Here is a 207675-nt window from a genome sequence, read left to right on the forward strand (position 1 = left end):
TGGTGAGCGCCTCCAGGTCCGGGCCCAGCGGGCTGGCCCCGGCCGGACCGTATCCCCGCAGGCGCCAGCTCAGCCAGTCATGGGGGAGGGCGACGGCTGCCACCCTGGCAGCGGATTCGGGCTCGTTGTCCCTGACCCAGCGGACCTTGGTGACCGTGAAGGATGCCACCGGTACCAGCCCGGTACGCCGCGCGAACTCCCCGGCCCCTACCTCATCGATCAGTGCCGCTGCAGCTGCCGCGGAGCGCGTGTCATTCCACAGGAGCGCGGGCCGCACCACGTTGCCGTCGCGGTCCAGCAGCACCATGCCGTGCTGCTGGCCCGCGACGGACAACGCGTCCACGTCCGCCAGCCCGCCGGCGTCCTCGATGGCTTCGGCCAGGGCCCGCCACCAATGGTCAGGATGGACTTCCGTCCCGTCCGGGTGGCTCGCCCGGCCCTCGCGGACCAGGACACCGCTTTGAGCGTCCAGGACCGCAACCTTGCAACTTTGGGTGGAGGAGTCAACCCCGGCAACGAGGTTCAACGAAGCAGCCGCCACAGTATCAGCGCGCTCCGAGAAGGTGCTCGATGAAGAGCTGCTGCAGCCGCACGAATCCGAAGCCCTTGCCGCCAAAGTAGGCATCGGCGTCGAAATCCTCGTAGGAAGCGCCGTCCGATCGCAGCTGCTCGTAGCCTTCACCGGGGTTGAGGGTGGGCTCATTGATTTGGGCAACGCGGGAAGCCAACAGCGCTTCCTGCACTTCGGGGTCGGCACGGAAGGCCTTCGCGCGTTCCTTCAGCAGCAGGTAGGTCTGCATGTTCGCGGCGGCGGAGTCCCACACGCCGTCGATGTCCTCGGTGCGGCCGGGCTTGTAGTCGAAGTGGCGGGGGCCGCTGTAGGCCGGTCCGCCGTCGGGGCCGCCGTTTTCGAGCAGGTCCACCAGGGAGAACGCGTTCTGCAGGTCGCCGTGGCCGAACACCAGGTCCTGGTCGAACTTGATGCTGCGCTGGCCGTTGAGGTCGATGTGGAACAGCTTGCCCTGGTAAAGGGCCTGGGCAATCCCGTGGGTGAAGTTGAGACCGGCCATCTGCTCGTGGCCGGTCTCGGGGTTAACGCCCACAAGTTCCGGACGTTCCAGGGTCTCGATGAACGCAAGGGCGTGTCCCAGGGTGGGGAGCAGGATGTCGCCGCGGGGTTCGTTCGGCTTCGGTTCGATGGCGAAGCGGATGTTGTAGCCCTTGTCCGTGACGTAGTCGCCGAGCAGATTCACGGCCTCGCGGTAACGCTCCAGGGCGCCGCGGATGTCCTTGGCGGCGTCGTACTCGCTGCCCTCACGGCCGCCCCACATCACGAACGTTTCGGCGCCGAGTTCAGCTGCGAGGTCGATGTTGTCCAGCACTTTGCGCAAGGCGAAGCGGCGCACGCCCCGGTCATTGCTGGTGAAGCCGCCGTCCTTGAAAACCGGGTGGCTGAACAGATTCGTGGTGACCATGGGAACGATCATCCCCGTGGACTTGAGCGCACCGGTCAGCCGGTCGATCTCACGCTGGCGATCAGCTGCCGAGCAGCCAAAGGGAAAGAGATCGTTGTCGTGGAAGGTGATGCCGTAGGCACCCAGATCACTCAGCTTGTTGACGGTTTCGACGGTGTCCAGGGGCGGACGGGTGGCAGAACCGAACTGGTCCTGGGCCTCCCAGCCGACCGTCCAAAGGCCGAAGGAAAACTTGTCTTCGCGGGTGGGCTGAATCGTCATTGAATGCTCCGTTAGTAGGTATGAAGAGGAGTGCGTACCGCGTCCCTTTGATGAGTCGCAGCATTTTGTTCTGCGCACAAACATATTAGGAATTTCCGTGAGTCAACTACTAGGCACTCCGAGCTAGGCTGGGTTCTGAATGCCAACTCCCTCGAAATCTCTGGTTTTCCGCACCCGAAGCGGTTATGTTGTGAAGAACACCAAACCTGAAAACCAGACTCCGTGGAGGACGCAGAGCGTGACTGAACAACGTGTGCAGCAACGGAACTGGGCCGGAAACTTCGGCTACCGGGCGGAACGGATCGCGCACCCGCGCACCGTGGCGGAGCTGCAGGAACTGGTGGCCGGAGCCCGGACCATCCGCGCCCTGGGATCCCGCCATTCATTCAACGACATCGCCGACACTTCAGGCACGCTGGCGGCCCTGAACCTGCTGGATCCGGCCATCACTGTCGATGCTGAGAACCTGAACGTCACGGTGAGCGGAGGCACGCGGTACGGGACGCTCGCCGCGGAGCTGCAGCGGCAAGGTTTCGCCCTGCACAACCTGGCCTCGCTGCCCCATATTTCGGTGGCCGGTGCGGTGGCCACGGCCACGCACGGCTCCGGAGACGGCAACGGGAATCTGGCCACCGCCGTCGCCGGTTTGGAACTCGTGACCGCAGACGGCGGCATCCTCACCGCCCGCCGCGGCGAGACCATGGACTTTGACGGCATGGTGGTGGGACTGGGCGCCCTGGGAATCGTCAGCAGCGTGACCCTGGACATAGAGCCGGCCTTCCATGTTGCCCAGCACGTTTTTGAGGACCTGGATTGGGAGCGGGTTCTGGAGAATTTCGACGACGTCACCTCCTCCGCGTACAGCGTCAGCCTCTTCACTGACTGGAGCGGCAGTACCGTTGGGCAAGCATGGCTGAAGGGCCGGGTGTCGGATCCGGGAGTGGTGGCCGGCAGGCGGGACTTCTTCGGCGGCACCCCGGCCCTGTCGGCCCGGCATCCGCTCCCGGGCGTCTCCGGAAGTAACTGCACGGAACAACTCGGCGTGCCGGGGCCGTGGTCGGACCGGCTTGCCCACTTCAGGATGGAGTTCACGCCCAGCAAGGGCGACGAACTCCAGTCCGAGTACCTGGTGCCCCGGGAACACGCTGTGGATGCCATTCGCACGCTGCGCAAACTCTCCGGGGTCCTGACTCCCTTGCTCCTGGTCTCCGAGATCCGCACGATTGCTGCCGACCGGCTCTGGCTGAGCCCAAATTATGGTCGCGACGGCATCGGCCTGCACTTCACCTGGCGGCAGGACCAGCCAGCGGTGGAGGCGGTACTGCCACTGCTTGAGGCGGAGCTGGCGCCCTTTGCCGCACGGCCTCACTGGGGCAAGCTGTTCGACGGCGGTACTGCCGCCGTCGGGCCCCTGTACCCACGCTTCGATGACTTCAGGGCCCTGGCCGGCCGGCTGGATCGGGCCGGAAAGTTCCGCAACCGGTTCCTGGACTACGCGGTCTTCGGCTCCTGATATTGTCACGGATGATGTCCTCAGCAACCCGCCTCCCCGCAACGGCCAGCGATCCCGATCCGTCGCGGCGGAACAACCTTGCCCTGATCGCAACCCTGGTGCACCACCATGGTGTCCTCAGCCGAGCGGAGCTGACCAGACGGACGGGGCTGAACAGGTCCACGGTGGGGACGCTGGTGGGCCAGCTGGTGGCCCTCGGACTCGTCTATGAAGCGGCGCCGTCCGGCGAAGCCCAGGTTGGCCGTCCGAGCCCGGACGTAAGGCCTGATCCGTCCACGGCGGCATTGGCCGTGAACCCGGAAGTGGACGCCGTCACCATCGGACTGGTGAGCCTGGGCGGAAAAGTCCAGAAGAAGATCCGCTTCGCCACGGAGCGGATCCCCACCGCCAAGGAAGCATTCAACATAGCTGCCGCAGTCATTGCAGGGATGCGGTCGGAGCTCGATGCGTCCTACCGGATCGTTGGCATCGGATTGGCAGTGCCCGGCCTGGTCAACCGTGCCGACGGGGTGGTCCGCCACGCCCCCCATTTGGGTTGGCGCGACGAACCCGTGGCCCGGATGTTGGGCGAGGCCACCGGCTACCCGTGCCTGGCGGACAACGATGCCTCCCTGGGTGCGGAAGCCGAGCTCATTTTCGGGGCCGGCGCCGGCCGCGGCAACCTGGTCTACCTCAACGGCGGCGCCAGCGGCATCGGCGGCGGCGTCATTGCCGATGGAGCGTTGCTGCGCGGGTCCGCCGGATATGCGGGCGAGCTGGGACACACCTTCGTGCGCACCGCCGGCCAGATCTGCCACTGCGGCGCCTCCGGCTGCCTCGAAACCGAGGTGTCCCAGTCCCGGCTCTTCGACCTGGCAGGGCTCGGCGGCGGCGACGCCAGCCAGCTCGAAGCGGCCCTCCGCTCGAAAGCCAGTGCGGAGCTGGCCGCGGAAGTGGCCCGCCAACTGGGCTATCTGGGCATCACCCTGCGCAACGCGGTCAACACGTTCAACCCGGACGCGATCGTCCTCGATGGGTTCCTGGGCATTCTGCACGCACTCTCGCCTGACACGCTGGACGGCCTGATCCGGACCCAGGCCCTGGACGAGGCGGCGGGCCGGGCCAGGATCTACCGTGCCGCGCTGGGCTCCGATCTTATGATGATCGGGGCTGCCGAACTGGCGTTTACCCGATTACTCGCGGACCCGGCAGGCATCACTGCCCTGCCCGCACCTCCTGCGAAGGTGCGCTGAGCGGCCTGAGGACGGCACCTCCCCGTGGGCGGGCGTGCCCGGGGCAGTGCTCACGGCGCACGCTGCATCCAGCAGGGATCGCGGCCATAGAATGTTGGACACCACCTTGTCTTCCACCGAAGGGTCCCTCGCATGGGCAACACGATTGACCGACGCCAGCCACGCCTGGAGGACGTGGCAGCGCGGGCAAAAGTGTCCCACCAGACGGTCTCGCGGGTCATCAACAACCACCCCAATGTCAGCAGCGCCACCAGGGAGAAAGTGGAAGCGGCGATTGCGGAACTCGGCTACCGGCGCAACACCGCCGCCAGGAGCCTGGTCACCCGGCGTTCGCAAACCATAGGTGTGCTCGCGGCCGAAATGGGGCAGTACGGCCCGGCCAACACCCTTCTCGGAGTCCAGCAGGCTGCCCGGGAGGCCGGTTACTTTGTGAGCATCGAGGCCATCAAGGAGGCCGGAGCAGATGCCATCTCGGACGCCGTCCGCCATCTCACGGACCAGGGCGCGGACGGGATCATCGTCATTGTGCCCCACGACGGTACCGTTCAGGCGCTGGAGGGCCTCACCCTGGACGTTCCCGTGATCCTTGTGGGTGCCGCCGGTGGGGGCCTCTTCAGCGGAGCGTTGGTGGACCAGAAGCTCGGGGCGCGCCTGGCGGTCTCGCACTTGATCGACCTGGGGCACCGGCGGATCGGGCATGTTTCCGGGCCCCAGGACTGGGTTGACGGCAGGTCACGTGCCGAGGGGTGGGGTGAGCGGCTCCGCGAGGCCGGCCTGGCTGATGACCTGTTGATCGAAGGGGACTGGAGCGCCGGCAGCGGGTACCGGATCGGCCGGCAGCTTGCCGCTGAGCGCACGGCAACGGCCCTGTTTGTGGGCAACGACCAGATGGCCCTGGGCCTGCTGCGCGCCTTCAGCGAAGCGGGGGTCCGCGTGCCCGACGACGTCTCCGTGGTGGGCTTCGATGACCAGCCTGAGTCGGGCTACTTCACGCCGCCGCTGACCACCGTGCGCCAGGACTTCGAGGAACTTGGCAGGAGCTGCCTGGGCGTTATGCTGAACGCCCTTGAGGGCGGCGCGGGCGCAGGCACCATCATGGTGGAGCCGGAGCTGGTTGTCCGCAGCAGCACGTCCGCTCCCGCCTGATTCCTTCCTGAGCGTCCCAGTCGCGGTCCACACTTGACGTGCCAATTGTTAGCGCTCACAATTGAATCAATCCGCGCTCACCGGACCAGCTATTTGGAGGACTTCATGGACGTCACAGTGGACGGCACAGACAACTACGTCATCGGCGTGGACTACGGAACGCTCTCGGGACGGGCCGTTGTGGTCCGGGTCCGTGACGGCAAGGAACTGGGCAGCGGTGTCTTCGGCTATCCGCACGCCGTGGTCACGGATTCCCTGCCGGCGGATGTAACGGGCGTTGCGGGCGACGGCGCCGCCCGGCTTCCCACGGAATGGGCACTTCAGGTGCCCAATGACTACCGCGACGTCCTCCGCCACGCCGTCCCCGCAGCGATCGTAGACGCCGGGATCAACCCGGCAGCCGTCGTCGGAATTGCCACTGACTTCACGGCCTGCACCATGGTGCCGGTCAAGGCCGACGGCACCCCGCTTAACGAACTGCCCGGCTTTGCCAGCCGCCCGCACGCCTACGTGAAGCTGTGGCGGCACCACGCCGCGCAGCCGCAGGCGGACCGGATCAACGCCCTGGCCGCCGAGCGCGGCGAAGCCTGGCTGCCGCGCTACGGGGGACTGATTTCCTCCGAGTGGGAATTCGCCAAGGGCCTGCAGCTGCTGGAGGAGGACCCGGAAGCCTACGCCGCCATGGACCACTGGGTGGAGGCGGCCGACTGGATCGTCTGGCAGCTTTGCGGCCAATACGTTCGTAACGCCTGCACCGCCGGCTACAAGGGCATCTACCAGGACGGCGGGTATCCCTCCGAGGACTTCCTCGCCGCGCTGAACCCGGAATTCAAGGACTTCGTCAGCACCAAACTTGAGCACACCATCGGCCGGCTCGGCGACGCCGCGGGCTACTTGACCACCGAGGCCGCCGCCTGGACCGGACTGCCGGAAGGCATCGCCGTGGCCGTCGGCAACGTGGACGCCCACGCCACAGCCCCCGCCGCAAAGGCAGTGGAGCCGGGGCAGCTGGTGGCCATCATGGGCACGTCCACCTGCCACGTTATGAACGGTTCAGATCTTCGCGAAGTGCCGGGCATGTGCGGCGTAGTGGACGGCGGGATCGTGGACGGCCTGTGGGGCTACGAAGCCGGACAATCCGGCGTAGGCGACATCTTCGGCTGGTTCACCAAGAACGGTGTCCCGCCGGAATACCACCAGGCGGCGGCCGCGGCAGGCCTGGGCATCCACGAATACCTCACCGAACTCGCCGCACACCAGGCCGTCGGAGAGCACGGTCTCATCGCCCTGGACTGGCACTCGGGGAACCGTTCGGTGCTGGTGGACCACGAGCTCTCCGGCGTGGTGGTGGGCCAGACCCTCGCCACCAAGCCCGAGGACACCTACCGCGCGCTGCTGGAGGCCACGGCCTTCGGCACCCGCACCATCGTGGATGCCTTCCGCGACTCCGGTGTGCCCGTCAAGGAGTTCATCGTGGCCGGCGGCCTGCTGAAGAACAAGCTGCTCATGCAGATCTACGCCGACATCACCGGCCTGCAGCTTTCGACCATTGGCTCAACCCAGGGTCCGGCGCTGGGATCGGCCATCCATGCCGCCGTTGCGGCCGGGAAGTACGCCAATATCCGCGAAGCCGCGGCCACCATGGGCTCGGAACCCGGCGACGTCTACACACCGATCCCGGAGAACGTGGCGGCCTATGAGGAACTGTTCCAGGAATACCGGACACTGTACGACTACTTCGGCCGGGGAGCCAATGACGTGATGCACCGGCTCAAGGCCATCCAGCGCAACGCCACCAAAGCACTCGTTGCGGCTGGAGCCTCCGCATGAGCGCCGCGCTTTCAGACACCCTGGAAACGATCGCCCGGATCCGTGCCGACGTCTGCGCCCTGCATGCCGAGCTCACCCGCTATGGGCTGGTGGTATGGACGGCAGGCAATGTCTCCGCGCGCGTTCCAGGCCATGACCTGATGGTCATTAAGCCGTCGGGCGTTTCCTACGATGACCTCACACCCGAGCAGATGGTGGTCACCGACCTGTATGGGGTACCCGTGGCGGGTGACGCCGCCGGTGAGTGGGGCAACCCGGGGCTGTCGCCGTCGTCGGACACGGCCGCGCACGCCTATGTCTACCGGCAAATGCCCGACGTCGGCGGCGTGGTGCACACGCACTCCACCTACGCCACGGCCTGGGCAGCGCGGGGCGAAGCGATCCCGTGCGTGCTGACCATGATGGGCGACGAGTTCGGCGGCACCATTCCGGTCGGACCGTTCGCACTGATCGGTGACGACTCGATCGGACAGGGCATCGTGGAGACTCTGAAGGACTCCAACTCGCCCGCGGTGCTGATGCAGAACCACGGCCCGTTCACCATCGGCAAGGATGCCAGGGACGCGGTGAAGGCTGCGGTGATGTGCGAGGAAGTGGCGCGGACAGTGCACATTTCCCGGCAGCTCGGCGAGCCGCTGCCGATCGACCAGGCCAAGATCGAATCCCTCTACGCGCGCTACCAGAACGTCTACGGCCGCTAGCTGGCCCGGACCCCGCACTTCACCGGACTTTCACAGGAGAAAACCATGAACAACGCCAACAGCACGTCCCTCGGCCACTACGAGGTCTGGTTCCTCACCGGCAGCCAGCACCTCTACGGCGACGATGTCCTCAAGCAGGTCGCCGCCCAGTCGCAGGAGATTGCCGCAGCGCTGAACGCCTCCTCCGACGTTCCCGTCAAGGTGGTCTGGAAGCCGGTCCTCACTGATTCGGACGCCATCCGCCGCACCGCGCTGGAAGCGAACTCGGACGATTCAGTGATCGGTGTGACGGCGTGGATGCACACGTTCTCCCCGGCCAAGATGTGGATCCAGGGCCTGGACCTGCTGCGCAAGCCGCTCCTGCACCTGCACACCCAGGCAAATGTTGAGCTGCCCTGGGCGGACATCGACTTCGACTTCATGAACCTGAACCAGGCCGCCCACGGCGACCGCGAATTCGGCTACATCCAGTCCCGCCTCGGCATTCCCCGCAAGACCGTGGTGGGCCACGTGTCCAACCCGGAAGTCTCGCGCCAGGTGGGCGTGTGGCAGCGGGCGTCGGCCGGCTGGGCCGCGGTCCGGACCCTCAAGCTGACCCGCTTCGGTGACAACATGCGCAACGTCGCCGTCACCGAAGGCGACAAGATCGAAGCGGAGCTGCGCTTCGGCGTCTCCGTGAACACGTGGTCCGTCAACGAGCTCGCCGACGCCGTGCACGGCGCCGCAGAGTCCGACGTCGACGTCCTGGTTGCGGAATACGAGAGCCTCTACGAGGTGGTCCCGGAACTCCGCGCCGGGGGAGCGCGGCACGAGTCGCTGCGATACAGCGCCCGGATCGAACTGGGGCTGCGCAGCTTCCTTGAGGCCAACGGCTCCGCCGCGTTCACCACCTCCTTCGAAGACCTGGGCGAACTTCGCCAGCTGCCCGGCATGGCCGTCCAGCGGCTCATGGCCGACGGCTACGGCTTCGGCGCCGAAGGCGACTGGAAGACGGCCATTCTGGTCCGCGCCGCCAAGGTAATGGGCGCGGGCCTGCCCGGCGGCGCCTCCCTGATGGAGGACTACACGTACCACCTCGAGCCCGGCGCCGAGAAGATCCTGGGCGCGCACATGCTCGAGGTCTGCCCGTCGCTGACGGCCACAAAACCGCGCGTCGAGATCCACCCGCTCGGTATCGGCGGCAAGGAAGACCCGGTCCGGATGGTGTTCGACACCGACGCCGGCCCCGGTGTCGTGGTGGCGCTCTCGGACATGCGCGACCGATTCCGGCTCGTGGCGAACGCCGTCGACGTCGTGGACCTGGACGAGCCGCTGCCCAACCTGCCGGTGGCCCGGGCTCTCTGGTCGCCGAAACCCGACTTCGCCACGTCGGCCGCCGCGTGGCTCACCGCAGGCGCCGCGCACCATACGGTACTGTCCACGCAGGTGGGGCTGGACGTGTTCGAGGACTTCGCCGAAATTGCCAAGACCGAACTCCTCACCATCGATGAAGGCACCACCATCAAGCAGTTCAAGAAGGAACTCAACTGGAACGCCGCCTACTACAAGCTGGCCGGCGGCCTGTGAACGGCGTCGAACTTCAGCTCGTCTCGCGGGACTACACCGCCTCCATTGTGCAGCGCGGCGGTGCCCTCAGGCGGCTGGCCTTCCAGGGCCGGGACCTGGTGGTGCCGTTCGACGCAGATGCGCCCATCCCGGACTACCGGGGGATCATCGCTGCGCCGTGGCCCAACCGGATCGCCGATGGCACCTACCGGTTTGCCGGCGTCGAAAACCAACTCCCCATCAACGAACAGGAGCGGAGCACGGCACTGCACGGGCTCTCATTCGACCGTTTGTGGACCGTTGAACGCAGCGGTGCCGACGCGGTGAGCCTGTCCTGTGAGATCCCCGGGGCCCCAGGGTATCCGTTCCACCTTCGGCTCCACGTGGACTACAAGCTGGACGACGCCGGGCTGCACACCACGGTCACGGCAAGCAACGTCGGGGACGAGACGGCCCCTTACGGGGTTTGCCCGCACCCCTACCTGCTGGCCGGACCCGCACCGTTGGATGAGTGGACCGTCCGGATCCCCGCGGCGTCCTTCCTCGAGGTCACGCCGGACCGGCTGCTGCCGGTTAGCACGCGGACGGTGGCGGGCCATCAGTTCGACTTCCGTGTGCCACGGGCAATCGGCGCCACGCAGATCGACCACGCCTTCACGGACCTTGAGTTCGACGACGGCGGCCGCACGCAGCTGATTGCCAGGGACCCCGGCGGAACCGGAGTGGGCATGGCCTGGGGCCGGGCCTGTCCCTGGCTGCAGATCCATACCGCAGACAAACCCGCCCCCGCAGCCAACAGACTGGGCCTGGCGGTTGAGCCGATGACCTGTCCGCCGGACGCCTTCAACAGCGGCCAGGACCTGGTGCAGCTGGAGCCGGGCAGCAGCCACCAGGCCGGCTGGAGCATCTTCGCCGCCTGATGCCGCCTGATGCCACCTGATGCCACCTGATGGCGGCGCTGACACGCACAGAAACGGCCGGCCCCGGCAGTCTGCCGGGGCCGGCCGCTTCAGTGGACAAGCCGGTCAGTGAACAATCAAGTCAGTGCACAATCAAGCCAGTGCACGCGCAGGTCAGTGCGCCAGCAGCGTCTCGAGCGGTTCTCCGGCCGCGATCCGTGCCAGCAGCTCCGGCTCGGCCGCATCGGAGGCGAGCGCCTGCTCCAGGACAGCTGCCGTCTCCCGCGGGGACAACACAATCTCGCCGTTATCGTCGCCCAGCACCCAGTCGCCGGGGGCCACGTCAACGCCCCCGCATGTCACGGGAACGTTGACCGCAGACCGACGTGCGTGCCGGCTTGGCGTCGCCGAAGAACTCCGCATAGACGCGGCTGTACTCCTACAGCTGCCCCGGGTCGGTGAGGTAGGTGTTCACCTTGACTACCTGGGCCGGCCCGGATCCAGCGGCCTCCAGCACCGTGGTGAGGTTTCGGATTGTCTGGCGGACCTGTTCCTCGAACGTTTCGGGCTGGTGGTCCAGTTCCGTGATGGCGGGGATTTGGCCGGCCGTGAATACGAACCCGTTGGCCACCACTGCCTGGGAGAAGGGGCCGACGGCGGCCGCCCCGCCGGGGATCTCAGCGATCCGCCGAATGGTCCCCGCGGGGGAGGCTGCCGTCACTTCGCCGCCGCCTCGACGGGGGACTCGTCGACGGCGTCGATGTTGCCGTAGCGGGTCTCCGTCAGAATCACGAGCGCCCCGAGCGACACCAGGGAGGCTCCCATGATGTACCAGGCGATGGACGAGCTCTGGTGCGTGACGCCCAGGAGCCAGGTGGCGATGAACGGTGTCGCGGCGCTGCCCAGGAGTCCTGAGAGCATGTACGCCACCGACACGGGGAGAGTGCCACGGCAGCCGATTCAGCTTCGAGCGCTTGCAGAATGCTGCCGCCCTCTCCAAGGCTGGTTGCCATTCCCTGCGGCTTGGCAGGACTGCTGAGCATGGCCCGCTGTGGCCCGGATCCGGGGTACCGCGCCACGGTGACATCCAGCACCGCGCCCGCGAGCTGCGGCGTCGCCAGCGCCTCGCTCTGGGCAGCAAAATCGAGGACGACGACGACCGTTCCGTCGGGTGCGCGGAGCCAGGTCCGCTGCTGCTGGAGCCGCCCGTCGTCGCTGCGGTGGGCGCCGAGCACCAGCCACGGCCCATGCAGTGCCTCGGTGCCCTGAACGTCGGCGGCAGGCGTGGCCCAGCCGACGGCCACCCGGAGATCCGCAAGCTCTTTGCCGCTCAAGGTGTCCCGCTTGCTCCAAGCCTTGGTCACTGCCCACCAGCGGCCCGCCCGCAGCAGCAGGTGATCTGCCCAATCGGTCCGTGCGTGCACATCCGATCCCATTGTCCGTACCTGTTCAGCCAAACCCGGGAGCTGGGCGTCGACGAGCCGTGCTGCCACTCCGTCCCACCAGGCATACGGCTGGGTGCGGGCAGTTGCCAAGCTTGTCCGCACCAGATCAGTCAGCCACCGGGCAAAGTCGTCCATCCCGGCATCCATCAGAGCTATTCGGTCGGCCAGCCGCTTGGCCTGGGCCGCCGGATGCACCGGCTGGTCAGGCTGGCGCCGCTCCCTTACGGTGGCCCGTTCCGCCCGCTGGGCCGCCCATTCCTGGGCGAAATCAGCGGTCTTCGCCCCGGCGTCGGCCGCTTCGCCGCGAGACCACAGAAGCAGCAGCGCCAGCGCGTGCTTGCAGGGAAACTTCCGGCTGGGGCAGGAACATCTGTAGGCAGGCGCGGCAGTATCCACGCGCACCTGGGGGGGGAATCTTGCCGCTGCCTTGGCACTTGCCCCAGACCAGGACATCGTTGCTGCCTGTATCGGACCATGGACCCTGACGTGCCAGCTTACGGGCGGCTGCCAGGGAGGATGCGTCGGGAGCGGCGTTGATAACCCGCTCCTCGCTCCAACGCCCCATGAAGCACATTGTGCCCGATGCCACAGGAAGCGTAAGCGAGGCGGCGCGGCGTGGCGGCGGTGCGGGGGGCGGCAACCCGCGTTCCGGCCGGATCCGAAGCAAGATTGCCGGAATCTTGACCCAAACCGGCATGCTGGTGCACCCATTGCCGTTTAGGGTGGGCCCAATGGTTCAGGCGGCCGGATCAAAATCACCAGCGTTCGGAGCGCACTAAGTGGCCCAGAAAACGAAATCCTGCCTTCACCTTGGAGCGAAAAAGTGGACGACAAACCAGGCACCGCCGCGGGACACGAGGAAGATCACAATTGTCCGACGAGCCGAAGGCCAGGCCCCCTCTCTATGGCAATTACCAGGATCTGTGGCCCTAAACCGTCGGCTCAGCGCCGCTTGCGTTTGGACCGTTGGTCCTCCCGCCGCTCGGAACTGTCACGCTCTGCGGAACGCTGCGATTTCCCTGCCACCACCACCCTCTGGTGCCACTCGCGCTGGTAGGCCCGGCGGGCGGCGGCATCTGTGCGCCGGGCCAGGGCGGCGAGTTCGCGCTGGAGTTTGCCGTAGCTCAGCCAGCGGCGCTCATCGAGTGTCCCGTCCGCCAAAGCCGCCTGCACGGCGCAGCCGGGCTCCTGCTGGTGGGCGCAGTTGGAGAACCGGCACAGGCCGGCGAGTTCCTCTACGTCCCCGAACATCTCGCCTAGGCCTTCATCGGCGTCGAACAGGCCGAATCCCCGGACGCCCGGAGTGTCCATGAGGACGGCTCCGTTAGGCAGCGGCACGAGTTCGCGCGACGTGGTGGTGTGCTTGCCTTTGAAGTCGCCGGAGCGGACCTCGCGAGTGTGCTGGACCGCGCGTCCGTCCAGCGCGTTGATGAGCGTGGACTTGCCGGCGCCCGACGGGCCGAGGAGGACCAGCGTGCCGTGCGGCGGCAAGTGCTCCAGCAGCGCATCGATCCCGTCGCCGTTCTCGGCTGACGTGGTGACCACGTCCACGCCCGCCGCCTGCAGGATGACCTTCCCGACGACCGTCGTCCGCTATGTCCGCAAGGTCGGCTTTGGTGATGATCACCAGCGGAACCGCGCCGGAATCCCAGGCTGCAACGAGCGTGCGTTCGAGGCGGTTGTGCGTGAGCGGCCGGTCCACCGGGACCACCACACCCACCACATCCATGTTCGCTGCCAGCACCTGCGCCTCCGAGGAATCTTCAAAGGCGCGCTTCCGGCTGAGCTCAGACCGGCGCGGGAGGATCCCGGTGATCTGGCGGCCGCCCGCGCGGTTGGGCCCGATCCAGACCCAGTCGCCGGTGACCGGAACGCCGGCGTCGAGCGGGTACGGCAGGTGGAGAAGTTCGCCGCCAACGGCTGTGAGCACGAGGTTGCGGTCCAGGCGCACCACCCGTCCGCGCTCGCTGTGTTGGTTCGCTGGGTGGCGGGTCCGGTGTTGGGGTTGGTGGGCGTCAAAATAACCGGCGACGGCCGGGGAGTAGCCGTACGTTGTGGGCCCTTCGGGGCCGGGGATCGAGTCGGAGGTTGAAGGGGAGTAGCTGTCCAGGCTGGTGCCTGAGGAATTGTTCAAGGTGAGTCCTCGGGAGAGGTCTCCAGACTCCGGAATCAGCGCAGCCCTGCAGCCATTAGGCCTGTCCGTTGGTGTGTTGCGCGCTTAAGCCGGGCCGATGCTGGAGACGGTGGTGATTGGATTGATGCGTGTGGGGCGCTCTGGGCGCGGGGCCGTAGCAGTCATCAAAACCACCTCCGTTTCTCTCCAGATGTCCGGATGCTGTCACGGACTCTCGGCTCTGAGTTTAGCTGCCCGGGGTTGAGTTGAATAGGGAAGCTTCCGCTTCGTCCGGCCGCGCCGGTTCCCGTCAGCCGGTGGGGCCGGTCAGTTGATAGTTCAGCAGCACGATGCCGGACGGAAAGGAGCGGCACTTCCGGAGCGCAAGCTTTTTCCATTCGCTGATCCTGCCGAAGAAGGGCACTCCGCCGCCGAGGATGACCGGCACGACGGCGACGCCCAGTTCGTCCAGCAGGCCCAACTCGATGAATTCAGTGATGAGCTGACCGCCGCCGAACACGCAAATGTCCTTCTCCTCAGGGATGGCGGGCTTTATCCGGGCGACAAGATCGCGCAAATCTCCGGAGTGCAGGTGCGTGTTCCGTCCCGTGGCCAGAGTTTCATCGTGGGAGAGGACATACGTTGGAACCGCGGAGCCCCGGCCGCCCATTGCCGCCATTTCCCGGTATGTATTGGCACCCACGACATAGGCTCCGGTTCTGCGCTCAGTTGCCTCGCATCCGTAGTCCTCGTTCTTGGCCATGGCATCGTTCAGCCATGACAGGTCCCCGCTCTCTGAACGGATGCAGCCGTCGAGGCTGACCGCCATGCCGCCAAACATAGTGCCCATAGTCGCGACGCTATCCAGCGCCGATGTCACGGTCAAGACCACCACTTCGCTAGCCGAAAACGCCGGCTGGCGCACCTCCGGTGGCGGCCTATTAGTGGATTCCGATGCCGCGGGTTTTGCCGCCCACCGCGAATATGAACACATCGAGCGGATCGGGGCTGCACAGATCATTTCGCGGCTGGAGCGCAGGACCATCCAAACGTTCGAGGTTACGGCGGACGCCTAGGTTTATCAGCCCCGGGCTGCAGCCACTACGCGCTCGCCGTTGAAGTATTCGAGGTGCCAGCCCTCGGTGGCATGGTAGAGGGCAAGGTTCAGCACCGCGTTGTCGATCCTGTGCAATGTGCGGCCGATGGCGCGGTTAAGGCTCACCCGGAGGAGTGTGCCGTGTGCGACCACAAGGACGCGGCGGGCGGGGAATTCTTCGGCTAGTGCTTCCAGTGCACCCAACCCGCGCGCAGCCGCGTCTTCCTCGCTTTCGGCGCCGCGGTAGCCACCGGGTATGCGCAGGGCCTCCAGCTCGGGGCCGGCCTGCAACCCCTCTGCCGGTCCGAAGCTGCGTTCGGCGAGCGCCGGAATGTGCCGCGTAACGCTCAGCCCCAGCCCGTCCGCAATCACGCTGGCGGTTTCCGCGGCACGGCTAAGCGGCGAGGACACGATCGCATCCCACTCGTAGTCTGACAGGACGTCGACGGCGTCGCGCGCCTGGCCGCGGCCGACGTCGTTCAGCGGAATGTCGGTGGCTCCCTGGAGCCGACGCTGCGCATTCCAGTCTGTCTGGCCATGGCGGATCAGGGCGAAGGTCGTAAGGGTCATGCTGTCTATTCTGCCCTGACGGCGGGCTCGGTCCGGGCGGCCGCGAAGATTAGGGCAACCTTTCTAGGCCCAAGGGTCCGGTCCGGCGTTGCGGTCGATGAAGTCCAGGACAGCCGGATGGGCGGGATCAATAAGATGCCCGCCCGGGACCAGAACCGTATGGGTAAAGGGCAACGCACCCGACAACCTTGCGTTCACGGACCGGCAGGCCTCGGGGGAGTCCTCGGCGGAGACGATCAGGGCGGGCCGGCGGATCCCGGCGAGTTGCTCCTCGTTCAGTTCCAATGCATCGTCGCTGAGATCTAGGCCGTGGCCGTTGATTTCGGCCAGGACAGCGTGGCTCGTGCCGGCAAACATCTGTTTGAGCCCGGGGGGAAACGACTCCCACGTCGCGTCCCCCAGGGCTTCCCGGATCACAATCTCGGCGGCAAGCCCGGGCTGACCGTCCGTGCGCTCAAGCACACAGCGGCGCAGGCCGCGGGCCCAGGCGTCGGCATCCGGAGCGATGGTGAACAACGCCGGTTCCAATAGGACCAGCGCTTTGACTTTGTCCGGGAAACGGCGGGCAAGTTCGACGGCGATCAGGCCGCCTGTGCTGCGGCCGATCACGATTGCCGGCCCGGCATGGAGCGCCGCCAGGACTGCCGCTGCGTCGTCGACATGATCCACCAGGTCCAAGGTCGCGAACGGCCGCGGCGGGGCACTGCGGTGGAAACCCCTGCGGTCGTAGATGATGCAGCGGCCATGCCGGGCGAGTTCGGTTGCGGCGTCCGCCCACATCACAGCCGAACTGGGTGTTCCGTGCACGCCTAGTATTGGCGTCCCGTGGCCGCTCTCTTCGTAGTAGAGATCAACACCGTTGACGCTGAGGTGGGGCATGTCGTCAGCCTGGAGTTCGCGCGCTCACCGCAGGACACCACCCGGGCTCAGGGGCCCGGCCAGTGTTCTCGGTCGAATCCATAGGGGTTGGGAGCAGCGTTCCGCTCAGCCGCTGCGGCGGGGCCGTTCCGTTCGTCGTCGTGATGAGGTGGCGGGGCGTGCGGGTCCGAAGCCTGCTTCAAGGGCACGCGGGGCGCGGTCTCTACGGGTGCATCTTCGGCCAAGGGGAACCTCACAGACACAGAAGGTTGGCCCGCTGCTTGAACCGATAGAGGCATCCTAACCCCAAGGGAGCGTTCTGTCGCTGGTAAATGCTCGTAGCCCGGCAGCTGCTTCCGTGTCAGGATCAGGTATGCCACACCGCCTGATGCTGCTTGATACTGCGTCACTGTACTTTCGCGCCTTTTATGGCTTGCCGGACACGATCCGCCGTGCTGACGGAACGCCGGTCAACGCGGTTCGCGGTCTCCTGGACATGATCGCCCGCCTCACCACGGATTACGGGGCAACGCATCTGATTGCCTGCTGGGACGACGACTGGCGTCCGCAGTGGCGCGTGGACCTCATCCCGACCTACAAGTCGCACCGGGTTGCCGAACTTGTGTCGGATGCCCCCGACGTCGAGGTCGTCCCGGACGCGCTCGAGGCGCAGCTTCCGATGATCCGCCGCGTGCTCGAACTCGCCGGCATCGCCATCGTGGGGGCCGCGGAACACGAGGCCGACGACGTCGTCGGTACTTATGCCAGCCATGCAGACCTTCCCGTCGATGTGGTCACCGGAGATCGTGACCTTTTCCAAACAGTCAACGATGACCGTCAGGTGCGGGTGATCTACACCGCGCGGGGCATGAGGAACCTCGAAGTCGTGACCGACGCCGTCGTCGTCGGGAAGTACCGCGTGCTGCCCCAACAGTATGCCGATTACGCCACCCTGCGCGGCGACGCCTCCGACGGGCTGCCAGGCGTGGCCGGCATCGGCGAGAAGACCGCTGCTTCGCTCCTTGGCGAGTACGGCACACTGGAGAACCTGCTCGCTGCAGCCGCTGACGGTGGCGGACTATCCGCCTCGGTTCGGTCAAAGCTGGCCGCGGCCGCCGACTACCTCACGGTCGCGCCAACGGTTGTGAAAATCGTGCGCGACCTCCCGCTTCCCACCCTCGAGGAAGCCGGAGCACAGCTGCACCCCGTCGGCGGGGAATCGCGCGCCGAGCTGGAGCGTCTCGCCGTCGAATGGAACCTTGGAGGCTCGGTCAAACGGCTGCTCGACGCGCTTGACCGGCAGTAGCGGTGATTGCTGCAAGGCCCAGCTAGACCGTTTGCGGGATTCTCCACTCCGGCCATGGCTCGTCGAGCGGTGCCTGTTGCCAGCTCCACTCCGGCACGGGATCGACAGGGCGCAGATCTGAAGCAGGCGGTTCGGCGGGCAGGATGTCTTCGGGCACGTCAGGACCAAGTTCCTGATGTCCAAGTCTGCTCATGATGTGGGGTGGCCAGTAGGGTGGTTCCCAGTCCTGTTGTTCGCTGGCGTACTGACGGCCTGTCGGTGAGATCCAGCCGGGTGGCTTGCCGGCGCTCGCCCCGGTGGGTGTCCAGGCGGTTGTGTGTTTCAGACTGTGGTGTTTGTGGCATGGCTGGCCGAGGTTGCTGAGGCCGGTGGTGCCGCCGTCGGCCCAGGCGAGGAGGTGGTCGGCCTCATTGTCCAGAGACTGGTTGGTGCAGCCGGGGAACGGGCATTTGCCGTCCCGCAGGCGGAGCCATTGCCGCATGCTGACGGGGATGCGGTAGCTGGTACGCCCGATCTCCAGCGGTGCCCCGTCGCGGGGGTCTGTAAGGACCCGGTGGAACGATGTGGAACTTTCGGCCATGAGCCGGCTGGCCATCGACGTCGGGATGGGCCCATATCCGTCGAGCATGGCGGGCTCGTCGGTGAGGCCCATCAGGGCGAACACCGGCACAGTCACCAGAACCTGCGCCGACGGTGACGGCACGTGCTCCGCAGTGCCGCCAAGGAGCCACCCGGCGGCCACGTCGGCGCGGATTTGGCTCAGGTTCCGGTCCTCATGGGGTCCTTGGAGGGCGCGGGCCGCCGTGGTGGTGCGGTCCCAGATCCCGGCCGCCTGGTCCGCGGGGAGGTACGCGCTCAGCCAGGCCATGCCGTCCCGGTCCGGGGCGAACTCCAGCCAGCGATCCAGGGCGCTTTTGGTGTGGCGTTTTTCGATGCTGTCCGGATGGTGGCGTTCGCGCCAGGTCCGGGCTTTGTGCCGGAACCTGGACGGAACGAGTTCCCCCGCGGGACAGCATTGTGCCGGGTTGGGTGCGTCCGGGTCCAGGAAGTGGGCTTCCAGGGCGGCGGCGCCAGCCGGGTTCAGGCTGGCGGTTTCGTCGACCATGGCCCGGGCGTGCTGCCACGAAATGTTCCCGTCCTGCAGGGCGGCCAACGTCAGCGGGAGGGTGGTTGTCAGTTCGTGGGCCTCGGACAGAAGCGCACCGGCCGTCCGTTCGCTGACCGTCAGGACGCACGCCACCTCAGCGACTACTGCCATCTCCTGAGCGATGCGGCCCTGCGGCAGCGCGTTCGGGGAGGCCATCGCCCGTGTGGTGTCTGTGAATCCGGCGGCGGCGTGGACCACCAGGGCAGCCGTCGCAGCTTGCAGTCGTGCGGCCACCGCGAGCGTGTCCAGCCAGCCGTCAGACTGCTGCCGCAGCGGATCCGGATCCCCTGGACCGGTGAAGCCTGCGCCAGGGATCACCTCAGCAAGCGCAGCGACAGAAGCCTTGATGGCCTCCAAAGCCTCCACCGCTGTTGTCCTTTTCATACTCACATCATCTTGCGAGCCACTGACATTTAAGGTCCCCTCTAGCCAGTAACGAGAAATACTTTGGGAAAGTTTTTCGCGTGGGGCCTCAAGTGTCCGTTCGCGCAGGGGTGTGGGGGAGTGGCCGCAAGGGTCCGTTCGCGCAGCGTGCGGGCCTGGAACGGTGCCGCGCTCTGACGCGTTGGCAGCTCAGTCAGCCGCAGAGAGGAACCGGCCGTTCCTGATCCGCGACGGGCCAAAGACGACGGTCAGCGGGGCAATCGTCCGCGGCCGGTGATCCCGCGACAGGGGACGGCCGACGGCGACATGGGGCACCCAGTGCGGGTACCGGTAGCCCAGCGCCGGGGAGCTGAGGATGAAGTCGTCCATATTGTCCACGAGGAGCCGGTCCAGGAGATCATGCAGGCCCTGCACCAGAAACACCTGGTAGTCGTGCACGCGATCGGGCACATCCACTTCGAGCCCGGAAATGCCGCCGCCACCCAGCACGATCACTTGTTCCGAGGTGCCCGCAAACCCGTCCAGAACGGGCAGGCCCTGCAACCAGCCCGTCGTGCGCCGGGCGGCTTCACCGGCCGAGGTGATCCCCTTGGTCCAGTCCGCGACGTCCTGCGCAAAATCCGCCAGGATGCCGATATGCAGCAGCGTCAGGTGCAGCCCCTGCGGCCTGCGCAGGGCATTGACATAGCTGGCCAGCGCCTCGTAGTCGGACGGGCCCGCACCAACCGTGAGGACGGGAACCTCCACTGTGATGCGCGGAACCGGCTGCATGGGACCCCCTCACAGTGGCACGGACTCTTGGGCTCTGGCTGCCATTATCCTCCGCTGCGGCCACCCCGTCCCGGCGCGTGCTCTTGCCCTTGCGCCCGCCAGGGTGTCGAATCAGAGAAACATGATTCGGCCCGGTGCATGGCAAAGACGCCAGGAGGTTCCCATGTCAGTGAAAGCCGCAAAGGACGCAGCACGGACACCGGGGCGGGGAGGGCCGGAGGTGCGCCGGGCTGATGCTCCGCACGGCATCGCGGCAACAGATCCGGAACAGGTGCGCAACGTGGCGCTCGTGGGGCATTCGGGAGCCGGGAAGACCCTGCTGATCGAAGCAATGCTGGCCGTCCACGGCATGATTTCACGCAAAGGCTCCATCGCGGAGGGCACCACCGTCAGCGATTCTGACCCTTCGGCAGTGCGGCAGCAACGGTCGGTCACGCTGTCCCTGGTTCCGCTGCTCGTCGACGGGACCAAGGTGAACCTCCTGGATACTCCGGGATATCCGGACTTTATCGGCGAACTTCGGGCGGGGCTCCGGGCTGCGGACGCCGCCCTCTTTGTTGTCTCCGCCGTTGACGGCATCGACGCCACCACTACGGCGCTCTGGGGCGAATGCGAAAGCCTCGGGATGCCGCGGGCTGTGGTCATCACACGCCTGGACCACCCTCGGGCAGATTACGACGGCGTCCTGGCCGCCTGCCAGCAGGCGTTCGGCGACGCGGTGCTGCCGTTGTACGTCCCGGTCAGGTCCGGCGGCGAAACCAGCGGGCTGCTGGGACTGCTGACGGGCACAGTCTCTGACGACTCCGCCGGGGAGGCGGCGGCAGGTTCCCGGGACGTTGACGCCGGCGAGCGCGCGGCGTCGGAAGCCGCCCGGGGCCGGCTCATCGAAGGGATCATCGCCGAGAGCGAGGACGAGACCCTGATGGACCGCTATCTGGGTGGTGAGGACATCGATACCGATGTCCTCACCGCGGACCTGGAAACCGCCGTCGCCCGCGGTTCCTTTTTCCCGGTGGTGCCGGCCTCGGCTGTCACCGGACTCGGCACGGCGGAACTGCTGGAAGTCCTGACCCGGGGCTTCCCGTCGCCGGTGGAGGGCGGCCTCCCGGAGGTGACTGACCTGGCGGGGGCTCCAGCGGCGGCCTTGGCCTGTGACCCGGACGGGCCGCTGGCCGCTGAGGTGGTCCGCACCACCATTGATCCGTTCCTGGGGAGGGTCTGCCTGACGCGTGTATTTTCAGGTACTTTGCGTGCTGACACTCCAGTGCACGTCGGCGGGCACGGGCTCGCGGACCGCGGCCATCAGGACCATGACACCGACGAGCGCGTCACCCACCTGTATTCTCCGCTGGGCCCCAACCTGCGTCCGGTGGCGCACTGCGTGGCCGGTGACATCTGTGCGGTGGCGAAACTGGGAAGCGCCGAAACCGGGGACACCATTTCGGCGAAGGACCAGCCGCTCCTGCTGGCTACCTGGGAGATGCCGGAGCCGCTGATGCCGGTGGCCGTCGAGGCGGACTCGCGCAGTGACGAAGACGCGCTGGCGCGGAGCCTGGCGAAGGTGGCCGCCGGCGATCCCACGCTGCGTGTTGAGCGGAACTCGGAAACACACCAGCTGATCCTCTGGTGCATGGGGGAGGCCCATGCCGACGTGGTGCTGGACAGGCTGCGCGACCAGGGCGTGAAGCTGCACACCGTTGACGTAGTGACGCCACTGCGGGAAACGTTCGCCGCCCCGGCAACGGGCCACGGCCGGCACGTCAAACAGTCCGGCGGCCACGGGCAGTATGCCGTCTGCGACATCGACGTGGAGCCGCTGGACCGTGGCGGCGGGTTCGAATTCGTCGACAAAACGGTGGGCGGGGTGATCCCAGGAACGTTCATCTCCTCCGTGGAGAAAGGGGTGCGTGCGCAGATGCAGAAAGGGCTGGCTGCCGGGTTCCCCGTGGTGGACCTCCGCGTCACGCTGGTGGGCGGCAAGGCCCACAGCGTTGACTCTTCCGACGCCGCCTTCCAGGCGGCGGGGGCCCTGGCGCTCCGGGAGGCTGCCGCGGCCGGTCGCATCCAGCTGCTCGAGCCGGTTTCCGCGGTCAGCATCACCGTGTCCGAGGCGCACGTGGGGGCCGTGATGAGTGACCTCTCAGCACGCCGCGGACGGCTCACCGGCACGGCCACCTCCGGTAGTGAGCTGACCGAAATCAGCGCGGAAGTCCCGGACCAGGAACTGCTGAAGTACGCTGTGGAGCTGCGGGCGCTGACTGCCGGGACCGGCCGGTTCCGGCGCCGGTACCTCCGGCATGACCCGGTGCCCAGCGGCTCATCAACGCCACGATTATGAACGCCACGTCATGAACGCCACGTCATGAACGGATCGTCATGAACGCCGCCGCGCGGAAGATCCAGCGCATCTACCTCACCCTGACGCTGGGCAACACCCTTGCGGCCTCCTTCATCTGGGGCATCAATACGCTCTTTCTGTTGGATGCCGGGCTGAGCAACCTGGAAGCATTCGCGGCCAATGCCTTTTTCACGGCCGGCATGGTCCTGTTCGAAGTGCCTACCGGGGTCATCGCGGACGGTTGGGGACGCCGGGTCTCATTCCTTCTCGGAACTGTGACCCTGGCTGCCTCCACCTACCTGTACTACCTGCTCTGGCAGTTGTCCGCTCCCTTCTGGGCCTGGGCAGTGGTGTCGGTCCTGCTGGGCCTGGGCTTCACGTTCTTCTCCGGGGCCGTGGAGGCTTGGCTGGTGGATGCGTTGCGTTTCTCCGGCTACGACGGTGAGTTGGAGGCAGTGTTCGGGCGGGCATTGATGGTCTCCGGCATCGCGATGCTCGTCGGTTCGACGGCCGGCGGCGTGATTGCCCAGGCCACCGACCTCGGCGTGCCGTTCCTGTTGCGCGTTGGAGTGCTCCTGGCGATGTTCGGGGCGGCCTTTTGGCTGATGCGCGATGTGGGCTTCACTCCGGAACGTTCTCCCCATCCGCTCAAGGCGAGCCGGGACGTGCTGTCCGCCTCCATCGACAACGGCCTGAAAAACCCGCCCGTACGGTACATCATGCTCGCAGCGCCTTTCAGCGCCGGCGTCGGGATCTATGTTTTCTATGCTCTGCAGCCCTACCTGCTGGAGCTCTTCGGTGACCCGCGCGCCTACTCCGTCGCCGGCCTCGCGGCGGGCATTGTGGCCGGGGCCCAGGTGGTGGGCGGCTGGCTGGCGCCCATGGTCCGGCGCCTGGTCCGCAAACGCACCACGGTCCTGCTAGCGAGCAGCAGCATGGGCGCCTTGATCCTAGTGGCCCTCGGCATTACGCGTGTGTTTTGGGTGGCGTTGCTGCTGCTGGTGCTGTGGGCCCTGATCTCAGCGGCGGGCACTCCGGTGCGGCAGGCCTATTTGAACGACATGATTGCTTCAAAGCAGCGGGCAACGGTGCTCAGCTTCGATTCACTCATGGGATCCAGCGGTGGAATTGTTGTGCAGCCGCTGATGGGCCGGGCCGCGGACGTATACGGCTATCCGTTGTCGCTGGCCATCAGCGGTGTGATCGAGCTGTTCGCCGTGCCGTTCCTGCTGGCGAGCCGGCGGCGGCGCTCGCCGGCCGACACAGCAACCACCGAAGCCGGCACACCGGCCTGAAGCCATGGCCTCGGCACAAAAAAGTTGAGCCTTGAGAGTCCCAACAGGGCGGAGTATCGTGGCGCAAACCCACCCTGCGCAACACCCCGACTTGGGAGAGATCATGCCTAGTGTGCGACGTCAATTAGCTGCTGTAACGGCTGCTCTGGCCTTGAGCGTGACGGGTGGGGCGGTGACCAGTCCCGCGTTCGCAGACCCCCGGGAAATCAAGAAGGAGGCGATGGCGACCGGGTACGGCGGGGCGGTGAGCACCGTTGACCTGGAGGCGTCCGCTGCGGCTATCGAGGTCCTGCGCGACGGCGGCAATGCGGCGGATGCCGCCGTGGCCGCGGCCGCGACCCTGGGTGTGACCGAGCCGTACAGCGCCGGCGTCGGCGGAGGCGGATACTTCGTGTTCTACGACGCGAAGACAGGCAAAGTGGGAACCATCGATGGCCGGGAAACGGCTCCGGCAACGATGCCGACCACTGCGTTCGTGAATCCGGCCACCGGCGTCGTATACACGTTCGCAGAGCTCGTCTCGAGCGGCGTCTCCGTGGGCGTCCCCGGAACGCCGGCGACGTGGGAACGGGCGCTGGAGCGTTGGGGGACGCTGGACCTTGACGAGGCCCTCGAACCTGCCATCAAGGTGGCCAACCGCGGCTTCGTGGTGGACGAGACCTTCCGCCAGCAGACACTCGACAACAAAGTCCGGTTCTCGGCCTTCCCCGCCACGGCGAGTCTCTTCCTGCCCGGCGGTGACGCTCCCGCCGTCGGCAGTGTTTTCCACAGCAAGGACCTCGCCAACACGTACCGGCTCCTCGCGAAGGAAGGAACGGATGCCTTCTACGGCGGACAGCTCGCGCGGGAGATCGCGGCAACTGTCAAGGACCCGCCGAAAGACCCCGCCTGGGTGCCTCCTGTGACTGTCCCGCCCACCAGCATTCCAGCCCTTCCGGGCTACCTGACGACGGCGGATCTCGCCGCATACCGGACGCTGGACCAGGAACCCACACATGTGGAGTACCGCGGTTATGACGTGTACGGCATGGCACCCTCCAGCAGCGGCGGCACCACAGTGGGCGAAACGCTGAACATCCTGGAACCGTTCAACCTCGGTGAGATGCCCGCCGGCGGTGCACTGCATCACTACCTTGAGGCGACCGCGTTGGCCTTCGCGGACCGCGCCAAGTACCTGGGTGACCCGGCGTTCGTTGACGTCCCCACCGAAGCGCTGACCAACCCGCTGTTTGGCAAGGAACGGGCGTGCGCAATCGACCCGAAGCGTGCGGCGACACCGAAGCCCGTCGCCGCCGGTGATGCTTCCGGGTTCGACGGCGTGTGCCCGGTTACGCCTGCGGCAGCCGCGGACGAGAAGGACACCGAAAACATCTCCACGACCAACCTGACTGTGGCTGACAAGTGGGGGAACGTGGTGGAATACACTCTCACCATCGAGCAGACCGGCGGGTCCGGCATTGTGGTGCCCGGCCGTGGGTTCCTGCTCAACAACGAGCTCACCGACTTCTCCTATACGTCGACCAATCCGGAGGACCCGAACCGGATCGAGCCGGGCAAGCGCCCACGGTCCTCGATGTCGCCCACCATCATCCTTAAGGACGAGAAGCCGTTCCTGGCGCTCGGTTCGCCCGGCGGATCGACCATTATCACCACGGTGCTGCAGACCATCCTCAACAGGGTGGACTTGGGTATGAGCATTTTGGACTCGCTCGCGGCCCCGCGTGCGTCCCAGCGCAACACAGCCAATGTCACGGCCGAGCCGGAGTTCATCAAGCAGTACGGAGACGCCTTGGCACCATACAAACACAAACTGGTACCCGCAGGTGACGCCTTCACGTCGGCTGCAGAGATCGGCGCCGCGACAGCCATCGAGTTTGGGCCCGGCAAGAGCATGACCGCGGTTGCCGAGCCCCTGCGGCGCGGTGGCGGTTCCGCGATGGTTGTCAAACCGTCGCGGTGAGACGGGGTGCCGCGGTGAGCCGGATGGCCGGGGTGGGCCGGGTTACTGCCCCATCCCGGGCCGGACGGGGACAAACTCGATGCTGGTCTGCACCTTTTTCTGCGGGCCACGGGAAAAACCTTTGGCATCAAGGTGGTTCTGGGCGCGGTACACCGCCAAGGCGTCGTCGTAGATCTCGTTGAGCCGGCGGCCGGAGAATTCCTCTTGGGAGCCGTCGCTGAACGTGACTGTCACGGCGGCACTGGCTGGAAAGTGCCTCTTCATGCGGATGAAGCCTTCGGAGTCCTGCTGGAGGTTGATCAAGGGAAGTCCTGCTTTCGTGGTCGATGACCTCCAGTCTGACCTATCCCACCGCACGTGCGCTGACGGCGGTGGGGGATTGCGGCGACAATGGACGGGTGACATCGCCAACCGACTCCGCCGCCGTCCCTGCTGGCCCCTCTGGTGCCGGCACCTTTGATCTGGCGGTCATCGGCACCGGTCTTGCCTTCGCCGAATCGCTCGCCGAGTTGTCGTCTGTGCTGCGCGCCGGCGGTGCGGCGGGTACGGCAGTGGTGCAGGCGCCGCCCGGCACCGGCAAAACAACGCTTGTCCCGCCGCTGCTCGCCAACCTTGCCGCGCCTGCAGGAATGGCCAAGCGCGTGGTCGTCACCCAGCCGCGGCGGGTCGCTGCGCGTGCCGCCGCCCGGCGACTGGCCTCATTGGACGGCAGCCAGATCGGCGACCGCGTGGGGTACACCGTCCGCGGTGAACGCCAGGCCGGATCCGCCACCCTGGTGGAGTTTGTCACGCCGGGCATCCTGCTGCGGCGCCTGCTCGATGATCCCGGCCTGGAAAGCACGGGCGCGGTCATCCTGGACGAGGTCCATGAACGCGGCCTCGAAACCGACCTGCTGCTTGGGATGCTCGCCGAAGTTCGGCAGCTCCGCGGCGACCTCACGCTGGTGGCCATGTCCGCCACCCTGGACGCGCCCCGCTTCGCCGCCCTGATCGGGGGTGCAGCCGCGAATGCAGGGACAGGACAGGCAGGGACAGCGGACGACGACGGCGGGCCAGCTCCCGTCGTCGACTGCCCCTCAGCGCTGTACCCCCTGGCAGTGGAGTGGGTACCCGCCGCCGTGGCGCGGCTGGATGACCGTGGGGTCACACGCGCGTTCCTGGACCACGTGGCCGATACAGCCGCGCAGGCCCATACCGCGGCGGTGGGGCAGGACGCGGGCACCGATGCGCTGGTTTTTGTCCCGGGAGCCTGGGAGGTCTCCTATGTGGCGGCCCGCCTCCGCGGCCGGGCTGCCCCCGGAACCGACGTGCTGGAGCTCCACGGCCAGGTCAGCCCAGCCGAACAGGACCAGGCAGTTTCGGTGCGCCGGCCGGGCGGCCCGGCACGGATCATCGTGTCCACGGATCTGGCCGAGTCATCCCTGACCGTCCCTGGAGTGCGCCTTGTCATTGATTCCGGGCTGACCCGCGAGCCGCGCCGTGATGCCAGCCGCGGCATGTCCGGGCTGGTCACTGTTTCCTGCTCCCGGGCATCAGCCGAACAGCGGGCCGGCCGGGCCGCGCGGCAGGGTCCGGGCCGAGTGGTCCGGTGCTACGACCAGCGGACCTATGGCGCCGCGCCGGCGCACGTGACGCCGGAGATCGCGGTCGCGGACCTGACCGGTGCTGCGCTGGTCCTGGCCTGCTGGGGATCGCCGGGCGGCGCCGGGCTGGCGCTTCCGGATGCACCTCCGGCAGCTGCCATGGGCGAGGCTGTTGAAGTCCTCCGCGAACTCGGAGCCGTGGCGCGTGACGGACATGCCACCGCGGTGGGGCGGGCGCTGGCCAGGGTCCCGGCGGATCCGCGGCTGGCCCGCGCACTGCTCGACGGTGCCGCGGCCGTAGGTCACCGCGCCGCAGCGGAAGCGGTGGCGCTCGTAGCCGGGGACCAGCGGGCCCCGGGGGCCGACCTCACCCGGCTCCTGTCCGGCCTGCGCGCCGGAAAGGACCCCGCCGCCAGGCGCTGGGCGGAGGACGTCCGCCGGCTGGAGGGCATTGCGCGGACTGAAGGCGCCGCCATCGGCACGTCCGGCATCGCCTCCCTCGTCAGCACCGCGCCGGTGACCGCTGTGGAGGCGGTGGGCGTCGTCGTCGCGCTGGCGTTCCCGGACCGCGTGGCCCGGCGCGTCCCGGGCGATGGCCCGGCCCGGTACCTGCTGTCGTCCGGCACTCGTGCGGGATTGCCGGCGGGCAGTCCGCTCACCGGGCATGAGTGGCTGGCCGTGGCGGAAGTTTCACGCGCCGCCGGCCGGGACGCAGCCGGTACCGGCGCGGTGATCCGGTCCGCCGCGCCGCTGAGCGCCGACACCGCCGAGGCGGCCGCCGGGCACCTCTTGACCGACACGGTGGAAGCGCAGTTCAGCCAGGGCCGGGTGAAGGCCAGGCGGGAACGCCGGCTGGGTGCCATCAGCCTGTCCTCCACCCCCGTCCGCCCCTCCGCCGAGGAAGGCCGTGCCGCCGTGGCCCGTGCCCTCGCGAAGGAGGGGCTGGGAACCATCGGATGGTCGACGGCGGCCGATGTGTTGCGCCGCCGCCTCGCCTTGCTGCGCCGCGAACTTGGCGAGCCGTGGCCCGACGTTTCCGAACCGGCCCTGCTGGCCCGGCTGGACTCCTGGCTGGGACCCGAGCTCGAGGCACTGGCCGGCGGCGCCGCCACCAGCAGCATCGACCTCACCAACCCCCTGCGGAGGCTGCTGCCCTGGCCGGAGGCGGTCCGTCTGGCGGAGCTGGCACCGGAGACACTGAAAGTACCCAGCGGATCGATGGTGCGGATCGACTACCCCGAGGTGTCGGACAAAGCGGCGTCAGGCGGTGCCGGGTCAGGCTCGGCCGCGGCGGACAAGGCAGGACCCGGGCAGGAAGCGCCTCGGCAGCCACACGCGGACGACGGCGGCCGGCCGGTTGTCGCGGTCAAGCTGCAGGAGTGCTTTGGCTGGGCTAAGACCCCACGGCTGGTGGACGGCAGGGTTCCTGTCCTCTTCCACCTGCTGTCGCCCGCGCGGCGGCCGCTCGCCGTGACGGACGACCTGGCATCGTTCTGGTCCGGGCCGTACGCGCAGGTGCGGGCCGAGATGCGCGGCCGCTACCCCAGGCATCCCTGGCCGGAGGATCCCTGGACGGCACTGCCGACGGCCCGGACCAAAGCCCGCATGTAGCGCCGGACCGCCGGCGGCCCTTCTTTCGCTGGTTGCACCGGTGAGATGTCCGATACCTCGCCGAAACGTTACGTCGACCCGCTGAAACATGGCGCAGTTAGGCTCGTTCCTACTTGGACAACGTGGTCCAGACCACCACACGAAGGGACACACATAATGTTGCTTTTGAGTAGCCTGAACTTCCTCTTTAACGCCGGCCGCGGAGAGGGTAGCCGCCCGCACAATGGCGGGATCGGGAAGGCCGATTTCCCCACCGGCCGGCTGACCTCCACCGCCTGGGAAGGCTGGTGGCACGAGGACGCTGCGTAACCGGTCGGGACACGTGGCCGTTACGGCTGGCCGGATGGGTTAGCCGCGGCTCCGCATGAACCCGGCCACCTTGGGCGCCAGCGACGCTCCGATCTCTGCAGCGTCGCGTTTCTTTCCTGCGACGGCGAAGGAGTGGTCACCGCCGTCGATCCAGTCCAGGACAGCGGACGGACCGATCCGGGAGACCACACCCTCCAGCAGATCCGGCGTCGCAAAGGTGTCGCGCGTGCCCTGCAGGAACAACATGGGGAGCGTGAGCCCGAAGAGGTGCTCGTCGCGGAGCTTTTCGGGCTTGCCGGGCGGGTGGAGGGGATAGCCGAGGTAGACAAGGCCGGCAGTGTCCATTCCCTCGGCAACTGCCATGGACGCCATCCGGCCGCCAAACGATTTGCCGGCAGCCCACACCGGTCCCGTATCACCGTGCTCGGTTCCTCGCCGCATTGCTTCATGCATGGCGGCGCGCCAGGCGGCGATGGCTGCCGGCGGCCGGTCCGGGAATTTTCGGCCAGCCTCGCGGTAGGGGAAGTTGAAGCGCAAGGTGGCAACGCCGTCGTCGTTCAGTCCATGGGTGAAACCGCTCATGAACGGGTGCTCCATACCGGCGCCTGCCCCGTGCGCCAGCACGAGAGTGGCGAAGGGGCTGTCCGGTCGGGCGTAAACGCCGGAGACCTCAACGTCGCCGACGGGAAAGGTGACAGGGGATTCAGCTACGGCCATAGGTCCATGATGCCGGATCACCGGCAGCCCTGGGTGCCGGGGTGCTGACGCCACGCGTGGCGCAGGGTAGGTTGTCCCCATGGCGAGCGAACAGACCACCCTCACTGTCCCGGGACCGCACGGCGAGCGCGAGATGCGCGTTTCCAGCCCCAGCAGAGTGCTCTGGCCGGATCTCGGTCTGACCAAGCTGGACCTCGCACGCTACATGGTGGATGTGGGGGAGGCGTTCATGGCCGCGAACGGTGACCGGCCGGTGGCGCTGCAGAGGTACTCGGACAATGTCGAGGGGGACCAGTTCTTTTCGAAGAACCCGCCCAAGGGAGCACCTGACTTCATCCGCTCAGTGAATGTGACGTTTCCGAGCGCACGCTCGCACCCCATGCTGGTCCTGGACGAACCCGCCGCGGCCGTATGGGCCGTGCAGATGAATACGGTGGTGTTCCATCCGTGGCCGTCACATGCGGAAAACACCGATAACCCGGACCAGCTGCGCATCGACCTTGACCCGCAGCCGGGCACAGACTTCGACGACGCCGTCCCGGCTGCACTGGCGCTGAAGGACGTGTTGGCGGAGGCCGGGTTGGACACGTTCATCAAGACATCGGGGAACCGCGGCCTGCACGTCTACGCGCCCATCGAGCCCACCCACGAATTCCTGGACGTCCGCCACGCAGTGATCGCTGCGGCCCGCGAGCTGGAGCGGCGGATGCCGGACAAGGTCACCACGGCCTGGTGGAAAGAGGAACGCGGGGTGAAGGTGTTCCTGGACTTCAACCAGGCGAACCGGGACCGGACCATCGCCGGCGCGTACAGCCCCCGCGCGCTGGCCCATGCGCCGGTCTCGTGCCCCATCAGCTGGGACGAACTGGGCAGCGCGGATCCCAAGGACTTCACCATCCTGACGGTCCCCGAGCGGCTCAGGACCGTGGGTGATCCCTGGGCAGACATGAAGTCGCATCCGGGCACCATTGACGTGCTGTTGGAGTGGTGGGAGCGGGACCTCAAGACCGGGCTCGGCGAACTGCCGTTCCCGCCGGACTACCCGAAGATGCCCGGTGAGCCCCCGCGGGTGCAGCCGAGCCGGGCCCGCAAACAGGACTGAGTCCGTTCGAGCCGGCTACTTGAACCGGGACGGGTCGCCGGTGCCGCGACGCACCACCTCGGCCACTCCGCTGGAATAGTCGATCACCGTGGTGGGCTCTGCCCCGCAGTCGCCGGAATCGATGACCGCGTCCACCTCGTGCTCAAGCCGTTCCTTGATTTCCCAGCCCTGGGTCAGCGGGTCTTCCTCGTCCGGGAGCAGCAGGGTGCTGGAGAGGAGGGGCTCGCCGAGTTCGGCCAGCAGCGCCTGGACCACCCGGTTGTCCGGGATGCGCACGCCCACGGTCTTTTTCTTCGGGTGCAGCAGCCGGCGCGGCACTTCCTTGGTGGCCGGCAGGATAAACGTGTAGCTGCCGGGCGTGACGGCCTTAATGGCGCGGAAGACGTCGTTGCCGATGTTCACGAACTGTCCCAGCTGGGCGAAATCCTTGCACACCAGCGTGAAGTGGTGCTTGTCGTCGAGCTTGCGGATATTCCGGATCCGGTCCAGGGCATCCTTGTTGCCCAGCTGGGCCCCGAGGGCGTAGCAGGAGTCCGTGGGGTAGGCGATCAGCCCGCCGTCGAGCACGATCTTCACGGCCTGCGTGATCGCGCGGGGCTGGGGATCCTGGGGATGAACATCAAAGTATCTGGCCATGCTCCTGAGCCTACGACAATTGGCGCCCGGCCCAGTAGATAGGCACGGCGCCGTGCGTGCAACGCCGAGGGAGGATAGGTTCAGGGCCTATGGGTTCAGTCAGCAGGGTGAGTCCTGTGCCGGGCGAACGAAAGGTGGCAGCATGCCGGTGTGGCTTCAGGCGTTGATGTGGGGAACCGTGGCCGGTGCCGCCCTGGTGCTGGGGGCCGCGGCGTCGTGGAAATGGGCCATTCCGTCCAAACTAGTCTCCTCGATCATGTCCTTTGGGGCGGGCGTGCTGATTTCGGCACTGGCGTTCGAGCTCGTCGCTGAGGCGGTTGATGGCGGGGGCCTGTGGCCCACCGTGACCGGATTCCTGGCCGGCTCCGTGGTCTACGTAGGAGCGAACATGCTCCTCACCCGGGCCGGCGCAAAACACCGCAAACGCTCAGGCAGCCAGCAACCGTCGGAGCAGGACAGCCCGGGCAGCGGCACGGCCATCGCCTTCGGCGCCCTCCTGGACGGGATCCCGGAGTCGATAGTGCTCGGCGTCGGACTCGTCACCGCGGGATCGGTCAGTCCGGCCATGCTTGCGGCTGTCTTCATTTCCAACGTTCCCGAGGGTCTTTCCGGAACTGCCGGGATGAAAAAGGCAGGACGCAGTACCGGCTACATTTTTGGGGTGTGGGGAGGCATAGCCGTCATGTGCGGGTTCGCCTCCCTGCTCGGGTATGTGGCGCTGGAGAACGCTCCGGACGCCGTCATCGCCTTCATTACCGCGATCGCGGCGGGCGGGATCCTGGCGATGCTCGCCGACACCATGATCCCCGAGGCGTTCGAAGAGCACCACAACCTCACCGGACTGACCGCCTCCGTCGGGTTCCTGACGGCCTTCACAGTCCACCAGCTCGGGGGGTGAAGTCCCGCCGCCGTCAACGGTCAGCCCACGTGCACCCACGGCCGCTTGGTGACATCCGGTTCGGCCTCGCGGAGGATCTCGCGTGTCACGGGGGCGATCTCGCCTTCGCCCAGCACCAGGAATTTCAGGAGGTTCACGGCAGGATTTCCTTCGGTCCAGCGGAAGTAGACGTGCGGCATCAGCCCGGTCACATCGCGGATGTGCAGGAGCGCCGAGGCGATGGTGTTGGGCACCACCGGTCCATGGACTTCCAGGACGGCGAACCCGTGCCGCACCACGCCGCGGACTTCCAAGGCCGTCTCGAAGTCGGAGGAGTCGTCCACTGTCACTTCCAGGAACAGGGGCCGGTAATCAGAGGGGAAATGGCTTGCTTCGGTGGCGGACGCCAGTTTCTGCCGGTATGCGTCCGCCGACTGGCGAAGCGGTTCGTGGGCGATGATCCCGATGGGCCCGCTCAGATTCTCCGCCATGAACTCCAGGGCCTGGGTGTCCAGCCGGACGTGCGTGGCGTGCAGTTCGAAGGACCGCAGCACCCTCGAGAGCAGCGAGATGCTGATGATCCCCAGGATGAAGAAGCAGGCAATCCGGATGCCTTCGGGACGTTCAAAGATATTGGTGACCGTTGTGTAGACAAACAGCACCGTGATGATGCCGAAGCCGATGGTCCGCTTACGCTGCTGAAGCCGGCGGGCCGAGAGTGTCACAGCCACTGCAGCCGAGGTCATCAGCACCAGGACGCCGGTGGCGTACGCCCCGCCCTGGGCATCGACGTCGGCCTCAAACAGCCAGGTGATCAGGAACCCGATCAGCGTGAAGACAAGCACGAGCGGCCGGACTGCCTTCGCCCACGCAGGGGCCATGCCGTACCGCGGCAGGTACCGGGGGACAAGGTTCAGCAAGCCGGCCATCGCGGACGCACCGGCGAACCACAGGATGGCGATGGTGCTCACGTCATACACCGTGCCGAAGCCCGGCCCGAGGTATTCGTGGGCCAGGAACGCCAGCGCCCTGCCGTTGGCTTCGCCGCCCGGCAGGAACTCAGCCTCGGGGATCAGGACAACCGTGGTGAAGCTGCTGGTCACTAGGAAGGAACTCATGACCAGGGCGGCGGTGGTCAGCATCCGCCGGGTCCCCTGGATCCGTCCGGCCGGGTTCTGCTGGGTATCGGCCGCGCCGCCGCGGACCTGCGGCATCACCGCCACACCGGTTTCAAAGCCGGACAGCCCCAGCGCCAGCTTGGGGAAGACGAGCAACGCGATGGCCACCGCCATCAGCGGATTCCCGTGGGAGGCATTAAGAGTCTGCCACCAGTCACCGACGGCCACCGGATGGGCGGCTGCCTCCGCGAGCGACCTCGCGATGACCACCACGTTGAGCCCCAGGTACAGGACCACCAGCACAACGGCGACGCCGATGGCCTCCTTGAACCCGCGCAGGAAAACGGCAGCGAGCAGGGCAAGCAGGACCAGCGTTACGGCCACCTCCTGGCCGTGCAGGGCGTCCGGTGCAAACGGATTCTCGATCAGGTGTGCCGTGGCATCGGCGGCGGACAGCGTCATGGTGATCATGAAGTCGGTGGCCGCGAAACCCAGCAGCACCAGCACCAGGAGCTTGCCCCGCCACTTGGGGAGCAGCCGCTCCAGCATGGCAATGGACCCTTCGCCGCGGTGGCTCTCGCCGGCAACCCGGCGGTAGACGGGGAGGGCGCCGAACAGCGTCACGGCCACCAGGACAAGCGTTGCCAAGGGGGAGATGGCACCGGCCGCGAGCGCCGCGATGGCCGGCTGGTAGCCCAGCGTGGAGAAGTAGTCCACGCCGGTCAGGCACATCACCTGCCACCAGTGGTGCTTCTTTTGTTCGTCCGCGAGCCCGCCCGGCCCCTGATGGGTGCCCTTGGCATCCTCCAATCCATGCATCAGCCAACTGCCAAGGGCCTCCTTCCGCGTCGCACGGAGTGCCGAGGGATCGGCAGGGGGTCTGCTCATGGTGGTCATGGAAGCCTTTCAGCCTGCGGCACAGCACCGCGGGCACAGCCGAATCTAGTACTGCCCACTCGCCTTGGAGCCGGATTCGGGCGGATCTTGACGCATCCTTAACGTCCGTATGACCAAAGCCCTAACCCCGGGAAAGGCCCGCACGGGACGTCGGGATCCGGGTGGGAGAATGGCGGCATGGCACGGGAACGGATAGTCATTGGCCTCAACGGCAGCGATGACGCAGAACTGCTCATCCGGCGCGCCGCCAGGATTCTCGAAAGGACCGACGGCGGCGAGCTGGTGGCTGTCCACGTCCGCACCACAGGGGGTGCGGCGGGCGAGTCTCCCCAGGTTTTGGAGGCACAGCGGCGGCTGGTCAATGACCTGGGCGGGACCTACCACACCGTCTCCGCGACGGATCCGGCCCGGGCCCTGCTCGATTACGCCCGCAAGTCCAGTGCCACCCACATTGTTGTGGGGCAGTCCCGCCGCGGACCGCTTGCCGGTGTGCTGGCAGGGTTGTTCGCCGGCGGCACCGTGGAAGCCCGGGTGGTCCGCGGTGCGGGCGACGTTGATGTCCAGGTAGTTCCCCGCGTCCCGCCCCAGCGGAACGCACCACGCCGGCGGCCTGACCTGGGCCGCACCAGGGTTGCTATTGGCTTTGCGCTCGCAGCAGCCCTGCCCGCCCTGCTGCAGCTGCTGCTCGCAGCCTTCGACCACAGCGTTGCCACCGCCGTCCTAATCCAGCTTGCCGGCGCCGTTGCGGTGGCGCTGGTGGGCGGGTTGTGGCCTGCCGTGGTCGGCGCGCTGTGGAGCAGCGTGCTGGTGAACTACTTTTCCACGCCGCCCCTGGGGGACCTGGCGATCAGTGATCCCCAGGACCTCCTGTCCCTGGCCGTTTTTGTGGGGGTGTCAGTGGCAGTCGCCGGGGTGGTGGACGGGTCTGCCCGCCGGTCCAAGGAGGCTGCCCGCGCACAGGCGGAGGCGGCGACGCTGGGCGACCTCGCCCTGGGCGCCTCCCGTTCGGAGGACACCCTGGACGGGATCCTGGCGGAGGCCCTGGACGTTTTTGGTGCCACCGGTGCCGGTGTGTACAGCAGCCGGGAGGGCACAGCGCAAGGTTCCGTTCCGACGTCGGGACCCTCCGGAGTCCGCGGCGCGGACGGCAGGATCTGGTCGCTCGTGGCCGCTGCGGGGGATACCGCCGGGTGGGAGCATGGCGTCACCGGACTGCCGGGCAGCACCGGGCTGCCGGGCAGCACCGCAGAACCGGTCGACGCCAACACCCGGCTGGTGCTGTTCGGCCGGGAGGTGCCGGCAGTGGAAAGCCGGTTGCTGGGTGCGTTTGCGGTCCACGTGAAAGCCCAGCTGGAACGCCGCCAGCTGGCCGTCAGCCGCCGCGAGGTGCTGCGGCTGGCCGAAGGGAACTCCATGCGCACGGCGATCCTGCGGGCGGTGTCCCACGACCTGCGGACGCCCCTGGCGGGGATCAAGCTCGCCGCCGGTGGCTTGCTGCAGCGGACCGTCACCTATACGCCCGCGGAAGAACGGGAGCTGCTGGAAACCATTGACGAATGCACGGACCGGCTGGACCAGCTGGTGGGAAACCTCTTGGACATGTCAAGGATCACCGCCGATTCCGTCCGGCCGCTGCTGGGACCCGTGCGGTGGAGCGAGGTTGTTGCCCCGGCCCTGCGCGGGCTCCCGGACGGCACAGTCCGGGTGGAGCTGCCCGCCAACATGCCCACTGTGGAAGCCGATCCGGTGCTGCTGGACCGCGTGATTGCGAACATTGTGGAAAACGCCGTCAAATACGCGCCGGGTTCGGGGATCACCATCACAGGGGCTTCCGACGGCATGGGTGCAGCCACGCTGGATGGCTATCCGTCCGGCGAACTGCGGATCATCGATCACGGCGCCGGGGTGCCCGCCGGGAAGGTGCTTGAGATGTTCCAGCCGTTCCAGCGGCTCCACGACCGGCCCCAGGCCACCGGAGTGGGACTGGGCCTGGCCGTCGCCGACGGGTTCGTCAGGGCCATGGGCGGCACGCTGACTGCACAGGAAACTCCCGGCGGCGGCCTGACCATGGTGATCAGGCTGGCCCTTTCCACCGGCTCGCCGGGCGCGCGCCACGCGGCCGGCCAGCCTCGGCAGGAGGCCATATGAACACGGACCAGGCTGATTCTTCCAGCATGCAGGGCGGCCGCCGGACCAGTGTGCTGGTTGTCGACGACGATCCCCACCTGCTGAAGGCACTCCGGATCACGCTCCAGGCCCACGGCTACGCCGTGGAGTCAGCGGCCGACGGCGGCACAGCCTTGCGTGCCGCTTCCCACCGTCCGCCGGACGTGATGATCCTGGACCTCGGACTGCCGGACCTGGATGGAGCGGAAGTCCTGCGGGAACTCCGTCGATGGAGCAACCTGCCCGTACTGGTGCTGTCTGCACGCCACGGCTCATCGGACAAAGTCGACGCCCTGGATGCAGGTGCGGACGACTACATCACCAAGCCGTTCGGACTCGACGAGCTGTTGGCCCGCCTGCGTGCGCTCCTGCGCCGCGTTCCGGATCCGGCGTCGGCACCCACGGTGGCCGCTTCCTCGTTCACTGTGGACTTGGCCCAACGGCAGGTCACGAGGGACGGGGACGTTGTCCGGCTGACGCCGACCGAATGGAACATCTTGGAACTGCTGGTCCGGAACCCTGCCCGGCTGGTGACCCAGCAGCAGTTGCTGCTGGACGTCTGGGGACCGGCCTACCAGACGGAAGCCAACTACCTGCGTGTGTACATGGCCCAGTTGCGGCGGAAGCTGGAGGCCGATCCCGGGAAACCCCGCCACCTCCTCACGGAACCTGGTGTGGGATACCGCTTTATGCCCTGAAAACTGCGGGGCAATCAGGTTCCGTGAACCCTATGAACGCGGCGGGAAGTGCGGCAGGATGTTGACTGTTTCGAATCCGAATCAGTTCTGTACTTCAAGGAGACCCGGCCATGCCAACGACGCTCAACCCCTACCTTGGCTTCCGCGAGAACGCCCGCGAGGCGATGACCTTCTACCAGTCTGTCTTCGGCGGCGACCTGGCCCTCAGCACGTTCGGGGAGTTCCACGCCAGCGAAGATCCGGCTGAAGCCGACAAAATCATGCACGGCATGCTGACGGCCAGCAACGGCCTGGTCCTGATGGGGGCGGACACGCCGAACGGCATGGACCTCGCGACCGGCAGCTCCATTTCGGTTTCGCTCAGCGGCGACGACGAAGCCGAACTGCGCGGCTATTGGGAGAAGCTGTCCGCCGACGGCGGCACGGTCACCGTTCCCTTGGAACCGGCGCCCTGGGGCGACATCTTCGGCATGTGCACGGACCGGTTCGGGACTGCCTGGCTCGTCAACGTCAACAACCCCCAGGCCGCTCCCGCCTCATAGGCTCCACTCATTAGAACGGGACATAGAACGACGGAACAGCGGCGGGTTATCCCGCCGCTGTTCCGTTATCCTGACTATTTGCAGTGCTTTTCGGCTGCCCGAAGGTCACAGGCTCAGATCCATTTGGGGGCTGCGGGCGTTTCGTCCAGGGGTGTTCCGTTGTGTGTTGCGGTGACGCCGCGGGTGCCGCGTCCGGTGGCCCATTGGGTGATGCCGGGCAGGGTTCCGGTGATGAGCGTCGGGTTCTGGGCGGTGGTGTCGCCGAATGTCAGGTCCGGTCCGGTGACGTTGATGAGCAGGCCGGTGTCGGTGCCGCGGGTGTGCCACGCGGTGGTGATGTCTGTTAGGAGCCGTTCGAGCACGGGCGCGGGGATGTCGGAGAACGCCGCTCCGTTGTCCAGGTCGATGGCGTGGGTCCAGACTTCGCGGGTGCGCATCCACACGGTTTCCGTGGCGGGCACAACGCGGCCCTGAGCGGTTTTGACCTGGTGGTGCCAGGCCTGTGCCGGGAGGTCGCGCCATTCGACGTTCAGGTGCACCGCGGAGTGGTCGAACAGGTACCGCAGCGCGATCGGCGGCAGGGTCGCCCCGAAGCTGATTTCGTGGTCCCGGGCTTCGGGCGACGCGTACATGGGTGTTTCGGTCCCTGTTGCGGCCCATTCGATGAGGCGGGCGATGGCGCGGGCGTTGTAGCCGATGTGCGCGGTGACGTGCCGGCGGTTCCACCCCGGCAGCAGCGAGGGGCCGTCGAGGTCCTCGTCGGAGAGCTCGTTGAGTTTCCGGGCGAAGAACGCGGTCCCCCGTCGGGCCTGGAGCAGCGCCTCGAGCAGCTCCGGGTCCGTCGTCTGGTCCTGGCGGGCGGTCATCAGGCTTCCTTGACCACTCGGTTGGTCAGCTGGCCCAGGCCCTCGATGGTGGTGACCAGGAGTTGGCCTTCCTGCAGGTAGCGCTTGGGGTCCTGGGCGTGGCCCACCCCGCCCGGGGTGCCGGTCGCGATCACATCTCCCGGGTTCAGGGTGATGATCGTGGAGATGTAGGAGACCAGGAATTCGGGCGTGAAGACCAGGTCGGAGGTGGGGGTCTGCTGCTGGATTTCCCCGTCCACGGCGCTGGTCATCAGCGGGCCTGCGCTGAATTCGTCCTGCGTGACCAGGGCGGGTCCGAACGGGGTGGACTTCTCCCACGTCTTGCCCTGGAGCCACTGGACGGTCCGGAACTGGTAGTCCCGCATGGACACGTCGTTGAGCACGGCGTAGCCGGCGATGTGATCCTTGGCGTCGGCCTCGGCGATGCGTCGGCCTGTCTTGCCGATCACGACCGCAAGCTCGGCTTCCCAGTCCACCGCGTCGGACTCCTGCGGCAGGGCCAGGTCGTCATTTGGCCCGATCAGGGACTCGGCGTACTTGGCGAACAGGGTGGGGTACTCGGGGACTTCCCGGCCCATTTCCTTGATGTGGTTGCGGTAGTTGTGGCCCACGCAGATGATCTTGCCCGGGGCGGGGATGACGGCGGCGAGGTCGGCGCCCTCAGACGGGTGGGTGGCGCCGTTGGCGGCTTTGGCGATGGCCTCCCAGGCGGGGTCCTTCAGGAGGGCCCCGACGTCGGTGAATCCGTCGATCTCGGTGAGGGTGGTCCCGTCCTGGCGGACCGCGACGGTGTTGGTGCTGATGCCGTTGCTGGTCTGGGTGCGGAGGGTGAGGAGTCTCATGCGTTCTTGCGTCCTTCGGTGTAGGTGCGGCTGAAGTTCAGGCGTTCAAAGATGGGGGCGTCGCTGAATCGGAACAGATCAAACTCTGCAGCCTCGTCGGCGGTCAGGGACCATTCGGTCCAGGACGGGACGACGAACAGGTCGCCCTTGGCCAGAGACTTGGCCTCGCCGTTCAGGACCGCGGTGCCGGTGCCTTCGAAGACCTGCCAGACGCTGGAGCCGACTTCGCGCAAGGGCTCGGTGGTGGCGCCGGGCCGGAGGCGGTGGAATTCGGCCCGGATGGTGGGCATGACGTCCCCGCCGGTGGTCGGGTTCGAGTACCGGACCGCGGCGTGGCCCTGGGACACGGTGGCCGGATGGCCCTCGTCCTCGAGGAGTAGCTGTTCTGCCAGGGCGGCGTCGGTGTGTTCCCACCGGTACGCCGCGATGGGGGAGTTGGCCGTGTCCTGGAGACCCGAGAGCGGGCGGAGGCCGGGGTGGGCCCAGAGCCGCTCGGACCGGGAAATCTCCGGGGTCGCTTCGTCGGTGACGCGTTCGGTGCCGAACTCGAAGAACCCGGCGTCCGCGTAATGCACAAACGGGATATCCAGCCCATCGATCCAGGCCATCGGGGAGTCGGTGTCGTTGTGGTGGCCGTGGAAATTCCAGCCCGGCGTGAGGAGGAAATCACCGCGGCGCATCGCCACCGGATCCCCGTTCACCACCGTCCACACGCCTTCGCCCTCGACCACGAACCGGAACGCGTTCTGGGAATGGCGGTGCTCCGGGGCGGTCTCGCGGGCCCCTAGGTACTGGATCGCAGCCCACAACGTCGGGGTCGCGTACGGGGTCCCGGCAAGGCCAGGGTTCGCCAACGCAATCGCCCGGCGTTCCCCGCCACGCCCAACAGGGACCAGATCCCCCGCCCGCGCAGCCAACGGATACAGATCATCCCACCGCCACACATGCGGCACAGCCTTCGGCGACGGGACCATCGGCATCAGATCCCCGATCTCCGTCCATAACGGGACCAGGTTCTCACTCTCAAAACCCTGATAAAGCTTCACCAGCTGCGCAGCCTCCTCCGGCGTCGGCTCCGGAACAATCTGGCCGGCGGCAACAGAAGCATGCGTAAGATTCTCGGCGCTGACGGACATGGGGGCCTCCTTGATGGTGCGATGAGCGTTTGGGCGTACGAACGACTCTAGGGAGCGGAGTATGTGACCTCCAACATATTCTGCCTAGCAGAATCACCGGGCAAGGGCCCGGTCTGTTGGATCAGTCCCTGTTGAAAGGGTTGGCGGCAATGTCGATTTCGAGCTGGCGCCGGGTCTCCATCATGACGCCAACCAATCCTGCGTCAAAGAGTCGCCGGAACCTTGCAACCGGGGTGGCTACGCTCAATGCCCCGACGACGTCGCCGGCGCGGTTGTGCAGGGCCATCCCCAGGGCGCTGATGCCTTCCTCGGTACCTTCGAAGTTGGCGGCGAATCCGTTGCCGCGGATGGTTTGAAGTTCCCGCAAGAAGGCCGGGTACTCGGCGTCGGGGATGTTGTCGCCGCCGATCTCCGCGTTGCTGCTGCGAAACAGTTGGTCGACCATGGCGGGTTCAAGTTCCGCCAGCATCGCCTTGCCGCCCGAGGCCTTGTGGGCCGGCAGGACTGTTCCTTGGCGGTCGCCAACGCGCAGGGCGCTGGTGCTCTCGACGGTGTCCAGGAACCTGACCTTCGTGCCCACGCGGATCATCAGGTTGACCGTTTCGTTGACCCGCGAACACAACATCTCCATATGCGGCCTGGCCACTTCCCGCAGCAGGCGTGACCAACTCACGCGGGCGGGGCCTGCACCCATGGCCGGCCCGGGAACATAACGCCGGGACTCGTCCTGGACCGCGAAGCCCCGGTATACCAGCATGGCCAGGAGCCGATGGGCGGTGGAAGGAGCCACGCCCAGTTCGTTGGCGGCATCCTTGAGCCTCAGGCTGCCCCCGTCACGCAGGAGTTGAAGTAACAGCAGGGCGTTGTCCACCGTCTCGATGGGGTAGGTAGGTTTTCGTTGGACCGGTAAGTTCTGCATGGCAGAATTATATAGCGAGGCCGTATGAGGTGGCCGACAGTGGTGGGATGAATCACACACCTACCGCCGCGGCGCCGGGAATCACAGGCGGCGCCGGCCTTTTCTCCTCTGGCGCATCGCGGTTCTCGAAGCAGTCCGCCATGGCTGTGCTGGTCTGCTGGCTCCTGGTGGTCTTTGACGGCTACGACCTCATTGTTTACGGCACGGTGCAGTCGTCCCTTATCAATGACACCGGCTGGGGGCTGACGAAGGCCACAGCTGGGACCGTCGGCTCGATGGCGTTCGTTGGCATGATGATAGGCGCCATCTTCGCGGGTCGGATGTCGGACACGTGGGGACGCCGCCGGACCATCATCGGCTGCGCCATTCTTTTCTCCGTCTTCACCATCCTGTGCGCGTTTTCCCCCAACGCCGTCGTCTTCGGTGCCCTCCGACTGTTGGCGGGCATCGGCCTGGGTGGCCTCGTCCCCTCAGCCAACGCGCTCGTGGCAGAACTGGTCCCCACAAAGTGGCGTTCAACGGTGGCCACGCTCATGATGTCTGGCGTACCGATCGGCGGCTCCATCGCCGCGCTGGTAGGGATCCCGCTGATTCCCGCCTTCGGCTGGCCGGCGATGTTCCTGGTCGCCGTGTTGGCCTTGATAGTGGTCATTCCGCTGGGACTCCGCTACCTCCCTGAAACCCTGGCACCGTCCGCGTCCTCCGACGCTGCAGTAGCCCGGGAACCCGCCGGTTTCGGGTCACTGCTCCGGGCGCCGTTCCTCGGCATGAGCCTGCTCTACGCATTCGCCACCTTGGTGACCCTGTTCGCCTGGTACGGCCTCGGCACGTGGCTGCCCAACCTGATGCAGCTGGCCGGTTACAACCTCGGCTCAGCATTGACTTTCGCCCTCGCCCTGAACGTGGGTGCCGTAGCGGGATCCGTCATCACCGCCTGGGCCGGGACCCGGTTCGGCCCGATCCCGACGGCGATCGCCGCCGCCGGCGTCGCTGCCGCCGCGCTGTTCGTGCTGGTCACCGGCCCGCCCGTCGCCGTCGTCTACCTCATGCTGGTCCTGGCCGGCGTGGGAACCCACGGCACGCAGTGCCTCGTCATTGCTGCAGTGGCCAGCCACTACCCTGCGCACCTGCGCGGAACGGCCCTTGGCTGGGCCCTCGGCGTCGGCCGCATAGGCGCCGTCGCGGCACCGCAGGTGGGCGGGCTGCTGCTGGCTGCCGGGCTGGGCGTCAACTCCAACTTCCTGGCTTTCGCCGGTGCGGCAGCCGTGGCAGCCGTCCTGCTGGCAGCCATTTCCGCCAAGATCAATTCCACTACCAAAATCTCTGAAGGAGACAGCAATGTCTGACCTGAAATCGTCCACCGAAGTCCTCGTTATCGGCGGCGGAATGGCCGGCCTGGCCGGGGCCCTCGCGCTGCGGGAGAACGGCGCCGAAGTGACTCTCGTGGAGCGTGCTCCTGAGTTCGGCGAAGTGGGCGCGGGCCTGCAGATGGCCCCCAACGCCTCACGCGTACTGAAGCGTTGGGGCCTGCTGGAGAAGGCCCTCGAAATCGGCGTCCGCCCCAAGCACCTCGTGTTTCGCGACGCAGTGACCGGCGAGGAGCTCACCAGGCAGACGCTCGGCGGCGAATTCGAGGAACGCTATGGCGCTCCCTACGTCGTGATCCACCGCAGCGACCTGCACCGGGTCCTGCTCGACGGCTGTGAGGCGGCGGGCGTCAAACTCGTCAACGACGTCATGGTGGAGAGTGTGGAAACCGTGAACGGCCGCGGCATTGCGCACACCGCCGCCGGCGTTGACTATGAGGCGGACGCCATCATCGGCGCCGATGGACTTAAGTCCACCCTGCGCCCCCTCGTTGCCAACGACGAGCCGGTTTCCTCGGCCTACGTGGCGTACCGCGGTACCGTGCCGATCACCGAAAACACGCCCAAAGCCGACCTTGAAGACGTCATCGTCTACCTTGGACCGGACTGCCACCTGGTGCAGTACCCGCTGCGCAAGGGTGAGCTGCTGAACACCGTCGCGGTGTTCAAGTCCCCCTCCTTCGAACGCGGCGAAGAGCAGTATGGCGGTGTGGATGAACTCGAAGCGGCTTACAAGGACTGCATTCCGGCAGTGCAGGAGGCACTGAAGAATCTTGGCACCGCCATGCGCTGGCCCATGTACGACCGTGACCCGATCGAAAACTGGGTGGCCGGCCGAATGGTCCTGGTGGGTGACGCCGCGCACCCCATGCTCCAGTACCTGGCCCAGGGCGCCTGCCAGGCCCTCGAAGACGCGGCCGTGCTGCAGGACGTCACCAACGGCACCGTCTTCACCGCGGACGGCGTCAACCCCGCAGCCTGGGATGGTGCCATCAAGGAATTCAACACCATCCGTGCCGGCCGCACGGCCCGGGTCCAGCGGAATGCCCGTGTATGGGGCGAGTCGTGGCACGTCTCCGGCCTGGCCCGCACGCTCCGGAATCTGCTGTTCAAGAGCCGGACGGACAACAACTTCCAGTACAACGACTGGCTCTACGGCCATGACCAGCACGGAAGCCCCGCCCGCCCTGAAGCCGCCCCGGCCAAGGCGTTCTCTGCCTAGGACACACTCCTTATCCGCGAGTCCTTGAGGAGGGGCTGGGCGCAGTGCAACCATTGATGCGTGCAGCCCCTCAATCGCTTAAGGGCCGTTCCGGGCCTGCCGGCCTGACCGGGAGCGGCAGTGCGGAACGTCACCCTGTACCTGGACGTCGACGGCGTCGTTTGCCCGTTCGGAGCGACGGGCACGACGCCATGGGGTTCCGGCTGGATACTTGCGAACGCCGGCGTGCTTGAGGTGGCATATGCGGGCCAGCTGGTTGACGGGCTGAACCGGCTTTCCCGGTTGCCTGGAGTCCGGTGCGTGTGGCTCACGAGCTGGGAGGAGATGGCCGCGGAATACTTATGCCCTGCCATCGGACTTGCAGGTGGCCACTGGCCCTGCCTGACAGCGGATGGTGCCGGAACGGGGGAGGGCTGGTGGAAGCTTGCCGCTCTCCAGGAGGACCTGGCGGCCAACGCCCCGGATGGCATCGTGTGGATTGACGATCAGCTCCGCTATGAACAGGAAGCACTGGCGTGGGCCGGATTCCTGGGCCGACGCATCCTCACGGTGTCGCCCGATCCGCGCCGGGGAATCTCTCCCGCCGAGCTGGCCGCCGTCGGTGGGTTTGTCACGGAGCAGCTGTTTTTGACCTGATGCCATGGACGCGTACGATCGATAGGCTTTTACGCCGGTTCCGTTAACTCCACAGGTCATTTCACATGAACTGTAGGTGAAGTATGCGTTGCAGGGCACGGCGGGTAGTGGAACTGCTGAACGTCGACTCAGCAGATTGGGCAACAGGTGGATATCACCTTTATGGTGGCGCTGGTCATCGGACTGGCATTATTTTTTGACTTCACAAATGGATTCCACGACACCGCCAATGCGATGGCTACGCCCATCGCCACCGGTGCCATCAAGCCGAAGACCGCGGTGACTCTCGCGGCAATCCTGAACCTGGTAGGTGCCTTCCTCTCGACGGAAGTGGCCAAAACAGTCTCCGGCGGCATCATCCGGGAAGGCTCGGACGGTGTCCAGATCACGCCGGACATTATTTTCGCCGGGCTTATGGGTGCCATTCTCTGGAACATGATCACGTGGCTCAAGGGACTGCCGTCCAGCTCATCGCATGCGCTCTTCGGCGGGCTGATCGGCGCGGCCATCGCCGGTATCGGGTTCAATTCCGTGAACCTGGAAACGCTGCTGCAGAAGGTCATCCTGCCCGCCATTTTCGCCCCGCTGATTGCCGGCCTGGTGGCGTACCTTTGCACGCGGCTCGCGTATGCCCTGACGTCGCGGCACGATCCGGAAACCGGCAGCAAGCTGACGCAGAAGCGGGGCGGGTTCCGCACCGGCAGATCTTCACGTCCAGCCTCGTGGCGCTGGCCCACGGAACCAACGATGCACAGAAGACCATGGGCATCATCACCCTGGTGCTGATTTCCGCCGGCACCCAGTCCCCGGGTTCGGGCCCGCAGTTCTGGGTCATCACGGCATGCGCCCTAGCCATCGCGGTCGGCACCTATGCCGGTGGCTGGCGCATCATCCGGACCATGGGCTCCGGGTTGACTGAGGTCAAGCCCGCACAGGGGTTTGCGGCCGAGACCAGCACCGCCTCAGCCATCCTTGCGTCCTCCCACCTGGGTTTCGCTCTTTCCACCACGCAGGTGGCGTCCGGCTCCGTCATCGGGTCAGGCATGGGCCGTAAGGGCACCACGGTGCGGTGGAACATGGTGGGCAAGATCGCCCTGGGGTGGCTGTTCACGCTTCCCGCGGCCGGCATTGTGGGCGCGCTGACCGCGCTGCTCGTGAAGACGGGGGTGGTGATTGCCGCCGTCGCCGGCACCGCCGCGGTGCTGTTTATGTTCTTCTACTCCCGCAAGTCCTCGGTGGGCCACCACAATGCCGTGGAAGTCGAAGAAGCGGGCCAGACCGTCCGCTTCGCCAAGAAGAAAGCCCTCGCCCGGGCCCGCGCCAAGGCGAACCAGCACAAGGACGCTCAGCTATGAAGTGGTTGGAACTCTTGACTGTGGCCGGCACCACCCTGGTGTCCGCGGTAACGGTTGTGGTCCTGTATTCGCTGGGCGTGCGGCTGACGGCCATCGCCGGCGACGCCCAGCAGGCCTCACCCCGCGCCAAACGCTACTTCGCCTCCGCCTGCTTCGGCCTCTGCGGCCTGGCTGTGATGTTCGGGCTGTACCTGATCATTCCGTACTTCAGCAAGTAGCCCTTCAGCCCGTCCACACCGCAGCGCTACTCTGGTTCCATGTCCAGGATCCAGTATTTTGTCGCGGCCTCCATCGACGGGTTCATCGCCACCACGAAGGATGACCTCGCCTGGCTTCTTGAGTTCGACGGCTTCGAGGGCGGCAAGGAAAGCTACGAAACCTTCATGGCCGGCGTCGGCTGCATTGTTATGGGCGGCGAGACGTACGCCTGGCTGATGGAGCACGAACCCGGCAACTGGCCGTACCCTTCCACACCCTGTTATGTGTTTACCCGGCACGAGCACGTTGCCCCGGCCGGCACGGACATCACGTTCGTCCGCGGACCCGTCCAGGAGTTCATCCAGGACTTCAGGGACCACGCCGGCGGCTTGAACGTCTGGGTGGTGGGCGGCGGCAACCTCGCTGCGCAGTTCGCCAACGCGGGACTGCTGGATGACCTCATCCTTTCTGTCATCCCCGTGGTCCTGGGCGACGGCAAACGGCTGCTGCCATTGGAGGGCCCGACGTCGCCACTTGAGTTGACGGCGTCCCGCACCTTGGGACGGGGCATAGTGGAGCTCCGCTACACCCTCACCTCCCCGGTTCCGGCGCGCTAGGGAGCTGAACGGACTGAGGCGCTTAGGCCTCCGCGGGCTCGTTGTCCCGCAGCATGTTGGTGAGGCGTGCGGTGGAGAGGCGGCGGCCTTGTTCGTCGGTCATCACGATTTCATGCGTTGTCAGTGTCCGGCCCAGGTGGATCGCGGTGCACGTACCTGTCACGGTGCCCGCGGCGATTGCACGGTGGTGGGTGGCGCTCACTTCGATGCCCAGGGCGTGCCTGCCTGCGCCTGCGTGCATCCCGGCGGCAAAGGATCCCAAGGTTTCGGCCAGCACCACATGGGCGCCGCCGTGCAGGATGCCTGCCACCTGGGTGTTCCCTTCCACCGGCATGGTGGCCACCGTTCGTTCCGGGCTCATCTCGAGGAAGTGGATCCCCATCTTCACCACCAGGGCACCGATGCCCAGGCGGCCGAGCCAGTCGTGGAGGTGCGCCGGGATGCCTGCTGTGACCAATTCCTCAGTGAAGGGCCCGGGCGTGAAATTGTCCATCATGGGAACTAGGCTGGCACCTGTGAGTGAAACTACCAAACCGGCCCCCTTCCCGTCCGAGACCGCAGTGCTTGACGCTGATGCTGCCCTGCAGGACATCAACGTCCTGCCGGCCGGAGGCCAGGTTTCCGCCACGGAAGGCCCCGTGGTTCCCATCACCGGCCAGCCGCGGCTCCTGGTTCTGGACGGCCACTCGATGGCGTTCCGCGCGTTCTTCGCCTTGCCGGCGGACAAGTTCTCCACCGCCAACGGACAGCACACCAACGCCATCCACGGTTTCACGTCCATGCTCATCAACCTGATCAAGGAACAGAAGCCCACCCACATTTGTGTCGCCTTCGACGTCTCGGATGACACCACGCACCGCAAAGCCGAGTACAGCGAGTACAAGGGAGGACGCAACGAAACGCCCCGTGAGATGAGCGGCCAGATCGACCTCATCGACAAGGTCATGGGCGCCTGGGGCATCAAAACCATCAAACTGCCCGGCTATGAGGCCGATGACATCCTGGCCACCCTCGCCGCCATGGGGGAAAAGGCCGGTTTCGAGGTGCTGCTCGTCTCGGGCGACCGTGACGCCTTCCAGCTGATCACGGACAACGTTTTTGTGCTTTACCCGAGGAAGGGCGTCAGCGACATTCCCCGGATGGACGCGGCAGCCATCCAGGAAAAGTATTTTGTGACGCCCGCGCAGTATTCGGACCTTGCCGCTTTGGTGGGCGAGACCGCGGACAATCTTCCGGGCGTTCCGGGCGTCGGCCCGAAAACCGCGGCCAAGTGGATCAACCTTTACGGCGGTCTTGAGGGCGTCCTCGAGCACCTGGATGCGATCGGCGGCAAGGTGGGCGATGCCCTCCGGGAAAACGTGGAGGACGTCAAACGCAACCGACGCCTGAACAGGCTCCACACGGATCTCGAACTTCCGCTCACCCTGGATGATCTCGCGGAACCGCGGCCGGACGAAGCCGCGCTGGAGGCTTTGTTCGACGAACTTGAATTCAAGACCATCCGTTCCCGGCTCTTTGCCCTGTACGGCAGCGAGGACGTGGAATCTGCGGAGCGCGAAACCATCGCCGCGCCGGACTTCGTGATTCCCGCCGGGGCCGCCGAGCTGGGTGCCTTCCTGGCGGCGGGCGCTGGCAAGACGTCGGCAGTCGCCGTCGACCTGGTGCCCGGGCGGATCGGCGAGGACGCCGCCGCACTGGCCATCGTCCGTGACGATGCCGCCGTCTATATCGACCTCGCCGCGCAGGACGCCGCAGCCGAAAACGTCCTGGCGGACTGGCTGCGCGATGAAAGCTCGTCAAAGGTCATGCACGGCTACAAGGCTGCGTTGAAGGCCCTGTCCAGCCGTGGCCTGGGACTGGAAGGCGTAGTGGATGACACGTCAATTTCCGGATACCTCATCCAGCCGGACCGCCGCACGTATGAACTCGCCGAGTTGGCCCAGCATCACCTCAACGTCAGTGTTCCGTCCGAGGCCTCCAAGGCGGGCCAGCTGGAGCTGGCGTTCGACGACGCCGCCGCCGCCGGCGCGCTGGTCCAGGTGGCGGCCGTGGTCCAGGCCCTGAGCCGGCACTTCGCATCAGAGCTCACCGAACGCAAGGCGGGGGACCTGCTGACCACCCTGGAACTGCCCGTCAGCCGGGTGCTGGCCGACATGGAAACAGCGGGCATCGCCATCGACCTGCCGCGCATGGACGAGCAGATCGCCGATCTGGCCAAAGTGATCGACAACGCGCAGGAACTTGCCTTCGCCGCGATCGGCCACGAGGTTAATCTCGGATCGCCCAAGCAGTTGCAGACCGTGCTCTTTGACGAACTCGAATTGCCGAAAACGAAGAAGATCAAGTCCGGCTACACCACCGATGCCGCGTCGCTGAAGAACCTGCTGGAAAAGACCGGCCACGAATTCCTGGTCCAGCTGATGGCGCACCGGGAGTCCTCGAAGCTGCGCCAGATGCTGGAGTCGCTCAAGAAGTCCGTGACGGAAGACGGCCGGATCCACACCACCTACGCGCAGAACGTGGCAGCGACGGGCCGGATCTCCTCCAACAATCCCAACCTGCAGAACATCCCCATCCGCAGCGAGGAAGGCCGTCGCGTCCGCGGCATCTTTGTGGTCAGCGACGGCTACGAGTGCCTGCTGTCTGCGGACTACTCACAGATCGAAATGCGGATCATGGCGCACCTTTCGGGCGACGCAGGCCTGATCCAGGCCTACCAGGACGGCGAAGACCTCCACCGGTTTGTGGGCTCGAACATCTTCCACGTGCCCACCGAAGAAGTCACCAGTGCCATGCGCTCCAAGGTCAAGGCGATGTCCTACGGCCTCGCCTATGGCCTCACATCGTTTGGCCTGTCCAAGCAGCTGGAAATTTCCGTGGACGAGGCCCGCACGCTGATGAAGGACTACTTTGACCGGTTCGGCGCCGTCCGCGACTACCTCCGCGGAGTGGTGGACCAGGCCCGGGTGGACGGCTATACGGCCACCATCGAGGGGCGTCGCCGCTACCTGCCGGACCTCACCAGCACGGACCGGCAGCTTCGCGAAAACGCGGAGCGCATCGCCCTGAACTCACCCATCCAGGGATCGGCCGCGGACATCATCAAACGCGCCATGCTGGGCGTGCACGCTGAACTGGCGGCCCAGGGCCTGAAGTCGCGCATGCTCCTGCAGGTCCACGACGAACTGGTCCTTGAAGTCGCCGCCGGCGAACGTGTTGCGGTGGAGAAGCTCGTCACCGAGCAGATGGGCTCCGCCGCGGACCTCAGCATCCCGCTGGATGTCCAGATCGGGGTGGGCCCCAGCTGGTACGACGCCGGCCACTAGGCTGCTGGGAACGAATGGGTGGGGCGCGATGGACAAGTACGACGTCAAGAAACAGTTCAAGGATCTGTACGCGCCCCGGGCCCGGGACTTCGAAGTGGTCACCGTCCCTCCGCTGAGCTACCTGATGCTGGACGGGCAAGGTAATCCGGGGACGGCCCCCGCCTACGCCGCCGCCCTCGAGGCCCTGTATTCGGTGTCCTACGCCGTCAAGTTCGCCAGCAAGCACGCGGGCCGGGACTACGTCGTCGGGCCGCTGGAGGGCCTGTGGACAGCAGACGATCCTGACGCCTTCACCCGGGGCGAGAAGAACAGCTGGAAGTGGACCATGATGATCCATCAGCCAGGCTGGATCGGCGCCGCCGAGGTGCAGGACGGTATCGCGGAGGCGGCGGCGAAGAACGTTCCGGGGCTGGACCTGCTCCGCCTTGAGACCCTCGATGAAGGCCTCTCGCTGCAGATCCTGCACATCGGCAGCTACGACGACGAGGCCCCCACGCTGCACCGCCTGCACAGTGAATACATTCCGTCCAAGGGCTTCGGATTTGCCGGCCTGCACCACGAGACCTACCTCAGCGACGCCCGCCGGGTGGCACCGGAAAAGCTCAAAACCATCCTCCGCCAACCCGTGCGGCGGCTCTGAGCCATTTCCCGCCGGCTCTGCGGAACTTCCTGCCTGCGAGCGTGTTGCTGCTGGCCAGGCGCCGGAATCATTGGTTAGGCTCGGCGGTGTGGCCGAACTGAGTGATGACTATGAAATCCGGCGCTTCCCAGCGGCATCCAAAGGCGAGGCGGGTTATCCCGACGCCGAATCATGGGTGAAGGCGGTCGCCTTTGGCTTCCACGAATCCACGCGGACACCGGAGCATGTTGCCAAATCCTTGGAGACCTACGCAGCTGACCGGCGGATCTTCACCGGCGCCTACCAGACCCGGGAAGTCGCGCCTGGGTCGCTCCCCGCGGAGGTACCGGTGGCAACCTTCGGCACCCTGCGCAAAACACTCAACATCGGCTTCGGCCGGCTGCTGGAAACGCAACTGGTCACAGCTGTGACGGTCCGGACCTCACATCGGCGGCGCGGCTTGCTGCGCCGGATGATGTCCGAGGACCTGGCCATGGCGAAAAACGATGGCCCGGCAATGGCCGCCCTGACAGCGTCAGAAGGCTCCATCTATGGGCGCTTTGGCTACGGCGTGGCCAGCTTCGAACGGACCGTGAAAGTGGACACCACTGCCCGGTTCCGGCTCAACCATCACGGCGTCGGTACCGTGGACATCGCGGACCCCCGTGTGCTGCTGGACCTGGCGCCGGTCGTCTTCGACCGCGTGCACCGCCTGACGCCGGGATCGATCGGCCGCCAGGACTGGTACCGCCAGCTTGCTTCAGGTTCCTTGGGCCGCGAGGGCAAGGAAGATCCTGCCGTCAAGGCGGCACTGCACTACGGCCCCGACGGCGCCGTGGACGGCTACGTCTCTTACAAATTCCTTGGCTGGGACACCGAGCCCTACACCATGCAGGTGGTGGACCTCGTGGCGGCCACGAACGAGGCGTACCTGGAGCTCTGGCAGTTCCTGGCCGCCATCGACCTGGTGGAACGCATCACGTGGGACGAAGCACCGCTGGATGACCCGCTCACGTGGGCACTGGCCGATCCCCGCTGCATCGACTCCTCAGACAGCCGGGACATGCTCTGGCTCCGCATCCTGGACGTGGCCCAGGCGCTGGAAGCCCGGCATTACCCGCTGGACGGCAGGCTGGTGCTCGAGGTGCAGGACCCGCTTGGTCTCACGGCGGGAACGTTTGCCGTGGACGTCAGCGGCGGCGAGGCCGCCGTCGTGCGTCTGGCAGCTGCGCAGGATCCGGACCTGACGCTGGATGTCTCCGCGCTGTCATCCATCTACCTCGGCGCTGTCAGCCCGGTGACGCTGACGGCGGCGGGCCGGATCCGTGAACACACCCAGGGCGCGGCGCTCCGGGCCCGCGGGATGTTCGCGGTGGAGCGCGCCACGCACTGCCTCACACACTTCTGAGCCCCGGCATTGCAGGCACGCTCAGCCAGGCCGCTCGTTGCCATGCGCTTTGACCCTCGTTGGCCGCTGCGACTAGAATAAGTGGGCGCGTACTACGTGCGCGTTTCTAGAATCCACAAATCAGGAAGACCCGGAAGATCCCTGCGATCGCCCGAAGACCTGCGCCTGCGTTCCATAACGCGGGCGCGGCGGTTTGCCTGACCGACTTACTATCCACAACGGAGCCCCTACTACATGACCATCACCTCCACCGAGAAGCCCGGTACCCCCGTAGTCGCCATTAACGACATCGGTACCGCTGAGGACTTCCTCGCAGCAGTCGACGCCACCATCAAGTACTTCAACGACGGAGACCTCGTCGAAGGTACCGTCGTCAAGGTCGACCGCGATGAAGTTCTGCTCGACATCGGTTACAAGACCGAAGGTGTCATCCCCTCCCGCGAGCTGTCCATCAAGCACGACGTTGATCCCGGAGACGTTGTCTCCGTTGGCGATCTCGTCGAAGCCCTGGTGCTCACCAAGGAAGACAAAGAAGGCCGCCTGATCCTCTCCAAGAAGCGGGCTCAGTACGAGCGCGCCTGGGGCGACATCGAGAAGGTCAAGGAAGAAGACGGTGTTGTCACCGGTACCGTCATCGAGGTTGTCAAGGGTGGTCTTATCCTCGACATCGGTCTGCGCGGCTTCCTGCCCGCATCCCTCGTCGAGATGCGCCGTGTGCGCGACCTCGCTCCGTACATCGGTCAGAAGATCGAAGCCAAAATCATCGAGCTGGACAAGAACCGCAACAACGTTGTGCTGTCCCGCCGTGCCTGGCTCGAGCAGACCCAGTCCGAGGTCCGCTCCACGTTCCTCAACAAGCTGGAAAAGGGCCAGGTTCGTCCCGGCGTTGTTTCCTCTATCGTCAACTTCGGTGCCTTCGTGGACCTGGGCGGCGTAGACGGCCTCGTTCACGTTTCCGAGCTGTCCTGGAAGCACATCGACCACCCGTCCGAGGTTGTCGAAGTTGGCCAGGAAGTCACTGTCGAGGTTCTCGAAGTCGACCTGGACCGCGAGCGTGTTTCCCTGTCGCTCAAGGCTACGCAGGAAGATCCGTGGCAGACCTTCGCCCGCACCCACGCCCTCGGGCAGGTTGTTCCGGGTAAGGTCACCAAGCTCGTTCCGTTCGGTGCGTTCGTACGCGTCGAAGACGGCATCGAAGGCCTCGTGCACATCTCCGAACTGGCAGTCCGCCACGTGGAGCTGGCTGAGCAGGTTGTCTCCGTTGGTGACGAGCTGTTCGTCAAGGTCATCGACATCGACCTCGAGCGCCGCCGCATCTCCCTCTCCCTCAAGCAGGCTAACGAGGGCGTTGACGCCGAGTCCACCGAATTCGATCCGGCTCTCTACGGCATGTCCGCTGAGTACGACGAAGAGGGCAACTACAAGTACCCGGAGGGCTTCGACCCGGAGTCCAACGAGTGGCTTGAAGGCTACGAGAACCAGCGCGCCGTCTGGGAGCAGCAGTACGCTGACGCCCAGACCCGCTGGGAAGCACACAAGAAGCAGGTTGCCCAGCACGCTGCTGACGACGCTGCAGCTGCAACGTCCGGTGACAGCGATTCCGGCACCACCAGCTACTCTTCGGAGCCTGCTGCCGAGTCCAACGCCGGGGCCGGTACCCTTGCTTCGGACGAGGCTCTTGCAGCTCTGCGCGAGAAGCTGACCGGCAACTAATTGCCACCGGCCCGGGGCTTCCCGGGCCAGCACAGCGGGCCCCTGCGAAGGCAGGGGCCCGCTGTGCTTAATGCGCCATCCGTGGTTGGCCGGCCATCTGACCAGCACTTAATGCTCCCAAACGAGGCTTTCGGTGCGTCTACTGCGAGTTAGTTGAGAGTACGACGACGGCACTCACCGCGCCGCCGTCGTCGTGCGTCAGGACCGCGCCAGCGGCGGTGAGGAGCCGCTGCGCGCCGATGTTGGCTGCCGTGGTGTTGGCCACGACCTGGTGCAGTCCCGCGCGGCGGGCTTCCGCCAACACCAGCCGCAACGCGGCGCCGCCGACACCGTGGCGGCGGTAGCTCCGGCCCAGCCAGATGCCCGTCTCAGCTGTTTCGTGTTGCGCCGTTTCCGCGTCCGTCAGCTTGAGCCTGATCGCGCCGGCCGGGCTGCCGTCGCATAGCACTGCCCAGCTCTTTTCCGCTACCGGTCCCTCCAGTCCCGCGGCTGCAGACCGGTGGTAGACGCGGAACCAGTCGATGCGTTCGGCATTCCAGCCCGTCCCGTTGCCCAGCGGCGGCGTGACGTCATCCGCGGACGCATCCAGCTGCGCCAGCTGCAGCAGCCGCTCCAGCATGGGGTCGTCGACGTCTGCCAGACGGACTTCAGGGCAGCGGGACATCGAGCCACTCCGTTCCGGCCGGCGTGAGCACGGTTCTCCCGGCGGTGAGTGACAACACGCGATCGGTGGCGGCAGAAACTTCCGCGGCATCGTCAGGCACGGCCAGGCGAAGGACCGTGTCCTGCGCTCCGTAGGTGGTTTCCGCCATCACAAACCCGGCCGCGCGAAGGTCGTTCTCCAGCCGTCCCGCGGCGGAGTGCGGCACCGACGCCGAACAGATCCGCAGCCGGCTGCGACGAACCAGTGGGGCCCGTTGCAGGGCCGCGGAAACCGACTCGGAATATGCACGCACCAGCCCACCCGCCCCCAGCAGGATGCCGCCGAAGTAGCGGACGACGACGGCGCTGACGTCGCTGAGGTCCGTCACGCCCGGCGCTGTTTCCCTCTTGATGATGGCCTCCAGCATGGGGATGCCGGCCGTGCCGGAGGGCTCGCCGTCGTCATTGGAGCGTTGGATGTCCCGGTCCGGCCCCAGGACGAACGCCGAGCAGTGGTGGCGGGCATCGTGGAACTCGCGGCGCAGGGCGGCCACCAGATCCCGCGCGGTGTCCTCATTGTCCGCGCGGCGCAGCACCGTGATGAACCTGGAGCGTTTGATCTCGATCTCGTGCCGGAACTCCGGCCCCAACGCGAGCGTGGTGTAGGCGGTGGCCCTGCTGTCTGCGGCGTCAGTGCTCTGTGTATCCGCTGTTTGTGCCACGTCTTCAGTTTAGGGTGGTGGGATGCTGAAGATCGGTTTGACGGGCGGCATCGCCTCAGGGAAGTCAGTGGTCGCCACACGCCTGGCGGAGCTCGGTGCGGTGCTGGTGGACGCGGATGCGCTGGCTCGGGACGTCGTTGAACCGGGAACGCCGGGGCTGGCCAGCGTGGTGGAAGCCTTTGGAGAGGAAATGCTCGACGGCGGCGGCCGGCTGGATCGGGCCAGGCTGGGTGCCGTGGTGTTCGGCAATCCCTCGCAGCTGGCCGTGCTGAACGGCATTGTGCACCCGCTGGTCCGGGCCGCCGCGGCCAGGATCATCGCCACAGCCCCGGCCGGCGCCATTGTGGTCCAGGACATTCCACTGCTCGTGGAGACGGGCCAGGGGAGCGGCTTCCATCTTGTCCTTGTGGTGGACGCGGCCGATGACGTCAGGATCGCCCGGATGCTCGAACACCGCGGCATGACGGCCGAGGACGCCCGGTCACGCATGGCTGCCCAGGCCTCGCGCGGGGCGCGGCTGGCCGCTGCCGACGTCGTGCTGGACAACTCCGGATCACTGGCGGACGTGACGGCGCAGGTGGACCGGCTCTGGGCCGAACGACTGGTGCCGTTCGCGCGCAATCTCCGGCGCAGCGTCAGGGCGGTCAGGGCAGGCATGGCAGTCTTGTCGGTGCCGCAGCAGGATTGGGCGGTCCAGGCTGCACGGCTTGGCGCCCGAATCACGGCCGCAGCACCGGACGACATCCTGGCTGTGGACCATATCGGCTCCACAGCCGTGCCTGGCCTGGCAGCCAAGGACGTCATCGACCTCCAGGTCACGGTGTCCGATCTCAACGCCGCGGACCGGATCGCACCGCTGCTGGCCGCTGCTGGCTTCCCGGCCGTGCCGGGGGTTGGCTTCGACACTCCGAAACTGACGGATCCGGACCCGGCGCAGTGGCAAAAACGCTTCCACGCCAACGCGGACCCCGGCCGCCCCGCCAACGTGCACGTACGGGCGGCCGGATCGGCCGGCTGGCGCTACGCGCTGCTCTTCCGCGACTGGCTCAGGAACGACACGGAAGCCGCCGCCTTGTATGAAGACCATAAACGCGCGTTGACCGAACAGTTTGCCGGCAGTAGAGGTACCCACGCCTATGCGGAGGCGAAGGAGCCGTGGTTCACGGACGTCGCCTGGCCGCGTATGGACGGTTGGGCTGCGCGCACGGGGTGGGTGCCGCCGTCGTACGCGCCCTGATCCTGTCCGCCCGTTTAGGGTGATGTTCGCCGGTAACTGATCCGGCTTTCACTGTCGGTCCCCGGTTGTAGATTAGATGCATGAGCCTTGCCCAGGAGATCAACCGCGTCGTCGCTCCGTTTGAAGTCATCAGCGAGTTCCAGCCGGCCGGCGACCAGCCTGCCGCCATCACCGAACTCACGGAGCGGATCAGGAACGGCGAAAAGGACGTTGTCCTGCTGGGCGCCACCGGCACCGGCAAGAGCGCCACCACGGCGTGGCTCATCGAACAGGTCCAGCGGCCCACGTTGGTCATGGTGCAGAACAAGACCCTGGCCGCCCAACTCGCCAACGAATTCCGTGAACTCCTGCCCAACAACGCGGTGGAGTACTTCGTTTCGTACTACGACTACTACCAACCTGAGGCCTACGTAGCGCAGACGGACACCTTCATTGAGAAGGACTCGTCCATCAACGAGGAAGTGGAACGGCTCCGCCACTCCGCCACCAATGCGCTGCTGACCCGCCGGGACGTTATTGTGGTGGCCACGGTGTCCTGCATCTACGGCCTGGGCACGCCGGAAGAGTACATTGCCGGCATGGTCACGCTCCGCAAAGGGGCGCAGATGAACCGCGACGACCTGCTCCGGAAATTCGTCTCCATGCAGTACGCGCGCAACGACATGGACTTCCACCGCGGCACGTTCCGGGTCCGCGGCGACACCGTGGAAATCATCCCGATGTACGAGGAACTGGCCATCCGCATCGAATTCTTCGGAGACGAGATTGAGAACATCCACACTCTCCATCCGCTGACTGGCGAACTGATCCGGGACGAGGAGGAAATGTACGTCTTCCCGGCCTCGCACTATGTGGCCGGGCCCGAGCGGATGGCCCGGGCCATCAAGCGGATTGAGGACGAACTCGCCGAACGCCTGGCCGTCCTGGAAGGCCAGAACAAGCTGGTGGAAGCCCAGCGGCTCCGGATGCGCACCACCTACGACCTCGAAATGATGCAGCAGATGGGCTTCTGCAACGGCATCGAAAACTACTCGTCGCACATCGACGGCCGTGCCCGCGGGACCGCTCCGCACTGCCTCATCGACTACTTCCCGGACGACTTCCTGCTGGTGATCGACGAATCCCATGTCACCGTGCCGCAGATCGGCGCCATGTACGAGGGCGACATGTCCCGCAAGCGGAACCTCGTGGACTTCGGCTTCCGCCTGCCGTCGGCCATGGACAACCGACCGCTGAAATGGGACGAATTCCTCCAACGCGTGGGCCAGACGGTCTACCTGTCGGCCACGCCCGGCAAGTACGAACTCGGCAAGGCTGACGGCTTTGTGCAGCAGATCATCCGGCCCACCGGACTGATCGACCCCGAGGTGGTGGTCAAACCCACCAAGGGCCAGATTGATGACCTCCTCGGCGAGATCAAGACCCGCACGGCAAAGAACGAACGCGTCCTGGTCACCACCCTGACCAAGCGGATGGCGGAGGACCTCACCGACTACCTGCTGGGCCACGGCATCAAGGTCGAATACCTGCACTCGGACGTGGACACCCTCCGACGCGTTGAACTGCTCCGGGAACTCCGGATGGGTGTCTTCGACGTCCTGGTGGGCATCAACCTGCTTCGCGAAGGCCTGGACCTGCCCGAGGTCTCCCTCGTGAGCATCCTGGACGCGGACAAGGAAGGCTTCCTGCGCTCGGCGACTTCGCTGATCCAGACCATCGGCCGTGCTGCCCGCAACGTGTCCGGCGAGGTCCACATGTACGCGGACCGCATCACCGACTCCATGGCCAAGGCTATCGACGAGACCAACCGGCGCCGCGCCATCCAGGTTGCCTACAACACGGAACGGGGCATCGATCCGCAGCCGCTGCGGAAGAAGATTGCCGACATTACCGACCAACTTGCCAAGGAAGACGCCGACACCCAGGAGCTGCTCAACAACAACCGGCTGGCCAAGGGCGCCAAACGTAGCAAGTCTGCGGCCAAGGGCGCGGCACAAGTCCGCAAGGACGGCCTCGCCGCGGCACCGGCCGAAGACCTCGTGGGCCTCATCGAACAGCTGACCGAACAGATGCACGGCGCTGCCACCGAACTCCAGTTCGAGCTGGCCGCGCGGATCCGGGACGAGGTCAGTGACCTTAAGAAGGAACTCCGCCAGATGCAGGCGGCCGGCCACGCCTAGTCCACCCCCGGGCGTCGAAGGGACGTGGCAGTCGGGGCATGTTTCCGCATGTCGGGACGCTGCTGTACAGTTAACGTCACGTAGGGGAGTATCCCGAGCGCTACGATCGTCAACACGCCAGGCACAGTTGCCTGGCCGGGCGTAGCGGGCCGCCATTTCAGCACCAAGTGCACAGGCTGGCCGGAGAGACTTACACCATTTCTCTGTACCCTGCGAAAGGCTAACCTGTGCCCGAATTACCCGTGTGGTTCGAGGTCGGCTCACTTGTCGTCCTTGGCCTGATCCTCCTCATTGACCTTCTGCTGGTCGTCCGGCGCCCCCACGAGCCTTCCATGAAGGAAGCCGGCCTGTGGGTTGCGTTCTACGTCTCCCTGGCCCTGCTGTTCGCCGGGGCCATGTTCTTCTTTACCGGCGCCGAATTCGGCGGCCAGTTTGTGGCCGGCTGGGTCACTGAATACAGCCTCAGCATCGACAACCTGTTTGTCTTCATCATCATCATGGCCCGCTTCTCCGTGCCTCGTAAGTACCAGCAGGAAGTCCTGATGGTGGGCATCATCATCGCCCTGATCCTGCGCGGCATCTTCATCCTCCTCGGCGCCATCGTGATCGAGCAGTTCAGCTGGGTGTTCTACATCTTTGGCGCGTTCCTGCTCTGGACCGCCTGGAAGCAGGCCCAGGACGAAGGCGAGGACGAAGAGGACAAGGAAAACCCGCTCATCGCCCGGATCCGCAAGGTCATCCCCATGTCGGAGAAGTTCGACGGCGGCAAGCTGCGCACCACGGTGGACGGCAAGAAGGTCTTCACCCCCATGCTGATCGTGTTCATCACCATCGGCCTGACCGACCTCCTCTTCGCAGTGGACTCGATTCCCGCGATCTTCGGCCTGACGCAGAGCCCGTTCATCGTCTTCACCGCCAACCTGTTCGCCCTGATGGGCCTGCGCCAGCTCTACTTCCTGCTGGGTGGCCTGATGAACCGCCTGATCTACCTGAAGCACGCGCTGTCCTTCATCCTGGCGTTCATCGGCGTGAAGCTGGTGCTCCACGCCATGCACGTGAACGAACTGCCGTTCATCAATGGCGGCAACCACATCGAGTGGGCCCCGGAGATTCCGACATTCGTCTCCCTGGCCGTCATCGTGGGCACCATCATCGTTGCCGTGATTGCCAGCCTCCTGAGCTCCAAGGCAAAGACAGCCCACCTGGACCCCCGACTCGAGGAAGACGCCAAGAAGAGCCTCAGCGACGCCGAGTAGGCTGTCTCCGCGTTCCGTTGACGCACACTGCATTTCCACTGATCCCGGCCGCACGGCGGCCGGGATCAGTGGCTTAATCTGCCCCCTGTAGGACCTGGCCGCCCAGGACTATGCTCGGACCATGGCCCGCACACTGATCACGGAAAGAGGAGTGCGCCAGGTGCAACGGCGCACCGTGGTGCTGCTGAGCGCGGCCCAGGTTTTCGGTGGCATCGGCACCGGAGCCACGGTTTCCATTGGGTCCATCCTGGCCGTGGAACAGTCAGGTTCCAGCGTGTGGGCGGGTGCCGTGGCCACGGTTATGACATTGGGGGCCGCGCTGACAGCACTGCCCCTTGCTTCGCTGGCGGACCGGCGGGGCCGTCGGGCCGGGCAGGTCACGGGGCTTTCCGCCGCCCTCGCCGGCACAGTTCTGATAGTGATGTCGGTGGTGTCCGGCTTGTTCGTCCTGCTGGTGCTGGGGGCGGTGGGCATCGGGGTGGGTACCGCGGCCAGCCTGCAGGCACGCTTCGCCGCCGTCGACCTTGCGGATGCTGAACACCGCGGCAGGGCGCTTTCCGCCGTGGTGTGGGCTGTGACGGTCGGCGCCGTGGCCGGACCCAACCTGATCCAGCCCGGCACCGTTGTGGGCCTGGCCCTCGGCCTGCCGCCCGTCGCCGGACCGTTCGTGATCTCCGCAGCCGGACTCCTGCTGGCCATTGTGCTGCTTTTCGCTGGCCTCAGGCCGGACCCGCTCCTGCTCGCGCGGGAAATCGCCGCCCAGGATCTTGCCGCCCGGGATCTTGCCACTCAGGAACCCGCCGCACTGGATCTCGACGCCCAGCCAGCTGGCGGGAAGATGCAGGGCACGCCACCACGTACGGCAAATCAGCAAAGCGCCACCGCGCGCAACGCAGTCGGGGGATCGCTCGTCCGCGGGCTGCGGGCAATCCGCCAGTCCAGGGCTTCCTGGCTGGCGCTTGCCGCCGTCGTCGGAGCGCACGCCGTGATGGTGGGCGTGATGTCCATGACCCCGCTGCATTTGCAGGAACTCGTGGCCGGGCCTGGTGCCTCCCATGCCGGCCACGCCGCCTCCGGCGATGTCCTGGTGATCATCGGCTTCACCGTCTCCCTGCATATCGCAGGCATGTTCGCGTTGTCGCCGGTCATGGGCTGGCTGACGGACAAGGCAGGCAGGACTGAGACCATCATGATCGGCTTCGCCACGCTGATCGCTGCCGTCGCCGTCGCCGGATTTGGCCAGACGTCCACCGTCGCGGTGGCCGTGGGACTTGTGCTGCTGGGCATGGGCTGGTCTGCGGCCACCATTTCCGGGTCCACGCTGCTGGCGGAGAGCGTCCCCCAGGAGTCCCGCGTGCTGGTCCAGGGTGTGTCGGACATGCTGATGGGCGCCGCAGGTGCGGTGGGCGGGGCCACTTCCGGACTGATCCTCAGCTGGGCCGGCTACCTGGGGCTCAACATGGCAGGCGGACTGGTGGGGGCTGCTGTCCTGACCGCCGCCGTCGTTGCCCTGGTGGCGCGCCGCCGCAGCCCGGCGGCCGGCTCAGCTGCCGGCTGAGCCGGCAACCGAGCGCACCATACCCAGCAGCCGCCCGAAAATAGCCTCGCCGTCGTCCGCTATGCCGTCATGGTGGAAGTCGGCCGTCTCCCATACCCGGAGTCCGCGCACAGCAGCCGCCGTCTCCAGTGACAGGCTGCGGTCCACGTAAATGTCGTCCTGATAAACCGCGGCGGCGACCGGCACGCTGTTCGCGGCCAACTGTGTGGGGTCATACAGCGGCTTCCAGTCCGTTTTGGCGGCCAGCAGATGGGCCACCTGCCGCAGCGGCACCAAGGCGGGATCCTGTTCGAAATACCACGGGTACACCATCTCGCCGGTCAGCAGCAGCGCCTCCGCATCCGGGCGGAATGCCGGATTTTCCTGCAGCACACGCCAGGCGGCCCAGTCGGTAGCCTGTCCCTGCCCATAGATGGACTCATGCAGCAGGGCATAAAGCGGGTTGGCGAGGCGGGACACGATGCCCTGGACCTGCTCCAGGAAGGCATCGGCGAGCCTGTTCCCGTGTGGTGTCCCGGTAAAGGCGTCCTCCAGCAGGTAGTGCAGGCCGTCCACCCGCGTGTTACCGCCCAGGAAGGACCCCACCATCTGGAACCGTTCCACCGTGAGCCGGCCGCCGTCGGGTAGGAACTCCTCGGTCTGGCGAAGGTGCGATGCGATCGCGTTCACTGTCTGGCGGTCCTCCGGATACCAGCTGAAGTAATCGGTGTTGCGGGCCGCGACGCGCGCGAACGTGGCGCGGTAGACGTCGTCGGCATGGCCGGCTAGCGGCGCGAGTCCGCCCGTAACCAGGGCTTCCTTCAGCCCGTCCGGGGCAAAGGACAGGTACGTCAGTGCGCAGAATCCGCCGTAGCTTTGGCCGTAGATGCTCCAGGGGCCGGAGCCGAGCGCCGCGCGGATGAGCTCCGCGTCGGCCACGATGGAATCCGCACGGAAATGCTCGAGGTACGCAGCCTGGGCTTCGGCCGTTCCTCGCGCCGGCAGCGTGTTCCGGTCGATGGGGGTCGACAGCCCGGTGCCGCGCTGGTCCAGCATCAGGATCCGGAAGTCCCGGGCAGCCGCCTTGCTCCAGCCGCTCAGCGAAGCCAGCCGGTTGCCGCGGCCGCCCGGCCCGCCCTGGAGGAACACCAGCCAGGGAAGCTCTTCGGCTTCAGCCTGGGTGTGGGCCGACGAGACGTACTCACGGGCGAACACGGTGATGGTCTCGGCGGCGGCGTCACTGCCGGGCGCGAAGTGGTCCAAGGGAACGGTGAAGTAGTGCTCGGCGGTGCGCATGCCACGGAATTCGTGCCGGGCCTTCACAAAATGCGGGACAGGGGTCCGCGTTTGCATGGTTTGAGTGGACGCGTCCCGCTCAGCCACGGATGGACGCTGCCGTTCTGGTGCCAAAGCTCTCCAGCGCGTCGCCGGTCAGCCGGAACGTGGACCAGCCGTCCAGGGGGCGGGCGCCGAGGCTGCGGTAGAAGTTGATGGACGGTTCGTTCCAGTCCAGGACGCTCCACTCAACCCGGGCGTAACCGTTCTCGACGGCGGTGGCGGCCAGGTGCTGCAGGAGCGCTTTGCCGTGGCCCTCGCCGCGGGCGTGCGGGCTGACGTAGAGGTCTTCCAGGTAGATGCCGTGGACGCCTTCCCAGGTGGAGTAATTCAGGAACCAGAGCGCGAATCCCTGGACCTCGCCTGCGCTGTTCTCAGCCATCGTGGCAAACACGCGCGGGTTCTCGCAGAACAGGACCTCAGCCAGCATTTCCGATGTGTTGCGGACCGCGTCCGGTTCCTTTTCGTAGATGGCCAGTTCATGGATCATCTGCAGGATGGCGGGGACGTCTTGCCGGGTGGCTGGGCGGATTACACTCATGGTCCGAGTTTACTGGCGGGGCCGTGATCCCTGCTGCCAGGCTCCCTATTGCCAGCGAAGCTGCGATGTTCCGTAGCGTACGGGTCCCTTGCTGTACTCCAGCGGCACGCCGTCCGCCATGATGGGCGGCCCAACATATCGCAGGCGGCCGTAGGGGCTGTCCATCACGCGGAGTTCCGGGTCAGGCAGGGAACCGCCGTGACTGGCCACTGCGGGCAGCCGGAACAATTCTTCAGCGGTGCGGGCCAGGGAAAGCCGGCCAGTGCCGCCACGTCCGCTTCGGAGCCGTTCGGCCAGCAAGGCAATTGCTGCCGCCGCCAGGCCATAACCGGTGGCATGATCCAGTGCCTGCACTGGGAGCTCCCCCGGCTGCCACCCGTCATCAGTCGTGCGGCCATACCGTTCGGCAATGCCGCAAGCGGCCTGTACCAGGCTGTCAAAACCGCGCCGTCCGTTCCAAGGGCCGCCGCTGTCCCAGGCGCTGAGGGTGACGATCACGAGTTCGGGCCGGGCAAGCAACAGCGCTTCGGGCGCCAGCCCAAAAGGGTCCAGCCCGCCGTCGCGGTAACCGGTGACCACCACGTCTGCAGACTCAATGAGAAGCCTGACCGTTTCCATGGCGGCAGGATCCCGGAGGTCCGCCTCGGCGCTGCGCTTGTCAAAGCCCGAGTCAATGAACACATCTCTCAACTCCGGAAGCTGGGGCGGGTCGATGCGCAGGACGTCCGCGCCCAGGGCGCCCAGGAGGTGTGTGGCAGTGGGCCCCGCAATGACGCGCGTCAGGTCCAGCACCTTTAGCCCGGCCAAGGGGTGGCGCGGAACTGCCGATGGAACCCACCGGGAGAGCTGCGGACTTTCACTGGCTGACGGTGGCGGACTGGAGATTCTGATCCATGGACCGGAGCTGGCCGTCGCATACATGGGGGTCGCGATCCACTCGTCCCGTGTGCGCACGGCAGCAGCGACGCCGTTGTTTGCCGTGATGGCTTCCTCGGCTGTCAGCGACGTCATACCTAACAGGGCGTGTTCCACGTCCTGTGGTGTGCTCACGGTGAGGGCCGACGTCAGCCGGGCTGCGTGGTGGGGGTAATTGGCGTGGAGGCGGATCCAGCCGTCCGACGTGCGCCGAAAGCCGGACATCGGAGCGAACCCTTCGGGTTTGACGCCCGCGACCCGCAGATGTCCCAGCGAATCGAAGGCCGCCGCGGTGGCTCCGGATGCCAGGGAATACCGGCCCGGAACGCCAACAAGCGCGTTCAGCGACGTCGCTGCTGCCTGGACCGCCCCCAAAGCCAGTCCCTCGACGTCCAGCGGGCCCTTCCACCACTGCCGTGGACCGTTGGAAGGTGCCACGGGCTGGGCCTCCAGGGCTTCCACAACCCGAAGGCTGCCGGTCAGGTCGGGGACGGAGTCCATTCGGTCAGAGCCTAGAGCCGGTTGACGTCGGTGACACGGACCACTGCCGTACCGGTTTCATCCGAGGCCGCCAGGTCCACTTCCGCGGAGATGCCCCAGTCATGGTTGCTCGCCGGATCGTCGAAAATCTGCCGGACCTTCCAAAGCCCTGGCTCTTCGGTGATCATGAGCAGTCCGGGACCGCGGGCATCCGGGCCGGTGCCAATGTCGTTGTGTTCGTCGAAGTAGTCGTCCAGGACGTCTTCCCAGCGGTTGGCATCCCAGCCCGCGCCGCCGTCGAGCTCGCCCAGGGCTGCGGCGTTTTCGTCCGCGAACAGTTCCACGCGGCGGAACATCTCGTTGCGGACCATCACGCGGAAGGCGCGGATGTTGGACGTCAGCGACGGCGGCGGGGGAGGGGGAGCGTCGTGCGGGGTGGGCATCGCGCCGGACGTCAGCTCCTCCCATTCGTCCAGGAGGCTGGAGTCCACCTGCCGCACCAGCTCGCCAAGCCAGGCGATGAGGTCTTCAAGGTCCTCCCGGAGCATGTCCTGCGGCACGGTCTGGCGCAGCGCCTTGAAGCAGTCGGCGAGGTAGCGCAGCACAATGCCCTCGGAGCGGGCCAGCCCGTAGAACTGGACGAATTCGCCGAAGTTCATTGCCCGCTCGTACATGTCGCGGACCACGGACTTGGGCGTCAGTTCAAAGTCGCCCACCCATGGCGCGGCCTTGCGGTAGACCTCGAAGGCTTCGCCCAGGAGTTCGGCGAGCGGCTGCGGGTAGGTGACTTCCTCCAGCATGGCCATGCGCTGGTCGTACTCGATGCCGTCAGCCTTCATCGCGGCAATCGCTTCCCCGCGGGCCTTCTTCTGCTGCGCGGAGAGGATTTGGCGGGGCTTTTCGAGGGTCGCCTCGATCACGGACACCACGTCCAGGGCGTACGACGGCGAATCCGGGTCAAGGAGCTCCAGCGCCGCCAGCGCAAACGGCGAGAGTGGCTGGTTCAGGGCAAAGTTGGCCTGCAGATGGACGGTGAGCCGTACTGTCCTGCCGTCATGGCCCTGCTCTTCTGCCGGGATGCGCTCCACCACCTCAGCGGCGAGGAGCTCACGATAGATTCCCAGGGCTTTTTTCATCAGCCGCAGCTGTGAGGACCGCGTCTCGTGGTTTTCGGTCAGCAGCTGGCGGGCCGCTGTGAACGGGTCGCCGGGCCGTTCCATCAGGTTCATCAGCATCGAATGCGTCACGCTGAAGCTGGACGTCAAAGGATCGGGCACGGATTCCACGAGGCGCTTGAAGGTGGGTTCCCCCCAGGAGACGAAGCCCTCCGGCGGCTTCTTTTTGACCACCTGGCGGAGCTTCTTCTGGTCGTCACCAAACTTGGCGGTGGCCTTGGCCATCGCCTTCACGTTTTCGATGACGTGCTCGGGTGCCTGGACCACCACTGTCCCCGCGGTGTCATACCCGGCGCGGCCGGCCCTTCCGGCAATCTGGTGGAACTCCCGGGAGTTAAGCGGGCGGGTGCGGACGCCGTCGTACTTGCTCAGTGCGGTGAGCAACACGGTGCGGATGGGCACGTTGATCCCCACGCCCAGTGTGTCCGTACCGCAGATCACCTTGAGCAGGCCCGCCTGGGCGAGCTGCTCCACGAGCCTGCGGTACTTCGGCAGCATGCCGGCGTGATGGACCCCGATACCGTGCCGGACCAGCCGGTTGAGCGTCTTGCCGAAGCCTGCGGCGAAACGGAAATTCGCGATCAGCTCCGCGATCTTGTCCTTCTCCTCGCGGGTGCACACGTTGATGCTCATCAGTGTCTGGGCCCGGTCAATGGCCTCGATCTGGCTGAAGTGCACCACATAGGCGGGCACCTGACGGGTGGAGAGGAGTTCCTCGAGTGTTTCGTGGACCGGCGTCTGGTGGTAGTAGTAATGCAGCGGAATGGGGCGCTCGGCTGAACTGACGGTGGTGGTGGGGCGGCCCGTAAGTTCGGTGATGCCGGCCTCGAACCGGCTGACATCGCCCAGGGTGGCGGACATCAGAAGGAACTGGGCCTGGGGGAGCTCCAGCAGCGGGACCTGCCAGGCCCACCCACGCTGGGGGTCGGAGTAGAAATGGAATTCGTCCATGATGACCGCACCGAGCTCGGCGTCGGCCCCTTCGCGGAGGGCGATGTTCGCGAGGATTTCTGCCGTGCAGCAGATGATCGGTGCGTTCTGGTTGACGCCGGAGTCACCCGTGATCATGCCGACGTTTTCTGCACCGAAAATATCGCACAGGGCAAAGAACTTCTCCGAGACCAGCGCTTTAATGGGGGCGGTGTAGTAACTGCGCTGGCCCCGCGCCATGGCCTGGAAGTGCGCCGCGATGGCCACCAGCGATTTGCCGGAGCCCGTCGGGGTGGCGAGGATGACGTTGGCTCCGGTGGCGAGCTCCATGATGGCCTCGTCCTGGGCAGCGTAAAGTTCCAGGCCCCGGCTTTCGGTCCACTCAAGGAATTGCGTGTACAGGGCGTCCGGGTCGATGCCTGCGCCGGAGGGGTCTGAGGCGGACAGGACAGGCAGCTGGTCAACGAGTTTCATTGATTTCCAGCTTAGTGCCCAGCCGGTGCCGGATATCCGGGCGGGCCCGGGTTAGGCTCGCGATACTGCCAGACAGCACCCGGCGATGGAGGTAACTGTGAAGTGGGACCCCGTAAAGTACGTCCAGTTCGGCGATTACCGGGACCGGCCGTTTTTCGACCTGACGGGGCGGATCCAGGCCGACCGGCCACAGCACGTTGTGGACCTGGGATGTGGTCCGGGAAACCTCACGGCCACCCTCGCCCGGAGATGGCCGGAAGCGCAAGTGGTGGGGCTGGATTCGTCCAGGCAGATGCTGGACAAGGCCGCCGCGCACGCAGCCAGGCATGCGGGCCTCAGCTTCGGGCTGGCGGATATCGCAGCCTGGACGCCCCCGGCTGAAACGGACGTGGTGGTCACCAATGCCGCGCTTCAGTGGGTGCCTGGGCATCAGGAAATGCTGGCGGGCTGGCTGGCGGCGCTCAAGCCCGGTGCCTGGTTCGCCATGCAAGTGCCGGGGAACTTCAATGCCCCGTCCCATGCCCTGATGCGGGAACTCGCAGGTTCGGCACGCTGGGCGCCCCAGCTCGCCGGCGTACTTCGCGGTGGAGAGTCCGTGGGGGAGCCCGCAGACTACCTCAGCCTCATGCTGGACGCGGGCTGCACGGCAGACGCCTGGGAAACCACATACCAGCAGGTCCTCACTGGAACGGATCCGGTGCTGGACTGGGTGCGCGGCACGGCGTTGCGCCCGGTCGTGGCGGCACTTTCGGCCGAGGACGGGCACGCCTTTGAAGCGGAGTATGCTGCAGCCCTGCTGTCCGCATACCCGGCAACGGCACATGGCACGGTGTTTCCGTTCCGGCGGATCTTTGCCGTGGCGCAAAAGCGGCCAGGCGCATAAACTCCATTCGTTTGAGGTTCTCTGGTCGGTAATGCCTTATGACTGAGTCGAGAATGTGATGCTGGTTACAATGACGACAACGGCTTCTGGGGATGGCAAATGGCCGGACCCTCATCGGCCTCCCAAATCCGTCCTGGAGGTGCGATGCTTTTCGGCTTGATGACCCGGCTGCTGGCTGGCCACAAAGGCGCCGTGACCGCGATCGTTGCTCTCCAGCTTGTCCAGACCGCAGGCAACCTCCTGCTGCCCACCATCAACGCTGCCATCATCGACGACGGCATCGTTGCGGGGAACACGCCGGAAATCTTCCGTTTGGGCACTGTCATGGTCCTGATAGCTGCGGTCCAGGCGTCGGCGGCCATCGCCGCGGGCTACTTCGGGGCAGTGGTGGCCATGAAGCTCGGGCACCAGCTGCGCGGCGAGGTCTTCACCAGGATCCAGTCGCTTTCTTCCCAGGAAATGGCAGCCTTCGGCACGCAAAGTCTTGTTACCAGGGCCACCAACGACACCCAGCAGATCCAGTCGTTCGCCGTCCTGGTCTTCACCATGCTTGTGGCGGCCCCCGTGATGGCCGCCGGGGGCGTCTTACTGGCGTGGCAGCAGGACATGGTGCTTTCAAGCGTCGTGATGGTCATCATGCCAATACTTCTGCTCATCATGTATCTCATCGTCCGGCGCCTCGTTCCCCTGTACCGGCAGGGGCAGGAGCTCCTGGACCGAACGGGGGAGCTCTTTCGTGAACAGATCATCGGCGCGAATGTGATCCGCGCCTTCGTCAGGCAGGGACACGAAACGCGCCGGTTTGCGAAGACCAACAGCAGCCTCACGGGAAACAACCTTCAGTCGTCGCTGCTCGTGGCCGGCATGCTGCCACTGATCATGATTGTGGTCAACCTGTCGTCGGTGGCCGTGGTGTGGTTCGGTGGTCACCGGGTTTACGACGGCGGGATGAAGATTGGTGCCCTCACGGCCTTTATCGCGTACATCCTGCAGATTCTCCTGGCAATCATGATGGCCATGTACGTGTTCATGACGGCGCCGCGGGCCGTTGCCTGCGCAGAACGGCTGGGAGCCGTGCTCGACGCAAGACCGTCAGTCCAGGACCACAAGGCGCCGACCCAAGAGACCCGCCATGGGAGCTCCCTGGAGGGCGGCAGCGTCACTTTCAGGAACGTCAGCTTCTCCTACCCCGGCGCCGAAAATCCGGTACTGGAAGACATCAGCTTCACGGCCCGGCCAGGAACCACTGTTGCCATCGTCGGCTCAACAGGGAGCGGCAAGTCGACACTCCTGAGCCTGGTGCCCCGGTTCCTGGACGCCACGGCCGGAACCATCAGCATCGGCGGCCGGAACATCTGCTCGATGTCCCTGGACGTCCTCCGCCGGACCATGGCGGTGGTGCCGCAAATGTCGCACCTTTTCTCCGGAACCATCGCCGACAACCTGCGCGTCGCAGCTCCGGAGGCAACCGAGGGCCAGCTTTGGGAAGCCATGGAGACAGCTCAGGCCGCCGGCTTCGTCCGTGCGCTGCCACGGGGGATGGACACGGAGGTCGGGCCAGGCGGAACGAATCTCTCCGGCGGCCAGCGGCAGCGTATCTGCATAGCGCGGGCCCTCCTGCGGAGGGTCCCCGTCTATCTCTTTGACGACAGCTTTTCTGCGCTGGACTTCGCCACCGAGGCCCGGGTCCGGGATGCCCTGGAGATTGCCCTTGAGGGTGCAGTGGTCATTGTCGTGGCGGAACGGATCTCCACCGCTGCCGGAGCCGGCCAGATCCTGGTGCTCGACGACGGCCGGCTGGCTGCCCAGGGAACACACCTGCAACTGCTGGAGACGTCTGCCACCTACCGGGAAATCGCCGAGTCCCAACTGGCGCTGGACGACGCGCCATGACCGCTTCGCCCGGCGCCGGGGCGTCCGAAGGGTTCTGGCCCACAGCGCGCCGGGTCCTCGCGTTGCTGCGCCCGTCCAGGGGGCGGATGCTGGGTGCAGTTGCGGCCACCTGCGCTTTTGTTGCCCTCAACGTCGCGGCGCCGAACTACCTCGGTGATGCCACCGATGTGGTGGTGGATGGGGTCTACAGCGGAGCGCTCGACGGGCAGCGCCTGGGACTCCTGCTGGCCGCCGTTGCCGCGATGTACATCGGCGCTTCGCTGTTCAACTGGATCCAGGGAGCGCTGACGGCCAGCGCGGTTCACGGCCTGATGTACCGCCTCCGGGCATCGGTTCAAGACAAGCTGCACCGGCTTCCTTCCACGTACTTCCAAGAGCAGTCCAGGGGTGATGTCCTGAGCCGCGTCACCAATGACATCGACAATATTTCGCAAGCGCTCAGCCAGGTCCTCACGCAGCTGATCATGTCTGTCCTGATGCTATGCGGTGCCTTGGCCATGATGCTGTGGATCTCGCCGCTCCTGGCCCTGATCGCGCTTGTTTCGGTGCCCTTGTCCACCCTTATCACCGTTATGGTGGCCCGGAAGTCCCAAGCGCATTTTGCCCGCCAGTGGACCGAAACGGGTGAGTTGAACGCGCACGTGGAGGAGTTTGTCACCGGGCACGAGGTTATTAAGGCCTTCGGGTACCAGGACCAGGCAGCGGCAGTCTTCAAGGCAAGCAACGACCGCCTGGCCCGGGCATCCGCACGGGCCCAGTATTCATCCGGCATTGTCCAGCCATTGATGGTCCTTATCGCCAATATCAACTACATCGCGGTGGCGGTGGTGGGGGCGCTCCAGGTCACCATGGGGGCCATGACCATCGGCGGGATCCAGGCGTTCATCCAGTTCAGCCGGCTTTTCACCCAGCCTGTGGGCCAGATCGGCGGCATGCTCAACGTCATCCAGTCCTGCGTGGCTTCGGCGCGCCGTGTGTTCGACCTGCTCGACGCCGCGGAGATACCTGCCGAGCCCGAAAGTGACGGTCACAAACACAGTCAGGAAGGGCGGATTGTGTTCAGTGATGTCACCTTCGGCTATGCCCGGGCTGACCCTGTGGTCCGTGGACTGTCGTTCACGGTGGAACCGGGCCGGACGGTCGCGATTGTCGGGCACACGGGCGCCGGCAAGACCACCGTTGTCAACCTGCTCATGCGGTTCTATGAGGTCGACGCCGGCACGATCACCATCGGGGGTACCGACATTGCTGACATTCCGCGGGACGTCCTGCGCAAGGGATTCGGGGTGGTGCTGCAGGATGCCTGGCTGTTTTCCGGCACCATCAGGGAGAACATCGAATACGGCCGGCCAGGAGCCACGTTTGCGGAGATCACTGCGGCAGCAGAGGCGAGCCACGTGGACCACCTCATCAGGTCGCTGCCGGCCGGCTACGACACGATGCTGGGCAACGGGGGAGAGCCGCTCAGCCAGGGCCAGCGCCAGCTGATCTCCATCGCCCGGGCGCAGTTGGCGGACCGCACTGTGCTGGTCCTGGATGAGGCCACCAGTTCAGTGGATTCCCGGACTGAGGTCCTGATCCGCCAGGCCATGCGGAGGTTGCGCCGTGGAAAAACAAGCTTTGTGATCGCCCACCGTTTGTCCACGGTCCGGGACGCTGATCTAATTCTGGTCATGGACCACGGACGCATTGCAGAGCAGGGAACCCATCGAAGCCTCCTGGCGGCCAACGGCCGCTATGCACGGCTTTACAACGCCCAGTTCGCCGGACGCTCGGGCCGGGCCGGCACGTTGGAGGCCGGACGATGACAACAACTGGTCCGTTCCCCGGGCCCTGGAAGCCCAACCAGTCCAGCACGGTGGCACTGTTTGAGCAGCTGCGCCTGCATGTGATCCGCCTCGCGGACAGCGGGGCCCTTCCGCCGGGAACCAAGCTGCCGGCGGTGCGGACCCTGGCGGGGCTGCTCGACGTCGCGCCCCACACGGCGGCCAGGGCGTATAAGGAGCTGGAGGCAGCCGGTGTCGTGGCCACGAAGGGCAGGAACGGCACCGTGGTGTGCGCGCGTGATGAGCGGGCGGACGCGCTCTCTCTGGCCGCCAACTCCTATGCGTCGGTGGCCAAGGCCCAAGGTGCCACCTTTGCGGAAGCGGTCCAGCTGCTGGCAGCAGCCTACGACGCCGACTAGCCGGACCCCGCATGGATATTCGAAGAAGTTTTCGATTAGCATTAGTGGGTGCCTAAAGCCGTAGCTGAAGAAACAGCAGTCGAATCCGTCCCCGTCGCCGTTCCCCAGGCCCCAGCCACGCCTGCCCGGCCAGACCTCTCCCGCCTTGTGGTCAAGGGGGCGCGCGAGCATAACCTGCGCAACGTGGACCTGGATCTGCCCCGTGATGCCATGATCGTTTTCACCGGGCTGTCCGGTTCCGGGAAGTCGTCGCTGGCGTTCGACACAATCTTCGCCGAGGGCCAGCGGCGCTACGTTGAGTCCCTGTCGGCCTATGCCCGCCAGTTCCTCGGCCAGGTGGACAAGCCGGACGTCGATTTCATCGAGGGGCTCTCGCCGGCGGTATCGATTGACCAGAAGTCCACCAGCAAGAACCCCCGGTCCACGGTTGGCACCATCACCGAAATTTATGACTACATGCGATTGCTGTGGGCACGCGTGGGACGGCCGCATTGCCCGGTCTGTGGCGAGGTTGTGGCCCGGCAGACTCCGCAGCAGATCGTGGACCAGCTGCTAGAGCTTGACGAAGGCACACGCTTCCAGGTCCTGGCGCCTGTGGTGCGGGGGCGCAAGGGCGAGTTCGTGGACCTCTTCAAGGAGCTGACCGCCAAGGGCTATTCGCGTGCCCGGGTGGACGGTGAGCTGATCCAGCTGAGCGAGCCGCCCAAACTCGGCAAGCAGTTCAAGCACACGATTGAGGTGGTGGTGGACCGCCTGGTGGCTAAGGAAGGCATCAGCCAGCGCCTCACGGACTCCGTTGAAACGGCGCTTGGCCTGGCCGAAGGCCGGGTGCTGGCCGAGTTCGTCGATCTGGACGCAGACGCGCCGGGACGGCTGCGGGCATTTTCCGAGAACCTCGCCTGCCCGAACGAACATCCCCTGGCCATCGATGAAATCGAGCCGCGGTCCTTCTCCTTCAACAACCCTTTCGGCGCCTGTTCCGCGTGCAGCGGTATCGGTACACGGCTCGAGGTTGACGAAGAACTGATCATTCCGAATCCTGAGCTGTCGTTGTCCGAGGGCGCCATCGCGCCATGGTCACTTGGCACCGCAACAACCGAGTATTGGAACCGCCTGCTCGAAGGGCTGTCCAAGGAGCTTGGCTTCTCCATGGACACACCCTGGGAGAAGCTGGGCAACGACGTCCGCCAGACCGTCCTGCACGGCAAGGACCACAAGGTGGTTGTGCAGTACAAGAACCGCTTCGGACGGGAACGCAAATACAGCACCGGCTTCGAAGGTGCCATCCAGTACGTCCACCGCAAGCACGGTGAGACGGACTCCGAGTGGGCGCGCGACCGCTACGAAGAGTACATGCGGCAGATCGCTTGCCCCGCGTGCAATGGCGCCCGGCTCAACCCCGCCTCGCTGTCCGTCCTGATCAACGGCAAGTCCATCGCCGACGTCGCGGCCATGCCCATGCGCGTGTGCGCGGACTTCCTGAACAACCTGGTCCTCACCGGCCGCGAGGCCCAGATCGCCCACCAGGTGCTCAAGGAAATACAGGCCCGGCTGACCTTCCTGCTCGACGTCGGGCTGGAATACCTGAATCTCGAGCGCCCCTCCGCCACCTTGTCCGGCGGCGAAGCGCAGCGAATCCGGCTCGCCACCCAGATCGGTTCCGGCCTCGTGGGCGTCCTTTACGTCCTGGATGAGCCCTCCATCGGCCTCCACCAGCGCGACAACCGCCGGCTTATTGAGACCCTGACCCGGCTCCGCGACATGGGCAACACGCTTATCGTTGTGGAGCACGATGAGGACACCATCCAGGTGGCGGACTGGATCGTGGATATCGGGCCCGGCGCAGGCGAGCACGGCGGCCAGGTGGTGCACTCGGGTTCGTACCAGGATCTCCTGGCCAACACCAACTCACTGACCGGCGATTACCTGTCCGGCCGCAAGAAGATCGACATCCCCAAGAAGCGGCGCAAATACGACAAAAAGCGTGAGCTGAAGGTCGTCGGGGCGCGTGAAAACAACCTGGTCAGCGTTGATGCGGTCTTCCCCTTGGGCCTGTTCACCGCCGTGACCGGCGTGAGCGGCTCCGGCAAATCCACCCTGGTCAACGAGATCCTCTACAAGGTGCTGGCCAACAAGCTCAACGGCGCAAAACAGGTGGCCGGACGCCACAAGAGCATCATGGGCCTGGAGCACCTGGACAAGGTGGTGCACGTGGACCAGAGCCCTATCGGGCGCACCCCACGCTCCAACCCGGCCACGTACACCGGCGTCTTTGACAACATCCGCAAGCTCTTCGCCGAGACCACCGAGGCCAAGGTCCGTGGCTACCTGCCAGGCCGGTTCTCCTTCAACGTCAAGGGCGGGCGCTGCGAAGCCTGCGCAGGTGACGGCACGCTGAAGATCGAAATGAACTTCCTGCCGGACGTCTACGTGCCCTGCGAGGTGTGCCACGGCGCACGGTATAACCGCGAAACCCTCGAAGTCCACTACAAGGGCAAGACCATCGCGGACGTGCTCAACATGCCCATCGAAGAAGGTGCGGAGTTCTTCGCGGCCTTCTCCCCGATCGCCCGGCACCTGAACACCCTTGTGGACGTGGGCCTCGGCTACGTACGGCTGGGACAGCCGGCAACCACCCTCTCCGGCGGCGAGGCCCAGCGTGTCAAGCTCGCCGCGGAACTGCAGAAGCGCTCCAACGGACGCAGTGTGTATGTTCTCGACGAGCCCACCACGGGCCTGCACTTCGAGGACATCCGCAAGCTCCTGATGGTCCTTCAAAGTCTGGTGGACAAGGGCAACACCGTGATCACCATCGAACACAACCTGGACGTGATCAAGAGTGCCGACTGGATCGTGGATCTTGGCCCGGACGGCGGTTCGGGCGGCGGCCAGATCGTGGCCACCGGAACGCCCGAGCAGGTATCGAAATCCACCAAGGGCCACACGGCATCCTTCCTCGCGGAAATACTCGGCTAGGCGGTTGGCCTCCGATGACGTATGCCGTGTCGGGCATGCGAGTTTCAGCCATGCTCGGTGTCGTGAGAAACTAAGCCGGTGACTCAAACAACAGTGCCCGTGATCTTTGACCTGGACGGCACTCTTGTCGATCCGGCCGGCGGAATATCCGGCGGAATCGCAGCAGCCCTTGCCGCCGCAGGTCTGCCGGTTCCTGGCCAGGACGTCCTGAACTCGATGATCGGCCCCAAACTCAGCGACGCACTCCAGAGTGTCTGCAAGGTTCCGGCCGAGATGCTTGACGAGGTCATCCGGACTTACCGGCAGTACTACCTGGCCAAGGGGATAGCCCAGAGCAGGCTGTACCCCGGGATCAGGGAAGCGCTGGAGACCTTCGCGGCCGAAGCCAGGCCAGTGGCCGTCGCCACGCAGAAGCCCGAAGGGCTGGCCCAGATCGTGCTGCGCCACCACGGCATCGCCAACCTGTTCCAGTCCATCAGGGGTTCGGCAGACAACGAATCGTCAACGGACGGTCCGGTGGGGAAGGCCGACATCATCGCCGCGGCCCTGGCTGACCTCTCCACCCAGCACGCCGTTATGGTGGGTGACCGCGCCCAGGATGTGGCGGGCGCCATCGCGAACGGGCTTGACTGCATCGGTGTGGGTTGGGGTTTCGCTCCCGACGGCGAACTCGAGGAAGCCGGGGCCGTCACCGTGGTGGACACCACCGCGGGCATGGTTGCCGCCATCGGGCGCCTCGAAGCCATCCACGCTGCCGCGATGAGCGAGGTGCGCAACGATGGCGCTGTTTGAGGCGGTCCGCTGGACATTTCGCGGGCTCGTCGCGGGCACCTGCCGGCCCACCGTCGTCGGCCTTGAAAACGTCCCCAAAGAGGGGCCCTTCATTGTGGCCCCGAACCATCTTTCCTTCTTTGACAGCGTCATTGTCCAGGCACTGATGCCGCGGCCCGTGGCCTTCTTCGCCAAAGCCGAGTACTTCACCACGGGTGGCGTCAAGGGCAGAGTCATGAAGTCCTTTTTTGAGTCCGTGGGTTCCATCCCGGTGGAGCGCGGCGAGCAGGCAGCAAGCGTCCAGGCGCTCAAAACCCTCCTGGACATCCTCGAAGCGGGCAAAGGCATTGGCATCTACCCCGAGGGCACGCGCTCACGGGACGGCATCCTCTACCGCGGCCGCACCGGGGTGGGCTGGCTTGCACTGGCAACCGGAGCTCCCGTGATCCCGGTTGGACTGATCGGGACGGAGAACCTGCAGCCGGCCGGTGAGAAGGGCTTCAAGCCGCATCACTTCACCATGAAGGTAGGGGAGCCCCTGTATTTCGACAAGACCGGCCCGGACCATTCGCTGCCGGCGCGGCGGCAGGTCACGGACCGCATCATGGATGCGATCGCCGAACTCAGCGGCCAGGAACGCTCCACCAGCTACAACCAAAGTAAAAGCACGGATTAGTAGAATGAAGTAGTGGCAGATCCAGCAAGTTACAGGCCCCAAACGGGTGAAATTCCCACCAATCCCGGGGTGTACCGGTTCCGCGATCCCCACGGCCGGGTCATCTACGTCGGCAAAGCCAAAAGCCTTCGCTCCCGCCTGAACTCCTACTTCGCGAATCCGGCGGGCCTGCTGCCCAAAACCCACGCAATGGTTCACACGGCCAGCAGTGTCGAGTGGACGGTGGTGGGCAGCGAGCTGGAGTCGCTGCAGCTTGAATACACCTGGATCAAGGAATACAAGCCACGCTTCAACGTGGTCTTCCGCGACGACAAAACCTATCCGTACCTGGCCCTCACCATGAGCGAGAAGCTCCCCAGGGTCCAGGTCATGCGGGGGGACCGCCGCAAAGGCACACGGTACTTCGGCCCGTACACGGCCGGCGCGATCCGGGAAACCATGGACACCTTGCTGCGGGTTTTCCCCGTCCGCAGTTGCAGCGCCGGGGTCCTCAAACGGGCCCAGGCGAGCGGCCGGCCCTGCCTGCTGGGCTACATCGACAAATGCTCGGCCCCCTGCGTTGGCCGGGTGACTCCCGAGGAACACCGGGCCCTGGCGGAGGACTTCTGCGCGTTTATGGGCGGCGAGGCCAAACGCTTCATCACCAAGCTCGAAAAGGAGATGGCCGACGCCGTCGGCACCCTCGACTACGAGCGTGCGGCGAGGCTCCGTGATGACATCTCCGCCCTGCGGAAGGTCTTTGAGCGCAACGCCGTGGTGCTCGCCGACGATACCGACGCCGATGTCTTCGCGCTGCACGAGGACGAGTTGGAGGCTGCCGTCCAGGTGTTCCACGTCAGGGGTGGCCGGATCCGTGGCCAGCGCGGCTGGGTAGTGGAAAAAGTGGAGGATACCACCACCCCGGATCTCGTCGAACACCTGCTGCAGCAGGTCTACGGCGACGACGGCGACAGCCATGGCAGGCTGCCCCGCGAAGTCCTGGTGCCCGTCGAACCCAGCAACGCTGCGGAACTTACGGAATGGCTCGGCGGCCTGCGCGGAGCCAAGGTGGATGTCAGGGTGCCGCAGCGCGGCGACAAGGCCGCGCTCATGTCCACCGTCCGTGAAAATGCCGAGCACGCGCTCAAACTGCATAAGACCCGCCGTGCCGGGGACCTCACCGTGCGCTCCCAGGCACTGCAGGAGCTGCAGGAAGCCCTGGACCTGCCCGTGGCGCTCCTGCGGATCGAATGCTTCGATGTCTCCCACGTCCAGGGCACCAACGTCGTGGCGTCCATGGTGGTGGTCGAGGACGGGCTGCCCAAGAAGTCCGAATACCGGAAATTCTCCGTCACCGGGGCCGCAGCGGCAGACGACACCGCCGCCATGCACGACGTCCTGACCCGGCGCTTCCGGCATTACCTGCAGGACAAGTCGGCGCAGTCCGAGGCGTCCGCCCTGCCCGGGCACCAGGCCGCCTTGGAAGCAGCCGCTGCTGCGGTCCTGGACACCACCACGGCCGCCCCGCGGGCAAAATTCGCGTACCCGCCCAACCTGGTGGTGGTCGACGGCGGCAAGCCCCAGGTGAACGCCGCAGCCCGGGCCCTGGCGGACCTTGGCATTGAGGACGTCTACGTGGTGGGCCTGGCCAAACGCCTTGAGGAAGTCTGGCTGCCGGACAGCGACTTCCCCGTGATCCTGCCCAGGACGTCCCAGGGACTCTATCTGCTGCAGCGGATCCGTGACGAAGCCCACCGCTTCGCCATCACCTTCCACCGGCAGAAGCGCGGCAAGGCCATGACCGTCTCGGCGCTGGACGGAGTGCCGGGCCTTGGCGAGTCCAAACGCAAGGCCCTGCTCACCCACTTCGGATCCGTCAAAGGCGTGAAAGCCGCCACCGCGGCCGAGCTCACGGCGGCCAAGGGCATTGGACCATCCCTTGCCAACGCCATCGTCGCCTACTTCAGCGGCGATGACACGGCCGGCGATGCGCTTCCGGCCGTGAATATGGCCACCGGCGAAATCATTGAAACCTAGGTAGGGTAAGGAACGCAGGTTTCCGCCATTGCGGGTGCCTGCCTTCATCTGAACAGGAACGGGGCGGAACGAATGGCAGACTCTACGGCGGAATCCGGGACGGAGCAGGACGGGCTGACGCCGGTCAAGCCCCTCGAAGCGGAACTGCTGGTGGTCACCGGTATGTCAGGGGCGGGACGCAGCACCGCCGCGGACGCACTTGAGGACCATGGCTGGTATGTCGTGGAAAACCTGCCGCCGCAGATGCTCGGCACCCTGGCCGAGATTGTCTCCCACGCTCCGCAGTCCATTCCGCGGCTGGCCGTGGTGATGGATGTCCGCAGCAAAGGCCTCTTTGTCGACGTCCGTGCGGCCCTGGGGGCCCTCGCCGCCAGTGGTGTCAAGTTCCGCGTCCTTTTCCTCGACGCCAAAGACGACGTCCTGGTCCGCCGGTTCGAGCAGGGCCGCAGGCCCCATCCGCTCCAGGAAGGCGGCCGCATCCTCGACGGCATTGCAGCCGAACGGGAGGTGCTCAAGGAACTGCGCGACAGCTCCGACGTCGTACTGGATACCTCGACCTACAACGTCCACGCCCTGGCTACCGCCATCACGGAACTCTTTAGCGAGACCGGCCCGGTGGCACTGCGGCTCAACGTCATGAGCTTTGGCTTCAAGTACGGACTGCCGGTGGATTCCAACTACGTTGCTGACGTCCGGTTCATCCCGAATCCGCACTGGGTCCCGCAGTTGCGCCCGCATACGGGCCTGGACAAGGACGTCAGCGATTATGTCCTCGAGGCGGAAGGTGTAAAGAACTTCGTGGACCGCTATGTCCTGGCGCTCGAGCCCGTCCTGGACGGTTACCGGCGCGAAAACAAGCACTACGCCACCATCGCCGTCGGCTGTACCGGCGGCAAGCACCGGTCCGTGGCCGTCGCCGTCGAGCTTTCCAAGAAACTGGCACAGTATCCGCGCGTGACCGTGACCACCACGCATCGGGATCTGGGCCGCGAGTAATGGGGATGTTCACCGGGCCCCTCCCGCTCGTACCGGTTTCCAGCGGAACGGCAGCCGGCCAGCAGGACAAGGGCCCCAACGTCGTGGCGCTCGGCGGCGGGCACGGACTGTCCGCTTCGCTCTCGGCGCTGCGGCTGCTCACCTCCGAGCTGACCGCCATTGTCACTGTGGCGGACGACGGCGGGTCTTCAGGGCGTCTGCGCGACGAGTACGGCGTCCTGCCGCCCGGAGACCTGCGCATGGCGCTCTCCGCCTTGTGCGATGACACGGACTGGGGACGCACCTGGCGCGACGTGATGCAGCACCGTTTCAGGCCAGGCCAGGGCAGCGGCGGATCGCTGGACGAGCATGCAATGGGCAACCTGCTCATCGTCACCCTTTGGGAGCTGCTGGACGACACCGTGGCCGGCCTGAAGTGGGCCGGCGCCCTGCTCGGTGCCCGTGGACAGGTCCTGCCCATGTCCACCGTTCCGCTGACCATTGAAGGTGACATCCGCGTCACTGCACCTGACGGCACGTTCGCGCTCCAGACAGTCCGCGGGCAGGCGCGGTGCGCCGTTGCCGGCTCGCTGGAGCACGTCCGCCTCCTGCCCGAACAGGCGCCGGCCTGCGTTGAAGCCCTGACAGCCATCGAACTGGCTGACTGGGTAATCCTGGGGCCGGGGTCCTGGTACACGTCCGTGCTGCCGCACCTGCTGCTCCCGGAAATGCGTGACGCCCTGAGTGCCACAGCCGCAAAACGCTGCCTCACCATGAACCTGGCCACGGACACCAAGGAGACCACGGGCATGTCGGCGGCGGACCACCTGTACGCACTGCGCCGGTATGCGCCGGACTTCAGCGTCGACGTTGTCTTGGCGGATCCCGCGTCGGTGCCGGACCGGCAGGAGTTCGAGAAAGCCGCCGGGATGATCGGCGCCGAGGTTGTCTTGGGTAAAGTGGGGGCGTCGGGCCGCCGACCCGTCCATGACCCCCTGCGTCTGGCAGCGGCGTACCACGACATTTTCGGGAACAGTTAGGAAGGTGCCATGGCACTGACATCATCGGTCAAGGAAGAACTGTCCCGTCTGGACATCAAGAAATCTTCAGTCCGCAAGGCAGAGGTCTCGGCAATGCTGCGCTTCGCCGGCGGCCTGCACATCATCTCGGGCAGGATCGTGATCGAAGCCGAGGTTGACCTCGCATCGACGGCGCGCAGGCTCCGGGCGGCCATTGCTGAGGTTTACGGGCACCAGAGCGAGATCATCGTCGTCTCCGGCGGCGGACTGCGCCGCGGCAGCCGGTACGTGGTGCGGGTAGTCCGCGACGGCGAGTCCCTGGCCCGGCAGACAGGCCTCCTGGACGGCCGCGGCCGGCCGGTGCGGGGGCTTCCCTCGGCCGTCGTTAACGGCTCGGCCGCCGACGCCGAGGCCGTGTGGCGTGGAGCTTTCCTGGCCCACGGGTCCCTCACGGAACCGGGCCGTTCGTCATCGCTTGAGGTCACCTGCCCGGGTCCCGAGTCGGCGCTTGCCCTCGTTGGTGCCGCCCGCCGTCTTGGCATCCAGGCCAAAGCCCGCGAAGTCAGGGGAGTGGACCGTGTGGTGATCCGCGACGGCGACACCATCGCCGCCCTGCTCATCCGCATGGGCGCCCACGACGCCCTGATGGTCTGGGAAGAACGCAGGATGCGCAAGGAAGTCAGGGCCACGGCCAACCGGCTGGCCAACTTTGACGACGCCAACCTGCGGCGCTCCGCCCAGGCGGCCGTGGCCGCCGGAGCCAGGGTTGACCGGGCACTGGAGATCCTGGGTGACGACGTCCCGGACCACCTCAAATACGCCGGCGAACTCCGGGTGGCCCACAAACAGGCGAGCCTGGACGAGCTGGGGCGCCTGGCAGATCCGGTAATGACCAAGGACGCCATCGCCGGCCGCATCCGCCGGCTCCTGGCCATGGCGGATAAGCGGGCCATCGATTTGGGGATCCCTGGCACTGATGCCAATGTGACGCCTGAGATGCTGGACGAGTAGCGGCGCCCCTAGAATCAGAGCGTTCACCCTGATCTTCCGGATGCCAGTCATCCGGATGCACAATCCGAGAGTTACAACCCGGACAGACCGTCCACGACATTGGAGGATTTTGTGACCGAGTACGTACTGCCAGAACTCAGCTACGACTACGCGGCGCTTGAGCCGCACATTTCGGCGCGCATCATGGAGCTGCACCACAGCAAACACCACGCTGCCTACGTTGCAGGTGCCAACAACGCCCTTGCCCAGCTGGCAGAGGCGCGCGACAAGGGCGATTTCGCCAACATCAACCGCCTTTCGAAGGACCTCGCGTTCCACACCGGCGGCCACATCAACCACTCGGTGTTCTGGAACAACCTGTCACCGGACGGCGGCGACAAGCCTGAGGGCGAGCTGGCGGCTGCCATCGATGACGCCTTCGGTTCCTTCGACGCCTTCCGCGCACAGTTCTCCGCGGCTGCCCTTGGCCTGCAGGGATCGGGCTGGGGTTTCCTGGCCTACGAGCCGATCGGTGGCAACCTGGTCATCGAGCAGCTCTACGACCAGCAGGGCAACGTGGCTCTCGGCACCACGCCGCTGCTGATGCTGGACATGTGGGAGCACGCCTTCTACCTGGACTACGTCAACGTCAAGGCTGACTACGTCAAGGCCTTCTGGAACATTGTCAACTGGGCCGATGTCGCCAAGCGCTTCGCTGCTGCACGCACCAACGCCACGGGCCTCATCACCCTGCCGTAGTGACCCGCAGTACATGAGCGTGTAACAAACTTCACATTTCGGCGTGATTTCGGCCGGAATGTGGAAGGTCCGCCCCCGCACTTGCGGGGGCGGACCTACTTAAACGTAAGATGGATCACGGAAGGCGGTCTGCCTTCAGCAATGTGGCTGGTCGCCCTCCGATCTGTTAATCATCTCTGCCCAATGGCGTGCGGGATCTGTTAGTTGGCTTCAATGCCCGCTCAACTAGTTTGTGCTTAATCAAGCACCAAGGAGACTGAACAAGTGACGACCCGTATTGGTATCAACGGCTTCGGCCGCATCGGCCGCAACTACTTCCGCGCAGCCCTCGCACAGGGCGCGGACCTGGAGATCGTTGCCGTCAACGACCTCACCAGCCCTGAGGCACTGGCCCACCTGCTTAAGTACGACTCCGTCGGCGGCCGCCTGAAGGAAACCGTTGAGGTCAAGGACGGCAACATCGTTGTCGACGGCAACGTCATCAAGGTTCTCGCCGAACGCGATCCCGCCAACTTGCCCTGGGGCGAGCTGGGCGTCGACATCGTCATCGAGTCCACCGGCTTCTTCACCAAGGCCGCTGCCGCGCAGAAGCACATCGACGCAGGCGCCAAGAAGGTCCTGATCTCCGCACCTGCCTCCGACGAGGACATCACCATCGTGATGGGCGTCAACGAGGGCCTGTACGACAACGCGGCGCACAACATCATTTCCAACGCGTCCTGCACCACCAACTGCCTGGGCCCGCTGGCCAAGGTCCTCAACGACACCTTCGGCATCGAGCGTGGCCTGATGACCACCATCCACGCCTACACGGCTGACCAGAACCTGCAGGACGGCCCGCACAACGACCTCCGCCGTGCCCGTGCCGCCGCCATCAACATGGTTCCCACCTCCACGGGTGCGGCCAAAGCGATCGGCCTGGTCCTGCCCGAGCTCAAGGGCAAGCTGGACGGCTTCGCCATCCGCGTGCCCGTCCCCACCGGCTCGGCCACCGACCTCACCGTCACGGTCTCCCGCGAGACTACCGTCGAGGAAGTCAACGCGGCGCTGAAGAAGGCTTCGGAGTCCGACGAGTTCCAGGGCATCCTGACCTACACGGACGCACCGATCGTGTCCTCGGACATCGTCGGGGACCCGGCGTCGTCGATCTTCGACTCCGGCCTGACCAAGGTCATCGGCAACCAGGTCAAGGTTGTTTCCTGGTATGACAACGAATGGGGCTACTCCAACCGCCTCGTGGACCTCACGGAGCTCGTCGCAGCCAAGCTGGGCTAGGGTTAGACACATGACATTCCACACCCTCAACGAACTGATCGCTGAAGGTGTCCGCGGGCGGTACATTCTTGTCAGAAGTGACCTGAATGTGCCGCTCGACGGCTCTACAGTGACTGACGACGGCCGCATCAAGGCCTCTCTGCCAGTACTGGGAAAGCTCACGGACGCCGGTGCCCGCGTGCTGGTAACAGCCCACCTCGGACGCCCCAAGGGCGCTCCGGAGGAAAAGTACTCCCTCCGGCCTGCCGTAGCGCGGCTCGCCGAACTTGCCGCCTTCAAGGTCTCGCTCGCGAAGGACACCGTGGGCAGCTCCGCTAAGGAACTCGCCTCCTCCCTTCAGGACGGCGAGGTCCTCGTCCTGGAGAACGTGCGCTTCGACGCCCGGGAGACCAGCAAGGACGACGCCGAACGCGGCGCCTTCGCGGACGAACTGGTGGCCCTGACCGGGGCCAACGGCGCCTACGTTGACGACGCCTTTGGTGCCGTGCACCGCAAGCACGCCAGTGTCTACGACGTCGCCACCCGGCTCCCGTCCTACCAGGGCGATCTTGTGCACACCGAGGTGGAGGTCCTGCGGAAGCTGACAGCTGACACGCAGCGGCCCTACGTGGTGGTGCTCGGCGGCTCCAAGGTCTCCGACAAGCTGGCGGTCATCGACAACCTCATCGGCAAGGCCGACACCATCCTGGTGGGCGGCGGCATGCTCTTCACGTTCCTGGCAGCAGAGGGCCACAGCGTGGCCGGCAGCCTCCTGGAAGAAGACCAGATCCCGGTTGTCCAGGACTACCTGAAGCGGGCTGCCGGTGCCGGCACCGAATTCATTGTGCCCACCGACGTTGTGGTGGCCGGTAAGTTCGCGTCCGACGCTGACTACGAGACTGTCCCCGCGGACGGCATCGAGGGCAGCAGCTTCGGTGCCCGGGGCATCGGCCTGGACATCGGACCGGACTCTGCAGCCGCTTTTGCGGACCGCATCAAGGGCGCCAAAACGGTGTTCTGGAACGGGCCCATGGGCGTCTTTGAATTCGAAGCATTCTCCGGCGGAACCCGCGCCGTGGCCCAGGCCCTCACCGAGGTCGACGCGTTCACCGTGGTCGGCGGCGGCGACTCCGCTGCCGCCGTGCGGACGCTCGGCTTCGCTGACGACCAGTTCGGTCACATTTCCACCGGCGGCGGCGCCAGCCTGGAATATCTCGAAGGCAAGGAACTCCCGGGACTCAGCGTCCTGGACCGTTAGGCACCTGGACTGCCAAGTCCTCCGGCCGGCAGGGTGCCCGCGGGCACCCTGCCGGCCGCACACATATCAAGTACTTTTGGAGAACACGTGACTACGTCAACGAACGGCGCTTTTGACCGCACGCCTCTCATTGCAGGCAACTGGAAGATGAACATGGACCATGTCCAGGGCATCACCCTCCTGCAAAAACTGGCCTGGACCCTGTCCGACGCCAAGCACGACTACAACCGGGTTGAGGTGGCCGTCTTCCCGCCATTCACCGACCTCCGCGGCGTGCAGACCCTCGTCCAGGGAGATGAACTGGACATAGCCTACGGCGGCCAGGACCTCTCCCAGTTCGACTCGGGCGCCTACACGGGCGACACCTCCGGCCAGTTCCTGAACAAGCTGGGCTGCCGCTACGTCCTGGTGGGGCACAGTGAACGCCGCACCATCCACCAGGAATCCGACGAAGTGCTCAACGCCAAGGTCAAGGCAGCGTTCAAGCACAGTGTCACTCCGGTCCTTTGCGTGGGGGAAGGCCTGGAAATCCGCCAGGCCGGCACGCATGTCGAGCACACGCTGACACAGCTCCGGGCGAACGTCGCCGGTTTGACGGCCGAGCAGGCGGCAGAGCTTGTGGTGGCCTACGAGCCCGTCTGGGCCATCGGCACCGGTGAAGTGGCCGGGCCGGAGGACGCCCAGGAAATGTGCGCCGCCATCCGCGCGGAACTGGCCACGCTCTTCGGCGATGACGTTGCGGCGAAGATCCGTCTGCTCTACGGCGGCTCGGTCAAGGCCAATAATGTCGCCGCGATCCTGAAGGAACGCGACGTTGACGGCGTGTTGGTCGGCGGGGCAAGCCTCGATCCCGCGGAGTTTGCTAATATTGTCAGGTTCGAGAGTCACCTGGTGACGGACTAGTCCGTCACTCAGCTCCAGGCTCCCGCAATTCCAATCTTCTGAAAGGCCGTCGTGGACGTTCTTCATGTCATTCTGCAGATTCTCCTGGGCATCACCAGCCTTCTGCTGACCCTGCTTATCCTCCTCCACAAGGGCCGGGGTGGCGGGCTGTCGGACATGTTCGGCGGCGGTATGAGTTCCGGCCTCAGCTCCTCCGGCGTGGCCGAGCGGAACCTGAACAGGTTCACGGTGATTCTGGGCGTTACCTGGGGCGTCGTGATCATCGCCCTTGGCCTGTTCATGCGCTTCAGCGGCGCAGGGGACTCATAGCTCCTGCAACTGATCGTCGCCCGGCACTGCCGCGATGGGGATCTCCGAACTAAACTGTGGCTGTTGGCTTCCAACAGCCACAGTTTTGTGTTTAAGCAGCCAGGAGTCCCGATGGTACATAGTGCGTCAGCGTTCCGCGGCACCCGGGTGGGTGTCACAGAAGGAGCCGGTCCCAAGAACCAGTCAGAAGCGGCCTCGGGCGAGAGGGTGCCCCGTATCAGGGTTTCCTTTTGGTGCGCCAAGGGGCATGAGACCCAGCTTGTTTTCCTGCGGTTGCCGGAGGAGCAGCTTCCCACGGTCTGGGACTGCCGGCGCTGCGGGGCTCCGGCATCACGGTACGGCAAGGAAGCCGACCTGCCGGACCCGCTGGACGAAGGCTTCAAGAGCCACCTTGAATACGTTAAAGAACGGCGCTCCGACCAGGACGCCCAAGCTGTCCTGGCCGGAGCGCTGGAAAGGCTACGCGCCGGCGGCGTCCTTCCGGACGAGCTGCTGCGGGACGCGTGACGCTGCGTTTTCGTCGATAAGCCACAGCGTGCGGGATGTTCCCCGCGGGCCTGCCGCCGGTACCTGTACCGGGTTGGCGCCCGCCAGGGCCAGGCCCACCGCGCCAGCCTTGTCCTCGCCCGCCACCACCATCCAGACCTCGGCAGCAGTGTTTATGGCGGGAAGCGTGAGCGAGATCCGCTGGGGCGGCGGCTTGGGGGAATTGCGGACGCCAACGACTGTCCGCTCCTTCTCCCGGATTCCGCCCTGCTCCGGGAAGAGCGAGGCAATGTGGGCGTCCGGGCCAACGCCCAGCAGCACAACGTCCAGCCGCGGCAGTACTCCCGGTTCGTCCGGACGGTCGTCGGACATGTCGGCAGCGTGTTCGGCCTGGGCTGCTTCCCGGAGCCTGCGCGCGTAGTCCTCGGCGGCTTCTTCGGGCGTGTCGAAGTCATCCGAGGAGGCAGGCTGGTTGATCCTTGCAGGATCAACCGGAATGCTCGACAGGAGTGCAGCAAACGCCTGCCTGGTGTTCCGGTCGGGATGGTCCGCGGCAACAAAGCGCTCGTCACCCCACCAAAAGTTCACCCTGGACCAGTCGACGGCCGGCGCTGCCGGAGAATCCGCAACAGCCTTCAGCGTTCCGATGCCTACTGTGCCGCCGGTCAGCACCACCGTGGCCTCACCGTGCTTGTCCTGCACATCCACCAGCTTGGTGATCAGGCGGGCCGCAATGGCGGCCATCAGGACGGACGAATCAGGATGGATGCTAACTCTTGGCTCAACGCTCACTGGGTCGGACACTCCTTAGATTGGTACGTGGCAGTCCAATAGTAATCACTTCGCCGAACACTTCGTCGGGGTCGAGGCGGCGGAGCTCTTCGGCGAGGCAGTCTTTGAGGCTGCGGCGTGGGAGGGAGATGCGTTGGGCGGGCTGTCCGGGCTGGGTGAGTTCGGCGACGGAGAGTCCGGGGCGGAAGAGCTGGACGTCGCCGGTGTGGCGCGTGAGCCGGACCCGGCGGATACCGGTGCCGGCGGGGTCCGCGACGATGGTCACAGGCGCGTCCAGGGCCAGGGTAAGCCATGCCGCCAGCAGGATGGTGGACGGGGAGTCGGAGGCGCCTTCGACGGCCACGGCGGTCACGGGGGAGGAGTCCACCTGGTCCAGGACTGCCGCGAGCTGAATCCGCCAGTTGGTCAGCCGGGTCCAGGCGAGGTCGGTGTCCCCGGCCTTGTACGTGGCCCGGATGTTCTCCAGCGCGGCCTGGGGATCGGTTTCGTTCGCGGAGTCGGTGATCCGGCGGTGCGCGATCCGGCCCACGGAGGTTTCGCAGGCGTTCTTCGGTGCCCCGTGCGGCCACCAGGCCACGATCGGCGCGTCCGGCAGGAGCAGGGCCGCGACCAGGGATTCGCTTTCGTGGGCGAGCTCGCCGTAGCCGCGGAGCACGATGACCTCGGACGCGCCGGCGTCACCGCCGACCCGGATCTGCGCGTCGAGCCGGTTCGGGGCGGTCGCCCCGGCGTCGGCGAGGACGATGATCCGGCAGGGGTGTTCGCGGCTGGCCTCGTTCGCGGCCTCGATCGCTTCTTCCTCGAGCCCGGACCGGGTGACGACCACCAGGGTCAGGACCCGGCCCAGGGCGATCACGCCGCCCTGCTCACGCAGGGACATAATCTTCTTGGAGATCTTCGAGGTGGTGGTGTCAGGCAAATCTACAATCATGGCCTTCTCCAGGTTCGTCCGTCACGGGCCAGCAGTTCATCGGCCGAGGCAGGGCCCCAGGACCCCGGGGCGTAGGGCTCCGGCTGCTCTTTGAGTCCGGCCCAGTAGTCTTCAAAGGGGTCCAGGATCTTCCAGGACAGCTCCACCTCCGCGTGCCGCGGGAACAGCGGCGGCTCGCCCAGGAGCACATCGAGGATGAGGCGCTCATAGGCTTCGGGGCTGGACTCGGTAAAGGAATGCCCGTAGCCGAAGTCCATGGTCACGTCCCGGACTTCCATCTGCGTGCCCGGGACCTTGGACCCGAACCGGATCGTCGCACCCTCATCGGGCTGGACCCGGATCACCACGGCATTCTGGCCGAAGTCATCCTCACCATGGTCACGGAACAACAGGTTCGGGGCGCGCTTGAACACCACCGCGATCTCCGTCACCCGCCGGCCCAGGCGCTTGCCCGCACGCAGGTAGAACGGCACGCCGGACCAGCGGCGGGTATGGATGTCCACCCGGATAGCCGCGAACGTCTCCGTCTTTGAATCCGCCGGGATGCCCTCTTCCTCCAGATAGCCCTGGACCTGTTCCCCGCCCTGCCAGCCACCGGCGAACTGCCCGCGCGCCGAATGCGTCGACAAATCCTCCGGGAGCTTGACCGCGGCAAGGACCTTTTCCTTCTCCGCCCGCAGATCATCGGCGTTGAAGGAAATGGGCTCCTCCATGGCCGTCAAAGCCAGCAGCTGGAGCAGGTGGTTCTGGATCACGTCGCGGGCAGCGCCCACACCGTCGTAATACCCGGCGCGGCCGCCCGTGCCGATGTCCTCGGCCATCGTGATCTGGACGTGGTCCACATAATTGGCGTTCCACAACGGCTCGAACAACTGGTTCGCGAAACGCAGCGCCAGGATGTTCTGGACCGTTTCCTTACCCAGGTAATGATCGATCCGGAACACCGCATCCGGCGGGAAGACCGACTCCACAATGTCGTTCAGCTGCCGGGCCGAGTCCAGGTCATGCCCGAACGGCTTCTCGATCACCACCCGCCGCCACTTCTCACTCTCAGCCTGCGCGAGGCCGTGCTTGGACAGCTGGCGGCAGACCTGTTCAAACGCCTTCGGCGGGATCGAGAGGTAAAACGCGTGATTGCCCCGCGTTCCGCGCTGCTCATCCAGCTCAGCGATCGTGTCACCCAACCGCTCAAAGGCGTCATCGTCGTCGAACTCGCCCTGGACAAAACGGATACCCTCAGCGAGCTGGTTCCACACCGCCTCATCAAACGGCGTCCGCGAGTACGACTTCACCGACGCCTTCACCTCAGCAGCGAACTCCGCATCACTCCACGGACGGCGGCCGAAACCCACCAACGCGAAACTCGGCGGCAACAGCCCCCGGTTCGCCAGGTCATACACGGCCGGCATGAGCTTCTTACGGGCAAGATCCCCGGTCACCCCGAAGAGCACCAACGACGACGGACCGGCAATCCGATTCAGACGACGGTCACGGGGATCCCGGAGCGGATTCCGCCCTGATCGCCCGGAACGCGTCGCGGAATTCCTGCCGTTTTCAGTTTCTGGCATGTTTGCTGTTGAGCCTTAGTTTTCGGTGACGGAAGCTGACCGGGCTGCGAGTGCTGCAATGATCTCCTGCAGCTGTGCAACTCCGGCGGCGCGGTCGGTCAGGTGCAGTCGCAGGACAGGGCGGCCATGGCCGGCCAGGACCTGGGCGTCGCCCGCGGCCTGGGCGGAAATCAGTTCCCCGAACGTGAACGGACGGTCCGGGATGGCCAGGTCTTCCGCAGGAGCGGCCGTGACCTGGAGAAAGACTCCAATGGCGGGTCCGCCCTTGTGGAACTGCCCGGTGGAGTGCAGGAACCGCGGGCCCCAGCCAAACGTGACGGGACGGCCGCTTACGCCGGCAAGCGGGTCGCGGATGCCTTCCAGCTCTGCGAAGGCCAGCCGGTCAAAGTAGGCATGGACGCTGAGGTAGCTGTCGTCGTCGAGCGTTCCAAGGAGGGCGCCGACGGCTTCCTCCGCGGTGGCTGCCCCACGGAGCCAGTCACCGCCGCGGACCTCAACGGCGCCGTCCACGAAGGCGGCAGGGGTCGGTTCGGGCTGGGCATCCAGCAGGCCGCGGGCGGCAACCTTGGCTGCCTCCACGTCCGGCTGGTCATACGGGTTGATGCCCAGGAGGCGCCCGGCCACGGCAGTGGCGAACTCCCACACCATCATCTGGGTGGCCAGGCCGCCCGCGATGGCTACCTCGTTGTCACCGAGTTCGACGTCGGCATCCGCGGCTACCAGCCGCACCACCAGGACGTCCGCGGCGCCGGAGGTGACCTCCGGCGACGTCAGTCCGGCAACCACCGGCAGGACGCCGGTACCGAGCTTGCCGGTGGATTCGGCGATGAGCTGTTCGGCCCAGTCCGCGAAGCCCACAATGCCTGAGCCGTCCTCGGCGATGACAATCTTGTTGCGCAGCGGGTTGGTTCCGCCCAGGGCTGTTCCGAGGGCCAGACCGATGTTCTCGGCGGCGTCCTCGTTCAGGATCTCGGCGGCTTCCTCGGCCTCATCCAGGAAGGCCTGGATATCCACACCGGCCAGGCCCGAGGGGACCAGCCCGAATGCGGTGAGGGCCGAGTAGCGGCCGCCCACGTTCGGATCGGCGTTGAAGACGGCGCGGTAGCCGGCCTCACGCGATGCCTTATCCAGCGGGGAACCGGGATCGGTGACGATGATGATCCGGCTCTTCGCTTCGATGCCGGCCTCGGTGAAGGCGTGCTCGAAGATCCGGCGCTGGGAGTCGGTCTCCAGGGTTGAACCGGACTTGGACGAAACCACAATCGCGGTTTCGGCCAGCCGGTCTGCGAGGGCAGCACGGACCTGGTCGGGGTCGGTGCTGTCCAGCACTGTCAGCTCGACGCCAGCGGTGCCGGCGATGACCTCGGGAGCCAGCGAAGATCCGCCCATGCCGCAAAGCACGATGCGGGTCACGCCGTCAGCCTTGAGGGCATCACGGAGCTCGAGGATGCCGGCCACAAGGGCCTGTGAGACGGTGGCCGCCTCCACCCAGCCGAGGCGGACAGCGGACTCGGCCTCGGCGTCGGGACCCCACAGGGTGTGGTCCTTGGCGAAGATCCGGGTGGCGATGCGGTCCGCCACGAGGGCGGGCAGGTGCTGCTCGAGTGCCTGCTGCGCGGCACCGGTGGCGTCGTAGCTGAGAGTGCTCATAGTGGGTTAGGAGGCCTTCCGTGCGGCGGCAAGGGCACCTTCGACGTCGCCCAGGAGTTCCTTCCAGCTGGCCACGAACTTGTCCAGGCCTTCGGATTCGAGGAGGGCGACAACCTCGTTGTAGGAGATGCCCAGTGCGTCCAGCGCGTCCAGCGTGGCGTTGGCCTCGGTGTACGTGCCGGAGACGGTGTCGCCGGTGACGACGCCGTGGTCGAACGTGGCATCGAGGGTCTTCTCCGGCATGGTGTTCACGACGCCGGGGGCGGCCAGTTCGGTCACGTACAGGGTGTCCGGGTAAGCCGGGTCCTTGACGCCGGTGGAGGCCCACAGCGGACGCTGGGGGAGGGCGCCGGCTTCAGCCAGCAGTGCCCAGCGTTCGGTGGCGAAGAGCTCCTCGTAGACCTGGTAGGCCAAGCGTGCGTTGGCCACGCCTGCCCTGCCCTTGAGGGCCTTGGCCTCGTCGGTGCCGATGACGTCAAGGCGCTTGTCGATTTCGGAGTCCACGCGGGACACGAAGAACGACGCGACCGAGTGGATCTTGGACATGTCGTGGCCGTTGTCCTTGGCCTGCTCCAGGCCTGACTGGAAGGCGTTGATGACTGCGCGGTAGCGCTCGAGCGAGAAGATCAGGGTCACGTTGACGCTGATGCCCTCGGCCAGCGTCGCGGTGATCGCTTCGAGGCCTTCGAGCGTGGCCGGGATCTTGATGTGGACGTTGTCCTTGTTGACCTTCTTGTACAGGTGCTTGGCTTCGGCAATGGTGCCGGCAGTGTCCCAGGCAAGGCGCGGGTCAACTTCGATGGACACGCGGCCGTCAACACCGTTGGTGGCTGCTGCCACCGGTGCGAAGAGGTCGCAGGCGTCGGCGACGTCGGTGGTGGTGATTTCGAAGATGGTCTCCTCGACGCTGGCGCCGGCTGCTGCCTGCGCCGCGATGATGGCGTCGTAGTCCGTGCCGGCCGTGATGGCGGCGTGGAAGATGGACGGGTTGGTGGTCACACCAACAACGTTCTTCTCTTCGATCAGCTTCTGCAGCGTGCCGGTCTCAAGGCGGCTGCGGGAAAGGTCATCGAGCCAGATGGATACTCCGGCGTCGGAGAGCTGCTGTGTAGGGGTAGTCATGGTGATATCTCCTAAAATCTGGTTCAGGCCTGCAGGCCAGCGAGGGAGTCCTTGGCAGCGGCGGCGACAGCCACCGCGGTGATGCCGAACTCCTGGAAAAGGCGCTTGTAGTCGGCGGAAGCGCCATAGTGCTCGAGCGAGATGGAACGTCCGGCGTCGCCGACGAATTCCCTCCAGCCCAGGGCCAGCCCGGCCTCGACGGAGACCCGGGCCTTGACGGCAGCGGGGAGCACGGACTCGCGGTAAGCGGCGTCCTGCTTGTTGAACCACTCCACGCACGGCATGGAGACGACTCGGGCAGCGATGCCTTCAGCCTGGAGGGCTTCGCGGGCCTGGACGGCCAGCTGGACCTCGGAGCCGGTGCCGATCAGGATCACGTCGGCGGGCACGGTGGCGCCGTCCTTGGAAGCTTCAGCCAGGACGTAGCCACCCTTGGCCACACCGGAAACGGAACCGAACGTGTCGCCGTCGGCTTCGCCTTCACCGCGGGCATAGGTGGGGATGTTCTGGCGGGTCAGGACAATGCCGGCAGGGTTCTCGTGGTTCTCCAGCATGGTCTTCCATGCCACCGCGACCTCGTTGGCATCGCCGGGGCGGACCACGTCCAGGCCCACGATGGCGCGCAGGGAAGCGAGCTGTTCCACCGGCTGGTGGGTGGGGCCGTCTTCGCCCAGGCCGATGGAGTCGTGCGTCCAGACATACAGGGACGGAACACCCATCAGGGCGCCGAGCCGGATGGCGGGCCGCTGGTAGTCGCTGAAGATCAGGAACGTGCCGGAGAACGCGCGGGTCCGGCCGTGCAGGGCAATGCCGTTCACGATCGATGCCGCGGCGTGCTCACGGATACCGAAGTGCAGGACCCGGCCGTAGGGGTTGCCGGACCAGGTATCGGTCTGCTTGGAGGCGGGCACGAACGACGGCGAGCCTTCGATGGTGGTGTTGTTGGACTCGGCGAGGTCGGCGGAGCCGCCCCAGAGTTCCGGCATGACCGGTCCGAGTGCGTTCAGGACCTTGCCGGAAGCGGCGCGGGTGGAGACGTCCTTGCCGGCCGGGAAGACCGGAAGCGCGGCGTCCAGGCCGTCGGGCAGTTCGCGGGCCTCGATGCGCTGCAGGAGTGCAGAGCCTTCGGGGTTGGCGGCCTGCCAGGCGTTGAAGGACTCTTCCCATTCCTTCTTGGCAGCGGCGCCGCGGTCCACGACGGAGCGGGCGTGGGCCAGGACTTCCTGGTCAACGTCGAAGGACTTGGCGGGGTCGAAGCCCAGGACGGACTTCAGGCCTGCGACTTCCTCTGCGCCCAGGGCTGAACCGTGGATCTTGCCCGTGTTCTGCTTCTTGGGCGCCGGGTAGCCGATGATGGTGCGCAGCGAGATGATGGACGGCTTGGACGTCTCGGCCTTCGCGGCGAGCAGCGCGGAGTAGAGCTCCTGGACGTCTTCGACGTATTCGCCTGTCTCGGTCCAGTCGACGCGCTGGGTGTGCCAGCCGTAGGCCTCGTAGCGCTTGAGCACATCCTCGGTGAAGGAGATGTCGGTGTCATCCTCGATGGAGATGTGGTTCTCATCGTAGACAACTACAAGGTTGCCCAGTTCCTGGTGGCCGGCCAGCGAGGACGCCTCGGACGTCACGCCTTCCTGCAGGTCCCCGTCGGAGGCGATAACCCAGATGGTGTGGTCGAAGGGGCTTTCGCCGGCCGCAGCATCGGCGTCGAACAGGCCGCGCATCCGGCGCTGGGAGTACGCGAACCCGACCGACGAGGCCAGGCCCTGGCCCAGCGGCCCGGTGGTGATCTCCACACCGGCAGTGTGCTTGTACTCCGGGTGGCCCGGCGTCAGGGAATCCCAAGTGCGAAGCGCCTCAAGGTCCTTCAGTTCCAGGCCGTAGCCCGACAGGAACAGTTGGATGTAAAGGGTCAGCGACGTGTGGCCGGGAGACAGGATGAAACGGTCGCGTCCCAGCCAGTCCGGGTTGCGCGGGTCGTGGCGCATCAGCTTCTGGAAGAGAAGGTAGGCGGCGGGCGCCAGGCTCATGGCCGTGCCCGGGTGGCCGTTACCGACCTTCTCGACGGCATCCGCAGCCAGAACGCGGATGGTGTCCACCGCGCGCTGGTCCAAGCTGGTCCATGACAGTTCTTGCTCTTCCAAATGTGGCACGAAAACCGGGCCCCTCTCTGTGCTGATGGTGGGCGGTACGCGGGATCCGTTTCGGGGCACGCTATGGTGCCCGCTGCGGTGTGTACCAGCCGTTCACCATCGAAACGTTGATCTATCATTCAGCAGGGCTATGGGAACGCGTTATCCAACGCTTTTCTGCCGCTTGCTGATCTGGTGACAGCTTAGCTCGATTCCACTCTGCGGTCAGTGCAAATCTCACCTTTTGGACGCAATTTCCCCTTATGTGAATCGCCATTTCGTGAGGTTGAGTTAATCTGCTCGAATCACCCTGCGCGCAATCATCAGGGCCTAATCAGGGGGCATCTGTTACAAATGCGCACGGTATGATATTTGGAGGCCGACGCCGGTAGCCGAGCCCTTTAGGGGCGGCTGGGGAGCCGGGGCGTTGCCGGGACCTCTTCTGATGACCATTGGCGGGCTGCCCGGCGAACGGCCGCAAGACACAGCTGCACCGCCAGACAGAACTGCCAACCAGAACGGGTGACTGCCACCGTGAGCACAACAGATACGCCGCTTAATGCTTCCCGCACCAGAGGGGGAGCCGGGTTCGCCCGTAAGGCCAAGGCGTATTTCGCCCTCACCAAGCCGCGTGTCATTGAGTTGCTGCTGGTCAGCACCCTGCCCACCATGATCTACGCCGAGCGCGGCTTCCCGCCGATCGGTCTGATCCTGGCCACGCTGGTCGGCGGCGCGTTTGCTGCCGGCAGTGCCGGTGCCTTCAACTGCTACCTTGACCGCGACATCGACAAACTGATGCACCGGACCGAGAACCGTCCGCTCGTCACTGGCGAGGTGACGCCGCGCGAGGCGCTGGTGTTCTCCTGGCTGCTCGGGGCAGCCGCCATTGTTATTCTCTGGTTCGGCGCCAACCCATTGGCCGCGTGGCTCGGGTTGGCCGCAATTTTCTTCTATGTAGTCATCTACACCATCATCCTCAAGCGCCGCACCGCACAGAACATTGTGTGGGGTGGAGCTGCGGGCTGCTTCCCGGTGCTGATTGCATGGGCCGCCGTGACCAATACCGTCGAATGGCCGGCCGTCATCCTGTTTATGGTCATCTTCCTCTGGACGCCGCCGCACTACTGGCCGCTTTCCATGCGTTACGGCGAGGACTACCGCAACGCGAACGTGCCCATGCTTGGGGCAATTGCAGGCGCCAAGGTGGTTTCCGTCCAGGTGGTCCTCTACGCCTGGGCCATGGTGGCCTGCTCGCTGCTGATGGTCCCCGCCGGTGGCGCGGGCTGGGTCTACACGGCCACGGCAGTGTTGGCGGGTGCCTGGTTCCTGTCCGAGTCGCACTCCCTGTACAACCGGGCGCAGCGCGAGGACATCTCGGACAAGCGCGCCATGAAGGTCTTCCACGGCTCCATCAGTTACCTGACGCTGTTGTTCATCGCATTGGCCGTGGATCCGTTCGTTGGATCAGCGATCATCGGTTAACAGCACCCCCACCCAACGCTCTCTCACTTAACGTGGGTTTTTTACCGATCCTCTATCAGTACCTGCAGCTTTCTTAGCGACCCTCTCTCACCAACGGTGAAGGAGGGTCGCTTTTGTGTCTCCAGGAGGTAAGGGAAGATCCTGCGAACCACCGCAGGGAATGAGAGAGGGTCTGCCGATTCCATGCATTAAATGAGAGAGCGTCCTTACATGCGGGGCGCCACGGTTCGTCGCGAACCGTGGCACTCCGTCGGGGCAAAAAGCGGTGGAGGTTACGTGACCGGGCTCGAACGGGCGAGGTCGGCGGAGTTTGTTGCCGCGCTCATCAGCAGCGCCGCCCCCAGCATGTGGGCGCCCACCAGCAAGGCGGGGATGCCGTTGTAGTACTGGGTGAAGCCGATGACGGCCTGCAGCAGGGTCACGGCAAGCAGCAACAGGACGGACGTGCGGAACGGGCCATGGATCCGGCGGACAATCACCAGCACCAGTGCGAACAGTGTTCCGGCCGTGATCACATACGCCGGAACGGCATGGATGTGGGAGAACAGGTCCCAGTCCAGGCCGTTGCGGGGAGCATCGGCGTCACCGGCGTGGGGACCGGAGCCGGTCACCACTACGCCGAGCATTACGGCGAGGGCGGAGAAAAGCCCGACGGCGGCAGTCACCGGACGCATGACGCCCGGCAACGCGGGGAGCTGGACGCTGGCGTGGCGGCCAGTCCTGCTGTAGGCCCGGTTGACGAGCAGCGTGGCAATCACCACAAGGGCCATGGAAACGAGGAAGTGCAGGCCCACCACCCACGGATTGAGGTTGGTCAGCACGGTGATGCCACCGATCACCGCCTGTGCCGGGATGCTGGCCAGCAGGCCCAGCGCCAGCAGGAAGAGGTCCCGGCGCTCCTTGCGAAGGTTCCACAAGTACACAAGCATGGCCAGCGCAACCGCCGCCAGGGCAAACGTCAGGAGCCGGTTGCCGAACTCAATGAAGCCGTGGATCCCCATTTCGGCCGTGTTGACCAAAGAGGTCTCGGTGCAGCGCGGCCAGGTGGGGCAGCCGAGGCCGGATGCAGTCAGCCGCACCGCGCCGCCGGTCACCACTAGCAGCGTCTGGCCAACCAGGGACGCCACCGCGAGGCGGCGGACACTGGCGTCCACGGTTCGGGGCAGCCTCGCGATAAGGCGGCCGGCGATCTGGGGGAGGCGTGAAGCCGTGCTCACGGATATCTCAATTCCACTTGAACCAACGGATGGCTGCTGCTCCGGCAAGAACCGTCCAGAGCAGCAGGATAAGCGCGGCGCCGCCGTTCAACGAGCCGTGCAGGAAAGCTTCGCGCATGGCCTCGCCGAGTGCGCCGGAGGGCAGGTAGTGGACCGCTCCCTGCGCCAGTGCGGGCAGCCGTTCCGCGGGAATGACTATCCCGCCCAGGGCGCCCAGCAGGATCCACAGCAGATTGGTGATGGCAAGGGTTGCCTCGGGCCGGACTGTGCCTGCCACCAGGAGCCCCAACGCGGTGAACGCCACGGCGCCCAGGGCCAGCAGCGACAGCCCAGGGAGCCAGCCGGAGGCAGGCGGCTGCCAGCCCAACGGAAGCGCCACCAGCGTCACCACTGCCACCTGGAGGCAGAGCACCGCGAGGACCGCCAGCACCTTACCCGCGATGAGGCCTTCGCGGCCCAGGGGTGTGGTGGACAGGAACCGGAGAACACCGTACCGCCGGTCAAAGCCGGTGGCGATGCCCTGCCCGGTGAAGGCCGTGGACATGGCGCACAATGCCAGGATGCCGGGGACGGCCACATTGATGCGGCTGGCTCCGAAACCGTCCAGGAAAGGAGTGACGGTGAGCCCAATCAGCGCCAGAAGCGGCAGGACGACTGCAAGGATCAGCTGCTCGCCGTTCCGGAGCATCGTCAGTGATTCGTACTTACCCTGCAGCAGGATACGGCGCAGCAGCGTGGCTGGTGCTCCCTGGGCGGCGGTGGCTGCGGGAGCCGTCATCGGATGTCCTTTCCCGAGATGTCCAGGAAGACATCTTCCAGGCTTCGTGCCGCCAGGCTCATGGAACCGGGCATCACGCCGTGGGCTGCCCACCAGGCGGTCAACGACGCGAGATCGCGGGGTGTCAGTGCACCCGAGGCCACGTAGCTTCCGGCCCGTGTTTCAGAGACGGCGATGGCATCGGGCAGCACGCCGGTGAAATCCAGCCCCGGGGGAGCCTCGAACACCAGGGTGCGGACGTGGTCGGTGCCGGCCTCCACAGCCGGGTCCCGCTGCAGCAGCTGGGAAACTGTTCCCTCGGCGACGTTCCTGCCGGCGTCGATGATGTACACGTAGTCCGCCAGCCGCTGGGCGTCGTCCATCAGGTGTGTTGTCAGGATGATGCCCATCCCGGCCGCCCGCAGTTCCGAGATCAGCTCGAAGACCAGTTGCCGGGACTGGGGATCCAGGCCGGCGCTGGGCTCGTCCAGGAAAAGGACTTCCGGATTGCCGATCAGTGCTGCGGCGAGGGCCAGACGCTGCTTCTGCCCACCGGAGAGTCTGCGCACGCTGGTCCTGGCGAAAGTATCAAGGCCGAGCCGTTCCACCAGTTCGTCAACTGAGCGGGGCCGCGCGTACATTCCGGCGATGTGCCGCAGAAGCGGGATGGGACGGGCCGACGGCGGGAGGCCGCCGTCCTGAAGCATGACGCCTACGCGGGAGCGCAGGTCTGCGCCGGAACGGCCCGGATCCTGGCCGAGCAGCGAGATGCTGCCGCCGCTGCGCTTCTGCAGGCCCTGGGCGCATTCGATGGTGGTGGTCTTTCCGGCTCCATTGGCGCCCAGGAGGGCCGTGACCTGGCCGCGTTCGGCCATAAGGGATACGCCGTTGACCACCCGGAGCATTTTTCCGTCCAGGCTGGCCAGCGGACCAACATCCTTAATTAACCCGCTGATGGACAGAACCGGGGATTCGGGGGATCGCACCCCAGCATTCTACGCGATGTAGTACTGGCGGCCCTGCAGTGGACCCGGGCCGCAGGTCAGCCTGACCTTACTAGTACGGGGGAGTAAATTACGACATGATTGTGTTGTGTATTCCATGACCAATGCTCCTGCTGTGCCGTTTGCCGGGCACCGAGCGCCGCGTGCCGCCGCTGACCGCGGCCACGTGGCCGCTGTGCCGGTGGCGGACTCGGACGAGCGTACACGGGACCGGGTCCTTGGTGCCGTGCTTGAGCACGGCCCCATCAGCGCGGCGGAACTCGGCGACATGCTCGGTTTCACACCCGCCGCGGTCCGGAGGCATCTTGATCATCTGGCCCGCAGCGGGGTTATTGAGGTCAAGCGCGTGGCCAAGGCCGGCGCCGGCGCGGGACGTCCCGCCCGCCGCTACGTCCTGAGCTCGCAGGGCCAGTCCACGCTTGGCAACGATTACCTCGACATCGCTACCCTCGCGCTCAAGCAGCTCCAGGCAGTGGCGGGCGACGACGCCGTCCGCGCGTTCGCCGTCGAACGTTTTGCCGACATGGAACGCCGGTACGCACCCGAGGTCGAACAGGCCGGACCGGACATTACCGCCAGGGCGCAGGCACTGTCCGCGGCGCTGAGCCGGGATGGCTTCGTGGCGTCGGCCGCCTCGATAGAGGCCAAGGCCCCGCTGCCGGCAGCACTCTCCAGCGTCCAGCTGTGCCAGGGGCATTGCCCCATCCAGCAGCTCGCCGCCCAGTTCCCTGTCTTCTGCGATGTGGAGACCGAAGTGTTCTCCCGGCTGGTAGGCGTTGACGTACGCCGCCTGTCCACGCTGGCTCGCGGTGGACACGTCTGCACCACCCATATACCCACAGGCCGGCTGGTTGCCGGGGGACCCCGCGTCCCGCAGGCAGCCCCCGCCAGCCTGGATGAAGTAACCAACCATCAGCAAGAAAGGCCGTGATGACGGACCAACTATCAGAGAAAGCGGTAGCCGAAGACACTGTGATCTCGGAGATTCTGGAAAAGAATCCTGAGCTCCACGGCATCGGCACGTACGAGTACGGCTGGTCCGACAAGAACGACGTCGGCGCCAACGCCCGCCGTGGGATCAATGACGAGGTCGTCCGTGACATTTCGGCCAAGAAGAGCGAGCCCGAATGGATGCTCGATCTTCGGCTCAAGGGCCTGAAGTACTTCGACCGCAAGCCCATGCCCACCTGGGGTGCAGACCTCTCCGGCATCGACTTCGACAACATCAAGTACTTTGTGCGGTCCACCGAGAAGCAGGCCACCAGCTGGGAGGACCTGCCCGAGGACATCAAGAACACGTACGACAAGCTCGGCATCCCCGAGGCCGAAAAGCAGCGCCTGGTTTCCGGCGTCGCCGCCCAGTACGAGTCCGAGGTTGTCTACCACCAGCTGCGTGAGGACCTTGAAAAGCAGGGCGTCATTTTCCTGGACACCGACACCGCACTGCGCGAACATCCTGAGATCTTCCAGGAATACTTCGGCACCATCATTCCCGTGGGCGACAACAAGTTCGCGTCGCTGAACACGGCCGTCTGGTCCGGCGGTTCCTTCGTGTACGTCCCCAAGGGCGTCCACGTGGACATCCCGCTGCAGGCATACTTCCGCATCAACACGGAAAACATGGGCCAGTTCGAGCGGACCCTGATCATCGCCGACGAGGACTCCTACGTCCACTACATCGAAGGCTGCACCGCGCCGATCTACACCTCGGACTCGCTGCACTCCGCCGTCGTGGAGATCATCGTCAAAAAGGGCGCCCGCGTCCGTTACACCACCATCCAGAACTGGTCCACCAACGTGTACAACCTGGTGACCAAGCGTGCCATCTGCGAAGAAGGCGCCACCATGGAATGGGTTGATGGCAACATCGGCTCCAAGGTCACCATGAAGTACCCGGCCGTCTATCTGGTAGGCGAGCACGCCAAGGGCGAGACCCTGTCCATCGCGTTCGCCGGCGCCGGCCAGCACCAGGACACCGGCTCGAAGATGGTGCACATCGCGCCGAACACGAAGAGTTCCATCATTTCCAAGTCCGTGGCCCGCGGCGGCGGGCGTGCTGCCTACCGCGGCCTGGTTCAGGTCCGTGAAGGTGCGAAGCACTCGGCGAACACCGTCCGTTGCGACGCGCTGCTGGTGGATACCATCAGCCGTTCGGACACCTACCCGTACATCGACATCCGTGAGGATGAGGTGGTGATGGGCCATGAAGCAACTGTTTCCCGGGTCAGCGAAGAGCAGCTCTTCTACCTGATGTCCCGCGGCATGCGCGAAGACGAGGCCATGGCGATGATCGTCCGTGGTTTCATCGAGCCCATTGCCCGCGAACTCCCGATGGAGTACGCACTCGAGCTGAACCGCCTGATTGAACTGCAGATGGAAGGGTCCGTCGGATAACGATGACTGAAATCACTACTGAAAAGGCCCGCATCGGCGCGCCCTCGGCCCAGCCGTTTATCAACGGTTTCACGGAAGAAGGCGAAAGCCTGTCCCCGATCAACTCGGCCACGTCCAAGGCCCCGCTGGCCGGGGAAGCGGTCAAACGCCACTCGCACGGCGGCGGTGTGGGCATTCCGGACAGCTCACGAGCCGGTCGGCTGACCTCGTACAACCTGGCGGACTTCAAGCCGCTCACCGGGCTTGAGGAGGACTGGCGGTTCACCCCGCTCAAGCGCCTGCGCGGCCTGCACAGCGAGGTCCTGTCGGGGGCGGCTCCCACCGTCACCGTCAGCGGCCCGGAGCGGGTGACGGTCGAAACCGTGGCCCGCGGCGATAAGCGCATCGGTTCCGCCGGCATCCCGGAGGACCGCGTGTCCGCCAACGCCTGGGAGAACTTCAGCGAAGCCACCGTACTCACCATCCCGGCGGGGTTTGAAGCCGATGCCGAGATCACCGTCGTGATCGAAGGCACCTCCACGGAGGCAGCTGCCCAGCACGTGGTGATCGTCGCGGAGAAGTTCTCCAAGGCCATTGTGGTCCTGGGCCACCAAGGTACGGCTGTTGTGTCCGAAAACATCGAAATCGTTGTTGAAGACGGCGCCAACCTCACGGTTGTTTCGCTCCAGGAATGGAACGACGACGCCGTCCACGCCTCCTCCCAGCAGGCAAAGATCGGCCGCGACGCCAAGCTCAAGCACGTGGTGGTCAGCCTCGGCGGGGACCTGGTTCGCGTCACGCCGTCGGCCCGTTTCACCGCCCCGGGCGGTGAAGTGGAAATGTTCGGCCTGTACTTCGCCGACGCCGGCCAGCACCTTGAGCAGCGGCTTTTCGTTGACCACGCAGTGGCCAACTGCAAGTCCAACGTGCTGTACAAGGGCGCGCTGCAGGGCCGAAACGCCCACGCCGTGTGGGTAGGCGACGTCCTGATCCGCAAGGAAGCCGAAGGCACCGACAGCTACGAGGCCAACCGCAACCTGCTGCTCACGGACGGCGCCCGCGCCGACTCCGTGCCGAACCTCGAGATCGAGACCGGCCTGATCAAGGGTGCCGGCCACGCCAGCGCCACCGGCCGGCTGGACGACGAGCACCTGTTCTACCTCATGGCCCGCGGCATCCCCGAGGATGTTGCCCGCCGCCTGGTGGTCCGTGGCTTCCTGCACGAGATCATCCAGCAGATCAAGGTACCGGCCCTCGAAGAGCGGCTCACCGAGGCTGTTGAGCGCGAACTCGCCGTGACGAACAACTAGACGGCGCGGAAAACAGATGACTGACCAGCCAAAGGGCGAATTTGTCTGCAAGACGGATGAAATCCAGCTCAAGCAGGCGCTCCGGATCCTGATCGATGACTACCCCGTAGCCATCGTGAAGGACTCCATGGGAGACATCCACGCCATCGGGGACACCTGCTCGCACGCGGACATCTCACTGTCCGAGGGCGAAGTGGAGGGCTGCATGATCGAGTGCTGGGGCCACGGCTCCCAGTTCGACCTGCGCAGCGGTGAGCCGCTCCAGCTCCCCGCCTACGATCCCGTCCCGGTGTTCGCCGTCGAGATCGTCGGCGACGAGGTCTACGTGGACTTCACGAACGTGCTCAACGGAGCGGAAGCCCCGAACTTCAGCTAGCAGCATCAACCGGGCAGATCAGCCGCGAGCAGCAATACCAAGCAACAGAACCAAACTTCCAGATACAGACCGCACCACCGCCGGAGGGCGCGGTGCAGAGGAGAACAAGACCTATGTCTACTCTTGAGATCAAGGACCTGCACGTCAGCATTGACACGGAGCAGGGCACCAAGGAGATCCTGAAGGGCGTCAGCCTGACCATCAAGACCGGTCAGACCCACGCCATCATGGGCCCCAACGGTTCGGGCAAGTCCACCCTGGCCTCCACCATTGCCGGGCACCCGCGCTACAAGGTCACCAGCGGAACTATCACGCTCGACGGCGAAGATGTCCTCGCGATGACCGTTGACCAGCGGGCCCGCGCCGGCCTCTTCCTGGCCATGCAGTACCCCGTGGAGGTCCCCGGTGTCAGCATGACCAACTTCCTGCGCACCGCCAAGACCGCCATCGACGGCGAAGCACCCAAGCTGCGTACCTGGACCAAGGACGTCAAGGCGGCCATGGCCCAGCTGCGCATCGACGCAGACTTCGCCGAGCGCAACGTCAACGAAGGCTTCTCCGGCGGCGAGAAGAAGCGCGTCGAGATCCTCCAGCTGGAACTCTTCAAGCCGAAGTTCGCCATCCTTGACGAGACCGACTCGGGCCTGGACGTTGACGCCCTGAAGGTTGTCTCCGAAGGCGTCAACCGTGCACACGAGGCGGGCAACATGGGCACGCTGCTCATCACCCACTACACCCGCATCCTGCGCTACATCAAGCCTGACTTCGTCCACGTCTTCGTCGACGGCCAGGTTGTCGAAGAGGGCGGCCCGGAACTGGCTGACCGCCTCGAAGACGAAGGCTACGACCGGTACGCGACGGGCGCCGGTGCAGCCACCATCGCTGCTGCCGCACAGGCCTAGATAGGACTTGCCATGACCGAAATCAATGTGGCCCGCACGGGCCTCGAAGATGTCGAAGAGGCACTCAAGGACGTCATCGACCCGGAACTCGGTGTGAACATCGTGGACCTCGGGCTGCTGTACGGTCTGAAGTACTCCGACGACGACGGCGCGCTGCTGATCGACATGACGCTCACCACGGCCGCCTGCCCGCTCACCGATGTCATCGAGGAGCAGGTAGGCAAGTCCCTTGACGGCGTCGTTGACGACTGGCGCCTGAACTGGGTGTGGATGCCGCCTTGGGGTCCGGAGCGGATCACCGACGACGGCAAGGACCAGATGCGCGCCCTCGGCTTCAACATCTGATCCCCACCGCCTCCCTAGCCTCGCTTCGCTCGGCCAGGGAACCCTGGCGGCGTGGGCCCTGACATGAAAAGTACGACGACGGCCGGTCACCTCCCCAGCGGAGGTAGCCGGCCGTCGTCGTACTTGTCTAATTGGTTCTGCCGCCGGCCGCGGATCCTGTCAGAGGGTGGCCGCCGAGAATGTGTCGCACTGGTTGATGTCGCCGGTCTGGTAGCCGGTGTAGAACCATTTCTGCCGCTGTTCGCTGGATCCGTGCGTCCAGGCCTCGGGCGAGACCTGTCCGGTGGCGGCTTCCTGGATCCGGTCGTCGCCCACCGCTGACGCTGCGGACAGGGCATCGTTCAGGTCCTGCTGGGTGATCGGTTCCAGGAACGGCTGGCCGTCGGGTCCGGGCTGGGTTGAGGCGTGCTTTACCCAGAGGCCGGCATAGCAGTCGGCCTGAAGTTCCACGCGGACGGCACCGGACTCGGGCCCCTGCGGGTCCTGCTGCGCGCGGTCGATGTACCCCAGCACGTTCTGGATGTGGTGGCCGAATTCGTGTGCCACGACGTACTCCTGCGCCAGGGGACCGCCCGAGGATCCGAAGCGGTCCACGAGATCCTGGAAGAACCCGGGATCGAAGTAGGCGGTGCTGTCAGCCGGGCAGTAGAAGGGGCCCACCGCACTGGAAGCCGTCCCGCACGCGCTGTTGACGGCCTGGTCGAAGATCACCGTTTCCGGCTGCGGGTACTGCACGTTGTATTGCTGGAGATACGCCGGCCAGAACGCGTTCAGGCTGTTCACCGTGCCGGTGATCCGGCAGTCCAGCCGCGCGTCGGCGTCGGCCCCCGTGGTGCAGGCCGGCGCCGTGCCCTGGTTCTGATCAGCCGTGCCCGCCCCGCCGGTCAGGCCTTCGAGCAAGGCGGGGTTGACGCCGAGGAGCACAGCTATCAGCAGGACGATTCCGCCACCGATGCCGCCGCCGACCTTGGCCCCACGGCCCATGCCACGCCGGTCCTGGACCTGGGAAGGGTCCAGCTGCACGTTGTCATTGAAGCTCATGAAGTCACAATAGCCCTTAGCGGCACCACCGAAGCGGAGTCCGGCCGGTAAAGTTGGGACGATGCCTTTTCTCGATAGAATCCAGCGCTGGGCCGAAGAACGCCCCCATGACACCGCCGTCGTAGTGGCGGGCAGGCGCCTGCGCTGGGCTGAGCTCCGGGACGCCGCCGCAGCCGCCCTTCCGGAGACAGCTGCCGTCACCGTCCTTGCGGAGGCCAACTCCGTCGACTTCGCCGCAAGGTTCGCCGCAGCCGTTGCCGGCCGGCGGCAATGCGCCGTCCTGGACCCGACCTGGCCGGAGTCCCTGCACCAGGAGATCGTTCAACGGCTGGCAGAGTCGGCCAAGCCCGGCATGGTTTCCGCAGCGGATGCCTTGGCGGACGGGCCGCCGGACTCGACGTTCCTGATCGGACTCACCTCCGGCACCACGTCAGTGCCCAAGGCGTTTACCCGGTCCAGGCAGTCCTGGCGGCAGTCCTTTGACGCGTCCGTTGCGTTCTTCGGCCTCGCCCAGGACGACGTCACGCTCGCGCCCGGGCCCTTGGCCGCCAGCCTTAACCTCTATGCCCTGGCTGAGTGCCTCTACGCCGGCTCCGAATTCCAGACGCTGGAGAGTTTCGACGTCGGTGATGTCCACGCCGCCATTACGCACGACGGCGTGACCCGGCTCATCCTCGTGCCCACCATGCTGCGGCTGCTCAGTGAGCGCGGCCTGACCGGCGGCGTGGATGCCTCCGGCATCCGTACCATCATCTGCGCCGGCTCGAAGCTGGACGCACGCACCCTCGAAGCGGCACGGCGCTGGGCGCCGAACGCCACCATCTTCGAGTACTACGGCGCGTCCGAACTGAGCTTTGTCTCCGGTGTGGGGCTGGCGGCGGGGGAGGTCCTGGACGCCGGGGGAACAGGCATCGGACACCCGTTCCCGGGCGTGGACGTCAGAATCCTGGATGATGAGGGTTCCGAACTGCAGGACGGCGAAGCCGGCAATATCTGTGTCCGCAGCGGCATGGTGAGCAACGGCTACCTGTGGGGTGACGACGGCCAGGCGCTGCGCTCCTTCAACGGCTGGTTCACGGTGGGGGACCAAGGCTACCTCGCCGACGGCGAACTGCACATCCTTGGCCGGCGCGCCGACATGATCCTGACCTCGGGAAAGAACGTCTATCCGCACGAAGTGGAACTCGCCCTGGCGGCCGTGCCGGGGGTGGCTGCTGCGGTGGCCGCCGGAATACCCGATGATCTCCGCGGCCAGCGGGTGGTCGCCGGCGTCGTTCCGTCCCATGGCGGAGTCACGGCCATGCAGCTGAAGGCCGGACTCGAAAACATCCTGCCGCGGGACAAGCGGCCCCACCAGTACTTCGCGCTCTCCGAACTTCCCATCACGGACCGTGGCAAGGTCAGCCGGAACATCCTGCTCGACTGGATCGGCTCCCAGGATCCCAGGGCGCGGCACCTTGACCGCTGACCTGCGGCCCCATGGCATGCCGCCCGGCGACGTGCTGCCTGCGGACCGGCAGCCCGTGATCATAGCGGCGCGGCGTACCGCGGTCCGGCGCGCCAACGGTGCACTGAAGGAACTGCGTGCGCACCAGCTTCTCGCACCGGTCCTGGTCAACCTCCTGGCAGACTCCCACGTGCCGGCCGAAGAAGTCACGGATGTGGTGATCGGCAACGCCGTGGGCGGCGGCGGCAACGTGGCCCGCCTGGCCCTGCTCGAGGCGGGCCTGCCGGTCGGTGTGCCGGGACTGACCGTTGACCGCCAGTGCGGGTCAGGCCTGGATGCCATCGTTCTGGCCGCCCGGCTGGTTGCTGCCGGCGGCAAACCCGTGTATCTAGCCGGGGGAGTGGAGAGCATCAGCACGGCTCCGCTGCGGGCCCACCGGAACGACGACGGCGAGCCTGACTTTTTTGCCCGGGCCCAGTTTGTGCCGCACAGCTTCGGCGACCCGGATATGGGGGTCGCCGCCGAGAATATAGCGGCCCGGTTCACGGTCAGCCGGGAGCGGCAGGATGCCTCCGCGCTGCGCAGCCACCAGCGGGCGCTGGCCGCGGCTAAAGCAGGCTTCTTTGCCGGCGAGATCACCACCCTGGAGACGTCCGCTGGACCCATCAGTGCCGACGACGGCCCCCGCCCTGGCCTGTCCGCCGCGGTTCTCAAGCGGTTCCCGCCCGCCTTTGTGCCGGGGGGCACTGTCACCGCCGGGAACTCATGCTTCGACGCGGACGCCGCTTCCGCCGTCGTCGTTACTTCATTGCAGCGGGCACGGGAACTGGGAGCCACAGACGGGCTCCTGGTGCTGGCCACGGACACTGCCGGTGTGGACCCGGAGCTGCTGGGGATCGGCGCAGCAGTTGCCGCGGAGCGGCTCCTGCAGGCGAGGGGGCTGTCAGCTGCCAGCGTGGACCTGGTGGAATTCAACGAAGCCTTCGCGTCCCAGACCCTGGCCTGCCTGGACCAGTTGGGCATTGATCCGGACCGGGTCAACGTCGACGGCGGGGCGCTGGCATTGGGCCACGCCTACGGGGCGTCCGGTGCGGTGCTGGTGACCCGGCTTCTCGCCCAGGCACGGCGGGCCGGGAACCATGGCTCCCTGGCGCTGGCCCTGATCAGTATTGCCGGCGGCATGGGCACGGCGGCGCTGCTGCGGTATGAGTTGCTGGCCGGAGACCACCTAGACTCCTAAGCCGCACACGACGGACCAAAGACCCGTCAGTCTTCCGCGTCGCCCAGCCCGCGGGCAGCCAGCGCTTCGCCGGTCTGGCGGGCGAAGGCCACGGTGGTGATGAAGACAGGCAGCACGAGGGCACGCGGGTTGCGCTCAAGCCCGCGGGCCCGGGCGGAATCCCTGACGTCTGCAAAGGCGCCGGCGATATACGGGATGCTGCGGAGCATGATGGCGATGGTCAGCGCAAAACGTTCAGGGTCCGCGCCGAAGCGGCGGAATGGCGTGGCCAGCGACACCACGCCGTCCAGGATCCGCTGCATGGGCGTGGTGGCCATCAGCAGGGATGCCGCCACCACGCAGACCAGGATGTTCAGGACAATCCGGGCGGCTGTGGGTCCGCCGAGCTGCCACCACTGGAACAGGCCGATGACCACCAGCACCAGCGCAACAGGACGGACAGCACTCACGAGGCGCCGGGCTCCGGCGCCGGTCAGGAGAAAAAGTGCGCCGAGCGCGGCCAGGACCGCGGCGGAGACCAGCCAGTCGACCACCAGGAAAGACACCAGGCCGCAGCCCACCACCAGCAGGAATTTCAGTGCCAGCGGCGTCCGGTGGATGATCGAATTCCCCGGGACGTAGTTGGCCAGCAGGAAGCCGTGCCCTCTCACGACGCAGCCAGTCCGTTGGTGACCAGCGCCCGGTACGCCTCGACTGCCGCCGCCGCGCCGCCGTCGAACACCACGCGCCCTGCCTCCACCACCAGCACGCGGTCCATCTCCAGGGCGAGGTCGAGGTCGTGTGTGGACATCACGATCTGCTGGTCGAGGACGGACAGCGTGCGGCGCAGGAGTTCTCGGTTCCGGAGGTCCAGGAGGGTGGACGGTTCATCCAGCACCAGGACAGCGGGGTTTACGGCCAGCACAGCGGCGAGGGCCATCAGCTGGCGTTCGCCGCCGGAGAGTTCGTAGATGCTTTGGTCCGCGAGCGGCAGCAGGCCGAGGCGCTCCAGGGCCGCTTCAGCCAGCCGGCGGCGCTCCGCCCCGTTGCGGACCGGGCGGCGCAGCGAAAGCTCCACGTCCTCGCGCCCAGTGGGCATCACCAGCTGCGACAAAGGATCCGTGAAGACGAACCCCACTTGCCTGCGGACCGCACGCACAGCACGGACGGTGTCGGCGCCGTCCACCGACACTGCGCCGGAACTTGGCTGGACCAGGCCGTTAATCATTCGCAGCAGCGTGGACTTACCGGACCCGTTGGCCCCGATCACGCCGATGCGCTGTTCGGTCAGCTCAAGCGTGACGTCCTGGAGCAGGGACTTGGGTTCCGGGCGGTTGTCAACGGCAACGGCCACGGATACCTGCCGGAATGAAATGGTTGCCATGGCGGGACTAGTTGTTAATCCGCTTCACCCGGCGGACCAGGACGTCGGGAAAAGCCCGGTGCAGTGCCACGGCGATCACTGCGGCGAGGATGTTCTTAATCACGTCACCGGGGTAGAAGATCAGGTCTGCGAGGAAGGCTTCACCCAGTGACGCTTTGGTGTTCAGTGCGATTCCGGCAACTCCGAGCGTGTGCACGATAGCGATGCTGGTGACCATCGCCGACGCGAAGAACCACAGCGCCCGGGCACGTGTTGTCCGCCGGATCACCACGGTGGCGAGCCAGCCTACAACGGCTGCTGCGATGGGGAAAGCAATGATGTAGCCGGCCGACGGCCCGGCCAGGATGCCCAGGCCGCTGCGGCCCTGGCTGAAGATCGGCAGGCCGGCCAGGCCCAGGAGGGTGTACAGGCCGACGGCGGCGAAACCCCGGCCCGGGCCCAGCATCAGTCCGTTGAGCATCACCGCAAGGGTCTGGAAAGTGATGGGGATGCCGAACACGTTCGCCGCGATGCCGGGCACCATGGCGGAGCCGGCAACGAGTGCCGCAAAGACGGCGATCAGGCCGAGGTCTGTGGCGTTCCAGCGGTTCCGGAGGCGGGAAGCGGTGCCGTTGACGGCAGTGTCAGTCTGGCTCATGGGTGTTCCTGTCGTGGTTGTACAAGCGAAGCATGGGGGTGATCCTGACGTTACCGGCCGCCGTCGGACGCCATTTTGTAGGGGACCTACTAAGCGGGACGCCCGGGACTGACGGCAGGGCACAAACGCTGAGTCAACGCACGACGGCGGTGCAGCGGTTATGGGGTCAAGCTGTGGCCGGTAGACTTGGAAAGGCCGTTCTGTCGGCCATTCTGCCGGCTGCTTCCAGACATCACCCGTTGAGCTGCGGCGTTTCCCTGTTGTGAAAGGCCTTACCTGCTGTGATTACTGTCCAGGATCTTGAACTGCGCGCCGGCGCCCGGCTCCTCATGGACCAGGTGAGCTTCCGCATCGACAAGGGCGACAAGATCGGCCTCGTCGGCCGTAACGGCGCAGGCAAGACTACCCTGACCCGCGTGCTCGCGGGCGAAGGGCAGCCCGCCGGCGGCAAGGTGACCCGCAGCGGCGAGATCGGCTACCTGCCGCAGGATCCTCGGACCCCGGACATGGAACAGCTGGCCCGCGACCGCATCCTCTCCGCCCGCGGCCTGGACATCGCCGTCAACAAGCTCAAGCAGACGCATGAGGACATGGCCAGCGAGGACACCGAGATCCAGCGCAAGGCGATGAACCGCTATGACCGGCTGGAATCCGAGTTCCTGGCCGCCGGCGGATACGCGGCCGAGGCCGAGGCCGCCGCGATCTGCTCCAACCTGGCCCTCCCGGACCGGTTGCTGAACCAGGCGCTCAAGACCCTGTCCGGCGGCCAGCGCCGTCGTGTGGAACTCGCCAGGATCCTGTATTCGGACGCCGAAACGATGCTCCTCGATGAGCCCACCAACCACCTCGACGCGGATTCCATCACCTGGCTCCGCGAGTTCCTGAAGAACCACCAGGGCGGCCTGATCGTGATCAGCCACGACACCGAGCTGCTCGAAGCCACCGTCAATAAAGTGTTCCTGCTGGATCCCAACCGCGCCAAGGTCGACTTCTACAACATGAACTGGAAGCGCTACCTGCTCCAGCGCGAAACGGATGAGCGCGCCCGTAAGCGTGAGCGAGCCAACGCCGAAAAGAAGGCCCAGGTCCTCATCGACCAGGCCAACAAAATGCGAGCGAAGGCCACCAAGGCCGTCGCAGCGCAGAACATGGCCAAGCGTGCCGAACGTCTGCTGGGCGGCCTCGAAGCCGTCCGCGCGACCGACCGCGTGGCAGCCCTGCGCTTCCCGGATCCGTCACCCTGCGGCAAGACCCCGCTAACCGCGGACGGACTCAGCAAGTCCTACGGCTCACTGGAGATCTTCACCGATGTGGACCTGGCCATTGACCGCGGCTCCAAGGTGGTTATCCTGGGCCTCAACGGCGCCGGCAAGACCACGCTCCTGCGGATGCTTGCCGGCGTCGACAAGCCGGACACCGGCGAGGTCGTGGCGGGCCACGGCCTGAAGGTGGGCTACTACGCCCAGGAGCACGAGACGCTCGACGTGGACCGCACCGTCCTGCAGAACATGCGCTCCTCCGCCCCGGACATGAACGACGCGGAGGTCCGCAACATCCTGGGCTCGTTCCTGTTCTCCGGAGACGACGTCGACAAGCCCGCCGGTGTGCTCTCCGGCGGCGAGAAGACCCGGCTGGCCCTGGCCACTATCGTGGCCTCAAGCGCGAACGTGCTGCTCCTCGACGAGCCCACCAACAACCTTGACCCGGCCAGCCGCGCGGAAATCCTCGGGGCCCTGAGCAACTACACCGGCGCCGTCGTCCTCGTGAGCCACGATGAAGGTGCCGTCGAAGCGCTGAACCCCGAGCGCGTCGTCCTGCTGCCCGACGGCATCGAGGACCACTGGAACGAAGACTACCTGGACCTGATTACGCTGGCTTAGCCTTCTCGGCGTCCGGTCGGCTTCCGCTTAGCACCGCGCTGGATTTGCCGCGTGCTCGCTCGTTCCTCGCTTAGACGCACGCTACACAAATCCACCGCGTCGCTGCGCTGACAGTCCACTCACCTTGGCGGAGCTAGCGGACTGCCATTTCCGTTGCCTCCGTGATCCGCAGCAGGTCTTCGTAGGTGATGCTGAACATTGAGTTGTGGTCTCCTGCTCCCGCCCAGAGGACTTTGTGGGCTTTGAGGGAGTTGTCCAGGAGTGTCCTGATCTTTTCCGGGTGGCCTACCGGGGCTACTCCGCCTACTTTTGGCTGTTGTTGCAGACGAACGAGCCAGCACGCGGGAAATCACCCGCGTTGCACAGCGAACGCAACCGACGAGGCGAGCGCAACTGAACGGACAGAACGTGCGTCAGTAACCCTGCGCGTCCAGGAGGGCGTCTTCCTCTTCTTCGGCGGTCGCCTTCTTACGCTTGCGGGCAACAGGCGGACGACGGCGGGCTGCCGCAGCGGCGGAGTGCACCGGGCTGCCTGAATCGCGCGACCCATCCTCATCCTCAAGCTCGTCCGCGGCGTCAATCGCGGCATTCCTGGCCTGCTGCCGTGCGGCGTACCCAAAGCCCACGAACATCAGCACCCCAAACGCGAACCACTGCAACGAATAGGACAGGTGCGTGCCTTCTTCGGTGGCCGGCTTCGGGAACGGGAACGGCATGTCAGCGGGGGCGGGAGATTCAGACGCCAACTGCCCGTAAGCGCCGGTGAGTACGGGATAGCCCAATTGGTCCGAGTAAGTGGGGAGATCGATGGATGCAAGCTGACCGTCGGGGGCGCCGCGGTCCAACTGCGGCTCGCCGTGCTTGAGGCGGACGACGGCGGTCACGGGTCCGGCGGGAGGCGCCGGGATGGAATCGGGACTGCCCGGGTTCTTGTTGCCGATGGGCAGCCAGCCGCGGTCGATCACGACGCTTTCACCGGTCTCCAGCTTGAACGGGACAACCACCTCATAGCCAGGCTGCCCGTTCAGTGGACGGTTGCGGACAATCCGCTGGCCGTCGGGATCATACGTGCCCTGGAGTTCCACCTGGGTCCATTCCTTCGACGGGTCCAAGGCGGAGAACTCGTCCCTCGCCTCGTCGAAGGAGATGGGTGTGGCGGAATAGTTGGTGACCACGCGGTTGATCTCCGCGAGGGTCTCTGCGCGGCGGTCCATCTGCCAGCGGCCGAGGAAGACGCAGGCAGCGGCAAAGATGGCGGCAAGCAGGAGGTATCCCAGCCACTTGCTGGAAAAGAGGAAGCGGTACATTCAGCCGTCCTGCCCTACCGGCGCCCGGCCTGTGTCCTGCCCCGAATCCAGGACCAGGGTTTCCTTCCAGAGCCCGCGGGTCTGAAGGTAATCTTCCAGCCAGTCACGGTGGTCATCGCAGGCAAGCCAGGTCTTGCGGCGTTCCGGCGTATGGATTTTGGGGTTGTTCCAGAGCAATTGCCAGGAAGCTTCCGAGCGGCAGGCCTTGCGGGAGCACATGGCCGCCATGGCCGGCGGGGGACCAGCGGTCCCTGCAGCCAGGTCAAAAATGTTCATGAGGCGCGCCGTTCCTGTCCTTGCGTGGGTTCGTCGTCGTCATCAATGAGCTCGCCCTGGATGACCGCTGACGTGGATCCGTCCTGTTCCGGCGACCCGGACGGGCTATCCAGCTCGGCAAGCGGGGCCGCGTCCAGCAGCGAGTCGCTGTGGACCTCCGCCTGGTCGCTGCCATTCGCGATCACCACCGCGATCCACGGGAGGAAGACGGCACCGGCGACCATTACGAGTTTGAACCAGCCGTCCACCACAAAAATGAGGATGAGGCAGACCATGCGGATTCCCATGGCCAGCGCGTACTTGATCATGCGCTGGCGCATGTCCTCCGAGTGGGCGGCCGCCGCGTCCGTAATGCTGTGGACCCCGGAATCCCCAGAGAACCTTTCGGGATCTCCGGGCACGGACTGTCCAGCATGGTTTTCAAGGGTCACGGCTGATTGATCACGCTCCAAAGGCTTGCCTCAATTCTCTCACCATCGTCAGTGGTGCCCAAACGCGGGCTAAGATCGGAGGCAGTAAAATCACACCCCGTCCTACCCGCGGCTGCACATGCCGCAGAATCCCGGAGCGTTTTTATGTCTGAAGCAGCTACAGCGGCCCGCAGCGTCCTGATCACCGGTGGAAACCGCGGCATCGGCCTGGCCATCGCGCAGGCTTTTGTGGCCAACGGCGACAAGGTGGCCGTGACTTACCGGAGCGCGTCGGAGCTGCCGGCCGGGATTCTGGGCGTGAAGGCCGATGTGACCGACGAGGCCTCTGTGGATGCTGCCTTCGCCGAGGTGGAAGCTGCCCACGGCCCCGTTGAAGTCCTGGTGGCAAACGCGGGAATCACCAAGGACACACTCCTGATGCGCATGAGTGAAGATGACTTCACGTCCGTGATCGACACCAACCTCACCGGCGCTTTCCGCGTCATCAAACGCGCCTCGAAGGGCATGATTCGGATGCGCAAGGGCCGCGTGGTCCTCATTTCCTCGGTCTCCGGCCTCTATGGCGCGCCGGGTCAGATCAACTACTCGGCCTCCAAGGCCGGTCTGGTGGGCATTGCCCGGTCCCTGACCCGAGAGCTCGGTTCACGCGGGATCACAGCAAACGTTGTGGCTCCCGGATTCATCAACACGGACATGACGGCAGAACTGCCCGAAGCCACGCAGAAGGGTTACCTTTCCAGCATTCCTGCCGGCCGGTTTGCCGAGGCAACGGAAGTGGCGAACGTGGTCCGTTGGATCTCCAGCGACGAGGCGGCCTACATTTCAGGCGCCGTCATTCCCGTTGACGGCGGCCTTGGCATGGGCCACTGAAACTAGCGTGACCGGGCTTGTTTGTGGGGGTCATACAAGCGATTGTGGCGCGAGCGCTGGCATGATGGACTTCAGACCTCAAGCGATTTAGACGCTTCAAACAAAGGAGCCCATATGGGACTGCTGGACAACAAAACCGCCATTGTGACCGGATCCTCACGGGGAATCGGCGCTGAAGTGGCCAAGAACCTCGCTGCCGAGGGCGCCGCCGTCGTAGTTAATTACCGCCAGAAGGCGCCGCGCGCCAACAGGGTGGTCGCAGGAATTGAAGCTGCCGGCGGCCGCGCCACCGCAGTGGGCGCGGACCTCACCACCCAGGAAGGCGTGCAGGCCCTGGCCAGCGCTGCCATGGAGAACTTCGGTTCGCTGGACGTCCTGGTGCTCAACGCTTCCGGCGGCATGGAGTCCGGCATGGCAGACGACTACGCCCTGAAGCTGAACCGCGACGCCCAGGTCAACATGCTCAACGCCGCCGTGCCCCTGATGAAGGAAGGCTCACGCGTGGTCTTCGTGACCAGCCACCAGGCCCACTTCATCAACTCCGTGCCCACCATGCCCGAATACGAGCCCGTGGCCCGCAGCAAGCGTGCCGGCGAGGACGCCCTGCGTGAGCTCCTTCCGAGCCTGGCTGAGAAGGGCATCTCGCTGGTGGTGGTGTCCGGCGACATGATCGAAGGCACCGTCACGGCGACGCTGCTGGACCGCTCGAACCCGGGCGCCATCGAGGCCCGCCGTGCCGAGGCCGGAAAGCTCTATTCCGTGGAGGAGTTCGCTGAGGTTGTGGCCAGCATGGCGACCGCGGACGTCGAATCCGGCCACACGGAATACGCCGGCGGCTCCGACTACTTCGGCAAGGGCGCCGAGTAGCCGTTCCGGGCATCCCGCAAGGGCCGTAGTTGCCCACGCCAAAACCCCATCACCACGACGAGCTCCGGGCAGTACTCCTGCCCGGAGCTTTTGTCTGTCGCGAAGCCCAGTCTGTCTGTCTGTCTGTCTGTCTGGGGCATTGTCGAGGGCGTTGTCTATGAGGGCAACGCCGCCTAGGGTTTATGAATGGCACAGCAACCAGAGGTGACAGGCCGTAGCTATCCGGCAGGTGTTCCGTGCTGGGTGGACACCGAGCAGCCCGACGTGGAGGCCGCCATGCTCTTCTATGGCGGAATCTTTGGGTGGGAATTCGAGGACACCGCCCCGTCCGGCGGCACCGGCAGGTACGTCATAGCCACCCTTGACGGCCAGGATGCCGGCGCCATCACGGGCGCCGGAACCGATGCCGCCACGTGGAACACCTACGTCTCCGTCGACGAAGCAGATGCGGCCGCGCGCCACCTGCTCTCCGTCGGCGCAACACTGAAATCGGCCCCTGCCGATGCGGGCTCAGGAGGCGTGCAGGCAGTACTGGCAGATCCCGAAGGCGCCGAGCTCCGCATCTGGCAGGCCCGCGAGCGGCTCGGTGCCCAAGCCGTCAACCTTCCCGGCGGATGGAACTTCAGTGATCTCTACACGACAGACAACGAGGCAGCAGTCGCTTTCTACACGACGGCCTTCGGCTGGCAGTTCGCAACCTGGACTTCGGAATCATGATCCGCCGCCCCTGATACGGTGATCACCTTGAGGCCACCGTGGACCCCAACATCAGGGCTCGCCAGTCGGGCGACCTCGTGCCCCGCGGCTTCGAGGATGCTGTTGCCTGGCTTGCCTCCGCGGCGCCGGGTGAGCGTCCGCAGTGGCACGTGACGTTTACCGTCGCAGACCGGGACCGTACGGCCGAGGATGCGGAGCGCCTCGGCGCCGACATCCTGGGGCAGGACGATACCGAGTGGACGCGCACCGTCCTGATCCGGGATCCCGGCGGAGCCGTATTCACCGCGAGCCAGTACACGCCGCCCACGGGCTGAGCGGACCAGGCTGATCGTCCGGGCTGATTCGACCCGGCCGGCGGGACGGAGCCTGCGGCTCAGACGCCGGCGATGTGGCGCACGGCGTCGAGGTACGGCATGTTGATCGCAGAGTCCGCAACTGCCCGGACCGCAGGTTTGGCATTGAACGCCACTCCCATCCCGGCGGCCCCGAGCATGTCCAGGTCGTTGGCGCCGTCGCCTACGGCAATGGTGTGTTCCATCGCGATTCCTTCTGCAGCCGCCCACTCGCGCAGGTACTTTTCCTTCGCCGCACGGTCGATGACGGCACCGAGCACCTTGCCGGTCAGGGCGCCGTCCACAATCTCAAGTTCGTTCGCCAGCCAGTAGTCCAGGCCCAGATCCTCAGCGATGGGACCCAGGATCTGGTTGAACCCGCCGGACACCACGGCCACCACGTGGCCTGCAGCCTTGAATGCCGCAACCAGCTCAGCGGCACCTTCGCTCAGCTTCACTTCCGCCCGGACAGAATCGACGACGGCGGCCGGCAGCCCTGCGAGCACGGCCACCCGCGCGTGGAGGCTCTGCGCGAAGTCCAGTTCACCGCGCATCGCCGCTTCGGTGACTGCCGCCACTTCCTCCCGCTTGCCCGCATAGGCTGCCAGGAGCTCGATGACTTCCTGCTGGATCAGCGTCGAATCAACGTCCATGATCAACAGCTTCCGCGGAGCCGCACGAAGGCCAGCGGGAACGATGGCGGTGTCCAGGCCATCCTGCGCCGCCTCGGCCACCGCCCGGCGGAGCGCCGAAATGCCGGCGTCCGTGCCATCCGCGACGGCGACCTCGGCAGTGTGGACCTCAAACCGGCTGTCCCCGCCCCTTGATTCGGATTGGAGCGTGGCGCCACTGCCCGTCAGGGCGGAGCGCAGCTTGTCGAGCCCGGAGGCAGTCAATTTTGGGCCATAGCTGACCGCAGTCACGTTCGAAGTCATGGCTGCAATCTTAGCCAGCGGGGGAGAGCCGCCCGAATTGATTGCGCCACGTTGATGGCGAACCCGTGGGCCAGCCAGCAGACGGGCCGTGCCCGGGACTGTGACGGGCGTCGCTGTCCACGTTTCAGTTATCAGTCCGTCCCTGTTTTGTCCTAGTGTCTACTCCTATGAGTGATGTTCTTGAATTGGCCGCCGTCAGCGTTGTCCGTGGGTCTAAGACGCTCCTGAACAAGGTGGACTGGCAGGTCAAGGAGGGCGAGCGCTGGGTCATCCTGGGACCCAACGGCGCAGGCAAGACCACTCTCCTGCAGATTGCTGCAGCCCGTCTCCACCCCACCAGCGGCATAGCCGGCGTCCTGGAGGAAATCCTCGGCTCCGTGGACGTGTTTGAACTCCGGCCCCGCATCGGACTGTCCTCCGCCGCACTGGCCAACCAGATTCCCGGGCACGAAACGGTCCTCAATGTAGTCGTCACGGCGGCGTACGGCGTGACGGGGCGGTGGCGTGAGGGCTATGAGAGGGCTGACGAACGCCGGGCTTTCAGGCTGCTGAATGACTGGGGCATGGGGCCGTTCCTGAACAGGGCTTTCGCGTCCCTTTCCGAGGGTGAGCGCAAGCGCGTCCAGATTGCCCGTGCCCTGATGACTGACCCGGAACTCCTCCTGCTCGACGAACCTGCCGCCGGCCTGGACCTGGGTGGGCGCGAGGACCTGGTGCACCGCCTCACCGAACTGGCCCGTGATGACGCCGCTCCGGCCATTGTCCTGGTCACCCACCACCTCGAAGAAGTGCCGCCTGGCTTCACCCACGCGATGTTGCTCCGTGAATCCAACGTGGTGGCGGCCGGACCCCTCGAGGGTGTGCTCACGGCGGAGCACCTCAGCAAGACCTTCGGCGTGGAACTCGACGTCACAGTCAACGCCGGCCGCTACACCGCCACCGCCCGCCGCTAGGCCACGGCGCCGCCAACCGTGGATCTTCTCAGCAGCATCTTTGTGTTTTTTGCCGGCCTGTGGGCGGGCACCATCAACGCCGTTGTAGGCTCCGGCACCCTGGTCACCTTCCCGGTCCTGATCGCCCTCGGCGTCACTCCGGTGGTCGCTTCCATGAGCAACGCGATGGGCCTTGTGGCCGGCACCGCAGCGGGCGCGTGGGGCTACCGCCGCGAGCTCAAGGGCCGCGGCCTGCAGCTGCTGAAGCTCCTCCCGGCGTCGCTGCTGGGCGGCATCACCGGAGCCTGGCTGCTGCTGCACCTGCCGGAGAAGGTCTTCCACTACGTCGCACCGGTCCTCCTGGTCCTTGCCCTGCTGATGGTGGTGTTCCAGCCGCGGCTGCAGGCCTGGGTCCGCAACCGCGAGGAAAACCCCGAGCACGCCATCAAGGACAAACACCATGGCATCCTCCTGATCGTGCTGGTGTACCTGGCCGGCGTCTATGGGGGCTACTTCGTGGCCGCCCAAGGCATCCTCCTGGTGGGCATTCTGGGCGTGTTCCTTACCGGCACCATCCAGAACGCCAATGCCATGAAGAACATCCTGGTCCTCGGCGTGAACCTTGTGGCCGCAGTGTCCTACCTGCTCTTCGCGTTTGACCGGATCAACTGGCTGGTGGTGCTCCTGATTGCCGTGAGCTCCACGATCGGCGGCCTCCTGGGATCCAAGGTGGGACGGAGGCTGTCCCCGGCTGTGCTGCGGACTGTCATCTTTGCCCTCGGCCTGATGGCGCTGGGCTTTATGATCGCCAACCTGATGAAATAATCAGCCGGTGACAATCCACTACCTTCAATCTGCCGGGGATCCCCGTGTCTCCGACTACACGCAGCTGACGGACGTTCACCTGCGGAAGCTCCGTGAACCGGCTGAAGGAATGTACATCGCCGAATCCTCACGGGTCCTGCGCCGGGCGTTGGCGGCCGGCCACCGGCCAAGGTCGTTCTTCCTGGCGGAGAAATGGCTGGCTGACCTGCAGGATGTCCTCAGTGCCTACCCCGACGTTCCCGCCTTTATTGGCAGCGCTGCCCTGCTCGAAGAGATCACCGGGTTCCACCTCCACCGCGGCGCCATGGCAGCCATGCAACGGCCGGAACCGGTGCCTCTCCACGACTTGCTGGCAGGCGCGCGCCGGGTCGCGATCCTGGAGGACATCGTGGACCACACCAACGTGGGCGCCATCTTCCGGTCGGCCGCGGCCCTGGACATCGATGCCGTCCTGATTTCGCCGCGCTGCGGCGATCCGCTCTACCGCCGCAGCGTCCGGGTCAGCATGGGAACGGTCTTCCAGGTGCCTTGGGCGCGGCTGGAGTCCTGGCCGCAGGACCTGTCGCTGCTTAAGGAAGCCGGCTTCACCGTGGCCGCGTTGGAACTCACCGGGGACGCCGTGGACGTGGACGCGCTTGCCGCACGCAATCCGGACCGGCTGGCCCTGGTGCTCGGTACCGAAGGTGCCGGCATGAGCGCCGAGACGCTTGCCGCCGTCGACCTCGCCGTGAAGATCCCCATGCGCGCCGGCGTGGACTCCCTCAACGTGGCGGCGGCCTCCGCCGTGGCGTTCTGGGAACTCCGGCCCCGCGGTTCGCAGGGTCCGCGCTGATCAGCTATTATTAACAGCTGGCTGTCCTGCGCTTTCTGTCTTGCGGCAGTGAAGCAGACACCAGCCATCCCATTCATACCTGGCAGCTGGCAAAATCCAGTTGTGCGAACAAAGGCCCCATTATGAAGTCTGATATCCACCCGAAGTACGAAGCTGTTGTTTTCAACGACCTGGCTTCCGGCGTCAAGTTCCTGACCAAGTCCACCGTGTCTTCCAAGAAGACCATCGAGTGGGAAGACGGAAACACCTACCCGGTCATTGACGTCGAAATCTCCTCCGAGTCCCACCCGTTCTACACGGGCAAGCAGCGCATCATGGACTCTGCAGGCCGCGTCGAGCGCTTCAACGCTCGCTTCAAGGGCTTCGGCGGCGCGAAGTAATTCACTTCACCCCCCAAGGTTCTTTGGAAAGCCCGCACCGGCAACGGTGCGGGCTTTTTGCGTCCGGGGGTTTTGTCGTTTCGGGGAGCCCTGATCGTGGGGCAGGATGGGTGGCATGACTGCCTCGCCGTTTGCCGCTGAAGACCGCCCCCTCAGCCACCACGGTGAGTACAAAGTCCCCGGCGGCAAACTTGTGGTGGTGGATTTCGACGTTGTGGACGGTGTCCTCGCCGACGTCTCCCTCAGCGGCGACTTTTTCCTCGAACCCGACGAGACGCTGCCTGCCATCAACCGGGCGCTGACAGGACTTCCGGAAAGCACGACCGTGGCGGAGCTGTCCGCGGCCGTCAACGCTTCGCTGCCGCCCGGCGCTGTCCTGTTCGGCTTTTCGGCCGACGCCGTGGCCGTCACGGTCCGCCGCGCGCTGGCGAAGGCCACGGCCTGGACCGACCACCGCTGGAACATCATCGCCCCCACGGTACTGCCCACGCATATCAACGTCGCGCTGGATGAGGTGCTGACCGAAGAGGTGGGCGGCGGCCGTCGCAACCCCACCCTGCGGTTCTGGGACTGGGAGGAACCGTCCGTGGTGATCGGCAGTTTCCAGTCCTTCCGCAACGAGCTGGATCCCGACGGCGTCGCCCGGCACGGCATCACCGTGGTCCGCCGGATCAGCGGTGGCGGAGCCATGTTCATGGAGGCCGGCAACTGCATCACCTACTCCCTGTACCTGCCGCAGACGCTCGTGGACGGGATCAGCTTCGCGGACTCCTACGCATTCCTCGACGCCTGGGTGATGGCCGCCCTCGAGAAAATCGGGGTGACCGCGTTTTACGTGCCCCTGAACGACATCGCCACGGACCAGGGCAAGATCGGCGGCGCCGCCCAGAAACGCCTGGCCAACGGCGGCATGCTGCACCACGTCACCATGAGCTACGACATCGACGCCGACAAGATGGTCGAGGTGCTGCGCATCGGTAAGGAGAAGCTCTCGGACAAGGGGACGCGCAGCGCCAAGAAGCGGGTTGATCCGCTGCGCCGGCAGACCGGGCTGACCCGCACGGAGATCATCGCGGCCATGATGGAAGTGTTCACCGAACGCTACGCGGCGACCTCGTCCGAACTCACTGCCGCCGAGCTCACTGCCGCCCGGGACCGGGTGACCACCAAGTTCGGCGCCGAGGATTGGCTGCACCGGGTCCCGTAAGAGCCTTGCCGGGTGATCTACAGAGCCTGTGCGTTGAGCGCCCTCAGAAGGTGGTTCCGCTGCTCCACAATGATCCGGCGCAGCGCCCGCGGCGCGTCAGAGTTAGCCGTCAGCCAGGCATCCGTGCGGAGCACCACGGCGTGCTCCGCAGGCAAGGTCCCCGCCGGCAGATCCTGCGCCAGGGGATAGAGCCCCCGGACGATCCGGCTGGCGATTTCAATGCTCCTGTTGTCCCAGACACCGCGGAGGCACTCGAAGTACGGCTCCACATAGGGTTCCAGCAGGGCAGCAGAGGCGGTGGCAAATCCAACGATGGTGGCGCTGAGCAGCTGGTTCGACAGCTCCGTCCCCTCCACGGCAGAGGGCCAGGCGGCGGCCTTCACACCAGGCTCCGGACGGGCGGCGAGGGCTGTGGCGTGGCCCGCCCGGCCCGAAGCGGTGGTGTCGCGTTCGAGTTCTGCGTCCAGGTCTTCGGGGGTTGCCTGCCCATTGGCCGCCAGGGCGTGCCAGAAGCTCCAGCGCAGCTCGGCGTCCACGGCCAGGCCGTCCACCACCACCGTGCCGTCCAGAAGGCACCTCAGCCGGGGGAGGAGGGTAGCGTCATGACGGCTGACGGCGGCGAGCGTCCGCGCCCAGGCCAGCTGGTGGTCCGAGCCCGGCGCTGCCTTACCCAGCTGGGCGTCGGCCGCCGCCAGGAAGGCGCCGCGCACCGCGTCGCGTTGGGCCAAGGGGGTGTAGCGTTCGACGGCGGTGGCGGCGTTCTCGAGGATGTTCAGCAGCACGCCGACTCCCGTTTCGGACGGGCCGAACGACGTCACGGCCTCCACGTAGCGGGAGGCCGGGCTTTCCCCGTCGCGGGCGGAGTTCCACAGCGCGGTCCAGCAGAGGGCGCGGGCCATCGGATCGGTGATGCGGTCCAGGGATGCCAAAACTGTTTCCTCGGACACCGGGTCCAGTCGGACTTTTGCGTAGGTCAGGTCATCATCGTTGACGAGCAGGAGGGCGGGCCGCGGCTGCCCGGCCAACTCCGGGACCTCTGTCCGCGCTCCGGCAACGTCCGTTTCGAAACTCCAGGTGCGGACCAGGTCGCCGTCGGCATCGAAGTTGTACGAGCCCACGCGCAGCCGGTGCGGCCGCAGTTGCTCCCGTCCGGTAACGGGGTCCACTGCAGCCTGGACGATCGTTACGGCGCCGAGGACGCCGTCGTGCGTTTCCGTCTCCAGCGACACTGTGGAGATGCCGGAGGTCTGCAGCCAGGCGGCAGCCCAGCCGGCAAGGTCGCGACCGGAAGCAGCGCTGAGGGCCTTCAGCAGGTCCGACAGTGAGGTGTTTCCGTAGGCGTGATCGCGGAAGTACTGCCGTGAGCCGGCGATGAAAGCATCGAACCCGACGTACGCCACCAGCTGCTTGAGTACGGACGCGCCCTTGGCGTAGGTGATGCCGTCAAAATTCTGTTTGGCGGCCTCAAGGTCAGGGATGTCGGCAACGATCGGGTGGGTGGTGGGCAGCTGGTCCTGGACGTAGGCCCACGCCTTGCGCTTGTTGGCGAAGTTCACCCAGGCTGTCTCCCAGTCCGTGGCACGGTCCACACCGAGGGTACCCATGTAGTCCGCAAAGGACTCCTTCAGCCACAGGTCGTCCCACCACTGCATCGTGACAAGGTCGCCGAACCACATGTGCGCCATCTCGTGCATCAGCGTGTTCGCCCGGGCCTGGTACTGCGCGTCGGTGGCGCGGGATGTGAACACGTAGCTTTCGGTGAACGTGACCAGCCCCGGGTTTTCCATCGCGCCCAGGTTGTATTCGGGCACAAAGGCCTGATCGTATTTTCCCCAGGGGTAGGGAAAATCGAAAAGCCGGTTGAAGAAGTCCAGCCCGTTTTTGGTCAGCCTGAAGAGCTCCGCGGCATCGAACGATTCCGCCATGGAAGCCCGGCAGTACAGCGCCAGCGGAACCTCCAGCTGCGTGCCGTCGTCGAGCGTGGCGCTCCAGTGGTCCTGGGCTTTAAAGTACGGCCCGGCGAGCACTGTGGTGATGTAGGTGGACATGGGGCGGGTGGTGGCGAAGTCCCAGCGGCTGGTGGCCGGATCGCTGGTCAGCTGCGTCCGGGCCGCTTCCACGCCGTTGGAGGCCACCTCCCAGCCGGACGGTGCCATCACGTGGAATGTGTACTCGGCCTTGAGGTCAGGCTGTTCAAAGTTCGCGAACACTCGCCGGGCGTCGGCGGGCTCATACTGCGTGTAGAGGTAGCACTGGCCGTCAGCCGGATCCACAAAGCGGTGCATGCCCTCACCGGACCGGCTGTATAGGGCGGTGCCGGTGACGGTGACCTGGTTCTCTGCCTGCAGGTTGTCCAGGCGGATCCGGGAACCGTCCACAACGTCGGCCACGGGCAGCGCCTGGCCGTTGAGGAACACACTGTGGACCTCACCGGCGATGAAATCCAGAAATGTAGACGCCACCTGCCCCTGGCCCGGCACGGCGGCGGAGAAGTGGATAACGCTGCGGCTGATGTAGCCCGCCACGTCCGGGTCTGCTGCCTGCCGCACATCCAGGGAGACGTCGTAACTGTGGGTGCTGATCAGGGCTGACCGTTGAGCGGCTTCATCGCGCTGCAGATTCTCATGTGACACTCAGCTATCTAATCACGGGACCCGGGCGTGCCGGTCCCCATCCGGCTGCCGGCCTAGGCCGTCATCAGCAGGGCCGCTGCCAGGCCCAGCAGCGCGATCAGCAGCCAGGCCGCCAGCGCCGCGAGCAGCGCCCTCGCTCCGGTGTGCAGGAGCGTGCGGATCCGCACGGCCGACCCGAGCCCGAAGAGCGCCGCTCCCAGGAGAATGTCCTGCAGCCCCGCACCGGCGTCGAGCCAGCCGTCCGAGAGCCAGTCCGTGGACCGAAGCGCCACCATGGCCACAAACCCCACCACGAACAGGGGCACCAGCGGCGGCAGCGCATGTTGTCCTGACGTGCTCATGCGGTGGTGCACGCCCGCCACGGCCACCACCGGTGCCAGGAGCAGCACTCGGGTGAGCTTAACGACGACGGCGATGCCCAGTGCTGCGGTGCCGGCGGTCTGCGCCGTGGCCACCACCTGGCCGACGTCGTGCACCGACGCACCCGTCCAGGCGCCGAAAGCGAGGGGGCTCAACTGCAGGGGATGCATCAGCAGCGGCAGAATGCCGATCGCCAGCGTGCCGCACAGTGTCACCAGCGCCACCGGCAGGACAGTATCCGCATGCCGGATCCGCCGCACGGCCGCCATGGCACCGATGGCGGACGCCCCGCAGATCGAAAAGCCGGTTGCCACCAGCAGCGCGGTCTCACGCGGCAGCCGGAACAGCCGCACCAGCAGGTAGGTGCCGCCGAAACTCAGCAGCACCACGCCCGTTATCAGGACCATGGCCAGCCAGCCGAGGCCCAGGATGTCCATGATGCTCACCTTGAGGCCCAGCAGGACGATGCCGCCCCGCATCAGGTGCTTGCCCGCGAAGTCCAGGCCCGGACGCGCCCGTCCGGCGATCCACACCGCCGTGCCGGGCAGGTTCGCGGCGAGCAGGCCCAGCGCCACCGCGACGGTCATGGCGGGCAGGGCCGGCACCACAGCATGTACAGCGAAGGCCACGGCCAGCGCGGGGGTGGCCGTCAGGAGGCCGGGCAGGAGCCTGCCGGAACGTATCGTCGCGTCACGCACGCGGGCCCTCAGGCCGCTGTTCCCGCCCTCGCCGGAGCTCCCGGGATTACTTGATTCTGGCACTCACTAACCTTGCCGGATAGGACACGGATTCAACGAACCGCCGTTGCCTCCCTGCAACACGCCACAATGGATGGCGGTAATGATTTCGAAACAAAAAGATGGTTGGCTAAAGGACATGTCAGACCTATTTCAGGATTACTCCGAGGCCGCCGAACGTACCGGCGCCTACGACGAGATGTTCGCCCCCGGCCAGGAAGCACGCGAGTCGTACGGCCAGGTGGCCGATGCCCTTAGCAAGCTCTCCCTCGCTGACGTCAGCGCCCGGGCGGACTCCATGGCACGGACCTTCCTGGACCGCGGTGTGACGTTTGACTTCGCGGGGGAGGAGCGGCCTTTTCCGCTCGACATCGTCCCCCGCGTTATCCCCGCCGATGAGTGGACCGTGCTGGAAAAGGGCGTGGCGCAGCGCGTCCGGGCCTTGGAAGCCTTCCTCAACGATGTCTACGACAAAATGAATGTGGTGGCGGACGGCGTCATCCCGCGCCAGCTCGTCACCACCAGCGCCCACTTCCACCGCCAGGTGCACGGCTTCGAGCCGTCCGGCGGAGTCCGAGTGCACATCTCCGGCATCGATGTGGTGCGCGACGCCGCAGGCACCTTCCGCGTCCTGGAAGACAATGTGCGGGTGCCGTCCGGCGTCAGCTACGTCCTGGAAAACCGGCGGGCCATGGCCAAGGGCCTGCCCGAAGCGTTTGGCCAGCAGCTCATCCGGCCGGTCGAAGAGTACCCCCGCCGGCTGCTGTCCGCGCTGCGCAAAACGGCGCCCGCCGGCGTCGACGATCCCACGGTTGTGGTGCTGACCCCCGGCGTCTTTAACAGCGCCTACTTCGAACACACACTGCTGGCCGGCCTGATGGGCGTGGAGCTCGTCGAAGGCCGCGACCTCATCTGCCGCGGCAACCGCGTCTACATGCGCACCACGGCCGGTGAGCAGCGCGTGGACGTGATCTACAAACGCATCGATGACGAGTTCCTGGACCCCCTGCAGTTCCGCTCGGATTCCATGCTCGGCTGCCCGGGGCTGGTCAACGCCGCCAGGGCCGGCGGCGTGACCATCGCCAACGCCGTGGGCAACGGCGTGGCCGACGACAAACTTGTCTACAGCTACGTTCCGGACCTCATCCGCTACTACCTCAGCGAGGAGCCCGTCATCGCGAACGTGGATACGTTCCGGCTGGAGGAGAAGGACTCCAGGGAATACGTCCTTGACAACCTGGCTGAGCTTGTGGTGAAGCCCGTGGACGGCTCCGGCGGCAAAGGCCTGGTGATCGGGCCGGACGCCTCCAACGATGAACTCGAGGCCCTGCGCAAGCGGGTCGTCGCTGACCCTCGAGGCTGGATCGCCCAGCCGGTCCTGCAGCTTTCCACCGTGCCAACGCTCGGCGGGGACAAGTTCGGCCCGCGGCACGTGGACCTGCGCCCCTTTGCCGTCAACGACGGCGACGATGTCTGGGTACTTCCTGGCGGACTCACCAGGGTGGCGCTCAAGGAAGGCTCCCTCATTGTGAACTCCAGCCAGGGCGGCGGCTCCAAGGACACCTGGGTGCTGGCAGACTCGCCCCAGGTGCCGGTGGAAACTGTTCCGCGGCCCACCATTTCCATCCGCGAGCGGGTATCCGTCTGGCCCGTGGAGAGCAACTGGCGCGACCGCCAGTCGGAGCAGCAGCAGTGAGCCGGGCCATCGAACCGGCACAAATGTTCACGGGGTCATCCCCACAGATTTCGGACGCGCAGGAGGTCACCGCGAATGCTTAGCCGTATTGCTGAGTCCCTATTTTGGATCGGACGCTACGTGGAGCGGGCCGACGGCACCGCCCGCATCCTGGACGTGCACCTGGAACGCCTGAACCACCTCCCCATGGACGAACGCCGCAGGGTGGCCCAGGAACTGCTCGCAGTGATGGGCGCCCGGCCGCAGAGCGAAGACTTCGGCCTGCCCGAACTCCTCCATGCGCTGGCGTACGACAAAACAAGCGCAACCTCCATCGCCGGGTCGCTGGGAGCCGCGCGCGAGAATGCCCGCCGTGCCCGCGAGACCGTGTCCTCGGGCCTGTGGGAAAGCCTCAACACCACCTACTACGGGCTGAGCCAGCACCGCAAGGACGTGGTGGGGACGTACCGCTTCTGCAACTGGACGCTGGAACGGACGGCCATGGTCAGCGGCCTGGCCGACACCACGGTGAGCCATGACGAAAGCTGGCTGTTCCTGGTATTGGGCCGGTCCCTGGAGCGCGCGGACATGACGGCGCGGATGCTTTCCACCCGGGATGTCCTTTCTGCAGGTATGTCCTGGGTCAACATGCTGCGGTGCGCGGGGGCCTATGAGTCGTTCCTGCGGACGCGCCGGGCCGCGTTCGGGGACCAGCACGCCGCCGAGTTCCTCCTGCTTGACCGGCTGTTCCCGCGGTCCATCGTCTACGCCCTGCGCGACGCTGATGAGTGCCTCGCCAAGCTGGACCCTTCGGCGCAGCGCGTGGGCTTCATCAACGACGCCCGCCGGATCGTGGGCCAGGCCCGTACGTTCCTAGAGTTCCACCGGACGGACGATCTGATGTCCGAACTGCCCGAGCACATGGAACGCGTGCAGAAGGCCGTCTCGCAGGCCTCGGACGCCATTTCCCGTAAATACTTCAATCAGGCAGACGAACTCGCCTGGGTGGGAGAAGTTTCATGACCCGGCTGAGCATCATCCACACCACGGCCTACAAGTACAACAAGCGCGTCACGCTCTCGTACAACGAAGCCCGCATGACGCCGCTGACCGACCCCCAGCAGGTGGTCCTTGAATCCGTGCTCAAGGTCTCGCCGACGCAGGCGGCCGTGAGCAACTACCGGGACTACTGGGGCACGCGGGTCACCGCCTTCGACATGCAGATGCCGCACGACCACCTTGAGGTCGTTTCCAACATCACCGTTGAAGTGCACCGGGCGGAAAAAATCCCGGCTGACGCAGACATCGCCGGCTGGGACGTCCTGGCATCGAAGGAATCGTTGAATACGTTCAGCGACTGGCTGCCGCAGTCCCAGCTGAGCGGTCCCGGTGACGAGGTACTGGGCATCATTCCAGGTGTCGTGGAGGGCAAGAACCCGCACGAGGCCGCCATGGCCATCTTCGAATGGATGCGCGGCGAGATGACGTACATGTCCGGTTCCACCGCGGTTACCACCAACGCCGAGGAAGCGTGGGGACAGCGGCAGGGCGTCTGCCAGGACCTCGCGCACCTCGCCATCGGCGCGCTGCGCAGCTGCGGCATTCCCGCCCGGTACGTCTCCGGATACCTGCACCCGCGGTCGACGGCGGCCATCGGCGAGACAGTCGCCGGCCAGTCACATGCGTGGCTGGAGTTCTGGGACGGCGAGTGGCGCAGCTGGGATCCTACGAACCACAAGCCGGCAGGGGACTACCATGTCACCGTCGCCAGGGGCCGGGACTACCGGGACGTACCACCGCTGAAGGGCATCCTGTCCGGCGGCGGCGGATCGGCGCTCAGCGTGAGCGTGGAAATCACCCGCCTCGCTTAGGCAGTCGGGGGCGTTTCCTCGTCCTGCCCAGGACTACTCCGGGGCTGCCTTGGCCGCTCCGCTGAGCTGGGTCCACCAGGTCATGGGTGCGGTGACTTTGAACCGGCGCCCGGTCACTGTTCCCGGGCTCACCCGGACAAAGGTGTCTTTCTTCCCGGCCTGCCATGGGAAGAGGTACAGGGCTGCGGAGTCCAGGATGCCTTCGGTTCCTGTGATGACCTTTGCCGGTCCCTTGACCACCACGCTCCAGGCCAGGCCGCTGACGGCATCCACGCCGTCGGCCTCCAACGCCACAGCGGCACCTCCCGAGGCGGCGGCCAGCTTGGTTCCAGCGCCGGTGCGGAACACTAATGTTCCGCCGTCCACCGTGTAGTTGATGGGGAAGATGTCAGGCTGGCCGTCCACCAGGACGGCCAGCCTGCCTACCGAAACCGTCCGCAACAGGGCCCAGCATTCGTGGTGTTCCAGGTTCTGGACCTGGGACGTTGGTTCGCTGGACGTTGACCCGGTGGACGTTGCTTCGCTGCTCATGCCGCCGAGCCTACGCCCAACGCACCGGAGAGGACAGCGTCCGTCCTACCAGGGGCTGGGCTTGTAGTCCTTGAGGAAGACCCCGTACTGGTCCTCGCCGTTTTCGCCCATCACGATCGGATCGTAGACGCGGGCGGCGCCGTCCACCAGGTCCAGGGGTGCGTGGAAGCCCTCTTCCATAAGCCGGACCTTGGTGAAGTGCGGGCGTTCGTCGGTGATCCAGCCGGTGTCCACCGCTGTCATCAGGATCCCGTCGGCGTCCAGCATTTCCTGGGCGCTGGTCCGGGTCATCATGTTCAGGGCCGCCTTGGCCATGTTGGTGTGCGGATGCCCGGGGCCCTTGTAGGCGCGGGAGAACTGGCCTTCCATGGCGGAGACGTTGACGATGTATTTCCGGTGCGCCGTGGAGCGCTTCATGGCGTCCCGGAGCCTGCTGACCAGCAGGAACGGGGCCGTGACGTTGCAGAGCTGGACTTCCAGCATTTCCAGGGGGTCAACCTCGTCCACCACCTGGGTCCAGCTGTTGATGTCAGCCAGGTCCGGGACGAGCCCGCCGGCGTCGATCGCTGTTCCGGAGGCGATCCGCTCCAGCGAGGCCGAACCGGTGGAGAGCGCCAGCGAAGTGATGGCGTCGCCGGCCAGAACCGGGTGATCCGTGACACTGCTCGCCAGGGCGAGGGGGTGTTTGTCGTGGGCGTGGCCGAAGGTCACCAGTTCCGGTCCGCCGTTGGCCGGCTCCAGCGCTGCCGGCAGCGGCTCGTCCTCGGCGTCCACCAGGGGTTTGTAGGCGTTGCCGGATCGGCGCACCGTTTGGGCGGCGTTGTTGATGATGATGTCCAGGGGGCCCGCGGCGTTGAGCGAATCCGTCAAGGCCATCACCTGTGACGGGTCGCGCAGGTCGATGCCCACGATCCGGAGCCGGGGCAGCCACTCGCTGCTGTCTTCCATTGCCGCAAAACGGCGTGCGGCGTCTTTGGGGAACCTGGTGGTGATGGTGGTGTGCGCGCCATCCCGGAGCAGGCGCAGCGCGATGTACATGCCGATTTTGGCCCGCCCGCCGGTGAGCAGCGCACGCCGGCCTGTCAGGTCGGTGCGGGCATCCCGCTTGCTGTGGCTGAAGGCGGCGCATTCCGGGCACAGCTGATGATAAAAAGCGTCCACCTGCGTGTAGTGCTTCTTGCAGATATAGCAGGGGCGGGAACGGATCAGGTGCCCGGCCACCTTGCCCGTCGCCGAAGTCTCCAGCTTGTTGCCCTGGGTCTCGTCGTCGATCCGGTCCGGTGCTGCCGTTGCCGTCTGGGCGATGACGGCCCGGTCGGCTTCGGAGATCAGGTCCCGCTTGGTGACGCGGCGGTGACGCTTCACGGCCTTGAACATCTTCCCGGTGGCACGGCGCACCGAGACATAGTCGGGGTGTTCCTCGTCGTAGACGTGGATGGTGTTCAAAACCTTGAGGCAGGCCTGGATTTCCTCAGGCGTCAGATCGGGGGAGCTCATTGTACCGATTTTACAGCCTGGCGAAGATCCAGCCTGACCGTGCCGCCGGGTTCGCAGCCCGGCCAGGCCTGCCAGTACTTCGCTTAGCCCTTGCGGCTGCCGGCTGCGGCCTGCGAGGCTGATTGGGCGTGGACCGCAGCGGCCTGCTCGACTGATTCGCGGAGTTCGGGGTAGTTGGCCGTGGCTGCCTTGACGGCATCCGGTACCAGGTGGAGGTTCTTAGCGGCGAGCGCACGTTCCGCGTCCCCGGGCTCAGGCACCTGCTGGCCCTTGGCGAGCACCGTAATACCGGATTCCGTCACCTTGAACCCGCGGGCGCGGTCCAGGTCATGGTCCAGGCCGATCGCGGCGCCGGCCGGAACCTTAACGTTCTTGTCCAGGATGGCCCGGTTGACCACGGCACCTTCGCCGATAATCACTTTGTCCATCAGGACCGAGTCGATAACCCTGCTGCCGTTCCCCACAAAGACGTCGTTGGACAGGACGGAGCCCTCCACGACGCCGCCGGAGACGACCACGCCGCTGGACACGATGGAGTCCAGGGCGGTGCCCACGGTGTCGTTTTGACCGCGGACGAACTTGGCCGGCGGGGAGATGCTCTGGCGCGTGTAAATGGGCCACTCAGAGTTGTAGAGGTTGAACACAGGCAACGGGGAGATGAGGTCAATGTGGGCGTCGTAGAACGAATCAATGGTGCCGACGTCGCGCCAGTAGGTCCGGTCGCGTTCCGTGGAGCCGGGGATGTCGTTGAGGGTGAAGTCGTAGACTCCGGCGTCACCCTGGCTGACGAAGTAGGGGATGATGTCCCCGCCCATGTCGTGCTTGGTGTCGAGCCGTTCGGCGTCCACGTGAAGGGCATCCACCAGCGCGTCGGCGTCGAAAACGTAGTTGCCCATGGAAGCCAGGAACTGGGTGGGATCAGCGGCCAGGCCAGGAGTTGTGGCGGGCTTTTCCACAAATGCAGCGATCTTCTGCGGGTCCTCCTGGTCCACCTCGATCACACCGAACTGGTTGGCCATGCTCAACGGCTGGCGCACGGCGGCCACAGTGGCCTTGGCGCCGCTCTGCACATGCTGCTCCACCATCTGGGCGAAGTCCATGCGGTACACGTGGTCCGCACCAACCACGACGACGATGTCGGGGTTGGCGTCATGGATCAGGTTCAGGGACTGGTAGATGGCGTTGGCGCTGCCGAGGAACCAGCTCTTGCCGACGCGCTGCTGCGCCGGCACGGACGCCACATAATTGCCCAACTGCGTGGACATCCGCCAGGTCTCGGAAATGTGGCGGTCAAGGCTGTGGGACTTGTACTGGGTCAGGACCACGATCTGCAGGTAGCGTGAATTCACCAGGTTGGACAGCGCAAAGTCGATCAGCCGGTAACTGCCGGCAAAAGGCACTGCAGGTTTCGCCCGGTCTGCCGTCAGTGGCATTAGCCTGTTTCCCTCGCCGCCCGCGAGGACAATGGCCAGGACTCTTTTATTCAACGGCATGGTAGTAGCTCCTGTACGCCTTCGTAACCCCAAACAGTCCGGCATGCCCGGACCCCTTCACACTAGAACAGATAGTGCGGAAGGACTACCTTGGGTAACGTGCGAATAGACATTGTGACTAAAGAGTTCCCGCCCGAGATCTACGGAGGCGCCGGAGTCCACGTGGCCGAATTGAGCAGGGTGCTTAGTAAGCATGTTGACCTGCAAGTTCGTGCCTTCGGGGCACCCCGCGACGCCGATTACCACGGTGCCGGGGTGACCTCCTATTCCGTTCCCGAAGACCTGGGCTCGGCCAACGCCGCCGTCCAGACGCTCGGGGTGGACCTGCGGATCGTGCCGGACGTGGCAGGTGCCGATCTGGTCCATTCGCACACCTGGTATGCGAACATGGCCGGCCATCTGGCGTCCCTGCTCCACGGCATCCCGCACGTATTAAGTGCCCACAGCCTGGAGCCCCTGAGGCCGTGGAAGGCCGAGCAGCTTGGCGGCGGCTACGCATTGTCCTCCTGGGTCGAGAAAACTGCCTACGAGGCGGCAGCAGCGATCATCGCCGTTTCGGAAGGCATGCGCCAGGACATCCTTCGCAGCTACCCGGACGTTGACCCTGCCAAAGTCAGGGTGGTCCACAACGGCATCGACGTCGAATTGTGGCAGCGCGACGAAAACCAGGACGCCGTCCGCGCCCTGGGCATTGATCCGGATAAGCCGAGCGTGGTGTTTGTCGGCCGCAACACGCGCCAGAAGGGCGTGCCTTACCTCCTGCGTGCAGCCGCGAAGCTTCCGGCCGATGTGCAGCTCGTGCTGTGCCTTGGGGCGGCGGATACTCCCGAGCTCGCCGCAGAAACTGCACGCCTGATCGAGGAGCTGCAGAGCCAGCGGACCGGCGTCGTGCTGATCGAACGGATGCTGCCGCGGAACGAACTCATCCAGGTCCTCAGCCACGCCACAGCGTTCGCCTGCCCGTCCATCTATGAACCGCTGGGCATCGTCAACCTCGAGGCGATGGCCTGCGGTGCTGCCGTGGTGGCCAGCGCTACGGGCGGCATTCCCGAGGTGGTCCAGCATGGCGAGACGGGCCTGTTGGTGGACCTGGAGCAGGTCACCGACGGTACAGGCACGCCGCTTGATCCGGAGAAGTTCGTGACGGAATTTGCCGCCGCTCTGACCGAGGTGGTGTCCGATCCCGAACGGGCACGTGCTATGGGCCAGGCCGGCCGCCGCCGTGCGGAGGAGCACTTCTCCTGGGACTCCATCACCGAGACCACCCTCGAGGTCTACCGCTCAGTGCTTTCCTGACGGACGGCAGGAACAGCAGCACTAGTGACCAGACATCGCACGACGGCGCCGCCCCCACCGAGGGGATTGGCGCCGTCGTTCGTACAAAACGCTTGATCCAACGCGGGGTCACAACGTGCCCATTCCGGGGCGTCGGAGGGGCTTGAAGTGACCTCGCGTTGCTTTATCGGGAGGTAGCCGTGCGCGCCAGCAGCACTTTTTCGTCGACGGGTGCGTTGCCGCTGGCCCGCTGTGCCCTGACGTAGGCGCGGGCCTCGTCCTGCCGGGTCTTCTCGGCACCGGTGGCGATCGCCGCACGCACGTGATCATCGCCGTACCCGAAGGCGTCCACAAGGTCCAGGGCATGGGGCCTGATCTTGACCAGGAGCCGGTTAATGTAATCACCCACGGTGCGTGCCCGTTGCATGGAGAGCCGGCCGTTCATCAGGTACCAGGACAGGTTCTTCTCGATCAGCGACAGGCCGAACAGGTCGCGCAGCCAGGTCAGGACCCGCTTGGTGCCGGGGTCCGTGACGTCTTCCAGGGCCGCCGTGAACGCCTCCCATTGCAGGAGCTCGGCGTGGGCCTGGGCAGCATCGATCAGCTCGTTCTGGTGCTGGTTGAAGAGGGCTGCCCCCTTTTCGACGGGCAGCTTGTTGGCGCCCTTCAGGGCCGCCCCGACGTCGGCCACCATGGTCTGGACGCGGTCCGTCAGGAGGGCGCGCTGGCCTTCCTCGTCCCGGAGCGCAATGGCAGCCTTCTGGACTGATCCGGTATCGGCGACGAACTGTGCCACCTGCCGCAGGCCGGTGCGGTGGATCGCCACGCCCGTTGCCTGGGCCACCACGTAGCGTGCAAGGACGCCAAAATCGACATTCCTGAACTCCTTGGCATAGTCGGCCAGGAGGCGCTTGGCCACAAGCTGGAGCAGCACGGTGTTGTCGCCCTCAAACGTGACATAGACGTCCATGTCCGCACGAAGGGAGGCATAGCGGTTTTCGATCAGGAAGCCGGCGCCGCCGCACGCCTCGCGGCATTCCTGCAGGGTGTCAAGGGCATGCCAGGTGCTCAGCGGCTTCAGGGCTGCGGCGAGGGTTTCCAAATCCTGCCGGTCCTCGTCAGTATCGTGGGCGCCGGAAAAGACGTCGTCGAATTTCTGGAGGAGCTGCTCGTGCGCGAAGCCCGCGGCATACGTCGTGGCCAGCCGGGTAAACAGGCGCCGCTGGTGGCGCTGGTAGTCCAGGAGGACCTCTTCGTCAGTGTGTGACGACGCTTTAAACTGGCGCCGTTCGGTGGCGTAGCGGATGGCTGCTGTCAGGGCGACCTTCGACGCCGCCACGGCCGCGCCGTCCAATGACACGCGGCCCTGGACGAGAGTTCCCAGCATGGTGAAAAAGCGGCGGCCGGGGCTGGCAATGGACGACGTGTAGGTCCCGTCAGGTGCCACATCGCCGTAGCGGTTCAGCAGGTTGGTGCGGGGGATGCGGACGTTGTCGAAATGCAGCCTGCCGTTGTCGATCCCGTTGAGGCCGCCCTTGACTCCGTCGTCCTCGCCACCGATCCCGGGCATGAACTCCTTGGTCTGGGGGTCCCGGAGGTCAACGTAGAAGGCATGCACGCCATGGTTGACGCCATTTGTCACGAGCTGGGCGAAAACGACGGCGCCGAGGCCGTCGATGGCTGCATTGCCGATGTAGTCCTTCCACGCAGCGCGGAACGGTGTATGGACCACAAATTCCTGGGTTTTGACGTCGTAGGTCGCGGTGGTGGCGATGCTGGCCACATCGGAACCGTGGCCGGTCTCCGTCATGGCGAAGCAGCCGGGGATCTCCAGGCTCATGATGCCTGGCAGCCAGTTGGTGTGGTGCTGCTGCGTGCCCAGGTGCATCACGGCCGAGCCGAAGAGGCCCCACTGGACACCAGCCTTAATCTGCAGGGACGGGTCGGCGGTGACCAGTTCCTCGAAGGCCGCGATGTTGCCGCCGTGGTCATCGGAACCGCCCAGTGCCAACGGGAAGGCCCGGTGTACGGCGCTGTTGTCCACGAGGTACTTCAACTGGCCGAAGGTTCGCGTCCGGTGTTCGGTGTGCGTCAGTCCTTCAATTTTGTGCAGTGCAGGGTCACTGGCCAGCGCGCGGGATTGGCGACGGGAGTCCGCCCATTTGCCCAGGAGTTGCTCGCCGAGGGCGGCAACGTCGACGGCGGGCTGCACAGCCGAGCCGTAGTTGGCGCTGGGGCTGGTGACCGCTGGGCCCGCAGCGGCTGTGTTCGCTACGGCGGCATTAGCTACGGCTGTATTCGTTACGGCGGCGTCCGGGCCGGTGGGGCGGTCCACTACTTCGGTCATGTCAATGTCCTTCGTTGGTTCTGACAGGAGGGTGTGAGGTTCTTGGGGCGGAATCATGCCGCGCTGGCGGGGCTAAGCTCGGGGGCGATCCCCACGCATAACCAGGCCGTGACCTGGCGGGCCATGGCTTCCTGGTCCGGTTTCGCCGCCGAAGCCGGCGTGCTGAGCCATTGCTCACCGGCATTTCGGACCAGGCCGATGGCCGCCGTGGGCCAGTAGCCGATCACCGCTTCTTTGCCTTCGCCGAGGTGGGTCCGCATTGGCGCGGCGATCATCTCTGCGATGGAATCGAAGAAGTGGCCAAGGGCTCCCGAGATGGCCGCCGATCCCGGGTGGCTGTCCGCATCCACCGGCGCATAGCGGGTGACGAAACTGTAGACATTGGGGCTGGTTTCCGCCATCTGGAGATAGGCAGAAATCATGGCCAGCAGCCCTTCCCGAGGAGTCTGGGCACCCTGCGCCGCTTCGCGGATCTTGCGCTGCATCTGGCTCAGGACAACTTCCCCGACGGCGTGCTGAAGTCCTGCCTTATCGCCGAAATAGCGGTAGAAGACCGACTTTGAGGTGCCGGCGGCCGCTGCAATCTCCTCCATGGAGGCATCGCTGCCCAGCGCGTGGACCGCGCGGCGTGCGGACTTGATGAGCGCCCGGCGTCGTTCCTCCCGGTGGGTCTGCCAGCGGGCCGAACGGCCGTCGGCAATTGCGCCGGCAGCCGGCGTCGGGACTTCTGCGTGGAGGTTGTTCACGATACTCAGCGTATCAGGTACGCTGGGTATCGGTAACCGTCGCAGATCAGAGGAGTCACCCATGTCCGTCAATGGACAGTCCGGCACCGGACCCCACGAATTCGCCAGCCCCACGACTTCCGGCGCGGCGCGTCCAGTCCGCCGGGCCGTAATTGTGGGTGGTAACCGGATCCCGTTTGCCCGGTCCGGCGGGGCCTACACAAAGTCTTCCAACCAGGACATGCTCACCGCCGCACTGGATGGTCTTATCGCCAGGTTTGGCCTCCAGGATGAGCGGATCGGCGAGGTTGCGGCGGGGGCCGTACTCAAGCACTCCCGCGACTTCAACCTCACCCGCGAGGCAGTCCTGGGTTCGGCGTTGTCGGCGGAAACCCCCGCCTACGACCTGCAGCAGGCGTGCGCCACCGGCCTCGAAACGGTTCTGGGCCTGGCCAACAAGATCAAACTGGGCCAGATCGATTCCGCCATCGCCGGTGGTGTCGACTCGGCGTCGGATGCCCCCATTGCTGTCAGCGAAGGCCTCCGCGAGATACTCCTGGACCTCAACCGCGCCAAGACACTGCCCCAGCGCTTGCAGGTACTCAGCCGCCTGCGGCCCAGGGACCTGGCCCCCGATGCTCCGAATACGGGGGAGCCACGCACCGGCCTGTCCATGGGCGAGCACCAGGCGCTGACCACCGCGCAATGGAACATTTCGCGCGAGGCGCAGGATGAGCTGGCTTTCAACAGCCACCGCAACCTTTCCGCCGCGTATGACGCAGGATTCTTCGATGACCTCCTGACGCCATACCGAGGCCTCGCCAAGGACTCAAACCTGAGGGCGGACACCACATTGGAGAAGCTGGCTACACTCAAGCCCGTCTTCGGGAAGAGCCTCGGCGCCGAGGCCACCATGACGGCGGGAAACTCCACACCGCTGACCGACGGGGCCTCCACGGTCCTGCTCGCATCCGAAGACTGGGCTGATGCCCATGACCTGCCGAAGCTCGCCACCGTCGTGGATGGTGAAGCTGCCGCCGTGGACTTCGTCCACGGCAAGGACGGACTGCTTATGGCTCCCGCGTTTGCGGTCCCCAGGCTGCTGGCCCGCAACGGACTGACGCTGGATGACTTCGACTTCTTTGAGATCCACGAAGCCTTCGCCGGGACTGTCCTGAGCACCCTGGCCGCCTGGGAAGATGATGAGTTCGGCCGCACCCGGCTGGGACTTGAGGGTGCCTTCGGCAGCATCGACCGCACCAAGCTGAACGTCAACGGCTCCTCCCTGGCCGCGGGCCACCCGTTCGCAGCCACCGGCGGACGCATCGTGGCCTCGCTGGCCAAGATGCTGCAGGCCAAAGGCACCGTCGAGGGAAGGCCTGCGCGCGGACTTATTTCCATCTGCGCCGCCGGCGGCCAGGGCGTCGTCGCAATACTCGAAGCACTCTAGGGGTACCGGATGACGGATAAATACACCACGCTCGTCAACCAGGGCGTGGGCAAGAACATCGCCAAACGGCTGGGCCTGCCCCAGCCTGCCGTGCTGCGCCGCTTCAAGCCGGGCCAGCCCCTGGTCACCGGCCCCGTCCTCGTCCAGGGCAACACCGCCGGTGCCGACGAACTGGCCGCCAGGCTGCTCTCCTGGGACCTGGACGTCCGGCGCCACGCGGTGCCCCGCGAAAAACTTGGCGCGATCATTCTGGCCCTGGATGAGCTGACCCGGCCCGAGGATCTTGAAAAGCCTGTGCTGTCCGCCGCGGCATCACTGCGTGATCTCGGCCCCAGCGCCCGCGTCATCACCATCTCCCGGCCGGCCGCCGAAACCGCGTCCCCTGCACAGTCGGCTGCCCGGCAAGGCGTCGATGGCTTCCTGCGGTCGCTTGCCAAGGAACTCCGGGCCGGCGCAACAGCGAACGGCATCGTCCTGGCAGAAGGTGTCCAGAGCACCAGCCCCAGCGCCCTGGCCGCCCTTCGGTTCTTTCTGTCCGGCCGGTCGGCATTTGTGGATGGCCAGTTCCTGACTGTGGCAACCGAGCAGGGCCACCTGCCCCCGGACTTCGAGAAGCCGCTCGCCGGCAAGGTTGCCGTGGTCACCGGCGCCGCCCGCGGCATCGGTGCGGCTATTGCCCGGACCCTCCACCGGGACGGGGCCATCCTGGTCCTCGTAGACATCCCGGCAGCCGGGGACCATTTGGCCGCCGTCGCCAACGAAGTCCGCGGCACGGCCCTTCAACTGGACATCAGCCGCGCAGATGCCGGCCAGCGGATCATCGACCACGCCGTGCAGCGTCACGGCCGCCTGGACATCGTCATCCACAACGCAGGAATTACCCGGGACAAGCTGCTCGCCAATATGGACCACGGTCGCTGGACCTCCGTCGTGAACATCAACATCGCCGCCCAGCTCAGAATCAACGAAGCGCTCCTTGCTTCCGAACACTTCCGTAATTCACCACGGATTGTCTCGGTGGCATCCACCAGCGGCATCGCGGGCAACCGCGGCCAGACCAACTACGCGGCGTCCAAGGGCGGCGTGATGGGTATGGTGCGCGCTTCTGCGCCCCTTCTGGCGGCGAACGGCGGGACCATCAACGCGGTGGCGCCCGGTTTCATCGAAACAGACATGACAGCACGGATCCCGTTTGCCGTCCGCGAAGTGGGACGGCGGCTGAATTCGCTGCAGCAAGGTGGCCAACCGTCCGACGTCGCGGAGGCAATTTCCTTTCTGGCGAGCGACGCCGCCGGGGGCATCAACGGCGACGTGCTGCGGATCTGCGGACAGAACCTGGTGGGGGCATGAGTACTGTCCAGCCGGTCATCCTGGGGGAGATGCCGTCCCTGTCCAAGCTCTACGTCAATGCCGCCGCGCAGACCGCGCGGCGGCGCGTGTTGGGCACGCACAACGGATCAAACCTTCCGGTCACTAGCCACGAAGTGCGCGGGGTAAGGGCCGACGTCGGCAACCTCACCGCCTACCAGCACCTCATCGGGCTGACTGCCAGGGACACTCTGCCGGCCGGATACCTCCACGCACTGGCATTCCCGCTGGCCATGAGTGTGATGAACCGCGACGATTTCCCGCTGCCACTCCTGGGCATGGTCCATCTCAGCAACCATGTGGAGCAGAGGTCGCCGGTGCTCTTCACGGAATCCCTGGACATCCAGGCCAGGGTTGAGAACCTCCGGGGCCACCGATCCGGCACGCAACTTGACGTTGTGGCAGAGATCCGCGGCGCGGATACGCCGGACATCAAGTGGACCGGGCGCTCCTCCTACCTGGCCAAGGGCGTGTTCCTCCCCGGCATCGACAAGCCAACGCCCCACAACGGCCAGGCCGATTTCACGCCTCCGGACCCCACCGCGATTTGGCATTTGGGGGTCGACACGGGAAGGGCGTATGCCGCCGTTTCAGGAGACTTCAACCCCATCCACCTGAGCGTGCTTTCTGCCAAGGCCCTGGGCATGCGCCGCTCCATCGCACACGGGATGTACCTTGCCTCGAGGGCCCTCGCGGATGTCGGGCCGGCCAAGGGCGAAGCGTTCACGTGGGATGTCACGTTCGAGGCTCCGGTGTTCCTTCCTGCCCGCGTTGCCTTGGCTATCACCGCCCTGGATATCACCACGGCACAGACGCCTGGCGAAGGCTGGCAGCGGGCCGAATTTGTGGCGTGGAACCCCCGCTCCGGCCGCCGCCACTTCAGCGGCTCCGTGGCACCGATCTAGGACGCCGGCCGCACAGCCCTGAGGACACGGTGCAGGCTCAGGAGGATGGACCCGGACGCTGTCACGGCCGAATCCTCCTGGGCCCGCTCCGCAACCGTTGCCATACCGGCCTCCACCGCCGACTTTGCGGCAGCGAACAGCCGCCGCTGGTCGGCTTCATCCTCACCGTCGAACGAGGCCAGGAGTTCGCCTGTGGCGGTCATGGCCGCGGCCAGGGGCGCACTGTCGTTGAAAGGCACCGTATAAGGTGCGTCGTCTGTCCAGATGACATCGGACAGGACTTCTGTCATGTCCTGGATGTGGAACGTCACCCGCTCCAGGTCACGAAGGTTGCGGTAGTCGAGATCCACATCGCGAGGATGGAGCCGCCGCCGCGGATTGGCGCGCCGGCTCGCATCAGCCTCCTGCACGAGATGGCGGACCGTGCTGGCTGCTTCGGCCAGCTCGGTCGACCGGCGGGACCAGTCCTCATGCTCGGGAGGCCACTTTTCAGTCAGGGCCGTTCCCATGTCAGTCAGTTGCCGCCCGAGGGCCAGCCGGAGTTTGCCCAGGCTGGTGGCCGCCGCGTTGAAGTGCAGGGGAGGAAAGACCAGGAAGTTGACGGCAATGCCCACTACGACGCCGACGCCCATCTGGATGAGGTAGCCGAAGGAAAAGTCGTCCCGGTTGCTTCCCCCCACCAGCAGGACCAGCAGCGCCGCCGTCGGAATCCAATCGCTGCCCGAGCCGATGCGGGGGAGACCGCCGAGCAGCACGCCGAGTCCCATAACGACCGCAACAGACAGCGGTGACGGATCACCGACACTGACCAGCGCAAAGGCGAGCCCGATACCCAGAGCGAGTCCGACGAGCGCCTGGAGACCCTGCCGGAAGGATCCGGCCACGTTGTGGTACATCGACACCAGGGCGCCGAGCGGCGCGTAGTACGGATAGTCGGCAGCGGATCCTGGCATCAGGGGAGCAATGGCGAAAGCGAGGCCGGCGGCCAGAGCTGCCTTCGCCGCCAGCTGCAGGCGCTGTACTGTGAATGCCGACGAGAGACCGGCCACCGAATTCCGCAGGATTCGGGTTCCAGCGGAGGGCCGGCCCTGCGGCTGCGTTTGAGTGTCACCCATCAGCCCCACACTAGGTGCACCCGTGTACTAGGACAAGGCCGACGCCGCCCGCCGGACCTCCGCAGCCAGCCGATGAGCTTTGCCCTGGGTGCGTCCGTCCTCCGCCCGCTGCGGGATGTATCCGAAGCCGAGGCCGTACGCGGGATCGGCGAACCCCAGCGCAGCGTTGGCTCCCTCGTGGCCGAAGGCGCGGTGGCTGCCGAAATTCCGCGACACGTGTGGCTTCATAAAGACCACGGCAAAGGCGTTGTCCAGTCCGGACAGGCGGTCCAGGCCCCACACCTGCTCCTGGGACATGGCGCTGACGGTCTCAGGGGTCAACAAGGGGTCCCGGCCGTCCACACCGGTGATGGCCGCGGCGTAGAGCCTGGCCAGGCCCTCCGCCGTACCCACACCGCCGGCGGCACTCATCCCCGCGGCGCGGACGGCCCGTTGATTGGGAAGTTCCATGATTGTGCTGACTGCCGCGTTGCTGTTAAGCCCATCCAGGCTCAGCGGATCCAGCCATGGTTGAAGAGGATCGACGTCGTAGAGGACGTCACGGTAGCGCGGTTCCAGCTCTTCGGGCAGTCCCAGGAAGAAGTCGATGCCGTAGGCCGTGCGGATGCGCTGGTCATAGAGGCTCTGCAGGCTGGTTGCCGTGACCCGCCGGCAGAGTTCCTCCATAATGATTCCGATGGTGAGGGCGTGATATCCGAAGCAACTGCCAGGACGCCATGCGGGGCTTGTCGCTGCCAACCTTGCCGCGGCCAGGGAGGTGGTGAATTCGTCCAGGGCGATGCCTCCCTCGACTCCCACCAGTCCGGCCTGATGGGACAGGGCTTCACGCACCAGCAAGCGGTCCTTGCCATGGCAACCAAACTCGGGCCAGTAGTGCGCCACCGTCCGGTTAAGGTCCAGCAGCCCGCCCTGGACGAGCAGCGAAATCACCAGCGCCGCCACGCCCTTGGAAACTGAATACGCCCCCGTAACGGAATCGGCGGTGATGTGGGGCCCGCCGGACAGGTCCACGATCTTCACGCCGTCCCGGTAGGCCGCCAGTTGGGCGCTGTACTGCGGATCCGCGGCGAGAAGGGCCTCAAACAGATCCAAAACGCCTTCATAACCGGGTGCTGCAAAGCCAAAAGATTTCTGCATGGGGCTAGCCTAACCGGTTAGAAAGCGCTTTCCCGATCCTAAGCCGCTCCATGGCCGGGGGAAACTTCTTCGCCGGGGCGCACCGGCCCCGGGGGAGTGCCGTCACCGAACGGCCGGCCGCCCAGTGATTCCCTGCCATGGGGCTCCAGCCAGCCCGCCGGATCAGGACCCTGCGGCACCATCCGGGTGGGATTGATGTCCTCGTGGACGATGTAATAGTGCTGCTTGATCTGGACAAAATCGATCGTGTCTCCGAAACCGGGAGTCTGGAAAAGATCCCTTGCGTAGCCCCACAGGGCCGGCAGTTCGGTCAGCTTCTGCCGGTTGCACTTGAAATGCCCGTGATAGACGGCATCGAACCTGGCCAAGGTAGTGAACAGGCGGACATCCGCTTCCGTGATGGTGTCACCCACGAGGTACCGCTGTCCGGTGAGGCGTTCCTCGAGCCAGTCGAGCGCGGCCCACAGCCTGGTGTAGGCCGAGTCATAGGCCTCCTGGGAGCCCGCAAAGCCGCAGCGGTAGACGCCGTTGTTGACCTCGGTGAAGACGCGCTTGTTGACGGAGTCAATTTCGGCGCGGAGGTGTTCCGGGTAAAGGTCAGGCGCCCCGACCCGGTGGAAACGGGTCCATTCGGTGGCAAAGTCCAGGGTGATCTGAGGGAAGTTGTTGGTGACCACCGCGCCGCTGGCAATATCAACGATCGCTGGCACCGTGATGCCGCGCGGGTAATCCGGGAAGCGCCGGAAATAGGCGCTCTGGATGCGCTCGATGCCAAGCACAGGGTCTACCCCGCGCGGATCGAGGTCAAAAGACCACGACCGGGCATCGTGGGTAGGGCCGGGCTGGCCAAGGGAGATGGAGTCCTCCAGGCCGAGGAGCCTACGCACAATCACGGCCCGGTTCGCCCACGGGCATGCCCGCGCCGCAATCAGCCGGTACCGGCCAGCTTCCACTGGCCACCCCGGCACGCCGTTGACGCCGGGACGGCCGTCGTGGGTGATCCGGTCCTCAATGTAATTCGTGTCCCGGTTGAACTCGGCACCGCCGGTCACATATGCGCCCAAGGTGCTGTGCCCGGTGCTGGTGTGCGTGCTGTCGGCAGCGGTGGCATTCGTGGCCTGCGGCCCGCTCGGAAATTCCTGGCTCATGCGGACCAGCCTAGGCTCCGGCGGCCAGGATTGCCGAGATGGGCTGCCAGGCGACCAGCCAGGAGCCGGCAATAACGACGACAAAGAGCGCGATCCAGATGCCGGAGGGTATGGACGTTGCGCGGTACAGGATATACGCGTCGGAACTGGCCAGCCTGTCACGGCGCCGCAGGTGCACATTGGTGAGCTTCGCGAGATCCCGGACGGCGGCCACAAGCAGGGCCACGCCAAGCACGACTGCAACATGGCCGGTGAAGCTGCTGGGCACAACGAGGACCAACACCCCGCCGCCTGCGACGGCAAGGCCTGTGATCAGCAGCCCCGCGAAGTTCCTGATGAACACGAGCGAAACCAGGAGGATAAGGGTGCCTGTGGCCAAGGCGGCCGGACCCCAGCCGGCAAAACCGGAGGTGACCAGGGCAGCGCCGGTCAGGGCAGGTACAGGATAGCCCCAGAATCCGGACCAGACGGCGGCGGCCCTGCCCCGGCTGTAACTGGTGGTTATGCCGGAGTGGTCCAACCGGAGCCGGATCCCGCTCAGTCTTTGGCCGCTCATAACGGCGGCGAAAGCATGGCCGAGTTCGTGCGTGGCGGTGGCCAGGAGCCCAAAGTACTTCCAGGTGGCACGGGGGATGGACAATGCAGTTGCCAGCGCCAGCACCACAGCCAGTTCGGCCACCGTGACTTGGGGGATGGCGGCACGGCTGAAGGCTTCAACGATCCGTTGCCACAATTGCTCGGGAATCAAGGTCGTTTCCCGCCGCGCCGGGAGTAGTGATTGTCAGCCATATCCCTCTACGGTACTAGAGGGATGGTTCACCACTGTCCTGCCGCCCTGCGGCGCTCAAGGAATCGAGGAATGCCGTGACCACTTTGAAGGAACGCCTGCACGCTGATGTTGTGGTGCACATGAAGGAGCGGAACAAAACCGCCCTGACCACGGTGCGCAATGTCCTGGGCGAGATCGAAACACGGGAGAAGTCGGGAAAGACGCCCATTGTCCTGGACGACGCCCAGGTGACCTCGTTGTTGCAGAAGGAGGCTGCAAAGCGACGTGACACCGCAAGGATCTATATGGAAGCCGGAGAATCCGAGCGGGCCGCGGCCGAGATCGCCGAGGCCGAAATCATAGAAGCGTACTTGCCGCAGCCGCTGACAACAGCCGAAGTCGAGGCGATTGTTGACGAGACCATTGCCGGGCTGCGGAACGAAGGCGTAGAGCCCGGAATGCGTCAGCTGGGCGCCGTGATGAAGCCTGTCACGGCCAAAGTCGCCGGACGCTACGACGGCAAGGCTGTCAGCGAGATCGTCCGCAGCCGTCTCGCCTAAGCGGGTCAGCTCGAGCCTGTTACTCGAGCCTGTTAACCGGAAAGGCACGCCTACTAAACGTGGGCGTGCCTTAACTTCCTGCTGGCGGAACACGGCCGCCACGGAAGAATATCCGGGTTTCTTGAATCAGCCTTCGCAGTCAGTGCAGTAGCTGTGTCCGTCTTTCTGCCGCGCAATCTGGGAGCGGTGCCGGACCAGGAAGCAGGAGTAGCACGTGAACTCGTCCTCAGCCTGCGGGATAACCTGCACGACCAATTCCTCGGCAACGAATTCGCCTCCCGGAACGCCGGCGCCATCCAGCCCGTCGGCCTCATCGAGCTCGAGGACGACGCTGCGGGCGTCCGGAGCATTGGCGGACTGCAGTGCCTCGAGTGAGTTGTCCTGCGACTCCTTGACGTCGGAGCGAAGTTCATCGTAATCGGTTGCCACTTAGGTGTATCTCTTTTCTTTGGTTCGTCTGTCGCGTATGCAACCTACAGCATCCGGCGGGTATTCCCCAATAGCCTGGCAAGAAAATTTCTCTGCGGCGCCAATATTTCCGTGCGGACACCCGCTGGGATCGGCGTCGGGTGACATTGGGCACCACGGTGCCCGGGGCTAAAAGTCAGCGCACGGCGGCCGAGCCGCGAGATCTAGTCAAGGTCCTTAGCCAAGGCCGTGGTCTGAGGCGGGGTAATCCGCCCCAGTCGCTCGTCGAGCGTCACGCGCAGCCGGGCGGCCGCCACCTGAACCCGGTGCTCGGCAGGGGTGACCTTCCTGTCCGGCGCAGAGGCGGCATTCGGGCGTGCGTGCACGTCCTTGTGTTCAGGGGACCCTGCGCTGACGGTCCAGTCACTATCGTCCCCGCCAGGCACGTACTCCCACGCCGCGTCGAACAGTTCAAGCTCCTCGGCACGGGCCAGCTCACTGCCTGCGAGGACGTTTAAGGTCGCAAGCCCCAAGGCCTTGGTTCCTTCATCCTGATCCAGGGCCCGGTCCAGGGCCCACTGGGTGCGTCGCCACCATTCCGCCCGGCTGTCCGCCTCGGTCTTCTGCCGGAGCGCCTGCTCGTCGGCTTCGCGTTTCTGGTCCAGCGCTGTCTTATCGGCTGACGTGCGCTGGGCCAGGGTGCGCCAGTTGATGTAGAAGGCCAGCAGGGCCGCGATCAGGACAGCCAAGGGGCCAAGCCCGGCAAGGATTACCCACCAGTCGGCCGGCCCGGAGTGGACGACGACTTCAAGCGGGCCAGGCGGCGGGGTTGGATTCACGGCTCCAGCTTAGGCCGTCGACGGAAACAGAAAAAACCCCTGAAATCCGTGGATTTCAGGGGTTTTCCCATTTGTGCGCGGAGGGGGACTTGAACCCCCACCCCCTTTCGAGGACTAGCACCTCAAGCTAGCGCGTCTGCCATTCCGCCACCCGCGCAGGTGGTAATTCGGAGATCGTTTCCGCCTTTCAGCGTTTCGCTTTTCTCCGAAGCAGCGAGAAAAACTCTAACACGAACTTTCCGAAAACATGGAATCGGGGCTGATGGGTAGGCTGAGGGCACACGAGAACGCAGGTTGTTTGCAGCCTTCCCACTGCCCAAGGAGTTTCTATGTCTGACATCCGTGCCGAGGATGAAGTTGTCCGGATCTGCCAGGAACTTATCCGGATAGATACCTCGAACTACGGTGACGGTTCGGGGCCGGGGGAGCGGTTGGCCGCGGAATACACGGCCGGGCTGATTGAAGAAGTGGGCCTCGCAGCCGAGATCTTCGAGTCGGCGCCCGGCCGCGCAAGTGTTGTGACCCGGATGGCCGGTGAGGATCCGTCCGCCAGCGCGTTGGTGGTGCACGGGCACCTCGATGTAGTGCCCGCCCTGCGTGAACAGTGGTCGGTGGATCCCTTTGGTGCGGAGCTCAAAGACGGACTCATCTGGGGCCGCGGAGCCGTGGACATGAAAGACATGGACGCCATGATCCTTGCTGTGATGCGGGATTTGGCCAGATCCGGGCGCAAGCCCAAGCGCGACATTATTTTTGCCTTCTTCGCCGACGAGGAAGCCGGCGGTGAGTACGGGGCCCGCTACGCGGTCGACAAGCGGCCCGAGCTCTTCGAAGGCGCAACTGAAGCCATCTCGGAGGTAGGCGGCTTCTCGGCGACCATCGGCGGGCAGCGCACCTACCTCCTGCAGACGGCTGAGAAGGGCATCTCCTGGCTCCGGCTGGTGGCGCACGGCCGGGCTGGCCACGGCTCCCAGATCAATACGGACAACGCCGTCACCCGGCTGGCTGCGGCGGTAACCCGGATCGGCGAATACAAGTGGCCGATTGAGCTGACGCCCACTACGCGGCAGTTCCTGGACGGCGTGACCGAACTCACGGGTGTGGAGTTCGATCCGGACAATCCGGACCGCCTGCTCGACCAGCTCGGCACCGTGGCGCGCTTTGTGGGGGCGACCCTGCAGAACACCACCAATCCCACGCTGCTCAAGGGCGGCTACAAGCACAACGTCATCCCCGAATCGGCCGAGGCCCTGGTGGACTGCCGGACGCTCCCGGGCCAGCAGGACCACGTGCTGGAGGTCGTGCGGGAGCTTGCCGGTTCCGGTGTCGAGGTCAGCTACGTGCACAGCGACGTCTCGCTTGAAGTCCCGTTCGCCGGAAACCTGGTGGATTCCATGATCGACGCCCTGCACACCGAGGATCCGGGGGCGAAAGTGCTTCCCTATACGCTCTCCGGCGGCACGGACAACAAGTCATTGAGCCGGCTGGGTATCACCGGCTACGGCTTCGCTCCCCTCCAGCTGCCCGACGATCTCGATTTCACCGGGATGTTCCACGGCGTGGACGAGCGGGTTCCGGTGGATTCGCTGAAGTTCGGCGCCCGGGTGCTCAACACGCTCCTCACCAATTACTGAGCCGGCCCGGACATGACTCCCGAGGAAGTCCTGCCGGAGCCCTTGCTCCAGGCCATCCGCGGCCGTGCTGCGGGCTATGACCGGGACAACACCTTCTTCTTTGAAGACCTCGAGGAGCTGACCGCCGCCGGCTACCTCAGGCTGTTTGTGCCGGCGTCCGACGGCGGCCTGGGGCTTGGGCTGGCGGCGGCAGCACAGTGCCAGCGGCGGCTGGCAACGGCGGCCCCGGCCACCGCCTTGGCCATCAACATGCATTTGGTCTGGACCGGCGTCGCCCACGTCCTGGCCGCACGGGGGGACCATTCCCTTGGCTTCGTCCTGCAGGAGGCCGCCCACGGCGAGATCTTCGCCTTCGGCAATTCCGAAGCCGGCAATGATTCGGTACTTTTTGATTCAAAAACGGCAGCCGTTCCCCTGCCGGGCGGGGCGTACAGCTTCACGGGTACCAAGATCTTCACGAGTCTTTCGCCCGCCTGGACCCGACTGGGAATCTTCGGCAAGGACGGCCAGGCCAGGGAAGGCGAAGGGGAGCTCGTGCACGGGTTCATCAGCCGGGAGGCCGCGGGCTACGCCATCCTGGATGACTGGAACACCCTGGGCATGCGGGCCAGCCAGTCAAACACCACCGTCCTGGACGGCGCCGAGGTCCCGCCGGAGAGGATCTTCCGCAAACTTCCGGTGGGACCTAACGCCGATCCGCTGATTTTCGCCATCTTCGCGTGCTTCGAGACATTGCTGGCTGCCGTGTACACCGGCATTGGCGAACGTGCCCTGAACCTGGGTGTTGAGGCCGTCAAGCGCCGCACGTCCTTCAAGAATGCCGGCCGCAGCTATGCGCAGGATCCGGATATCCGCTGGAAGATCGCGGAGGCCGCAATGGCCATGGATAACCTCTACCCCCAGCTGCTGACCGTCAGCCGCGATGTGGATGCGCTCGTTGAGCACGGGCCGCAATGGTTTCCCAAACTTGTGGGGCTGAAGGTCAATGCAACTGAAACGGCCCGCCGGGTTGTGGACATGGCCATCAGGGTGAGTGGCGGCTCCAGCTACTTTCGTGGGTCGGAGCTTGAACGCCTGTACCGGGACGTGCTGGCGGGGATGTTCCATCCATCAGACGATGAGTCGGCGCACAACACGGTGGCGAACGCGTGGCTGGGTCCGTTGGAGGACTGAACAGGCCGCTGGCCCGTTAGTCCCTATACGGTCCGCTGGCCGGACAATTCCTACACGGTCCGCTGGACCTGCATCACCCGGCGGCGGAGCCAGAAGCGCCTGCCGCCGCCCAAATACAGCTTGCTGCGTTCCAGCTCCCACTTGCCGTACTCGGAATGCTCCACAAGCCGGCGCCTGGCATCAGGCAGCGAATCGTCAGGGCTGACCGTCAGAACGAGGTACTCGTACTGCCTCAGAATGTCCCGTTCGCGCTGGACCGAGCTGGTGAGAAAATGTTCCTTCATTGCTCTCCATTTTCGTCCTTTTCCGGCTAACGTGAAGGCATGAGCATCGATCCGCGTGTCGCGCTTCAGTCCTTGACAACCGCCTTGGAAGAACACCTTATAGCAGCATCCAACCGGCGTGGAGATGGCGATCCCGCGGTGGAAGCGGCTTTTTTTGCGGTCGCGGATGCTTTCGAGGTTTATGAAGACGCACTCTACGAGGCTTACAGCGAAGTTACACCCCTTCAGGTCTTCGATGATGAAGAAGATGAGGACGATGAAGCCGGCATCGATGACGACGAGGACCTGGAAATTCTCGAGGACTGAGAACTCCACGCCGCCATCGCGGGCAACGACCCAACGCTGCGGCCCTGAACGGCGTCTCCGCCGGCACGGAAACTCAGCCGGGCAGGGAAACGTCCTCGAGCGCGCGGGCAATTTCGGGCGGCAGCCTGGTTAGTTGGGCGGCCATGATTTCTTTCGCCTGCACGGGAGTCCGGGGCCCGATGATGGCAGTGGCCACGCCATGCTGGGACAATAGCCAGCTCAGCGAGACATCCAGCGGTGTCCGGCCCAGGCCCTTGGCCGCCATGGCCACGGCTTCCACTACGCTGGACGGCTGCGCCTCCAGATACGGCTCTACGTAGGGTGCGGAGTCTGTTCTTGCCGCCCGGGAATCGGCGGGAATGGCGCCGCGGTACTTGCCAGTCAGAACGCCACGTCCCAGCGGAGCCCAGGCCATCAGCCCCAGGCCGGCATCTTCGACGGCGGGAACCAGTTCCGCTTCCGCCTTTCGCTGCAGGAGTGAATATTCAGCCTGCGCGGCTACGAGCGGAAATCCGGCCACCGCCGCAGCCTTGGCGCTTTGCCACCCGTTGAAGTTGGAGATGCCCGCATAGCGGGCGCGGCCGCTCCGGAGCGCGAATTCAAGCGCGGACAGGGTCTCGTCCAGCGGGACATTGCCGTCCCATGCCTGGGCAAACCAGATATCCACGTAGTCAGTCCCCAGCCTGGCCAGACTTGCGTCCAGGCCGGTGAGCATCGCGTTGCGTGACGTGTCCACCGTGCGCCGGCCGTCCGACGTCGACATCCCCGCCTTGGTGGAAATGCAGACTTCGGTGCGGGAGACGACGTCACCCAGGAGAGAGCCGATCATCGCCTCGGCGCGGCCGTCGGCGTAAGACGCCGCGGTATCTATAAGTTTTCCGCCACCATCGATAAATGTCCGCAATATCTCCGAGGCGTCCTGTTCGTCGGTATCGCCGGACCAGGACATGGTGCCGAGGGAAAGGGCGGAGACTCGCAATCCACTGTTGCCGACGTAACGCTGCTGCATAGCTGCAAGCTTACGGGGAATCAACAGTGTCCATGACGTAGGGTCTTAGCGTGAACTGGTTTGAGGCGGCCCTGCTGGGCCTAGTGCAGGGACTGACCGAATTTCTACCGATTTCATCGAGCGCGCACCTGCGGATTGTGGGGCAGTTCCTGCCCAACGCATCCGATCCCGGAGCCGCGTTTACCGCCATCACGCAGCTTGGTACCGAAACGGCGGTGGTGATCTACTTCTGGCGCGACATCGTGCGGATCGTCAAGGCTTGGGCGGGATCGCTGACCGGAAAAGTCTCCCGGCAGGACCCGGATGCCCGCATGGGCTGGCTGGTGATCCTGGGCAGCCTCCCCATCATCGTGCTGGGTCTGCTGTTCCAGGACCAGATCGAGTCGGTGCTGAGGAGCCTGTGGCTCGTAGCCACCATGCTGATTGTCTTCGGGCTCTTTCTGGCCGTGGCCGACGCGATCGGAAAGCAGGACCGGGACCTCACCCAGCTCACCTACAAACACGGCATTTTGTACGGCTTCGCCCAGGCCCTGGCTCTTATTCCCGGCGTGTCGCGATCCGGCGGCACCATCACCGCAGGTCTCCTGATGGGCTACACGCGCGAAGCCGCCGCGCGGTATTCGTTCCTCCTGGCTATCCCGGCGGTGTTCGGCAGCGGCCTTTACCAGCTGTATAAGGTGGTCTCCAAGGAAGGCATCACCGGCCCCTACGGCCTTCCGGAGACGGCGCTGGCCACCGTCATCGCCCTGGTGGTGGGCTACGTGATCATCGGTTGGTTCCTCAAGTTCATTTCCACCCGAAGCTACCGGCTCTTCGTCTGGTACCGGATCTTCCTGGGCCTGGCCCTGTATCTCTTGCTCGGTTTCAATGTCATCAGCGCCTAGCCGTAGGCTTAGGCTGTGAAATCCTGGACCTCCCGCCCTGTCCCTGCGCTGCCCGGCGCCATGCCTGCCATCCGGCTGTTCGATACCGCTAAGGGGAGTGAGGTCACGCTCCGGGCCGGGGGAGAGCAATCCATGTACGTCTGCGGGATCACTCCCTACGACGCAACCCACATGGGCCATGCGGCCAGCTACGTGGCCTTCGACCTGCTGAACAGGGCCTGGCGTGACGCCGGCCAGCAGGTTTCCTACGTCCAGAACGTCACCGACGTCGACGACCCCCTGCTGGAGCGCGCGACTGCCACCGGTGTGGACTGGCGGGACCTGGCCGCGAGCCAGATTGAACTCTTCCAGACCGATATGGAGGCCCTGAACGTCCTCTCGCCGGACCACTACGTGGGTGCCGTTGAATCAGTTGACATCATTGTTCCGGCCATCGAACGGCTGGTCCGGCTGGGGCTGGCCTACCGCGTCCCTGGTACGGCAGGGGAGCCCGACGGCGACGTCTACTACGACGTCGAAGCTGCCGGCAAGCAGTCGGTCGCCCCGGATGCCTGGACCCTGGGCTCGATCTCCCGCCTTGGTGAAGCCGAAATGCTGGAACTGTTCGCCGAACGCGGCGGCGACCCGGGCCGGGCCGGCAAGCGGCAGGCCCTGGACCCCCTGCTCTGGCGGGTTGCCCGTGACGGCGAGCCCAGCTGGCCGGGCGGTGAGTTGGGCCAGGGCAGGCCTGGCTGGCACATCGAATGCACGGTCATCGCCCAGCGGTACCTGCCGGCTCCCTTCACTGTCCAGGGCGGCGGCTCTGACCTCATCTTCCCGCACCACGAGATGGGCGCCGGTCACGCCTATTCCCTCGCCGAAGTGCCGCTGGCCCACCACTATGCCCACGCCGGCATGGTGGGCCTGGACGGCGAAAAGATGAGCAAGTCCAAGGGCAACCTGGTCCTGGTGTCCAAACTTCGGGCCGAGGGAGAAGATCCGGCTGCCATCCGCCTGGCCATCCTGGCCCACCATTACCGTTCAGACTGGTCCTGGACCGCTGAAGGGTTTGAAGCCGCGAAGGACCGCCTGGCTGCGTGGCGCAGCGCCGTCGCCACCTCGCCGGAAGGATCGGCCCCCGGCCTGATCGCAGAAATGAGGTCCGCCCTTGCATCTGACCTGAACGCACCGGCCGCCCTGGAAGCTGTTGACCGCTGGGCTGCCTCGGCGGACTCCGCCGCGGCAGCGGGCAGCCAGCATGATCAGGCCCTGGTCAGGGACGCCCTGGACGCCTTGCTCGGCGTCGTACTTTAGGGCTTGTCCCGGCCCCGACGCTTGAGATAGCGCTCAAACTCCCGCGCGATGGATTCGCCGCTCGCCTCCGGAAGATCGGCCGTATCTTTTGCCTCTTCCAGCTGGCGGACGTACGCGGCGATCTCAGGATCCTCGGTAGCCAACTCATCGACGCCGCGCTCCCACGCAGCTGCCTCTTCCGCCAGTTCGTGCGTGTCCAGCGGGACCTGGATCAATTCCTCGACCCGGTGCAGGAGAGCCAGCTGTGCCTTGGGTGACGGGGCCTGGGCCACGTAATGCGGGACGGCTGCCCAAAGGGAAACAGTCGGAAGGCCCGCCAGGAGGGACACTTCGGACAGTACTCCGACGATGCCGACGGGACCTTCATACTGGGATGCTTCAAGGTTGAGGCGTTCCCGCAACACAGCGTCGTCAGAGGACGTGCTGACCGGAATCGGCCTGCTGTGCGGAACGTCTGCCAGAAGGGCCCCCACCAGGACCACGTAGTCCACCTTCAGCGCTTCGGCGTGGACCAGCAGTTCCGCCGTATAGGCCCGCCACTTGTAGGACGGCTCAATGCCCTGGACGAAAATGACGTCCACGTTCGAATCCGGCGCACTGGCCTTGTAGATCCGTGTGGAGGGCCACTTGATCTTGCGTTCCCCCGAGGCGTTCCTTCGGACCGTGGGACGCGTGAACTGGAAATCGTAGTATTCGTCGGCGTCAATGGACGCGACCTTCTTGCCGCCCCAAACCCTGTTCAGGTAGCGCAAGGAATCACTGGCGGCTTCGCCGGCATCGTTCCAGCCTTCAAATGCGGCCAGCATCACAGTAATGCGCTCCCCGTCCGCCACTGGCAGCAGGAACTGCTCCGGTTCAGGTGCGGCACCCGGTTCCGCGGTGTCTCCGTCGAAGCTATTCATCTCATCACCCTACGTCCAAGAACCGGCGCGACGCATTGAATGAAGAGCCAAAAAGTGCGCCGGGGCGCGTGCGCGCCCAAAGGCAAAGCTGATATTCGCCGAGGGCGTATCCACCGGCTGGCGTTCAGGTGCGCCCCGTAGACTGGGAACATGCGATCCCTACCCTCCGTTTCCCCGCTCAGAGCCGTTCTTTGGGATATGGACGGCACCATTGTGGACACTGAACGCTACTGGATTGCCGCGGAGCACGCCCTTGTGGAAGCGCATGGCGGCACATGGTCACATGGGCAGGCCATGCAGCTCGTGGGTCAGTCGCTGACGTATTCGGCCGGAATCCTGCAGGCAGCCGGTGTCCGGCTGGAGCGCCGGGAGATCATCGACACCCTGACCTCTGAGGTCATCAGGAGCGTCCGGCACTCTGTTCCTTGGCGTCCCGGTGCGCGGGAACTGCTGGATGACCTGCACGTCGCCGGTGTGCGGTGCGCGCTGGTGACCATGTCGGAGGAGCCGTTGGCCCGCGAAATTGTCGCGAGCCTGCCCAAGCGTTACTTCGAATTCCTGGTCACGGGGGACACCGTCACCCAGGGCAAGCCGCACCCGGAAGCATACCTGAAGGCAGTGGAGCTGCTTCAGGAAGCGGACCCGGACCTGACCGTGGATCACTGCGTCGCCCTTGAGGACTCCGCACCGGGAGTGGCTGCTGCTGTGGCCTCGGGCGTCGCCACCGTCGCCATTCCGCACATTGTCCCGATCCCCCACGATCCCGGGCACACCACCTGGGAATCCCTGGCCGGCCGCACCGTTTCCGAGCTGGAGGCCATCGCCGCGGGCAGCCTGGCCGCCGCGGTGGCTGGATCTGCAATGCCTGTGACGGGGAGCCCGTCATGAGTTCCGCGCCCGCCCCCGCCCGCCGCGAAGGAATACCGCTCGGCAGGATCGCCGGAATCCCGGTCATTCTGGCCTACTCGTGGTTTGTGATCGCCGCCTTTACCGTCATTGTCTACGGACCCCTGCTGTTGGAGCAGAATCCGGTGTTGGGCATTTCCGCCTACTACATGGCGTTCGCGTACGCCCTGCTGCTCCTGATCTCAGTCCTGGTCCACGAACTGGCGCACGCCCTCACGGCCAAGATCTACGGCTGGCCCACGCAGAAGATCGTGCTGAATCTCTGGGGCGGCCACACCCAGTTTGAGAATTTCACGGCGACGCCGGCGCGCTCGGTCATCGTGGCGCTGGCCGGGCCGGCTGCCAACCTGGTCCTCGCCGGCGGCGCCTGGGTGGTCCTCTCCACCACCAGCATGGGCACCGTGGCCGAAATACTCACAAACATCTTTATGTGGGCCAACTTCGTCATCGGCATCTTCAATGTCCTGCCCGGACTCCCGCTGGACGGGGGCAGGATCGTTGAGTCGGCCGTCTGGAAAGCAACCGGGAGCCAGGCCAAAGGCACCGTCGCCGCCGGCTGGGCCGGCCGCGTCATCGTGGTAGCGCTGGGCTTCTGGTTCATTGCCCGGCCGCTGCTGGCCGGTGAGACACCAGATATCAGCCTCCTGATGATCACCGTCCTCGTTGGCGGCTTCCTCTGGATGGGTGCCAGCGCCGCAATCCAGCAGGGCACCCTGCGCGGAAGGATGCATCTGGTCAGCGCCGCTGCCCTGGCGGCTCCCGCCGTCGGAATTCCAGCCACCGCGGTGGTGGCGGACATCCGCAGGCTGTCACCGGACGGTTCACGCGCCGTTGTGGTCTGCGGGCCGGATGGACGCCCGCAGGGTGTTGTGGATCCCGGTGCCCTCGCCGCGGTTCCTGACTACGCCGCCGACTCCACGCCTGCCACGGCAGTGTCCTATGCCCTCGCGGCGGGAGCCTACGTACCTGAGTCGTCCCAGGGGCAGGAACTGATCCAGTACCTTTCCCAGCTGGACGGTCACGAATATGCCGTGGTGGACCATCACGGAACGGTCACCGGACTTCTGGCGCAGAACGTGGTGGTGGCCGCCATCACCGGCAAGGCTGACCCGTCAAATAGGCATCCTCAGGGTCAAAGCCGGTAGAGTTACGTGCCGGCCGTGCATTGCCGCCGCGTGGCCGCCCGGAGGCCTGCGCCGCACCCGGCGGACCTATTTCGATGCGTGGCCCCACAGTTTTACAGGAGCGAGGAAAATCCATGAGCAGCGAAACTGCCGCCGAAGCCGCAGCACCAACCACCACCGGTGTTGCCGCCAATGGCACCCAGCCGGTGGGAGCTGCCCGCCGCCGCGGGCCTTTCCGTGAAGGCGAACGGGTCCAGCTGACCGACGAGCGCGGCCGCATGAACACGATCTCTCTCGAAAGCGGCGGCGCCTTCCACACGCACCGCGGCTTCCTGAACCACGACGAGATCATCGGAAAAGCAGATGGGTCAGTCGTCGTGAACAACGTCGGCCAGCAGTACCAGACGCTGCGCCCCCTCCTTTCGGACTTTGTCCTTTCCATGCCGCGTGGCGCCGCAGTGGTCTACCCGAAGGACGCCGGCCAGATCGTCACCATGGCCGATATCTTCCCCGGCGCCAGGGTTGTTGAAGCCGGCGTTGGCTCCGGAGCGCTGTCCATCTCGCTGCTCCGGGCCGTTGGCGACAACGGCTACCTCCACTCCTTCGAGCGCCGTGAGGAATTTGCGGACATTGCCCGCGGGAATGTGGAAACCATCTTTGGCGGCCCGCACCCGGCGTGGGGGATCTCCCTTGGCGACTTCCAGGAGGAAGTAGTCCGCAGCGAGGCGCCCGGCTCCGTGGACCGTGTAGTGCTGGACATGCTGGCACCCTGGGAATGCCTCGACGCCGTTGCCACGGTCCTCGCACCCGGCGGCGTCTGGATCAACTACGTGGCCACGGTCACCCAGCTGTCCCGGACCGCGGAAGCCATCAGGGCTGACGGCCGCTTCACCGAACCCGACGCCTGGGAGTCCATGGTCCGCGGCTGGCACCTTGAGGGCCTTGCCGTCCGCCCGGACCACCGCATGGTTGCCCACACCGGCTTCCTTCTGGTCACCCGCCGCCTTGCCGACGGGGTCACCGGCATCTCCGTCAAGCGCCGTCCGTCGAAGACCGGCTTCAACGAAGAAGACGTCAACGCCTGGACACCCGGTGCCGTCGGCGAACGACTGGTTTCCGACAAGAAGCTCCGCCGCGCCGCGCGCGATGCCATTGCCGGCACCAACGTCAAGGACGAACCGGAGATCACGAACTAGTCCACATTTCGGGAGTCTCCAGCAGTACCTGCCAACTTGGGGCTAAGGTCTTAAGAAGAAGAGCAGGAAGGGGCTAATGCACCATGGAGACGCCGAATCAGGACTCCGGACGTACACCGGCGGAGCAGTCGGCCGCCAACGAACTGTCGGCTGCGGACCGGCAGGCGAATGTCCTCCGCGACAAACTCAGGCACATTGACCGCCAGCTGGCGGCCGCGACGCAGAACAACGCGAAGCTTGTCAGCATGCTGGAAGCGGCCAAGGCCGAGATTCTGCGGCTGAAAAATGCCTTGGACCAGGAGGGCCAGCCACCGTACAGCTTCGGCACCGTCCTGCAGCTCAATCCCAGGCGGCTGCCGTCAGCGGGCAATAGCGGCCAGGCTGCCACCGAGGAATCGGTGGACATTTTCAACGCCGGCCGGAAGATGCGGGTGGGCATCAGCCCCCTCGTCAACATCAACCAGCTGGCGGTCGGCCAGGAGGTCCTCCTCAACGAGGCACTGCTTATTGTTGCCGGCCTCGGCTACGAACGCGCCGGCGAACTCGCAACCCTGAAGGAAATGCTCGGAACGGACCGCGCGCTGGTGGTGGGGCGGGCGGACGAGGAGCGTGTCATCAGGCTCTCCGGAGCCCTGCTCACCGAAAAGCTCAGGGTGGGGGACGCACTGTCCATCGACTCGCGCACCGGTTACGCCCTCGAAAAAGTGCCCCGCTCCGAAGTAGAGAACCTGGTCCTCGAAGAAGTCCCCGACATCACGTACGAGGACATCGGCGGCCTCGGTCCGCAGATCGAGCAGATCCGGGACGCAGTGGAACTGCCGTTCCTGCACCCGGACCTTTACCGCGAGCATGGGCTGAAAGCCCCGAAGGGCATTCTGCTGTACGGTCCGCCAGGGTGCGGCAAGACCCTGATTGCCAAGGCTGTTGCCAACTCCCTCGCCGCCCGGGCAGCGGAGCGGTCCGGCAATGTGGACCTGAAGAGCTATTTCCTCAACATCAAGGGTCCGGAGCTTCTGGACAAGTACGTGGGCGAGACAGAGCGCCACATCCGCCTGATTTTCTCCCGGGCCCGGGAGAAGGCTTCGGACGGCAGCCCCGTGGTAGTTTTCTTTGATGAAATGGATTCCCTGTTCCGTACGCGCGGAACCGGGATCTCCTCAGACGTCGAGACCACCATCGTCCCGCAGCTGCTGAGTGAGATCGACGGCGTGGAGCGGCTGGACAACGTCATTGTGATCGGTGCATCCAACCGCGAGGACATGATCGACCCCGCCATCCTCCGCCCCGGCCGCCTGGACGTGAAAGTCAAGATCCAGCGCCCCGATGCAGAGGCCGCGGCGGATATTTTCAACAAATACATCACCACGGACCTGCCGTTCCACGAGTCCGACCTCGCCGAACACAGCGGTGACGTCCAGGCGACGGTGGACGCCATGGTCCAGCGCACGGTTGAAGCCATGTACTCCACGGAGAAGTCCAACGAGTACCTGGAAGTCACCTACGCCAACGGCGATACGGAAATGCTGTACTTCAAGGACTTCAATTCAGGCGCCGTAGTCCAGAATGTTGTGGACCGGGCCAAGAAGTACGCCATCAAGGATCTCCTGACGCTGCACCAGAAGGGTCTCCGGATCGAGCACCTGCTGCGTGCCGTGGTGGATGAATTCCGCGAGCACGAGGACATGCCCAACACCACCAACCCGGACGACTGGGCGAGGATCTCAGGTAAGAAGGGCGAACGGATCACCTACATCCGCACCATCGTGCAGGGTAAGGCAGGCCAGGAGCCCGGCAAGTCCATCGAAACGATGCCGAACACGGGACAGTACCTGTGACGGCAGCCCCGGAACGCGCCGGCGGGGTTGGGCTCCCGGCCGGCGGGGCCATGCGTGTCATGGGGGCGGAAACGGAATACGGCATCCACGCCCCGTCCGCGCCCGGAGCAAACGCCACCATGATGTCCGCCCGCGTTGTCCAGGCTTATGCCCAGGTGACGCGGCAAAGGGCGGCTGGAGGGGCAGAGACCCGGTGGGATTACACGGACGAGGAGCCCCTCCACGACGCCCGTGGCTGGACCCTGGAAAGGGCGTCGGCCCACCCCAGCCAGCTGACAGACCAGCCGCCGGTACTCGACGCCGAAGCGGTGGCGCTTGCCTACGGCCGCGAGGAATTGGAACTGGACGGTGAGGACGAGTCCGGCAGCCTCCTGATGAACATGGTCCTGGGCAACGGAGCCCGCTTGTACGTGGATCATGCCCACCCGGAGTACTCCAGTGCGGAGGTGACCAACCCCCGCGATGCGGTGATCTGGGATGCCGCCGGGGACCTCGTCGCGCTGGCGGCAGTCCGCCGCCTGGCCGCGGATCCCGAGCTGCCCCCGGTCAACCTGTACAAGAACAATACGGACAACAAGTCTGTCTCCTACGGCTCCCACGAGAACTACCTCATGCCACGCTCGGTACCCTTCGGGGACATCGTGCGGGGGCTGACGCCGTTCTTCGTCACGCGGCAGATCATCTGCGGCGCCGGGCGGGTGGGCCTGGGGCAGGACAGCTCCACACCCGGGTACCAGATCAGCCAGCGCGCAGACTTCTTCGAGGCGGAGGTGGGCCTGGAAACCACCATCCGGCGTCCCATCATCAACACCCGGGATGAGCCACACGCCACCGCCGATAAATACCGGCGCCTGCATGTGATCATCGGTGACGCCAACCTGAGCCAATCCTCCAACTACCTCAAGTTCGGCACCACTGCCATGGTCCTGAGCCTGATCGAGGCCGGGCTGGCGCCCAAGGTGGAGGTGCACGAACCCGTCGCAGCCCTCCAGACAGTCAGCCACGACACGTCGCTGACAGCCAAACTCAGGCTGCTGGACGGGCGCCGCGTGACGGCCCTGGACCTGCAATGGATTTACCACGAGGCGGCGGCCAAGCTGGCGCAAGACACCGGCGTTGCCGATGCCGTGGACGGGGACGGCCATACGCATCAGGTGCTGGAGCGCTGGGCTGCCACGCTGACCCAGCTCGATTCCGACAGGAACGCGGCGGCCACGTCCGTGGAGTGGCTGGCCAAGCTCTCCCTCCTCGAGGGTTACCGGAACCGCGACAACCTTGCCTGGGGTGACGCGAGGCTCGGCCTCGTGGACCTCCAGTGGGCAGACATCAGGCCGGAGAAGGGACTGTACTACCGGTTCCTGGCACGGAACCGCATGCAGCGGATCGTCGACGACGGAGCCATCGCCGCAGCGATGACCGAACCGCCGTCGGACACTCGTGCCTTCTTCCGCGGACGTTGCATCAGCAGCTTCGGCAAAGACGTGGTGGGGGCCAGCTGGGACTCGGTCATCTTCGACGTTCCGGGCTACGGCCGGCTTCAGCGCGTGCCAACCCGGGAACCCCTGCGCGGCACCAAGGCCCTCACGGGAGGGCTCTTTGCCCGCCACCGGGCGGCCGGTCCGTTCCTCGCCGAACTTTTGGGGCATAACACCGCTCCGCCTGCGGCGTAAACCGCGCCGTCGGGCGGACAGCGTGGCAATATGGGCGTATCAGCAGATCCGCCCGGATCCGAGGATTTAGAGGAGTGATCACCATGGCAGGCCAGGAGCAGCAGAAGCCACAATCACACGACAGCCAGGTCGAGGACGAGATCCCGGAGGCGCCTCCGGCAGCCCCGGAAGCCCAGGCATCGGCCGCCACCCAGGGCGTCGACGACCTCCTGGATGAAATCGACGGCGTCCTGGAATCCAACGCCGAGGAGTTCGTCCGCGCCTTCGTCCAAAAGGGCGGCCAGTAACCCGGTCCGGATGGGTGGCGGAAGCCGCGTCCGGCCGGAATCTGTACCGACGTTGAAGGACCACGTACAAGGAGTGCATCAGTGCAGGAAACAACCGCCAACCAGGTAGCCGGCAACGCGACATCCTCATTCACCGAGCATCTGCAGCGCGACCGTCCGGACCTGCTTCCGTACAACCGTGCCATGCCTGCTGCAGCGGCGGCGACAGCTCCGCTGCAGGTACCCCATGCCACGACGATCGTGGCAATGAGCTATGGCGGCGGCGTCCTGATGGCCGGGGACCGGCGGGCCACCATGGGCAACGTCATTGCCAGCCGGCACATCGAAAAGGTGTTCCCGGCCGACAGGTATTCAGTGCTGGGGATCGCCGGCACGGCCGGCATCGCGATTGACCTGACGCGGCTCTTCCAGGTGGAGCTGGAGCACTACGAAAAGATCGAGGGCACCCTGCTGAGCCTCGACGGCAAAGCCAACCGGCTGGGGGCCATGATCCGCGGGAACCTGCCGATGGCCCTGCAGGGACTCGCCGTCGTGCCGCTGTTCGCCGGCTTCGACACAACTGCCGGCGTGGGCCGGCTCTTCTCCTACGACGTCACCGGCGGCAGGTACGAGGAACGCGAGCACCACACGGTCGGCTCCGGTTCCGTTTTTGCCCGCGGCGCGCTGAAGAAGCTCTGGCGGCCCAACCTGGCCGAAGCCGAGGCAGTCTCCGTGGCGGTCGAGTCCCTTTACGACGCGGCCGACGACGACTCCGCCACAGGTGGTCCAGATCCCGTCCGTCAATTGTGGCCGGTGGTGTACACCGTGAACAGGGATGGCGCGCGGCGGATCCCCGAATCCGAGCTCGCCACTGTGGCGGGCAGGATTATCGAAGCCAGGTCCGCCGAACGGCGGGAGGCCTAAGATGACGCAGCAGTTCTATGTCTCGCCTGAACAACTGATGAAGGACCGTGCGGACTTCGCACGGAAGGGCATCGCCCGCGGCAGGTCCGTGGTGGTCATCAGCTGCCAGGACGGTATTGCCCTGGTCGCTGAGAACCCCTCACCCTCACTGCATAAGATCGGCGAGATCTACGACAAAATCGCGTTTGCTGCCGTCGGCAAGTACAACGAATTCGAAAGCCTGCGCCAGGCCGGAGTGCGGTACGCCGATGTCCGTGGTTACTCCTACGACCGCGAGGACGTCACCGCACGCGGGCTCGCGAGTGTCTACGCGCAGAGCCTCGGTGCCGTCTTCACCGCAGAACAGAAACCCTTCGAAGTGGAACTGGCCGTCGCCGAGGTTGGCCCCACGCCGGAACTGGACCACCTCTACCGGCTCACCTTCGACGGGTCCATCGCCGACGAGCACGGCTTCATCGTGATGGGCGGCCAGGCGGAGCGTGTCTCGGCGGTCATCGCCGAGGGCTGGCGACCGTCGCTGCGTTTCGCAGGCGCTGTCCGCCTGGCTACCCGCGGCCTGGCCAGCGGCCCAGACCCGGCCGCTGAACAGGGCGAAGCGGGAGGAACCCTTCCCGCCAAGGCCGTGGAGGTTGCCGTGCTGGACAGGCAGTCGGAGACCTCCCGGGGTTTCCGCAGAGCCTTCCGGCGGCTCAACGATTCTGATATCACGGCGCTGCTTGCTGAGGAGGACTGAGATGGACAAGAGAATCTTCGGTATCGAGACCGAGTTCGGAATCTCGTATTCGAGCCCCGATTCAAGGCCGTTGGCCCCGGAAGAAGTGGCCCGGTACCTGTTCCGCAAGGTGGTCAGCTGGGGACGGTCATCCAACGTGTTCCTGACCAACGGCTCCCGGCTCTACCTGGACGTCGGCTCACACCCTGAGTACGCCACGGCCGAATGCGACGACCTGGCCCAGCTCATCGCGCACGACCGCGCGGGCGAGCTGATCCTGGACGACCTCGTTGACGAGGCACAGGCAAGGCTGGCCGCGGAAGGATTCAACGGCACGGTCTACCTGTTCAAAAACAACACCGATTCGGCCGGCAACTCCTACGGCAGCCATGAAAACTACCTCATCCCGCGCCGCGGCGAATTCTCCCGGCTCGCGGAGATCCTGATCCCGTTCCTGGTGACCCGCCAGCTGATCGCCGGCGCAGGGAAAATCCTGAAGACTCCGCACGGGGCCACGTACGCGTTTTCCCAGCGGGCAGACCACATCTGGGAGGGCGTCTCCTCCGCAACCACCCGGTCACGGCCCATCATCAACACCCGCGATGAACCGCACGCCGACGCCGAATTCTTCCGCCGGCTCCATGTCATTGTGGGCGACTCCAACATGTCCGAAACCACAGCCCTGCTCAAGGTCGGCACCGTGGACCTCATCCTGCGCATGATTGAGGCGGGAGTGATCATGCGCGACATGAGGATGGAAAACCCCATCCGCAGCATCCGCGAGATTTCCCACGACCTCAGTGGAAGGGCGCTGGTCCGTCTGGCCAACGGCCGCCAGCTCACGGCCCTGGAGATCCAGCAGGAGTACCTCACCAAGGTCACGGCCTTTGTTCAGGAGCAAGGGGCCCACAATCCCCACGTACCGTTCATCCTTGATCTTTGGCAACGGACCCTGAACGCCATCGAGAGCGGTGACACCAGCACCATCGACACGGAAATCGACTGGGCCATCAAGAAAAAACTGATGGACAACTACCGGCAGCGGCACGGCCTGGGCCTGGACGCGCCCAGGATTGCCCAGCTGGATCTTACGTACCATGACATTTCGCGGAGTCGCGGGCTGTACTACATCTTGCAGTCCCGGGGTGCGGTTCGGCGGGTTGTGGACGATACCGTGATCAAAGACGCCGTGGACGTGCCACCGCAATCCACGCGGGCCAAGCTGAGGGGCGATTTCGTCCGGCGCGCCCAGGAACTGGGCAGGGATTACACGGTTGATTGGGTGCACCTGAAGCTGAACGACCGCGCGCACCAGACCATCCTGTGCAAGGATCCCTTCCGAAGCGTCGATGAGCGGGTGGATGCCCTGCTGGGCTCTATGGGCTGACGTTCAGGTTCACGGGCTATCCTTGATGGGGCCGTTCCTTGGCCTTGCAGCGGTGCCGGGCGTCTGATTCCGGTTCCGCGTCCACCCTGCCCCGACGAAAGTTCTCTTACGTGCGCCGACTCCTAGCAATCCTGATCCCCGGCCTGCTGCTGCTTACCGCTTGTGGCGGTTCGCCCGCAGCACCGGAACCCACCAGCCAGTCTGCCGGTGACACTGCCAAGTTCGACTCCCTGAAACTGACGGACAACGGTGACCAGAAGGCTCCCGGTGTCGAGTTCTCCAAGCCCCTCGAAGTCACCGAACCCACCATCAAGGTGGTCGCCGAAGGTGACGGTGACCGGGTCAAAGAGAACCAGATCGCAAACATCTCCATCCTCGCGCTCAGTGGTGCGGACGGATCCACGCTGGAGGACACCTTCCCCGGCGAGCCCGAACCACTGCAGCTGAACGAGGAACTGAAGACCGGAAGCCCGGTTATCTACAGCGCGTTTGTTGGCTCCAAGGTCGGCTCGAGCCTTGCCCTGGCCATCCCGGGCCAGGCCGCAACCGCAGAAGGCGCCCCCGCCCAGCCAACGCAGCTTCTCCTGATCAAGGTGCTCTCCACCAAGGACGCACCGCAGACCGTCGCTCCGCTCGCAAAGCCCGAAGGCGAGACTGTCACCCCGCCGGCCGGCCTGCCGACCGTGAAGGACAACGACCAGGGCGTGCCGGAGATCTCCGTTGACGGAATCGCCGCGCCCACAGCACTCGTTTCCCAGGACCTGATCAAGGGCAACGGCGCGGAGGTTAAGGAAACCGACACGTTGACCGTCAACTATGTTGGCGTGAACCTTGTGGGCGGCACTAAATTTGATTCAAGCTTTGACCGCGGCGAGCCGGCCAGCTTCCCGTTGACCGGCGTCATTCCGGGCTGGACCCAGGGACTGGCGGGAAAGACGGTGGGCTCCCGGGTCCTCCTGGTGGTCCCCAAGGACCTCGCGTACGGTGATGCCGGCCAGGGCGAAGCCAAGGGTGACCTTGTCTTCGTTGTGGACATCCTCGGCGTCAAGTAAACAGCAACACATCACCCACCCAAATAATCAAAGGAGCAACCATGTCATTTGGTCAGCGCGATTTCGACCGCCAGAAGCCGGAAATTGACTTCCCGCAAGGCGATGTCCCCACCGAACTGGTTATCACCGACCTCATCGAGGGCGACGGTGCCCAGGCCAAAAAAGGCGACACCGTCTCCACCCACTACGTCGGTGTGGCCTGGTCCACCGGCGAAGAGTTCGACGCTTCCTGGGGCCGCGGCGCCCCGCTGGACTTCCGTGTGGGCGTGGGCCAGGTCATCCAGGGCTGGGACCAGGGCTTGCTGGGCATGAAGGTAGGCGGCCGCCGCCGCCTGGAGATTCCGTCCGAACTGGCGTACGGCTCCCGCGGGGCCGGCGGAGCCATTGGCCCCAACGAAGCGCTGATCTTCGTGGTGGACCTCGTGGGCGTCCGCTGACCGAAGCATCGTAACGCCGGAAGGCGCGGTAACAATCAGGGTTTTGTTTTCCTGTTGGTTGCCGCGCTTTCTGCTTTCCGCGGAGGAGTTTAGTAACGTAGCCAGCGTGTCCGTCTCCCGTACTGAACGCCTGCTGAACCTCCTGATAGCCCTGCTGAACACCAAATACGGCCTGCGCCGGGCAGAGTTGCGGGCGAAGGTCTACCATGACACGTCCGGCAACGACGTGGCCTTCGGCAGGATGTTTGAGCGGGACAAGAATGACCTCCGGCAGTTCGGCTTCGATGTGGAAACCGTCACGGACCTCGGCTGGAGCGAAGATGATCCGGCCACCACCCGCTACCGCATCGGCAAGGAATCGAACCGCCTGCCTGATGTCCAGCTCAGCCCGGGGGAGTGGACCGTCCTCCTCCTGGCGTCCCAGTTATGGGAGCGTGCCGCCCTGGGAACCGCCGCTGCCAGCGCCCTCCGCAAGCTCCAGGCCTCCGGCACCGTGTCCGACGTCGAACTTCCGGTTGGTGTTCAGCCGCGGATCCGGCCGGCGGGCCAGGCCTTTGATGATGTGGTGGCTGCCATGCACGCCCAGCACCCCGTCAGCTTTCCCTACCTGGCAGGCACCACCGGCAAGGAAGAGCAACGGACTGTGGAGCCGTGGGGCCTCGGCAGCCGCTTCGGCCAGTGGTATCTGACCGGCTACGACCGCTCGCGCAAGGCACCGCGCCACTTCCGGCTCTCCCGGTTCACGGGCCCCGTCACGGTGCTGGAGAAGGAAACCTACCCGGCGCCGCCGAACTTCAGTATCCGCGCAGAACTGGACCGGCTTCCGGAGCTCCCGCTCCGGACCGCCGTCGTGGACGTCCGGGAGGGCCGCCTCCTTGGCCTGCGCCGGCGCGCCACGCCGGTTGCCGACGGGAGTGCCGGAACGCCCGACGCCGGCTACGAACGGCTGCAGGTCAACTTCAGGGACGCTGAGGTGCTGGCCGAGGAGCTCGCATCCTATGGCCCGGACGCTGTGGCACATGCTCCCGACGAGCTGGTGGCAGCCGTGCGGCACCGGCTGCGCAACGCTGCCGCCTTCTGCGCCGCTCCCAGCCCTGCATATCTGTTTGCGGACGCACCGCGGGGTCGCGTCATCCGGAAACGCACGTCTGAGGACCAGCTCAAGCGCATGCTGCAGCTGGTGCCGTTCCTGGTCCACAACCAGGGCCTGCATATCCAGGACGTCGCAGCCCGCTTCGGTGTCACGCCCGCGGAGCTGGAAAGCGACCTGCGGATCCTCATCTGCTCCGGCCTTCCCGAGGGATACCCTGACGACCTCCTGGACATCCATTGGGAGGAAGGCCACGTTTACATCACCCAGGACCTGGATCTCAAGAGGCCGGTCCGGTTTACGGTGGACGAGGCCTGCGCGCTGCTGACCGGGCTCGAGACGCTCAATGGGCTTCCCGAACTTGCCGAAGGAGGTGCCCTGGAGTCGGTGACCCTCAAACTGATGGCAGCGGCCGGCGAAGAAGGGCTGCGGGCCGGTTCGCTTGCCGGTCCGGAGGTGGGCCCGTCGGATTCGGCCGTCCTTGACGTTGTCCGTGGTGCAATCCAGGAGCGGTCGCAGCTACGGCTCGTGTACTTCTCCGCCCAGCGCGACCAGGTCTCCGAACGGGACGTGGATCCGCTCCGCCTGTATTCCCTGGACAACACCTGGTACTTCGAGGCCTACTGCCATTCGGCCGAGGGGCTGCGGAACTTCAGGCTGGACCGGGTGCAGGAGGTCCACCCGAACGGAAATCCCGCCTCCACGCAGGTCCGGGCCGGGGAAAGCTTTCCGGCCAAGCTGTTCACGCCCAACGACGACGACACCACGGTCCTCGTACAGCTCACCAGGCAGGGCGCCGGCTTGGCGGACGATTATTACGCCGAACGTGTGGCACCCCTTCCCCACGGCGGCCTCGTAGCCGAGATCCGCTTCGGCAGCACTGCCTGGCTTCCCATGTTCGTGGCCCAGCACGGCGGGGCCGCCCGGATCCTCGAACCTTCCGAGCTGGGGGCGGCAGCGCTGGACTGGATCGAGGCGGCCCTGGCCGGGTACGGCGGCTAGACTCGTCAGCATGCCTTGGTGGTCCTGGATCCTGATCTGGATTGCGCTTATTGCGCTCTCCCTGCTCTTTTATGTCCTCCTGGGCATCCGGCTGTACCGCCAGTTCATGGCGGTAATGAAGGACCTGGGCGCCGCCGGAGCTAAAGTGGCACACCTGGCGCCGGCAGCGGCCACCGTCGATGACGGCTCCCAGCCGCCAGGGTCAGCTCCGCCCGGTGCGGCTGTTTTTGCCTCACCGGCCCAGATGCGTCATGATTACGACGCATCCAAGTCATCCCGCCGGGAGGGCCGCCGCCAGAGGCGCGTCCAGCGTAAGCACGATCGGGGCCAGCCCCAGTCACTTCGCGATCTCAATCTCAGTTAGACGTAGGATGTTGTTAGAGGAAAGGATTTCCCGTGGGAAGACTCTTTGATGGCCCGTGGCCAATTGTCATTATCATCGTCGTTGCGCTGCTGCTATTCGCCGCGCCCAAACTCCCTGCCATGGCCCGCAGCCTTGGCCAGTCCATGCGGATCATCAAGTCCGAGGTCAAGGAAATGAAGAACGACGGCAAAACCGACTCCACCGACACGGCTTCCGGCCCGGTGGAAGGCAAGATCGTTAACCACCCGCCGGCGAAGCCCGGTGAGCCGACCGACGGCACTGACGTTCCGCCGTCGACCCGCGCCTAACCCGAAGTGGCACTGACGCGGGGCCGTAAGTCCAACCCTGAGGGGCGGATGGCTCTTTGGGACCACCTCAAAGAGCTCAAGAACCGGGTGATCAAATCGGCGATTGCTGTGCTGGTTGCCGGCGTGGGCGGCTGGTTCCTTTACGATCCAGTCGTGGCCAGCCTGTCGGACCCGCTGATTTCCATTGCCCGGGATACGGGGCGCACCGCGGTCCTGAACTTTGCGACCATCGCAGATCCTTTTGCCTTCAAGATCCAGATTGCCATCCAGATAGGGCTGGTTATCTCCAGCCCTGTCTGGATCTATCAGGTGTGGGCTTTTATCACCCCGGGTCTGACCAAGAAGGAACGCGGCTACACGCTCGGCTTCATGGCGGCCGCTGTGCCCCTGTTCCTGGCCGGTGTGTTTGTAGCCTGGCTCGTGTTCCCCACCGTGGTCAGGGCGCTGCTACAGTTCACACCCGCCACCGGCGCCAACAACATCTCGGCCACCGACTACCTGACGTTTGCCACGCAGATGTTGCTTATCCTCGGGATCTCTTTTCTGGTCCCCGTGATCCTGGTCGGCATCAACATGGCCGGTGTGGTCAGGGGCCGGACCATCCTCAAAGCCTGGCGGATTATCGTCTTCCTGGTCTTTGTACTGGCGGCACTGGCCGCACCAGGCACGGACGCGCTGTCCATGTTCCTGCTTGCTGCGCCGCTGCTGATTCTGTTCTTCGCGGCGATCGGGCTGTGTATCTTCAACGACAAGCGCCGTGACAAGCGCGTGGCGCAACAGGCTGCTGAGACGGACGCGACAGCCGACATCGCGACGCCCGGCAACGAACTGAAGAACCTGTAGCGCGCGGCGCACTAGGCTTGAGGCATGTCCTCTATTTCCGGGCCACTCTCGCCCTCTGAAAGCTACCGGGCCAGCGCGGAACGCACGGCCGAAGCGGGCACCTACCTCGGCGGGTTTGTCCGCACCCTTGATTTTGAACTTGACGAATTCCAGCGCCTCGCCTGCCGGTCCCTCCAGGACGGCAAGGGAGTGCTGGTGGCTGCCCCCACTGGTGCCGGTAAAACCATCGTGGGCGAATTTGCCATCTATCTCGCTTTGCAACGAAACCTCAAGGCCTTCTACACCACCCCGATCAAGGCTCTGAGCAACCAAAAATTTACGGAACTCTCCGAAAAGTACGGGGCGGAAAACGTCGGTCTACTTACCGGCGACACCAGCATCAATGGCGACGCCCCCGTGGTGGTCATGACCACGGAAGTCCTCCGGAACATGCTCTACGCGGACTCGGACACCCTGGATGACCTCGGCTTTGTGGTCATGGACGAAGTCCACTACCTCGCGGACCGCTTCCGTGGTGCCGTCTGGGAGGAAGTCATCATCCACCTCCCCAGCGAAGTCCAGGTAGCCTCCCTCAGCGCCACGGTTTCCAACGCAGAAGAATTCGGTGCCTGGCTGGATACCGTGCGCGGCGACACCGACATCATTGTCTCCGAGCACCGCCCGGTTCCCCTGTGGCAGCACGTTATGGTGGGCCGGGACATCGTGGACCTGTTCGCCGGAGAAACCACCTTCGACGAAATCGCGCCGCCCGCGGATGCGGAGACCGGAGCTCCACTACCGGTCCAGGAGCGGCTCACCGCGGCCACCAAGGACGCGGACGGGCCGGGGTTCGAGGTCAATCCGGACCTGCTCAAAATGGCCCGCAGCGAAGGCCAGCAAAGTTTCGCCGGACGCTTCGGCCACGGCGGACGGAGCCAGCGCCGGCAGCACCGGCAACGGACAGAGGACCGCCCCCGGCAGGGAGCCCAGCCCGGCGCCGTCCGGAAGGCCAGCCGTCCCCAAGTGATTGCCAGCCTGGACCGGCAGGACCTGCTGCCCGCCATCACGTTTATCTTCTCGCGGGCAGGCTGCGATGCCGCCGTTGCCCAATGTGTCTCGTCCGGACTCTGGCTGACCACGGAGAAGGAGCAGCAGATCATTGCGCAGCGCGTTGACGAGGCCGGGCAGGACATCCCGTCAGAGGATCTGGACGTCCTCGGCTTCTGGACGTGGCGGGATGGCCTGCTGCGTGGTTTCGCGGCCCACCATGCCGGCATGCTTCCCACCTTCAAGGAAGTAGTGGAGAAGCTATTCGTCGAGGGCCTGGTCAAGGCTGTGTTCGCCACCGAAACGCTGGCCCTGGGCGTCAACATGCCGGCCCGCTCCGTGGTCCTGGAGAAGCTCGACAAGTTCAATGGCGAAGCCCACGTGGACATCACCGCGGGGGAGTACACTCAGCTGACCGGCCGCGCGGGCCGCCGCGGCATCGACATCGAAGGCCATGCCGTTGTCCTGTGGCAGCCGGGCACGGACCCTGCTGCTGTTGCCGGCCTCGCCTCGCGGCGTACGTATCCGCTGAACTCAAGCTTCCGGCCGACGTACAACATGAGCATCAACCTGTTGGCGCAGTTTGGCCGCGCACGTGCGCGGGAAATCCTTGAATCCTCCTTCGCGCAGTTCCAGGCTGACCGGTCCGTTGTCGGACTTGCCAAGCAGGTGCGCAGCCGCGAAGAGTCCCTCGCGGGATACGCAAAATCCATGACCTGCCACCTCGGAGACTTCACCGAGTATGCCCGGTTGCGCCGTGAACTGTCCGACGCCGAGAATGTCACCTCCCGCAGCAAGTCCCGGGCTCATAAGTCGCTGAATGAAGACTCCCTGGCGCGGCTGATGCCCGGCGACGTGGTGGACGTCCCGGGCGGGCGGGCGCCCGGACCGGCGATTGTGCTCAGCTCGGACCACAGCGGCAGGGAGCCGCGGCCTGCCATCCTGACGCTCGACAACCAGCTCAGGCGAATCGGCACCGAGGACCTTGAGGGCCCCATCGCGCCCCTGACACGGATCCGCATTCCGAAGTCGTTCAACGCAAAGGTCCCGAAATCCCGGCGTGACCTCGCATCGTCGGCCAGGAATGCACTGCGCGAGAACCGCCCGCCTGCCCCCGGCCGCAGCACCGATTTTGGCATGGGGTCCGTTTTGCCCCATCAGGAGAAACGCATCACGGAGCTTCGCCGGGCGCTCCGGGCCCACCCCTGCCACGGCTGCAGCGAGCGTGAAGACCACGCGCGCTGGTCAGAGCGTTGGTGGAAGCTGCGCCGGGAGACGGATGCCCTGGTCCGGCAGATCCAGGGCCGGACCAACACCATTGCCAAGACCTTCGATCGCGTCTGCGATGTCCTTTCCGCCTACGGCTACCTGGAAGCGGGAGCTGACGGGCGCCTGGCCATCAGCCCGGACGGCCATCGGCTCCGCCGGATCTACGGCGAGAAGGACCTGCTGATTTCGCAAGCACTGCGGCTGGGCGCGCTCAACGACCTGGACGCCGTCGAAGTAGCGGCCCTGGCCAGCGTCCTGGTCTACCAGGCCAAACGCGAGGACAGGGGCCTCCGCCCCCGGATGCCCAGCGTCTCGCTTGAATCGTCCGTGGATGTGGTGGTCCGGGAATGGTCGGCCCTGGAGGACGTGGAAGAGGCGAACAAACTTCCGCTGACTGCCGAACCGGAACTCGGTCTTGTCTGGCCGATGTACAAATGGGCCAAGGGACGCCACCTCCAGGAAGTGCTTAACGGCACGGACCTGGCGGCGGGCGACTTCGTCCGTTGGGTCAAACAGGTCATCGACCTCCTGGACCAGCTCGCCAAGATTCCCGGCCTGGATCCGCGCGTCTCCAGGCTTTGCGCAGAAGCAATATCACTCATCCGCCGCGGCGTCGTGGCCTACTCTTCCGTACTTTGATGTCCCGGCTCTGATGCACCGGCAGCCTGCCTTCTTCCCCCTAGCCCCAGGAGCTTCGCCCGCATGACCACTGAACGTTCCACCACGCCCGCGCCGCACGAGCGGAAGGTGGTCCTGTACCGCAACGGCTCGGTCTACACAGCAGCAGACCCCTTTGCCACCGCCATGCTCGTTGACGGCGACACCGTTGCCTGGGTCGGCTCCGAGCAGGCGGCATCCTCCATCGCCGACAGTTCCATGGAGATCATCGACCTCCATGGAGCCCTCGTAGCGCCGGGGTTTGTTGACTCCCACGTCCACCTCACGGAAACCGGCATCGCACTGGGTTCCCTCCAGCTGGGCGGGATCCGTTCCGCCCGGCAATTACTCGATGCCGTGGCCGCAGCCAAAGGCGACGGCCCCCTGCTGGGTCATGGCTGGGATGAATCCACGTGGGAGGACCCGGCCCTGCCGGCGCCCGAGGAGCTTGAGCAGGCCGCCGGCGGCAGGCCCGTGTTCCTGGCCAGGGTGGATGCGCATTCGGCGTTGGTCTCTTCCTCCTTGGCTGCCGCCGCCGGGCTTGGCGGGCTGGACGGCTACAGCGCGGGTCCACAAGTGAAGCAGGCCGCCCATACAGCGGCCCGCCAGGAAGCACGGCGGCTCCCGGAGGCCAGCCTCTTGGCCTACCAGCGGCGCGCCCTGACCGAAGCGGCCGAAAACGGTTATGTGGCACTGGCGGAGATGGCCGCGCCGCATATCGGCGGAGTTTCCGACCTCCGCCTTGCCGCCGCGTGGAACACGGCGGCCGGAGAGGCCATGCCGGAAATCCTGCCGTACTGGGGCGAACTGGCCACCTCCGAGGAGCAGGCCCGGGCACTGCTGGACGAACTGGGCGTATCCGTGCGCGGCCTGGCAGGCGACCTGAACATTGACGGTTCCCTCGGCTCCAGGACAGCGGCACTGAGGGCCGGCTACAGCGACGCGGCGGGGGAGCGGGGCAGCCTCTACCTCTCGGCAGAGCAGGCCGGCGCCCACCTGGCGGCCTGCTCGCTGCTGGGCATCCAGGGCGGCTTCCACGTCATCGGCGACGCGGGACTTGATGCCGCGCTGGAGGCACTGGAACTCGCGGCCGCCGAAGTGGGAGAACAACGGATCCGTGCAGCCGGCCACCGCTTCGAACATGTGGAAGTCGCAGACCCCAAATCAGTGCAACAGCTGGCCCGCTACTCCGTCACCGTCAGCGCCCAGCCACGCTTCGACGCTGACTGGGGGAACGAAGGCGGCATGTATGAGCAGCGCCTGGGGAGCCGGAGCCGCTCCATGAACCCGTTTGCCTCGTTCTATGCTGCCGGTGTTCCCATCTGCTTCGGCAGCGACAGCCCGGTGACACCGCTGCGCCCGTGGTCCAGCGTGCGAGCCTGCCTGGAACACCACAACCACGCTGAACGGATCTCGGCCCGCGCAGCGTTCCTCGGCCACACCCGCGCGGGGTGGCGGGCAGCAAAGCACCACAACCCGATGGCCGGGCAACTGGTTCCCGGCGCACCAGCCAGTTTCGCTGTTTGGGATGCTGAGGAGCTCATGGTCCAGGTGGCGGACGGCCGCGTCCAGTCCTGGAGCACGGATCCGCGTGCCCGCACGCCCCTTCTCCCGGCACTTGATAACGGCGTGGACCCGGTGTGCCTGCAGACCGTGAAGGACGGCGTGGAGCTGCATTCGAGTCCGGCACTGCGCTCCTGACCGGACACACCGGCCAGCGCCCCCATAAAGCGCCCTATAATAGGTAGTTGCGCCTGACCGCCAGCTACTCCGCTACGGTTCAGCCGCTCCGACTGCTCCCGTCCAGGAAGGCCCTTTGTGCGCGTCCTCACCATCATTCCTACTTACAACGAGCTGGAATCGCTGCCCAAGACTCTTCAACGCCTCCGCGCAGCCGTACCGGCCTCGGACGTACTGGTGGTGGACGACAACAGCCCGGACGGCACCGGTCAGCTTGCGGACGGCTTTGCCGCCGAGGATGCACAGGTTCACGTCCTGCACCGCAAAGGCAAGGCTGGCCTGGGAGCCGCCTACATTGCCGGGTTCAAATGGGGACTCGAGGCAGGCTACGACGTCCTGGTGGAAATGGATGCGGACGGCTCACACCAGCCCGAACAGCTTCCCCAGCTGCTGGAAGCCGTTGAACAGGGCGCGGACCTTGCCATGGGATCCCGCTGGGTTCCCGGTGGCAGCGTGGTCAACTGGCCGCTGTACCGGCAGGCGATTTCACGCACTGGCAGCACGTACGCCCGGCTGATGCTGGGCCTGAAGATCAAGGACGTCACCGGCGGCTACCGCGCCTTCCGGCGGACCACGCTGGAAAAACTGAACCTCGACCTTGTCGATTCAGTCGGCTACGGCTTCCAGGTTGACTTGGCGTGGCGTGTAGCCAAGCTGGGCCTCAGGATCGAGGAACGCCCCATTACGTTCGTGGAGCGCGAGCTCGGAGCGTCAAAGATGAGCGGCAACATTGTTGTTGAGGCCATGGTCAACGTCACCAGGTGGGGCCTGCAGGCACGCTGGAACAAGCTCACAGGCAAGAAGGATCCGGCACAGGGCTGACCTGCAACGCCGTTAGGACAAAAGATAAGGGCCGGGCCGGCAACGTGATCACGTTGCCGGCCCGGCCCTTTCTTAATCGTTCAGATCGCGTCAATCGGTGACGCTATGACCTCGGTGGGAGGCCGTGACCGCCGCTGGGGTCAGGCGCTGCGCCGTTCGCCACGGCGTTCGCGCAGGATGGTCAGCCGGTCCTCGAGGATCTGCTCCAGCTCCGGAAGGGAACGGCGCTCGAGAAGCATGTCCCAGTGCGTACGGACAGCCTTTTCGTTGCTGGTGTCCGGACGTTCGCCATCAACGAGGAGCGCTTCCTTGCCGGTCTTGGAGACCCACACAGGAGGAATTTCAGCCTCTGAAGAGAACGTCACGAAGACCTGCTCGCCGTCCTCGCACCGGTATTCGACGCGCTGGCGCGGAGCCGGCTCAACGCCGGACTCGGTCTCCATGCTCTGCGCGCCAAGACGCATACCCCGCAGGCTGCGATCGCTCATGTTTTCTCCCTCTGGTCGGTTCGCGGAGCAGGACTCCACGCAAGCCGGAACGGCATAACCGCCCCGGACTACTCTGTGCACTGTGCTGCATCATAAGATTCAACGCATTGCGAAGCTTTCTTGTTCCAGCGGATCTGGTCCGACCGGACAAATACTCAATTATACCGGCGTGGGGCCTAGCCGCAAAACGGGAGGGGACCCGCAACCAAGCGCGAATCCCCTCCCGCCCCGTATGGGGCAAATCCGTGTCAGGACCCAGGCTGTTTAGCGGGTTCCTCGTCGAACAGCCCGCCGCCGCTGGCGGTCGGATCAGGATTGGTACCGCCGAGCGCCTGGCCGATGCCCTTAAGTGCCTCGCCAATTTCGCTGGGAATGATCCACAGCTTGTTTGATGATCCCTCTGCGATTTTCGGAAGCGTCTGCAGGTACTGGTAGGCCAGGAGCTTCTGGTCGGGGTTGCCCTTGTGGATGGCGTCAAAGACCTTCTGGATGGCCTGTGCCTCACCGTCTGCGCGGAGGATGGCCGCCTTGGCGTCGCCCTCAGCCGCAAGGATCGATGCTTGCCGCTGGCCCTCGGCCGTCAGGATGGCAGACTGCTTGGTGCCTTCGGCCGTGAGGATCGCAGCGCGGCGGTCTCGCTCGGCCCGCATCTGCTTCTCCATGGAGTCCTGGATCGAGTGGGGCGGGTCAATGGCCTTGAGCTCCACGCGCGAGACCCGGATGCCCCAGCGGCCGGTTGCCTCGTCCAAGACACCGCGCAGCTGGCCGTTGATCTGGTCGCGGGATGTGAGCGCCTCTTCCAGGTTCAGGCCGCCCACAACGTTACGCAGGGTGGTAGTGGTGAGCTGCTCCACTGCCTGGATGTAATTGGCAATCTCATAGGTGGCTGCGCGCGGATCAGTGACCTGGAAGTACACCACAGTGTCGATGGACACCACCAGGTTGTCTTCGGTGATGACCGGCTGCGGTGGAAAGGACACCACCTGCTCCCTCAGGTCCAGGAGCGGCAGGAGCCGGTCCACAAACGGGATCAGGATGGTGAGTCCCGGGTTAAGGGTCCGCTGGTACTTGCCGAGCCGTTCAACGACGCCGGCCCTCGCCTGCGGGATAATCCGCACTGAGCGGACCAAGACAATGATCACGAACACGATCAGGACCACCAGCACAATGGCCAGGGCGGCTCCTCCTGCGTTATCCATACGACTCCTATTCCCCAATTGTTAGGCTGTACTTAGGACTGAGTGGCCTGCTCCGGCTGGGCGGAAACAACAGCCGTGGCCCCGTCGATGGCGGAGACCACTGCCTTCTGTCCGGCAGGCAGGACGCCGCCGGAGGACCGGGCGCTCCAGACATCGCCCCCGATCTTGACGAGGCCGCCGGTGGAGCTGACTGCTTCCATCACCAGGGCCTGCTCGCCGATGAGCCGGTCAATGTTGGTGCGCTGGTCGGCGGGTCCCTTTTTCAGGTGGCTTAGTGCCACCGGGCGGACAAAGGCGATCATCAGCAGTGAGACGACGCAGAACACCACAATCTGCAGCCACAGGTCAGCGCCGGCAAAATCTGCGACGAGCGCGGCAAGTGTTCCGCCGCCGAGCATGATGAAGAACAGGTCAAGGGTGATCATTTCGATCACTGCGAACGCGAGGAAGGCGGTGAGCCACAGGGCCCACCAGTTTTCGCCGAGCCATTCAAACATTCCGTCCCCCTTGACCATTCGGTAGCTGTCTATCTATCCTAGTCCGCCGGAAAGCAGGACGGCAGGTTGCGTGAAGGGCAGCGGTTGAACGTGGCCACGTCGTTACGGTGCGGACGGTGCCGGACGGAAGACCGTGATCCGGAATCGTGCCTCCACCTGGGTCGACACCCCGCTGCTCCCGATTTTGGCGGCAATGGCCGTGCGGTCCAGGTGGTGCCCGGCCGGACCCATGAAGGCCAGGTCAGCCAGCTCGCTGGCCGTCAGCATCATCAGGATATCCAGGTCCCGGGTGGACTCGGCGGCGAAGTGCGGCGAGAGGGAATCTGCCAGCCGCGCGTCCTTGCCGTCCTCGATGGACAGCATCCCTGCCTGGGCGGCTACGGCGGCCAGGTGTCCGGCGCGCGGCGTCACCACCACCAGCCTTCCGCCGGGGCGGAGGACCCTGGCGAATTCGGCGGCGTTGCGGGGAGCGAAGATCACCGTGATGGCGTCGACGGCGGCGTCGGCCACCGGGAGCGGCTGCCACACATCGCAGGCAAGGCTGATTGCCTCGGGGTTGAGGCGCGCGGCGCGACGGAGCGCGAACTTGGAGATGTCGAGCGCGACGGCGGCGTAGCTGGCCGTGCGCCGCTGCACCTCATCCAGCACCACCCTGAGATAGTGGCCGGTCCCCGTACCCGAATCGAGGACCATGAATGGTTCGCCCGGGGTTATCCCGGGCACGACGGCGGCCGCGACGGCGTCTGCCAGGGGGCGGTAATGCCCGCCGTCGAGGAAAGCGAACCGGGCCGCCACCATCTCTGCGGTGTCGGCTTCAAAGACTGTCCCCTTGCCCACCAGCAGGTTGAAATAGCCCTGCTTCGCCGCGTCGAAGCCGTGCCCGGATCCGCAGACCAAGGCCTTGTGGGCCGCGTCACCCGGCCCGACCCGGACATCCAGTGCGGCGCCGCACACGGGGCAGCGCAGCGGAGGGCGGGGGCTTGATGGCATACGGACCATCTTAGGGCGGGGAGCGGGCCGGCGCGGAGCCCGCGCGAGTGGTCCGGCCGCATGTTCGCGTGGGGGAAAGCCGCACGTTAGGCTCACGTGGGTGAAGCCAGAACACCTCCCGCTGCTCAATTCCGTCTCCGCGCCGGCCGTTCACCCGGACGGCAGCCGCGCTGTTGTGTCGGTGACCAGGCCGGATTTCACTGCTGACTCCTACGTGGGCCAGCTGTGGAACATCCCGTTGAACCAGGAGCAGCTGCCGCGACGAATAACCAGGGGCTTCCGGGACACCGGCCCTGCCTTCTCTCCTGATGGACTGGTCCTCGCCTTCCTCCGGACGGGCGGACCGTCGTCGAAAGCGCAGCTCGTCGTGGTTGAGGCCGGCGGCGGTGAACCCCAGGTCATTACCGACAGGCTGCTCGGAGTGGAATCCTTCGCCTGGTCTCCTGATTCGCACCGGATAGTTTTCAGCTCCCGCGAGCCCGAGACCGGACGGTACGGCAGCAGCGAAGCCATCACCGCGGAGGCGGAGGCCCCACGGCTGATCTCCTCCTACCAGTACAGGCTGAACAGCGTTGGCTACACGCGCGACAAGCCGCAGCAGCTGTTCATCGTGGACGTCCCGGAACTCGGCGGCGAACCGCTGGCGCCGCCTGCGGCTCCGTCGCTGCCGGAAGCCCGGCAGCTGACGTCGCTCGCCACGGACGCCAGCTCCGGATTTTTCAGTGCAGACGGATCAGCCGTCTACTTTGTGGCAGCACCGCCGGAGAACGACGACGACTTGGCCACCTTGATCTACAGGGTGCCGGTCTCCGGCGGCGACCCCCTCCCGGTGGATAAGGGAGTAGCCGCACCTCAAACCGTCTCGGAAGTCCGGCAGTCCCGGGACGGCAAATGGCTGTTCTACATTGCCCGGGACCTGGGCGGCTCGGGCCGGGACTTCGTGGCACGGAACGCCGTGCTGTACTGCGTAGCGGCCGACGGCGGCATGCCGATTGCGCTGACCGACCCAGAGTTGATGGACGTTGCGGCGCCGGGTGCCCGGATTGAGCTCCGCGGCCCGGACCACGCCCTGGTCCTGAACAACGCGCAAGGCTCGGTTGAGCTCCTTGAGCTGGGGGCGGCGGGCGGGCATGCCCTGCTGGTGCACGGCGACAAGGTGGTGACGGGCGCTGCCTGGGCGGGTGGTTCGCTGCTCGTCGTATTCAGCGATCCGTCTACTCACGGGGACCTCGGAGTGCTCGACGACGGGCAGCTGCGGCTGCTGACAGACTTTTCGGCCGTTCTGCGGACACAGACGGACATTGTGGTTCCACAGGAGCTGACGTTTGAGGCGCCCGATGGCTATCCCGTCCATGGCTGGCTCGTCAGGCCTGCGGGCAAGGGTCCGCACCCGGTCCTGCTGAACATCCATGGCGGGCCGTTTGCCCAGTTCACCGTTGCCCTGTTCGACGAAGCCCAGGTGTACGCGGCTGCGGGCTATGCCGTGCTGATGTGCAATCCGCGCGGCTCCGCCGGCTACGGCCGGGAGCACGGGCTGGCCATCAAGGGCCGCCTTGGCACCGACGACATGGAGGATGTCCTCGCGTTCCTGGACGGGGCGCTGGCCAAATTTCCGGCGCTGGACGCGGGCCGGCTGGGCATCATGGGCGGCTCGTACGGCGGATACCTGACCGCCTCGACCATCGCGCACCACCACAGGTTCCAGGGTGCCATTGTGGAGCGCGGATTCCTGGACCCGGTCAGTTTCGAGGGCTCGGCCGACATTGGCTGGTACTTCGGCAACGAGTATCTCGGCAGCTCAACGGTGGAGGTCGCCGCGCAAAGCCCGTTCGAGCACGTGGGCAACGTGCAGACCCCGACGCTGGTCATCCACAGCGAAAACGATCTCAGGTGTCCGCTGGAGCAGGGCCAGCGGTATTTCACGGCCCTGAAGCGGCGGGGTGTGGAAGCCCAGCTGCTGGTGTTCCCGGGCGAGGACCATGAACTTTCCCGGTCAGGCAGGCCGCAGCACCGGCGTCAGAGATTCGAGCACATCCTGCGCTGGTGGGCCCGGTTCCTCCCGACCGACGCAAATCCGGCAGACGCACCGCCGGAGTGACGCGGAGGCGTGCAGGCGCGTCAGGGGTTCTCGGGCAGGAATCCCAGGGCCGCACGGGCCTTTCCGATCCCCGGCTCGGCCCAGTTGGCGGCGTACTCGGCGTTGGAGCTCAAGGACCTCAACTCGGCGCGGTCAACGTAGAGGGTGCCATGGAGGTGATCGGTTTCGTGCTGCACAATTCTCGCCTGCCAGCCCTCGAATTCCCGTTCCGACGCCAGGCCTCCGGGGGTATCGAACCGGAGCAGCACCCGCTCTGGCCGTACTACCACTGCCTGCAGGCCGGTCAGTGAGAGGCACCCCTCGAAGAACGCGGCGCTTTCCGTTCCGACGGCCGTGTAGTGCGGGTTGATGATGGTGAGGAACTCCAGCGGGCTGCGGTGCCGCAGCGCAGCGGCCTCGGGGTCGACGTCGTACTGGTCCTCAAGGACTGCCAGCTGCAGCGGGATTCCGAGTTGCGGGGCGGCCAACCCCACACCAGGGGCTTCGTGCATCACGTCGCGCATGAGGGCAATCAACTGGTCCAGCTCGGCGGCGCTGATCTGGCCGTCGAAGGACGCGGCCCGCTGGCGGAGTACGGGATTCCCGGCCTGGACGATGGGCGGCAGCGATCCCGCAGACAGGATTTCCTGCACCCGTTCCCTCAGGTGCGCAGGAGTGAATGAAGTAGTCGGTGATACAGGGGTCATGCGGAAAGCCTAGCGGCGGACGCCGCAGGGCGTCGGCCGCGTCGGCTAATGTCGATGCCATGGCTGAACTGATTGCGTCCGAACCCAACGCACTGGAACTTGTCCTGGACTTTATCCGGACCCTGGAAGCCGGCGGTGACGGCGGGGCCATCGGCCGTTTCCTCGCTGCGGACATCGTGTTGGTCGAGGCGCCGCATCTGCTCGCGGCTGAAGGCTCCACGCGGACGCGGGACCAGGCGATGGCTGGCCTCGATCAAAGCGGCGAAGTAGTGGCGGACCAGAAGTTCGGGATCCGCCGCACTACCTGCGAAGGCGGTCGGGTTGTGGTGGAGGCCGACTGGTCGGCGCGGACGCTGATGGACCTGCGGTACTGGGATGCCGGGGAGACCATCCGCGCCCGGACGTCGTCGGTGTTTGAAGTCCGGGACGGCCTGATCATCAGCCAGGACAGTTACGACTGCTACTTCGTGAATTCCTGACCCGGTGCGGGGGTTACTGCATGGTGAACCGGCGGGCCACCAGCCTGTTGGCCGCCGGAATGCCGGACACCGCGCTGACTGCGTGGTTCCTCAACGCCAGGAGCGGCCGCCCCAACGGGCGCCCCAGCGTCATATTCACTTCGGACTGCCATCGCGCTACCGAGGCGGCCTTGCGACGCCGGGCGGAATAGGCGTGCAGGCGCTGGCCAACCGGTTTCCCCGCCAGGGCATCACAGATGATCGGCGCGAGTTCCGCCGCGTCCAGCCAGCCAAGGTTCATGCCCTGGCCGCCGATGGGGCTTATTTCATGGGCAGCATCACCGATCAGGACGGCCCGCCCCGAGACTGATCGGCACGCCACCGTGGAGCGCGGGCTGAAGCTACTGAGCATGGTGTTGGTGGCCGGGTCCGGCCGGATCCCCGTGCGGTGGTGGACCATCCGTGCGAGTTCGACGGCGTCCGGGACCGGTTCGGGCCGGGGAACCCTCACTACCCAGCGGCGGAGTCCGCCCGGCAGCGGAAAGGATTCCACTATCCCTTCGGCTTCGAGGTACAGGACGGCTTCGTTCAGGTTTTTGCCGGTACCTTCGAAATCACCCATCACATAATGGTCGGGATAGGTTCGGGACGTGGCCGGGATGCCCAGCAGGCTGCGCATCAGGGACCGCGAGCCGTCGGCGGCGACCACAAGGCGTGAGGTGATCCGGGTGCCGGCACCGCCTGTCTTGGTGGCGGCAGCACGGACGGTGACCAGTCCGCCGTCGTCCGCTATTCCCGTCACCCTGGCGCCCCTGACGAGCGCCGCACCGTCGAGTTCGTGTACACGCTGCTCCAGCAGGGATTCCGTTGTGACCTGGGCGAGCGACAGGACAAACGGGAAGCGCTCCGAGACCGACGCGAAAGACATTGACCCTACGGTCTTAGCGCCGCTGACTGCAATGCCGCCGCGGATCTGCACGCCGGCATCAACCATGGCGCTGGCCACCGCTGCCCTGTCCAGCGCCGCGAGGGCCGGGGGATGGATGCCGATGGCCCGCGAGTGGTGTTCCCGGTGGAGACGCTGTTCAAGGACCTGGACCGCGACGCCTTCCTGAAGCAGCAGGGCGGCGAGATACAGACCCACGGGTCCGCCGCCGACGATCACCACGTCAGCCATCGGGATGGTCCGGACCGTGCATGAGGACCTGATGGAAAGGGGAATGGCGCGCCACCTGCCAGCCGGGGGGAGCGGCGGCGGTGAGTTCCGCCGGGGTGTAGCTGCGCCTGATCGAGGTCAGGCCGTCCGCTCGGATGAACGAGCCGCGGAAGGGGAGGGCGGCCAGGGAGAAAAGTGCGTAGGCTGCGATGTTCCGGCGGAGGTCGTTGTGCAGGGAAATCCGGCGCCCCAGGGCTTGCGAATCTGCCAGGAGCTGAGCCAGGTCCGCTGGTTGGAGGTGGTGGATGACGTGGTTCGAGATGACGACGTCGAACCGGCGGCCTTCGCGGACCATGTCGGCACTGTCCGCCTGGCGGAACCGGACTGAGACGTGGTGGGGGCGGCGTAACGAGTAGCTGTATGCCCTGGCGTCCGGGTCAATGCCGGTGACCTCGAGCAGCAGTTTGTCCCGGGCGGACCAGAGGGCGAGCTGGCGTGCCAGGTCCCCGCCGCCGCATCCTATGTCGAGGAGCGTGGTTTCAGTGTCGTGGGAGAGGAGAGGGCGAAGCTCGCGGCGGTACAGCTGCCGCCAGCCGGAGAAGAGCCGGTTCACCAGTCCGAATTGCCGGTACGTGAGCTCGAGTTTGGTGGGATCACAGTCCGGCAGATCCATCATTTCCACTGCGTCGGCAGCCCTTTGCCGCATCAGGGACACAGGTCAGACCAGTGACGAGGCCGCCTCTGGCTGCACCGCCCGATTCCCGGTGGCTGCCTGGCGGAGTTTCGTGAAGAGCCCGGTCTCCACCGTGAGTCCGGGGCCGAACGCCATGGAGCAGATGCGTTCCTCACCCTCCACCGGCGGCTGCTCCAGGATGTGCCTGAGGACAAACAGCACGGTGGCGCTGCTCATGTTGCCGTAGTCCCGCAACGTATCCCGTGCCGGAACGAGTTGCTCGTCGGTGAGTTCAAGGCGCGTCTGGACCTTGTCAAGGATGCTCCGGCCGCCGGGGTGGATGGCCCAATGGCGGATGTCCCGGTAGGGGAGTCCACGCAGCGAGGGATCCCTTGTCAGCAGCGGTGCCAGGGCGCCGATGATGTGATCGTCGATGATGTGGGGGACGTAGTTGCCCAGCACCATTTCGAAGCCATGGTCGCCGATGTTCCAGGCCATGGATTCCTCGCCCACCGGCGTAAGGACGGTTTCGAAGTGGTCCAGTTGCATCAGCGCAGGTGCGTCCGGATCGTTCCGGGCCGTAACGATGGCTGCCGCCGCGCCGTCGGCGAACAGCGCCGAACCCATGATGGTGTCGGGATCGTTCGAGGTCCGCACGTGCAGGGAGCACAGCTCGGCACAGACCACCAGGACAACGGCCTGCGGATCTGCTTCGCAGAACGACTTGGCGGCCCGCAGTGCTGGAAAGGCGGCATAGCAGCCCATGAATCCGAGGTGATAACGCTGGACGGCAGGGTCCAGCCCCAACGCACGGACGATCTTATAGTCAGGACCGGGGTTGAAGAATCCTGTGCAGGAGACGGTAATGACGTGGGTTATGTCAAGCAAGGACAGATCCGGGCAGGCGCCCACGGCAGCCCGGGCGGACTCGACGAAAAGTTTGGTGACCTCCCGTGCGAAGAACTCGTTGCGCACCTTGGTGGTGGGGTTCAGGAGCAGGCCCGTAGATGGATCAAAGAACTGCGGATCGTCCGAACGGAACGCCATGGTCATTTCTTCGACGGCGGTATGGCGCGTATCGATGGCGGCTGAATCGAAGCAGGTACTCACCAGCCGCGAGCCCAACCTGGTCAGGCCCGGCTGGGCTGCAAAAACGTCCCGGGCTTCGGTCTGGACCAGCACGGTGGGCGGAACAGCAGTTTCGAGTGAACGCACGTAGACCGTCATTGGTTCATTCTTGGCGAGCACACGGGATTAGACAATGGCCGGGCTGGCCGGGGAGCCGTTTCCTGTGCCGCCGGCCGGTGTTCCGGACACAAAAGCGGGGGCCGGCGAATTGTCCGCCAGCTTGTCGGGCTGGGTGCTGGAGCTGGCTTCAACGCCGGCGTTGGCCAGCCCCGATGACTGAGCGGATGAGGTTGGTACGCCGGTTACGGCGCCATACGCCGAGGTGGCGAGTAGAACCGTGAGCATGCCGGCAGCAGCAGATTTTTTCTGCGCATGCGCCGACCGGTGACTTCAACGGTGCCTTGCTCGGCGCGGAACAGGCCAATCACTGGCGTGTCATTCCATGAGGCATGGATCTTGGGTTTGGGTCAAGGACGACCAGCCGGACCTGACGTGCGTCAACATCCAACGGAAGCCCCGGAGTTGCCCGCACAACGTCGGCTTAATGCAGGCCACTCTCCGCTCTCAGATCACGCCGATAATATACATTATGTAAAGTTGAATCCGGCGAATCGCATCTGGTGCGAATTCGACGGACTTTGATACCGCTGCCCCGCCGACAACCGGCGACACCTGGGATTCCTTATGTTTTCGGCTCTTAGAGGGTCGACGGCAACACGTTACCGGAGCTAGATCAGCGTGACGTGGCGGACTGCGCGAATGAAAAATCCCCGCCGTTACAAGCCGTTTTGCCATGGACTCGCATAATATGCGAAAGTATCGCGTGTTATGCGAGGACAACATGTGACCAGACAGCCAGGGCCGGCGGGAACGGCCGGGCAGCAGATCGCCCGGGATGTGGCGTTGTTTAACCCTGCCGAGCAGGTGTTCCAGGCGATGCTGGACGGGTGGCGCAATCAGCAGTTGAGCCGGAACCTTGCCTTCACGACGATCGCCCGGCGCGAGCAGGTCATCCAGCGTTTCCGCTCGTTTACCGGTGAGGATCCGTGGTCCTGGACCGTGGGCGATGTCGATGAGTTCTTCATGGAGCTGCGTGCCGTCCGCTCCGCGAGCCATTCGACGCTGCTGGCGTACCAGAACGCGCTTCGCCTGTTCCTGGGCTATCTGACCCATCCGGCCTACGGCTGGGAGCAGGAATGCATGGAGCGGTTCGGCACCCACCCGGTTCAGGTCTGCCATGAGTGGAACACCGCCGCGCATGTCCAGGAAGCATCTGCCCGCCCGCGCAAGCGACCGCTGACCCGGGACGAGCTGCAGGACCTTTTCGACTACGCCGATGACCGGGTCGATCACGCCCGCAAGCAGGGGCGCAAGGGCTGGATCTCGGCGTTCCGCATCGCCACGGCCATCAAAGTCGCCTACGCTTGGGGCCTGCGGCGCAACGAGGTGCGCATGCTCGAACTGACCGACTTCGGGACCAACCCGCACGCGCCCGAGTTCGGCGGATACGGCGTTCTTTACGTCCGGCACGGCAAGGCGATGCGCGGTTCACCTCCCAAGCGCCGCAGCGTCCTGACGGTCCCCCACACCGGCTGGGCCGTGGACTGCCTGAGGCAATGGATCGAGGAGGTCCGGCCGACCGGAGCCGGTGAGGAACAGGCGTCCCTTTGGCCGACCGAGCGCAGCGGCAGGGTCAGCGCCGATTCACTGACCCGGGAATTCACCCTGCTACGGACCGGACTCGGGCTCGCGGACGGCATCGATTTTCACTCCCTGCGCCGCTCCTACGTCACCCACCTGATCGAGGACGGCTACGACGCCCTGTTCGTCCAGCAACAGGTCGGACACGAACACTCCTCCACCACCGCCCTCTACACCGGCGTTTCCTCCGATTACCGCACCCGGACACTGCGGGCGGCCATGACCAAGATGGCCGCAGAAGCCACCGGCACCGACCAGAGGAAGACGCCATGAAAAAGCACATCGAATACTCCTGGCGGCTGCGCGAAATCATGGCCGCACGCGGACTGTTCAACATCTCCGACCTCATCCCCCTGCTCGTCGAACGCGGTATCGAACTCTCCCCCTCGCAGATCTACCGGCTCGTGGGACAAAAACCCGAACGCATGTCCATGACTCTGCTCGGCGCACTCTGCGATGCCCTCAACTGCACGGTCGAGGACCTATGCCACTTCCACACCGTTGCCACAGCCCAGCGCAAGAGCGCCGTGAACGGTCCTTCATCGAACGGCACGAAAGTGGTTGACCTGAACACGGCGATCAGGCCCAAACGCGCCCGCGTCCGTCCCGCCGAGTAATGCTGACCCCTGACGAGAAGCTCTGCGCCCGCTGCCGGAAACCGGCCGCCAGGCTTGGGGCGAAATGGCCGGAGGGGCGGGTCTGCCGGCTCTGTTACCAGCGCGCGGCCCGAACTCACGGGACCTGCCCGGGCTGCGGCACCGACCGGCTCCTGCCGGGCCTGGACGGCACGGGATCCCCGGTCTGTGTCGACTGCGCAGGCATCCCGGCCGACTTCCACTGCACCCAATGTTCAGCCGAGGAAGAACCCTACCGGGCCCGGCGCTGCGCCCGCTGCTGCCTGCGCGACCACCTGGCGGAACTCCTCGACGATGGCACCGGCACAGTGTCTGAACCCCTCAAGCCCCTGCACGAGGGAATCTGCGCCCAGCCGCATCCCCGCAGCGCGCTGACCTGGCTGCGCAACCCGGACGTCCGCGATCTGCTGTCCTCCATCGCCACCGGCGCCCGCCCACTGGCCCACACCACCTTCGATGACCACCGGTCACCGCGCACCGCCATGCACCTGCGGGAACTCTTTATCGAGCACGGACTGCTGGGTCCGATCGACCGGAACCTGCTGCACTTCGCGACCTGGCTGGACCGGATCCTGGCAGAGCTCACGGACCCGGATCACCACGCCCTCATCAAACAGTTCGCCACCTGGCACCACCTGCGCCGGATGCGCCAGCTCTCCGCCGCCGGAGAACTGAACTGGGGCACCGCCCGCGCAGCCAAACAGGATATCTCCGTAGCCAGGGACTTCCTCCGGCATCTCTCAGAACGAGGGAAACTGCCCTCCCAATGCCGGCAGGCGGACATCGACCACTGGCTCGCGACAGGACCGACAACGCGAAGCACCGCCAGAACCTTCGTGCGCTGGGCCGTCCGGAACAAGCATCTTTCCCGCGTCGAATTCCCCTACCGAAAAGCTGAAACCCGGCCCGTCCTGGACCAGAACGAACGACTCCGGCTGCTCCGCGAAACACTCGACAACCACCACATCCCGCTCCACCACCGCGCCGCAGCAGTCCTGCTGCTTCTCTACGCCCAGCCGCTGACACGCATTGCCGGCATGCGATGCGAGCAAATCACCCGCACCGACGACGGCGAAACCGTCATCGTCTTCGATGACCAGCCGGTCCCTGTCCCTCACCCCTTCGACGAAATCCTTCAAGAGCACCTCGCCGACCGGCCGAACATGAACACGGCCGCCAACCGCGCCTCGGCGTGGCTCTTTCCCGGATACCGGCCCGGCCAGCATCTTCATCCCGGTCATCTCATGAAGAAGTTGCGCGAAAGCGGCATCCACCTTCTGGGCGCCAGGAACGCCACGCTTCGCGCGCTCGTCCTGACGATGCCTCCTCCGGTTGCAGCCCAGGCTCTTGGCTACAGCACTCAAATCACCGAACAGCACGCCAAGCAAGCTGGCAACACCTGGGCCACCTACGCCTCTTACCGGCGATAGCACAGCGGATATCGCGGGCCCGGTCAGTGGCCTCGCCCAAACACTGGGGCTGGCAGGATAGTGCTGTGACGATACGCGCTGCAGAGGGAGATCCAGGGTCGATGTTGCTGCGGGTGAAAGTCTCGATCGTGGGCAGCGAGCCGGCCATCTGGCGGCGCCTCGAGATCGACCCTTCCCTGACCCTGGACAGGGTGCATGAGGTCCTCCAAACGGCCGTTGGCTGGCGGGATTTACACCTGCATTCCTTCACCGACACCGATCCCTATGTTCGTCTGCGCGCCGTCAACGGGATCGTGCGCGAACCACGTCGCTGGGTCTCCCTGGGCCTGCTGGAGGACAGTGACGATGACCTCCCGGAGACGGCCTGGACCCTGGGCCAGATCCTCACCCCGGAGTCCGGTCCCCTGTTCTATGAATATGACTTCGGAGACGGCTGGATCCACCGCCTCGAACTCACCGGAAGCCTCCCCGCCCCGGCCAACACCCCAAGGGCGCGGCTCCTGGACGGGGAGAGGCGGGCGCCGCTGGAAGATTCCGGCGGCATCGGTGGCTACCACGACCTCCTCGACGCCCTCGCAGACCCCGGCCACGAAGAACACAAAGACCTGAAGGCATGGGTCGCCTGGACAGCCGGGCCATGGCAGGAATTCCACCCGGAACAACTGGACATCAATGCCGTGAACAACGAGCTCGCCCTGCTGTTCCCTGCTCCCTCTGCCAACGAACACGGCCCCGGAAGCGAGTCACTGACCCAGGAACTCACGAACCGGATGCCTCCCGGGCTACGACGCGAATTCCGTTCATACCTTCACGCCGCCGACCTCGACGGCCCCGCAACGGTCGAAGCAGACGTCGCCGAGGCGATGACCGCCCCCTATCTCTGGCTCACCCGCCGCATCGGGCCTGACGGTCTATCCCTCACCGCTGCCGGCTGGCTACCGCCGACCGTGGTCCGCCAGGCAATGACCGAGCTCGGCTGGGCCAAGGACTGGATCGGCAAAGCCAACCGCGAGGACCAGACCCTGCCCGTCCTTCAGCTGCGCGAAAGCGCTCAACGACTCGGCCTCATCCGCAAAATCAAAGGCAAACTAGTCCTCACATCCGCCGCCAAACGGCTGCTCGATGATCCCGCAGGGCTTTGGCTCTTCCTCGCACGATCCATCGCCCATCGGCACCGCCATGACTCCGAGCGCGACGCGGCGCTGTTACTCCTGCTCGAAGTCGCGGCAGGGAAAAGAACCAGCTGGGCCGACTACCTTGAAGCCGTCTCCTTCGGTCTCGGTGCGCTCGGTTGGAGCACCCGCACCGGAGCCCAACTGGAACCGAACACCGTCCAAGCACTCCTCGTCGATGCCCACGAGGTCCTGCTGAACCTCGGCATCTTCGACGACCGTTTCGGGCTCAAAGCAAACACCGTCAAGGCGCCAGGGCAAGCCTTCGCCCGCACAGCACTTCGCTCATAACCACTCACAACCAGCAAATCAACGACCCCGCGGCGACCCACATCCTCCGAGGCTAAATCCGCCATCGACGCAATGGCATTCGCCGGTTCCGAATACGCCGGCTCACCAGTAGTCGTGGAAAGGGCCTCCCCTGACGGCTCTNTCCGCCTCCTAAGGTGACGCGATCTCAAGATAGATGTCCTTTCTCAATTTAGTTGGCCATTTTCGCAACTTACCTGGCCACCTACGGATTTCTGGGGTTTGTCTCAGTTAATCTGGCCACCATGGATGCTGTTAGCCCNCGTGGAAAGGGCCTCCCCTGACGGCTCTGTTCCGCCGCCTTTCGGGACACGGCGAGGGGCGGGCAAATCAGCTCAAGCTTGATGCCCAACTTCTGCCATCGGCAGGTCCTGGCTCAGCGGTCCACCCGGCGAGGTGATGTACTGATCTTTCCACGCGGGGTCTATTATGACGAGATTCTTGCCATTGTCCCCAAATTGATCCCTGTAATAGTGCTGTATCGCCTTCTTCTCCAACTCGCTCAAAGGCGTAGAAGAATCAAGTACATCGGTTAATTCGTTTAATGCTCTGAAGGCGAAGTTTGCGGGTCGACCGCGAAGGACCCCGTACACCTTGGTTGTAAACGACTGCCCCTTGTACCTATCGCCCGCCGTAGTCGGTGGTGGGTTGATAACGGGGACCGTTAGCGCCCTATCGAAATCTCGCACGACTGCCAGCAGCTCATCAATTTTCTCAGAAACGGTTCGTTCAGGGGGCTTCACCGCTGATTTAGCACGCGACTTTAGGCCTTCCAAGGCAGCAGCCAAACTGATCCATTCATTGTCTATGCGACCGTCGAGCGTCTCTTGACGAATCTTAGGGCCATATTCATTCAAGGATTTCATGAGCGACCTGAATCCTTCGATATCTGCCATCTTCATCTGGAAATTCTTGAACGGCCCAACGACTTGGTTCGTATCATCGAAGTTGAGCAGGAGAACGCCGAGCCGCTTCCGCCGGTCACCTACCTGGCGGGAAAGTGCACCAGCTTCATAGTTGAGCCACTGCTCCATCTGGTTCTCCTTTGAGACGCAAATGATCCCAAAGTCGGTGTCCGTGAGCTCTTCTTCGATTTGAGCCAACCATTGCTCTCCTGCGGGTATTTCTGGGCTGTAGAACGTAGTTACTGTGTCGAACAGCCTACCGACGACCTCGTTAAGGACGCCCGCGAATTCGCACGTGTTCTTAGACCAGCTGATAAAGACTTTCAAGGCTCTCCCGTTGCTCGAATACTTCGCCAAGAATATCAACCAAAACACCGTGCTTTTGTCCCTTTTATCCAGAAATTTCAGATCTTTGCCTTATGAGCTGCGCCCACCGGCACACCACCCCCTCCATGGCTGCGCAAAGGCCTCAGTCGTAGGTATATCGTGTGAAGAGCCGCATTGCGATGCGGGATCATGCCGTCGTGGGTACAGGTGGGTCATGCTCCATCGCTTCAGCGCATCCATGTTCTTGATCATGATCAGTGACTGGTAGCCACATGGAGCGGGCAATATTGGACTAAATGCCTTCTGCAGTCTTTCGGCACCCAGCCTCATTCCCATCAGCTATTCTCAAGGTCAGGTCATGCGGCCTGGTCGGCTTCGCGGCGATTCCTGCGCAGGGCCAAGCACCAGCATTTATGTACCGATGCATTTGCCCGGTTCTGCGGCGACCCGCGGCGCCGATAGTCGGGCGCCTTGAAATACACCGGAAGAATGTCCAAAAACAAGATGGGGGCGAAGTGGAGAAGTACAACCTGCCAGGAAAAGACAGCTGGCACAATTTTGATGTTGTTGGCGAAGCCTATCGAGAAGCACAGGTTACGGCCGCGCTTGGCCGCCGCCCGCGGCTGGACGAGGAGATCGAAGATGTCTTTGAGGCCCTTCTCGTGCCGGAGCCGGACAACCCCCATGACGCTAATGCTGTCTCCGTGAGAGTGAACGGACACGTGATTGGCTACCTGGACCGGGAAGCTGCGCAGGTGTACCGACCGATCTTCCACCGCATCGCTGCCAGCGGGATGGTCGCGACAACCACCGCCAGGATCTGGGCTGTCGTTCGAGAATCCTGGGAAGATGAACAACGGGCACGGTTTTTTTCAAACGTCCGCATCTACTTGCCAGAGCCCCATCAGATTCTTCCGCTTAACAACCACTCCCCGGCGAACGTGGCAGTCCTCCCTTGGGGCGGTGCGCTACAGGTCACCGGCGAAGACAGCCACTTCAGCCACCTCTTCAACTACCTTCCAAAAAACGGCGAAGGGCTTGTTATCCTGACGATGCACAGGCTCATTCAGAGCCTGAAGAACGGCACCGAAAAGCACCTCGTCGAGGTCCGTCTCGACGGCGAACGGGTGGGGCAACTGACCTCTGCGACCTCAAACCACTACCTGCCAACCGTCGCCCACGCCGCAGACATTGGGAAGGAATTGGGAATCTGGGCCAAGATCAAAGGTTCCGGGCTCGCAGCCGAACTAGTCGTCCAGGGCGCCAGAGCGACGGAACTTAACGACGAGTGGCTCAATACGATGCCGACCTTCCCTCCACTCAAACCGGAGGCCGCAGTCTACAATGTGCCGCCGGCCTTCACAGGAGATTTGCCGACACGCCGCGACCACAGGGCTACCCTGCCGGCTCCTGCTCTGCGATCAGCGCCTACCAACAGTCCATCTGCATCTCCGTCCGTGAACATAACCTCGAAGCCGCTCAAAGGGCATGTCATGGTCAACGAGAAAGACCGGCGATACAGCCCCCTTACGCACCGGTTAGCCGGAGTCGCGATGATCATTATCGCCGTCATCGTCGGCGCCATGCTCGGCGCGATCCCTTTAATTGGGCCAGTGCTTTTCATCGGGTTTCTGGCTCTGGGCATCATGGGGAACATCCGATCCCGCAAGATCGCAGCGGTCCTTGAGAAAGAACGGTCCATTCCCGAGTTGCGCCTTTGAGAACTGACGGACTTCTGTACTAAACCTGTGGCCACCTAAAGATCAGAATGCGGTTCACCCCAACTGACGTCACGTCTCCTACGTCTTGACACTTTTCCGAGAAGGCCTTACAACTCAATCTGACGGGTTGAGGGTTGGAGGCATCGGTGGTTGGTCAGCGGATCGGGTACGTGCGCGTGAGCACGCTGGACCAGAACGAGAAACGCCAGCTCGACGGCCAGGTTCTGGACCGGGTCTTCACGGACAAGGCCTCCGGCAGGGACACCGCCAGGCCACTCACGGAACTGCTGCGGTTCGCCCGCGACGGCGACACGGTGGTTGTGCACAGCATGGACCGGCTCGCCCGCAACCTCGATGACTTACGTGCGCTCGTCCAGGGCCTAACCCGCAAGGGCGCGCGTGTGGAGTTCGTTAAAGAGAGTCTGGTCTTCACCGGGGAGGACTCCCCCATGGCCAACCTCATGCTCTCTGTCATGGGCGCGTTCGCCGAATTCGAACGCTCCCTCATCAGGGAGCGGCAGAGGGAGGGCATCGCCCTGGCCAAGCAGCGCGGCGTCTACAAAGGGCGGAAAAAGACCCTTGCGCCGGAACGGGCCGCCGAGCTGGTCCAGCGCGCCGGCAGCGGTGTTCCGAAAGCCGTCCTTGCCCGTGATTACGGGATCAGCCGGGAGACGGTCTACCAGTACCTGCGCCACGCCAAACCGGCGTGAATTCCCCCCCCTGCTGTCCTGTCTCAATTTAGTTGGCCACGTTGACGTGGGAAAATGCCATCTAAATTGAGACAGGCCGGGTCGGAACCGTCTCAAATTAGTTGGCCAATCCGTATGGAACGCCCGGCCTCCTTGTCCTGCAAGGAGTGAGTTCCCGCGCGACGGAGCGAGGCCCAGCGTCGCCCGTCCAGGCGCGCCAGCACACGGGTCCCGTGCGTCATGTTCGAAGGCATCAACCTCAGCACGAGCAGCATCCATGGAGGCCACATTGACTGAGACAAACCCCAGAAACCCGTAGGTGGCCAGGTAAGTTGCAAAACTGGCCAACTGATATGTGGGAAGGATTGTCAAGGGGCAGTGATGAGCGGCTCCCAACTTCTTTGGTGGGGGCCGCTGGTTGGGGTGCCGTCCGGGTGTGGCGGTCGTGCTGGCGAGTCTTGTATTCGACTGGCAGTGTCAGACTGATATTCGCGGGTTGGGTTACCGCATGACGATTGTTCGGCTGGGGCTTATCGCTGTCTAGAATCGAGCGTCAACGGCCCCCATGGGCCGTGTGCTCATAGTCGGGTCTCGAGTTAGCCCCAAAGTGCTGCCACGTCACGCCCCGCCACGCATCCGGAGGGCACGTTCTTATGCCGCGTTCATGCGCTCCCCCTGCCCGTGTTCGCCTTGCTGGAGGGGTGCGGCCAGGGACCAGCACCAGCCGGCGAGTTCCCTGGCGATCGCGGTGTTGGCCGTGACGGACCTTTTCTTCCGGGCGTCGAACACTTCCCATTTGTGGTGGAGCCGGTGGTTGCCTTCCAGCACGCGGATCCGGGTGGCCGGGCCGACCAGGTCCAGCTGGCGCAGCATCCGGAGCCCGGGTCTGGAGTAGGGGCGCCGGTGCTGCCACGCCGCCTCGATGAGGAGCTTGCGTGCGTATTTGCTGCCGGCCTTGGTGATGGGTCCCTGGTGCCGGGATTGGCCCGAGGACTGCTCGCTGGGGACCAGACCCACGTAGGAGCCGATGGTGGCGCCGGTGAAGCGTGTCCAGTCGCCGATCTCCACGGCGAGCCCGAACCCCGCCCAGTTGGGCCTCGCCCCCGCGCCCGCTCCCTGGCACACCAACCGTCTGATTATCACCTCATTGGGCCATGCCCTGGCAGCCGTGCTGGATGCGTTCGGGAAGATCGCCGCGGATGTCCTGTTCCTGAGCCGGCCCGAGGTCGGCGAGCTGGCCGAACCGCGCGCGGCGGGCCGTGGCGTTTCCTCCGCCATGCCGCAGAAGCAGAACCCGGTGCTGTCGATGCTGGTACGCAGCGCCGCGCTCCAGGCACCCCAGCTGGTGGCCCAACTGCACCTGGCTGCCGCGAACTTCAACGACGAGCGCCCGGACGGCGCCTGGCACACTGAGTGGCCGGCACTCCGGCAGCTCTTGGCCCTGGCACTTGGCGTCGCAGGCCATGCCCGGGAGCTCGCCGAGGGGCTGCAGGTTTTCCCGGACGCCATGCGCCGCAACCTGGACCTTGCCGGTCCGCTGCTCCTCCGAAGGCGTGGCCGCTGCTGTGGCGCCCCTGCTTGAGGACAAGGACGGCCGCAACGGCAAGCAGCAGTTGCAGGCAGTCGTGGACCATACCCTGCAGGCACCAACCGTGGAGCAGCCAGCCACGTACCGCAAGCTGCTCCGTGAAGCGGTGCCGCCCGGGGCGCTTCCCGATCTCCGGCTCGAGGAACTCCTTAGTCCGGCCAGCTACCTGGGCGAGGCCGCTGAAATCGCCTGGCGCATCCTTGCCGCCTACCCGGAATTTTTCCCCGCAGCATCTGCAGAAACCGACGCGAACGGAGCCCGCCGTGGCTAAACCTGCCTTGAAAGCCGCCCTGCTGTCGCCCCAGCGGGCCCCGGGCGAGCACCCCCTGCTGGTGGTGGGGCCGTCCCTGGGCACCTCCACCATCCTTTGGAACAGGACCGCATCCCTGCTCGGGACAAACTTCGACGTTGTGTCCTGGGACCTGCCCGGCCACGGCGTCTCACCTGCCGCCACCGAAGCGTTCGACGTCGCCGCGCTGGCTGACGCCGTGGTGGACCTGATCGACTCCATCGTCCCCGGCGAGTCCTTCCACTATGCCGGCGTCTCCCTCGGCGGGGCCACCGGCCTGCAGCTGGGCATCAAGCACGGCGAACGCCTCAAGAGCCTGTCCGTCCAGTGCACCGGCGCCAAACTGGGCACGCCGGAAGCCTGGCTGGAACGTGCAGAAACGGTGCGGACCCAGGGCACTGCGGTGATGCTCCAGGGCTCGTCGGAGCGCTGGTTCGCGCCCGGGTTCATGGAACGTGAACCCGGGCTGAGCAGCCGGCTTCTGCATGCCCTCCGCGATGCGGACCGCTTCAGCTACGCCTTTTGCTGTGAGGCGCTGGCCGGTTTTGACGTCCGCGCTGAACTCGGCAGCATCGCCGTCCCCACCCAGGCTGTTGCCGGCGCGGCAGACACTGTGGTCCCGCCGTCGTTCGCTGAAGAGATCGTTGCCGGTATCACCGCCGGCGGCGGCATCGCGAACGCTGTGACCCTGGAGGGCGTGGCGCACCTTGCCCCCGCTGAGGCGGCCGCCCACGTGGCGGAACTGCTGCGGAACCTCATCACCTGGAGCGAGTCGCGCGGAGCCGGCAAATGACCGGCGTTGAATCATCCGGCCCGGAACGCAACGGCGTGGTCCAGCCGGATGCCACCAGCCAGGAGATTTACGACGGCGGCATGGTGGTCCGCCGCGAGGTGCTGGGCGCCGCGCATGTGGACCGGGCCAACGCCAACAAGGACGCCTTCACCGAGGACTTCCAGGACATGATTACGCGGATTGCGTGGGGTGGCATCTGGACCCGTCCGGGCCTCACCCGCCAGATGCGCTCCGCGGTGACCCTGACGGCCATGGTGGCGCACGGGCACTGGGAAGAGCTGGCCATGCACATCCGGGCGGCCCTCACCAACGGCCTGAGCAAGGACGAGATCAAGGAAATCCTGCTGCAGACCGCCATCTACTGCGGTGTCCCCTCCGCGAATACGGCCTTCAAGACTGCCCAGCAGGTTTTTAGAGAAATGGACAACAACGTATGAAACAGGCTTTTGTGTACGACGCCGTGCGCACCCCGTTCGGTAAGTTCGGTTCGGGTTTGGCGGGGGTGCGTCCGGATGATTTGGCGGCGCATGTGATCAGGGAGTCCGTGAAGCGGGCGCCGGGGCTGGATCCGGAGCGGATCGATGAGGTGGTGTTCGGAAACGCGAACGGTGCCGGTGAGGAGAACCGGAACATTGCCCGGATGGGGACGCTGCTGGCAGGTTTGCCGGTCTCGATCCCGGGGCTTGAGGACCAATGCTCGGGAAAGTCACGCTAAGCCGAGTATTGGTCCTCAAGCCCCTCGTCCCATTCGGCCCAGGTCCGGACCGGGATCTGGGATTTCAGCAGTATGCCGGGCTTGGTGTGCGAGCGGCCCCGCGGGCAGAGTTTCGCCCGTTCACCGGCGAGTTTGCGGTCGATGGTCGCCGCGCTCATGCGCATCAGCAGAGCAGCCTGCGCGTCGGTGACCTCAAGCTCCTTGTCCCGGCGCAGCAGCGGCACCAGGACCGGCAGCATCGGGGCCAGCAGCCTGCCGGCAGGGGCCCGCAGCACCGCCCAGCACGTGACCAGGGATGGCAGCAGATCAGGCTCGTAGACCGGCATTCTGCCCTGTCTGGGCTTGACGATCTTCAGCACCAGGGCCTCCCGCAGAGCGGTCCGTGCGTAATCGCGGTGCCAACCGGTCAGCTCGACCAGCTCGTTCAGGATCCGGGACTTCCCTGCACGATCGGCGCTTTTGTAGGCGAGGGCTTTCTTCTTTGTCACAGCTTGCCGCTGGACCATCGTTAGCTCCATGAAAACGGGCATAGTCCCCATACGCCGCCCCATCCGGAAACCACGCCGCTACGCGGAGGAATTCAAATCAGGCAACGTATCCGGCTACGCGGAGGTTTTCTATGAGCATCGCGACCTGTTGACACGTCTGCAGACGTCTCCTAGTGTTGTCCCCATGCTACAGACCATAAGTGATGGGGACCACATCCAGCTCGATGGCCAGCAGGCTCTACACGCCCAGGTGGCGGACAAGCTGCGCTCGTTTGCCGAAGAGTTGGGAACGGGCGCGAAACTACCCTCAGAGGCTGAACTCGTCCAGGGGTTGGGCGTCTCGCGTACGACCATTCGGCGGGCGATAAAAGCCCTTACCGAGAGCGGAGTCCTTGATGTTCAACATGGGCGGGGAACGTTTGTCGCCTTCCGTCCAGTAACGCAGTCGATAGATCGGTTCGGCCCCTTTGTAGAGTCGCTGACAGCTGAGGGTGAAAAGACCACGGAGTTAGTTGACAGTGAATGGCGGACGGGCTGGGACGTACCCTCCGCAATCGGCGGACCGGATCTCCCGGGCTTCGGGTTCCGCTGGTTGCACCGGATCAATGGTCGTCCGCATGCGCTCTTCGACTGCACCCTGCCTGTTGATATCGGACAGAAGATCGACCGCAACCTGCTTGCGACCACCCCTATCTACTACATTCTGGAGGAACAACTCGGCATCGTTCCCCGCGCCGCCGACTACACCTTCACCGCCGGTCCCGCCAACGACGATGTCGCTTCCCTGCTCAACGTCGAACCCGCCAGTTCCCTGTTGATTCTGGAGCGGAAGACGAAGGATCTGTCCGGAACCATCGTCGAATGCGGACGCTACTTCCTCGTGCCCGAACTGCATCAAATTCGGCTGAGCGCCAGTGCAACCCGCCTTGCCTCGGTCTTGGACTTCGACGGCCGAACCAGCTAAACCCCCAGTCACCTTCAACCTTACCCAGCTCGCCGTAACCATTACGTCGGCTATCCCGTCATGCCCATATATATCCCCACTGAAATACGGAGAAACACCATGTCAAACACACTCGCCACAGAGACAATCGCCGTCATCGGGCTCGGCGCAATGGGACTTCCCGTTGCCCGCAACCTCGCTGTTGGAGAGGGCGGTGTGGTTGGCTGCGACCTGGATCCCGGCCGGCGCACACGCTTCGAGGAAGACGGCGGACGGGCCGTCACGCTTCCCCGTGACCTGCCGACGTCGGTTAAGACGTTCTTCGTCCTATTGCCCAACCCAGCAATCACCGAGGCCGCGATTTTCGGCCCCGATGGCCTAGCCTCCACGCCTGGCCTGCTCAGCGAGGGAAAGGTAGTGGTCAACCTTGGGACCATCGGCCCGGACGCCGTCCTCGATCTCGGTAAGCGACTCGCAGAGCTGGGTACTTCGATTCTGGACCTTCCCATGGGGAAAAGCTCCGCCGCTGCCGAAGCCGGCGAACTGTCGCTCCTTGCGGCGGGGGACGAACAAATTTTCTCGGCGATCCGGCCGCTCCTGGACCACATCTCGACCGAGGTCGTGTTCTGCGGCGAGCTCGGCCTTGCCTCCACGATCAAGATTGTCAACAACCTAGTATCCTCAACCATCGCCGATGTCGTGGCACAAGCTCTGGCACTTGGAGCGGCGTCGGGGGCGCCTCTTGACCTCATGATCAAGTCCCTCTCGGCCACCGGGGCCGACAACTGGCACCTGCGCAACACGTTTCCTAACAAGGTCGCTCACCGTGACTTTGCCCCTGGGTTCAGTGTCGACCTCGCAACCAAGGACATGCGAATCGGGCTTGAAATGGCTGCGAAGCGCAGCATCCCGCTCCCGACGGTAAGCCAGTCGTACCAGCGCTACCTGCAGGCACAGCAGGACGGCTACGGACAAGAAGACTGGGGCGCGCTGGCCAAGGTTGCCGAGAAGAGCGCCGGCACCGAACTTCGTTGAGCATCGACCCGAAATCAATCCGAACCGAGAGGAACGCTATGACCACCTCTACACCAGTCGGACATCGTCTCGCCGTACCGGGCGAGCTTATCCTCGACGAACTGGCCGCCTGTCAGATCACGCACGTGGTCACGGTCCCCGACTTCGTCCAGATGTCCGTGCATGCCAAACTGCGCGAAAACTACCTTCCCGATGTCGAAGTGATCCACACGTCCACTGAAGACGAAGCCGTGGTCATCGCCGCGGGACTGTACCTCGGAGGCGCCAACCCTGTGGTCATCATTCAGAACCAGGGACTGTATGCATGCGTGAACAATCTAAGGGCAATTGGCCTTGACTGCGGTCTTCCGATCTTCATGATGATCGGCCAGTTCGGCCGCGAGGAGGAGAACTTCGGCCAGGATCCCGCACTTTCCGATCGCCGAGTGGTCCGCCTGCTCGAACCCCTGCTGGACACACTCGAGATCCCCCACCTGAGCCTCGAAGGGCCGGAAGACATTGGAAACGTCCGACGCGCGTACGAGCTCTCACGCGAACGATCCTGGCCGACAGCCCTCGTTATCGGAGTGCCAACGGCGTGGACCTAAACCCAGCCAGCGATTACAGGAGTACCAATGCCTCTCACTAGCCGAATAGCCGTGTCCATCATTGCCGAATACCGTTCCCCAGACGCGATCTCGGTATCAACGATGACCGGGATGAAGTTCTTCCACGCCGCATCACCCAGCCCCCTGAACGTCAGCTCCGTACCTATGATGGGAGGCGCTTCAGCCCTCGGACTCGGACTCGCGCTCGCGCAGCCCGCGCGTACGGTCCTTGTACTCGACGGCGACGGAAGCCTCCTGATGCAGCTGGGATCCCTGGCAACCGTGGTCGGAGCGCGACCACAGAACTACGTGCACTTCGTCTTCGACAACGGCGTATGGTTCGAAGGTGGCGGGAACCTGCCGGTGCCCTCAGCCGGAACCACCGATTTCGCCGGCCTTGCGGAAGCAGCGGGCTATGCGGCGACTTACACCATCGGCGACGAAGGCCATCTGCGTGAAGCTCTCCCGCGGATCTTGGCCGGCCCCTCGCCGGCCTTCGTCCACCTCCAAATCGAGCCGGACCGCAGCGCCCCGTGGACCGTCGACAACCCGCCCGCAGCATTCCCCGACAACCAGTACGTGCGAATGGGGCAAGAAGCGCGCCTGCTTCAGGCGGCGCTCACAGAAGCCGCGGGCACCGCCCGCGGACCGTCCTTCTAAGGAGACCCAACATGCAGAGTTCAACGACGAAATCTGCGCCTAAGCAGGCGCCCATCAAATTGGTTGCGCTGTCGAGCTACATCGGAGCAACGATCGAGTGGTACGACTTCTTCCTCTATGGCACAGCAGCTGCCATGATCTTCGACAAGTTGTTCTTCCCAACCGCTGACCCTCAGCTGGGAATGATTCTCTCCCTCGGAACCCTAGGCGTCGCCTACTTGGCACGCCCGGTGGGTGGCTTGATCATCGCTCACTACGGTGACCGAATCGGACGTAAGAAGATGCTGGTTCTTACCCTCATCATCATGGGAGTGGCCACTGTATTCGTAGGCCTGCTGCCGACTTACGACACGGTGGGGATGCTGGCACCAATCCTGCTCGTCCTCTGTCGGCTGCTTCAGGGGATAGGCATCGGCGGCGAATATGGCGGCGCCGTACTGATCACCGTCGAATCTTCACCCCGGAAACGGAGAGGCGTGTACGGCAGCATCACCCAACTCGGGGTAGCCAGCGGACTGCTGCTCTCCGCGGGCGTCTTCGCGCTAGTATCCGGAAACCTGGGCGAGGAGGCTTTCCTTACCTGGGGCTGGAGGGTGCCGTTCTTAGCAAGCGCCGTCCTCCTCCTCGTGGCACTCTTCATTCGCCTCGCCATCTCGGAGTCGCCTGCGTTCCAGGAGGTACGCGCCCAAGGACGAGAAGAGCGTCTTCCGCTGGCCACTCTCTTGAAAACCCAGCGCCGAGCGACAGTCCTTGCGATCGGCCAGCGGTTGGCCGAAGCCTGCATTTTCAACCTGTTCGCGGTCTTTCTGCTCGGATACGTAGCGAATCATCTCGATATGCCGCGAGACATAGCCGTTACCGGAGTGCTCATTTCAGCTGGAGTAATGCACATCACAACGATCGCTTTCGGGGCCCTTTCCGATCAAATAGGGCGCAAGAAGGTCTACGTGACTGGGGCACTCCTCTCCGCAGGTTTGATCGTTCCAGTCTTCCTCCTCCTCGACACACGCCAGGTGAGCTTGATCTGGCTGGCGTTCGCCCTCGGACTGGGGGTGGGATGGGCGGCCATGTATGGACCGCTCGCCGCATGGTGGACCGAGCAATTCAGGACCAATGTCCGATACAGCGGCATCTCCATGGCCTACCAGCTAGGTGGTGCGATTGGAGGCGGCTTCACCCCGGTGCTGGCAGCAACCCTGCTCGTGGCAGGCAACGGACATTTCTGGATCATCGCGGCCTTTACGATCGCAGTGTGCCTGATAAGTGCCCTTACAGGTATCCTCGCACCCGAAACGTATCAACGTGATGCCCAAGAAGAATACGACTCCCTAGAGCGTGCCGAGGGCTGTCCTGCAGCCGAACCCAGCCGGAAAGTTGGCGTCCCGGAAGCGTAGCCGGGGTGATATGAAAACTCCGGCCTATGGGCGGAGCGGCTTCCCCGCATCATGGTCAAGCCGCTCCGCCCATAGGGGAAGTGGGCCCCACGGCAAGCCAAGAAGCCCCCCAAAAAAACGCCACTTCTGATAACCGCGACACTTCCAGGTGCTGCAGATGCGCAGACAAACCCATTTCGCTAGAAAAAAGGGGAAGAATCCCATGACCTTCTCGGCCCAGGAATCAAAAGAACAGGCGTACGCACCAAGCGCCTTGTTCGCGGCCAACGCAAACGCCACCCCAGCACTTCAGGACGCCGCGGACGCGGACCGTCTTGCTCTCTGGGCTGCACAGGCCACAAGACTGCACTGGGACTCCCCGTTCACAGAGGTACTCGACTGGTCCGGAGCGCCCGTCGCGAAGTGGTTCTTGAACGGCCGGCTCAACGTTGCCTATAACTGCCTCGACCGCCACGTACTCGAAGGCAACGGCGACCGCGTCGCCGTCCACTTCGAAGGTGAACCCGGTGACATTCGCGCCCTCACCTACAACGACCTGCTCTCGGAGGTAAACAGGGCTGCCAACGCCTTCACCCACCTCAGGCTCGTCCCCGGTGACCGAGTCGCAATCTATATGCCCATGATTCCCGAGGCCATCGTAACCATGCTTGCCTGTGCCCTCCTCGGCCTGACGCACTCCGTCGTCTTTGCCGGTTTCTCAGCAAGCGCGCTACGTTCCCGTATCGAAGATACCCAAGCCAAACTAGTCCGTGGAGAGCACAACTGCCAGTCCACGGCCGGCTATAGTCCGTCAGGGATCCGGTTTAATGAGCACCCCCAAAGTCCTCATATAGCATCGGCATTCACGGCCGCTACCGTACGACGAGACTGGCACCGTGTCTAGCAACCAGCCACCGCCCAGCAGTCCCGTTCCGCCCACACGCGGAATAATGGCCGAACGGTTGTTGCCTGGCGGCACTGAACCGGATCCACGATTCACGCTCGCCAATGAACGGACGTTCCTAGCATGGATCCGTACCTCGCTGGCGCTGCTGGCCGGGGGCATTGCCATTGAGGCGTTTACAGCAGACCTGTTCCTGGAGCCGCTTCGAAAAGGCTTGGCAGTGCTGCTGCTCCTTCTGGGTATGCTGCTGAGCGGCGGGGCCGCGATCCGCTGGATCAAAGTGGAGCGCAGCATGCGAAACAAGACGCCGCTACCGCTGCCGCTCATCGTTCCACTACTGGCAGTGGCCGGGGCAATCGCTGCCGCAGTCGTCGCAACATTCATTCTCTGGCGCTGAGTCCCGTGGCCCCCATCTGCCAACACATCGGCGAGCCGCACGGGGACCCCGGGCTTCAGCCTGAGCGGACTACCCTGGCATGGGGCCGCACCATGATGGCTCTCGTGACCGTGAGTGCCATTTTCCTGCGGTGGCTGCCCCATCACGGCATGCCTATTCTGCTGCTGCTTGCCGTGGCGATCGCCGCCGCCGGCGCCATCTACCTCACACAGCGCCGGCGCTATAATGCCAGTGCAAGCGGTCTCACACGGGAAAGTCTTGATGCCAATACATCCGCCATCCTGTGGACAGCTTTCGCCGGGATATCACTGGGCGGGCTTGGCATCACCGTTGTCGTCGCCGATTAACTGCACACCACATCAGGGCAGCAGGCTTTCTGCTTGGTCACGGAAAGGACAGCCTGGGCGAGACCCTGCCATTCCCTGCCAGCGGCAGGGTCGATGCATCGAAGGATCGGGTTGGTTGACTGGGAGGTTCGCTGGGGGGTGATGCGCACAGGTAGTGCAGCACGACCTCGGTTGGTTCAGGGACCACCGTTTGGAGTGGCGCGACAAGAAGCTCAAGGACACGGTTGATGGGCTCGGCGTGGTCGCAGTTTCAGTTAGTTTAGCCTGTGCGCTCCTTGCGCGGAGGGAACTAACCGCCGTTAGTGCGGTACTGGGGCTTGAGGACCAATGCTCGGGAAAGTCCCGATAACAGCTTGTTCTGGGCTTATGTTGGGCAGGGTTCTGGTCATGAATGAGCTTTCCGGAGTAGACACCCGAAGAGGATGACGGGACGTTCGAGACCCGGGATCTGCTCGACGCGGTGGATTCCTTTGACGAAATGCGCACGCATCTGAACGGCTAGGGGGTTACCCGTCCACCGGAAATGCGCGATGAGCTCCTGGACCTGCATTCGCTCGCCATGGAAGTATTCCCGAACGGGCCAAAGGACGAACTGGTCAAGCTCTTTGAGCGGACCGAGGAACTTGAGAGCCTGGCTTTCGAGCTCATGATGCAGTCGGAGAAGCTCAACGGGTCGATTCACGAATCCCTAATGGACACAGAACCGGACGAACTCCGCGATCAATAGCCCGTGCAAGGGTGCTGCGCGTCAGCGCTAAGTAACGTCCGATTATTGGGGCTTGAGGACCAATACTCGGCTTAGCGTGACTTTCCCGAGCATTGGTCCTCAAGCCCCTACAAGCACCAGAAACGCTGATTTGGCTTCCGGTCCACGGATGTATTCACGGGATAAGTCGATCAAATACATCGGGTCTTCCATCGATCGCGTCAGCTGCTCCGGCCTCCAACCGTGTTGAGAAAGCCGCTCGGCAAGTCTCGGGGTAACTGAAATATGTTTGATCGCAGCTTTCCACTGGTCTTTTTCTTCCTCGGGCAGCGGCGACATACGCCATTCCGCCTCCCAATCCAACGTGTCGCCACCGATCGCTGAGGCATGAGTCTCAAAACTTGGCATTGCAGCTCCTTCCAGACGAACAAGACAACACCTATTGTCTTTGAAGACAATAGGTGTGTTGTCAACCGAATCGCGTACCGATCCTCCCAAGCCCCGCCAATGGTTAGCGCTACTTTTCCGCGCAATGGTCCCGGACCCCCGACTCCGACGCCGGCAACGCCTGCCAAGACCTATCAGCCCAGCCGGGCCTCGACCGATAAATCACCACCAAGTGCAAGGGGAACCCCATGAGTGAATCAGATGGAATGGATGACGTCGTGGACGGCGGGCTGCGGCAGTCGCTGATGATGGCATCACGTATTGCCGAGACTCTTGCCCGTCGCCGGCAGGAATCCCAGCGGCAGCAGGAACACCTGGACTCCCAGGCAGCGCACGAAGCCCAAGCACGCCTCGCCGCCGAACGCAGCGCCGCCCACGCGGCCCTCGCACCCGTGGAGAAGGAGCAGTGGTGGGACAAAGCGCAGCCCAACGACATTGCCACGGCACACGCCGTAGCCGAGGGCTGGAAAGACCACGACCCCACCGCCCTGGCAGCCTCCGAGAAAATCCGGCATGAAGTCCTCGCCCGGTACGGCATCGACACCCACGACGTCGGCTCTGACGTCGCTTACCTTGAGTCAGGGATCCAGACCATCACCACCGAGAAGGCGCGGCTGGATGCGATGGCCCGCAGCCAGGAAGAGACACGTAAGGCGGCCGCCGAGCAGGAGAAGGCCACGCAGCTTCTCGCGGCTGCCCGGGCTGAAGAACTCCGCGCCCAGGCCGAGAAGCTGGCACCGGAAATGGAACGCCACCAGGTGCCCGTCGAGTACCTGGCCAACCCTGAACTGGTACGGGCCCTGCAGAGGGCCCACAACGCTAAAACCCCCAAAGCAGCTGCGGCGGCCGACACGGAGATCAAGGAACGCATGTTCCTCATCGGCAAGGACGGCGTGAACGGTCCCGACATTGAGCAGCTGCGCAACGAGACCACAGCGAACATCAACGGCGCCGGCGACTCCCACTTTCAGGATCCGGCGTTCGTGAAAGCAGCCAAGGACATGCACGAAGCCAAGCTCCTGACAGAGGGCGGCTTTACGGGCTCAGAGTGGGCGTCACTGGAACAGCGGTACGAACGTGCCGAGAAGGAACTCTTTTCCCGACTTGAAGGCGTCGGACGAGAGATCGAAAACCGCGTTACCGGCAACGACAGCAGCCGGCTCAAAGACCAGGGCCTGAAAACTGAAAGCACATCGGCGGCTGGCTACGGTTCGGCCGAACACCACGAAGAGTTTGCCGAAACCCTGACAAATACCGGCGCTAGCGAAACTCAGATCCGGGGCCGCCTAGCCGCCGCCCGCAGTGAGGGCACACACCCTAAAACGGCAGTAACCATGGGCAAGAGCGTAGCTAAAGCCCGAAAGTCCCGCACTGGGGCAGCAGTAGGGGCTGAACGAGGTAAGAACGGCCTCAGCCGTTAGGCGCAGCGCAACTGTGTAACAGGGGCTGCCATCAGGCAGCTCCTGTGGTGCGCGGACATGGGAACAACGGCGCATTGGTGTACGTTGCAGTCTCGTCATAGGAACACCGTAGAAGCGTCAGAAAGAGAATCACCTAAGTGGCAACCGATTACGACGAAGTCCGTTCCGACGTCAAGGAATCCCAGGACCGCTCCTTGGAGGCCCTGCAGTCTGCGAATGCCCCGGATGCCCGCAGCGTCGTCAAGGAACTCGACGAAGCCGACGCATTCGATGAGGGCCTGACCCCCGGGGGAGAGATCGTCGCCGAGGAGCTCATCGTTCAGGTCATTCCCCAGGCTTCGGACGAGTTCACCTGCTATTCCTGTTTCCTCGTCCGGCACCGGTCCCAACTCGTACGCGAAAGCAACGGCCACTCGTACTGCATCGAATGCGAAGGTTAGGAAGTTCCTTCGCCTGGATGCAGCATCTGAGAGCAGTCCGGCAGCGTGAAGTATTCCGGAGCGCGGTGTTTGCGGAATCCCCAGACAGGGCGGGGGAGAAGCGTCATTTTGGGCCGCTTCTGCGGCTCGAGTGGCGGCTGATCCCGGGAGATTACTGTTGCGGGTCAGGCTGCCTGGGTAGCCGTTGCTGCCGGGGACGCGGCGATCTCAGGGGCGAGGATGCTCAGCCTGTAGTCGGACTGGCGCGGATCGACGCGGACCGGCAGATGGTGGGACCGCGAGCAGGCCCGCAGTTCTTCCAATGCGTCGGGCTCGATCCGGGCCCGGGTCATATCGAGCTCCAGGGTCATACCGGTGGTGAGCGAGTTGGCGCGCTTCATCACGTCATACAGGCCGCGGACGCTTTTGGACGTTACATGGCCCTGCGCGGCAACCTGGGCCTTTGCGCAGTCGAGGTCCACCCGGACCAGAACCCGAAGCTTGTCTGCCGTCACGAAAATTTTCTCCGCTCTAAGTTGGGAGACACAACGCGGTGGCGCCCCGAATAACCATAGACGAAATGTGATCCACGCAACATACCTGCCGGTGTCATAAGTTGGGGCTCCGCGACAGCGTGGTCCAGCCCAGTACTAGCAATATCTACTGATATCTATCGTTTTGCTATAGTTCTATAGATTTCAGTAGACATTCGTATAGATGAGGC

At 65.2% G+C, this 207675-nt stretch carries 190 protein-coding genes, 1 tRNA gene and 9 pseudogenes (1 of these 200 only partly in view); 123 read left to right on the top strand and 77 right to left on the bottom strand.

All coding sequences use genetic code 11. The features are described from left to right. Together NG697_RS21535 and xylA are read right to left on the bottom strand one after the other, a co-directional pair. Positions 1-541, bottom strand: partial view of an FGGY family carbohydrate kinase gene (locus NG697_RS21535; protein WP_509908520.1) — the 5' portion only. Its footprint begins 497 nt before the window's first position; the window shows 541 of its 1038 coding nt (coding positions 1-541); it begins with the start codon at positions 539-541; its stop codon lies beyond the left edge, outside the window. Positions 542-545: 4 nt separating this feature from the next. Then, positions 546-1736 (bottom strand): xylose isomerase, encoded by a 1191-nt coding sequence (gene xylA / locus NG697_RS05225; protein ID WP_252607909.1) that lies wholly within the window; start codon positions 1734-1736, stop codon positions 546-548. Positions 1737-1974: 238 nt separating this feature from the next. Between xylA and NG697_RS05230 the strand changes: the two genes are divergently transcribed. From NG697_RS05230 to NG697_RS05260, 7 genes are all read left to right on the top strand, one after another. After that, positions 1975-3249, top strand: a complete 1275-nt coding sequence (locus NG697_RS05230; RefSeq protein WP_252613729.1) for an FAD-binding protein — start codon at positions 1975-1977, stop codon at positions 3247-3249. 11 nt (positions 3250-3260) lie between these two features. Then, positions 3261-4481 (top strand): ROK family transcriptional regulator, encoded by a 1221-nt coding sequence (locus tag NG697_RS05235; RefSeq protein ID WP_252613730.1) that lies wholly within the window; start codon positions 3261-3263, stop codon positions 4479-4481. A gap of 132 nt (positions 4482-4613) precedes the next feature. Next, positions 4614-5627, top strand: a complete 1014-nt coding sequence (locus NG697_RS05240) for a LacI family DNA-binding transcriptional regulator (protein ID WP_252613731.1) — start codon at positions 4614-4616, stop codon at positions 5625-5627. Between the two features lie 105 nt (positions 5628-5732). Then, positions 5733-7457, top strand: coding sequence for a ribulokinase (gene araB, locus NG697_RS05245; RefSeq protein ID WP_252613732.1), 1725 nt, complete (start codon positions 5733-5735; stop codon positions 7455-7457). Beyond that, entirely contained in the window at positions 7454-8158 is a 705-nt protein-coding gene (locus tag NG697_RS05250) for an L-ribulose-5-phosphate 4-epimerase (RefSeq protein WP_252598723.1), read from the top strand. The genes araB and NG697_RS05250 overlap by 4 nt, the downstream gene beginning before the upstream one ends. Before the next feature lie 45 nt (positions 8159-8203). Then, a complete protein-coding gene (gene araA / locus NG697_RS05255; RefSeq protein WP_252613733.1) occupies positions 8204-9724 on the top strand; it encodes an L-arabinose isomerase in 1521 nt (506 codons plus the stop codon). Then, complete coding sequence (locus NG697_RS05260) at positions 9721-10623, top strand: aldose 1-epimerase family protein (RefSeq protein ID WP_252613734.1); 903 nt, start codon at positions 9721-9723, stop codon at positions 10621-10623. The genes araA and NG697_RS05260 overlap by 4 nt, the downstream gene beginning before the upstream one ends. A 153-nt stretch (positions 10624-10776) precedes the next feature. Here the strand turns inward: NG697_RS05260 and NG697_RS05265 are convergent, their stop codons facing one another. From NG697_RS05265 to NG697_RS05295, 7 genes and pseudogenes are all read right to left on the bottom strand, one after another. Continuing rightward, entirely contained in the window at positions 10777-10944 is a 168-nt protein-coding gene (locus tag NG697_RS05265; RefSeq protein ID WP_252613785.1) for an RraA family protein, read from the bottom strand. Positions 10945-10956: 12 nt separating this feature from the next. Beyond that, positions 10957-11025 (bottom strand): annotated as a pseudogene (locus NG697_RS21170) (hypothetical protein); the annotation flags it as partial. A 16-nt stretch (positions 11026-11041) separates the two neighbouring features. Continuing rightward, positions 11042-11323: a RidA family protein gene (locus tag NG697_RS21175; protein ID WP_252598727.1), complete on the bottom strand. Its 282-nt coding sequence runs from the start codon at positions 11321-11323 to the stop codon at positions 11042-11044. Continuing rightward, a complete protein-coding gene (locus tag NG697_RS05280) occupies positions 11320-11523 on the bottom strand; it encodes a hypothetical protein (protein ID WP_252598933.1) in 204 nt (67 codons plus the stop codon). Before NG697_RS05280 ends, NG697_RS21175 begins: the two co-directional genes overlap by 4 nt. 434 nt (positions 11524-11957) lie before the next feature. Next, a pseudogene (locus tag NG697_RS21540) lies at positions 11958-12758 on the bottom strand (SWIM zinc finger family protein); the annotation flags it as partial. A gap of 231 nt (positions 12759-12989) precedes the next feature. Further along, a pseudogene (gene rsgA / locus NG697_RS05290) lies at positions 12990-14181 on the bottom strand (ribosome small subunit-dependent GTPase A). A gap of 289 nt (positions 14182-14470) precedes the next feature. Beyond that, positions 14471-15010: a dihydrofolate reductase family protein gene (locus tag NG697_RS05295; RefSeq protein ID WP_252613735.1), complete on the bottom strand. Its 540-nt coding sequence runs from the start codon at positions 15008-15010 to the stop codon at positions 14471-14473. Here NG697_RS05295 and NG697_RS05300 point away from each other — a divergent pair. Beyond that, complete coding sequence (locus NG697_RS05300; RefSeq protein ID WP_252613736.1) at positions 14988-15236, top strand: hypothetical protein; 249 nt, start codon at positions 14988-14990, stop codon at positions 15234-15236. The genes NG697_RS05295 and NG697_RS05300 overlap by 23 nt on opposite strands. Positions 15237-15241: 5 nt before the next feature. On the opposite strand, the gene NG697_RS05305 is transcribed toward NG697_RS05300, so the two are convergent. Further along, on the bottom strand, positions 15242-15826 hold the full coding sequence (locus tag NG697_RS05305; RefSeq protein ID WP_252607918.1) for a histidine phosphatase family protein: 585 nt from the start codon (positions 15824-15826) through the stop codon (positions 15242-15244). Positions 15827-15889: 63 nt separating this feature from the next. Next, positions 15890-16705: an alpha/beta fold hydrolase gene (locus tag NG697_RS05310; protein WP_252613737.1), complete on the bottom strand. Its 816-nt coding sequence runs from the start codon at positions 16703-16705 to the stop codon at positions 15890-15892. 352 nt (positions 16706-17057) lie between these two features. Here NG697_RS05310 and NG697_RS05315 point away from each other — a divergent pair, with 352 nt between their 5' ends. Beyond that, positions 17058-17990, top strand: a complete 933-nt coding sequence (locus tag NG697_RS05315) for a 5'-3' exonuclease (protein ID WP_252607920.1) — start codon at positions 17058-17060, stop codon at positions 17988-17990. A 22-nt stretch (positions 17991-18012) separates the two neighbouring features. Here NG697_RS05315 and NG697_RS05320 read toward each other — a convergent pair whose 3' ends face one another. Beyond that, positions 18013-19521, bottom strand: coding sequence for an HNH endonuclease signature motif containing protein (locus NG697_RS05320; RefSeq protein WP_252613738.1), 1509 nt, complete (start codon positions 19519-19521; stop codon positions 18013-18015). A gap of 189 nt (positions 19522-19710) precedes the next feature. Then, the gene (locus NG697_RS05325) at positions 19711-20292 is read right to left on the bottom strand and encodes a hypothetical protein (RefSeq protein ID WP_252607922.1); all 582 of its coding nucleotides are present in this window, start codon (positions 20290-20292) and stop codon (positions 19711-19713) included. 163 nt (positions 20293-20455) lie between these two features. Here NG697_RS05325 and NG697_RS05330 point away from each other — a divergent pair, with 163 nt between their 5' ends. The 3 genes from NG697_RS05330 to NG697_RS05340 all read left to right on the top strand — a co-directional run bounded on the left by NG697_RS05330 (position 20456) and on the right by NG697_RS05340 (position 25885). Further along, the gene (locus tag NG697_RS05330; RefSeq protein WP_252613739.1) at positions 20456-22630 is read left to right on the top strand and encodes an elongation factor G-like protein EF-G2; all 2175 of its coding nucleotides are present in this window, start codon (positions 20456-20458) and stop codon (positions 22628-22630) included. A gap of 38 nt (positions 22631-22668) precedes the next feature. After that, positions 22669-23925, top strand: coding sequence for an MFS transporter (locus tag NG697_RS05335; protein WP_252613740.1), 1257 nt, complete (start codon positions 22669-22671; stop codon positions 23923-23925). A gap of 103 nt (positions 23926-24028) precedes the next feature. Beyond that, positions 24029-25885, top strand: a complete 1857-nt coding sequence (locus NG697_RS05340; protein ID WP_252613741.1) for a gamma-glutamyltransferase family protein — start codon at positions 24029-24031, stop codon at positions 25883-25885. Between the two features lie 42 nt (positions 25886-25927). Here the strand turns inward: NG697_RS05340 and NG697_RS05345 are convergent, their stop codons facing one another. Next, positions 25928-26188, bottom strand: coding sequence for a hypothetical protein (locus NG697_RS05345; protein WP_252598739.1), 261 nt, complete (start codon positions 26186-26188; stop codon positions 25928-25930). A gap of 95 nt (positions 26189-26283) precedes the next feature. Between NG697_RS05345 and hrpB the strand changes: the two genes are divergently transcribed. Beyond that, the gene (hrpB, locus tag NG697_RS05350; protein ID WP_374209894.1) at positions 26284-29079 is read left to right on the top strand and encodes an ATP-dependent helicase HrpB; all 2796 of its coding nucleotides are present in this window, start codon (positions 26284-26286) and stop codon (positions 29077-29079) included. A 165-nt stretch (positions 29080-29244) separates the two neighbouring features. Then, entirely contained in the window at positions 29245-29388 is a 144-nt protein-coding gene (locus tag NG697_RS05355; protein WP_252598934.1) for a hypothetical protein, read from the top strand. Between the two features lie 39 nt (positions 29389-29427). On the opposite strand, the gene NG697_RS05360 is transcribed toward NG697_RS05355, so the two are convergent. Continuing rightward, positions 29428-30105, bottom strand: a complete 678-nt coding sequence (locus tag NG697_RS05360; protein WP_252598741.1) for an alpha/beta hydrolase family protein — start codon at positions 30103-30105, stop codon at positions 29428-29430. Between the two features lie 79 nt (positions 30106-30184). Between NG697_RS05360 and ligD the strand changes: the two genes are divergently transcribed. Next, positions 30185-31207, top strand: coding sequence for a non-homologous end-joining DNA ligase (ligD, locus tag NG697_RS05365; protein WP_252613743.1), 1023 nt, complete (start codon positions 30185-30187; stop codon positions 31205-31207). Between the two features lie 15 nt (positions 31208-31222). Here ligD and NG697_RS05370 read toward each other — a convergent pair whose 3' ends face one another. Further along, on the bottom strand, positions 31223-31843 hold the full coding sequence (locus NG697_RS05370) for an L-threonylcarbamoyladenylate synthase (protein WP_252613744.1): 621 nt from the start codon (positions 31841-31843) through the stop codon (positions 31223-31225). Between the two features lie 142 nt (positions 31844-31985). Here NG697_RS05370 and NG697_RS05375 point away from each other — a divergent pair, with 142 nt between their 5' ends. After that, positions 31986-32741: a ZIP family metal transporter gene (locus NG697_RS05375; RefSeq protein ID WP_248760744.1), complete on the top strand. Its 756-nt coding sequence runs from the start codon at positions 31986-31988 to the stop codon at positions 32739-32741. A 20-nt stretch (positions 32742-32761) separates the two neighbouring features. On the opposite strand, the gene NG697_RS05380 is transcribed toward NG697_RS05375, so the two are convergent. Then, positions 32762-34735, bottom strand: a complete 1974-nt coding sequence (locus NG697_RS05380) for an APC family permease (protein WP_252613745.1) — start codon at positions 34733-34735, stop codon at positions 32762-32764. Between the two features lie 177 nt (positions 34736-34912). Between NG697_RS05380 and NG697_RS05385 the strand changes: the two genes are divergently transcribed. The 3 genes from NG697_RS05385 (at position 34913) to NG697_RS05395 (ending at position 38141) form a co-directional block, all read left to right on the top strand. Continuing rightward, positions 34913-36883, top strand: a complete 1971-nt coding sequence (locus tag NG697_RS05385) for a DUF4118 domain-containing protein (protein ID WP_252598746.1) — start codon at positions 34913-34915, stop codon at positions 36881-36883. Next, complete coding sequence (locus tag NG697_RS05390) at positions 36880-37599, top strand: response regulator (protein WP_305884336.1); 720 nt, start codon at positions 36880-36882, stop codon at positions 37597-37599. Before NG697_RS05385 ends, NG697_RS05390 begins: the two co-directional genes overlap by 4 nt. Before the next feature lie 110 nt (positions 37600-37709). Beyond that, positions 37710-38141: a VOC family protein gene (locus NG697_RS05395; RefSeq protein ID WP_058932548.1), complete on the top strand. Its 432-nt coding sequence runs from the start codon at positions 37710-37712 to the stop codon at positions 38139-38141. A gap of 113 nt (positions 38142-38254) precedes the next feature. On the opposite strand, the gene NG697_RS05400 is transcribed toward NG697_RS05395, so the two are convergent. From NG697_RS05400 to NG697_RS05415, 4 genes are all read right to left on the bottom strand, one after another. Next, entirely contained in the window at positions 38255-39007 is a 753-nt protein-coding gene (locus NG697_RS05400; protein WP_252598748.1) for a maleylpyruvate isomerase family mycothiol-dependent enzyme, read from the bottom strand. Continuing rightward, positions 39007-39849, bottom strand: coding sequence for a fumarylacetoacetate hydrolase family protein (locus NG697_RS05405; RefSeq protein WP_252607930.1), 843 nt, complete (start codon positions 39847-39849; stop codon positions 39007-39009). Before NG697_RS05405 ends, NG697_RS05400 begins: the two co-directional genes overlap by 1 nt. Continuing rightward, positions 39846-40985: a cupin domain-containing protein gene (locus tag NG697_RS05410; RefSeq protein ID WP_252598750.1), complete on the bottom strand. Its 1140-nt coding sequence runs from the start codon at positions 40983-40985 to the stop codon at positions 39846-39848. The genes NG697_RS05405 and NG697_RS05410 overlap by 4 nt, the downstream gene beginning before the upstream one ends. Before the next feature lie 121 nt (positions 40986-41106). After that, the gene (locus tag NG697_RS05415) at positions 41107-41904 is read right to left on the bottom strand and encodes an IclR family transcriptional regulator (protein WP_252607932.1); all 798 of its coding nucleotides are present in this window, start codon (positions 41902-41904) and stop codon (positions 41107-41109) included. 47 nt (positions 41905-41951) lie between these two features. Between NG697_RS05415 and NG697_RS05420 the strand changes: the two genes are divergently transcribed. The 6 genes and pseudogenes from NG697_RS05420 (at position 41952) to NG697_RS05445 (ending at position 47299) form a co-directional block, all read left to right on the top strand. Beyond that, positions 41952-43250, top strand: coding sequence for an MFS transporter (locus NG697_RS05420; protein ID WP_252613746.1), 1299 nt, complete (start codon positions 41952-41954; stop codon positions 43248-43250). Then, positions 43243-44493: an FAD-dependent oxidoreductase gene (locus NG697_RS05425; protein WP_252613747.1), complete on the top strand. Its 1251-nt coding sequence runs from the start codon at positions 43243-43245 to the stop codon at positions 44491-44493. Before NG697_RS05420 ends, NG697_RS05425 begins: the two co-directional genes overlap by 8 nt. Positions 44494-44613: 120 nt before the next feature. Further along, positions 44614-45129, top strand: a complete 516-nt coding sequence (locus NG697_RS05430; RefSeq protein WP_252598754.1) for an HAD domain-containing protein — start codon at positions 44614-44616, stop codon at positions 45127-45129. A 147-nt stretch (positions 45130-45276) separates the two neighbouring features. Further along, positions 45277-46484, top strand: a pseudogene (locus NG697_RS05435) (inorganic phosphate transporter). Next, complete coding sequence (locus NG697_RS05440; protein ID WP_252598755.1) at positions 46481-46702, top strand: hypothetical protein; 222 nt, start codon at positions 46481-46483, stop codon at positions 46700-46702. The pseudogene NG697_RS05435 and the gene NG697_RS05440 overlap by 4 nt, the downstream one beginning before the upstream one ends. Positions 46703-46741: 39 nt before the next feature. Beyond that, positions 46742-47299: a dihydrofolate reductase family protein gene (locus tag NG697_RS05445; RefSeq protein ID WP_252598756.1), complete on the top strand. Its 558-nt coding sequence runs from the start codon at positions 46742-46744 to the stop codon at positions 47297-47299. A 22-nt stretch (positions 47300-47321) separates the two neighbouring features. On the opposite strand, the gene NG697_RS05450 is transcribed toward NG697_RS05445, so the two are convergent. Further along, entirely contained in the window at positions 47322-47795 is a 474-nt protein-coding gene (locus NG697_RS05450) for a hotdog fold thioesterase (RefSeq protein ID WP_099093412.1), read from the bottom strand. A 193-nt stretch (positions 47796-47988) separates the two neighbouring features. On the opposite strand from NG697_RS05450, the gene polA reads away from it, so the two are divergent. The 4 genes from polA to rpsA all read left to right on the top strand — a co-directional run bounded on the left by polA (position 47989) and on the right by rpsA (position 54365). Then, positions 47989-50625 (top strand): DNA polymerase I, encoded by a 2637-nt coding sequence (polA, locus tag NG697_RS05455; protein ID WP_252613781.1) that lies wholly within the window; start codon positions 47989-47991, stop codon positions 50623-50625. 28 nt (positions 50626-50653) lie between these two features. After that, on the top strand, positions 50654-51265 hold the full coding sequence (locus tag NG697_RS05460; RefSeq protein ID WP_252613748.1) for a GyrI-like domain-containing protein: 612 nt from the start codon (positions 50654-50656) through the stop codon (positions 51263-51265). A gap of 97 nt (positions 51266-51362) precedes the next feature. Further along, positions 51363-52652: a GNAT family N-acetyltransferase gene (locus NG697_RS05465; protein ID WP_252613782.1), complete on the top strand. Its 1290-nt coding sequence runs from the start codon at positions 51363-51365 to the stop codon at positions 52650-52652. Positions 52653-52886: 234 nt separating this feature from the next. Further along, the gene (gene rpsA / locus NG697_RS05470; protein WP_056339708.1) at positions 52887-54365 is read left to right on the top strand and encodes a 30S ribosomal protein S1; all 1479 of its coding nucleotides are present in this window, start codon (positions 52887-52889) and stop codon (positions 54363-54365) included. Between the two features lie 139 nt (positions 54366-54504). Here the strand turns inward: rpsA and NG697_RS05475 are convergent, their stop codons facing one another. Together NG697_RS05475 and NG697_RS05480 are read right to left on the bottom strand one after the other, a co-directional pair. After that, positions 54505-55029, bottom strand: a complete 525-nt coding sequence (locus tag NG697_RS05475) for a GNAT family N-acetyltransferase (RefSeq protein ID WP_252598758.1) — start codon at positions 55027-55029, stop codon at positions 54505-54507. Beyond that, positions 55013-55729: an IMPACT family protein gene (locus NG697_RS05480; RefSeq protein WP_252598759.1), complete on the bottom strand. Its 717-nt coding sequence runs from the start codon at positions 55727-55729 to the stop codon at positions 55013-55015. The genes NG697_RS05475 and NG697_RS05480 overlap by 17 nt, the downstream gene beginning before the upstream one ends. A 22-nt stretch (positions 55730-55751) precedes the next feature. On the opposite strand from NG697_RS05480, the gene coaE reads away from it, so the two are divergent. From coaE to NG697_RS05500, 4 genes are all read left to right on the top strand, one after another. Beyond that, on the top strand, positions 55752-56966 hold the full coding sequence (coaE, locus tag NG697_RS05485; protein WP_252598760.1) for a dephospho-CoA kinase: 1215 nt from the start codon (positions 55752-55754) through the stop codon (positions 56964-56966). Positions 56967-57046: 80 nt separating this feature from the next. After that, on the top strand, positions 57047-59146 hold the full coding sequence (gene uvrB, locus NG697_RS05490; RefSeq protein WP_252598761.1) for an excinuclease ABC subunit UvrB: 2100 nt from the start codon (positions 57047-57049) through the stop codon (positions 59144-59146). A 227-nt stretch (positions 59147-59373) separates the two neighbouring features. Further along, positions 59374-60402 (top strand): TerC family protein, encoded by a 1029-nt coding sequence (locus NG697_RS05495; RefSeq protein ID WP_252598762.1) that lies wholly within the window; start codon positions 59374-59376, stop codon positions 60400-60402. A gap of 121 nt (positions 60403-60523) precedes the next feature. Continuing rightward, a complete protein-coding gene (locus NG697_RS05500) occupies positions 60524-61960 on the top strand; it encodes an MFS transporter (protein WP_252598763.1) in 1437 nt (478 codons plus the stop codon). On the opposite strand, the gene NG697_RS05505 is transcribed toward NG697_RS05500, so the two are convergent. From NG697_RS05505 to NG697_RS05520, 4 genes are read right to left on the bottom strand one after another with little or no spacing between them, the layout of a single operon-like run. Beyond that, positions 61946-63292 (bottom strand): alpha/beta fold hydrolase, encoded by a 1347-nt coding sequence (locus NG697_RS05505; protein ID WP_252598764.1) that lies wholly within the window; start codon positions 63290-63292, stop codon positions 61946-61948. The genes NG697_RS05500 and NG697_RS05505 overlap by 15 nt on opposite strands. A 22-nt stretch (positions 63293-63314) precedes the next feature. Beyond that, entirely contained in the window at positions 63315-63815 is a 501-nt protein-coding gene (locus NG697_RS05510; RefSeq protein WP_252598765.1) for a GNAT family N-acetyltransferase, read from the bottom strand. 45 nt (positions 63816-63860) lie between these two features. Continuing rightward, positions 63861-65231 carry a CoA transferase gene (locus NG697_RS05515; RefSeq protein ID WP_252613749.1) on the bottom strand — a complete coding sequence of 457 codons (1371 nt, stop codon included), beginning with the start codon at positions 65229-65231 and terminating at the stop codon, positions 63861-63863. A gap of 11 nt (positions 65232-65242) precedes the next feature. Then, complete coding sequence (locus NG697_RS05520; protein ID WP_252598767.1) at positions 65243-67789, bottom strand: DEAD/DEAH box helicase; 2547 nt, start codon at positions 67787-67789, stop codon at positions 65243-65245. 97 nt (positions 67790-67886) lie between these two features. Between NG697_RS05520 and NG697_RS05525 the strand changes: the two genes are divergently transcribed. The 17 genes from NG697_RS05525 (at position 67887) to NG697_RS05605 (ending at position 87163) form a co-directional block, all read left to right on the top strand. Then, positions 67887-68672 carry a trans-aconitate 2-methyltransferase gene (locus NG697_RS05525; protein ID WP_252598768.1) on the top strand — a complete coding sequence of 262 codons (786 nt, stop codon included), beginning with the start codon at positions 67887-67889 and terminating at the stop codon, positions 68670-68672. A gap of 144 nt (positions 68673-68816) precedes the next feature. Further along, positions 68817-70565, top strand: a complete 1749-nt coding sequence (locus NG697_RS05530) for an ABC transporter ATP-binding protein (protein WP_252598769.1) — start codon at positions 68817-68819, stop codon at positions 70563-70565. Continuing rightward, entirely contained in the window at positions 70562-72373 is a 1812-nt protein-coding gene (locus NG697_RS05535) for an ABC transporter ATP-binding protein (protein ID WP_252598770.1), read from the top strand. The genes NG697_RS05530 and NG697_RS05535 overlap by 4 nt, the downstream gene beginning before the upstream one ends. Next, entirely contained in the window at positions 72370-72750 is a 381-nt protein-coding gene (locus tag NG697_RS05540) for a GntR family transcriptional regulator (protein ID WP_252598771.1), read from the top strand. The genes NG697_RS05535 and NG697_RS05540 overlap by 4 nt, the downstream gene beginning before the upstream one ends. Positions 72751-72798: 48 nt before the next feature. After that, positions 72799-75726, top strand: coding sequence for an excinuclease ABC subunit UvrA (gene uvrA, locus NG697_RS05545; protein WP_252613750.1), 2928 nt, complete (start codon positions 72799-72801; stop codon positions 75724-75726). Positions 75727-75804: 78 nt separating this feature from the next. Beyond that, on the top strand, positions 75805-76518 hold the full coding sequence (locus NG697_RS05550; protein ID WP_252607938.1) for an HAD hydrolase-like protein: 714 nt from the start codon (positions 75805-75807) through the stop codon (positions 76516-76518). Beyond that, positions 76505-77173: a lysophospholipid acyltransferase family protein gene (locus NG697_RS05555; protein WP_104061423.1), complete on the top strand. Its 669-nt coding sequence runs from the start codon at positions 76505-76507 to the stop codon at positions 77171-77173. The genes NG697_RS05550 and NG697_RS05555 overlap by 14 nt, the downstream gene beginning before the upstream one ends. Before the next feature lie 12 nt (positions 77174-77185). After that, the gene (gene uvrC, locus NG697_RS05560) at positions 77186-79189 is read left to right on the top strand and encodes an excinuclease ABC subunit UvrC (protein WP_252613751.1); all 2004 of its coding nucleotides are present in this window, start codon (positions 77186-77188) and stop codon (positions 79187-79189) included. A 72-nt stretch (positions 79190-79261) separates the two neighbouring features. Further along, on the top strand, positions 79262-80185 hold the full coding sequence (gene rapZ / locus NG697_RS05565; protein WP_058932525.1) for an RNase adapter RapZ: 924 nt from the start codon (positions 79262-79264) through the stop codon (positions 80183-80185). Then, positions 80185-81204, top strand: a complete 1020-nt coding sequence (locus NG697_RS05570) for a gluconeogenesis factor YvcK family protein (RefSeq protein ID WP_252613752.1) — start codon at positions 80185-80187, stop codon at positions 81202-81204. The genes rapZ and NG697_RS05570 overlap by 1 nt, the downstream gene beginning before the upstream one ends. Before the next feature lie 9 nt (positions 81205-81213). Further along, positions 81214-82194, top strand: coding sequence for a DNA-binding protein WhiA (gene whiA / locus NG697_RS05575; RefSeq protein WP_056339766.1), 981 nt, complete (start codon positions 81214-81216; stop codon positions 82192-82194). A gap of 111 nt (positions 82195-82305) precedes the next feature. After that, complete coding sequence (locus NG697_RS05580; RefSeq protein ID WP_252598776.1) at positions 82306-82932, top strand: superoxide dismutase; 627 nt, start codon at positions 82306-82308, stop codon at positions 82930-82932. Between the two features lie 264 nt (positions 82933-83196). Further along, positions 83197-84207 carry a type I glyceraldehyde-3-phosphate dehydrogenase gene (gene gap / locus NG697_RS05585; protein WP_058932523.1) on the top strand — a complete coding sequence of 337 codons (1011 nt, stop codon included), beginning with the start codon at positions 83197-83199 and terminating at the stop codon, positions 84205-84207. 10 nt (positions 84208-84217) lie between these two features. Then, positions 84218-85444 (top strand): phosphoglycerate kinase, encoded by a 1227-nt coding sequence (locus NG697_RS05590; protein ID WP_252598777.1) that lies wholly within the window; start codon positions 84218-84220, stop codon positions 85442-85444. An 87-nt stretch (positions 85445-85531) separates the two neighbouring features. Continuing rightward, positions 85532-86347: a triose-phosphate isomerase gene (gene tpiA / locus NG697_RS05595; RefSeq protein ID WP_141140574.1), complete on the top strand. Its 816-nt coding sequence runs from the start codon at positions 85532-85534 to the stop codon at positions 86345-86347. 51 nt (positions 86348-86398) lie between these two features. After that, complete coding sequence (gene secG / locus NG697_RS05600) at positions 86399-86656, top strand: preprotein translocase subunit SecG (RefSeq protein WP_252598778.1); 258 nt, start codon at positions 86399-86401, stop codon at positions 86654-86656. A 111-nt stretch (positions 86657-86767) separates the two neighbouring features. After that, positions 86768-87163 (top strand): RNA polymerase-binding protein RbpA, encoded by a 396-nt coding sequence (locus tag NG697_RS05605; protein WP_252598779.1) that lies wholly within the window; start codon positions 86768-86770, stop codon positions 87161-87163. Here NG697_RS05605 and pgl read toward each other — a convergent pair. Genes pgl through tkt form a run of 6 tightly spaced genes read right to left on the bottom strand, consistent with a single transcriptional unit; the run spans position 87116 to position 95346 of the window. Continuing rightward, positions 87116-87934, bottom strand: a complete 819-nt coding sequence (gene pgl, locus NG697_RS05610) for a 6-phosphogluconolactonase (protein ID WP_308216156.1) — start codon at positions 87932-87934, stop codon at positions 87116-87118. The genes NG697_RS05605 and pgl overlap by 48 nt on opposite strands. Then, the gene (locus NG697_RS05615) at positions 87924-88865 is read right to left on the bottom strand and encodes a glucose-6-phosphate dehydrogenase assembly protein OpcA (RefSeq protein WP_252598780.1); all 942 of its coding nucleotides are present in this window, start codon (positions 88863-88865) and stop codon (positions 87924-87926) included. Before NG697_RS05615 ends, pgl begins: the two co-directional genes overlap by 11 nt. Further along, entirely contained in the window at positions 88862-90433 is a 1572-nt protein-coding gene (gene zwf, locus NG697_RS05620; protein WP_252598781.1) for a glucose-6-phosphate dehydrogenase, read from the bottom strand. Before zwf ends, NG697_RS05615 begins: the two co-directional genes overlap by 4 nt. 15 nt (positions 90434-90448) lie before the next feature. Continuing rightward, on the bottom strand, positions 90449-92083 hold the full coding sequence (locus tag NG697_RS05625) for a phosphoglucose isomerase-related protein (RefSeq protein WP_252598782.1): 1635 nt from the start codon (positions 92081-92083) through the stop codon (positions 90449-90451). A gap of 6 nt (positions 92084-92089) precedes the next feature. Further along, positions 92090-93205, bottom strand: coding sequence for a transaldolase (gene tal / locus NG697_RS05630; protein WP_252613753.1), 1116 nt, complete (start codon positions 93203-93205; stop codon positions 92090-92092). Between the two features lie 23 nt (positions 93206-93228). Then, the gene (gene tkt / locus NG697_RS05635; RefSeq protein WP_252608016.1) at positions 93229-95346 is read right to left on the bottom strand and encodes a transketolase; all 2118 of its coding nucleotides are present in this window, start codon (positions 95344-95346) and stop codon (positions 93229-93231) included. Positions 95347-95856: 510 nt separating this feature from the next. On the opposite strand from tkt, the gene NG697_RS05640 reads away from it, so the two are divergent. Next, positions 95857-96816, top strand: a complete 960-nt coding sequence (locus NG697_RS05640; RefSeq protein WP_252598784.1) for a heme o synthase — start codon at positions 95857-95859, stop codon at positions 96814-96816. A gap of 272 nt (positions 96817-97088) precedes the next feature. On the opposite strand, the gene NG697_RS05645 is transcribed toward NG697_RS05640, so the two are convergent. Genes NG697_RS05645 through NG697_RS05655 form a run of 3 tightly spaced genes read right to left on the bottom strand, consistent with a single transcriptional unit; the run spans position 97089 to position 99776 of the window. Then, on the bottom strand, positions 97089-98033 hold the full coding sequence (locus NG697_RS05645) for a COX15/CtaA family protein (protein WP_252607946.1): 945 nt from the start codon (positions 98031-98033) through the stop codon (positions 97089-97091). Positions 98034-98040: 7 nt separating this feature from the next. Next, on the bottom strand, positions 98041-98811 hold the full coding sequence (locus tag NG697_RS05650) for an ABC transporter permease (RefSeq protein WP_252607947.1): 771 nt from the start codon (positions 98809-98811) through the stop codon (positions 98041-98043). After that, on the bottom strand, positions 98808-99776 hold the full coding sequence (locus NG697_RS05655; RefSeq protein ID WP_252607948.1) for an ABC transporter ATP-binding protein: 969 nt from the start codon (positions 99774-99776) through the stop codon (positions 98808-98810). The genes NG697_RS05650 and NG697_RS05655 overlap by 4 nt, the downstream gene beginning before the upstream one ends. A 106-nt stretch (positions 99777-99882) precedes the next feature. On the opposite strand from NG697_RS05655, the gene NG697_RS05660 reads away from it, so the two are divergent. From NG697_RS05660 to NG697_RS05685, 6 genes are all read left to right on the top strand, one after another. After that, a complete protein-coding gene (locus tag NG697_RS05660) occupies positions 99883-100725 on the top strand; it encodes a helix-turn-helix transcriptional regulator (protein ID WP_374209895.1) in 843 nt (280 codons plus the stop codon). Beyond that, the gene (gene sufB / locus NG697_RS05665; protein ID WP_252613754.1) at positions 100725-102188 is read left to right on the top strand and encodes a Fe-S cluster assembly protein SufB; all 1464 of its coding nucleotides are present in this window, start codon (positions 100725-100727) and stop codon (positions 102186-102188) included. Before NG697_RS05660 ends, sufB begins: the two co-directional genes overlap by 1 nt. A gap of 2 nt (positions 102189-102190) precedes the next feature. After that, complete coding sequence (gene sufD, locus NG697_RS05670) at positions 102191-103477, top strand: Fe-S cluster assembly protein SufD (protein WP_252598790.1); 1287 nt, start codon at positions 102191-102193, stop codon at positions 103475-103477. A gap of 16 nt (positions 103478-103493) precedes the next feature. After that, the gene (locus NG697_RS05675) at positions 103494-103853 is read left to right on the top strand and encodes a non-heme iron oxygenase ferredoxin subunit (RefSeq protein ID WP_056339825.1); all 360 of its coding nucleotides are present in this window, start codon (positions 103494-103496) and stop codon (positions 103851-103853) included. Between the two features lie 113 nt (positions 103854-103966). After that, the gene (gene sufC, locus NG697_RS05680; protein ID WP_056339828.1) at positions 103967-104755 is read left to right on the top strand and encodes a Fe-S cluster assembly ATPase SufC; all 789 of its coding nucleotides are present in this window, start codon (positions 103967-103969) and stop codon (positions 104753-104755) included. Positions 104756-104767: 12 nt separating this feature from the next. Next, positions 104768-105100: a metal-sulfur cluster assembly factor gene (locus tag NG697_RS05685; RefSeq protein ID WP_160670844.1), complete on the top strand. Its 333-nt coding sequence runs from the start codon at positions 104768-104770 to the stop codon at positions 105098-105100. A gap of 159 nt (positions 105101-105259) precedes the next feature. Here the strand turns inward: NG697_RS05685 and ypfJ are convergent, their stop codons facing one another. Further along, a complete protein-coding gene (gene ypfJ / locus NG697_RS05690) occupies positions 105260-106141 on the bottom strand; it encodes a KPN_02809 family neutral zinc metallopeptidase (protein ID WP_252598791.1) in 882 nt (293 codons plus the stop codon). 61 nt (positions 106142-106202) lie between these two features. Here ypfJ and NG697_RS05695 point away from each other — a divergent pair, with 61 nt between their 5' ends. Together NG697_RS05695 and NG697_RS05700 are read left to right on the top strand one after the other, a co-directional pair. Next, positions 106203-107609, top strand: a complete 1407-nt coding sequence (locus NG697_RS05695; RefSeq protein ID WP_252607950.1) for a class I adenylate-forming enzyme family protein — start codon at positions 106203-106205, stop codon at positions 107607-107609. 16 nt (positions 107610-107625) lie between these two features. Beyond that, the gene (locus NG697_RS05700; protein ID WP_252598922.1) at positions 107626-108828 is read left to right on the top strand and encodes a thiolase family protein; all 1203 of its coding nucleotides are present in this window, start codon (positions 107626-107628) and stop codon (positions 108826-108828) included. A 26-nt stretch (positions 108829-108854) separates the two neighbouring features. Here NG697_RS05700 and NG697_RS05705 read toward each other — a convergent pair whose 3' ends face one another. From NG697_RS05705 to NG697_RS05715, 3 genes are read right to left on the bottom strand one after another with little or no spacing between them, the layout of a single operon-like run. Continuing rightward, positions 108855-109478, bottom strand: coding sequence for an energy-coupling factor transporter transmembrane component T family protein (locus NG697_RS05705; protein WP_252598793.1), 624 nt, complete (start codon positions 109476-109478; stop codon positions 108855-108857). Further along, positions 109475-110191, bottom strand: a complete 717-nt coding sequence (locus NG697_RS05710) for an energy-coupling factor ABC transporter ATP-binding protein (protein ID WP_252613755.1) — start codon at positions 110189-110191, stop codon at positions 109475-109477. The genes NG697_RS05705 and NG697_RS05710 overlap by 4 nt, the downstream gene beginning before the upstream one ends. Positions 110192-110198: 7 nt before the next feature. Further along, on the bottom strand, positions 110199-110828 hold the full coding sequence (locus NG697_RS05715) for a biotin transporter BioY (RefSeq protein ID WP_252613756.1): 630 nt from the start codon (positions 110826-110828) through the stop codon (positions 110199-110201). Between the two features lie 281 nt (positions 110829-111109). Here NG697_RS05715 and NG697_RS05720 point away from each other — a divergent pair, with 281 nt between their 5' ends. Continuing rightward, a complete protein-coding gene (locus NG697_RS05720) occupies positions 111110-112708 on the top strand; it encodes an ABC-F family ATP-binding cassette domain-containing protein (protein WP_252607952.1) in 1599 nt (532 codons plus the stop codon). A 133-nt stretch (positions 112709-112841) separates the two neighbouring features. Here the strand turns inward: NG697_RS05720 and NG697_RS05725 are convergent. The 4 genes and pseudogenes from NG697_RS05725 to NG697_RS05740 all read right to left on the bottom strand — a co-directional run. After that, positions 112842-113018 (bottom strand): annotated as a pseudogene (locus NG697_RS05725) (YbaK/EbsC family protein); the annotation flags it as partial. 103 nt (positions 113019-113121) lie between these two features. Next, complete coding sequence (locus NG697_RS05730; RefSeq protein ID WP_252598797.1) at positions 113122-114015, bottom strand: SURF1 family cytochrome oxidase biogenesis protein; 894 nt, start codon at positions 114013-114015, stop codon at positions 113122-113124. Next, entirely contained in the window at positions 114016-114291 is a 276-nt protein-coding gene (locus NG697_RS05735; protein ID WP_058932504.1) for a hypothetical protein, read from the bottom strand. Next, positions 114288-114722: a DUF3099 domain-containing protein gene (locus NG697_RS05740; protein WP_252607953.1), complete on the bottom strand. Its 435-nt coding sequence runs from the start codon at positions 114720-114722 to the stop codon at positions 114288-114290. The genes NG697_RS05735 and NG697_RS05740 overlap by 4 nt, the downstream gene beginning before the upstream one ends. Positions 114723-114866: 144 nt before the next feature. Here NG697_RS05740 and fabG point away from each other — a divergent pair, with 144 nt between their 5' ends. From fabG to NG697_RS21185, 4 genes are all read left to right on the top strand, one after another. Next, a complete protein-coding gene (gene fabG / locus NG697_RS05745; protein ID WP_104061453.1) occupies positions 114867-115592 on the top strand; it encodes a 3-oxoacyl-ACP reductase FabG in 726 nt (241 codons plus the stop codon). A gap of 114 nt (positions 115593-115706) precedes the next feature. Beyond that, positions 115707-116459 (top strand): SDR family oxidoreductase, encoded by a 753-nt coding sequence (locus tag NG697_RS05750; RefSeq protein ID WP_252598799.1) that lies wholly within the window; start codon positions 115707-115709, stop codon positions 116457-116459. Between the two features lie 186 nt (positions 116460-116645). Continuing rightward, the gene (locus NG697_RS05755) at positions 116646-117176 is read left to right on the top strand and encodes a VOC family protein (protein WP_252613757.1); all 531 of its coding nucleotides are present in this window, start codon (positions 116646-116648) and stop codon (positions 117174-117176) included. A 38-nt stretch (positions 117177-117214) separates the two neighbouring features. Continuing rightward, complete coding sequence (locus NG697_RS21185) at positions 117215-117490, top strand: VOC family protein (protein ID WP_252607955.1); 276 nt, start codon at positions 117215-117217, stop codon at positions 117488-117490. 59 nt (positions 117491-117549) lie between these two features. Here the strand turns inward: NG697_RS21185 and serB are convergent, their stop codons facing one another. Further along, positions 117550-118443 carry a phosphoserine phosphatase SerB gene (gene serB / locus NG697_RS05765; protein WP_104061456.1) on the bottom strand — a complete coding sequence of 298 codons (894 nt, stop codon included), beginning with the start codon at positions 118441-118443 and terminating at the stop codon, positions 117550-117552. A gap of 167 nt (positions 118444-118610) precedes the next feature. Between serB and NG697_RS05770 the strand changes: the two genes are divergently transcribed. The 5 genes from NG697_RS05770 (at position 118611) to lplAB (ending at position 122619) form a co-directional block, all read left to right on the top strand. After that, positions 118611-119396: an ABC transporter ATP-binding protein gene (locus NG697_RS05770; protein ID WP_058932497.1), complete on the top strand. Its 786-nt coding sequence runs from the start codon at positions 118611-118613 to the stop codon at positions 119394-119396. An 18-nt stretch (positions 119397-119414) separates the two neighbouring features. Beyond that, a complete protein-coding gene (locus NG697_RS05775) occupies positions 119415-120200 on the top strand; it encodes a sulfite exporter TauE/SafE family protein (protein WP_252598802.1) in 786 nt (261 codons plus the stop codon). A 7-nt stretch (positions 120201-120207) separates the two neighbouring features. Beyond that, entirely contained in the window at positions 120208-121032 is an 825-nt protein-coding gene (locus tag NG697_RS05780; protein ID WP_252598803.1) for a TrmH family RNA methyltransferase, read from the top strand. Between the two features lie 122 nt (positions 121033-121154). Then, a complete protein-coding gene (locus tag NG697_RS05785) occupies positions 121155-121412 on the top strand; it encodes a type B 50S ribosomal protein L31 (protein WP_056339888.1) in 258 nt (85 codons plus the stop codon). A 115-nt stretch (positions 121413-121527) separates the two neighbouring features. Further along, positions 121528-122619 carry a lipoate-protein ligase LplAB gene (lplAB, locus tag NG697_RS05790; RefSeq protein WP_252613758.1) on the top strand — a complete coding sequence of 364 codons (1092 nt, stop codon included), beginning with the start codon at positions 121528-121530 and terminating at the stop codon, positions 122617-122619. 17 nt (positions 122620-122636) lie between these two features. On the opposite strand, the gene pepN is transcribed toward lplAB, so the two are convergent. After that, on the bottom strand, positions 122637-125252 hold the full coding sequence (gene pepN / locus NG697_RS05795) for an aminopeptidase N (RefSeq protein ID WP_252613759.1): 2616 nt from the start codon (positions 125250-125252) through the stop codon (positions 122637-122639). Between the two features lie 53 nt (positions 125253-125305). Then, positions 125306-126322 (bottom strand): YeiH family protein, encoded by a 1017-nt coding sequence (locus tag NG697_RS05800; protein ID WP_509908541.1) that lies wholly within the window; start codon positions 126320-126322, stop codon positions 125306-125308. A gap of 166 nt (positions 126323-126488) precedes the next feature. Between NG697_RS05800 and NG697_RS05805 the strand changes: the two genes are divergently transcribed. From NG697_RS05805 to NG697_RS05815, 3 genes are all read left to right on the top strand, one after another. Beyond that, the gene (locus tag NG697_RS05805) at positions 126489-128045 is read left to right on the top strand and encodes a circularly permuted type 2 ATP-grasp protein (protein WP_252598807.1); all 1557 of its coding nucleotides are present in this window, start codon (positions 126489-126491) and stop codon (positions 128043-128045) included. Between the two features lie 75 nt (positions 128046-128120). Beyond that, complete coding sequence (locus NG697_RS05810; RefSeq protein WP_056339904.1) at positions 128121-129047, top strand: alpha-E domain-containing protein; 927 nt, start codon at positions 128121-128123, stop codon at positions 129045-129047. Then, on the top strand, positions 129044-129895 hold the full coding sequence (locus NG697_RS05815) for a transglutaminase family protein (RefSeq protein WP_104061463.1): 852 nt from the start codon (positions 129044-129046) through the stop codon (positions 129893-129895). Before NG697_RS05810 ends, NG697_RS05815 begins: the two co-directional genes overlap by 4 nt. Positions 129896-129928: 33 nt before the next feature. Here the strand turns inward: NG697_RS05815 and NG697_RS05820 are convergent, their stop codons facing one another. The 3 genes from NG697_RS05820 to glgC all read right to left on the bottom strand — a co-directional run bounded on the left by NG697_RS05820 (position 129929) and on the right by glgC (position 133416). Next, a complete protein-coding gene (locus NG697_RS05820; RefSeq protein WP_252613760.1) occupies positions 129929-130426 on the bottom strand; it encodes a pyridoxamine 5'-phosphate oxidase family protein in 498 nt (165 codons plus the stop codon). Positions 130427-130471: 45 nt separating this feature from the next. Next, positions 130472-131923, bottom strand: coding sequence for an SDR family NAD(P)-dependent oxidoreductase (locus NG697_RS05825; protein WP_252607957.1), 1452 nt, complete (start codon positions 131921-131923; stop codon positions 130472-130474). An 83-nt stretch (positions 131924-132006) separates the two neighbouring features. Beyond that, entirely contained in the window at positions 132007-133416 is a 1410-nt protein-coding gene (glgC, locus tag NG697_RS05830) for a glucose-1-phosphate adenylyltransferase (protein ID WP_252598810.1), read from the bottom strand. 99 nt (positions 133417-133515) lie between these two features. Here glgC and glgA point away from each other — a divergent pair, with 99 nt between their 5' ends. Next, on the top strand, positions 133516-134712 hold the full coding sequence (gene glgA, locus NG697_RS05835; RefSeq protein WP_058932487.1) for a glycogen synthase: 1197 nt from the start codon (positions 133516-133518) through the stop codon (positions 134710-134712). 163 nt (positions 134713-134875) lie between these two features. Here the strand turns inward: glgA and NG697_RS05840 are convergent, their stop codons facing one another. Next, on the bottom strand, positions 134876-137038 hold the full coding sequence (locus NG697_RS05840) for an acyl-CoA dehydrogenase family protein (RefSeq protein ID WP_252598811.1): 2163 nt from the start codon (positions 137036-137038) through the stop codon (positions 134876-134878). A gap of 53 nt (positions 137039-137091) precedes the next feature. Next, complete coding sequence (locus tag NG697_RS05845) at positions 137092-137784, bottom strand: TetR/AcrR family transcriptional regulator (RefSeq protein ID WP_374209896.1); 693 nt, start codon at positions 137782-137784, stop codon at positions 137092-137094. A gap of 61 nt (positions 137785-137845) precedes the next feature. On the opposite strand from NG697_RS05845, the gene NG697_RS05850 reads away from it, so the two are divergent. Genes NG697_RS05850 through NG697_RS05860 form a run of 3 tightly spaced genes read left to right on the top strand, consistent with a single transcriptional unit; the run spans position 137846 to position 141486 of the window. Then, on the top strand, positions 137846-139213 hold the full coding sequence (locus tag NG697_RS05850) for an acetyl-CoA C-acetyltransferase (RefSeq protein WP_252598813.1): 1368 nt from the start codon (positions 137846-137848) through the stop codon (positions 139211-139213). Between the two features lie 9 nt (positions 139214-139222). Then, a complete protein-coding gene (locus NG697_RS05855; protein WP_252598814.1) occupies positions 139223-140563 on the top strand; it encodes a 3-oxoacyl-ACP reductase in 1341 nt (446 codons plus the stop codon). Then, the gene (locus tag NG697_RS05860; protein ID WP_252598815.1) at positions 140560-141486 is read left to right on the top strand and encodes a MaoC family dehydratase; all 927 of its coding nucleotides are present in this window, start codon (positions 140560-140562) and stop codon (positions 141484-141486) included. Before NG697_RS05855 ends, NG697_RS05860 begins: the two co-directional genes overlap by 4 nt. Here NG697_RS05860 and NG697_RS05865 read toward each other — a convergent pair. The 4 genes from NG697_RS05865 to NG697_RS05880 all read right to left on the bottom strand — a co-directional run bounded on the left by NG697_RS05865 (position 141483) and on the right by NG697_RS05880 (position 145634). Then, positions 141483-142535, bottom strand: a complete 1053-nt coding sequence (locus NG697_RS05865; protein WP_252598923.1) for an FUSC family protein — start codon at positions 142533-142535, stop codon at positions 141483-141485. The genes NG697_RS05860 and NG697_RS05865 overlap by 4 nt on opposite strands. 93 nt (positions 142536-142628) lie before the next feature. Next, complete coding sequence (locus NG697_RS05870) at positions 142629-143738, bottom strand: serine hydrolase domain-containing protein (protein WP_252598816.1); 1110 nt, start codon at positions 143736-143738, stop codon at positions 142629-142631. 38 nt (positions 143739-143776) lie between these two features. Next, positions 143777-144886: a glutathione S-transferase family protein gene (locus tag NG697_RS05875; RefSeq protein ID WP_252613761.1), complete on the bottom strand. Its 1110-nt coding sequence runs from the start codon at positions 144884-144886 to the stop codon at positions 143777-143779. 10 nt (positions 144887-144896) lie between these two features. Beyond that, positions 144897-145634 (bottom strand): M50 family metallopeptidase, encoded by a 738-nt coding sequence (locus NG697_RS05880; protein ID WP_256472760.1) that lies wholly within the window; start codon positions 145632-145634, stop codon positions 144897-144899. Positions 145635-145750: 116 nt separating this feature from the next. On the opposite strand from NG697_RS05880, the gene NG697_RS05885 reads away from it, so the two are divergent. Further along, on the top strand, positions 145751-146215 hold the full coding sequence (locus NG697_RS05885) for a GatB/YqeY domain-containing protein (protein WP_252598818.1): 465 nt from the start codon (positions 145751-145753) through the stop codon (positions 146213-146215). Between the two features lie 126 nt (positions 146216-146341). Here NG697_RS05885 and NG697_RS05890 read toward each other — a convergent pair whose 3' ends face one another. The 3 genes from NG697_RS05890 to NG697_RS05900 all read right to left on the bottom strand — a co-directional run bounded on the left by NG697_RS05890 (position 146342) and on the right by NG697_RS05900 (position 147619). Beyond that, positions 146342-146644 carry a DUF4193 domain-containing protein gene (locus NG697_RS05890; RefSeq protein ID WP_056339942.1) on the bottom strand — a complete coding sequence of 101 codons (303 nt, stop codon included), beginning with the start codon at positions 146642-146644 and terminating at the stop codon, positions 146342-146344. A gap of 203 nt (positions 146645-146847) precedes the next feature. Further along, complete coding sequence (locus NG697_RS05895; protein ID WP_252598819.1) at positions 146848-147462, bottom strand: hypothetical protein; 615 nt, start codon at positions 147460-147462, stop codon at positions 146848-146850. A gap of 74 nt (positions 147463-147536) precedes the next feature. Beyond that, positions 147537-147619, bottom strand: a tRNA-Leu gene (locus NG697_RS05900). A gap of 172 nt (positions 147620-147791) precedes the next feature. Here NG697_RS05900 and NG697_RS05905 point away from each other — a divergent pair. After that, a complete protein-coding gene (locus NG697_RS05905) occupies positions 147792-149096 on the top strand; it encodes a M20/M25/M40 family metallo-hydrolase (RefSeq protein ID WP_252598820.1) in 1305 nt (434 codons plus the stop codon). A gap of 12 nt (positions 149097-149108) precedes the next feature. Continuing rightward, the gene (locus tag NG697_RS05910) at positions 149109-150269 is read left to right on the top strand and encodes an acyl-CoA dehydrogenase family protein (RefSeq protein WP_252598821.1); all 1161 of its coding nucleotides are present in this window, start codon (positions 149109-149111) and stop codon (positions 150267-150269) included. A 50-nt stretch (positions 150270-150319) separates the two neighbouring features. Here NG697_RS05910 and NG697_RS05915 read toward each other — a convergent pair whose 3' ends face one another. Beyond that, on the bottom strand, positions 150320-150553 hold the full coding sequence (locus tag NG697_RS05915) for a DUF5703 family protein (protein ID WP_056339951.1): 234 nt from the start codon (positions 150551-150553) through the stop codon (positions 150320-150322). Positions 150554-150592: 39 nt separating this feature from the next. On the opposite strand from NG697_RS05915, the gene NG697_RS05920 reads away from it, so the two are divergent. Further along, on the top strand, positions 150593-150859 hold the full coding sequence (locus tag NG697_RS05920) for a hypothetical protein (protein WP_056339953.1): 267 nt from the start codon (positions 150593-150595) through the stop codon (positions 150857-150859). 73 nt (positions 150860-150932) lie between these two features. Here NG697_RS05920 and NG697_RS05925 read toward each other — a convergent pair whose 3' ends face one another. Further along, complete coding sequence (locus tag NG697_RS05925) at positions 150933-151868, bottom strand: aldo/keto reductase (protein WP_252598822.1); 936 nt, start codon at positions 151866-151868, stop codon at positions 150933-150935. 50 nt (positions 151869-151918) lie between these two features. Here NG697_RS05925 and NG697_RS05930 point away from each other — a divergent pair, with 50 nt between their 5' ends. Together NG697_RS05930 and mshC are read left to right on the top strand one after the other, a co-directional pair. Beyond that, complete coding sequence (locus NG697_RS05930; protein ID WP_252565374.1) at positions 151919-152752, top strand: undecaprenyl-diphosphate phosphatase; 834 nt, start codon at positions 151919-151921, stop codon at positions 152750-152752. A gap of 15 nt (positions 152753-152767) precedes the next feature. Continuing rightward, entirely contained in the window at positions 152768-154045 is a 1278-nt protein-coding gene (mshC, locus tag NG697_RS05935; protein WP_252598823.1) for a cysteine--1-D-myo-inosityl 2-amino-2-deoxy-alpha-D-glucopyranoside ligase, read from the top strand. Here mshC and NG697_RS05940 read toward each other — a convergent pair. Next, positions 154042-154947, bottom strand: a complete 906-nt coding sequence (locus NG697_RS05940; RefSeq protein WP_056339966.1) for a PAC2 family protein — start codon at positions 154945-154947, stop codon at positions 154042-154044. The two genes, mshC and NG697_RS05940, sit on opposite strands and share 4 nt — an antisense overlap. Before the next feature lie 198 nt (positions 154948-155145). Between NG697_RS05940 and NG697_RS05945 the strand changes: the two genes are divergently transcribed. The 18 genes from NG697_RS05945 to NG697_RS06030 all read left to right on the top strand — a co-directional run bounded on the left by NG697_RS05945 (position 155146) and on the right by NG697_RS06030 (position 175577). Next, positions 155146-155835 carry an HAD family hydrolase gene (locus NG697_RS05945; RefSeq protein ID WP_252613784.1) on the top strand — a complete coding sequence of 230 codons (690 nt, stop codon included), beginning with the start codon at positions 155146-155148 and terminating at the stop codon, positions 155833-155835. Then, positions 155832-156998 carry a site-2 protease family protein gene (locus tag NG697_RS05950; RefSeq protein ID WP_252598824.1) on the top strand — a complete coding sequence of 389 codons (1167 nt, stop codon included), beginning with the start codon at positions 155832-155834 and terminating at the stop codon, positions 156996-156998. Before NG697_RS05945 ends, NG697_RS05950 begins: the two co-directional genes overlap by 4 nt. Before the next feature lie 113 nt (positions 156999-157111). Continuing rightward, positions 157112-158173, top strand: coding sequence for a tRNA (adenine-N1)-methyltransferase (locus NG697_RS05955; protein WP_252598825.1), 1062 nt, complete (start codon positions 157112-157114; stop codon positions 158171-158173). A gap of 83 nt (positions 158174-158256) precedes the next feature. Next, on the top strand, positions 158257-160008 hold the full coding sequence (arc, locus tag NG697_RS05960) for a proteasome ATPase (RefSeq protein ID WP_252598826.1): 1752 nt from the start codon (positions 158257-158259) through the stop codon (positions 160006-160008). Further along, positions 160005-161678, top strand: a complete 1674-nt coding sequence (gene dop, locus NG697_RS05965) for a depupylase/deamidase Dop (RefSeq protein ID WP_374209897.1) — start codon at positions 160005-160007, stop codon at positions 161676-161678. The genes arc and dop overlap by 4 nt, the downstream gene beginning before the upstream one ends. Positions 161679-161761: 83 nt before the next feature. Further along, positions 161762-161965 carry a ubiquitin-like protein Pup gene (locus NG697_RS05970; RefSeq protein WP_056339984.1) on the top strand — a complete coding sequence of 68 codons (204 nt, stop codon included), beginning with the start codon at positions 161762-161764 and terminating at the stop codon, positions 161963-161965. Between the two features lie 81 nt (positions 161966-162046). Continuing rightward, positions 162047-162868 (top strand): proteasome subunit beta, encoded by an 822-nt coding sequence (gene prcB / locus NG697_RS05975; protein ID WP_252598827.1) that lies wholly within the window; start codon positions 162047-162049, stop codon positions 162866-162868. A 1-nt stretch (position 162869) separates the two neighbouring features. After that, entirely contained in the window at positions 162870-163601 is a 732-nt protein-coding gene (gene prcA, locus NG697_RS05980) for a proteasome subunit alpha (protein ID WP_248760570.1), read from the top strand. 1 nt (position 163602) lies between these two features. Continuing rightward, entirely contained in the window at positions 163603-164967 is a 1365-nt protein-coding gene (pafA, locus tag NG697_RS05985; RefSeq protein ID WP_056339994.1) for a Pup--protein ligase, read from the top strand. Positions 164968-165077: 110 nt separating this feature from the next. Beyond that, positions 165078-166019, top strand: coding sequence for an FKBP-type peptidyl-prolyl cis-trans isomerase (locus NG697_RS05990; RefSeq protein ID WP_252598828.1), 942 nt, complete (start codon positions 165078-165080; stop codon positions 166017-166019). Between the two features lie 41 nt (positions 166020-166060). Next, the gene (locus NG697_RS05995) at positions 166061-166456 is read left to right on the top strand and encodes an FKBP-type peptidyl-prolyl cis-trans isomerase (protein ID WP_252598829.1); all 396 of its coding nucleotides are present in this window, start codon (positions 166061-166063) and stop codon (positions 166454-166456) included. 106 nt (positions 166457-166562) lie between these two features. After that, positions 166563-168548, top strand: coding sequence for a helix-turn-helix transcriptional regulator (locus NG697_RS06000; protein WP_252598830.1), 1986 nt, complete (start codon positions 166563-166565; stop codon positions 168546-168548). A 10-nt stretch (positions 168549-168558) separates the two neighbouring features. After that, positions 168559-168912, top strand: coding sequence for a hypothetical protein (locus NG697_RS06005; protein WP_252565389.1), 354 nt, complete (start codon positions 168559-168561; stop codon positions 168910-168912). A gap of 32 nt (positions 168913-168944) precedes the next feature. After that, positions 168945-169220: a Sec-independent protein translocase subunit TatA gene (gene tatA / locus NG697_RS06010; RefSeq protein WP_056340008.1), complete on the top strand. Its 276-nt coding sequence runs from the start codon at positions 168945-168947 to the stop codon at positions 169218-169220. 48 nt (positions 169221-169268) lie between these two features. Continuing rightward, positions 169269-170063, top strand: a complete 795-nt coding sequence (gene tatC, locus NG697_RS06015) for a twin-arginine translocase subunit TatC (RefSeq protein WP_252598927.1) — start codon at positions 169269-169271, stop codon at positions 170061-170063. Positions 170064-170087: 24 nt separating this feature from the next. After that, positions 170088-172997, top strand: a complete 2910-nt coding sequence (locus NG697_RS06020; protein ID WP_252598831.1) for a DEAD/DEAH box helicase — start codon at positions 170088-170090, stop codon at positions 172995-172997. A 63-nt stretch (positions 172998-173060) separates the two neighbouring features. Further along, on the top strand, positions 173061-174716 hold the full coding sequence (locus tag NG697_RS06025) for an amidohydrolase (RefSeq protein ID WP_252598832.1): 1656 nt from the start codon (positions 173061-173063) through the stop codon (positions 174714-174716). A 117-nt stretch (positions 174717-174833) separates the two neighbouring features. Next, positions 174834-175577, top strand: coding sequence for a polyprenol monophosphomannose synthase (locus NG697_RS06030; protein ID WP_104061495.1), 744 nt, complete (start codon positions 174834-174836; stop codon positions 175575-175577). Between the two features lie 140 nt (positions 175578-175717). Here NG697_RS06030 and NG697_RS06035 read toward each other — a convergent pair whose 3' ends face one another. The 4 genes from NG697_RS06035 to NG697_RS06050 form a co-directional block, all read right to left on the bottom strand. Further along, the gene (locus NG697_RS06035) at positions 175718-176065 is read right to left on the bottom strand and encodes an RNA polymerase-binding protein RbpA (protein WP_003802221.1); all 348 of its coding nucleotides are present in this window, start codon (positions 176063-176065) and stop codon (positions 175718-175720) included. Positions 176066-176313: 248 nt separating this feature from the next. Beyond that, on the bottom strand, positions 176314-177264 hold the full coding sequence (locus NG697_RS06040; protein ID WP_252598833.1) for an SPFH domain-containing protein: 951 nt from the start codon (positions 177262-177264) through the stop codon (positions 176314-176316). Positions 177265-177296: 32 nt separating this feature from the next. Then, positions 177297-177761 (bottom strand): NfeD family protein, encoded by a 465-nt coding sequence (locus NG697_RS06045; RefSeq protein ID WP_104060872.1) that lies wholly within the window; start codon positions 177759-177761, stop codon positions 177297-177299. 102 nt (positions 177762-177863) lie between these two features. Further along, positions 177864-178751 (bottom strand): methyltransferase domain-containing protein, encoded by an 888-nt coding sequence (locus tag NG697_RS06050; RefSeq protein WP_252598834.1) that lies wholly within the window; start codon positions 178749-178751, stop codon positions 177864-177866. Between the two features lie 100 nt (positions 178752-178851). On the opposite strand from NG697_RS06050, the gene NG697_RS06055 reads away from it, so the two are divergent. Further along, positions 178852-180849 (top strand): S9 family peptidase, encoded by a 1998-nt coding sequence (locus NG697_RS06055; RefSeq protein ID WP_252598835.1) that lies wholly within the window; start codon positions 178852-178854, stop codon positions 180847-180849. Positions 180850-180869: 20 nt separating this feature from the next. Here NG697_RS06055 and NG697_RS06060 read toward each other — a convergent pair whose 3' ends face one another. Next, positions 180870-181535, bottom strand: coding sequence for a peptide deformylase (locus NG697_RS06060; RefSeq protein ID WP_252598836.1), 666 nt, complete (start codon positions 181533-181535; stop codon positions 180870-180872). Positions 181536-181594: 59 nt separating this feature from the next. On the opposite strand from NG697_RS06060, the gene NG697_RS06065 reads away from it, so the two are divergent. After that, the gene (locus tag NG697_RS06065; RefSeq protein ID WP_252598837.1) at positions 181595-182014 is read left to right on the top strand and encodes a nuclear transport factor 2 family protein; all 420 of its coding nucleotides are present in this window, start codon (positions 181595-181597) and stop codon (positions 182012-182014) included. A gap of 13 nt (positions 182015-182027) precedes the next feature. Here NG697_RS06065 and NG697_RS06070 read toward each other — a convergent pair whose 3' ends face one another. Genes NG697_RS06070 through NG697_RS06085 form a run of 4 tightly spaced genes read right to left on the bottom strand, consistent with a single transcriptional unit; the run spans position 182028 to position 185295 of the window. Then, positions 182028-183170 (bottom strand): FAD-dependent oxidoreductase, encoded by a 1143-nt coding sequence (locus NG697_RS06070; RefSeq protein WP_252598838.1) that lies wholly within the window; start codon positions 183168-183170, stop codon positions 182028-182030. Next, complete coding sequence (locus NG697_RS06075) at positions 183163-183822, bottom strand: class I SAM-dependent methyltransferase (protein WP_252598928.1); 660 nt, start codon at positions 183820-183822, stop codon at positions 183163-183165. The genes NG697_RS06070 and NG697_RS06075 overlap by 8 nt, the downstream gene beginning before the upstream one ends. Positions 183823-183867: 45 nt before the next feature. After that, positions 183868-185049, bottom strand: a complete 1182-nt coding sequence (locus NG697_RS06080) for a type III polyketide synthase (protein WP_252598839.1) — start codon at positions 185047-185049, stop codon at positions 183868-183870. A 27-nt stretch (positions 185050-185076) separates the two neighbouring features. Continuing rightward, complete coding sequence (locus tag NG697_RS06085; protein WP_252598840.1) at positions 185077-185295, bottom strand: hypothetical protein; 219 nt, start codon at positions 185293-185295, stop codon at positions 185077-185079. A gap of 498 nt (positions 185296-185793) precedes the next feature. On the opposite strand from NG697_RS06085, the gene NG697_RS06090 reads away from it, so the two are divergent. The 4 genes from NG697_RS06090 (at position 185794) to NG697_RS06105 (ending at position 190179) form a co-directional block, all read left to right on the top strand. Continuing rightward, positions 185794-186924, top strand: a complete 1131-nt coding sequence (locus tag NG697_RS06090; protein ID WP_252598841.1) for a tyrosine-type recombinase/integrase — start codon at positions 185794-185796, stop codon at positions 186922-186924. Further along, a complete protein-coding gene (locus NG697_RS06095) occupies positions 186921-187268 on the top strand; it encodes a helix-turn-helix domain-containing protein (protein ID WP_252598842.1) in 348 nt (115 codons plus the stop codon). Before NG697_RS06090 ends, NG697_RS06095 begins: the two co-directional genes overlap by 4 nt. Continuing rightward, positions 187268-188716 carry a site-specific integrase gene (locus tag NG697_RS06100; protein WP_252598843.1) on the top strand — a complete coding sequence of 483 codons (1449 nt, stop codon included), beginning with the start codon at positions 187268-187270 and terminating at the stop codon, positions 188714-188716. Before NG697_RS06095 ends, NG697_RS06100 begins: the two co-directional genes overlap by 1 nt. A gap of 65 nt (positions 188717-188781) precedes the next feature. After that, entirely contained in the window at positions 188782-190179 is a 1398-nt protein-coding gene (locus NG697_RS06105) for a plasmid pRiA4b ORF-3 family protein (protein ID WP_252598844.1), read from the top strand. A gap of 353 nt (positions 190180-190532) precedes the next feature. On the opposite strand, the gene NG697_RS06110 is transcribed toward NG697_RS06105, so the two are convergent. Continuing rightward, positions 190533-191429: a TIR domain-containing protein gene (locus tag NG697_RS06110; protein WP_252613762.1), complete on the bottom strand. Its 897-nt coding sequence runs from the start codon at positions 191427-191429 to the stop codon at positions 190533-190535. A gap of 515 nt (positions 191430-191944) precedes the next feature. Here NG697_RS06110 and NG697_RS06115 point away from each other — a divergent pair. Further along, positions 191945-193150, top strand: coding sequence for an HIRAN domain-containing protein (locus NG697_RS06115; protein ID WP_252613763.1), 1206 nt, complete (start codon positions 191945-191947; stop codon positions 193148-193150). Between the two features lie 146 nt (positions 193151-193296). Next, complete coding sequence (locus NG697_RS06120) at positions 193297-193860, top strand: recombinase family protein (protein ID WP_252613764.1); 564 nt, start codon at positions 193297-193299, stop codon at positions 193858-193860. A gap of 630 nt (positions 193861-194490) precedes the next feature. Here NG697_RS06120 and NG697_RS21330 read toward each other — a convergent pair. Continuing rightward, a pseudogene (locus NG697_RS21330) lies at positions 194491-194925 on the bottom strand (transposase); the annotation flags it as partial. Between NG697_RS21330 and NG697_RS06130 the strand changes: the two are divergent. The 4 genes and pseudogenes from NG697_RS06130 to NG697_RS06145 form a co-directional block, all read left to right on the top strand. Further along, positions 194918-195698 (top strand): annotated as a pseudogene (locus NG697_RS06130) (lyase family protein); the annotation flags it as partial. The pseudogenes NG697_RS21330 and NG697_RS06130 sit on opposite strands and share 8 nt — an antisense overlap. After that, complete coding sequence (locus NG697_RS06135) at positions 195691-196509, top strand: alpha/beta fold hydrolase (RefSeq protein WP_252613765.1); 819 nt, start codon at positions 195691-195693, stop codon at positions 196507-196509. The pseudogene NG697_RS06130 and the gene NG697_RS06135, both read left to right, overlap by 8 nt. Beyond that, the gene (gene pcaC, locus NG697_RS06140) at positions 196506-196946 is read left to right on the top strand and encodes a 4-carboxymuconolactone decarboxylase (RefSeq protein WP_252613766.1); all 441 of its coding nucleotides are present in this window, start codon (positions 196506-196508) and stop codon (positions 196944-196946) included. The genes NG697_RS06135 and pcaC overlap by 4 nt, the downstream gene beginning before the upstream one ends. Beyond that, positions 196943-197191 (top strand): annotated as a pseudogene (locus NG697_RS06145) (thiolase family protein); the annotation flags it as partial. The gene pcaC and the pseudogene NG697_RS06145, both read left to right, overlap by 4 nt. Positions 197192-197220: 29 nt before the next feature. Here the strand turns inward: NG697_RS06145 and NG697_RS06150 are convergent. Then, positions 197221-197730 (bottom strand): hypothetical protein, encoded by a 510-nt coding sequence (locus NG697_RS06150; protein ID WP_252613767.1) that lies wholly within the window; start codon positions 197728-197730, stop codon positions 197221-197223. 10 nt (positions 197731-197740) lie between these two features. Here NG697_RS06150 and NG697_RS06155 point away from each other — a divergent pair, with 10 nt between their 5' ends. The 9 genes and pseudogenes from NG697_RS06155 to NG697_RS06195 all read left to right on the top strand — a co-directional run bounded on the left by NG697_RS06155 (position 197741) and on the right by NG697_RS06195 (position 204685). Beyond that, positions 197741-198676 carry a GntR family transcriptional regulator gene (locus tag NG697_RS06155; protein WP_252613768.1) on the top strand — a complete coding sequence of 312 codons (936 nt, stop codon included), beginning with the start codon at positions 197741-197743 and terminating at the stop codon, positions 198674-198676. 99 nt (positions 198677-198775) lie between these two features. After that, positions 198776-199690 carry an NAD(P)-dependent oxidoreductase gene (locus NG697_RS06160; protein WP_252613769.1) on the top strand — a complete coding sequence of 305 codons (915 nt, stop codon included), beginning with the start codon at positions 198776-198778 and terminating at the stop codon, positions 199688-199690. A 38-nt stretch (positions 199691-199728) separates the two neighbouring features. Then, the gene (locus NG697_RS06165) at positions 199729-200277 is read left to right on the top strand and encodes a thiamine pyrophosphate-binding protein (protein WP_252613770.1); all 549 of its coding nucleotides are present in this window, start codon (positions 199729-199731) and stop codon (positions 200275-200277) included. 27 nt (positions 200278-200304) lie between these two features. After that, entirely contained in the window at positions 200305-200937 is a 633-nt protein-coding gene (locus NG697_RS06170; protein ID WP_252613771.1) for a thiamine pyrophosphate-dependent enzyme, read from the top strand. An 11-nt stretch (positions 200938-200948) separates the two neighbouring features. Beyond that, on the top strand, positions 200949-202331 hold the full coding sequence (locus NG697_RS06175; protein WP_252613772.1) for an MFS transporter: 1383 nt from the start codon (positions 200949-200951) through the stop codon (positions 202329-202331). 202 nt (positions 202332-202533) lie between these two features. Further along, positions 202534-203079: pseudogene (locus NG697_RS06180) on the top strand (AMP-binding protein); the annotation flags it as partial. 181 nt (positions 203080-203260) lie between these two features. After that, complete coding sequence (locus NG697_RS06185; protein ID WP_252613773.1) at positions 203261-203611, top strand: YidH family protein; 351 nt, start codon at positions 203261-203263, stop codon at positions 203609-203611. A 5-nt stretch (positions 203612-203616) separates the two neighbouring features. After that, positions 203617-203958 (top strand): DUF202 domain-containing protein, encoded by a 342-nt coding sequence (locus NG697_RS06190; protein WP_308293078.1) that lies wholly within the window; start codon positions 203617-203619, stop codon positions 203956-203958. Positions 203959-204481: 523 nt separating this feature from the next. Next, positions 204482-204685: a hypothetical protein gene (locus tag NG697_RS06195; RefSeq protein ID WP_252613775.1), complete on the top strand. Its 204-nt coding sequence runs from the start codon at positions 204482-204484 to the stop codon at positions 204683-204685. A gap of 99 nt (positions 204686-204784) precedes the next feature. On the opposite strand, the gene NG697_RS06200 is transcribed toward NG697_RS06195, so the two are convergent. Further along, entirely contained in the window at positions 204785-205072 is a 288-nt protein-coding gene (locus tag NG697_RS06200; protein WP_252613776.1) for a hypothetical protein, read from the bottom strand. A gap of 227 nt (positions 205073-205299) precedes the next feature. Here NG697_RS06200 and NG697_RS06205 point away from each other — a divergent pair, with 227 nt between their 5' ends. Continuing rightward, positions 205300-206532 carry a hypothetical protein gene (locus tag NG697_RS06205; RefSeq protein WP_252613777.1) on the top strand — a complete coding sequence of 411 codons (1233 nt, stop codon included), beginning with the start codon at positions 205300-205302 and terminating at the stop codon, positions 206530-206532. Between the two features lie 137 nt (positions 206533-206669). Then, positions 206670-206972, top strand: coding sequence for a DUF4193 domain-containing protein (locus NG697_RS06210; protein ID WP_252613778.1), 303 nt, complete (start codon positions 206670-206672; stop codon positions 206970-206972). A gap of 164 nt (positions 206973-207136) precedes the next feature. Here the strand turns inward: NG697_RS06210 and NG697_RS06215 are convergent, their stop codons facing one another. Beyond that, on the bottom strand, positions 207137-207466 hold the full coding sequence (locus NG697_RS06215; protein ID WP_252613779.1) for a hypothetical protein: 330 nt from the start codon (positions 207464-207466) through the stop codon (positions 207137-207139). Positions 207467-207675 lie beyond the last annotated feature (209 nt).

This window comes from Pseudarthrobacter raffinosi, assembly GCF_023913835.1.
GTDB lineage: Bacteria > Actinomycetota > Actinomycetes > Actinomycetales > Micrococcaceae > Arthrobacter > Arthrobacter raffinosi.

Coding starts and splice junctions, on each gene's coding strand:
- xylA (WP_252607909.1), bottom strand. CDS start 1,736: ATGACGATTCAGCCCACCCGCGAAGACAAGTTTTCCTTCGGCCTTTGG.
- NG697_RS05235 (WP_252613730.1), top strand. CDS start 3,261: ATGATGTCCTCAGCAACCCGCCTCCCCGCAACGGCCAGCGATCCCGAT.
- NG697_RS05240 (WP_252613731.1), top strand. CDS start 4,614: ATGGGCAACACGATTGACCGACGCCAGCCACGCCTGGAGGACGTGGCA.
- araB (WP_252613732.1), top strand. CDS start 5,733: ATGGACGTCACAGTGGACGGCACAGACAACTACGTCATCGGCGTGGAC.
- NG697_RS05250 (WP_252598723.1), top strand. CDS start 7,454: ATGAGCGCCGCGCTTTCAGACACCCTGGAAACGATCGCCCGGATCCGT.
- araA (WP_252613733.1), top strand. CDS start 8,204: ATGAACAACGCCAACAGCACGTCCCTCGGCCACTACGAGGTCTGGTTC.
- NG697_RS05280 (WP_252598933.1), bottom strand. CDS start 11,523: ATGCTCTCAGGACTCCTGGGCAGCGCCGCGACACCGTTCATCGCCACC.
- NG697_RS05300 (WP_252613736.1), top strand. CDS start 14,988: ATGCCGCCAAACATAGTGCCCATAGTCGCGACGCTATCCAGCGCCGAT.
- NG697_RS05295 (WP_252613735.1), bottom strand. CDS start 15,010: ATGGGCACTATGTTTGGCGGCATGGCGGTCAGCCTCGACGGCTGCATC.
- NG697_RS05305 (WP_252607918.1), bottom strand. CDS start 15,826: ATGACCCTTACGACCTTCGCCCTGATCCGCCATGGCCAGACAGACTGG.
- NG697_RS05310 (WP_252613737.1), bottom strand. CDS start 16,705: ATGCCCCACCTCAGCGTCAACGGTGTTGATCTCTACTACGAAGAGAGC.
- NG697_RS05315 (WP_252607920.1), top strand. CDS start 17,058: ATGCCACACCGCCTGATGCTGCTTGATACTGCGTCACTGTACTTTCGC.
- NG697_RS05320 (WP_252613738.1), bottom strand. CDS start 19,521: ATGAAAAGGACAACAGCGGTGGAGGCTTTGGAGGCCATCAAGGCTTCT.
- NG697_RS05325 (WP_252607922.1), bottom strand. CDS start 20,292: ATGCAGCCGGTTCCGCGCATCACAGTGGAGGTTCCCGTCCTCACGGTT.
- NG697_RS05330 (WP_252613739.1), top strand. CDS start 20,456: ATGTCAGTGAAAGCCGCAAAGGACGCAGCACGGACACCGGGGCGGGGA.
- NG697_RS05335 (WP_252613740.1), top strand. CDS start 22,669: ATGAACGCCGCCGCGCGGAAGATCCAGCGCATCTACCTCACCCTGACG.
- NG697_RS05340 (WP_252613741.1), top strand. CDS start 24,029: ATGCCTAGTGTGCGACGTCAATTAGCTGCTGTAACGGCTGCTCTGGCC.
- NG697_RS05360 (WP_252598741.1), bottom strand. CDS start 30,105: ATGGCCGTAGCTGAATCCCCTGTCACCTTTCCCGTCGGCGACGTTGAG.
- ligD (WP_252613743.1), top strand. CDS start 30,185: ATGGCGAGCGAACAGACCACCCTCACTGTCCCGGGACCGCACGGCGAG.
- NG697_RS05370 (WP_252613744.1), bottom strand. CDS start 31,843: ATGGCCAGATACTTTGATGTTCATCCCCAGGATCCCCAGCCCCGCGCG.
- NG697_RS05375 (WP_248760744.1), top strand. CDS start 31,986: ATGCCGGTGTGGCTTCAGGCGTTGATGTGGGGAACCGTGGCCGGTGCC.
- NG697_RS05380 (WP_252613745.1), bottom strand. CDS start 34,735: ATGACCACCATGAGCAGACCCCCTGCCGATCCCTCGGCACTCCGTGCG.
- NG697_RS05385 (WP_252598746.1), top strand. CDS start 34,913: ATGGCACGGGAACGGATAGTCATTGGCCTCAACGGCAGCGATGACGCA.
- NG697_RS05390 (WP_305884336.1), top strand. CDS start 36,880: ATGAACACGGACCAGGCTGATTCTTCCAGCATGCAGGGCGGCCGCCGG.
- NG697_RS05395 (WP_058932548.1), top strand. CDS start 37,710: ATGCCAACGACGCTCAACCCCTACCTTGGCTTCCGCGAGAACGCCCGC.
- NG697_RS05400 (WP_252598748.1), bottom strand. CDS start 39,007: ATGACCGCCCGCCAGGACCAGACGACGGACCCGGAGCTGCTCGAGGCG.
- NG697_RS05405 (WP_252607930.1), bottom strand. CDS start 39,849: ATGAGACTCCTCACCCTCCGCACCCAGACCAGCAACGGCATCAGCACC.
- NG697_RS05410 (WP_252598750.1), bottom strand. CDS start 40,985: ATGTCCGTCAGCGCCGAGAATCTTACGCATGCTTCTGTTGCCGCCGGC.
- NG697_RS05415 (WP_252607932.1), bottom strand. CDS start 41,904: ATGCAGAACTTACCGGTCCAACGAAAACCTACCTACCCCATCGAGACG.
- NG697_RS05420 (WP_252613746.1), top strand. CDS start 41,952: ATGAATCACACACCTACCGCCGCGGCGCCGGGAATCACAGGCGGCGCC.
- NG697_RS05425 (WP_252613747.1), top strand. CDS start 43,243: ATGTCTGACCTGAAATCGTCCACCGAAGTCCTCGTTATCGGCGGCGGA.
- NG697_RS05440 (WP_252598755.1), top strand. CDS start 46,481: ATGAAGTGGTTGGAACTCTTGACTGTGGCCGGCACCACCCTGGTGTCC.
- NG697_RS05445 (WP_252598756.1), top strand. CDS start 46,742: ATGTCCAGGATCCAGTATTTTGTCGCGGCCTCCATCGACGGGTTCATC.
- NG697_RS05450 (WP_099093412.1), bottom strand. CDS start 47,795: ATGATGGACAATTTCACGCCCGGGCCCTTCACTGAGGAATTGGTCACA.
- polA (WP_252613781.1), top strand. CDS start 47,989: ATGGCGTTCCGCGCGTTCTTCGCCTTGCCGGCGGACAAGTTCTCCACC.
- NG697_RS05460 (WP_252613748.1), top strand. CDS start 50,654: ATGGACAAGTACGACGTCAAGAAACAGTTCAAGGATCTGTACGCGCCC.
- rpsA (WP_056339708.1), top strand. CDS start 52,887: ATGACCATCACCTCCACCGAGAAGCCCGGTACCCCCGTAGTCGCCATT.
- NG697_RS05475 (WP_252598758.1), bottom strand. CDS start 55,029: ATGTCCCGCTGCCCTGAAGTCCGTCTGGCAGACGTCGACGACCCCATG.
- coaE (WP_252598760.1), top strand. CDS start 55,752: ATGCTGAAGATCGGTTTGACGGGCGGCATCGCCTCAGGGAAGTCAGTG.
- uvrB (WP_252598761.1), top strand. CDS start 57,047: ATGAGCCTTGCCCAGGAGATCAACCGCGTCGTCGCTCCGTTTGAAGTC.
- NG697_RS05500 (WP_252598763.1), top strand. CDS start 60,524: ATGGCCCGCACACTGATCACGGAAAGAGGAGTGCGCCAGGTGCAACGG.
- NG697_RS05505 (WP_252598764.1), bottom strand. CDS start 63,292: ATGCAAACGCGGACCCCTGTCCCGCATTTTGTGAAGGCCCGGCACGAA.
- NG697_RS05510 (WP_252598765.1), bottom strand. CDS start 63,815: ATGAGTGTAATCCGCCCAGCCACCCGGCAAGACGTCCCCGCCATCCTG.
- NG697_RS05515 (WP_252613749.1), bottom strand. CDS start 65,231: ATGGACTCCGTCCCCGACCTGACCGGCAGCCTTCGGGTTGTGGAAGCC.
- NG697_RS05520 (WP_252598767.1), bottom strand. CDS start 67,789: ATGAAACTCGTTGACCAGCTGCCTGTCCTGTCCGCCTCAGACCCCTCC.
- NG697_RS05530 (WP_252598769.1), top strand. CDS start 68,817: ATGCTTTTCGGCTTGATGACCCGGCTGCTGGCTGGCCACAAAGGCGCC.
- NG697_RS05535 (WP_252598770.1), top strand. CDS start 70,562: ATGACCGCTTCGCCCGGCGCCGGGGCGTCCGAAGGGTTCTGGCCCACA.
- NG697_RS05540 (WP_252598771.1), top strand. CDS start 72,370: ATGACAACAACTGGTCCGTTCCCCGGGCCCTGGAAGCCCAACCAGTCC.
- NG697_RS05555 (WP_104061423.1), top strand. CDS start 76,505: ATGGCGCTGTTTGAGGCGGTCCGCTGGACATTTCGCGGGCTCGTCGCG.
- rapZ (WP_058932525.1), top strand. CDS start 79,262: ATGGCAGACTCTACGGCGGAATCCGGGACGGAGCAGGACGGGCTGACG.
- NG697_RS05570 (WP_252613752.1), top strand. CDS start 80,185: ATGGGGATGTTCACCGGGCCCCTCCCGCTCGTACCGGTTTCCAGCGGA.
- whiA (WP_056339766.1), top strand. CDS start 81,214: ATGGCACTGACATCATCGGTCAAGGAAGAACTGTCCCGTCTGGACATC.
- NG697_RS05590 (WP_252598777.1), top strand. CDS start 84,218: ATGACATTCCACACCCTCAACGAACTGATCGCTGAAGGTGTCCGCGGG.
- NG697_RS05605 (WP_252598779.1), top strand. CDS start 86,768: ATGGTACATAGTGCGTCAGCGTTCCGCGGCACCCGGGTGGGTGTCACA.
- NG697_RS05615 (WP_252598780.1), bottom strand. CDS start 88,865: ATGATTGTAGATTTGCCTGACACCACCACCTCGAAGATCTCCAAGAAG.
- zwf (WP_252598781.1), bottom strand. CDS start 90,433: ATGCCAGAAACTGAAAACGGCAGGAATTCCGCGACGCGTTCCGGGCGA.
- NG697_RS05625 (WP_252598782.1), bottom strand. CDS start 92,083: ATGAGCACTCTCAGCTACGACGCCACCGGTGCCGCGCAGCAGGCACTC.
- tal (WP_252613753.1), bottom strand. CDS start 93,205: ATGACTACCCCTACACAGCAGCTCTCCGACGCCGGAGTATCCATCTGG.
- NG697_RS05650 (WP_252607947.1), bottom strand. CDS start 98,811: ATGACGGCTCCCGCAGCCACCGCCGCCCAGGGAGCACCAGCCACGCTG.
- sufB (WP_252613754.1), top strand. CDS start 100,725: ATGACGGACCAACTATCAGAGAAAGCGGTAGCCGAAGACACTGTGATC.
- sufD (WP_252598790.1), top strand. CDS start 102,191: ATGACTGAAATCACTACTGAAAAGGCCCGCATCGGCGCGCCCTCGGCC.
- NG697_RS05675 (WP_056339825.1), top strand. CDS start 103,494: ATGACTGACCAGCCAAAGGGCGAATTTGTCTGCAAGACGGATGAAATC.
- sufC (WP_056339828.1), top strand. CDS start 103,967: ATGTCTACTCTTGAGATCAAGGACCTGCACGTCAGCATTGACACGGAG.
- NG697_RS05685 (WP_160670844.1), top strand. CDS start 104,768: ATGACCGAAATCAATGTGGCCCGCACGGGCCTCGAAGATGTCGAAGAG.
- ypfJ (WP_252598791.1), bottom strand. CDS start 106,141: ATGAGCTTCAATGACAACGTGCAGCTGGACCCTTCCCAGGTCCAGGAC.
- NG697_RS05695 (WP_252607950.1), top strand. CDS start 106,203: ATGCCTTTTCTCGATAGAATCCAGCGCTGGGCCGAAGAACGCCCCCAT.
- NG697_RS05700 (WP_252598922.1), top strand. CDS start 107,626: ATGCCGCCCGGCGACGTGCTGCCTGCGGACCGGCAGCCCGTGATCATA.
- NG697_RS05710 (WP_252613755.1), bottom strand. CDS start 110,191: ATGGCAACCATTTCATTCCGGCAGGTATCCGTGGCCGTTGCCGTTGAC.
- NG697_RS05715 (WP_252613756.1), bottom strand. CDS start 110,828: ATGAGCCAGACTGACACTGCCGTCAACGGCACCGCTTCCCGCCTCCGG.
- NG697_RS05730 (WP_252598797.1), bottom strand. CDS start 114,015: ATGTACCGCTTCCTCTTTTCCAGCAAGTGGCTGGGATACCTCCTGCTT.
- NG697_RS05735 (WP_058932504.1), bottom strand. CDS start 114,291: ATGAACATTTTTGACCTGGCTGCAGGGACCGCTGGTCCCCCGCCGGCC.
- fabG (WP_104061453.1), top strand. CDS start 114,867: ATGTCTGAAGCAGCTACAGCGGCCCGCAGCGTCCTGATCACCGGTGGA.
- NG697_RS05750 (WP_252598799.1), top strand. CDS start 115,707: ATGGGACTGCTGGACAACAAAACCGCCATTGTGACCGGATCCTCACGG.
- NG697_RS05755 (WP_252613757.1), top strand. CDS start 116,646: ATGGCACAGCAACCAGAGGTGACAGGCCGTAGCTATCCGGCAGGTGTT.
- serB (WP_104061456.1), bottom strand. CDS start 118,443: ATGACTTCGAACGTGACTGCGGTCAGCTATGGCCCAAAATTGACTGCC.
- NG697_RS05770 (WP_058932497.1), top strand. CDS start 118,611: ATGAGTGATGTTCTTGAATTGGCCGCCGTCAGCGTTGTCCGTGGGTCT.
- NG697_RS05785 (WP_056339888.1), top strand. CDS start 121,155: ATGAAGTCTGATATCCACCCGAAGTACGAAGCTGTTGTTTTCAACGAC.
- lplAB (WP_252613758.1), top strand. CDS start 121,528: ATGACTGCCTCGCCGTTTGCCGCTGAAGACCGCCCCCTCAGCCACCAC.
- NG697_RS05805 (WP_252598807.1), top strand. CDS start 126,489: ATGTCAGACCTATTTCAGGATTACTCCGAGGCCGCCGAACGTACCGGC.
- NG697_RS05810 (WP_056339904.1), top strand. CDS start 128,121: ATGCTTAGCCGTATTGCTGAGTCCCTATTTTGGATCGGACGCTACGTG.
- NG697_RS05815 (WP_104061463.1), top strand. CDS start 129,044: ATGACCCGGCTGAGCATCATCCACACCACGGCCTACAAGTACAACAAG.
- NG697_RS05820 (WP_252613760.1), bottom strand. CDS start 130,426: ATGAGCAGCGAAGCAACGTCCACCGGGTCAACGTCCAGCGAACCAACG.
- NG697_RS05825 (WP_252607957.1), bottom strand. CDS start 131,923: ATGAGCTCCCCCGATCTGACGCCTGAGGAAATCCAGGCCTGCCTCAAG.
- glgC (WP_252598810.1), bottom strand. CDS start 133,416: ATGCCGTTGAATAAAAGAGTCCTGGCCATTGTCCTCGCGGGCGGCGAG.
- NG697_RS05840 (WP_252598811.1), bottom strand. CDS start 137,038: ATGACCGAAGTAGTGGACCGCCCCACCGGCCCGGACGCCGCCGTAACG.
- NG697_RS05850 (WP_252598813.1), top strand. CDS start 137,846: ATGTCCGTCAATGGACAGTCCGGCACCGGACCCCACGAATTCGCCAGC.
- NG697_RS05855 (WP_252598814.1), top strand. CDS start 139,223: ATGACGGATAAATACACCACGCTCGTCAACCAGGGCGTGGGCAAGAAC.
- NG697_RS05860 (WP_252598815.1), top strand. CDS start 140,560: ATGAGTACTGTCCAGCCGGTCATCCTGGGGGAGATGCCGTCCCTGTCC.
- NG697_RS05870 (WP_252598816.1), bottom strand. CDS start 143,738: ATGCAGAAATCTTTTGGCTTTGCAGCACCCGGTTATGAAGGCGTTTTG.
- NG697_RS05875 (WP_252613761.1), bottom strand. CDS start 144,886: ATGAGCCAGGAATTTCCGAGCGGGCCGCAGGCCACGAATGCCACCGCT.
- NG697_RS05905 (WP_252598820.1), top strand. CDS start 147,792: ATGTCTGACATCCGTGCCGAGGATGAAGTTGTCCGGATCTGCCAGGAA.
- NG697_RS05910 (WP_252598821.1), top strand. CDS start 149,109: ATGACTCCCGAGGAAGTCCTGCCGGAGCCCTTGCTCCAGGCCATCCGC.
- NG697_RS05915 (WP_056339951.1), bottom strand. CDS start 150,553: ATGAAGGAACATTTTCTCACCAGCTCGGTCCAGCGCGAACGGGACATT.
- NG697_RS05920 (WP_056339953.1), top strand. CDS start 150,593: ATGAGCATCGATCCGCGTGTCGCGCTTCAGTCCTTGACAACCGCCTTG.
- NG697_RS05925 (WP_252598822.1), bottom strand. CDS start 151,868: ATGCAGCAGCGTTACGTCGGCAACAGTGGATTGCGAGTCTCCGCCCTT.
- NG697_RS05940 (WP_056339966.1), bottom strand. CDS start 154,947: ATGAATAGCTTCGACGGAGACACCGCGGAACCGGGTGCCGCACCTGAA.
- NG697_RS05945 (WP_252613784.1), top strand. CDS start 155,146: ATGGACGGCACCATTGTGGACACTGAACGCTACTGGATTGCCGCGGAG.
- NG697_RS05950 (WP_252598824.1), top strand. CDS start 155,832: ATGAGTTCCGCGCCCGCCCCCGCCCGCCGCGAAGGAATACCGCTCGGC.
- NG697_RS05955 (WP_252598825.1), top strand. CDS start 157,112: ATGAGCAGCGAAACTGCCGCCGAAGCCGCAGCACCAACCACCACCGGT.
- arc (WP_252598826.1), top strand. CDS start 158,257: ATGGAGACGCCGAATCAGGACTCCGGACGTACACCGGCGGAGCAGTCG.
- NG697_RS05970 (WP_056339984.1), top strand. CDS start 161,762: ATGGCAGGCCAGGAGCAGCAGAAGCCACAATCACACGACAGCCAGGTC.
- prcA (WP_248760570.1), top strand. CDS start 162,870: ATGACGCAGCAGTTCTATGTCTCGCCTGAACAACTGATGAAGGACCGT.
- pafA (WP_056339994.1), top strand. CDS start 163,603: ATGGACAAGAGAATCTTCGGTATCGAGACCGAGTTCGGAATCTCGTAT.
- NG697_RS05995 (WP_252598829.1), top strand. CDS start 166,061: ATGTCATTTGGTCAGCGCGATTTCGACCGCCAGAAGCCGGAAATTGAC.
- NG697_RS06005 (WP_252565389.1), top strand. CDS start 168,559: ATGCCTTGGTGGTCCTGGATCCTGATCTGGATTGCGCTTATTGCGCTC.
- tatC (WP_252598927.1), top strand. CDS start 169,269: ATGGCTCTTTGGGACCACCTCAAAGAGCTCAAGAACCGGGTGATCAAA.
- NG697_RS06020 (WP_252598831.1), top strand. CDS start 170,088: ATGTCCTCTATTTCCGGGCCACTCTCGCCCTCTGAAAGCTACCGGGCC.
- NG697_RS06025 (WP_252598832.1), top strand. CDS start 173,061: ATGACCACTGAACGTTCCACCACGCCCGCGCCGCACGAGCGGAAGGTG.
- NG697_RS06035 (WP_003802221.1), bottom strand. CDS start 176,065: ATGAGCGATCGCAGCCTGCGGGGTATGCGTCTTGGCGCGCAGAGCATG.
- NG697_RS06040 (WP_252598833.1), bottom strand. CDS start 177,264: ATGGATAACGCAGGAGGAGCCGCCCTGGCCATTGTGCTGGTGGTCCTG.
- NG697_RS06045 (WP_104060872.1), bottom strand. CDS start 177,761: ATGTTTGAATGGCTCGGCGAAAACTGGTGGGCCCTGTGGCTCACCGCC.
- NG697_RS06050 (WP_252598834.1), bottom strand. CDS start 178,751: ATGCCATCAAGCCCCCGCCCTCCGCTGCGCTGCCCCGTGTGCGGCGCC.
- NG697_RS06060 (WP_252598836.1), bottom strand. CDS start 181,535: ATGACCCCTGTATCACCGACTACTTCATTCACTCCTGCGCACCTGAGG.
- NG697_RS06065 (WP_252598837.1), top strand. CDS start 181,595: ATGGCTGAACTGATTGCGTCCGAACCCAACGCACTGGAACTTGTCCTG.
- NG697_RS06070 (WP_252598838.1), bottom strand. CDS start 183,170: ATGGCTGACGTGGTGATCGTCGGCGGCGGACCCGTGGGTCTGTATCTC.
- NG697_RS06075 (WP_252598928.1), bottom strand. CDS start 183,822: ATGGATCTGCCGGACTGTGATCCCACCAAACTCGAGCTCACGTACCGG.
- NG697_RS06080 (WP_252598839.1), bottom strand. CDS start 185,049: ATGACGGTCTACGTGCGTTCACTCGAAACTGCTGTTCCGCCCACCGTG.
- NG697_RS06085 (WP_252598840.1), bottom strand. CDS start 185,295: ATGCTCACGGTTCTACTCGCCACCTCGGCGTATGGCGCCGTAACCGGC.
- NG697_RS06095 (WP_252598842.1), top strand. CDS start 186,921: ATGAAAAAGCACATCGAATACTCCTGGCGGCTGCGCGAAATCATGGCC.
- NG697_RS06100 (WP_252598843.1), top strand. CDS start 187,268: ATGCTGACCCCTGACGAGAAGCTCTGCGCCCGCTGCCGGAAACCGGCC.
- pcaC (WP_252613766.1), top strand. CDS start 196,506: ATGACCGGCGTTGAATCATCCGGCCCGGAACGCAACGGCGTGGTCCAG.
- NG697_RS06150 (WP_252613767.1), bottom strand. CDS start 197,730: ATGGTCCAGCGGCAAGCTGTGACAAAGAAGAAAGCCCTCGCCTACAAA.
- NG697_RS06155 (WP_252613768.1), top strand. CDS start 197,741: ATGAAAACGGGCATAGTCCCCATACGCCGCCCCATCCGGAAACCACGC.
- NG697_RS06160 (WP_252613769.1), top strand. CDS start 198,776: ATGTCAAACACACTCGCCACAGAGACAATCGCCGTCATCGGGCTCGGC.
- NG697_RS06165 (WP_252613770.1), top strand. CDS start 199,729: ATGACCACCTCTACACCAGTCGGACATCGTCTCGCCGTACCGGGCGAG.
- NG697_RS06170 (WP_252613771.1), top strand. CDS start 200,305: ATGCCTCTCACTAGCCGAATAGCCGTGTCCATCATTGCCGAATACCGT.
- NG697_RS06175 (WP_252613772.1), top strand. CDS start 200,949: ATGCAGAGTTCAACGACGAAATCTGCGCCTAAGCAGGCGCCCATCAAA.
- NG697_RS06185 (WP_252613773.1), top strand. CDS start 203,261: ATGGCCGAACGGTTGTTGCCTGGCGGCACTGAACCGGATCCACGATTC.
- NG697_RS06195 (WP_252613775.1), top strand. CDS start 204,482: ATGCGCGATGAGCTCCTGGACCTGCATTCGCTCGCCATGGAAGTATTC.
- NG697_RS06200 (WP_252613776.1), bottom strand. CDS start 205,072: ATGCCAAGTTTTGAGACTCATGCCTCAGCGATCGGTGGCGACACGTTG.
- NG697_RS06205 (WP_252613777.1), top strand. CDS start 205,300: ATGAGTGAATCAGATGGAATGGATGACGTCGTGGACGGCGGGCTGCGG.